Here is a 186,303-nt window from a genome sequence, read left to right as displayed (position 1 = left end):
CTCCGCCGCGCTTGCGATCGCTCTGGGCTTGATGGTCGCGACCCGCTGCGCCCGGCTCCGCCGCGCTTGCGATCGCTCTGGGCTTGATGGTCGCGACCCGCTGCGCCCGGCTCCGCCGCGCTTGCGATCGCTCCGATTTCTGCCTTGGTACAGCGTTCTGGCACAATAGGCGGCTGTCCGCCGCGCGATCACGATCGCCCGGTGGTCATACACGCGAGGCAAAACCGGACCCGGGCATTCTGCCCCGGTCGCTGAATTGCAGCGTGACACTTATAGGAGAAGTCGCTTAACCATGGCTGTGAAGATCAAACTCACTCGGCTTGGCAAGATCCGCAATCCCCAGTACCGCATCGCAGTCGCCGACGCGCGCAGTCGCCGCGACGGCCGCTCCATCGAGGTCATCGGCCGGTACCACCCGAAGGAAGAGCCGAGCCTGATCGAGGTCAACTCCGAGCGTGCGCAGTACTGGCTTTCGGTCGGTGCCCAGCCCACCGAGCCCGTCCTCAAGCTGCTGAAGATCACCGGTGACTGGCAGAAGTTCAAGGGTCTGCCCGGAGTCGAGGGCACGTTGAAGGTCAAGCCCGCCAAGCCCAGCAAGCTGGAGCTTTTCAATGCCGCGTTGGCTGCCGCCGACGGTGGACCCACCACTGAGGCCAACAAGCCGAAGAAGAAAGCCGCGCCGAAGAAGGTCGCCGCCAAGGGTGACGAGGCTGCCGCTGCCGAAGCGCCGGCCGAGGCCGGGCAGCCCGAGTCCGACTCGTCCACGGAGAGCTGACCCCGCCATGAGTACCGTCGTGGTCGACGCCGTCGAGCACCTTGTCCGCGGCATCGTCGACAACCCTGACGATGTCCGCGTTGACCTCGTAACAAGCCGTCGTGGTCGCACTGTGGAGGTCCACGTCCATCCCGACGACCTCGGCAAGGTGATCGGTCGCGGTGGACGTACCGCAACCGCGCTGCGCACCTTGGTTGCCGGTATCGGTGGCCGCGGGATTCGCGTCGACGTGGTGGACACCGACCAGTAGCAGCACTCATATGGAGCTGATCGTCGGCCGGGTGGTGAAAGCCCACGGCATCACCGGCGAGGTCGTCGTCGACGTCCGCACCGACGATCCGGATAAACGGTTCGCCCCGGGCAGCACGCTGCGTGCCAGGAAGCCACGTGACGGCGGTCCGGAGCGCAGCTTCGTTGTCGAGGGTGCGCGCCAACACGGAGCGCGCCTGCTGGTGCGATTGGCCGGGGTGAGCGACCGGGATGGCGCCGATGCGTTGCGAGGCAGTCTTTTCATCATTCACTCCGACGAGTTGCCGCCGATCGACGAGCCGGACACCTATTACGACCACCAGCTGGAAGGCCTTCGGGTCCGGACAACGGCGGGCCAGGAGATCGGTGTTGTCGCGGAGGTACTGCATACCTCCGGCAGCGAATTGCTTTCCGTCAAGCGCGATTCCGGTGAGCTGCTCGTACCATTCGTCGGCGCGATCGTCACCTCGGTATCGCTGGGCGAAGGCACCATCGAGATCGAGCCGCCCGACGGCCTCCTGGAGCTGGAGTAAGCACGGGGCGTATCGACATGCGGATTGACATCGTCACGATATTTCCCGCCTACCTGGATCCGCTACGGCAATCGTTGCCGGGCAAAGCGATTGCGTCGGGGCTGGTCGACTTGCAGGTCCACGATCTGCGCCGGTGGACCTACGACGTACACCACTCGGTGGACGACTCGCCGTACGGCGGAGGCCCCGGCATGGTCATGAAAGCTCCGGTGTGGGGCGAAGCCCTGGACGAAATCTGCTCGGACCAAACGCTATTGGTGGTTCCCAGTCCGGCAGGGGTGCTGTTCACTCAGGAAACCGCCCAGCAGTGGAGCGCTGAGCAGCACCTGGTTTTTGCCTGCGGTCGTTACGAGGGTATTGATCAGCGGGTTGTCGAGGATGCAGCTAGCCGGATGCGGGTCGCCGAGGTTTCGATTGGCGACTATGTGTTGGCGGGAGGCGAATCGGCGACGCTGGTGATGGTCGAAGCGGTTGTGCGGCTGATGGGCGGGGTGCTGGGTAATCCCGCGTCACACCAGGATGATTCGCATTCGCCGGCCCTGGAACGGCTGCTGGAGGGCCCGAGCTATACCCGGCCACCGAGCTGGCGCGGGCTCGACGTCCCACAGATTCTGCTGTCCGGCGACCACGCTCGAATTGCCGCATGGCGCAAGGAAGTTTCGCTACAACGCACGCGCGACCGTCGCCCCGAGCTCCTGGATTGACGGACTTCAGATCCGGCCGTCGGGGAACATCGTCTTCACCGCTTGGGTGATGGTGTCTCGCGCAGTGGCGTCGTCGGACTGCTGTAGCGACTCGATCACCATGATGTAGCGCCGGTCGGTGCCGATTACGCCGGTCGACAGGTGCATCCAGTCGGCCCCGATGCAGCACATCCAGCCCTGCTTCACCGCGACGGGCTCGGCGAACAAGCCGTCGGGAATGCCGAATCGCTGTGGATAGCCGTCGATTCCGGTCGGAGTGGACTTGGCCAGGTCGTTGACGATGAGGCGGGCGCGCTCCGCGGGCAAGCCACCGGAGCCGTCCAACAGTCCTTCGTAGTAGCGAATCAAGTCCGGTGCCGAACTGATGGTGTTCCACCACCGCCCGTCGCTGGGCGGCGCCGTCGACGTCAGCCCATACCGGCTTGCCACCTGGGTGATGATGGAGTCGCCACCGTCCTGTCCCCAGAATCGCTCGGCTGCGCCGTCGTCAGACGACTGCAACATCACGTCGAGTGCGCTTTGATCCTCGGGCGACAGGTTGGCCCGGCCCTGGGATTCCTGCAGCAGCAGATTGTCGGCGATGAAGAGTTTGGCCACCGATGCGGTGGCGATGATCTGGGTATTGCCGTTGGATACCAGCTGATGGGTGGAGCGATCGAGGATGGCCACCGATAGCGTCGCGCCGCGGGCGATGGCCTGATCAGTCGCCTCTTGCATGCGCGACTGGATTCCGGTCAAGCCGCTGACTCCGATGTTCGGCAGCGCCATCGGCACCCCGGTGGGGGTGACGGCCTTCAGCAGGAGTTCAACCAGTTGCTCCTGAGGCTGCGTCTGTTGCTCGGACGCGACCTGCGCGGGCGATGCGAATGTCTTTGCGTGGACCGTTGCCTCGCAGCCGGCTACCACCACCAGTGCCACACCAGCCACCGCGGTGAGCATGGTGAGTGGCCGGGTTCGCATGACACTCCTTCGGCGTTTGCTGGCGTTCTCAGGGCGTCCCGGGGCGCGGGAGGCGTTTAGGCGGGCGGCCGCGTCGCCATCTGCCTCGGGCGTCCGGCTAGCGGTTCCTTGGTTTGTCTATGGTTTGGATCCACGCGGTTTAACCCCAGTCATATGTACCATTTGCAGCCCGTTTAGGTCGGACACGAACCACTACGATTTCCTGTGATTTTCACTGCATGGGCCCCATCTGGCACAATTGGCCAGTTGTCTCCGGCGGTTGTTGGCGGGCCCAGTGCCCCCGCCTGCCGCGAGGTACCACCTAAGAAGCCCGAAACCATCGGCTCGGTGGCCGTCGCACGCATGCGTGCGGCGGTTGACTTGGCCGCGAACCCGAGGAAGTGTCTCTCAAATGAACAGGCTGGACTTCGTCGACAAGGCGTCGCTGCGCGACGACATCCCCGCCTTCAACCCTGGCGACACCATTAACGTGCACGTCAAGGTCATCGAGGGTGCCAAGGAACGTATTCAGGTATTCAAGGGCGTGGTGATTCGCCGTCAGCACGGTGGAGTCCGCGAGACGTTCACAGTGCGTAAGGAGAGCTACGGCGTCGGCGTCGAGCGGACCTTCCCGGTTCATTCGCCGAACATCGACCACATCGAGGTCGTGACCCGTGGTGACGTCCGTCGCGCCAAGCTGTACTACTTGCGCGAACTGCGTGGCAAGAAGGCCAAGATCAAGGAGAAGCGCTGACCGCGAACGCCATGGCGGCCGTTTCTTGTCGCCACTCGGGCCGGCTAGTTGGGGCCCGGCGTGCACAGTCATACATCCTGTGCTGGCTACGCTGATCACGTGACTGACGCTGTGCACCCTTCTTCGGAGGACTCTTCCTCCGAGAGCCGACTCGACACTGGCCAGTCGGCGCCTGGAACGTCGGAGCCACCGTCTCGCGACTCCGACGCGCCCGCTGCAGCAGTTTCGGCAGAGCCCGAGGCAGAGGCCAAGGAAGAGCTTGACGAGGACGAGTCGGACGAGGACGAGTCGAAGCCGAAGCGGTCGGCTCTGCGGGAACTTGCGACGCTGGCTGCGATAGCGATCGTCCTCTACTACGTCATGTTGACGTTCGTCGCGCGCCCGTACCTGATCCCGTCGGAGTCGATGGAGCCCACCCTGCACGGGTGCTCGACGTGCGTGGGTGACCGCATCATGGTCGACAAGCTGACCTATCGGTTCAGCTCGCCGAAACCCGGCGATGTCATCGTTTTCAAGGGACCGCCGTCCTGGAACATCGGCTACAAGTCGATCCGCTCGGACAACACCGCGCTGCGCTGGGTGCAAAATGCGCTGTCGTTCATCGGTTTCGTCCCCCCGGACGAGAATGACTTGGTCAAGCGTGTCATCGCAGTCGGCGGCCAGACCGTCGCCTGTCGGGCCGACACCGGCTTGACGGTCAACGGCAAGCCGCTCAAAGAGCCCTATCTGAACTCGACCACCATGATGGCCGACCCGTCGGTGTATCCCTGCCTGGGCAGCGAGTTCGGTCCGGTCACCATTCCGCAGGGTCGGCTGTGGGTGATGGGAGACAATCGCACGCACTCGGCGGACTCGCGCGCTCACTGCCCGATGCTGTGCACGGGCGATCCGACTGCGGGCACCGTGCCGGTCGACAATGTCATCGGCAAAGCCAGATTTATCGTGTGGCCGCCGTCGCGGTGGGGCGGTGTGGGTTCGGTGAACCCCCAAACAGGTCAGTAGCCGTGGCTGCCGGAGTAACGAGGACCTGGCCACCGCGTGCGGTGATCCGCAAATCGTCGGGATTGCGCACCCTGGAGTCGGCGCTGCACCGCAGCGGCCTCGGTCCCGTCGCCGGGGTGGACGAGGTGGGACGCGGAGCCTGCGCCGGGCCGCTGGTGGTGGCAGCCTGCGTGCTCGGCCCGAATCGTCTGGAAAGTCTTGCTGCTCTTGATGATTCGAAAAAACTCACGGAGAAGGCACGGGAGAAGCTGTTCCCGTTGATTCGCCGTTACGCGTTGGCCTATCACGTGGTTTTCATCCCATCGACCGAAGTCGATCGACGCGGCGTGCACGTCGCGAACATCGAAGGCATGCGCCGTGCGGTCGCCGGTTTGCCGCTCCGCCCGGGTTATGTGCTCAGCGACGGCTTTCGGGTCCCTGGGCTCGCGGTGCCGTCGTTGCCGGTGATCGGTGGTGACGCCGCGGCAGCCTGCATTGCGGCGGCCAGCGTGCTGGCAAAGGTCAGCCGCGACCGGTTGATGGTCGCCATGGACGCCGAGCACCCCGGCTACGGTTTCGCCGATCACAAGGGCTACAGCACTGCCGCGCACAGCCGGGCGCTCAACCAGCTCGGTCCGTGCCCGCAGCACCGTTATTCGTTCATCAATGTGCGTCGGGTCGCGACCGGCGGCACGGCTACCACGGTCGCCGAATGCAAACCGGACCCTCCGAGCGGCAGCGGCGATTATCAGTGAGTAAAAATGGGGCAACTGCTCTGGAAAAGGATCTTGGATACAGATGAGTGCGGAAGATCTCGAAAAGTATGAAACCGAGATGGAGCTCTCGCTGTACCGCGAATACAAAGACATCGTCGGTCAGTTCAGCTACGTCGTCGAAACCGAGCGCCGTTTCTACCTGGCCAACAGCGTGGAGATGGTGCCGCGCAACGCCGACGGTGAGGTGTATTTCGAGCTCCGCCTGGCCGACGCGTGGGTGTGGGACATGTACCGCCCAGCCCGGTTCGTGAAGCAGGTACGGGTGGTGACGTTCAAGGACGTCAACATCGAAGAAGTGGAGAAACCCGAACTACGACTGCCCGAGTAGCCGTTGAGCTTCTGACGCCGGAAATTCGCCTCGAGCCTCAATAACCCTGCGCGCCACGTCTGCCAGCTTGATATTGAGGCCCTGGGAGTGGCGGCGTAGCAGGTCGAACGCGTCGTCTTCATTCATGTCGTGCAGCATCATCAGCATTCCGACGGCCTTGCCGATTTCCCGGTTGCTCAACAGTCCGCGCCGCAGGCTCGACGCGTCTTCACCGTGTGCGACCGCGTTCAGTGCCACGCTCGCGAACGATGCAAGCACCGCCGCTGCTCCGGCCGAGTCGGAGTCGAACTTGTTCGGCGTCTCGCTAAACAGGTTGAGCGCGGCACCTTTGGACTTCCCGATCAGCAGCCGGAACCCCATAGCGCCCCGCACTGGCGTCTCGGCGAGCAGGCGGGCCGCGAACTTCGGCCATTGGTTCGGCTTGGTCAGATCCGTTTCGACCTGTGGTGTTTCCTCTTCGATCGCATCGATACACGGCCCGTCGTCGGCGCGGCGCTCCAGATCATCGACGTGGTGCGCGAGTTGGCTGCTGGCGCCGACCGTGACATAGCCGTCGCCGCGCTTCACTAGCAGGCTGGCGTGGTCGCATCCCGGAACGATCAGGGTCGCGGCCACGCAGATCGCGGCGTACATCTCGGTCGCGTCCGAGCCTTGGTAGATGATTTCGGCAAGGGCGGCAAACACCGTCGCGGGGTCAGCCGTGAGCGCGCCAGGTGCCGAGTTGTCGGAACTGACGTGGGGTTCGTTGGCCACGTCGCTTTCTCCCTTCGCTGCTGCGTTGTATTGGGCGTAGATTAGCCTGCCCCGGCGCAGCCGTCACACGCCAACGGCCCGTTCAAGATCCTTCAACGAGGTTTCCAGGTGGCTCAGCATGCGCTGAAGGTGTGGCACGCTGCCTCGCGCGCCTACCAGTCCGAAGTCGAGGTTCTCGCCGTTGTTGGTGACAGTGATGTTCATCGCTTGTCCGTCCAACGTAATCGACAGCGGGTAATTTCCGACCATTTGAGCGCCTCGCCAGTACAACGACTCCTTTGATCCCGGCACGTTCGAGATCACGATGTTGAACGGAGGCGGGGCGGTGCGGATGAATCCCGGAATCAGTCCGAGGAACAGTCCGCCGGTGAGGAAGGCAGATAAGGCGAGTTGCTGAACCTGCGGAAGCTGGGTGAACAGCTCCTTTTGGTCGCGCATCGACGAACTGATGCCTTCGAGGCGTTTGCCCGCATCGTCGACGTCGGTGTGCAGGTTGCACAGAACTGTGCCTACCGCGTTGCCGCCGCCACCGGTGTCGTTCTCCTTACGCAGGCTTACCGGAACCATCGCGATCAGCGGAGCATCGGGCAGCCCCTCCTGTTCGATCAGATAGGACCGGAGTGCACCCGCGGACATCGCCAACACGACGTCGTTGAACGTGGCGTCCGCAGCGGTCTTCACCGCTTTGATTCTTTCCAACGACCACGACTGTGCGGCAATGCGCCGGGCGCCGCCGATTCTGACGTTGAACATGGTCTTAGGGGCGCGGAACGGAAACGTGAGTTGCTGCTCGAGCAAGGCCGCGCGCGCCAGGGACAACGTCGACGGAGCCAAGCCCGCGACGGAACCGAGCGCCCGGGTCAACGTGTCCAGTGACGACGATTCCTTGTCGCTGGCCGGCTTCTTGCGCGGTTTGAGCTCCCAGGGCACCCGAACCTCGTCGTCCTCAGGATCGTCGGTGAATGCCCGTTGCATCAATCTCAACGCGGAGACACCATCCATCAGCGAGTGATGGAACTTGGTGTAGACGGCATAGCGGCCGTCGTTGAGACCTTCCACCAGGTGCGCTTCCCAGAGCGGCCGGTGACGGTCGAGCAGGCTGCCGTGCAGGCGCGAGCACAGCTCCAACAGTTCGCGCACCCGACCCGGTCGCGGCAAGGCCGATCGGCGGAAGTGGTAATCGAGCTCGATGTCCCGCTCATCCGCCCACGCGAGGTTGGTGAGCGGACCGACAAACGCCGGGTGTTTGCGAAAAGTGGGCTGGACATCGGTACAGCTCAGCATCGATTCGTACGCCTCGGTCACGAAATTCTCGTCAGCGCCGTCGGGGGGCTGGAAGAGCTGCAGGCTACCGACGTGCATTGGGTGCTCACGCGACTCGCCAACCAAGAACATTGAGTCGGCCGGTGCAATCAGCTTCATAATCCCTCTTAACGCCCCTCGACCTACGCCCGTTACCGCTGGGTAAACCGGGCATGACCCGCTATGAATAGCCAGCCAACGCATACCGCACACATTTGCGTGACTTATGGCGCTCGGAGTTTGATTGGCAGTGCTGTTGGGAAGGCAACATCGGGTGGGACTTACTGTTGCTGTCACCGGCTTGACCGGCGAAATCGGAATCTCCGCCGTTACTGCGCTGGAACGCGAACCCATGGTCCGGAGGATCGTGGGCATGGCGCGCGGGCCGTTCGACCCATCTACCTACGGGTGGGCCAAAACTACCTACCGACAGGGCGACATCCTGGATCGCACTGCAGTCGACAAGCTGGTCGCGGACGCGGACGTGGTCATCCATCTGGCATCGGTCGGGGACTCTCGGGAAGAGAGTGAACTCGTCAACCTGCGGGGCGCACGCAACGTCTTCGAAGCGACCGTGGCAGCCCGACGGGCTCTGCGCTTGGTTCACCTGTCTTCGGTGGCGGCCTACGGCTACCACGCCGACAACCCCGTGCCGTTGACCGAAGACGTGCCGGTGCGAGGTTCAGACCAGCATTACTACTCAGCGCAGAAATCTGCGTGCGAAGCAGCCCTGGCCGAGATCGCCGCCGGCTCGCCGCTGCGGGTTTTCGTGCTACGACCTTGCGTCGTGACGGGGCCGGAGGCGCCGGCGCTGGCCGACGCAATGCCATGGAATCGGTTGCCTGCGCCGGTGCGCGCGCTCGCCAGGGTGGTTCCGCTACTCAAACCGGTGGTGCCGGATCCGGGCTTTCCGCTGCAGTTGGTGCACCACGACGACGTCGCGTCGGCGATTGGGCTGGCAGCCATCGCTCCGGTGCCGCCGGGGGTCTACAACATCGCCGGCAAAGGTCTGGTGACAATCAGTGAAGTGGCCGAGGCGCTGGGCGGCCGCCCGGTACGGTTACCCGCCGCCGCGGCTTCGGCCGCGTCGTCGGCGGTCGCTCATCTGCCGTCCTTGCCGTCCATCCTGGAATGGCTGCACGTCGCAAAGGCCTCGGTGGAGATGGACACCGGTCGGGCGCAGCGAGAACTCGGCTGGCGACCCACACACACGTCGGCCGAGGCACTGGCCTCGCTGGCCTCGGCAAGGTGAGAGTCCGTCCTACCAGGCGTCGCAGCGGCGTAAGGGTCAGCGAGGTACGTTGACGCCGTGTGGTTTCAGCGCTCAGTAGGACGGGCAGCTTCTCGAGACATCGCCGCCGACTATGACGAATCCGCGGTGTCGGTCACCCCACGCAAGCACGAGGCGGCGGGCGTGCGCGCCGTCATGGTGTCGATGCAGCGCGACCTTGAGCAGATGGGCGCGGTGCGCACCGCCGCGGCGCTGGCCAGGCTGAACCAGCGGGCAGGCTTCGACTGCCCAGGTTGCGCGTGGCCGGAGGAGCACGGCGGGCGCAAGCTGGCTGAGTTCTGCGAGAACGGCGCCAAGGCGGTGGGGGAGGAGGCCACCAAACGCGTCGTCACAGCGGAGTTCTTCGCGCGGCATTCGCTAGCCGAACTGGCCGCCAAGCCGGAGTACTGGCTGTCGCAGCAGGGTCGACTGGCCAGCCCGATGGTGCTGCGCCCCGGCGATGACCACTACCGCGCGATCGGCTGGGAGGGCGCCTACCAGTTGATTGCGGAGCATCTCAACGCGTTGGACAACCCGGATCAGGCCCTCTTCTACACATCGGGACGAACCAGCAACGAAGCCGCATTCTGCTACCAACTGTTGGTGCGCAGCTTCGGCACCAACAACCTGCCCGACTGCTCCAACATGTGCCACGAGTCTTCGGGTTCGGCGCTGACCGAATCCATCGGCATCGGCAAGGGGTCGGTCACCGTCGACGATATGGTGCACGCCGACCTGATCGTCATCGCCGGACAAAACCCGGGCACCAACCATCCGCGCATGCTGTCCATCCTGGAGAAAGCAAAGGCCAACGGCGCCAAGATCATTGCAGTGAACCCGCTACCTGAAGCGGGGTTGATCCGGTTCAAGGACCCGCAGAAGGTGCACGGGGTCGTCGGGCACGGAGTCCCGATCGCCGACGAGTTCGTCCAGGTCCGCATCGGCGGCGACATGGCGCTGTTCGCCGGTCTGGGCCGATTGTTGCTCGAGGCGGAGGATCGCGCCCCCGGAACCGTTATCGACCAGGAGTTCGTCGACCGGCACTGCGCGGGATTCGACGAGTACCGGCGCCGCACCCTCGAGATCGACCCGTCCGACGTGTTCACCGCGACCGGAATCGGCCAAGAGCAGATCGAGCGCGTCGCAACGATGTTGATGGCTTCGCAGCGCACCGTCGTCTGCTGGGCAATGGGCCTGACGCAGCACACACACGCGGTCGCCACCATCGGCGAAATCACCAACCTGCTGCTGATGCGCGGCATGATCGGCAAACCCGGCGCTGGGGTGTGCCCGGTGCGTGGGCACTCCAACGTCCAGGGTGACCGCACGATGGGCATCTGGGAGAAGATGCCCGAGCAGTTCCTGGCCGCCCTGGATCGTCAGTTCGGCATTGCCAGCCCCCGCAAACACGGGTACGACACGGTGGATGCAATCCGCGCCATGCGCGACGGCGAGGCCAAGGTGTTCATCGGCATGGGAGGAAACTTCGCTTCGGCCAGTCCCGACACCGCGGTGACCGAGGCGGCGTTGAGCAGTTGCGCTCTGACCGTGCAGATTTCGACCAAACTGAATCGCAGTCACGTCGTGCACGGGTCTACCGCGCTCATCCTGCCCACCCTCGGGCGCACCGACCGCGATATACGTGATGGTCGCAAACAAGTTGTGTCCGTTGAGGATTCGATGTCGATGGTGCATCTGTCGCGCGGTAGTCTGCATCCGCCCAGCGACGAGCTGCGCAGCGAGGTGGAGATCATCTGCCGGCTGGCCCGCACTCTGCTCGGCCCCGGGCACCCGGTGCCGTGGGAGCGGTTCGCCGATGACTACGACGCCATCCGGGATGCCATTGCCGCCGTCGTTCCGGGCTGTACCGACTACAACCGCAAGGTACGTCAACCCGATGGATTCCAGCTGCCGCACCCGCCCCGCGACGCACGTGAATTCCACACCAGCACCGGCAAAGCCAACTTCGCCGCAAACCCGCTGCAGTGGGTTTCGGTGCCGCCTGGGCGGCTCATCCTGCAGACGTTGCGTAGCCACGACCAGTTCAACACCACGATCTACGGGCTCGATGACCGCTACCGCGGGGTCAAGGGGGGTCGCAGGGTGGTGTTCATCAACCCCGCCGACATCGAGACGTTGGGCCTGACGGCAGGTTCGCGCGTCGACCTGGTCTCGGAGTGGACCGACGGCGAGGGCAGACTACAAGAGCGGCGCGCCAAGGACTTCCTGGTAGTGCAATACGAGACACCGGTCGGCAACGCGGCCGCCTACTACCCGGAGACGAATCCCTTGGTGCCCCTTGACCACACCGCGGACAAGTCCAACACCCCGGTGTCCAAAGCGATCGTCATTCGGGTGGAGTCGGGCGCCTAGTGGGGCACGTAACAGAGCGTCGGCGGGTAAAACATCTCGCGGCGGGTCGAGCGGTCAACCGCCAGGAGACCCTTGCGGTCGAAGAGCCGCTGGAAATCCGCGTCGGCGGAACTCCGGTGACCGTCACCATGCGCACGCCGGGATCCGATATTGAACTGGCGCAGGGATTTCTGCTCACCGAAGGAGTGATCGGGCAGCGCGACGACGTGGTGACGATTCGCTACTGCGACGGCCGCGACGAAGAGGGTGTCAACACCTACAACGTGCTCGATGTGACGCTGGCACCGGGCGTTGCGCCGCCTGACCTGGATGTGACCCGCAACTTCTACACCACCTCGTCGTGCGGGGTCTGCGGCAAGGCATCCCTGGAAGCGGTGCGACTGATCAGCCGGCACGCCCCCGGGGACGATCCCACTACCGTCTCGGCCAATACCCTCAAAGCAATGCCGGACCAATTGCGTTCTGCGCAAAAAGTTTTCGCAAGTACCGGGGGGTTGCACGGCGCGGCGCTGTTCCGGGCGGACGGCACCATGCTCGCCGTGCGCGAGGACATCGGCCGGCACAATGCGGTGGACAAGGTCGTTGGCTGGGCACTGGAACATGACCGGATGCCGCTGGCAGGCTCGGTGCTGCTGGTCAGTGGACGCGCGTCGTTCGAGTTGACGCAGAAGGCCCTGATGGCCGGGATCCCAATGCTGGCAGCCGTTTCCGCACCTTCATCGCTGGCGGTTTCGTTGGCCGAGGAATCCGGGATCACGCTGGTGGCGTTTCTGCGTGAGGATTCAATGAACGTCTACAGCAGGACCGATCGGGTCATTTGACGAAGGCTTGGCCGGGCTCTGCACGCTCACTCCTGTTGTTCCGGGGCCGGCCACCAGCAACACCACGGCGACGACCAAAGCGACAGTATTCTTCGGCTGCCCGGGGTTCGTCATCAAAGGACTGTGCGCTACCGGTGCTGATCTGACCACGTTCATTTGTCAGGCCGTAGATTGGGATATCGAGCACTTGGGTAGTCGATCTTGACCTGCACACAGCTGAGGAGACGGCCATGCTGCACGAAATGGTTTTAGCCGCACAAAGCAATCCCGAGGCAGCGGGTTTCATTCTGCGCGGGATCAAGGGGATTTTCGTCGCGATCGGCAGTGTGCTCGCGGCCATTATCTGCGCCGTCGTAGCCTCAGCGAAGGGACGCAGCGCCATCATCTGGGGCATCTGCGGATTGTTCTTCAGCATTCTGACGCTGATCGTCGTCGCGGTAATTCCCAGTAAGAAGACGTAGGCCTTAAGCGGCAACAAAGCGCTCGAGCTGTGGATGAATGCTCGAGTGGGGATAACCTGTCGACCCGGCGGCGTTCGCGCATCCGTCACCGCACATCTTGTCGGGGCTCAACACCAGTTTGAGTCTCATGACGACGCAAAAGACCATGACACGAGCGCAGCTCGGGGCGTTCGGCGAGCAACTGGCCGTGGATCACCTGAACGGCCTGGGATTGCGGATCCTGCAACGCAACTGGCGGTGCCGCTACGGCGAACTCGATGTGATCGCGTGCGACGAGGCCACCAATTCGGTGATCTTCGTCGAGGTCAAGACACGCACCGGCGACGGTTTCGGCGGGGTAGCAGAAGCTGTGACGGAGTGGAAGGTGCGTCGCTTGCGCCGGCTCGCCGGGCTCTGGCTCAGCGGTCAGCACCGAGGCTGGACAGCCGTCCGCATCGACGTGATCGGCATCCGGATCGGCCGGAGCCGCGTTCCTGAACTCAGCCACCTCAAAGGCGTGGGCTGATGGCGCTGGGACGTGCATTCTCGGTGGGGGTGCGCGGGTTAGACGGAGCGATCGTCGAAATCGAAGCCGACATCAGTTCGGGCCTGCCGGGTGTGCATTTGGTGGGTCTGCCAGATGCCGCGTTGCAGGAGTCGCGCGACCGGGTAAGGGCGGCTGTGACCAATTGCGGAAATGAATGGCCGCAGGCCAGGCTCACGCTGGCCTTATCGCCGGCGACGTTGCCGAAGATGGGTTCGGTCTATGACATCGCACTGGCGGCGGCAGTGATGTCGGCGCAACGGAAGACGGCGTGGAACCGGCTGGAGAAAGCGGTACTGCTGGGGGAGTTGTCGCTCGATGGCCGCGTTCGGCCGGTGCGGGGGGTGCTGCCGGCCGTTCTTGCCGCCAAGCGCGACGGTTGGCCTCTGGTCGTGGTTCCCGCGGAGAACATGGCTGAAGCCAGCCTGGTCGAGGGCATCGAGGTCCTGGGCGCGCGCACCCTGGTGCAGCTGCAGGGCTGGCTGGACGGGTCCGCGGATCTGGATCGACCGATTCCCGCGGCACCCACCCCGGATGAGCCGCCAGTGGACCTTGCCGATGTGATAGGTCAGTCCCAGGCGCGCTTCGCGGTAGAGGTAGCCGCGGCCGGAGCGCATCACCTGATGATGACCGGGCCGCCGGGCATCGGCAAAACTATGCTGGCGCAACGTCTTCCGGGATTGCTGCCGCCGCTGACGCACAGCGAGTCCCTCGAGGTCACCGCCATTCATTCGGTGGTGGGGTTGCTCTCCGGCGACACACCGCTGATCACCCGGCCGCCATTCGTGGCACCGCATCACAGCTCCAGCGTCGCCGCCCTCGTCGGTGGCGGCTCCGGGATGGCCAAACCGGGCGCGGTAAGTCGGGCACACCGCGGGGTGCTGTTCCTCGACGAGTGTGCCGAGATCGGCGTGAGGGCGCTCGAGGCACTGCGAACTCCGTTGGAAGATGGCGAGATTCGCCTGGCCCGGCGTGACGGCGTGGCGTTGTATCCGGCCCGCTTCCAGTTGGTCCTGGCGGCAAATCTGTGCCCGTGTGCGCCTGCGGACCCGCAGGACTGCATTTGTGCGGCCGCGGTCAAACGGCGTTACCTGGGCAAGTTGTCAGGTCCGCTGCTGGATCGGGTCGACCTGCGCGTCCAGATGCACCAGGTGCGCGAGGGGGCATTCGCCACCGCGGACTGTGAACCGACATCGCGCGTACGCAACCGGGTGGCGCAGGCACGCGACGCCGCCGCGCAGCGGTGGCGCCCGCATGGGTTCAGCACCAACGTCGAAGTGAGCGGCACCCTGCTGCGCCGGAAGTTCCGTCCGAGTAGCGCGGCTATGGCACCGCTGCGCAGCGCGCTGGATCGTGGTCTGCTCAGCATCCGCGGACTGGATCGGAGTCTGCGAGTCGCGTGGACCCTGACCGACCTGTCGGGTCGGACCTCGCCCGGAGTCGAGGAAGTCGCCGCGGCGCTCAGCTTTCGGCAGGCCGGAGCCCGGCGATGAACACCTCCGTATTGCGGGCATGGGCCTACCTGTCCAGGGTGGCCGAATCGCCCTGCGCGCAAATCGCCGTACTAGTGGACTGCCTGGGACCGGAAGAGGCTGCCGAGCGGATTCGGCGGGGGCTCGTCGACGCCGAGTTGGCTCGGCTGACCGAGGCAAGGCGCGAGATCGACCGCGCTGGGGAGGATCTGGAGCTGCTGGCCCGCCGCGGTGGGAGATTGATCACGCGCGACGACAGCGAGTGGCCGGTGCTGTCGTTCGCGGCGTTCGAGGGCGCGGGTGCCCGATCTCGCGGCGGTCAGCCCCTGGTGTTGTGGGCGCAGGGACCAGCCCAGCTCGATGAGGTCGCACAGCGCGCCGCCGCCGTGGTCGGGACGCGGGCGGCAACGACCTACGGCGAACACATGGCCGCTGAACTGGCCGCCGGGCTCGTTGAACGCGATGTGGCAGTCGTTTCCGGTGGCGCATATGGCATCGACGGCGCCGCGCACCGGGCGACGCTGGCGTCCGAGGGGGTCACTGTGGCGGTACTGGCCGGTGGGATCGACGTCCCGTATCCATCTGGGCACTCGGCATTGCTGCATCGCATCGGCCAGCACGGCCTGTTGCTCAGCGAGTACCCGCCGGGGGTGCGTCCCGCCCGACACCGATTTCTCACCCGAAATCGCCTGGTAGCCGCGGTTGCGGGTGCCGCGGTGGTGGTCGAAGCGGGGCTGCGCAGCGGTGCGGCCAGCACTGCCGCGTGGGCGCGGGCACTGGGTCGGGTAGTGGCCGCGGTACCGGGTCCGGTGACGTCGTCAGCGTCGGCGGGGTGTCACGTGCTGCTGCGCAACGGCGCGCAGTTGGTCACCCGCGCCGACGACATCGTCGAGTTCGTCGGAAGCGTCGGCGAGTTGGCCGCCGAGGAAGCACGACCCGCCACCTCGTTGGACGGTCTGAGCCCGGCGCAGCGCCGGGTTCACGACGCGCTACCGGGCCGCGGCGCCGCGTCGGTCGATGAGATCGCCGTCGCATCCGGCTTGGTCCCGGAGCAGGTACTCGGGCCGTTGGCATTGCTCGAGCTGGCCGGATTGGTCGAGTGTCTCGACGGACGCTGGCGGATCGTTCGGGCCGGACCCCGTCAGGCGGCGGCCAAGCGTGCGGCGGCTCGGCTCGTATAGTCGGACGTGGGTCGGGTCTGGACAATCGGCTTGAGACAGGAGAGCACGTGGCGGGTCGGCCTTTGCAGGCGTTCGAAGTGGTGAGTACTCAACAGCTCACGCCGCACATGAAGAGGATCGTGCTGGGCAGCAGCAACTTCGACGACACTTTCGTGCCGAGCAACTTCACCGACTCCTACGTCAAGTTGGTGTTCGTGAGCGACGGCGTTGATGTTGCTGCGCTGCCGCAGCCGCTGACTCAGGACAGTTTCGCGGAGCTGCCGCCGGAGAAGCGGCCGTCGGTGCGCACGATCACAGTGCGACGCGTGGACGAGCAGGCTCGGCAGATCACCGTGGACATCGCGGTGCACGGCGAGCACGGCGTAGCCGGTCAGTGGGCCGCGACGGCGCAACCGGGTCAGCCCATCTACCTGATGGGGCCCGGTGGCGCCTACACCCCGGATCCGGCCGCGGACTGGCACCTGCTGGCAGGTGACGAATCCGCGCTTCCCGCTATCGCCGCCGCGCTGGAGGCACTGCCCGACACGGCGGTCGGCAAGGCTTTCATCGAGGTCGCCGGCCCAGACGACGAGATACCGCTGAACGCGCCCGACGCCTTCGAGGTGAACTGGGTGTACCGCGGCGGCCGCGCGGATCTGGTGTCGGCGGACCGCGCCGGCGACCATGCCCCGCTCGTCGAGGCGGTCACCACGTCACCGTGGTTGCCAGGCCAGGTGCAGGTCTTCATCCACGGCGAAGCGCAGGCGGTCATGCACAATCTGCGGCCGTATATCCGTAAAGAGCGCGGTGTCGACGGCCAATGGGCGGCGTCGATTTCAGGTTACTGGCGACGCGGTCGCACCGAGGAGTCGTTCCGGAAGTGGAAGAAGGAACTGGCCGCCGCTGAGTCCGGTAATCCGTAGGTCGCGCGCGTGAGGCCGGCTGGTATCTCTTAGGAATGGCATTCGGCGACTATCAACTCGAGATCTATTTCCAGGGGCTTGCCGGGGTAATGCCCACGCTGCCCATGACCTTCGCGGAGTTGGCGGAAAGAGCCGCGTCGGCGTTGCCACCGTCGGTCTGGTCGTACGTCGTCGGCGGTGCCGGCGACGAGCGCACGCAGAACGCCAACCGCGAGGCCTTCGACCGTTGGGGCCTGATGCCGCGCATGTTCGTCGGCGCCAACGAACGCGACCTGTCGGTTGAGGTGTTCGGCCTGACGCTGCCGTCGCCGCTGTTCATGGCGCCAATCGGGGTGATTGGAATGTGCGCCCAGGATGGTCACGGCGACCTCGCGACCGCGCGCGCCGCGGCCCGGACCGGCGTCCCGATGGTGGCTTCGACGTTGACGGTCGACCCCCTCGAAGACGTAGCCGCCGCCTGTGGCGACACCCCCGGGTTCTTCCAGCTCTACACACCCACCGACCGGGAGTTGGCTGCCAGCCTGGTCAGTCGCGCCGAAGCCGCAGGATTCAAAGGCATCGTCGTCACGCTGGACACCTGGGTGACCGGATGGCGCCCGCGCGACCTCAGCACGGCCAATTTCCCCCAACTGCGCGGCCACTGTCTGGCCAACTACTTCTCTGACCCGGTTTTCCGGGCCAGCCTGCAGCGGTCACCGGAGGAGGACCGGCAAGGTGCCACGCTGCGCTGGGCGCAGATCTTCGGGAACCCGTTGAAGTGGGCCGACCTCGAGTGGTTGCGCTCACTGACCGATCTGCCACTGATCATCAAGGGAATCTGCCACCCCGATGACGTCCGCCGGGCCAAGGACGGTGGCGTGGACGGCATCTACTGCTCCACCCACGGCGGACGACAGGCCAACGGCGGGCTGCCGGCACTGGACTGCCTGCCTGGCGTAGTAGAGGCGGCCGACGGATTGCCGGTGCTGTTCGACTCGGGAATCCGCAACGGGGCTGACGTTGTCAAAGCGCTGGCCATGGGTGCGACCGCGGTCGGCGTCGGCCGTGCGTACGCCTACGGATTGGCGCTCGGCGGCGTCGACGGCGTTGTACACGTGTTGCGAATGCTGCTGGCCGAAACCGATCTGATCATGGCCGTCGACGGTTACCCGACGCTGAAAGATCTCACCCCGGACTCGTTGCGGCGCGTCATCTGAGAAAGCGGGCCGCATCTGCCAGCGTGGGGGAGTGCCGGGTAAGCACGAGGCGATCCTCGAGGAGTTCGACGACTACCTTGCGCTGCAGTGCGGCCGTTCGGCGCACACGCGGCGCGCCTACCTGGGCGACCTGCGATCGCTGTTCGACTTTCTGGCCGAGCGCGGGTCAGGGCTGGAGACACTGAGCCTGCCGGTGCTGCGGTCGTGGCTGGCCAGCGCAGCCGGCGCCGGCGCCGCCCGCACGACGCTGGCCCGCCGAACCTCGTCGGTCAAGGCGTTCACCGCCTGGGCGGCCCGGCGGGGAGTGCTGTCCAACGATCCCGCCACGCGGCTCCAGGTTCCCAAGGCCCACCGGACGCTGCCCGCGGTGTTGCGTCAGGACCAAGCGCTGGCCGCGATGACGGCGGCGAAATCCGGGGCCGAACAGGGCGATCCGCTCGCACTGCGGGACCGGTTGATCGTGGAATTGCTGTATGCCACCGGAATCCGAGTCAGCGAGTTGTGCGGACTGGACATCGACGACGTCGATATGTCGCACCGTGTGGTGCGGGTGCTCGGAAAGGGCAACAAGCAGCGCACCGCGCCGTTCGGCAACCCGGCCCAGGAGGCGTTGCGAGCCTGGATCTCCGAGGGACGGCCGGCCCTGGTGACCTCCGATTCGGGTCCGGCCCTGCTGTTGGGGGCGCGCGGACGTCGCCTCGACGTGCGACAGGCGCGCACGGTGGTGCATCAGACTGTGGCCGCGGTCGACGGCGCACCCGACATGGGGCCGCACGGCCTGCGGCACAGTGCCGCCACCCATCTCCTGGAAGGTGGCGCGGACCTGCGTGTGGTCCAAGAACTGCTCGGCCATTCCAGCCTGGCCACCACCCAGCTGTACACGCACGTCGCGGTGTCCCGATTGCGTGCGGTACACGACCAGGCCCACCCGCGCGCGTGAGATAGACGGCGCGAGAGTTCAACCGGCGGCGGCGTTCACCCCCGCAACGGCTTGAGCCGAATCGGGGTCGACGCCAGCAGGCCCAGCGGATCGACGTAGTCGGCGCGCGACGCTGCGCCCCACATCGCGCCCCAGTGCAGACACGCCTTGACTGGGCAGCCGGCATGGCCGGCCACCAACTGGCCGATCACGGTCCCAGCCGTCACCCGTTGACCCGCGCGCACGCTCGCCTGCACCGGCTCGTAGCTGGTGTGCAGACCACCAGGGTGGGCCAGCGACACCAGTGGTCGGCCCGCGAGCAACCCGGCGAACACAACGATGGCGTCTCCCGCGGCGAATACCTGCTGACCCGGACGCCCGACCAGATCCACACCCCGGTGCCCGGCCAACCAATTGGGCGATGGCGCATCGAAGGTCCGGGCGACCGCGGGATCGGGACGTAGCGGCGAGCTCAGCCGTCCGGCGTCGGCATCAGCCGGGGCCGGCGCGTTGAGCAGTATCCAGCACACAATCAGCAACAGCACCCATCTCATCTCGACAGTGCAGCGCCGCGACGAGATACGGGCCAGTCACGCTGCTGGCATTGTGGACACGGGGTAGTTCGGTGGATCACCAAGGCGCGTGGGAAAAACCACCTGTCGATTCGGTGTAAACTGCTCGACGCGGCTCGCAATTGCGGGCTGACTTCGCGCGCCTGCAACGCGGCCCAGTTTTTCAGGGATTCGCAACAGCATGTCGAGGCGGTCCCGAGTCGGGCTCTCCAATGAGGAGCGTCCGAACGGGTTCGACATCGCAGCCGGCGCCAGGGCCTGGTATCAACCGATGCCAGGCGACAACCGAACGGTGTTGACCCGCTTCGCCCGGCTTCGCCGCGCTTGCGATCACCACCAACGAGATATGAAAGCTGGGCTAATCATGGCTGTTGTGACCATGAAGCAGCTGCTGGACAGCGGCACCCACTTCGGGCACCAGACCCGTCGTTGGAATCCCAAGATGAAGCGGTTCATCTTCACCGACCGCAATGGCATCTACATCATCGACCTGCAGCAGACGCTGACCTTCATCGATAAGGCGTACGAGTTCGTCAAAGAGACTGTCGCCCACGGTGGCAGCGTGATGTTCGTCGGTACCAAGAAGCAGGCGCAGGAGTCCGTCGCCGCCGAGGCGACCCGTGTCGGCATGCCGTACGTGAACCAGCGCTGGCTGGGTGGCATGCTTACCAACTTCTCCACTGTGCACAAGCGCCTGCAGCGCCTCAAGGAGCTCGAGGCGATGGAGCAGACCGGTGGCTTCGAGGGCCGCACCAAGAAAGAAATCTTGATGCTGACCCGCGAGAAGAACAAGCTGGAACGCAGCCTGGGCGGTATCCGGGACATGGCCAAGGTGCCGTCGGCGATCTGGGTCGTTGACACCAATAAGGAGCACATCGCCGTCGGCGAGGCTCGCAAGCTGGGCATCCCGGTCATCGCGATCCTGGACACCAACTGCGACCCGGACGAGGTCGACTACCCGATTCCGGGCAACGACGACGCGATCCGTTCCGCCGCACTGCTGACCAAGGTGATCGCTTCGGCGGTGGCCGAGGGTCTGCAGGCTCGCGCCGGTGGAAGCCGGACGGACGGAAAGCCGGAGGCTGAGGCTGCCGAGCCGCTTCCCGAATGGGAGCAGGAACTGCTGGCCGGCGCCGCCGCCACCGCCACCCCTGAAGCCCCGGCTGGCGCAACCGAAACAACCACAGAAGCAACCTAGAAAGGCTGAGCATTGGCGAACTACACCGCTGCCGACGTCAAGCGACTTCGGGAGCTGACCGGCGCTGGCATGCTCGACTGCAAGAACGCCCTGGTAGAGACCGGTGGCGACTTCGACAAGGCGGTCGAGGCGCTGCGCATCAAGGGTGCGAAGGACGTCGGCAAGCGTGCCGAGCGGGCGACGGCCGAGGGTCTGGTCGCCGCTAAGGACGGCGCGTTGATCGAGCTGAACAGTGAGACCGATTTCGTCGCCAAGAACGCCGAGTTCCAAGAGCTGGCGGACAAGATCGTAGCCGCGGCCGTGTCCTCGAAGGCCACGGACGTGGACGCGCTCAAGGCGGCCAGCGCAGGCAACGAAACTGTCGAAGAGGCCATCGCGGCGCTGTCGGCCAAGATCGGCGAGAAGCTCGAACTTCGCCGGGTCGCCAACTTCGAGGGCACGGTCGAGACCTACCTGCACAAGCGGGCGGCCGACCTGCCGCCGGCGGTGGGCGTGCTGGTGGAGTACACCGGCGACGGCGGCGCCGAGGCTGCGCATGCCGTGGCGCTGCAGATCGCCGCGCTGAAGGCTCGCTACCTGAGCCGTGGCGACGTGCCCGAGGACATCGTCGCCAGTGAGCGCCGCATCGCCGAGGAGACCGCAAAGGCCGAAGGCAAGCCGGAGCAGGCTCTGCCCAAGATCGTCGAGGGTCGGGTGAACGGCTTCTTCAAGGACACTGTGCTGCTCGAGCAGCCCTCGGTGTCCGACAACAAGAAAACGGTCAAGGCGTTGCTCGACGAAGCCGGCGTCACGGTGACCCGCTTCGTGCGCTTCGAGGTGGGCCAGACTTAATCACCGAGTGCACGCGGGTTAGCGTCAACCAATGGCCCGCGTGCACGCTTTCGGTGACGATGCCCTCGGCGACCTCGACACGGTCGCCCTTGCCGCCGCGATCCGGTCGGGCCAACTAAGCCGCGCCGAGGTCGTCGAGGCCGCCATCGCGCGAGCGGAGGCGGTCAATCCTCAGCTGAATGCCGTGGCCCATCGCGCGTTCGACGTGGCGCGGTCAGCAGCGTCTCGAGGCGGCGAGAGCGGCTTCTTCGGCGGCGTGCCGACGTTCCTGAAGGACAACATCGACGTCGCCGGTCAGCCGACGATGAGCGGCACCGATGCGTGGCAACCCTTTCCCGCGAAAGCCGACAGTGAGATCACTCGCGTCGTGCTGGGCACCGGGCTGGTTTCGCTGGGCAAGACTCAATTGTCGGAGTTCGGCTTCAGTGCCGCTGCCGAACATCCGCGGCTGGGCCCGGTCCGAAACCCGTGGAGCACCGACCACACGGCGGGCGCCTCCTCGTCGGGTTCGGGTGCTTTCGTCGCCGCCGGCGTGGTGCCGATAGCGCACGCCAACGACGGTGGTGGGTCGATCCGCATCCCCGCCAGCTGCAATGGGCTGGTTGGGCTCAAGCCGTCCCGCGGCCGGTTGCCGGTGGAGGCGATGCTGCGGCGACTACCAGTGGGCATCGTGGCCAACGGAGTGCTGACCCGCTCGGTGCGCGATACCGCCGCCTTCTACCGGGAGGCAGAGCGCAGCTTCCGCGCGGCCAAGTTACCGCCGATCGGAGACGTCACCGGTCCCGGCAAGCGCCGACTGAAGATCGCTGTGACAACCAGGTCGATGCACCGCGAATGCGGTCCCGAACTGCGTGAGATGACGCTGAAGACGGCGTCGCTACTCGAGGAATTGGGACATCGGGTCGAACCGACCGATCACATTCCCGCACCTCCCAGCTTCCAGGACGACTTCGTCTTGTATTGGGGTTTTCTGGCGCTGGCCCAGGTGAGTAGCGGTCGGCGCACCTTGAGTGAAACGTTCGACCGTTCCCGGCTGGACGCGTTGACGATGGGTCTCTACGCCCACACCAAGCGCAACATCCACCGCTTACCACTCGCGATCGCGCGGCTACGTCGGGCGCGGCGGCTCAGCGCCCAGTTCTTCAGCTCCTACGACGCATTTCTCATGCCAACGCTGGCCGACCCGACACCGGAGGTGGGCTATCTCGCCCCGACCGACTATCGGCAGGTCATCGATCGCCTGTCCGACTGGGTGGCGTTCACGCCGCTGCAGAACGTAGCCGGGGATCCCGCGATTTCGCTGCCGTTGGCCCGGACCGCGGATGGCCTGCCGGCGGGAATGATGCTGTCAGCTGACCTCGGGCAGGAAGCTCGGTTGCTGGAGTTGGCCTACGAGCTCGAAGAAGCCCGCCCGTGGGCACGGATCCAGGACGCTTAGTAACTCAGTCGGAGCCGAGCTTCTCGAGCATCAGCTTGAAGTCGCGCTGCTGAGCATCGGTCAGTTTCGCGAGGATGCGTTCGTCGGCCGCGCGGACGACGGCCTCAGCGCGCTTCAGCAGGGCCCGGCCGTGGCTGGTCAGCGATGCGGGCAGTGCCCGGCCTGAGGACACCGAAGCGGGACGGGCGATGATGCCCGCATCTTCGAGCTTGCGAAGCACCGTGTTCATCGCCTGTGGTGTGACGCTGGCATGCCGAGCCAGCTCAGCGCTCGACGACCCCGGCGACGAGGAAAGAATCCGCATGCAGACGAACTCCGGCAGCGTCAGCTTGAGCGGGTTCAGCGCTGCGGAGGCCTCCGGCCGGAGCACCGCGGCGACCCGATAGAGCAGGTAGCCCAGCGGGGCGTCATCTTCCTGACCCTTATCGAGTTGACCCATATCAAGGATATTGACATAGATGCCGCCGAAAGGGCACCGGCTCGGCCGGGACGTGAATTGGCCCGGTTATGCGGAGCGGGCGCGGTTCGCCTTCACCAGTAACCCGAATCCGTTGGCGAGCAAGCTCACCATCAACTCCGGACCGACGGTGTTGTGCGCCTGCCACGCCTTGACGGCCTGCATCTGGTGGCTGAGGGGTTCGCGATGCACGCCCAGTGACCTCAACAGGGCCGGCAAGGTAGCCGGACCACGTAACCCACTACTTTGACTCGTCCCCACGGTTGTCGCCCTCTCGCTGGGTCGCAGGCTTGATCGCTGCGATCTGGCCGATCTCACATCGCATGTACCCGCGGCGACGGCAACGAAACGCTGCTCAGCAGGGGTGCCCGCGGTTATTGGCAACGCCGATAAGTATTTTCGTCAAACGGCAAGGGGCGGATAAAATCGGGCCGATCTTTAAATCCGGCAGTTGCTTTGACAATCTGAGTGTCACTCTGCGTTGTCCAAAGTTTGCAGAACGCGCATCACCATTGGGCGTCAACATTATTCGAAAAAGCTGAGGAAATTGGCGAGTACTGTGGTGTTCAGAAGCTCCGGTGATAACTGGTAATCACGTGAATTGAGTGGCGCGAATTGCACTGTGGCGCAGATCAAGTTCTTGACGTAAGTGCAGGTAGCGAGGCTGCACAGGGCAATTCGCAGAGTCGTGCGTGTTTGAGGTTGTACACGAGGGGTATTGAGCCCTGGTGCGGTTTGATGCCCAACGGTGGGTGATGACTGCTAGAACGACACCAACGGAGAGGATTCAGCGTGAAGTTCACCACCACCACTGCAAAAATGGCTCTTGGAGCCGCTGGTATAGCAGCGGTAAGTCTTTTCGGCGCTGCGGCAGCATCGGCCGCGCCCACCATTACTGAGGGACTCGGTACTCCCGAGACGCTGGTCGATGGCCCGCTGCAGACGGCGTACACCGTCAGCAACCTGCAGCCCGCCGACGTGACGATTCCCGGCTACACGCCTAAGGGCAAGTTGTGGCAGGCCGATGTCCACGTGCAGGCCAACAGCGGCGTTGTGACCCCAGTCGTGTCCAACTTCAACGCGCGCGGCGGTGACCAGAACTACCGCGTCATCAGCACCAAGGCCACGCCTGAGGGCGTCAGCCCCGCGCCGCTGACTCAGGGCGCCTCGACAACCGGCAAGGTCTACTTCGACGTGACCGGAGCGGCCCCGACCGGCGTCGTCTACAACGACGGTCTCCAGGACGTCCTGGTGTGGGAGGGCAGCCCTGCTGGGTCGCCGGCTCCTGAGGCGGCCCCGGGCCAGTTGCCGGCGCCGAACAGCGTGCCGGGCCAGCAGCCCAACACCGTCCCCGGCCAGACGAACCCGGCGCCCGGTCAGCCGAACCCGGCCCCCGGTCAGCCGAACTCGGCGCCTGCCGGGCTGGAAACGCAGGAAGCCACCTAAACCGAGTCACTTAAAATCGTGCCTCCCCGCGCCACGGCCATGGCGCGGGGAGGCATCTTTTTGGGCGCCCCAAGATCGGAGTTGGGTATGTGTCACCTGGGTACTCGGTTCCAATGACCATCCACACTGATCATCGGGATCGCGACGTCATCGACCAAGCGCAAGAGCATGCGGAGCAAGCGCGCACCAAGATGGACGAAAAGCGCGAGCAGCAGGACGGTGGCGTTAGCGGGTGGGTGGCAAAGCGTGCCGGCGAGTGGGATCTCGACGGGCAGGACGAAACTAGCCTGCAGCGCCAAAAGTTCTTCTGGAACGCGCTCACCGACTACTGGTTCCGCATGGAGATAGACGGTTGGGAAAATGTGGGCAAGTCCCCGGTGCTCCTGGTCGGTATCCATTCCGGAGCGCCGTTCGTCTGGGACGCGTGGACGGTCGGTATGCAGTGGTGGCGGCGATTCGGCCCGGAGCGTCCGCTACACGGCACGGCGCATGACGCGCTGATGGCAATTCCGATGATTGGCAAGTATTTTCGCTCGATGGGTGTGCTGCCGGCGGCACCCGACGCGATCGCAACGGCATTGGCCGAGGGGCGGGACGTGGCGTTGTGGCCAGGTGGCGAGGTGGACTCGCTGCGGCCCTGGGTGGAGCGGGATCGCGCAAACCTTGCCGGGCGCAAGGGATTTGTGAAAATGGCGATACGCGCCGGGGTGCCGATTGTGCCGATCGCGACGGTCGGCGGTGCCGACGCGATGCCGGTGCTCATCCGCGGGGATCGCCTGTCGCGCGCGTTGCGATTGGACAAAGTGTTGCGGCTCAAGGTATTTCCACTGGCGATCTCACTGCCCTGGGGCATCGCACCGGCGGCCCTCCCACAGTTACCGCTGCCGGCGAAGATCCGGACGCGATTCATGCCGCCGGTCGAAATCGACCATGACCCGGCGCGCGTCGAGGACGACGACTACATCGAGGCCAAGTACCGAGAAGTTCAGGACAGCATTCAGCGTGGGATGGATGCGTTGGCCCGCAAACGTGCGCTCCCTGTGTTCGGATAAGACGTCACGTCACTGGGCGATCGAGTCTGCTGGCGCTGCTGGCGAAATCGACTTTTCCCACACCGGACTCAGCACCGGCTCACCGACGATCCACCGTGGTTGCGGTGGCGAGGCCGCCATGTAACCGACACCTCGGACTGTGTCGACCATCGACTCGTGTTCGCTGCCGAGTTTTGCGCGCAGACGGCGCACATGCACGTCGACGGTGCGGACCCGACCGTTGCTCTCATAACCCCACACCTCGTGCATGAGTCGTGTCCGGCTGTAGGCCCGACCGGCATGTTGCACAAGGAAATTCAGCAGTTTGAACTCGGTGAGCGTCAGGCCCAGGTCCTTGCCGTCCAGGTGTACGGTGTAGCTGGCCGGGTGCAGGATGAGGTCACCAAACTGCAGCGTGCCCCCGGTCGCATTGCGTCGACGGGTGACTGCCCACCGTAACCGCGCCTGCATCTCCGCCGCTCCCGCCGCGGCCAGCAGAATGTCGTCGAAGTTCCAGTCGATGTCGACTTCCACGAAATCGGCCGGTGCGACGACGGCGACAACGGCTAGAGCCGGTGTGCTTGCCGTCAGCCGACGGCATGCCTTGCGTGCGGCGACCAAGTCGGTGCGGGCGTCGATGACCGCCACATCGGCACCGTTGATCGCTTCGTCGCTTCCGTCGCTCAGCGGTGCGCTGCGCACCGTGAGAGCGAAGGAATCCAGCGTCGGCAAAGCCGACTCAAATTCGGTGTCGTTGGTAAGCAGAAGAACGTCCACTTGCCCTTTCCAAACTCCCGGGGGGCGTGCGCACCTCCAAGCCCACCACCTCCGGGTGTACCCCGCCCGCGGTGCGATTATGCCAAAGTCGGAAATGGCGGTACGGAAAGCGCCGAATACACGTGCCGACGCGAAGGCCGGCCGGGCCAGAGAATTCGATGGGCCCGGTCCGTGTGGAACAGACCGGGCCCATCCTGGTGACAAGCTTTTACTGGTGGGACGCCTGGCGCTCCTCAGCGACCGCCGCGGCGCCACGAGCCGCTTCGGCCTGCGCTTCTTTCTTGGCCGCGTCCCGCTGCGCCTCCGCCTTGTCCTGCTGCGCTTCGCCCTCGTTGATCAGATCGCCGTCGCCAGTGACCGTGCCGACAGCTTCCTTGGCCTTGCCCTTCACGTCCTCGATAACGCCCTTGACTGCCTCGGCAGGTCCCGAGTTGTTGTCGTCCGCCATGGAAAATGCCTCCTGATTGAGCGCACTGATCGACCGCACTGGTCGGTCATGGAATGGGCTTTGCCGGTCGAAGAATCGACCGGCCTGATAAATGACGGTGGGGCCCTATTTTTCAAGACCGCGATCCACCGCCGCGGTGCAACGAATTCCCACGGTGCCGCACCGTCAAACATGAGTTGCTCGACGCTGTGGCGCGCCCGAGGGCGCGGGTACCTACCCAGCAGGCCAAACCGTGCACCCCGCCCACGCCAGAACACGGTAATGAGGCAGGATAGAGGCGCCGTTCCGGGGTTGCTGGGGGGATGGCAATCTCATATGAGGAGACTGATGACGGAGCCTACGGAGACCCAAGCCGCTGGCTCGGCGACCCCGAGGACCAGCGCGAACGGCGCGGCGACCGCTGCGGATCCGAATTCACCGTCCAAGTACTCCCGAGTCCTGCTGAAATTGGGCGGGGAGATGTTCGGTGGCGGTCAGGTTGGACTCGATCCCGATGTCGTTGCGCTGGTAGCTCGGCAAATCGCCGAGGTGGTCCGCGACGGAGTTCAGGTCGCGGTCGTCATCGGCGGTGGCAACTTCTTCCGCGGCGCTCAACTGCAGCAGCGCGGCATGGAACGCACCCGTTCGGACTACATGGGCATGCTCGGCACCGTCATGAACAGCCTTGCGCTACAGGACTTCCTCGAGAAGGAAGGCATCGCGACCCGCGTCCAGACCGCGATCACGATGGGTCAGGTGGCCGAGCCCTACCTTCCTCTGCGGGCCGTTCGGCACCTGGAGAAGGGGCGGGTGGTGATCTTCGGCGCCGGTATGGGTCTGCCGTACTTCTCGACGGACACCACCGCAGCGCAGCGGGCGCTGGAAATTGGCGCAGATGTGGTGCTGATGGCGAAGGCGGTCGACGGTGTCTTCACCGAGGACCCGCGCGACAACCCCGAGGCTGAACTGCTCGCCGCGATCAGTCACCGCGAAGTCATCGATCGGGGCTTGCGGGTAGCCGATGCCACCGCGTTCAGTCTGTGTATGGACAATGGCATGCCGATCCTGGTGTTCAACCTACTGACCGACGGCAATATCGCCCGAGCGGTCGCTGGTGAGAAGATCGGGACGCTGGTCACCACGTAAGGGGAACAACCGCACATGATCGACGAGGCTCTGTTCGACGCCGAAGAGAAAATGGAAAAGGCTGTATCGGTGGCCCGGGACGATCTCTCGAGCATCCGCACCGGCCGCGCCAACCCGGGCATGTTCTCCCGGATCGTCATCGACTACTACGGCGCGACAACGCCAATCACCCAGCTGTCCAGCATCAATGTGCCCGAGGCGCGGATGGTGGTCATCAAGCCGTACGAGGCGAATCAGTTGAACGCCATCGAGAATGCGATCCGGAACTCGGACCTGGGGGTGAATCCCTCCAACGACGGCACCATCATCCGGGTGGCTATTCCGCAGTTGACCGAGGAGCGCCGGCGCGACCTGGTCAAGCAAGCCAAGGCCAAGGGCGAGGACGCTCGGGTGTCGATACGCAGCATCCGTCGGAAGGCGATGGAGGAACTGCACCGCATCCGCAAGGATGGCGACGCGGGCGAGGACGAGGTCGGCCGGGCTGAGAAAGACCTGGAGAAGTCAACTCACCAGTACGTCGCCCAGATCGACGACCTGGTCAAGCACAAAGAGGGTGAGCTGCTGGAGGTCTGACGACCATTCCGCAGCTCACTTCACTCAAGTCCGTGGCTACCACTGATGCCGGCACTGGCAACCCGCATAACGAGCCGGTTGGCGTGTCCCAACAGCCGGCGAAGAAGAAGACCTCCCGTGCTGGGCGTGACCTGCCCGCCGCGATCGCGGTGGGCGTCAGCATCGGCGCCGTGCTCATCACGAGCCTGCTGTGGGCTCCGCATCTCTGGGTGCTGTATTGCGCCGGAGCCATTCTCGTGGCCAGCCACGAGGTGGTGCGGCGCCTGCGCGAAGCCGGCTATCTGATCCCGGTCATCCCGTTGCTCATCGGAGGCCAGGCCACCATCTGGCTGACCTGGCCGTACCGCGCGGTCGGCGCGGTGGCGGGCTTTGGCGCGATGGTCGTCGTCTGCATGATCTGGCGGCTGTTCATGCAGGAAAAGCAGACCCCCGACGGCGAGGGCGGCCCGCACGGCGCCGTGGGTGCCCCGCCGTCGAGCAACTATCTACGCGACGTGTCCGCGACCGTCTTCTTGTGCACCTGGGTTCCGCTGTTCGCGTCGTTCGCCGCAATGTTGGTTTACGACCCGATGCACGGCCCAGGCTGGGTGTTCTGCATGATGATCGCGGTCGTCAGTTCCGATACCGGCGGATACGCAATCGGCGCCCTGTTCGGCAAGCATCCGATGGTTCCCCGGATCAGCCCGAAGAAGTCCTGGGAGGGCTTCGCCGGCTCGCTGGTCTGCGGAATCACCGCCACCATCCTCACCGCGACCTACCTGGCCGGCAAAGAGTGGTGGGTGGGTGCACTGCTGGGTCTGTTATTCGTGCTTACCATCACGCTCGGTGACCTGATCGAGTCTCAGGTGAAGCGGGATCTGGGCATCAAGGACATGGGTCGGCTGCTGCCCGGCCACGGCGGTCTGATGGATCGGTTGGACGGCGTCCTGCCCTCCGCGGTGGCCGCGTGGACCATTTTGACGCTGTTGCCCTGATACTGGACTAGTCATGGTCCAAGAGTTGGTATTCGAAGAGCCGCGCCCGCGGGGCTCGATTAGGCGACCCCCACCGCACCTGGCCGACCTGGATGCCGCCGGCCGTGTGTCGGCGGTCGAGGAATTGGGCCTGCCGAAATTCCGGGCCAAGCAGCTCGCAAATCAGTACTACGGACGTTTGATCGCCGACCCGCGGCAGATGACCGACCTCCCGGCAGCCGTGCGTGAACAGGTTGCGGAAGCCATGTTCCCGCACCTGATCACCGCCGCTCGCGAGGTCACCTGCGATGCCGGCCAGACGCGGAAGACGCTGTGGCGGGCCATTGACGGTGCCACGGTCGAGTCGGTGCTGATGCGCTACCCGCAGCGCAACACTGTATGCATCTCCTCCCAGGCCGGCTGCGGCATGGCATGCCCGTTCTGCGCTACCGGCCAGGGCGGGCTGACCCGGAACCTGTCGACCGCGGAAATCCTCGAGCAGGTCCGTGCCGCAGCCGTCGCGCTGCGCGACGAGTGGGGTGACCGGCTGTCGAACGTGGTGTTCATGGGGATGGGGGAGCCGCTGGCCAACTACGCCAGGACGGTGGCCGCGGTCCGCCGTATCACCGAACCGCCGCCGTCTGGATTCGGTATTTCCGCCCGCTCGGTGACGGTGTCGACGGTGGGCCTGGCTCCGGCGATCCGCAAACTCGCCGATGAGCGGCTAGGAGTGACGTTGGCGCTGTCGTTGCACACGCCCGACGACGAGTTGCGCGACACGCTAGTGCCGGTCAATAACCGGTGGAAGGTCAGCGAGGTGCTGGATGCCGCCCGCTACTACGCCGATGTGACCGGGCGGCGAGTTTCCATCGAGTATGCGCTGATCCGCGACGTCAACGACCAAGCCTGGCGGGCTGATTTGCTGGGTAAACGACTGCACCAGGCGTTGGGTCCGTTGGCGCACGTGAATCTGATCCCGCTCAATCCGACCCCGGGCAGCGACTGGGATGCCAGCCCCAAGCCGGTGGAGCGTGAGTTCGTCAAACGCGTTCGTGGGCAAGGGGTTTCGTGCACGGTTCGGGATACGCGTGGCCGCGAGATAAGTGCCGCCTGTGGCCAGCTGGCCGCCGAAGGCTAAGCGCTTAATGAACCACTACTGCGGGTAATACGTGATCACGGCAAAACACCAGCAAATGAGGCCCGCCATGATTTTTCGCTTGTTGTTCTCGATCAAGATGTTTGCCGCCACCGCTTGTGCGGTTGTCCTGATGTTGGGTCTGGCTGCCGCTCCGCGCGCGGTCGCCGCTGACGACCGCCTGGATTTCAACGGCACCACCCTAAGCGGTGCCCCGTTCAATGGCGCAAGCCTGCAGGGCAAGCCCGCCGTGCTGTGGTTCTGGGCGCCGTTCTGCCCCTTCTGCAACGCCGAGGCCCCGGGCCTCAGTCAGGTGGCGGCAGCTAATCCCGGAGTCAGTTTCGTTGGTATCGCCGCGCATTCGGACGTCGGGGCGATGCAGAACTTCGTTTCCAAGTACGGGCTCAACTTCCCCAACCTCAATGACGCGGACGGCACGATCTGGGCGCGCTACAACGTGCCCTGGCAGCCGGCCTGGGTGTTCTATCGCGCCGACGGGTCCTCGACTTTCGTCAACAACACCACCTCGGCGATGTCGCAGCAGGAACTATCCGGCCGCGTCGCCGCGCTGAAGTCCTGACCAGGGGTGAACCAGACCCTGATCGGGTTGGCTTTCGCCTCCGGACTGGTGGCCGCGGTCAATCCGTGCGGATTTGCCATGCTCCCGGCGTACCTGCTGCTCGTGGTGCGTGGACAGCAAGCCGAATCGGACCGCGTCGGTCCGATCGGCGCTGTCGGGCGCGCGCTCGCCGCGACGCTGGGAATGGCACTGGGCTTCGTCACGGTATTCGGTCTATTCGGCTTGCTGACCATTTCGGCGGCTTCCGCTCTGCAGCGGTACCTGCCTTATGTGACGGTCCTGATCGGGGCATTGCTGATCTGCCTCGGCGTCTGGCTGCTGTTGGGCCGAAAACTGGCCGTGGTGAACTCCTTCGGTCCGCAGTGGGCTCCGACCGTCCAACTGGGGTCGATGTACGGCTACGGCGTCAGCTACGCGATCGCGTCGCTGTCGTGCACCATCGGGCCATTCCTTGCGGTCACCGGGGCGGGCCTGCGCGAGTCGGTGCTAGGCGGGGTGGCGATCTATGCCGCCTATATCGGCGGTCTGACCCTGGTCGTCGGAGTGCTCGCGATCGCAGCCGCGACCGCTAGCTCCTCGCTGGTCCAACGAATCCGCAAGGTCTTGCCCCTCGTTAACCGGATCGGCGGTGCGTTGCTGGTGCTGGTCGGGCTCTACGTCGGCTACTACGGGCTCTACGAGGTACGACTGCTGAGCGCCACCGCTAATCCGACGGACGCGGTGATCACCGCAGCCGGTTACGTGCAGGGGTTGCTGGCTGGATGGGTCCACCAACACGGGGTATGGCCGTGGGTGATCGCGCTGGTTCTTGTGCTGGCTGTGGCGCTCATCGGTGGCTGGCGCAGGCGCACCCGGAACGCTGACGTCGCAAAGGCACCATTATGACTTGTATTAGACACCATAGTGGTGTCATCATGACACTATGGATTTACAGCCTTACGTCGACGCCGTCCGTCACGAACTGAGCCTGGCCGCCTCGGCGGGCGGGGAGCCCGCCCGGGAGTTGGCCGAACGACTGACCGCTCCGCTGGAGTCGGCGCTGCGCCTGGCGCTCTTGGAAGCCGTGGCGGCCGCTGCTGAGGAAATCACCGGCGAGTTGGCACCGGGATCGGTCGAGGTCCGACTGCGCGGTCGCGACCCGGAGTTCACCGTCACCGTGGCACCGGAAGAGCGAGACTTCGACACAGCCGACAACCACGCATCCGTCGCCTACCACGACGACGAGGTCTCTGGGAATGGCGGCACCTGGCGGGTCACGCTCCGGTTGCCGGAAGGACTGCGGGCCGGTGTCGAAGCCGCGGCGCAACGTGACGGGGCCTCGCTGAACAGCTGGCTGGTTCGCGCCGCCGCAACGGCCGCTCAGGTGAAAGTCCATAACGAGGCGTCGGGCCTCTCCACCCGTCACGCCCACCGCGAGGCCAAGCGCATTACGGGCTGGGTTCGCTGAGTCCACATCCGCAACGACCACAGAGGAATCGAGCATGACAACTTTCGCTACTCCCGAACCGATCAGCGTCCGAATCGAAGCCGGCGGGGGGTCGGTGCGGCTACTCGCGACCGACCGCACCGACACCGTCGTGCAGGTGCGTCCCCATGACGAAACACAGAGCGCCGACGTCCGGGCCGCCGAGCACGTTCGCGTCGACTTTCGCGACGGCAAGCTGACGGTGTTCGCCACCAAGCGCGGCGTACCCCGGATCCGCAGTGGGGCGGTGGATCTCGAGATCGCGCTGCCGTCGCAGTCGCGGATCTACGCGAACCTGGCCTCAGCTGACCTGCGTGCCGAGGGCGAGTACGCCGACATCAGGCTGGGCGCCGCCAGCGGTGAAATCGATATCGACGTGGTGACGGAAAAGATCAAGGCCGCCAATGCATCTGGCTCGATCACCGTGCGCGCCATCTTGGGATACGGCTCGGTCTCGACAGCGTCCGGTTCGCTGCGCGTGGAGACCCTGGACGGCGACCTGAAGTTCAAGGCCGCCAGTGGTTCGCTCTCCATCGATACGCTGCGGGGCAACGCGAAGTCGCGTACCGCATCAGGATCGGTGATCGTCGAAGCGGGCGTCCGGGGTTCCGTATTCGCACACACCAGCAGTGGTGAAGTCGCGGTAGGAATTCCCGAAGGCACCGCCGTCCGGCTCGACATAGCCACGGGATCCGGCTTCATCACCAGCCGGTTGCAGTCCGCGGACGGCCCCGAACCTGAAGACGAAACGCTTGTCCTACAGGTGCGCAGCGGCTCCGGTGACGTTCACATTCACCGTGATCCAGCCGGTCAGCTGGTACAGCGGGCGGCTTTGACTGCTACTTGAGGACCGCTACCTGAGCCAGCCGCGCCGACGACCCCATACGTCGCGCACCAGGATGAAGAGCGCGACCAACGCGAAGCCGATGCAGAAAATGTCCTCGACGTGGCCGACGTGGTTGCCGCGCAGCAACGCCAGCAGGAAGAGGAAGATGAACAGGCCGGTGGCGTGCCAGGTGCGGAGGTTGATCCTGCTCCATCCCCACTTTGCGGACGGCACCTCAGCTTCGTCGACGCCGTCGCTGTAGAACGGCTCCACCTCAGTACTGGCCACGGCGATACCTCCGGTTGGGCTGGACTCGGACACACTGCCTGAACATTCTGGCATAGCCGGTTTGCCCGCGGGGAGGTCCGCGCCCCGTCTGGCCGCATGAGGCCGGGTGCCGCGAGTCGCATCTTGACGACTCGCGGCACCCGGCTACCCCCCGCGCGCGCTTCAGGAACGGTTCAGGATGGTCGCGACCCGCCGCGCCCGGCTACGCCGCGCTTGCGATCGCGACTCAGGCAGGCGGCATCAGCACGGTGTCGATCATGTACACCTGCGCGTTCGCCGTGGACACACCGCCACACCCGACGCCCGCGTTGTTGACCCGGAGGTCGTTGCTCTGACCGCTCACCGTCACGTTTGCGCCCTGCAGAGTTTTGTGGGTGCCGGCGACGCTGTTCGGGCTCGCCTGGCCGTTGACCACGTGATAGGTCAGGATGCTGTTCAGCAACCCAGAGTCGGTCTTGAGCTGCTCAATTGTGGCCGCCGGCAGCTTGGCGAACGCGGCATCGGTCGGCGCGAACACCGTGTATTGGCCGCTGTTGAGGGTGTCCACCAGGTTCACCTGTGGGTTGAGTTGGCCCGACAGTGCCGAGGTCAGCGTGGTCAGCTGCGGGTTGTTCGAGGCAGCCACCGCGACCGGGACTCCCGACATACCGGCAACCGAAGCCGGACCGGTGGGATTGGCTGCCGCATAGCCCGCACAACCCGGACCGACCGGGTCTGCCGATGCCACCGGGGCGACGACCAGCCCGCAGGCGACCATTGCGGCCGCGAAACCTGTTGCTGCCATTGCATTTTGCTTCTTCATGCTTTTCTTACTCCCTAAAGATGAGTGCCGAGTCGGCTGATGCCGACCCGAGGTCCCCGACATATGTTGATTCGGAACAGTTCGGGTCCTGGATGGGTATTACCCATATGTGAAAGAGAAAATCTGAAGTCCTTTGCTGGGCCGCACCTCGACGGTTCCGGCCGTCTGCCGATCACCCATGACGATCTGACGATTGGTGGGCGGTCCGCTGATCTGCTGCGTGGTCGTCTTGCCGTCGCGCGTCACCGAGAGGGTGCCGGTGCCGCCGATCACGGCGTAGATGTCCTTGGCGTGGTAGTTGAGTCTGATTGCCGAGTCATCGCCGTTGGCCGTGGCGCCCTGATAGTCCAGCGACCAGGGGCCGCTCAACGCGAATTTGTCGGACGCCAAGGTCGGCGGGTAGTTGAACGTCGTTGACCCTTCGTCGTACTGGCCACCGCCGCCATAGTTGATAACTTTGCCGACGGCGAAGTAGGTCTCCGGGGTCAGAGTCGTCGTCGGCGTGAGATCGGGTGCGTCGACGGGCGGGGGAAGTTTGCTACCTGGCTTGGCGTCGGTCAGCAACTGCCTGATCAGTGTTTCGGTGGCGTCGTAGTCGCCTTCGCCGAACTTGAGGTGGCGAACGGTTCCGTTGGCGTCGATCAGGTATTCGGCGGGCCAGTAGCGATTACGGTAGTTCGTCCAGGTGGAGTAGTTGTTGTCCATCGCGATCGGATACTTGATGCCCAGATCGGCCGCGCCTTTGGCGACATTGTCGGGCACTTTTTCAAATGCGTACTCCGGAGTGTGGACGCCGATGACTTCCAGACCACTGTCCTTATATGCCTGATACCAGCCGACGACATGCGGGATGGCCCGTTGGCAATTGATGCAGGAGTAGGCCCAGAAGTCGATCAGTACTACCTTGCCGCGTAACGAGTTCAGGGTGATCGGCTGGTTTCCGGAGGTGTTCAACCATCCGGTGATGCCCTTGAGATCCGGTGCCGTTCCGCAATTTTCGAGCTGGTTGGCGCCCTGGGTGCAGTTGGACAGCTGCGCGTTCTGGTCGGTGACGATGCCGCCCAGGCTTTGCTGGGCCTGACGCGAGTTACCGACTCTGTCCTGCAGCGATGCGGTGTAGTCGGGTATCGCCCGCTGCAGGACGGCGGGCAGGTTGAACACCAACGCGACCGCGAGCAGGATCGTCACGATTCCCGCACCGATTCGGATTACGCGCTGGCGTCGCCGAAACGCGTTCACCCGCTGGGCAACCCGTTGACCCGCCAGCGCGAAGAACAGTAGTGGCAACGCAGCGCCGACCGCGAAAGCAGCGGTGAGGACGACGGTTCTGACACCGATTTGCGCGGTCGCCCCGGCCACCACTATCGCGGCCAGCACCGGGCCCGCGCAGGGCACATAAAGCACCCCCAGCGCCAATCCAAGCCCGAAACCGTTTCCGCGAGTGGCGAATTGCTTCTGTGGAATGCGGGAGAACGGCCGTTCCAGCAGCTGTTCAATTTGCGGAAAAATGAGACCGAGACCGATCGCCACCAACGCGACCAGAGCGATCCAGCGGATGGCGTCCTGGGGCAGATGCAGCGCCGACAGCAGTGCCGAGCCGAGCAGGGTGACGACGCTGAAGCTGAGCACCAGACCGCCGATCACCCGGTAGGGGCGGGTTGCGTCTGAGCGGGTGCGCTTGGTCTTGACCGCTACCGAGCCATCGGATTGCGTTGGCGCATCGGCAGAATCGGCGGCGCTGCGTGCACCGGAAGAACTCTGTGCCCCAGAGAAGAAGATCACCGGCAGCACCGGCAGGATGCACGGCGATATGCCGGTGATGAGGCCGCCGAGGAAGCCGACTAAGGCGAGTGTCAACATGTCAACTATTCGTCACGATACCGGCCCTGGATTGGTTCACCATGCAACAGGTTTCGTGAGGTCACCCTGAATGAGACCAGAAATGAGACAAGGCAGCCCGCTGGCCGCGGACTGCCTTGTCGATACTGCGCGGTGCGTTACTAGCTCGGAGGCATCAGCACGGTGTCGATCATGTACACCGTGGCGTTGGCGGTGTGTACCCCTCCGCACACCAGCCCGGAGGCGTTGACCTTGAGGTCGTTACCCCCGCCTGTCACCGTCACGTCCGCACCTTGCAGGGTCTTGTGGGTGCCGTCGATCTTGGCCGGGCTCGCCTGGCCGGTGACCACGTGATAGGTCAGGATGCTGTTCAGCAGCTTCGAATCGGTCTTGAGCTGGTCCAGGGTGGCCGCCGGAAGCTTGGCGAAAGCGTCATTGGTCGGCGCAAACACCGTGTACTGGCCGCTGTTGAGGGTGTCGACGAGGTTGACCTGCGGGTTGAGCTTGCCGGATAACGCCGAGGTCAGCGTGGTCAGCATCGGGTTGTTCGACGCCGCCGTCGCGACCGGGTCCTGAGCCATGCCGGCTACTGAACCGGGGCCGGTCGGGTTCTGGTTCGCGTACTGCGAGCAGCCGGGGCCGATCAGATCTGCCGCGGGGTCCGCCTTGCCGGACGACGGCGCGCTGCTGGGTGCTGTGGCGCTCATCGCGGGTGCGGGCGCGGAACTGCTGCTGGATCCTTGCGACGCGGGCTTGTCACTCGAACATCCCGAGAAGCCCACAATCGCGATCGCTGCGAGTGCCGCCGCTGCGACCGTCCTGGCTTTCGTTTCCATTTCGATTCAATTCCTTTGCTGCAGAATGCTTTTGAGACGACAGCCGTCGCCCCCCGGTTTGGCCTTACGCAAGTCATTCGGAGTGGCGACGGTCACGGATGGGTTGGAGATTGAAGAAGTTGAACCAGGCATGCCCCGATGTGTCCTAGACAAGCGGCACAATGGGTAGGTGACGATCTCCAGTGACGGGCAGGCCGAGCGTCGGCTGCGAGTGCTGGTGCTGGGCAGCACCGGCTCGATCGGCACCCAGGCGCTGGAGGTCATCGGCGCCAATCCGGACCGGTTCGAGGTGGTCGGGCTCGCGGCCGGAGGCAAAAATCTGGACACGTTGTTACGGCAGCGCGCCGAGACCGGTGTGACCAACGTCGCCGTCGCCGACGCGGCCGCCGCCGAGCAGGCCGGGGATATTCCGTTTCGCGGCCCGGACGCCGTCACCCGCCTGGTCGAGGAGACCGAGTGCGACGTCGTACTCAACGCGTTGGTCGGAGCGTTGGGTCTGCGGCCCACGCTGGCTGCCCTGGAGTCGGGTGCCCGCCTGGCGCTGGCCAACAAGGAATCCCTGGTCGCCGGGGGGCCATTGGTGTTGCGGGCGGCGCGGCCCGGTCAAATCGTCCCCGTCGACTCCGAGCACTCCGCGCTCGCGCAGTGCCTGCGTGGCGGCACCGCCGACGAGGTCGCCAAGTTGGTGCTGACCGCCTCCGGCGGACCCTTCCGGGGCTGGCCGGCGGCCGACCTCGAGGACGTCACCCCCGAGCAGGCCGGCGCTCATCCCACCTGGTCGATGGGCCCGATGAACACGCTGAACTCGGCATCACTGGTCAATAAGGGTCTCGAGCTCATCGAAACCCACCTGTTGTTCGGCATCCCGTACGACCGCATCGACGTCGTCGTCCACCCGCAGTCGATTATCCACTCGATGGTCACCTTCATCGACGGCTCTACCATCGCCCAGGCCAGCCCGCCGGACATGAAGCTGCCGATTTCGTTGGCGCTCGGCTGGCCTGCCCGGGTGGGCGGTGCCGCGGCCGCCTGTGACTTCTCCACCGCGTCGACCTGGGAGTTCGAGCCGCTGGACAGCGGAGTTTTCCCGGCTGTCGAGCTGGCCCGGCAGGCGGGTGAGACCGGCGGCTGCATGACCGCCGTCTACAACGCCGCGAATGAGGAGTCGGCCGAAGCGTTCCTCAACGGGCGGATCCGATTCCCCGCCATCGTTGCCACTATTGCCGGCGTGTTGCGTGATGCGGACCAATGGGGCGCGGCACCAGCTACCGTGGAAGACGTACTCGAGGCGCAGCGTTGGGCCCGCGAGCGTGCGCAACGTGCGATCACGGCTGCGAGCTCGGGTGGGGTGCCGGTCAGAGTCGCTGGCTTGGCGTGAGAAAGGTCGTACGAGGCTGATGATGTTCGTTACCGGCATTGTGCTGTTCGCACTTGCCATTCTCATCTCGGTCGCCCTGCACGAGTGCGGTCACATGTGGGCCGCCCGCGCCACCGGCATGAAGGTGCGCCGCTACTTCGTCGGCTTCGGTCCCACGCTGTGGTCGACTCAACGCGGCGAGACCCAGTACGGCGTCAAGGCCATACCGGCGGGCGGTTTCTGCGACATCGCCGGGATGACTCCGGTCGAGGAGCTTGCTCCCGACGAAGAGGAACGCGCGATGTACAAGCAGGCAACGTGGAAGCGCGTCGCCGTGTTGTTCGCCGGGCCGGGCATGAACTTCGTCATCTGCCTGGTGCTGATCTACGCCATCGCGCTGATCTGGGGCCTGCCCAACCTGCACCCGTCCAACAAGGCCATCGTCGGCGAGACCGACTGTGTCGCCCAGGAAACCACCCAGGGCAAGCTCGACAAGTGCAACGGTCAGGGTCCGGCGGCACTGGCCGGAATCCGCGTCGGAGACACGGTCGTCAAGGTGGGTGACACCACGGTGTCCACCTTCGAGGAGATGGCCACGGCGGTGCGCAAGTTGCGCGGCACCGTCCCGGTCGTCGTCGAGCGTGACGGCAAGACGATCACCACCACGGTCAACGTCGAAACCACCCGCCGCTGGGTTCCTGACGCGCAGGGCGGTCAAGTCGAGCCCGCGACGGTCGGAGCCATCGGGGTAGGCGCACCCCGAAATGCGCCCACCAAGTACAACGTGCTGTCGGCGGCACCCGCCACGGTTGCCTTTGCCGGCCAACTGACGGTCGAGGTCGGCAAGTCACTGGCCGCCATCCCGACCAAGGTCGGTGCGCTGGTCGACGCAATCGGGGGCGGAAAGCGCGACCCACAGACCCCGATGAGCGTCGTCGGGGCAAGCATCATCGGTGGCGACACGGTCGACCACGGGCTCTGGGTGGCGTTCTGGTTCTTCCTGGCCCAGCTCAACCTCATCCTGGGTGCCATCAATTTGCTGCCGCTGTTGCCTTTTGACGGCGGGCACATCGCTGTCGCGGTGTTCGAGAAGATTCGCAACATGATCCGGACGGCCCGCGGCAGAGTGGCGGCCGCGCCGGTGAACTACCTCAAGCTCATGCCGGCGACGTACGTGGTCCTCATTTTCGTCGTCGGATACATGCTGTTGACGGTCACCGCTGACCTGGTCAATCCCATTCGGCTCTTCCAATAAAGAGAGAAGGCACAACTGTGACCGTTGGCCTCGGCCTGCCGAAGCCGCCGGCGCCCACGCTGGCTCCCCGACGTAAGACGCGTCAGCTGATGGTGCGCGATGTCGGGGTCGGCAGTGATCATCCCATTGCGGTGCAATCGATGTGCACCACCAAAACCCACGACGTCAACTCCACCCTGCAGCAGATCGCCGAGCTGACCGCCGCGGGTTGCGACATCGTCAGAGTCGCGTGTCCGCGTCAGGAGGACGCCGACGCGCTCGCCGAAATCGCGCGGCACAGCCAGATCCCCGTGATCGCCGACATCCACTTCCAGCCGAAGTACATCTTCGCCGCCATCGATGCGGGGTGCGCGGCGGTCCGGGTCAACCCGGGCAACATCAAGGAATTCGACGGCCGGGTCGGTGAGGTGGCCAAGGCGGCCGGTGCCGCCGGCATCCCCATCCGAATCGGCGTCAACGCAGGCTCCCTGGACAAGCGGATGATGGAGAAGTACGGCAAGGCCACGCCGGAGGCGCTGGTCGAGTCCGCGCTGTGGGAGGCCTCGCTGTTCGAGGAGCACGGCTTCGGCGACATCAAGATCAGCGTCAAACACAACGACCCGGTGGTCATGGTCGCCGCCTACGAGCAGTTGGCCGCCCAGTGCGACTACCCGCTGCATCTGGGCGTCACCGAGGCCGGTCCGGCATTCCAGGGCACCATCAAGTCCGCGGTCGCCTTCGGTGCCCTGTTGTCAAAGGGCATCGGGGACACCATCCGGGTGTCGCTATCAGCCCCGCCAGTCGAAGAAATCAAGGTCGGCAACCAGATTCTCGAGTCGCTCAACCTACGGCCGCGCGGGCTCGAGATCGTGTCCTGCCCGTCGTGCGGTCGCGCCCAGGTCGACGTCTACACCCTGGCCAACGCGGTGTCCGCCGGCTTGGACGGCCTCGACGTGCCGTTGCGGGTAGCGGTGATGGGGTGCGTCGTGAACGGGCCGGGCGAGGCGCGCGAAGCCGATCTCGGAGTTGCCTCGGGCAACGGCAAAGGACAGATCTTCGTTCGGGGCGAAGTCATCAAGACGGTGCCCGAATCTCAGATCGTCGAGACGTTGATCGAGGAAGCCATGAGAATCGCTGAAGAATCCGAAAAAGATCCGGGGACGGCGGCCAGCGGTTCGCCTATTGTGACCGTAAGCTGATAGGGGTCAGTGCCAGAGAATTGCCCTCATTTCGCACCACAGAGAGTTCTGAGATGTCGGCTCCGCCCATCCTTCGCCTCGTTGGCGAGCGACGGGTCTCCGTGGTGCGTGACGCCGCCGCCGTGTGGCGGGTGCTCGGCGATAACCCGGTCGAAGCGTGCATGGTCGCCGCGCGCGTCGCGGACTACGGCGTTGAGCCCAACTCCATCGGCGGGGAACTGTGGACACACCGCGGCGTCGATGAGTCACTGTGCTTTGCCGGTGCCAATCTGATTCCGTTGCGGGGCAACCTGATCGACCTGAACGCCTTCGCCGACGAGGCCAAGAGCACTGCACGGCGGTGTTCATCACTGGTCGGCAGGGCGGACCTGGTGCTGCCCATGTGGCAACGACTCGAGCCGGCCTGGGGTCCGGCCCGGGATGTGCGCGACGAGCAGCCGCTGATGGCACTGAACAGTCACCCCAGTTGCACGTTCGACACCGATGTCCGGCAGGTGCGGCCCGAGGAACTCGACGCCTACCTGGTCGCTGCCGTGGACATGTTCATCGGGGAAGTCGGCGTCGACCCCCGAATGGGCGACGGTGGACGTGGTTACCGACGACGGGTAGCGAGCCTCATCGCGGCGGGCCGGGCCTGGGCGCGCTTCGAGCACGGCCAGGTCGTGTTCAAGGCCGAAGTGGGCTCGCAATCGCCGGCGGTCGGACAGATCCAGGGGGTCTGGGTTCACCCCGAACGGCGCGGCGAAGGTCTGGGCACCGCCGGCACCGCCACTCTTGCCGCGGTGATAGTCGGCAGCGGGCGCATTGCCAGCTTGTACGTCAACAGTTTCAACGCTGTGGCCCGAGCCGCATACACGAAGATCGGGTTCAAAGAGGTCGGGACCTTCGCCACGGTCCTGCTCGACTAGCGTCTCGCGCCGGTCGGGAGGCGGGCCCGCGGACCGTTCGCGGCGATAACGGTTGAGTATCGGTGTGTCGGCGGTGCAATGACCGCGACAGCTCTAACATCAGTCCCGATGGTCACAAAAACAACACTGGCAACATCTGTCACATGCCTGCTGATGGCGCTGATGGTGCTACCCGGCTGCACGCCCAAGCCCGAAGGGCCCGGTGTTGCCGCGGAGAAGTTTCTCGCTGCGCTCTCCGTTGGGGACACCGCGACGGCGGCGCAACTCAGTGACAACCCCAACGAGGCGCGCGAAGCGCTCAACGCCGCGTGGGCGGGCCTGCAGGCCACCCACTTGGATGCGCAGGTGTTGAGTTCGAAGTACGCCGAGGACATGGGCACCGTCTTGTACCGCTTCACCTGGCACCTGCCCAAGGACCGGACCTGGAGCTACGACGGCCAGCTCAAGATGGCGCGCGAAGAAGGGCACTGGCAGGTCCGCTGGTCCACCACCGGATTGCACCCGAAGCTGGGGGAGCACCAGACCTTTGCGCTGCGGGCTGACCAACCCCGGCGCGCCTCGGTCAACGAACTGGGTGGCTCCGACGTAATGGCGCCGGGCTACATCTACCACTACACACTGGACGCCAGCCAGGCCGGACCCGGCCTGATGGGCACCGCTCAGGCGGTCGTGGAAGCGCTGCATCCCTTCAATGACCAGCTCAACGACCCGCAGTTGCTCGCCGAAATGGCCAGTTCGACCACCCAGCCGGTCGACCTGGCAACGCTGCTGCCCGACGACAGCAACCGTGTTTTCCCGGCAATCGGCACGTTGCCCGGTATCACGATCACGCCGCATGCCGACTTGTTGCCCAGCGATCCACATTTCGCTCCAGCGGTGATGGGGCAGGTGAAAAAGGCCGTCATCGACCAACTCGATGGTCAGGCCGGATGGCGGATCGTCAGCACCAACCAGAACGGCGTCGACGTCGCGGTGCTGCATGAGGTCGAGGGCTTGCCCGCGCCGTCGGTAACCGTCACGCTCGACCGAGCCGTGCAGAACGCCGCCCAACACGCGGTGGACACCCGCGGCGGCAAGGCAATGCTGGTGGCGATCAAGCCGTCGACGGGTGAGATCCTCGCGATCGCACAGAATGCGGGAGCGGACGCCGAGGGCATGCTGGCCACCACCGGTCTCTACCCGCCCGGGTCAACCTTCAAGATGGTGACCGCCGGCGCCGCCGTCGACCGTGACATGGCCACTCCCAACACAATGCTGGGCTGCCCCGGCCACATCGACATCGGACACCGCAGCATCCCCAACTACGGCGGTTTCGACCTCGGGGTGGTGCCGCTGTCGCGGGCCTTCGCCAGTTCCTGCAACACCACGTTCGCCGAGCTGAGCGCGAAGTTGCCGCCGCGCGGTCTGACCCAGGCCGCCACCAGGTACGGCATCGGGTTGGACTATCAGGTCGAAGGCATCACCACCGTGACCGGTTCGGTTCCGCCGACGGTTGATCTGACCGAGCGGACCGAGGACGGGTTCGGGCAGGGCAGGGTGCTGGCCAGCCCGTTCGGCATGGCTTTGGTGGCGGCCACGGTCGCCGCCGGTAAGACGCCGGTTCCTCAGCTGATCGCCGGCCGGCCGACGACGGTTGCCGGCGACAACACCCCGATCAGCCCGAAGATGGTCGATGCGCTGCGGCCCATGATGCGGTTGGTGGTGACCAACGGGACCGCCAAGGAGATCGCGGGTTGCGGGGACGTCTACGGCAAGACCGGTGAGGCCGAGTTCGCGGGTGGATCGCATGCCTGGTTCGCCGGGTACCGCGGTGACCTGGCCTTCGCGGCCCTAATCGTCGGAGGCGGCAGTTCGGAGTACGCGGTGCGGATGACCAAGGTGATGTTCGACTCACTGCCCCCGGGGTATCTGGACTGACGGGTCGCCTCTACCGCGCACAACGGTAAGTTTGCGGGGTAGGCGAAACCTCGCCTTTGACTCTGGCGATCAGGAAAGAGCCATGACCGAGACAGGCGGTGACATGGCGTCGATGCGGGTGTCTGACGCCGACCGCAACGGCACCATGCGGCGACTGCACAATGCGGTCGGGCTCGGCCTCATCGACATCAACGAATTCGAGCAGCGGTCCTCGCGGGTGTCCTTCGCGCGTACCCGCAACGAGCTGGATGAGCTGGTCGCTGACCTGCCGGGTCCGGGTGCCATCGTCACTTCCGCCGCGGACCGGGTGGAACTGCGGGGCTGGGCGGGCTCATTGAAGCGACAGGGCGAGTGGATGGTGCCCACCCGTCTGGCCCTGGTGCGACGGTTCGGTTCGATTGAGCTCGACCTCACCAAGGCCCGCTTCGCGGGTCCCGTAGTCGTCATCGAGCTCGACTTGAAGTTCGGCGGGCTGGACCTGCGGTTGCCGGACGGCGCCAGCGCCTCGATCGATGACGTCGAGGTGTACGTCGGCAGCGCCAGCGACCGGCGTAAAGACGCGCCGGTAGAAGGGACACCGCACGTCGTCCTGACCGGTCAGGTGGTGTTCGGGTCGGTGATCATTCGCGGCTCACGCCGGGCCTTGTTACGCCGTCCCAAATTCTGATCGCGATGATCGCGGAGATCGCTTGCGGCCGGGCAGCCCAAAGAACCGGTGAAGCGCGCGTAGAAAGCGGCTGAGTTGTCGGCGTCGCACCTGGGCTGACCGGCAAGCGGCAGCACCGCAGCGCTTGCATCGTTAAGCTGTCTGCCATGTCTGTTCGTACCGCGCTTTCTCCCGGCGTGCTGTCCCCGACGCTGCCGGTGCCCAAGTGGATCGCGCGCCCGGAATACGTCGGCAAGGCCACCGCCAAAGAGGGCACCGAGCCGTGGGTGCAGGAACCCGAAGTGATCGAGAAGATGCGGGTCGCCAGCCAGATCGCGGCGCGCGCACTTCAAGAAGCGGGCAAGGCGGTCGCACCGGGCGTCACCACGGACCAACTCGACCGGATCGCGCACGACTACATGGTCGACAACGGCGCCTATCCGTCGACGCTGGGCTACAAGCACTTCCCCAAGTCGTGCTGCACGTCGCTCAACGAGGTCATCTGCCACGGCATCCCCGACTCGACCGTGGTCGAAGACGGCGACATCGTCAACATCGACGTCACCGCCTACTTCAACGGGGTGCACGGTGACACCAACGCGACCTTCTTGGCCGGCAACGTCTCTGAGGAGCACCGCCTGCTCGTCGAGCGGACTCACGAGGCGACCATGCGTGCCATCAAGGCCGTCAAGCCCGGCCGGCAGCTGTCCGTGGTCGGCCGGGTCATCGAATCGTATGCAAATCGATTCGGCTACAACGTGGTTCGCGATTTCACCGGCCACGGCATTGCTACCACTTTCCACAATGGGCTGGTGGTGCTGCATTACGACCAGCCTGCCGTTGAGACCGTCATCCAGCCGGGCATGACGTTCACCATTGAGCCGATGATCAACCTCGGCACACTGGATTACGAGATCTGGGACGACGGCTGGACCGTGGTCACCCGTGACCGCAAGTGGACGGCGCAGTTCGAGCACACCCTGCTGGTCACCGACACCGGCGCAGAAATCCTCACTTTGCCCTGACCTCGCGTGTTTTTGCGTGGGTTCACGACATGAAGAATGCCCGGAACGTGACCATTTTGCCCCGTCCGCAGGCAACCAAAATGCTGTAATTTGCGGTAGTGCCCTTGACGATGACGACGTTGGACGGAATTTCCGTCTCAGTGGCAGTGACCGGCCCCGACAATGGCACGGTCGTCGTCATCCTGGCCGCCGAACAGCGCGCCCCTGCGGCGTATGACGCCTTGTGCGAACGACTGCACAATGCCTCGCTCAAGACCGTCGTCATCGCCGCTGATCCGCGGCTGACCGCGAAGTCGGTGATCGGCATCCTCGACTCCCTGTCGATCTCGTGGGCCGTGTTGTTCGGTGATCGCGCCGGCGCCGACCTGGCCTGGGAACTCGCGGCCACCAAGCTGGGGCGATTCGCCGGGCTGATCGCCATCGACCGCGCACATCCGCGGGTGGCCGACGCCGACGGTGGTGTCCGCGACGAGAAGTGTCCGCCGGTGGAGATCGCCACCACCGTATTGGTGAGCTCGGCGGCGATCGCGAATGTGGCCCGCGAGGCCCAGCGCTACGTTTTCGGCGACTACCGGGTGGTGGACCTATTGGCGCGGCGCAATGCCAACGAGTCGACAGCACAGTTGGCCACCGAGATCATCCTGCGCACTAGCGGCTGGTAGCGGTACGCCGTTTGGGCCGAAGTGATTGACTGACGGTCATGACTGGGCAGGCAACCGGACCGATGTTGGGTAGTGCCGACCTCGAGCGACTCGTCGCGGCCGGTGACATCGACACCGTCATCGTCGGGTTCACCGATATGCAGGGGCGGCTGGTCGGAAAACGGGTAGCCGGCCGGTTTTTCGTCGATGAGGTGGCGGCGCGCGGTGCAGAATGCTGCAGCTACCTGCTGGCCGTCGATGTCGACGTGAACACCGTGCCGGGTTACGTGATGTCGAGCTGGGAGACCGGTTACGGCGACATGGTGATGACGCCGGACCTGTCCACGCTGCGGCTGATCCCGTGGCTGCCCGGCACCGCGCTGGTGATCGCCGACCTGGGCTGGGCTGACGGGAAACCGGTCGCTGAGTCGCCACGTGCCGTCCTGCGCCGTCAGCTGGACCGGCTGGCGGAACGTGGACTGGTCGCTGACGTCGCCACCGAGCTGGAATTCATCGTCTTCGACCAGTCGTATCGCGAGGCGTGGGCCAACGGCTATCGGGGCCTGACCGCGGCCAGCGACTACAACATCGACTACGCGATCATGGCGTCGTCGCGAATGGAACCGCTGTTGCGCGACATCCGGCTGGGCATGCAGGGTGCGGGTCTGCGGGTCGAGGCCATCAAGGGCGAATGCAACAACGGCCAGCAGGAGCTCGGCTTCCGCTACGACGAGGCTCTGGTCACCTGCGACAACCACGCCATCTATAAGAACGGCGCCAAAGAGATCGCCGACCGGCACGCCAAAAGCCTGACCTTCATGGCGAAATACGATGAGCGCGAGGGCAATAGCTGCCACATCCACCTGTCCATGCGCGAGCAGGACGGCGCGTCGGTGTTCGCCGACAGCGCTGCACCGCACGGCATGTCGGCGACGTTCCGTAGTTTTGTGGCCGGCTTGCTGGCCACTCTGCGCGAATTCACGTTGTTCTATGCGCCGAATATCAACTCCTACAAGCGATTTGCTGACGGAAGCTTCGCGCCCACCGCATTGGCGTGGGGCCTGGACAACCGAACATGCGCGTTGCGGGTCGTTGGGCACGGACCCAGCATCCGCGTCGAATGCCGGGTGCCCGGCGGCGATGTCAACCAGTATTTGGCTGTGGCGGCACTGATTGCGGGCGGACTGTACGGTATCGATCAGGATCTTGAACTTGACGAGCCGTACGCTGGAAACGCCTACGAAGCCAGTGATGTCGAGCGGTTACCTACGACACTGGGTGAGGCCGCCGATGCGCTCGCCGCGTCGGAGCGGGCCCGGCAGGCATTCGGCGACGACGTGGTCGCGCACTATCTCAACAACGCGCGCGTGGAACTGGCGGCGTTCAACGCGGCGGTCACCGACTGGGAGAGGACACGTGGTTTTGAACGACTCTGAATTCGATGCCGGCGACCCGCTGCGCCCGGCTGCGCCGCCCTTGCGATCGCCGGAGTTCGATGCCGGCGACCCGCTGCGCCCGGCTGCGCCGCCCTTGCGATCGCCGGGTGGCCCGCCCCCCGTCGTGGGCATGACGATGTACCTCGAGCAGGTACGCACAGGCATCTGGGACATCCCGGCGGCGTACCTGCCTGCCGGCTACTTCGAGGGCGTGCTCCTCGCCGGGGGCACTCCGGTGCTGGTGCCCCCGCAGCCAGTGGACGCTGACACGGTCAACCGGCTGTTGGACAGCCTCGATGCGTTGGTCTTGACCGGCGGTTACGACCTGGACCCCGCCGCATACGGACAGCAACCGCATGCAACTACCGACGAACCGCGCACCAACCGCGACGCGTGGGAACTCGCCCTGCTGCGGGCGGCTTTGGACCGCGGCCTGCCGGTGCTGGGCATCTGTCGGGGCGCCCAGTTGCTCAACGTCGCGTACGGGGGCACGCTGCACCAGCACCTGCCCGAGGTCATCGGCCACTCCGGCCATCGCGCCGGCAACGGCGTCTTCAGCAGGCTGTCGGTGCGCACGGTGGCGGGGACGCGGGTAGCGGAACTGATGGGCGACACCGTCGATGTGGCGTGTTACCACCATCAGGCTATCGACAAAGTGGGGGAGGGACTCTTGGTCGGCGCGTGGGATACCGACGGCGTGGTGGAGGCGGTCGAAGTACCGGGAGACCGGTTTGCGCTTGCGGTGCAATGGCATCCGGAGAAGTCGCTGGATGATCTGCGGCTGTTCACCGCCTTGATCGACGCCGCGCGATCGTTCGCGGACCGATGACTGCCTTCGAGCTGATCAACCCGGCCACCGAGGAAGTGTTGCGGTCGGTCGAACACGCCGATGTCGCAGCCGTCGATGACGCGGTGGGACGAGCACAGGCGGCCCAGCGGCGTTGGGCGCGGCTGGCACCCGCCGAACGGGCAGCCGGGCTGCGCGCGTTCGCTGCTGTCGTGGATGCGCACGTCGATGAGCTGGCTGCGCTCGAAGTGGCCAATTCGGGCCACCCGATCGCCTCGGCCGAGTGGGAGGCCGGCAACGTCCGCGACGTGCTGCAGTTCTACGCGGCAAGTCCGGAACGGTTGTCAGGCAAGCAGATTCCGGTCACGGGTGGCATAGACGTCACCTTCAACGAGCCGATGGGCGTCGTCGGGGTGATCACCCCGTGGAACTTCCCGATGGTGATCGCAATGTGGGGCATCGCGCCGGCCCTGGCCGCCGGCAACGCGGTGCTGGTCAAGCCCGCTGAGTGGACTCCGTTGACTACCATGCGACTCGCTGAACTCGCCGTCGAGGCAGGCCTGGATGCTGACCTGTTGCAGGTGTTACCGGGTAAGGGCGCCGTGGTGGGCGAGCGTTTCGTCACCCACCCGGGAGTCCGCAAGGTGGTGTTCACCGGGTCCACCGAGGTCGGTAAGCGGGTGATGGCCGGTGCGGCCGCTCAGGTCAAACGGGTAACGCTGGAGCTTGGCGGCAAGAGCGCCAACATCGTCTTCGCGGACTGCGATCTGGAGCGTGCGGCGGCGTCCGCACCCGGCGGCGTGTTCGACAACGCCGGGCAGGACTGCTGTGCGCGCAGTCGAATTCTAGTGCAGCGCGGCGTTTATGACCGATTCATGGAACTGCTCGAACCGGCCGTCCAGCACGTGGCCGTCGGGGACCCCTGGGCGCGCGACACCGAGATGGGCCCGTTGGTATCCCGCGCCCACTTCGACAAGGTCGCCTCCTATGTACCGGACGACGCCCCCGTCGCTTTTCGCGGCACCGCGCCGACCGGGCCTGGATTCTGGTTCCCGCCGACGGTTCTCACCCCGGCGCGGACGGATCGCAGCGTCACCGAAGAGATCTTCGGCCCGGTGGTCACGGTGTTGCCGTTCGACGACGAGGCCGACGCCATCGCGCTGGCCAACGCCACCGAATACGGTCTCTCCGGTTCGATCTGGACTGACGACCTGTCCCGCGCGTTGCGTGTTTCGCGAGCCGTGGAAGCCGGCAACCTGTCGGTGAACTCGCATTCGTCGGTGCGCTTCAACACCCCGTTCGGCGGATTCAAACAATCGGGTCTGGGGCGCGAGCTAGGACCGGACGCGCCGCTACATTTCACTGAGACCAAGAACGTCTTCATCGCAATCAAGGAGGAGGCCTAAGTGGCTGCGGTCGATCTGACTCGACGGCTGGCGGACCGGGTGGCGGTCATCACCGGCGGCGGTAGCGGCATCGGTTTGGCCGCCGCCCGCCGGATGCACGCCGAAGGCGCGGCGATCGTCATCGGCGACATCGACGGCGAGGCCGGCGGTGCTGCCGCTGAAGAACTCTCCGGTTTGTATGTGCCGGTGGATGTTTCCGACGAGGAGTCGGTGAACAAGCTGTTCGACTCCGCCGCGCATGCCTGCGGCTCCGTCGACATCGCCTTCAACAACGCCGGCATTTCGCCGCCGGAAGACGACCTGATCGAGAACACCGAACTGCCTGCGTGGCAACACGTTCAGGACGTCAACCTGAAATCGGTCTACCTGTGCTGCCGAGCGGCGTTGCGGCACATGGTGCCTGCCCAAAAAGGCTCGATCATCAATACGGCATCTTTCGTCGCGGTGATGGGCTCGGCAACCTCGCAGATCTCCTACACCGCGTCAAAGGGCGGGGTGCTGGCCATGTCGCGGGAACTCGGAGTTCAGTTCGCCCGCCAAGGCATCCGGGTCAACGCGCTGTGCCCCGGGCCGGTCAATACGCCTCTGCTGCAAGAGCTTTTCGCCAAGGACCCGGAGCGTGCCGCCCGTCGGCTGGTGCACATACCGCTGGGCCGATTTGCTCAACCGGACGAAATCGCTGCCGCAGTAGCCTTTTTGGCCAGCGATGACGCCTCGTTCATCACCGGCTCGACGTTCCTGGTCGACGGCGGTATCAGCTCGGCCTACGTGACGCCGCTGTAGCGTCTATCGGTCTCTGATACTTGCTGACACTTGTGGTGTGTTGCGTGCGTCGGGGATCGGTTGTGCAGAGGTGCCATGCCCACCGATCATGACGAGCGGCCCCGCCGCGGGGCGGCGTGAGCGCCGCATCGACCCTGTCCCCGCCTTGCTGCGGCTGGCCGGTGCCACGGCCGGATCGTACGCGCCCACCGTGATGCATCAAGTCAAGATGCCTGCCAACCTGATCCATGCATCGCGTTAGGAGTGCCCGCGAAACCGGGTCAGCTGGCGGCTTTGTTCTCAATGCGATCGGGGTGGCTTCGGGCAGCATCGCGGTGGCCAGCTTCCAGATCCAGGGGGCGCCGTCGCCGAGCACGACGACTTGGCGGATGTCATCGGCGCCGCGGCGGCGGGCCTCGGTGGCCGCCAGGGTGGAACTGGTCGGCGCGGGCGAAGCTGGCCAGGTAGCTGATGGAGTCCTCATTGCGATCAGCGGAATTCGATTAGCGGTATCGCCATTTCGGCGGCGGTCGCCGCGCCGTGGAAGCCGACGAGACGAGCCGTTTCCGGCGGCTCGTGGCTGGTCGCCAGTACTGCGGACAACCCCGTGCAGACCACCACCACATCGCCGATTCTGGGTAGGTGGCGCGGGTTGACGGGCCCGAACATCCCGCATGCGACAGCGTCTTCCCGGGTGTGGACTATTGCGTGATCGGCGAGAAGCTCGGTCCAGGTGGCCAGCACATCTGCGGTGGCTCCCGGCTCGGTGTGCAGGTAGCGGACCCGCGGTTCACCGGCGACCACCCGAACGCCCGCGGTCAGTCGAGGATCGGCGTCCATATCGATGCGCATGTCGGGCGCAACGTTGAGGCCGCCATGGTCGGCGGTCACCAGAAGTGCGGCGTTCTTCGGCAGCGCGTCGACCAGCCGGGTCAACATCGTGTCGATACGGGTCGCCGCTTCGTGCCATTCGGTGGAGCCCACGCCGAATACGTGGGCCGCGGTGTCCAGTTCGGCGTTGTAGCCGTAGAGCAGCCCAGGGCCGGCCTGCAGTTCTTCGGTCATCCGTTGCGGGTAGTCGTCGCCGGAGCGGGTGGGCAGAAATTGCGCGCCGTGATAGGCCGCCTCGGTCAGGCCGCTGCCGATGAACCACTCCGGTAGCAGAGCGCGCGCGCCGATGCCGGCCTGCGTGATTCGCTGAAACCAGGTTGGAAGCGGTTGCCACTGGTCGGGCGGGGGGTCGTCACGCCAACGGATGTGGTTGAGCACTCGGTCGGTGCCCGGGACGTTGAGCGTGAAGCCGAGGATGCCGTGCTCGCCCGGCTGGGCGCCGGTGCCCAGCGACACCAGGCTCGCTGGTGTGGTGGACGGGAACGTGCAGTTCAGTTGCTGCAACCGCCCGGTACTGCCGCTGAGCACAGCGGCGAGCAGCGGAGCGTCTGAGGCCAGCTCCGGTAACAGGTGCCAGCCCATCCCGTCGACGAGGACGACCGCGACGCGATCGACCGGACCGATCGAGTCCGTCAGCCCCAGGGTGTCGACGGCACCGGGCACCCCGAGCAGCGCCGCGGTGCTCGGGAGCACATCACATATGGAGCCGGGCACCGAACCATGCACCGGGTCAGTCTGACACGAATTTACGCATGGTAAGCCGCTCGCTGGTGACCTGCAGCTGGCGGTAGGTGCTGTCGGCCAGCGAACGCACCTGGTGTGGCTCCAGCCTCCCGCACAGTCGGCCCCAGTGCAGGGCGACTTCCTCGCCGACCTCCACGTCCGGCACGGCGCAGTACTCGTCGGCCCAAGCATCCAACCATCGGGTCGACGGTTCGGACAATGACAGCTGCCGGCAGTCCCAGTCCAGCCGGCGGCACAGCACTTCGATGGCAGTCCCGGCGCGGGAAATGACTGTGCCCCAGGTGATTCGGCAGTTATCAAGAACGTGTAAGGGATGCTGGTCCATGCCGCGACCCAGAAACCGGGTCCAGGGATATACGCCAAACACGTGGAAACAGTGATTGCCTGCTGCCTCGCCGGCAAGGTCAGAGGTGAGATGTGACCAATAACGACCGGCCTGCGGACCGATGATGGCCAGCAGTTCACCGAAGAATTCCCCGGGTGCCAAGTCGTCGCCGATGCCCCCACCCAGCCAGTACGACTCGACGAGTCGGTAATCCAGCGGGTCAGCGATATGGGTCAGCCGCGACAACACCCGCAAATACGGCCAGGCTCCAGTGAACTTCCGCGCCGCAGCCCGGATGTCTTCCACCGAGCCGTCCCGCAACGTGGCACCCAGTGGCGGTCCGCAGTAGCCCAACGCGTTGGGGGCGTATGCGTACCGGCCGAACATCTCGGCGCCGCGGGCGTCGGTCACGCGTCACGCCCGCGCGGACTGCCCGACGAGTTTGGCGGCGTCGCGGTGCATTCGACCGAAGTTGTAGTAGGCCGCGCACGCCCCCTCGGGCGACACCATGCAAGTGCCGATCGGAGTCTCCGGCGTGCAGGCGGTGCCGAAAACCTTGCATTCCCAGGGCTTGAGCACCCCTTTGAGCACTTCACCGCACTGGCACGCCTTCGGATCGGCCACCCGTACGCCGGGCATGGCGTACCGAAGTTCGGCGTCGAATTCGGCGAAGTCGTCGTGCAGGCGCAGCGCGCTCTGCGAGATGAAGCCGAGTCCGCGCCACTCGAAGTGTGGTCGCAGCGCGAACACCTTACTCATCAAGGTCAGTGCGGCCGCGTTGCCGTGCTCGGGCACCACGCGCTTGTACTGGTTCTCCACCTCGCACCGGCCCTCACGGATCTGACGCAGCAACATGGTGACCGATGCCAGGATGTCCAGCGGCTCGAATCCGGCCACCACCAAAGGCTTTCGGTATACCTCCGTAACGAACCGATACGGCCGGTTACCCACCACAGTGGAGACGTGCCCGGGGCCGATGAAGCCGGACAGCCGCAGATCCGGTGACTCCAATATCGCTTTGATCGGCGGCACGATCGTCACGTGGTTGCAGAACACACTGAAGTTGCCGAGGTTCAGATCGCGGGCGCGCACCAGTGTCACGGCGGTAGAAGGTGCGGTTGTCTCGAATCCGATCGCGAAGAACACCACCTGTTTGTCGGGGTTGTCCAACGCGACTTTCAGCGCGTCCAACGGCGAATAGACGAACCGCACGTCCGCGCCGCGGGCCTTGGCATCCAACAGACTGCCGTGGGAGCCGGGGACCCGCATCATGTCGCCGAAGCATGTGAAAATCACGTCGGGCTGTCCGGCCAGCCACATGGCGTCGTCGATGCGTCCCATGGGAATGACGCATACCGGACAACCTGGGCCGTGCACCAATTCGACATTGTCCGGCAGCAGATGTTCGATGCCGTGCCGGTAGATGGTGTGGGTGTGCCCGCCGCACACTTCCATGAATTTGAAGTGCTCGGATTCGATGGCCAGATGCTTTATGGCTCCCAGCAGTTTTCGCGCCGCCGCCGGGTCACGAAATTCGTCGACGAACTTCATCGCGCCTCCTTATACGATCGCGGACGAGTCGAAGGCTTCCAGTTCGGTGGTATAGGCGTCGCCGAGTTTCTTGATGGAAGCCAGGGTGAGCAACGCCTCGGTTTCGTCGATCTTGGCCATCGCAAAGCCGACATGGACCAGCACCCAGTCATCTCGCCCCGGCATATCGTCCTCCAACAGCCGCACACTGATGGTGCGCTGCACACCGCTGACATCGACTTTCGCCAAGTAGTTTGCGGGATCGGTGATCTCGACGATCCGCCCCGGAATGCCAAGGCACATCGGCAGTCTCCTCTCGTTCGATCAGCAGATCCGTGGCAACGGATCGCCGACGAGCATGTCGACGATCCGGGTGCCGCCGAATCCGGTACGTAGCACGACGCTTTCGGCCGGCTCGGTCACGATCTCGCCGACTTCGGCCGCATCGGTTCCCAGCGGGTGGCTGCGCAACGCAGCCAGCCCGGCCTCTGCCTCGTCAGGCGCGACGACAGCGACGAACTTGCCCTCGTTGGCGACGTAGAGCGGGTCGATGCCGAGCAATTCGCACGCGCCGTTGACCATCGGACGCACCGGAAGCCGTTGTTCGTCGAGCAGCACTCCGAGCCCGCAGGCCTGGGCCAGCTCGTTGCAGACCGTGCCGACCCCACCACGTGTCGCGTCACGCAGCCAGCGGGTGGAGGGTGCGGCCGCCATCAGCAACTCGACCAGCGGACTGACCGACGCGGTGTCCGAGTGGATGTCGGCCTCGATGGCCAGGTCACCGCGCGCGAGCATGACGGCCATGCCGTGATCGCCCATCGTCCCGGACAACAGCACTCGGTCCCCGGCGCGCACCGACTGGGCAGACAGCCGTCGGGCAGCGGGTACCACCCCGATGCCGGTAGTGGTGATGAACAGCCCATCCGCGGCACCCCTGGACACCACCTTGGTGTCGCCGGTGACGATCTGCACGCCCGCGTTGCCGGCCGCGGTTGCCATATCCGCAACGATCGCCTTCAATTCGGCGACTGGGAAACCCTCCTCGAGCACGAACGCGGCCGAGATCCAGGACGGCACCGCGCCCGCCATCGCCAGATCGTTGCACGTTCCGTGCACGGCCAGCTCTCCGATGGAGCCACCCGGAAAACGCCGGGGTTGCACCACAAATGAATCGGTGGACATGGCGATCCGCTCGCCGCTGGGCAGGCTCAGTACCGCGCCGTCGCCCAGTGACTCCAGTGCCGGGTTTCGGAACGCGTCCAGGAAAACGGCGTCGATCAATGCCGCCGACGCTTTGCCGCCCGCTCCGTGTGCCAGAGTCACGTGGTCGTCGCGTAACCGGGGGCGGCGCCTGCGGAACGACTCAATCCGTTCGATCACTTCACCTTCGGCGAATCGCGGTCCCGAGGACAGATATTCGCCGGCTGACTTTGTCATGCCGCCCCCCGACTTTGCTGAAGCTTTTCCTGTACCGCCAGCCACATTCGGTAGCCGAGCAGTGCCTGAGCTTCCTGAATGCGGTGCACGCTTTGGGAACGAACGATGAAGCACGCGTCCACATTCGGATTGTTTGCAAACGCGCCGCCGTCGTAGCCGGCGAAGCCGATCGTGTACAACCCGCGTCGGCGTGCCTCAGCCAGCGCGGCCAACAGGTTCGGTGAATTGCCGCTGGTCGACATCGCGATCGCGACGTCATTGGTCTTCGCCCGGGCGATCAGTTGGCGGGCGAACACCAGGTCGAATCCGACATCGTTGCCGAGTGCGGTGACAATCGCCTGGTCGGCCGTCAGCGACCAGGCCGGCAACGACGTTCCTGCCGTGCCGATCGGTGGTCGCGCGAACAGCCCGGCCAGGGTGGCGGAATCGGTGCAACTGCCGCCGTTTCCGAAGGTGAACATTCGTCCGCCCGCACGGAATCGGCGGGCCAGTTCGATCGTGGCCTCGTCGAGCAGTCCGGCGTTGGCTGCCAGGCTGGCGCGCCGCAGCGCGAGGCTCTCGGCAGCTTTAGCCTGCGCGGAAGCGGCCAGGTCGGCCAGCAACGATTCGGGGTCCTCTTCCTGCGCGTCGATGAACGGGTAGAGGAAGTCGGTGGGCTCCGAGCTGTTCACGTCTCCTCCTCCAGGCAGCTGATCGCCATGCCCGCGTGCACCAGCACCAAATCGCCGGGGGCGACCGGGTCGACGAGCGTCGTCACCACGCTTTCGATACCCCGCGCGGTACGCACGGTTGCCGTTTCGTCGACGGCGACCGTCACCACCTCGCCGAGCCGGCCTTCGTCACTGCAGGTGACGCAAACACCCTCCGTACATTGCGGTTTGAGTAGTCCGGGGTGCTCGAAGCACACATGGGTCAACTCCCAGAGCAGGTGATAGAACAGCACGAAGCCGCCCGTGGCGGGGATCTGCGGGTCGGGATCATCCAGCCACAGCACGTGATCGGCGGCACCGGCATCGGGTCGCGTGCCGCTGCCGATCCAGATTGTGGTGGCTCCCCAAGCGGGACTACGGCGCAGCACCGACCGCACGTCCTGCTGGTCGGCTCCTGATATCGCCACCACGATGTCGCCTGGCTGCACCGACACTCGCACCAGATCCACCAGGTCCGGTCCGGTCAACGCCACCGCTGGTAGCGCTCGTTTGCCCACGATCACCGGATGGACGAACTCGACCGCGATGTGCAGCGCGTGCGGTTCCCATGCAGGCGCGATGGACCACATGGTCGCGCCTGCCGCGAACCGCTTGGCCAACGTGAAGGCAGCAGCAGCCAGATCAGCTGCCAGATCTTCGGCAAGCCCGGGAGCTACGGCGGCGGTGTGCGTCACGTCTGCGCCTCCTCCCGGGCGATCAGCACGGCGATGGCGGCCTGACCCAGTGCCAGGCCGCCGTCGTTGGGCGGCACCAGGTGGTGAGTCAGTACTTCAAAACCGTTGCTCTGCAGCAGGTTACGACATTGACCGAGCAACAGAACATTTTGGAAGACCCCGCCGGTGAGGCCGACCAGGCGTACCTGGTCGGCCACCTGGGCGACGACGTCGGTAACGGCCACCGCGACCGCCCGGTGGAATCCCGCGGCCAGCGCGGCGGGTTGCGTTCCACGCCGCAGGGCCGAAACCATGGCTGCCAGCATGCAGGCCGGGTCGATCACCCCGTCAGGTCGTACCGTCAGGCGCAGTGGTTCCACGAATGGTGCGGTATCGGCCAGTGCCTCCAGCTCGATGGCCGCCTGTCCCTCGTAGTCGATTCGGTGCCGGACCCCGAGTAGGGAAGCGACGGCGTCGAACAACCGGCCCATGCTCGAACACGGCACACATGCGGTGCCAGTGTCCAGAAGCGAACGGGTGAGCCGCAATTCGTCAGCTGTAGCCGCATTGACCGGTGCTAGATCAGGGGCCCAAGCGATACCGGCCGAGCGTAGGTACGACAGGGCCATTCGCCACGGATTGCGCACCGCGAAGTCGCCGCCGGGCAGCGGAACCGGCAACAGGTGGCCCGCCCGCACGAACCGCTGGCTGTCTTTGCCGAGGGTGAGAATCTCGCCGCCCCAGACGGTTTGGTCGCAGCCGTAGCCGGTGCCGTCGAAGGCGACACCGACGATCGGCTCCCCGAGGCGTCCGTGCTCGGCCAGCAGGGACACCACGTGCGCGTGGTGGTGTTGGGCCAGATCGAGCGGGCGATCTTGAGCCTGTCGTTCGGCCCAGTTGCGGGTGTGATAGCCGGGATGCAGATCTGCCGCCAATCGTGCCGGTTCACCGCGGATCTCGCTGAATTGATGCACCGCACTTTCGAACGCCCGCAGGGTTTCCCAGCTGGCCATGTCGCCGATGTGCCCGGACAGGTACGCACGAGAGCCATCGGTGAGGCAGAAAGTGTTCTTCAGTTCACCGCCGACAGCGAGCACAGTGGGACCGTCGAGACCGAGCTCGATGGGCAACGGCGCGAAGCCGCGGGAGCGGCGGATCGGCAATTCGCGCGCCCCATCTTGGTCGCTGACCACGCGCACAACCGAATCGTCGCACGGCACGTGGATCGGGCGGTCGTGGTCGAGGACCGCATCGCAGAGCGACGGAAGTCTCGTCGCGGCATCGTCTTCGGTGAAACAGATCGGCTCATCGGAGCGATTGGCGCTGGTCAGGACCAGCGCATCGGGGACCGGCGCGACGGCGCCGGGCACCGGCGCCAGCAGCAGGTGATGGATGGGGGAGTAGGGCAGCATCAATCCGATCATGGGGCTGCCGGGTGCGACGGAATCGGCGAGCGGCCACATCGTGGCAGGGGACCGCCGGCGCAACAGCACGATCGGCCGGGCCGGGCTCGACAACACCGCGGCTTCGGTCTCGTCGACGTAGGCGAATCGTCGCGCGACCCGGAGGTCACGCACCAACATGGCGAAAGGTTTGGCGCCCCTCGACTTTCGCTCCCGCAGCCTGCGGACTACCGCATCGTCGCCGACTAGGCACGCCAAGTGGTATCCGCCGATGCCCTTGACAGCGACGATCGCACCGGACAGTAGCGCGCGTTGGGCGGCCGCCAGCACCGCGTCGGATCCCCTCGTTTCGATGTGACCATCGGCGGACCGAAACGACAGCGATGGACCGCAATCCGGGCATGCGATCGGTTGGGCGTGGAACCGGCGGTCGGCCGCGTCGTGATATTCGGCAGTGCACCGCCGGCACATGGCGAACGCCGACATGGTGGTATTCGGTCGGTCGTACGGCAGGCCCCTGATGATGGTCAATCGGGGACCACAGTTGGTGCAAGTGACGAACGGGTGGCGGTAACGCCGGTTGCTCGGGTCGAACATCTCCGCCACGCATTCGTCGCAGACCGCGACGTCGGGCGGAATCGGGGTCACCGCGCCACCGGCAGCCTTACTGGCCACGATCCGAAACTCGGGCAAGCAATGACGCAACACAGCCATGTCGGCAACCGAAACGGAACGGATGCGCGCCAGTGGCGGTGCTTCGGCATGCAGCCGATTCGCCAGCTCTTGCACGTCGGCGCGGTCGCCTTGTACCTCCAGAAAGACTGCGCCGGAGTCATTTCCGACGAAGCCGGTGAGGCCCAATTCGGTGGCGATGCGGTGCACGAACGGACGGAATCCAACCCCCTGAACGACACCCGTCACAGTGATGCGCTGCCGAACCTCGTCCAGCCGCGCCAGGGGGACAGCGGTCATGTCAACCGCCCCCCGGGTCGTGTGTTCCGGTCGTTGTTTCGAAGGCGGGATCGGTACGGCCGCGGCCCATCAGCTCCAGGCCGGCCATGGCCTGTTCAGCACCGGCGCGGTCAGTCTTCTCCACCGCGAAGCCCATGTGGATGATCACCCAGTCGCCTGGCGCGAACGTCTCCTCCGGCAGCATGCCGATGTTGACTCTGCGCGGCTGGCCGGTGACGTCGACCAGGGCGAGCTGGCCTTCGTAACCATCCAGCATCCTGATCACCTGACCGGGTATTCCCAGACACATACGTCAACACCCGTCTCGCGGATCGGAATCAGATTCCGAATTGGACAGTGCTGCAACGATTTCCTGCACCGCCCGGGCCGCCCGGGGTACGGCCATCGCGACGGGCTCGGTCAGGCCCAGGCCTTCTTCGACGCAGCCTGCCTCGCAGCCGATGATCACCGTGTAGGGCGGAGTGCCGCCAAGTGCCCGCAGACTGGCGAACACCGCTTCGGGATCCATGCTGTGCGAGTCCAAACCGGTTGTGCCCGAGTCTGCTTCGTGATCAGCCTGGAACACGTGCAGTGTGCCGGGGCTGCCGCGGTTGGGTATCGCGTCGACGAGGAGCAGCGAGTCCCAGTCGTCGAGCAGATCGAAGGCCAGGTGCATGCCGCTGATGCCGTAGTCGACTACCCGCGCGCCGGACTCCTGCCCGATCTGGGTATGGCGGATCACCTCGGAGCCGAAGCCGTCGTCGCCGAGGAAGATGTTGCCGATTCCGGCCACCAAAATGCGCCCTGCCATAAGTCTGACCTGCCTACATGCGCCTGAGCTTCAGGTAGCGCTTCGCATCGGGAAGCGACGCGACACCCAAGCCCACCGCTACCAAGAGCACCAGTCCGATGAGGGCGACGAACACCCAACCTAAGACATCCATGGCGAATTCCTTTCGTGACTAATCGGAGCGTTCTGTTCCACGAGTGGCTCGAGCTCGTCGGGGGAGAAGTACAGGTAGCGGCCATACCAGTCGTGCAGGTCGGCGGCCGGGTCGTCCTCCACTACCACCCCGACGTGCTTGTTGCCTTCGACGTCCTCGTGCACCGAGGTGACCCGCGCTATCTTCCCGGCGACGAAGATGTCCTGAGCGTCGGCATTGCGTCGCGGGTGCAGCACGACGCGACTATCGCGGGCAACGCGGATCCCGTTCACCACGACCGCATCGATATCGGGCCGGACTGCGTTGTCGGCCAGCGGATCCCACCAGTCGATGCCGTCGGGAATTTTGGGGATCAGGCCGGATGCCGCATGCGGATCGCGCAGCACGCCATGCAGCCGGCCCAGGTCCTCCGGTGACATGGCCTCACATGCGTCGATGATCTGTGCCGCCCGGGGATCGGTGGCCCGTGCTTGGGCTTTCTCTTCCTCCGTCATCGTCATCACCCGCAAGGTCAGGATCTCGTCGATCTCCGTGCAGTCGAACAGGGCGGTGTTGCTCTGTTCGGCCACCTCAGGGTGGTCGTAGAGGATGATCGGGGAGATCAGCAGCAAGTCGCGCGCGCCGGCTGGTCCGGCCAGCACCGGGAAGCATCGATGCTGCCGGCACCGGGCTGCCGCGGCGACGGCCGCGTCGGCGGGGTCGAGGAGTGAAACGAATTCACCGCCGACGACCTCGGCGATGACATGGCTACCGATCATGGACCGGGCGATCGCATCGTCCTTCTCGGCAGCGTTGCCACCGACGTTGGTAAGGCGCAAAGACACCTTCTGCAGGTCGCCATCCGGTTCGACGGACACTGTCAGTTCGCCGCTCAGTTGCCGGCGTTCGCGTACCAGGCGACCTCCGTCGAGATTCTCGACGTCGATACCCGCCCGCGCGTGTACCGGAAGTGTCCACGGCCCGTCGGCGAGTGCCAGCGGTCCGAAGGAGATTTCGCACTCCACGGCTTCGTCCCAGGTTAGCCAGGATCCGGACGCGTTGGTCAGCGTATCCACCGGATCGAAGCTGCCATCGCTGCTATCCCGTTCCGTTCGCCGGCGTTGCAACTGCAAGAACCGGACCACCAGCGTGATCGCGTGGCCCGAGTCGACCAGGAACTGCGCTGCGAGCGTGTCGTCTTCGCCGACCCCGGCCGCTGCCGCCCCGGGCGGTCCCAGAACTCCGAATTGCCAGCGGGATTGATTCTTGCTGGAGGTTGCGCGGTATGGGTACAAGAGGTACCCCTCGTAGAGCACCGCGTCGGCGACGGCGCGGGCCCGGTCCCAGCTCGACGTCACAACGACGCCTCTCGTCGCGCGGCTTCGGTGAGCAGTTCGGTCACCGCGTGATCCAGATCGAGCATCCCGTGCGCCGACTTGTAGCCGGCCAGCGCGGATACTGTCTCGTGCCGCAGGCGCACCCAGCCGGTGTTCGGGTAGTGCAGCGCGATCAGGTCCTGCCACACCCCGACCGGCATGTCGTAGCGGTCCTCGCAGTCCCAGGACACCTGCTGGACGGAGAACCCGCGTTCGGATTTGACGAAAATTGTTCCGCTGAATAGGAATTGGAGCGGCATGGCGCCCCCTTTGAGGGCGTGTAGATACTTGGCCGCGGTGACCTCGAAGTCGTAGGTGCAGTCCAGCGGCAGCGCGACCGTGGCATTGCCCGCGAAGCCTGGCACCATCGCGCTGCAGTGCTGCCACAGGAAGGTGCGTTGGGTGGTTGCCCAACGGTCGCGGGTACCGAACATGTCGGTGAGTCCGGCGGCCTCCTCGTCGGAATAGCTGCGCCGCAGCGGTTCAATCCGCACCTGGCACCGCAGGGCGATCGCGTGCACCGGGTCGTCGGCGCTGGCTGCGACGCCGATGCGAGCGGTCAGCGTCGGCGTCACCGCATAGGGCTCCGGCGTCACGTCCAACACGGCAAAGGTCACGTCCATCGGCCGGTCGCTCATCGCGGTGCCTTTCGCGCGCGGCCCGCGATCTGCGCGAACAAGTCGTCGATGTAGGCCCGTGCCTCTTGGCCGCCGTCGAAGCCGCGCCACAGCATGCGCAGCCGTCCGACGAACTCATAACAGGCATCAATGGGAACGAGATAGGTTTCGGGCCTGGATGTTTCGTCATCTTCCGGGATCCTGACCAGCAGGGCCTCGACATCTTCGGTCAGCAGGTCGACCCGGGGGTCGGCTGCTCGTATGGCGCTCCACATATCGAGGTCCAACTCGGACTCGCATGCCCCGGCGGGGCCGGGATAGAAGGCGACCGTGCGGCCCAACGCGGAATTGGTGAAGAAGAACGCCACCCCGACAGGGATCTGCAGCGACTCCCAGGCTCGTCGGTCCAACGCGAAGTTGTCGAAAGCCAGATATCGGTCGGGTACGGCCTTGTAGCGCAGCTCCGCATGGACGTCGGTGAACAGCAGATAACAGCCACGGCAGACGCACATCAATTGCCGCCCGCCCACATTGACCACGTGCTGGTGCTCGTCGGAGATCGACTCGTTGCACATCTCGCACCGCTCGCCGGCCGGCTCGGGTTGCCGTCGGCTGCTGGTGATGCGCGCTAAGACGTCGTATGGGCTGGTCATGCGAGCACTGCCCGGTCCGTTAAGGCCACCGACAACACGCCGTTGCGCGGCAGCAGCGGTAGGGGCTCGAGGTGAGCTCCATCGGGTCCGCCGGAGCCCGCGTGCACGACATCGAATTGTGTTCTACATCGGGGACATTGGAGCAGATCGCCGTGCAGCCTGGCACCTGCCAGCGAGTCGTCGCAGAGCGGGCAGTGGTCGCGGTAGACCAGGGTTTGATCCCCGACCCGGCACGCAAGAACTGTCGCGTCGGCGACCAGGAACCCGGCGACCTCGCCGGGGGCCAACTCTGCCAACTCGGGCATCGCGTGCCACGACGTGGTGCCGTGCCCATTGGAGTGCACATGCGCCAGTAGCGATTCCGCGGGAATGACATTGGCGGGCTCGGCAGTAATCGCCTCGATAGAGCTGACCTCTGGGGCGGCCGCGCGCACGGCGTCCTCGACGGCAAGTTCCAATGTCACCGACGAGGACGGACAGCTCTTACAGCTTCCCCGGAAGGCCAGTCGCACTACCCCGTCGGCGGTGACCTCGATCAAATCCACGTCACCGCCGTGCGATCCCAAGTAGGGCCGCACCCGGTCCAGTGCATCGGCGACCCGACGGTGCAGGTCGTGCGGATGCAGCCCGTGTACCAGGAGCAGGCTGGCCACCAGGTCGTCAGTGGCCAGCCGCTCGGCTAGACCCGCGTCGGCAGCGGCGCCCAACTGGATGATCCGTTCCAGCCCGGCCCCGTAGAGTCCGACCACCTCCCGGACCAGTTGTTGGGCGCGTTCGTGCGCGGCGGGGCCTCCAGCCGCGCAGGAATCCAGGAGTGTCTGGATTCGATCGCCCGCCGTACGCCATTGCGTCTCGTTGTCAGGGTTCTCCGGGCGACCGGGTGTTTTCATTCCGGAGTCACTCCCCGACGGGCGACTGGGTGGGCGAGTGCAATCTCTCGAGCGTCTTTCCCTTGCCCAAGTACATGTGCACGCCGCAAGGCAGACACGGGTCAAAGCTGCGCACAGTGCGCATGATGTCGATGCCCTTGAAGTTCTCCCGGTCGTTCTCCTCGAAGATCGGTTGGCCCTGGACCGCATCCTCGTAGGGTCCCGGTGTGCCGAAGCTGTCACGCGGGTTGGCATTCCACGGTGTGGGCGGATACGGATGGTAGTTGGCGATCTTGCCGTCGCGGATGACCAGGTGGTGGCTGAGGACGCCGCGCACGGCCTCGGTGAAGCCACAACCGATACCCTCGTCGGGCACCTCGAACTTCTCCCAGGTCTTGGTGCGTCCGGCGCGGATCTCTTCGAGCGCCTTCTCGGCGAAGTGCAGCGCGCATGCCGCCGCGTAGGCCTGGAAGTAGGTACGCGCCCGGTTCCGCTCGATGGTGTTGCTGCCGTGCTTGGGGATCTTCCACTCGAACTCGACCGGGCCTTTCAGCACGGTCTTGGGCAGGTTGATCTTGACGCTGCTGCCGGTGGCCTGGACGTAGCCGATGTCGACCAAGCCGGCCAATGCGGTCGACCAGAGCCGGGCCAACGGGCCGCCGCCGGTGTCCAAAGCGAGGTGGTCCTTGCCATCGAACCAGCGCGGCGACATCACCCAGCTGTACTTGCCGCCGTCGAGTTCCCGCTTCTGCGGATGCGGGTTAGTGTGTTGATTCCAGGGGTGCCGTCGGTCCACCGGGTTGCCCAGCGGATCGGTCTTGACGAACATCTCCTGGTCGGTCCAGTCGTCGTAATACGAACTGCCCAAAAGGATTCGGATACCGAGGTTGATGTCGACGAGCGAGTGGGTGACCAGTTTGCCGTCCACGACCACGCCGGGCGTGACGAACATCGCGTCGCCCCAACGCTCCATGTCCTTGTACTCGAAGTTGCAGACGTCAGGATCCTGGAACGAGCCCCAGCAACCGAGCAGTGTGCGGCGCAGGCCGACCTTCTCGTAGCCGGGCAGGGCGTCGTAGAAGAAGTCGAACAGGTCGTCGTGCATCGGTACGACCTTCTTCATGAACTCGACGTAGCGCATCAGCCGAGTCATGTAGTCGGTCATCAACTGGATGGTCGCCACCGTTCCGACTCCGCCGGGGTACAGCGTGGACGGGTGTACGTGACGACCCTCCATGAGGCAGAACATCTCTCGCGTCCATCGGCTGACCTGCAGAGCCTCTCGGTAGAACTCGCCGGTGAACGGGTTGAGCGATCGCATGATGTCGGCGATGGTTTTGTAGCCGTGCGCACCGGCGTGCGGCGCCTCGGTCTTCTCCGCCTTCGCGAGCACGCCCGGGTTGGTCTCGGCCACCATCTTCTCGCAGAAGTCCACACCGACCAGGTTTTCTTGGAAGATGTTGTGGTCGAACATGTATTCCGCGGCCTCGCCGAGGTTGACTATCCATTCACCGATGTGTGGCGGCTTGACCCCGTAGGCCATGTTCTGTGCGTAACAGGAGCAGGTGGCGTGGTTGTCGCCGCAGATCCCGCAGATGCGACTGGTGATGAAGTGGGCGTCGCGGGGATCCTTGCCCTTCATGAAGATCGAGTAACCGCGGAAGATCGACGAGGTGCTGTGGCACTCGACGACTTCTCGGTTCTCGAAATCGATTTTGGTGTAAATGCCCAAGCTACCAACGATTCTGGTGATCGGGTCCCAGGCCATTTCAACGAGCTGGCCGGGTTCCCGCTTGGCAGTTGACGGTTCGGGAATGATGGTTGTCATAGCAGATACTGCTCTCCGCCCGGAGGCTATTTTTTCGCGAAAATGAACGCGTGACCTGGCAGGGTGATCTACCAGGTGCTCACCAGGTGCGGCGGGCTCCTGTGGTGAGGTCGGTTCCCGTATGCCGCCAGCGCGGCTCCTTGTCAAGGGTTCGCCCCGTGATACCCCGCAGGCTGCGGATCACGGTCCCGTACAAGCCCGATGCGGTACTGGAGAGCTTGCCACCAGGGGGCTCGTCCATGAACGGCATGAACTTGTCCGGGAAACCCGGCATTGTGCATCCGATGCAGATGCCTCCGACATTCGGGCAACCGCCGATGCCGTTGATCCATCCACGTTTGGGTACATTGCATTTGACGACCGGACCCCAACAGCCCAGTTTGACAATGCATTTCGGTGACCCGTACTCGGTGGCGAAGTCGCCCTGTTCGTAATACCCGGCCCGGTCGCATCCCTCGTGCACGGTGTTGCCGAACAGCCACTTGGGGCGCAGTGCCTCGTCGAGAGGAATCATCGGCGCCTGGCCGGTCGCCATGTAGAGCAGGTAGGTCAGCGTCTCGGAGAGGTTGTCCGGATGGATCGGGCAACCCGGAACGCAGACGATGGGAATGCCGGCCTTGCTCTTCCACTCCCAGCCGAGGTAGTCGGGCACACCCATCGCGCCGGTCGGATTGCCGGCCATCGCGTGGATGCCACCGTAGGTGGCGCACGTGCCGACTGCGACGATCGCAGTGGCCTTGGGGGCCAACCTGTCCAGCCATTCGCTGGTGGTCATGGGCTGGCCCGTCGCCGGATCATTGCCGAACCCGCACCAATAACCTTCGTCCTTGATCTGCTCGTTCGGGATCGAGCCTTCGACGACGAGTACGAAGGGTTCCAGTTCGCCGCGATCGGCTTTGAAGAACCACTCGAGGAAGTCGTCGGCGCCGCCGGTAGGGCCGCATTCGAAGTCGATCAACGGCCAGTGCACCGCGATCTGCGGCAGGCCGGGAAGGGCGCCAAGTGCGATTTCTTCGATGCTGGGCTGGGTGGCGGCAGTCAACGCCACCGAGTCGCCATCGCAACTGAGTCCAGCGTTGATCCACAGAACGTGAATCAACGTTTGTTCTGCTTTGACTGCTGCTTCTGTCGGCATAATGCAGCTTTCCGAGGCCGGGCTGGGGCCCCTACGCCGCCGGAGTCGACCATCGGTTCACTTGCGCGGCGCTTATTTTGGGTCTACGCCTGCGTGTCGGGGTTGTCAACGGTTCCGGCGTATTAGGAAATATCCGCGGTAATTGTTCGGCGCCGTCAATAAGAGCTGGCCGATTATGGCGCAACGTTTTTCGGTCAATGGATCAATTCCGATGTGCAGTCGGGCGCAGCGCTTTCATGCAAATCGTTTGCAACTGAGGCGAATTGCATTCCGCCGCGCGGTCAGACTTCGGGGCCATTGGCGAAGCGACGGAGCCAGCCGAACCAGGCGGCCATGCCAGTTCCGGTGCGAGCGCTGACCGGCAGGATCGTGGCGGTCGGATTGACCTCGCGCACGTGTGCGATATATGCGTCGACGTCGGCGTCCAGATAGGGCACCAGGTCGATCTTGTTCAGCAGGACGACATCCACTGCGCGGAACATCACCGGATACTTCAGCGGCTTGTCCTCACCTTCGGTGACCGAATAGACCATTGCCTTGGCGTGCTCGCCGACGTCGAACTCGGCCGGGCAGACCAGATTGCCGACGTTTTCGATGATCACCAAGTCGAGGCGGGCCAGGTCCAGGCCGGGCAGGGCGCGGTTGACCATCGGTGCGTCGAGGTGGCATTCCCCGCCGAACCCGTTGCTGGTGTTGAGCAGCGACACCTGGGCGCCGCGACCGCTGAGTTTGGCGGCGTCCAGGTCGGTGGCGATGTCGCCCTCGATCACTCCGATCGCGAGTTCGGTGGCGAGCTCTTCCAGCGTCGCCTGCAGCACCGTGGTCTTGCCTGAACCCGGCGAGCTCATCAGGTTCAGCGCTCGGATGCCGTTGCTCTCGAACGCAGTACGGTTGAAATTCGCGCGCACGTCGTTCTCGGCGAAGATGTCCTCGAGCACCTCGATGCGCTGAGCGCCGGTCTCGTAGTGACTGTGGTCGCCGTGATCGTGCTCGTGATCATGTGCATGGACGGTGCCGTCGTCGTGCCGGTGAAACCTACCCATTGTGATTGCCTTTCACGAGACGTCGAGTGACGTCACCAGAAATTCGTTGCCGCGCAACACTTCTACGTCGGCGCTGTCGCACGCCGTGCATAAAAGCGACCAAGCCGACGTGATCTCCGACTGCGCTCCGCACGATCTACAGCGCACCTCGGCAGTGATGCATTCGAGCTCCAACTCCGCGTCGGGCATCTCCTCTGAATCTCGCACCAGCGTCCAGCAGAATGACAACGATTCCGGGACCACCTGCCGCAGCGCCCCGACCCGAACCCGGACGATGTCGACGTGGCGGTCGCCCGCGTGAGACTTGACCACCCCGGCGATCGCTTGGCACAGCGAGAGCTCATGCACTGACGGTCACCGCCAGCGCAAGGCCCGTGCGGAGGGCCGAGCGGGAGGGCCGAGGCGGGGGCGAGCCCATGAGCACCGTTCTACACCGTCGACCTGCAACGAGCCAGCGTCAACTCGGTTCGGACGCCGCGGCCCATCGCTCTTCGATGCGGCCATAACGCCACACCAGGATTGCAATTGCCCACGCGGCCACGAACATGCCGACGATGACGAATCCGACCGTGTTGAGGTCCAGGCCGTTCAGCCAGTTCCAGAACGGCCCGTGCCAGCCGAACTGCCCGGCGAACAGACCCAACAACTCCACCGTGCCGATCAGCAACGCCACGGCCACCGACAACCCTGTGATGACGATGTTGTAGTAGATTTTGCGCACCGGGTTGGCGAACGCCCAGCTGTAGGCGAAGTTCATGAAGGATCCGTCGACGGTGTCCAACAGGCACATCCCGGCGGTGAACAACACTGGTAGGCACAGGATGGCGTACCAGGGCAGACCAGCAGCCGCGCTTGTACCGGCGAGCACCAGCAGTGCGATCTCAGTGGCGGTGTCGAATCCCAGCCCGAACAACAGCCCGATCGGGTACATGTGCCAGGACTTGGTGATCGACTTGGTGAAGCGCCCCAGCGCCCGGTTAATCAATCCCCGGTTGTCCAACTGCTTCTCGAGTTCGGCTTCGCTGTAGGTCCCACGGCGCAACCGCAGGAATACCCGCAGGATTCCGATCAGAACAACGACGTTGAGGACGGCGATCAGATACAAGAAGACAGCCGAGACGCTGGCTCCGATCAGTCCGGTGTAGTGGTGCAGCTGCGATGAGTCGTCCTCAATCGGTCCCGCGATGGCGCGCAACCCGGTCGCCAACAGCAGCGCCAGCCCGAACACCACAGTGGAGTGGCCCAAGGCGAAGAAGAACCCGACCGCAAGGGGACGCTGGCCGTCGCTCATCAGCTTTCGAGTGGTGTTGTCGATGGCGGCGATGTGGTCGGCGTCGAACGCGTGCCGCAAGCCCAACGTGTAAGCCGTGAGCCCGATACCGATGCCGAATGCTTTGCCGCCGAGATTCAGGTGTGCGGGCTCCACCACGAACACCAGGGTCAGCCAGCCGATCAGGTGCAGCGCGACGATCGCCGCGAGCATCGAAATCAGCCGCGACCACTCCGTTGGTGACAGGGCGTTGCGGAGCCTCGCCATCATCAGAGCCAGTCCTCTCTCCATCGGGAGATGTCCCGACTGTAATTTCGGCGCCGACGTGGATGCAAACGACTTGCAGGCAGGACGCGCCCGGTCTAGCGGTCATTGGCAATCCCGGGCGTATCACGGGAGACTGGACATGTGACGACCGAGGCGCCGGGACTGGACCCGGCTGTCACCGAAAGGATCGGTGAATTCCTGCGCGCCCGCGGGCTGCGCCGGATGGCTTCGCGAATTCAGGTGTTGGCGGTGCTCGAACCGGTGGACGGGCATTTGTCGGTCGCCGAAATACAACACCGGTTGCCGGCCTGTCTCCCGCCCGGCGCTCAGCCGCCCGACCTGGCCACCATCTACCGCACCGTGACCACCCTGGTGGACCAGGGCGTCCTGCACGCGTTGACGCTGGATGGCGGTGTCACGACGTACGGCATGGCGACCGCGCCGCATCACCATGCGGTGTGTACCCATTGTGCGAGGATCATCGAAGTGCCTGCGCGACAGCTGAGTTCGGCGCTGGAGCATGCGATGGCGGGCAGTTCGTTCACGCTGTCCGAGCGTGCCGGCCTGACGCTGCACGGCCTGTGCCCGGCATGCCAGGACAGTGTGCACGACCTTCTCGAGGGGGAGGGTGATCCGACGGATCCGCGTCCCCCGAAACGGGGTTCGCGGGCCCGTCGCCGTTGACTCTCGGGTCGACCAGCGGAAGGGCTCAGCCCAAGCCCAGCAGCGCGTTCTCGATCACTTCAGGCAGCGCCGGATGAATCCAGTACTGGCCACGAGCCATCTCCGGGGCCGTCAACCCGAAAGACATCGCCTGGATCAGCGGCTGGATCAACGACGATGCCTCATGGCCCATAATGTGCGCACCCAGTAAGCAGCCGGAATCGCGCTGAGCGATCAGCTTGACGATCCCAGTGGTGTCCTCCATCGCCCAGCCGTAGGCGACGTCTCCGTAGTCCTGTATCTTCACCGAGATATCGAATCCCTGTGCAATGGCCTGATTTTCGGTCAGGCCGACACTGGCCAACTGGGGATCGGAGAACACCGCCGATGGGACGTAACGGTGGTCGGTGGCGACCATCGACACAGTGTCGTCCCAATCGCAGAGCAGGTTGTGTTGCACAACGCGCGCCTCATGATTGGCGACGTGCTTGAGCTGATAGGGCGACGAGACGTCACCGAGTGCGAAAATCCCACGGGCAGAGGTCCGTTGGTATTCATCGACCACCACCTGGCCGCTGTCCACCTCAACACCGGCATGGTCAGCATCAAGCTGGTCGCCGTTGGGCACCCGACCGGTCGCGACCAGCAGCACGTCGGCATGGAGTGTGGTCCCGTCGTCAAGCCTGAGTACGACGCCGGAGTCACAATTTTCGGCGTTCACCACGTTGCGGTGAGTGAGTACGTCCCATTTGGTAGCGACGATCCTGGTGAACCGTTCGCGAATGGTCTCGTCAGCATCCCTCAGCAACGTACCGCTACGGATGATGACGGTGACCCGGACGCCGAGAGAAGAGAAGATATGCGCGAATTCCGCTGCGACATAGCCGCTTCCGACGATCGCCATATGCTTCGGTAACTCGGGGAGTCGCATGATGGTGTCGCTGGTGTGATAAGTGACATCCGACTCAGCGATGGCGGGCGGCACCGATGGTCGCGAACCCGCCGCGATCACCACCTGCGCGGCGGTGAACTCGGTGCCGGAGTCGGTACGTAGCAGGTAGCGTCCGTCGTCCTGAGTCGGGCCGAATCGGATGTGCTCGTCGTAGACATCGACATTGGGCAACGAGCGCCGGTAGTTCTCGCCGCTGACCCCGATCGGGTCGATGCGTCCGAAGACCCGCGAGACGATGTCGTGCCAGCGGACCCCGTCGATGTGCGCATCGACCCCGTATCGGGACGACTTCCGGATCGTTTGAGCCACCTCGGCGGCGTAAACGAACATCTTGGTCGGGATACATCCAACATTGAGGCAGGTACCGCCGAAGGTGCCCTGTTCGCAGATCGCTACCCGTTTGGTGTCGTAGCTTTCGTTGATAATGCTGTTGCCTGAACCGGTTCCGATGATCGCGATGTCGTAAGTTTCCATATGCGTGGGCCGTTCACCCTTCTCCCGACGCGCTCTCGGGCCGTGCCGAGGCGCCGTTGTCGTCACTGTTGCTGAAGTACTCGTTCAGCCACCGGTCCAGGTGGCCATAGGCGGTCTTGCGCGGTTGCTCGAGCGACAAGAACACATCGTGTTTGGCGTCAGGCACCGGAATGATGGTGCTGCGGTTTCCGATACACCCGGCCCAACGGGCGATCTGGCTGACATCGAGCACCGCATCACCACGTTGCAGTGCTGCGGGTCCGGCGGTCTCGGCCACGGTGTGGTCCGAACGCAGGATCAGGTTGGGCACGCCGACATCGAGTCCACGATGCAGGCGGGCCTGGCCGCGGCGCACCGCGTGCAGCCAGCCGAAGGTAATCGGGAAGCCGCCCAAGGGTTTCCACTGCAGGTTGTAGTCGAACTCGCCGTGATAGTCGCGGTGCAGACTGGACCCGTAACCCCCGGTACCGCTGGCCCGGGCGATACCCTTGCTGCGCATCCGTGACAGGGCCGCGATGGTGGCTGACGTGACGCCAAGCCGCAGAATCGCCGGGCCGTGCAAGTCCAGGAACGGGCTGTTGAGCACCAGTCCGCCGATACAGGCCAGGACAGTTTCCTGCCTGCGCAACCGGTCCAGCCACAGCGACAAGAAGAGACCGCCCGCCGAATGCCCGTACATCAGCACCTTGCCGGCAGGGGACTGGGCACAGATCAGCTTCAGGGCCTCGTTGAGTTCGGCGTCGTACTTGCCCAAGTCGGTGATGAAATGCGGCGTCTGATCCACCTGCCGGGAGCGGCCGCACTTGCGTAGGTCCAACGCATAGAACGTGAATCCCCGGTCGGCGAAGTGGTCGGCCAGGGCGGTGTTGAAGAAATAGTCGGTGTAGCCGTGCACAGCCAACACGGCGTGGTCGGCAGCTGTTTCGGGACCCCGCCGGATCAACGTCGCGACAATTTCGCCCTCACCATCGGGATCGAGGCCTAGCGGGATCGTGTACTGCCAGTACCCGGGCAGGACGTCGGGCACCCAGCCAGTCACAGGGGCCCAGCTTAGTCGTGATCGCAAGCGCGGCGGAGCCGGGCGCAGCGGGTCGCGACCATTAGGCGGTCGTGATCGCAAGCGCGGCGGAGCCGGGCGCAGCGGGTCGCGACCATGGGACTAAGCGTGGCGGCGCGCACCGGCCGGGATGGCCCCTGCCTGCGCCGGGATAGCCTGGGATCTGCGCAGCCCAACAACACGAAGGACCAACGAGCCGGTGCCAGACCCAGCCACAGTCGACGTCGTGCTGGTAGGCGCCGGAATCATGAGCGCCACCCTGGGCGCTTTACTGCGCCGACTGGAGCCGGGCTGGTCGATCACGGTGATCGAACGGCTGGACGGCGTCGGCGCAGAAAGCAGCGGTCCGTGGAACAACGCCGGCACCGGCCACGCCGGGCTGTGCGAAATGAACTACACCCCGGCCGGACCCGACGGCTCGATCGACATCAGCAAAGCGGTGCTGGTCAATGAGCAGTTTCAGATCACCCGCCAATTCTGGGCGTACGCGGTGGAAAACGGGATTCTGTCTGACGTACGAAGCTTCCTCAACCCCGTCCCGCATGTGAGTTTTGTGCGCGGTGTCGACGGAGTCGACTACCTGCGGCGGCGACGCGACGCACTGGCGCACAACCCGCTGTTCGCCGCGACAGAGTTGATCGAGGATCACGACGAGTTCGCCCGCCGGCTGCCGTTGATGGCCGCTCAACGCGATTTCTCCGAACCGGTTGCACTCAACTGGGCTTCCGACGGCACCGACGTCGACTTCGGTGCACTGTCGCGGCAACTCATCGGCTACTGCGTGCGCACCGGCGCCAACGTGTTGTTCGGTCACGAAGTACGCAATCTGTCCCGGCGATCCGACGGCAGTTGGACCGTGGCCGTCGCCAACCGACGGACCGGCGACAAACGCAAAATCAATGCCAAGTTCGTGTTCGTCGGCGCCGGCGGTGACGCGTTGCCGTTGCTGCAAAAAGCCGGCATCGAAGAAATCCGCGGCTTTGCCGGGTTCCCGATCGGCGGTCGCTTTCTGCGCGCCGCCAATCCCGCACTCACGGCCGCTCATCGGGCGAAGGTCTACGGCGTTCCCTCGCCCGGCGCCCCGCCGCTGGGAGCGCTGCACCTCGATCTTCGGGTGGTCAATGGCAAGCAGTTCCTGGTGTTCGGGCCCTATGCCGGCTGGTCCCCGAAGTTCTTGAAACACGGGCACTTCAGCGATCTGCCGGCCTCGATCCGGTTGAACAATGTGATGTCCCTGCTCGGCGTCGGCGTCACCGAGATGAAGCTGGTCAACTATCTGCTCAGCCAGTTGCGCCTCACCGAACCCGACCGGGTCGCAGTGCTGCGCGAATTCGCGCCCAGCGCAGTCGATTCGGACTGGAAGCTGACGGTGGCAGGCCAGCGGGTGCAGGTGATCCGGCGGGACAGACGCAAGGGGGGATTGCTCGAGTTCGGCACCACCATCGTGGGAGCGGCCGACGGCAGCATCACCGGACTGCTCGGCGGGTCACCGGGCGCATCGACCGCCGTCCCGGCCATGTTGCAAGTGCTGGAGCGTTGTTTCCCCAAGCGGTATGGGTCTTGGCTGCCTAGTCTCAAAGAGATCGTGCCCTCGCTGGGAGCGCGGCTTTCCGATGAATCCGCGTTGTACGACGAATTGCATTCATGGACCAATAGCGTCCTACAACTGGAGGTGGCAGCCAATGACTGAGGCCCTTCGTCGAGTCTGGGCCAAAGATCTTGATGCGCAGATACTTTACGAGCTGCTCAGGTTGCGCGTGGAAGTGTTCGTCGTCGAACAGGCTTGCCCCTATCCGGAACTGGACGGCCGCGACCTGCTCGCGGAAACACGGCACTTCTGGCTGGAAACACCTGACGGAGAGGTGATCTGCACGCTGCGACTGATGGAGGAGCACGCCGGCGGTGAGAAGGCCTTCCGGCTCGGCCGGTTGTGCACCAAGCGCCTCGCCCGCGGCCAAGGCCTCACCACCCGCTTGCTGCGTGCCGCGCTGGCAGAGGTGGGTGATTATCCGTGCCGAATCGACGCCCAGACGTATCTCGTGGACATGTGGTCCAAGCACGGATTCGCCCGTGCCGGTGATGATTTCATGGATGGCGGCATCCCGCACGTCCCGATGCTGCGACCAGGTTCCGGGACCCAGCGGTGAAGCCTTATCCGTTCAGCGCCATCGTCGGACACGACCAACTGCGGCTCGCGTTGCTGTTGTGCGCGGTGCGTCCCGAGATCGGCGGCGCACTCATCCGCGGCGAAAAGGGCACCGCGAAATCGACAGCTGTGCGGGGCCTGGCCACGTTACTGTCGGCTGCGACCGGTTCAGAGGTTGCGGGCCTGGTCGAAATGCCGCTCGGTGCAACCGAGGATCGGGTGGTGGGCTCCTTGGATCTGCAGCGGGTACTGCGCGACGGCGAACACGCGTTTTCGCCAGGCCTGTTGGCCCGCGCCCATGGCGGTGTGCTCTACGTCGACGAGGTGAACCTGCTGCATGACCACCTGGTCGACATCCTGCTCGACGCCGCCGCGATGGGCCGGGTGCACGTCGAACGCGACGGCATCTCGCATTCCCACGAGGCCAGGTTCGTTCTGGTCGGAACCATGAATCCCGAAGAGGGCGAACTACGTCCGCAACTGTTGGATCGGTTCGGTCTCACCGTGGATGTGCACGCATCGCGTGATGTGGATGTGCGGGTGGAGGTGATCCGTGAGCGGCTCGCGTACGAAGCCGACCCGGACGCGTTTGCCGCACGGTTTGCCGACGCCGACGCCGAGCTTGCCGGCCGGATCGCCGCGGCCCGGGCCATCGTCGACGATGTGGTGTTGCCGGCGGGCGAGTTGCGGCGAATCGCCGCGCTGTGCGCAGCCTTTGACGTCGACGGCATGCGGGCCGACCTGGTGGTTGCCCGGACGGCCGTCGCCCACGCGGCCTGGCGCGGCGCTCTCACCGTGGGGGAAGAGGACATTCGCGTCGCCGCCGAGTTGGCGCTCCCGCATCGGCGACGTCGGGACCCCTTCGACGATCATGGCATCGACCAGGAACAGCTGGACAAGGCATTGGCGAAAGCGGGCGCCGAAGCCCAGAGCGATCCCGAGCCGGACCCCGAGCCACCCGGTGGCGGTCAGTCGGACAGTGCCGATTCGGCTCCGCCACAGCAGAATTCCAATCCGAAGCCAGGGACGTCCAAACCGAAGCCCAGCGCGCCGCCGTCAAAAGTATTCCGCACCAAGACTTTAACCGTTCCCGGCGTCGGCGCGGGTGCCCCCGGGCGAAGGTCGCGGGCCCGCAACGCTTCTGGCAGTGTGATTGCCGCGGCCGACCCGTCCGCTCCCGACGCGCACGGTCTGCACCTGTTCGCGACGCTGTTGTCCGCGGCCGAACACGCTTCGGCGGCCGGACCGCTACGGGTGCGGCCCGACGACCTGCGCCGGGCCCTCCGCGAGGGCCGCGAGGGAAACCTGGTGATCTTCGTGGTCGACGCGTCCGGGTCGATGGCCGCCCGGGACCGGATGGCTGCTGTCGGTGGCGCCACCCTGTCGCTGCTACGTGACGCCTACCAGCGCCGGGACAAAGTCGCGGTCATCACCTTCCGGCAGCAGGCGGCGAAACTACTGCTGCCTCCGACGTCATCGGCCCACATTGCCGCCCGACGCCTGACCCGGTTCGACACCGGGGGCAGGACGCCACTCGCCGAGGGTCTGCTGGCCGCGCGTGAGCTCATCCTCCGGGAAAAGGTTCGTGACCGGGCCCGGCGTCCACTGGTGGTGGTGCTGACCGACGGCCGTGCCACTGCGGGGCCGGATCCGTTGGGCCGCAGCAGGATTGCGGCGGCACGACTGGTGGCCGAAGGTGCAGCTGCGGTCGTAGTCGATTGCGAGACGTCATATGTGCGGCTGGGACTGGCCGGACAGTTGGCCCGCCAGCTGGGAGCGTCGGTCATCCGTCTGGAGCAGTTGCACGCCGACCATCTCACTCGAGCTGTTCGCAGCGCGGCATGAGCCGCGAACAGAAGGGGTCAGGTAGCTGATGCCACAAGGCAATCCGGTCGGCGTCCCGGACGACGGTCTGACCACCCGGGCCCGTCGAAACACTCCGGTACTGGCCGTGCATACCGGCGACGGTAAGGGAAAGTCGACGGCCGCGTTCGGCATGGCGTTGCGGGCCTGGAACGTCGGCCTCGATATCGCGGTCTTCCAATTCGTCAAGAGCGCGAAATGGAAGGTAGGCGAGGAGTCGGCGTTCGCGGCGCTGGGCACCCTGCACGATCAGCAGTCGGTGGGTGGCACCGTCGAATGGCACAAGATGGGTGCGGGCTGGTCCTGGTCGCGCAAAGCCGGCAGCGAGGTCGACCATGCCACGACAGCCGCGGACGGCTGGGCCGAGATCAGGCGGCGCCTGGCCGAGCAGCGCCACGACTTCTACGTACTCGACGAGTTCACCTACCCCTTGAAGTGGGGCTGGATCGATGTCGACGAGGTGGTGGACACACTGCTGGATCGCCCCGGCCATCAGCACGTGGTGATCACCGGCCGGCAGGCGCCGCCGCGCCTGATCGAGGCAGCCGACCTGGTCACCGAGATGACTAAGGTGAAGCACCCGATGGATGCCGGGCGCAAAGGTCAGAAGGGCATCGAGTGGTGAACTCGACCCCCGCCGTCGTGATCGCCGCGCCCGCGTCGGGCAGCGGAAAAACGACGGTCGCGACGGGTTTGATCGGGGCGCTACGACAGGCGGGCCATCAGGTGGCGCCCTTCAAGGTAGGCCCGGACTTCATCGACCCCGGCTACCACGCGCTGGCCGCCGGGCGGCCCGGCCGCAACCTCGATCCGGTGTTGGTGGGCGACCGGCTGATCGGCCCGCTTTTTCAGCACGGCACCCGCGGCACCGACATTGCCGTGATCGAGGGAGTGATGGGCCTGTTCGACGGTCGTATCGGTGCGGCCGCCACCGGCTCGGCGGCCGGGTCCACCGCGCACGTCGCGGGCCTGCTGGGAGCTCCGGTGGTGCTGGTGGTGGATGCGCGCGGTCAGAGTCAGAGCATTGGCGCACTGTTGCACGGCTTCTCGACCTTCGACCCCGAAACCCGCGTCTCTGGTGTCATCCTCAACCGGGTCGGGTCGGCCAGGCATGAACAGGTACTGCGGCAGGCGTGCGAGCAGGCCGGTGTCGCCGTTTTGGGATCCATTCCACGAACGGCTGAATTAGAGCTGCCGACAAGGTATCTGGGACTGGTGACCGCAACGGAGTACGGTCGCCACGCCCAGCAGGCGATCGAGGCGATGACAGCACTGGTGGCCCGACACGTCGACCTGGCCGGGGTGTTGGCGGTCGCCGGCAGCCGGGTCGCCGACGCGCCGTGGGATCCTGCCGAAGCGATAGGGAACCAGCCGCCGGCGGGCCGCCAACCCACTGTCGCCCTGGCGGCCGGGAAGGCATTCACCTTCGGCTACGCCGAGCACGGCGAACTGTTGCGGGCTGCGGGCGCCCAGGTCGTCGAGTTCGACCCGCTCGCCGAGACCCTTCCCGAAGCGACGGACGCCGTCGTGTTGCCGGGCGGGTTCCCCGAGCAGTTCACTGCGGAGCTGTCAGCCAATGACGCTGTGCGCCGCCAGATCGTCGAACTCGCGGCCGCGGGTGCGCCCGTGCACGCCGAATGTGCGGGGCTTATCTATTTGGCCGCCGAACTGGACGGATTCCCGATGTGCGGTGTGTTGGCCGGGTCTGCGCGTTTCACCCAGCACCTCAAGTTGGGTTATCGCGACGCGGTGGCGGTTGTGGATTCGCCGTTGTACCGGGTGGGGGAGCGCGTGGTGGGGCATGAGTTCCACCGGACCGCAGTCACATTCACCAACAGCTATCAGCCGGCCTGGGTGTACCGGGGGGATCAGGTAGATAGGGTGCGGGACGGCGCCGTGTACGCCGGCGTGCACGCGTCGTATCTGCACACCCACCCCGCGGCGAAGCCTGATGTGGTAGCCCGCTTCGTCGCATGCGCCGCCGCGGGACAGGGCAGACCGCCCGCGGCCGAACATTAGACTTGCCCGGTGACTGAGAGCCCCTATCTGGTGGGACTGCGACTGACCGGGCGAAAGGTCGTCGTGGTCGGCGGGGGAAGCGTCGCGCAGCGGCGGTTGCCGCTACTCATCGCCAGCGGCGCGGACGTGCACGTCATCTCCCGTAGCGCCACCCGCTCCGTCGAGGCGATGGAGGGAATCACGCTGTCGATCCGCAAGTACCGCGAGGGCGACCTGGACGGCGCCTGGTACGCCCTGGCGGCCACCAACGATTCCGAGGTGAACGCCGCCGTCGTCGCCGAAGCCGAACGCCTCCGCATCTTCTGTGTGCGCGCCGACATCGCCGTCGAGGGGACAGCGGTCACCCCGGCGTCGTTCGGCTACGCAGGTCTGTCGGTCGGCGTGCTGGCCGGTGGCGAGCACCGCCGGTCGGCGGCGATCCGCTCGGCGATCCGCGAGGCTTTGCAGACGGGCGTCATCACCACTGACGGCGACATCAGCGCCGACGTGATTCGCGGCGGGGTGGCGCTGGTGGGCGGCGGCCCGGGCGACCCCGAACTGATCACCGTCCGCGGCCGACGGTTGCTCACCCAGGCCGATGTCGTGGTCGCCGACCGCCTCGCACCGCCGGAACTGCTCGCCGAGCTGCCGCCACACGTGGAAATCATCGACGCGGCCAAGATCCCGTACGGCCGGGCCATGGCGCAGGACGCGATCAACGCCGTCATGATCGAACGGGCCCGGGCAGGAAAGTTCGTCGTGCGCCTCAAAGGGGGCGATCCGTTTGTGTTCGCCCGCGGATATGAGGAAGTCCTGGCGTGCGCCGAGGCGGGAATTCCGGTGTCGGTGGTGCCGGGTGTGACAAGTGCCATAGCGGTGCCCGCTCTGGCCGGCGTTCCGGTCACTCACCGGGCCACGAATCACGAGTTTGTGGTGGTCAGCGGGCATTTGGCGCCCGATCATCCCGAATCGTTAGTGAATTGGGATGCTTTAGCAGCATTGTCCGGCACCATTGTTTTGCTGATGGCGGTCGAACGCATTGAATTGTTCGTCGCCGCGCTGTTAAAGGGCGGCCGACCTGCGGAAACACCGGTTTTGGTCGTCCAGCATGGAACGACGGCCGCGCAACAGACGTTGCGGGCGACCCTTATTGACACGCCAGAGAAGGTCCGTGCGGAAGGCGTGCGACCGCCCGCGATCGTCGTAATCGGGCCAGTGGCGGGCCTCACTGCCGCTGAGGCTTTAAACAATTCTTAAGATTACTGTAAGGTAACCTTCCATGACGGCTCTCAACGAATCAGAGCGTGCAGTCCACACTTGGACTGAGGGACGCTCAGAACGTTCGGCTCAGGAGCGTCCCACGCGATCAGTGGAGACCGCTTTCCAGCGTATGAGCAGGTATTACCCGACATGGATGCCTTCGTATCGCTTCATCGCGGCGGTTATCGCGATCGGCGGAATGCAGTTGCTGGCCACGATGGACAGCACCGTCGCGATTGTCGCGCTTCCTAAGATTCAGGACGAGCTCAGCCTGTCTGACGCCGGCCGGAGCTGGGTGATCACCGCGTATGTGCTGACCTTCGGTGGACTGATGCTCCTCGGTGGACGCCTCGGCGACACCATCGGGCGCAAGCGCACCTTCATCGTCGGCGTCGCCCTGTTCACCATTTCCTCGGTGCTGTGTGCGGTGGCGTGGGACGAGGTGACGCTGGTCATCGCCCGGCTATCGCAGGGCATCGGGTCGGCTATCGCGTCGCCGACGGGTTTGGCGCTGGTAGCGACTACTTTCCCGAAGGGCCCGGCGCGTAACGCCGCGACCGCTGTGTTCGCCGCGATGACCGCTGTCGGTTCCGTGATGGGTCTGGTCGTCGGCGGATTCCTGACCGAGTACTCCTGGCGCCTGGCGTTCATGGTCAACGTGCCGATCGGGCTGGTGATGATCTACCTGGCCCGCACCGCGCTGCGGGAAACCAACCGTGAGCGGATGAAGCTCGACGCTGCGGGGGCCATGCTGGCCACGCTGGCGTGCACCGCTGCCGTGTTCGCCTTCTCGATCGGCCCCGAAAAGGGCTGGATCTCGGTCACCACCATCGGCTCCGGCGTCGTGGCGATCGCGGCCGGAATCGCTTTCGCCATAGTGGAGCGAACCGCCGAGAACCCGGTCATTCCGTTCAGCTTGTTCCGTGACCGCAACCGGCTGGTCACCTTCGGCGCGATCTTCCTGGCCGGTGGTGTCATGTTCAGCCTGACCGTGTCGATCGGCCTGTACGTGCAGGACATCTTGGGCTACAGCGCACTCGGTGCCGGCATCGGCTTCATCCCGTTCGTCATCGCGATGGGAATCGGGCTGGCCATCTCCTCGCAGCTGGTGTCACGATTCTCCCCGCGGGTGTTGACAATCGGTGGCGGCTGGCTGCTGCTGGCAGCCATGATCTACGGGTCGATGTGCATGCACCGCGGTGCTTCGTACTTCCCGAACCTGGTGGTGCCCATCGTTGTCGGCGGTGTCGGCATCGGCATGGTGGTGGTGCCGCTGACGTTGGCGGCCATCGCGGGCGTCGGCTTCGACCAGATCGGCCCGGTATCGGCCATGACCCTGATGCTGCAAAGCCTCGGTGGACCGCTGGTGCTGGCCGTCATCCAGGCAGTCATCACCTCTCGCACCCTGTACAACGGCGGTATCACCGGTCCGGTGAAGTTCATGAACGAGCTGCAGTTGCACGCGCTCGATAAGGGCTACACCTACGGCCTGCTGTGGATTGCCGGAACGGCGGTCATCGTCGGCTGCGCGGCGCTGTTCATCGGCTACACGCCAGAGCAGGTTGCGCACGCGCAGGAAGTCAAGGAAGCGATCGACGCCGGCGACATCTGAGTCGCCTTGACCTAGCCGAACCCGCGCTGGTGGGCGACGTCGGTCAGCAGTCCGCGTAGTTTGCGGCGCGTGCTGTGCAATCGCGACATCACCGTGCCAAGCGGAATGTCGAGAATCTCGGCGATCTCTCGGTACCGAAAGCCGTGGACGTCGGCGTAGGACACGGTCATCCGAAGACTCTCCGGCAACGCTTCCAACGCCTGGATCACTGCGTAGTCCGACATCTCTGCCAGCACCTCGACATCGGCTGAGCGGCACGCCCACACAGCATCCTGCTGCCGGTCAGTCATGTCGGCAGTGAGTTGCTCGGCAGGGCGGCGTTGCGATCTCCGATGGTTGTTGATCCAGGTGTTGTGCATGATGCGGTACAGCCACGCGCTCAGCTGCGAATCTTGGTGCAGCGAATGAAACTGCTGGTAGGCCTTGAGCATCGTCTCCTGAACCAGGTCCTCGGCGTCGGCGCGACAGCGGGTCAGCCTTCGGGCGGCGTTGTAGAGGTCGTCCAGCAGTGGGATCGCGTCACGTTCGAATCGCGCCACCAAATCCAGGTCTTCCCGACATTGCGTCGCCACTCCTTCATGGTCCGGTTATCGAGCACCTTCGCCAGTTCTGTTTTAGTACCCGACCGACGGCTGTCAGGTCCGGTGGCGGAAGACGGCCACCCGGGCAGGCCGAACGGTCCGACCGACCGTCGTCACCCGCAGCCCCGGCGTCAGCACCGCGGCGACGAGCCGGTCCTGGGACGCGAGATCAGTCGACCGGACCTCGGCCGCCTCCATCGTCGCCGGGTCGAAATCGGTCCCTGGCGCCGGGACAACGGGCTCACCGCCACGACCGACCATCAGCCGCTCCAACGACGTCGCGATGGCTTCGAACGCAGCGCGCTCCCGCGGGGTCTCGGCCGTCAGAGCGCAGGCATTCGCGTCGCTGTGCACCGCGAACAGGTCGATCAGCAACGGAACGTCCGCCCCGACTCGTTCCTTCGCCTCGCGGGCACGAGCGTCCTCTGCGAGACGGTCAATGCCCGTGGCCTGCCGCTTCAGGGCTCGAGTGAGATCCTCGAGGCGTTCGATGATCGCGGAATGTTCGTCATCGGTCGCCACGGGGATTGATGATAGTGATTCTCGTGGTCGTCGGGCGTGCTCGCTACGCTCTCAGGCGTGACGATTCACGGGATCGACCTCGGCACAACCAACTCCGCGATCGCCCGAACAGGTCGCGACGGGGCTCCCGAGGTGCTCAGCGGATTCAGCGGTGATCTCACAACGCCGTCGGTCGTGCTGTTCGCCGCCCGGGACGAGTATCTGGTCGGCGAGGGAGCGCGGCGACAGGCCCGGCTGGACCCCGAACGCGTATGCACACTGGTCAAGCGCCGAATGGGCGATGCGGAGTGGAAGTTCGTCGCCCACGGCAACGCCTGGTCTGCTCCGGCCGTCTCGGCCCTCATCCTGCGCAGCCTCATCGCGGATGCCGAATTCGCCACCGGCGACACCGTGCGCAAGGCGGTCATCACGGTGCCCGCGTACTTCGGTGACGAGGAACGCCGCGCGACGGTACTCGCCGGAACACACGCCGGGCTCGACGTCGCCGGCGTCCTCTCCGAGCCCATCGCCGCCGCGCTGTCCTACGGCTTCGGGCGCCTGGACGGTCAGGCCAGCCTCACCAAGGACGGCCATCGCGAAACTGTCCTGGTCTACGACCTGGGCGGGGGCACTTTCGACGCGACGGTCATCGAACTCGCCGACCGCAGGATCACCGTGCTGGCGGTCGAAGGTGATCATCACCTGGGCGGCGCCGACTGGGATGAGCGGCTCGCCCTGCATCTGTCCCGGCGATTCTGCGATGCCAATCCTTCGGCCGAGGACCCGCTGGACGACTCCTCCGGCGCACAAGAACTGGTACTTGCCGCCGAGCGTGCCAAATGTGAACTCTCGGAACGCGATACAACCCAGGTCATCGTCGCCCACGACGGCGCCCGCGCGGTTGTCGACATCGGCCGCAGAGAGCTCGAGGACATGACCTCGACGCTGCTGCGCCGGACCCTCGACCTGACCCGCGACTGCATCGCCGCCGCCCGTCGAAGGGGCGCCGATGCCCTCGACCGCATCCTGCTGGTCGGCGGTTCCTCCCGCATGCATGCCGTCGCGCAAGCGCTGCAGACCGAGTTCGGCTTGCGTCCGGAGCTCACCGACCCGGAACTCTCGGTCGTGCGAGGAGCCGCGATCTACGGCGAGAAGCTCGAGATGGAGCGCATGGTCGCTGACGATCTCGCCACCCGTGGTCGCCTGGCCCCGGGTGCGCTGCCAGAGGAGGCCCGGCCCAGCGACCTTGACGACGCGTGCCGCCGGGTGGCCGACGCCTACGACCTGCCGCTGGCGCAGGTTCGGCGTGCCGTACTGATTCGGGTGGACACCGTGGTGTCCCGTGGCTTCGGGGTGCTCGTCGTCAGCGATCAGACGATGTCGTTGGAAGCAACGTGGCTGGTCCAACGCAACGACCCGTTGCCGATTCGCGTGCACCGCAGCTTCGGCACGATCCGCGACGACCAGGATTCGATCCGGCTCGTCGTGGTCGAGCAGCAAGGCCAGGTCGCGTCGTCGCGACCGGATGACGCGAAGGTGCTGATCGCGGGCATGATCGAGGGCATTCCGCCGGGTTTCAGCGAAGGCAGCGAGGTCCGTATCAGCTTCGAGATGGGCTTTGACGGGGTCCTGCAGGTGACGGCCCGTCACGTCGAGGCAAACATGCCGCTGGTGCTGACCGCCGAAACCGGCGCGACGATTTCGGCTGCCGAAGTAGAGCGGGAACGGCAGCAGGTCCAGCGGTCACGACGGCGCGACGTCGGACGGTGACGCGTGGCAGTCAACCTGGAGCCGTTCGAGCCGAACGCCTACCGCAAGCGGGTACTTGCCGCGGTCGAGGCGCGCGGCGGCCCGCAGGCCTCCGATCCCTTCGAGCTGTACGGCATCCCGCTCGACAGCGTCGAACATCTGACTGATTCAGACATCGCGGAGCGGGTGGCTGAGGTCTGGGCCTTCTGGCAACGGCAGCGCGACCACCCGAAGTATCGCGTGCTTGTCGCCGCGTTGGTGGCCGCCCATGATGCCAACAGCGCGGTGCTGCTCGACCCGAGATCCCGTGCGGACCTGGTTGAACACGTACGAGAGCAGCGCGCCGGCCACGACGCCGCCCGCTTCGAACTCTTCGACGCCGCCTTGGCCGCCCTCGTTGCCAAACACGGCGGGATACCGCGGGAAAAGCTCGCGAAGCTGGGCGAAGTCGGTCGGGACTGCGGGCTGACCGAATCGGAGGTCGCCGCACGCCTGCGCAGGCACCACGTGATCGATCTGCCTGCGACTCCGGAGGTGCCCACCGGAGACCTCGTCCCGGAGAGCCGACGCCGCCAGATCCGCGCGCTGCTCGACGAACTCGGCCGGATCTGGGAGTCCCCGCCGCCCCCAACGTTATTCGCTTTGCTCAGGTGCGTGCCGGACGCCGACGACTCCGAGATCGCGGGCCGGGCCGCCGCCTGGCGCAGTCGGGCGCGTGAACTCCCGTCCGACCGGCTGCGCACGGTTATCGACGAGCTTCTCGTGCACGTCGGAGACCTGCTGGAAGCCGACTCCGCGATTCGCGAGGCGTACCTCGACGGCGTGGCCATCGACTCGGTGGACAAGCTTCGCCCCCGAGTCCGCGCAGCCGTCCTGGTCGAGGACCGACTGACCGCCGACGACCACGCGCACCTGGTGGCCGAGGCCGGCGAACTGGGCCTGGACGCCGCGCGAGCGTCACGAGTGTTGACCGCGCTCGCGGCCGAATTCGGTGTGCCGGTCGAAACGGCCGCGCGTGCGGCCCCCCGCAGCAGCGAACCCGCACCGGTGGCGCGGCCAAGCAAACAACCAGGGGTGTGGTCGGAGCCCCTGCGCGCAGCGCGCAAGGCGCTTCGGTCCGGTCGGCCGATCGAGGCGCGATCGCTGGCTGAGGAGGCCCGGCAGCGAGCATTGCCGGATCGGCAGCCGTCGATCAACGCGGTCGCGGACGAGATTGACAGCGTCCTGGCCGACGCGCGTCTGCGCTGGCGGGCGGCGACCGCGGCGCTGAAGGCGCGACGGTACGCCGAGGTGGCCGAGCACCTCGAGCACCTGACGCGGGTCGCTTCCGATCTGCCGGACCCAGAAGGCGCTGTCGATGCCGAGCGGGCGCTTGCCGATGCGCGTGCCGCCGTCGCCGAAGCCGATCGGCTCGTCGCAGCAGCAACGGCAGGCCCGGCAGCCGCCCTCGAGGCGGGGTTGACTGCTGCGCTCGACGCCTGCCCCGAGCACCCGGGCGCACTGGCGGCACTGGCCGCACTGCCCCTGGCCGGTCCCGCGCGCATCGCGGCCGAGCGCGCGGCCGGTGGCGACGTCACCGTCCGCTGGGAAGCGGCGCCCGGCACTGCCGTCACGTACAAAATCACCCGACTCGAATCCGACGGCACCTGGCGCACGGTCGGGCGGACGGTCGCCACATCGATGACCGACGGCGGTGCAGCTCCGGGGCCGGGCACCCCGGTCTATGCCGTCGTCGCCCTGCGGGACCGACGTTCATCGCCGACGGTCCGGTCCGACGCCCGGGCGCCGGTGCGATCCCCGGTGGAATCCAACGCCCCGGCGACCGTCAAGCCAGATGCGGCAGCGCCGGTGCGGGTGACTCCCGCCCCCCGGGATGTACGCGCGCAACGGGGCCGCGATGGGAGTGTGCTTGTCTCGTGGGCGTCGCCGGACACTTCAGCCGAACTGGAGTACAAAGTCACGCGACGCGCCCCGGACGGAGCCTGGCGAGTCGTCGGCCGCACCCGGGCAACGTCCATGGAGGACGGCGGGGCGCCTGCCGGTGAACTACCCGAGTACGGCGTGGCGGCGCGAGTAGACGGTGTCGCGTCGGAAGTGACCGTCTCGAACCAGCCGTGACGGTGCGCTGACTGATCTCGATCGTGGTGTCAGACGTCACAGCAGAGATCGTTAGCTAGCCGAATAATCGGACATCGCCGCGGTGTCGAACAGGGTGTGGTCAATTCGTTTGTGTTTGTGGCGCCGGAGAGCGTCGAGGATGTAACCGCCACTCTGTCGCGTATTCAGTCGTCCCTCACTGACGCCTACGGGGCCGTCGCGGGTCCGACGACTGGCATCGTGGCCGCGGCGCAAGACGAGATATCGACCGCGATCGCTGACCTTTTCGGGGGTTTCGGCCAGGATTTCCAGACCGTCAGCTCGCAGGCGACGACGTTCCATGCGAATTTTGTCCGCTCGATGGAGAACGGGTTAGGCGCCTACGTGGGCGCTGAGGCGGCCAACGCCATGCCCTTGCACACGTTCGAGCAAACGTCCTGGGTGTGGTCAACGCCCCGACCGAAGCGCTGTTGGGGCGGCCGCTAATCGGCAACGGCGCCAACGCGGCAGCGGGCACCGGTCAGGCCGGCGGGGCCGGCGGGCTGCTATTCGGTAGCGGCGGCAACGGCGGTTCGGGTGCGGTCGGGCAGACCGGTGGGGCGGGTGGCGCCGCCGTCGCAGCGGGCAACGGCGGTGCTGGTGGTATCGGTGGCGCCTCTGGCTTGCTCGGGGGCATTGCGGGAACCGGCGGCGCCGGTGGCGCCGCTACCTAGTGGGATCGGCGGTGCCGGCGGTACCGGCGGACTCTCACACGGCCTGTTCACCGGGTTCGGGGGTGCCGGTGGGGACGGCGGGGCCGCCACTACCGGAACCGGCGGTACCGGCGGTGCCGGCGGCAACGGCGTGGCCGGCAGCCTCCTCGGGCTTGACTTTGCACGAGGGGGCGCCGGTGGAGGGGGCGGCGGTACCACCACCGGTATCGCTGGGACGGGTGGCGCTGGCGGCGGAGCCGCCGCCGCGGGCCTGATCGGATTCGACGACGTCCTGGGGGGTGCGGGTGGTGCCGGCGGCGCCGCCATGACGGGAATGGGCGGACCTGGAGGTGCCGGCGGCCTTGCTGCGGCACCCGCCCTGGTCGGACTAGGTGTGGCACAGGGTGGCGAAGGCGGGGTTGGCGGTGCGGCAACCGCCGGCGGCGGGCAGGGCGGTGATGCCGGCGGCGGGATCGGCCCCGCCAGCGGCGGAAACGGTGGCAACGCAGGAACGTTCGTGGACGGGTCCTTTACGGCGTCCTTTGTTGGCAACGGCGGCGACGGCGGAAGCGGCAGCAACGGCGGGACGGGCGGCACCGGCGGCAGCGCGGGCATGCTCGGCGGCACCCCTGGGAAGAACGGAGCCGAGTAGGCACGGCTACCTATCGTCAGTACTGCCCGGTTGCCGTTGCGGCGGAAATCATTTGCGAGCAATGGAATCCGCTGATCGTGCGGAATTTGATGTTCGGCGCCGACACGTTCTTCGCGATCGCCAAGGGCGTGCCGTCGATGTCGCGCTCGATGCGATGAAGCGGCTCGACGAGTTGCAACGCGCGGGAGTCATCGAGACCCGCCCCAAGCCCGGTGGGCGCGGAAACAACTACTTTCTGACCGAAGCCGGCGCCGATCTGGCCGGGGTGATCACCGCGCTGGCGACTTGGGGCAATCGCTGGGTACACGAGACAGCAGAACTTTGATCCCGCATATGCGCTGTGGGCGTGGTGTCAGACGCAGGTGGACGAGTCCGCACTGCCCGACGGCCGGGTCGTGGTCGCTTTCGTGTTTCCCGAAGAGCGTCCGGCGAATCGGCGGTTCTGGATGTTGATTCAAGACCGCAATGCAGACCTGTGTCACTCGGATCCGGGCGGGCGGCCGGATCTGATTGTCGAGGCATCGTCGCAAGCCTTCGTCGACTGGCACCGCGGTGTCCGGACCTGGCGCAATCTGCTGCACGCCGGCGATGTCACGGTCACCGGCCCGCCCCAGTTGCGCCGAGCATTTCCCACCTGGAATCTGCACGAGTTCGTTCCGGGCGCGACTTTCGGACGGTTGGCCGGCTGACGCGATTGGCTATACCGAACCGTCTGGCAAGTAGGCTTGCCGCCTGTGATCACCCGGATGTCCGAGCTGTTCCTGCGCACTTTGCGCGATGACCCCGCCGACGCGGAAGTCCCCAGCCACAAACTGCTGATCCGGGCCGGGTACGTCCGGCCGATCGCGCCAGGGCTGTACAGCTGGCTCCCGCTCGGCCTCAAGGTGCTGCGCAACATCGAACGCATTGTCCGTGAGGAGATGGACGCGATCGGTGGGCAGGAAATCCTGTTTCCGGCACTGTTGCCGCGCGGACCCTACGAGAAGACCAACCGGTGGACCGAGTACGGCGACGGCCTGTTCCGGCTGAAGGACCGTCGGGGCAACGACTATCTGTTGGGCCCGACCCACGAAGAACTGTTCACACTCACCGTCAAGGGCGAATACAACTCTTATAAAGACTTTCCGCTGACGCTGTACCAAATCCAGACCAAATACCGCGACGAGGCCCGTCCGCGCGCCGGCATCCTGCGCGGCCGCGAGTTCGTCATGAAGGACTCCTACTCATTCGACATCGACGCCGACGGGCTGAAGACCGCCTACCACGCACACCGCGAGGCCTATCAGCGCATATTCCACCGGCTGGCGGTCCGATACGTCATCGTGTCGGCGGTATCGGGCGCGATGGGCGGCAGCGCCTCCGAAGAGTTTTTGGCTGAGAGCCCGATCGGCGAGGACACCTTTGTTCGCTGCATCGAGTCGGGTTATGCGGCCAACGTCGAAGCTGTGATCACCGCGCGGCCGGAATCACAGCCCATCGATGGTCTGCCCGAGGCGCAAGTCCATGACACCGGTGACACCCCGACCATCGCCAAGCTGGTGGCCTGGGCGAACCAGGCCGACCTGGGTCGCACGGTGACCGCCGCCGACACGCTCAAGAACGTGCTGATCAAGGTCCGCCAGCCGGGCGCGGACTGGGAGCTGCTGGCCATCGGCGTACCCGGTGACCGAGAGGTCGACGACAAACGGCTGGGCGCGGCGTTGGAACCGGCCGAGTACGCCCTGCTCGATGACGCGGACTTCGCCAAGTACCCGTTCCTTGTCAAAGGTTATATCGGGCCAAAAGCGTTGCAGGACAACGAAGTTCGTTATCTCATCGATCCGCGGATCGGCGACGGCACCAGCTGGATCACCGGTGCGGATGAGAAGGGCCGCCACGTGGTCGGGCTGGTCGCCGGCCGCGACTTCACCGCCGACGGCACCATCGAGGCCGCCGAGGTGCGCGAAGGCGATCCCTCGCCCGACGGAGCCGGCCCGCTGGTCATGGCCCGCGGCATCGAGATCGGTCACATCTTCCAACTGGGCCGCAAGTACACCGATGCATTCACAGCGGATGTTCTCGGCGAGAACGGCAAGCCGGTACGACTGACCATGGGTTCCTACGGCGTCGGGGTGTCGCGATTGGTGGCTGTGGTCGCCGAACAACACCATGACGAACTCGGCCTGCGCTGGCCGTCGTCGATAGCGCCGTTCGGTGTGCACGTGGTGATCGCCAACAAGGATCCCGAGGCTCGCCTAGGGGCCGTCAAGCTGGCTTCCGACCTGGACAAAGTCGGGGTACAGGTGCTGCTCGACGACCGCACGGCGTCGCCGGGAGTCAAGTTCAAGGATGCCGAGCTGCTCGGTGTGCCATGGATCGTCGTGGTGGGCCGCGGCTGGGCCGACGGCCAGGTCGAGCTCCGCAATCGATTCACCGGCGAGAAGAGCGAGCTGGCGGTCAGTGATTCGCTCAGCACGCAGATCGTCACGGCAATCGCAGGCCCGGCTTAGCGGCGATCGCAAGCGCGGCGTAGCCGGGCGCGGCGGGTCGCCGCCATGGGGCTAGCGGTGATCGCGAGCGCGGCGTAGCCGGGCGCGGCGGGTCGCCGCCATGGGGCTAGCGGCGATCGCAAGCGCGGCGTAGCCGGGCGCGGCGGGTCGCCGCCATGGGGCTGCCTTGGCGGCTGCTATTCGTTTCCGCCCGGGAACGTCGTGGTGATCGGCCAACCGCCCAGCACCCTGTTCCAGCGGGACGCCATCACCGCGCTCTGAGTCAGGGCCGTCGAGGCGAACGCGCGGTCCTCGGCGGTCTCGGCATACTCGACGACCGCTCGCCATGCCGTCGCACCGTCGTTCTCCATCCGCGCCGCCAGTCGCGCCGCGTCGGCCGGACTGCCCACCGGCGCGGGCAACTGATAGCCCGCGGCCGCGACCGGCGCGTTCACCTTCCGGGCGGCCAGCATCGCGATGACATCGTCGCGCCGCTGCCGGTGCTGATTGAGGGCCTCCACCACCAGATCGTTGACGCTGGGCGGCGACAGCGCCGACACGATGCCGTAGCCGTAAATCGTCGCGTGTTCGACGACCAGTGCCTCGCTGAGCGCGGTGTCCGCATCTTTCCCGGTTTGCGCCCCACCGGGGCCGCGTTTGAGGGGACTGGCGCCGAAGCTGGGTTCCGACGACGTCATATCGACGGCCCTCCGGGGACCAGCGCGACCTGGTAGGACGCCGTGCACGACGCGGCGATCGATGCGAGCAGGCCCGCTCGGTATCCCGCGGAAGTCGCGACGAGACGGCTCGCATCCTCGGCTGACTTGCGCAGTGAATCGATCACGTCGGACACCGGTGGCGGTGGTGGCGGCGGCGCCTGCGGGTCCGTCGGGCTGGGACTGGCGCTGGAGCTGCTCGTCTCGCTCGTCGACGAGGACAGTTTGCCGGCGGCCCGGGCGACCTCGGTTGCCAGGGCGCGAGCGTGCGCGGCACGTTGGGTGGCGACAACGGTTAGCGCGGCAGCAACCTGGGGCGGGCTGCCAACAGCGCCGGCGGCTGCCGCCGCAAGCGCGCTATCGTGTCTGGCCTGGTCCAACGGGCCTAACAATTCTTCGACAGCCGGAGTCTTGGGCGTCGACTCGCCGCAGGCGGTCACGACCACCCCAAGTGCTGCTAGAGCGGCACCGCCGGCGAGAACGCCCCGCCGGCTGATGACGGGTACTGCTCTGGGCACGCCCCACATCCTGCCATCACAACGCGTCGCAACCGTGGTCGGCACGATTGGCCATGGGAGCCGTATGACCCAGCGACGGTGATCGGGGCGTCATTGGCTAATCCTGGCGTATCGTGGATAGCTGGCTCTCTGGAATGTCTCCGAACGTCAGCTGCCGCAAGGGCAGGGAGACACCCGGACGCCCGCGAGACAAATTGGCGTCGACCCCGACCAGGGGCCCGCCAATGACCGACAACTCAAGATGAGGAGCTCGCCGTGACCACCGGGCTACCTTCGCAGACGCAGGTGATCGAGCTGCTCAGTAGCGAGTTCGCGCGCGCCGGCTACGAAATCGAAGACGTGGTCATCAATAGCCGCACCCGCCCGCCGCGCATCACGGTGATTGTCGACGGCGACAAATCTCTGGATCTGGACACCATCGCGACGCTCTCGAGGTCGGCGTCCGATTTGCTGGACGGTCTGGACGGCGGAAATGACCTCGAGGACCAGTACGTGCTTGAGGTCAGTTCACCTGGTGTGGACCGTCCGCTGACCACCCCGAAACACTTCCGCCGTGCGCGTGGCCGCAAGGTGGATCTGGTGTTGGCAGACGGAACACAGCTGGCCGGCCGGGTCGGAGCCACCCGCGACGACGCGATAAGTGTGGTCGTTCGAAAGGGCCGCGGCCTGAACTTACGTGATATTCCCCTGCGTGAAATCACCAAAGCCATTGTGCAGGTTGAATTTTCGCCCCCACCTCGAGCTGAGATGGAATTGGCAGGTGTCAGTGGGGAAGGCCGGGTAGAGGAGACGGAGGCCGAAGCATGAACATCGACATGGCCGCACTGCATGCGATCGAAGTAGACCGGGGCATCTCGGTCAGCGAGCTGCTCGAAACGATCAAATCCGCGCTGCTCACCGCGTATCGACACACGCAGGGGCACCAGACCGACGCGCGTATCGAAATCGACCGCAAGACCGGTGTCGTCAAGGTGATGGCACGCGAATCCGATGAGGACGGCAACCTCATCAGCGAATGGGATGACACGCCGGAGGGATTCGGGCGCATCGCCGCCACGACTGCACGGCAGGTGATGCTGCAGCGCTTCCGTGATGCCGAAAACGAGCGCACCTTCGGTGAGTTCGCTACCCGCGAGGGCGAGATCGTCGCCGGCGTCATCCAGCGCGACAGCCGCGCCAATGCCCGCGGCCTGGTCGTCGTCCGGATGGGCACCGAAGCCAAGGCCTCTGAGGGCGTCATCCCGGCTGCCGAACAGGTTCCGGGGGAGAGCTATGAGCACGGCAACCGGCTGCGCTGCTACGTCGTCGGTGTGAGTCGCGGGTCCCGCGAGCCGCTGATCACTCTGTCCCGCACCCACCCCAACCTGGTTCGCAAGTTGTTCTCACTGGAAGTTCCCGAGATCGCCGACGGTTCCGTCGAGATCGTGGCGGTCGCCCGGGAAGCCGGGCACCGGTCCAAGATCGCGGTGGCGTCCCGGGTCCCCGGTCTCAATGCCAAGGGCGCCTGCATCGGCCCGATGGGGCAGCGGGTCCGCAACGTAATGAGCGAGCTGTCCGGGGAAAAGATCGACATCATCGACTTCGACGACGATCCCGCCCGGTTTGTGGCCAACGCCTTGTCGCCCGCCAAAGTCGTCTCGGTGTCGGTGATCGACCAAACTGCGCGCGCCGCTCGTGTGGTGGTACCGGACTTCCAGTTGTCGCTGGCCATCGGCAAGGAAGGCCAGAATGCGAGGCTGGCGGCCCGACTCACCGGATGGCGTATCGACATCCGCGGCGACGCGCCGGGCCAGTCCGCTGACCACCCCGAAGAGGACGCCAGCCACGGGATGGCGCACTAGCACCAGCCCTACGGCCGTCTCCCAACCGGGTGGTTCGGAGCAGTGGTCTGTTGACGCTAGACTTAGCCGTGATCCAGCGCGAGCCTTCGGCTTCGACGCACCGAGGCCCGGACAACCCCAGCGGACCGGTGCGGACGTGTGTCGGTTGCCGGAAGCGAGAGTTGGCCGTCGAACTGCTTCGAGTGGTGGCCAGGTCGAACGGGAACGGTAGTTACGCCGTAATCGTTGACACGGCCGGAAGCCTGTCGGGGCGAGGTGCTTGGCTGCATCCCGCAACGCAGTGCCTACAACAAGCGATCCGAAGGCGAGCTTTCACCAGAGCGCTGCGGATCACCGGTTCGCCGGAAACAACCGCGGTGGCCGAGCACGTCAGTTCGCTGACGGGCTTGACCCACCAGGCAACAGAACAGGTAGCGAAGAACATGAGCACACCGTGAAGTCCCGATGACCATGCGTCATAGCTAAACCCGAGGCGCGGCCCACGACTGTCGCCTCTTAGACAGGAGATGTAGTGGCAGGTAAGGCCCGCGTACACGAGTTAGCCAAAGAACTCGGTGTCACCAGTAAGGAAGTCCTCGCCCGACTGAACGAACAGGGCGAATTCGTCAAATCAGCGTCGTCAACGGTGGAAGCACCGGTAGCCCGTCGGCTGCGCGAATCATTCGGCGGCGGCAAGCCGGCCCCCGAGAAGAGCGCACCCCGAGGCCCGGTGCCAAGCACCCCCCGGGCCCCGCAGAACGCTCCGGCCAAGGCTCCCGACGCAGCCCTCGACAGGGCTCTCGACAAGGCGGTCGGTAACGGCGCACCGGTCAGCGCACCGGTCAAGCCCGTCGCCCCCGCTCGGCCGACTCCCGCGGCACCCGCAGCTCCGGTCGCTCCCGCCGCCCCGCCCGCTGCTCCGGCCGCGCGCACCCCGGCACCCCCGCCCGCGGCTGTGACCAAGCCGGCGCCTCCGGCCCCGCCGGCACCTCCGGCCCCTCGAGCGGCGGCACCTGCTCCAGCTGCGCCGGCCACCCCGCCGGCGCCTCAGGCCGGCGCTACACCCGGACCGCGTCCGGGACCGATGCCGAAGCCTGGTGCCCGCGCTCCACGAGTCGGCAACAACCCGTTTTCGTCGGCACAACCCGTTGACCGGCCCGCACCCCGTCCGCAGGCTCCGCGTCCCGGAGCACCTCGGCCGGGCGCACCACGGCCGGGCGGAGCCTCGCCCGGCAACATGCCCCCGCGTCCCGGTGGCGCCTCCGGCGCCGGACCTCGTCCGCCTCGTACCGGTGCACCCCGGCCCGGCGGCGCCCGGCCCGGCGGTCCCGGCGGCAGCGGTGGTCCCGGCGGCGGTGGTGGTAACTACCGCGGCGGTGGCGGCGGTGTCGGTGCCGCACCCGGCGGCGGTGGCGGAGGATTCCGCGGCCGTCCCGGTGGCGGTGGCGGTGGTCCCGGCGGTGGCGGTGGTCCCGGCGGCGGCGGTGGCGGCGGTCGTCCCGGCCAGCGCGGCGGTGCGGCCGGTGCGTTCGGTCGTCCCGGCGGTGCGCCGCGACGCGGTCGCAAGTCCAAGCGGGCGAAACGCGCCGAATACGAGAACATGCAGGCGCCGGTCGTCGGTGGTGTGCGGTTGCCACACGGCAACGGCGAGACCATCCGGTTGGCCCGCGGCGCATCGCTGAGCGACTTCGCCGACAAGATCAACGCGAACCCGGCGGCGCTGGTACAGGCGCTGTTCAACCTCGGCGAGATGGTCACCGCGACGCAGTCGGTCGGTGACGAGACGCTGGAGCTGCTCGGCGGCGAGATGAACTACAACGTTCAGGTCGTCAGCCCCGAGGACGAAGACCGCGAGCTGCTGGAGTCGTTCGACCTGACCTACGGCGAAGACGAGGGCGGCGAGGACGACCTGCAGACCCGTCCGCCGGTCGTCACGGTCATGGGTCACGTCGACCACGGCAAGACGCGGTTGCTGGACACCATCCGTAATGCCAGCGTCCGCGAGGGCGAGGCCGGCGGCATCACCCAGCACATCGGTGCCTACCAGGTCGGCGTTGACTTCGAAGGCAGCGAACGACTCATCACCTTCATCGACACCCCCGGTCACGAGGCGTTCACCGCTATGCGTGCCCGTGGTGCCAAGGCCACCGACATCGCCATCCTGGTGGTCGCTGCCGACGACGGCGTCATGCCGCAGACGGTGGAGGCCATCAACCACGCGCAGGCCGCTGACGTGCCGATCGTGGTGGCGGTGAACAAGATCGACAAGGAGGGCGCGGATCCGACGCGGATCCGATCGCAGCTCACTGAATATGGTCTGGTGGCCGAAGACTTCGGTGGCGAGACGATGTTCGTCGACATCTCCGCCAAGCAGGGCACCAACATCGCGGCACTGGAAGAAGCGGTGCTGCTGACCGCGGACGCCGCCCTGGACCTGCGGGCCAACCCAGATATGGAAGCCCAGGGTGTGGCCATCGAGGCGCACCTCGACCGCGGTCGCGGTCCGGTGGCGACCGTGCTGATTCAGCGCGGCACGTTGCGGGTCGGCGACTCGATCGTTGCCGGTGACGCGTACGGTCGCGTCCGCCGCATGGTCGACGAGCACGGCGAAGACGTCCACGAGGCGTTGCCGTCGCGTCCGGTGCAGGTCATCGGCTTCACGTCGGTGCCCGGCGCAGGTGACAACCTGCTGGTTGTCGACGAGGACCGCATCGCCCGCCAGATCGCCGATCGGCGTAGTGCGCGCAAGCGCAACGCGCTGGCGGCCCGCAGTCGCAAGCGGATCAGCCTGGAAGATCTCGATGCCGCGCTGAAGGAAACTTCGCAGCTGAACTTGATCCTCAAGGGTGACAACTCCGGCACCGTGGAGGCGCTGGAAGAAGCGCTGCTCGGTATCGAGATCGATGACGAGGTCGAACTGCGCGTGATCGACCGCGGTGTCGGTGGTGTCACCGAGACCAACGTCAACCTGGCATCGGCATCGGACGCGATCATCATCGGGTTCAACGTCCGTGCCGAGGGCAAGGCCACCGAATTGGCCAACCGCGAAGGCGTGGACATCCGGTACTACTCGGTGATCTACCAGGCCATCGATGAGATCCAGAGTGCGCTCCGGGGCATGCTCAAGCCCATCTACGAGGAGAAGCAGCTGGGGCGTGCCGAGATCCGGGCGATCTTCCGGTCCTCCAAGGTCGGCATCATCGCGGGTTGCATGATCAGCTCCGGTGTGGTGCGTCGCAACGCCAAGGCCCGCCTGTTGCGGGACAACATCGTGGTCACCGAGAACCTCTCGATCGCTTCGCTGCGCAGGGAGAAGGATGACGCGACGGAAGTCCGCGAAGGCTTCGAGTGCGGTATGACGCTGGGCTACTCCGACATCCGGGAAGGCGACATCATCGAGTCCTTCGAGCTCGTTCAGAAGGAACGCACATGATGAGCCGCGTCGATGGCTGATCCCGCGCGGGCTCGACGCCTGGCCAAGCGAATCAACCAAATCGTCGCCTCGGCGATCGAGTACGAGATCAAGGATCCTGGGTTGGCCGGGGTGACCATCGTTGACACGAAGGTCACCAACGACCTGCACGACGCAACGGTCTACTACACCGTCATGGGACCGACGTTGGACGACGAGCCGGACCTGGCCGGCGCCGCTGCGGCGCTGGACCGCGCCCGAGGCGTGTTGCGCACCAAGGTGGGAGCGGGCACCGGAGTCCGCTTCACTCCCACCTTGACTTTCGAACGTGACACGACGACGGACACGGTGAATCGGATGGAGGAGTTACTCGCCCGCGCCCGGGCAGCAGATGCTGATCTGGCTCGGGTCCGGGTGGGTGCGAAGCCGGCCGGGGAGGCCGACCCGTACCGTGATACTGGGTCGGCGGCCGAACCGTCGACCTTCGGGGGACTTGGCGTTCCTGGTTTTGAAGAGGTCGAGGGCACTGGTGACGATAATCAGCCGCAAGATCGATCCGAAGACTGAGCTGACGGGTATGCCGCGCCTTTCCGGGGCGCGCGTCGATGCTGTCGGCGCCGCCCAGCTGTTGTCGGATGCGGACACGGTTGCGGTGATCTGCCACGTTCACCCCGATGCGGACACAATCGGTGCTGGACTGGCATTGGCCGCGGTGCTCGCGAAATGCGACAAGGGCGTCCAGGTCAGCTTCGCCACGCCGGCCGAACTTCCGGAGTCGTTGCGCTCGTTGCCCGGCTGCGACCTGCTGGTCAGCCCCGAGGAGTTGCGCCGCGATGTCGATCTGGTGGTGACCGTCGATGTTCCGAGTGTTCATCGACTGGGTGGGCTTCGCGATCTGGCCGGCCCCGACAAGCAGCTGCTGGTGATCGACCACCATGCCTCCAACGGCATGTTCGGCACTGCGAACTTCGTCGACTCGACTGCGGACTCGACCACGATGATGGTCGCCGAGATCTTGGATGCGTGGAACAAGCCGATCGACCGGGGCGTGGCGCATTGCATCTACGCAGGTCTGACCACCGACACCGGGTCGTTCCGCTGGGCCAGCGCGCGTGCGCTTCGGTTGGCCGCCCGGCTGGTCGAAATCGGCGTCGACAACGCCGCGGTCAGTCGGGCGCTGATGGACAGCCATCCGTTCGCGTGGCTGCCCATGTTGTCGCGGGTGTTGGGATCTGCGCAGTTGGTGCCCGAGGCGGTCGATGGCCGGGGATTCGTCTACGCCGTCGTCCACCACCAGGACTGGCTGGGTGCACGCCCCGAGGAAGTAGAAAGCGTCGTCGATATTGTGCGCACCACTCAGCAGGCCGAGGTCGCTGCGGTGTTCAAAGAGGTCGACCCGGAGCAATGGTCGGTGTCGATGCGTGGCAAGTCCGACATTGACCTGGCCGTCGTCGCGTGCCGGTTCGGCGGCGGAGGCCACCGGTTGGCGGCCGGTTATTCGACTACCGGTCCGATCGATGATGTCGTTGCCGCCCTGTGCTCGGCGCTGGGCTGACAGCGTTTGACTGAAACCAGCCCACCTCCCGTGGGCGGTCGGCGTATCGCAGCGTTGGCCCTACCAGCGCTTGGCGTGCTGGCCGCCGAGCCTTTATATCTGCTGTTCGACCTCGCGGTGGTGGGTCGACTCGGGGCGCTGTCTTTGGCCGGCCTGGCCATCGGCAGCCTGGTGCTCGGCTTGATCGGCTCCCAACTGGTCTTTCTTTCCTACGCCACGACGTCGAGGTCGGCCCGGCACTTCGGGGCCGGCAATCGTGGGGCGGCCGTCGCCGAAGGTGTTCAGGCGACGTGGTTGGCGTTGGGTCTGGGCGCGTTGATCGTGGTACTGGTGGAGGCGACCGCCGCGCCGCTGTTGTCGGTCGTCACCGGCGCCAAGTCGGGCGGCGACGATATTGCCGCCACGGCGTTGCCGTGGTTGCGGATCGCGATCCTGGGCGCGCCCGCGATTTTGATCTCGCTGGCCGGAAACGGCTGGATGCGCGGTGTCCAGAATCAGGTGCGGCCACTTCGGTTCGTCCTCCTCGGGTTCGGGCTCTCGGCAATGCTGTGTCCGCTGCTGGTGTACGGCTGGCTGGGGTTTCCCCGCTGGGGACTGTCTGGTTCGGCGGTGGCCAATCTGGTCGGTCAGTGGCTGGCGGCCTCGCTGTTTCTGAGTGTGTTGCTGGTTGAGCGGGTGTCACTGCGGCCGGATCGCGCGGTGCTGCGCGCCCAGTTGGCGATGGGCCGCGACCTCTTTGTGCGGAGTCTGGCCTTCCAGGTGTGTTTCGTTTCCGCGGGCGCGGTGGCAGCCAGGTTCGGCGTCGCCGCGCTCGCTGCACATCAAGTGGTGTTGCAGCTCTGGACCTTCTTGGCCCTGGTACTCGATTCGCTGGCCGTCGCAGCGCAGACATTGGTCGGCGCGGCACTGGGGGCCGGTGAGGCCGCCCATGCCGAGTCGGTGGCCCGGCGGGTGACCGCGTTTTCCGCCCTTGCCGCCACGATTCTGGCCGGGTTCTTCGCAGCGGGTGCCTCGGTGCTGCCCGATCTTTTCACTGACGATCAATCGGTGCTTGCGGCGATCGGGGTGCCGTGGTGGTTCATGGTGGCCCAGTTACCGGTCGCCGGAATAGTTTTCGCCCTCGACGGCGTGCTGTTAGGCGCTGGTGATGCCGCATTCATGCGGACCGCCACCGTTGTGAGCGCGTTGCTGGGCTTCCTGCCGTTGATCTGGCTGTCGCTGGCCTACGGGTGGGGGCTGACCGGCATCTGGTCCGGATTGAGCACCTTCATCGTGTTGCGGTTGATCTTCGGGGGATGGCGGGTGCTCTCTGGACGGTGGGTCGTCACCGGAACGGCATAGCCGCGCACTGGTCTTGCCTCTGCGGCGAAAGTGGATGCTGCAACGCAAACCCCGCGTGTTGCGTCGCAGAATTCACTCCCGGCAGCCCTGTAGATCCAAGGCTAGACTGCGCCGGTGACGGTCACGCGACCCCGGCGACACCGATCGTGGGCGGACTACGCACTGTTCGTCGTCCTCGTCGGTCCCAATGTGGCACTGTTGCTGCTGTTCATTTATCGGCCACTGGCCGACAACATCAGGCTGTCGTTCTTCGACTGGAACATCTCCGATCCCGAGGCACACTTCGTTGGATTCTCCAACTACGCAGAGTGGTTCACCCGTTCCGACACCGGCCAGATCGTGCTCAATACGGCCGTTTTCACCGTGTCAGCGGTGGTTGGCTCGATGGTGCTCGGATTGGCGCTCGCGTTGCTGCTCGACCAGCCGTTGCGCGGACGAAACCTGGTGCGTTCTACGGTTTTTGCCCCCTTCGTGATCTCTGGTGCGGCCATCGGACTGGCAGCGCAATTCGTGTTCGATCCGCACTTCGGCCTGATCCAGGACCTGTTGCGCCGTGTCGGATTGGGTGTGCCGGACTTCTACCAGGACGCGCACTGGGCGATGTTCATGGTGACGGTCACCTACGTCTGGAAAAATCTCGGGTACACCTTCGTCATCTATCTGGCCGCATTGCAGGGTGTGCGCCGAGACCTGTTGGAAGCGGCGGAAATCGACGGTGCCAGCCGATGGACCAAATTCCGTCGGGTGCTGTTGCCGCAACTGCGGCCCACCACGTTCTTCTTGTCGATCACCGTGCTCATCAACTCACTACAGGTCTTCGACGTCATCAACGTGATGACGCGGGGTGGCCCGGAAGGAACCGGCACCACCACCATGGTGTTCCAGGTGTATCTGGAGACGTTCAGGAATTTTCGCGCCGGCTACGGCGCCACCGTCGCCACGATCATGTTCCTGGTGCTGTTGGCCGTCACCTATTACCAGGTACGCGTGATGGATCGGGAACAACGCCAATGACTTCCGATCGATTGCGGCCCGCGCGCCTGCTCGGTTACGTCGCGATGCTGTTGGTGCTGGTGCTGATCGCCGGACCGTTGACCTTCGTGTTCTTCACCTCGTTCAAGTATCAACCCGATGTCTACTCGCAACCGACCACCTGGTGGCCGCCGCATTGGCACCCGCAGAATTATCGGACCGCCACGCAACAGATTCCGTTCTGGACGTTCCTGCGGAACTCCGTGATCATCACTTCCGCACTGGCAGCGGTGAAGTTCGTGCTGGGCGTGCTCAGCGCGTTCGGCTTGGTGTTCACTCGGTTTCCGGGCAGCAACGTGGTGTTTCTGGTGATCATCGCCGCACTGATGGTGCCCAATCAGATCACCGTTATCTCCAACTACACGTTGATATCTCAGTTGGGGCTGCGTAATACCTTTCCGGGCATCATCCTGCCGTTGGCCGGTGTCGCGTTCGGAACGTTCCTGATGCGCAACCACTTTCTGTCGCTGCCCACCGAGGTCATCGAAGCAGCGCGGATGGATGGTGCGCGTTGGTGGCAATTGCTACTGCGGGTGGTGCTGCCCATGTCGGGTCCCACCATGGTGGCGTTCGGCATCATCACGGTCGTCAACGAATGGAACGAATACCTCTGGCCATTCCTGATGTCCGATGACGAGTCGGTGGCCCCACTTCCGGTAGGGCTGACCTTCCTGCAGCAATCCGAGGGTGTGACGAACTGGGGCCCGGTGATGGCGGTGACGCTGTTGGCGATGTTGCCCATCCTGGTCATCTTCATCGCGCTGCAGCGGCAGATGATCAAGGGCCTCACCTCCGGAGCGGTCAAAGGTTAGCCGTGAATCCCATGAACCGCAGACATTTCCTGTCGCTGGCGGCTGCGGCCGGCACCGCAACGGCGACCGGGTGCGCGGGCATGGGCGGTGGTGTGTCGATCAAGTCGGGGAATGGGCCAATTGCGTTCTGGTCCAACCATCCCGGCCTGTCGCTGGCGGTGGAGCGGGAGCTGATCGGCCGTTTCCATCAGCAGTTTCCCGGCCTGCAGGTCAAGTTGATCGACGCAGGCAAGGACTACGACGAAGTGGCGCAGAAGTTCAACGCGGCACTGATCGGCACCGACGTGCCCGACGTCGTTGTGCTAGACGACATTTGGTGGTTCCACTTCGCCCTCAGTGGGGTTCTCGCGCCGCTGGACGACTTGTTCGCTCAGCTGGGCGTGGACACCTCGGACTACGTGGACTCACTGTTGGCGGACTACGAGTTCAACGGCCACCACTACGCGCTGCCCTATGCACGCTCGACTCCACTCTTCTACTACAACAAGGCGAGGTGGGAACGGGCCGGTCTGCCGGACCGTGGCCCCGCCTCGTGGCAGGAGTTCGACGAATGGGGACCGCGGTTGCAGCGCATCGTGGGCGACGGAAACTTCGCGCACGGATGGGCCAATTCCGCAGCAATCTCATGGACTTTCGAAGGCCCCAACTGGTCATTCGGTGGCGCTTACTCCGACAAGTGGACGCTGAAGTTCACCGACCCGGCGACGATCGCAGCAGGAGAATTTCTACGCGACTCCATCCATGGCAAGCGTTACGCGGTGGTCGCCAACAACGTCGCCAACGAGTTCGCCACCGGCATCCTGGCTTCGACGGTGGCATCGACGGGTGCACTGGTGGGAATCACTGCCGCGTCGAGATTCGATTTCGGAGCGGCACCGTTGCCCACCGGTCCCAACGGAGCACCTGCATGCCCGACCGGCGGCGCGGGACTCGCGATTCCGGCGAAGTTGTCACAGGAGCGAAAGCTGAATGCGGTCAAGTTCATTCAATTCATGACGAATCCGGACAACACCGCTTACTTCGGTCGGCGCACCGGGTATCTGGCGGTACGGAAGTCCGCGCTCAACGACCCGGCCGAGCAACGATTCATGGCTGACAATCCGCGCGCCCGGGTGGCGCTGGACCAGCTCGCACACACCCGTCCGCAGGACTACGCCCGCGTGTTTCTTCCCGGAGGTGACCGCATCATCGCTGCCGCACTGGAGTCCATAGGACTGAAGGGATCCGACGTCAAAGCAACATTCGGCCGTGTCGAAGAGCAACTGCAAGTCATCTACGACCGGCAGATCCTGCGGAAGCTGCCGGGTGTCGCCCATGGCTAGAGTGCAGTACCGCGCGGTCACCCACCGTTATGCCGGTGCCGAAAGGCCAGCGGTCGACAGCCTCGATCTCGAGGTCGCAGACGGCGAATTCCTGGTGCTCGTAGGACCTTCCGGTTGCGGCAAGTCCACCACCCTCCGGATGCTGGCGGGTCTGGAATCGGCGGAGAGCGGCAGCATCACCATCGGCGACACGGATGTGACTGACCTGCCGCCTCGGGCGCGCGACGTCGCGATGGTCTTCCAGAACTACGCGCTGTACCCGAACATGACGGTGGCCGCGAACATGGGGTTCGCACTGCGCAATGCGGGCGTCTCGCGGGCCGACACCCGGCAACGCGTCCTGGAAGTCGCCGAGATGCTGGAACTGACTGAGCTGCTTGACCGTAAACCGTCGAAGCTGTCCGGGGGTCAACGCCAGCGCGTGGCGATGGGGCGTGCGATCGTGCGCCGACCGCAGGTGTTCTGCATGGACGAGCCCCTGTCCAATCTGGATGCCAAGTTGCGGGTCAGCACCCGATCGCAGATCTCGGGGTTGCAGCGTCAGCTGGGCACCACCACCGTCTACGTCACACACGATCAAGTGGAAGCGATGACGATGGGGGACCGGGTAGCGGTGCTCAAAGACGGTGTGCTGCAACAGGTTGACACACCGCGAGCGCTGTATGACAACCCGGTCAACACTTTCGTTGCCACCTTCATCGGAACTCCATCGATGAACATCATCGATGCGGTCGTGGCCGACGGCGTGTTGAAGTCTCCGGACCTGGCGATACCAGTTCCGCGTGGGACGGCGGAACGGGTGCTGGTCGGGGTGCGCCCGGAGTCCTGGGACTTGGTACCGGGCGACACCCCAGGCTCGTTGCAGGTTCGTGTCGAGCTCGTCGAGGAGCTCGGATTCGAATCTTTCGTCTACGCAACGCCGTTGCTGCAAACTAGTTGGTCGTCCGACGCCCAACGCATCGTCTTTCGGACCGATCGGCACGCCTCGGTGCGAATCGGTGACTCCCTGGCGATCGTGCCGCACCCGCTCGAAGTCTGCTTCTTCGACAGCCGGACCGGGCTACGGACACTAAGCTAGCGGACCTGCGAGCGTCCGCGTTGCAGCACCGCCTCCCGGTTGGCGGCGATGTCGTCGCCACTGGTCCGGAACTGCCGTGCCGCAGTCGCTTCCAGCCAGAGCCCGCCGCCGGTCTGTGCGTCATCGATGCGGTGATAGGACGCCAGCAGGGCACGGACCGCATTCTGGTTGTTGCCGACGATGGACGCCGCGACCCGGCGTGCGGCGGGCAGCAACTGCTCGTGCGGCACCACCTCGGTGACCAGACCGGCGCGCAGCGCGTCGGCTGCCGAGAGGTAGTCGCCGGTCATGCTCATCCGCCGAGCCAGACCCACGCCCACCTTCTGCGGTAGGCGCACGCTGAGCCCCCAGGTCGGCAGTAGACCGACGCGGGCGTGTGTGTCGGCGAAGCTGGCCTGTTCGGAGGCGATCAGGATGTCGCAGTACAACGTCAACTCGAGGCCGCCGGTTACCGCGGCGCCGTTGATGGCACCGATCACCGGTTTCGTCAGGGCCGGCCACCGCGGGGAGATGTCGGGAAGTGCGGTCTGCCCGCCCAATTCCTTGAGATCCAGTCCGGCACAGAAAACCGGATCGGCGCCGGTAACGATGACGACGTCGACGTCGGCGTCGGACTCTGCGTCAGCCAGCGCGCCGAAAAATTGGTCCCGCAGCGCCGAGGACAGCGCGTTGCGGGATTTCGGCCGGTTGAGGGTCAGGGTGCGTACCCGCTCGTCGGTGTCGATCAGCAGGATGTCGTCGGTCATGGCCTTCACCGTAGCTAGTCGCCTTCGCGGGCTCTAGGCTGCGCCTATCGTGGACACCATGTGCCGGAACATCACTGAACTGCGCGGGCTGGAGCCGCCGGCCACTGCCCAGGAGATCGCGGCCGCCGCGCGCCAGTATGTGCGCAAAGTCAGCGGCATCACGCATCCGTCGGCGGCCAACGTCGACGCGTTCGAAGCCGCGGTCGCCGAGGTCACCGCGACGACGACGCGACTGCTGGAAGCGTTGCCTGCGCGCCGCCAGCCGCCCAAGACGGTGCCGCCGCTGCGGCGGCCCGAGGTCGTGGCCCGGCTGGCGAGATCGACGTGATGCCCGCCCTCAAAGAGTGGAGCGCAGCCGTGCACGCGCTACTCGATGGGCGTCAGACCATACTCCTGCGCAAGGGCGGCATCGGCGAGAAGCGCTTCGAGGTCGCGGCGCAGGAGTTCCTGCTGTTCCCGACGGTCGCGCACAGCCACAGCGAGCGCGTCCGGCCCGAGCACCAGGACCTGCTGGCAACTGCACTCGCCGACAGCACCGAGGACCACGTCACGGTGCGCGCCGCCGCCAAAGTTGTTGCTGCACTGCCGGTTAACCGCCCTGAGGGGTTGTCGCAGATCGAGGATCTGCACATCTGGACCGCCGACTCGGTGCGAACCGACCGTCTCGACTTCCGGCCCAAACACAAGCTCGCTGTGCTCGTGGTCTCCGCGATTCCGTTGGCAGATCCGGTGCGGCTGGCCCGCACCCCGGACTATGCGGGTTGCGCGAGCTGGGTGCAGCTACCCGTCGAGGCGCAACTGGCGACTCCGGTGCGTGCTGACAACGCGTTAGTCGAGATCGCCGACCGAGTCCGCGCCGCCGTCGGCTGAGTCCGCTTCCACCGGAAGCAGCAACCGCGACTCGCCGAAGTGCACCGAATGGGTGGCCGGCTTGAGCTGATACCCGGTCAGCACCGGATCTGGGGTGCCCAAATTGCGGGCATACCGCGGGAACCAGCTGCCGGTGATCAGTACCCGGATCCGGGACCCGACTTTGAACCGGTGCGCGACGGCGTCGAGTTCCACGGTTACGTCGCGCGCCCCGTCCCCGAGGCGGCGATAGCCGTCGCTCACGTTTCGTGATCGGCCCTTGATGTCGACCTCGCTGACCCGGACGAACAGGTCGACATTGGGGTTGTCCGAGCTGTGCGCCAACTCGATCACGGGGTTGCCGTGCACGAACAGATCCTGGATCAGGGTGGCGCTGGTGAAGCTCAGTACGTCGTCCCGCTGCGCCAGGCTGGTGTCGTCGCGGTAACCGCCCTTGGGCGACAGCAGCGGTCCGCCGATGGTGGGTGTCGGGTGCGCTGGGTTGTAGCGAAACGACGCCGGCCGAGTCTTGGTTTCCGGCGGGTTCCCGCCCAGATGTCCGTAGGGCTGCAGGTAGAACGGGCGCTGTGTAGTCGTCGGCGGCCAATCCTGCAGATCTCGCCAACCCTCACCCGTGACGAAGGCGTGCACCGGCGTTGGGCGGCGCAGCGCAGCTCCGTTGCCGAGATATGCGCCGAGCCAGTCCAGGGATTCCTGGGAGCAAATGGCCAAGCCCTTGGTGAGCATCTGGGTATGTGTCCACGGTCCCACCGTCAGGGCGACGTTCACTCCGCGGTCGCGTAGGTGGCGATACTGATGCAGGGTCTGGCGCAGAAAAATGTCTTGCCAGCCACTGAGCAGCAGCACCGGCACATTGACGCGGTCCAATGCATCGGGGAAGCGCACTTTGTCCCAGAACGGGTCGGCGGCGTCGGTGTGCTCCACCCACGATTCGAACCAGGGCGCACCCTCGCCGAGCAGCGTTCGGGCCGCGCGCCCCATCGGCACCTCGGTGACCGCGCGTTCGACCCGGCGCGGCGACCGCAGCTGGCGGATACCCGCCCGGATGAGCCCCGGCTCCTCCTGCCGGGCCACCATGTCGCTCCAGCCGAGAAAATCGTTCACCGCGAATGTGCCGGTGCCCCATGTTGAATCTCGGAAATCGTGCGGTCCCACCATGATGACTGCGGCAGCCAGTTCGGGCGGTGGGTCCTGCAGCAGCGCCCACTGGGTGAAGCCCAGATAGGACAGGCCGATGGTGGCGAAGCTGCCGGTGAACCACGGCTCTTGACGGAGCCACTCGACCGTGTCGGCGCCGTCGGCGGCTTCGTTGACCATCGGCTCGAACTGGCCGGCTGACCCGAAGGTTCCTCGCACGCTCTGCAGCACCACGTGGTAGCCGCGCGCGGCGTACAGCCTGGCGAAGGCCAGGTTGAACGGGAATTTGCGACCGTATGGGCCACGGGCGAGCAGAGTCCCGGCGGGGGTCGAGGTCTCGGGTGCGTAGTGGTCGCCTACCAGGTCGACGCCGTCGCGCATCGGAATTCGGACGCGATTCACGGTGTAGGTGGTGGTAGCGCGCGGCAGTCCCAGCGCGACGCCCAGTGCACCTTGGGCGGCTTTGATGCCGACTCCCGTGGTCAGCGTGCGTAGCTTCGCCTGTTCACGCCCGGTCGATGTAGTGGTCACATTCCCAGGTTAGGGAAACGCGTCAGAACTTGTAGAAAGGAGCGAGTTCGTTGGCGCGCTGCAGGTTGGTGGACGGGCAGTCGACGTCGGGCTCGGAGTAGACCGTCGAGTAGAACAGCGACTGCTGGATGACGCCGTAGCTCGTCTTGAACGTCACCATGCAGGAGATGTACCAGTAGCTGTTGTGATAGGTCGGCTTCAGCGTCCAGTACTGCGCGGCGCGGTGGCCCTGGATCGTTGTCTCGACGGCGTCCGGCGGGAGCGTCTGTGCGTAGGTCCGCCAGATGATGGGCTCGACGGCGAGTTGGTAATTCCCGGCGTCGAACTGGCAGCGCAGCCCTTCCTGGGGTTCCGGCGGGGTGAACGCCAGCCCCTTGCCCGCAATGACGTCGTACGGGATGTCGCGACACGGATCGAACGGACTCGGGTCCGTAGTGGCCACGATGGGGCTTTTCATCGTGGTTTCCATCGGCTGCGCGGTCGATCGCAGTTCGACGGGCCCGCGGGCGGTGGGTACCGGCGGCGCGTACTGCCACCCCAACGTGATTGCTGTTATCAGCGAACCAACTGCTGCAGCCAAACGCACCTTGGCGAACACGACACCCCCTGCTCTCTGCTCTGTGGCGGGCGGTCCTACTGCGGGGAGTGTACAAGTAGCGCCGACGCAGTCACAGCAAAACCAGAACTTGTTCCAGTCGCCACCGTCGGGCCCGTGGCGATCGCAAACGCGGCGAAGCCGGGTGCAGCGGGTCGCCACCGTCGGGCCCGCCACGATGAACCCATTCGCATCGGGTCGCTAGGGTGGTTAATCGTGGCAGGGCATGAGCCGACCGGCGCAGGACAACCGACGCTGTGGGCTGTCTCGGACCTGCATACCGGGCACCTCGGCAACAAGCCTGTCACCGAGTCGCTGCACCCGTCGTCGCCGGACGACTGGCTGATCGTCTGCGGCGACGTCGCAGAACGCACCGACGAGATCCGCTGGGCCCTGGATCTGTTGCGGCGGCGGTTCGCGAAGGTGATCTGGGTGCCGGGCAACCACGAGCTGTGGACCACTAATAAGGACCCGATGCAGATCTTCGGGCGGTCCCGCTACGACTACCTGGTCAACATGTGCGACGAGTTGGGCGTCGTCACCCCCGAACACCCCTATCCGGTGTGGACCGAACGGGGTGGTCCCGCGACCATCGTGCCGATGTTCCTGCTGTACGACTACACATTCTTGCCAGCCGGGGCCAACAGCAAAGCCGAAGGCATGGCCATCGCCAAAGAACGCAACGTGGTGTGCACCGATGAGTTTCTGCTCTCACCGGAGCCGTACCCCACCCGCGACGCCTGGTGCCGCGATCGGGTCGCCAAGACACGCACGCGACTGGAACAGCTGGACTGGATGCAGCCGACGGTGCTGGTGAACCACTTCCCATTGGTGCGCGAACCCTGCGACGCGCTCTTCTACCCCGAGTTCTCGCTCTGGTGCGGCACCACCAAGACCGCGGACTGGCACACCCGTTACAACGCGATCTGCTCGGTTTACGGTCACCTGCACATTCCACGGACCACCTGGTACGACGACGTGCGATTCGAAGAGGTGTCGGTCGGTTATCCGCGGGAATGGCGGCGCCGTAAGCCCTACAGCTGGCTGCGTCAGGTTTTGCCGGATCCGCAGTACGCGCCCGGATACCTCAATGATTTCGGCGGCCACTTCGTGATCACTCCGGAAATGAAGGCGCAGGCTGCCCAGTTCAGGGAAAAGCTGCGGCAGCGGCAGGAGCGGTGACGGCGGGCACGCTGGTGTCGGCGCTGTTGCCTGGCACCCTGGTTGATGACATGGCGTACGCCGAGCTGTACTCGGACCCGCCCGGGCTCACTCCGCTGGCCGAAGAAGAGCCGCTGATCGCAAAATCGGTGGCCAAGCGGCGCAACGAGTTCATCACCGTGCGGCACTGTGCCCGCATCGCGTTGGGCGAGCTGGGCGTGCCGCCGGTGCCGATCCTCAAGGGCGACAAGGGAGAACCGTGCTGGCCCGACGGCGTCGTCGGCAGTCTCACCCACTGCACCGGCTACCGCGGAGCGGTGGTCGGACGCGGCGAGGCGGTGCGCTCGGTGGGGATCGACGCCGAACCACATGACGTGCTGCCCCAAGGTGTGCTGGACGCGATCAGCCTGCCTGCGGAGCGCGCCGAGATGCCCCGGGCGATGCCTGCCGGATTGCATTGGGATCGAATTCTGTTCTGCGCCAAAGAGGCAACGTACAAGGCATGGTTTCCGCTGACCAAGCGCTGGCTGGGTTTCGAGGACGCGCACATCACTTTCGAGGCCGACCCGTCGGGCGTGACGGGGCGATTCGTGTCCCGCATCCTGATCGACCCGGCAGCCCTGTCGGGGCCGCCCCTGGTGTCGCTCGCCGGTCGCTGGTCGGTCGAGCGGGATCTGGTGCTCACCGCGATCGTGCTATGAGCCCATCGGGTCCCGCACCCGCGCCGGGAGTCGTGGTCGTCGACAAACCGGCCGGCATGACCAGTCACGACGTAGTGGGGCGGTGCCGACGTATCTTCGGGACCCGCAAGGTGGGCCACGCCGGGACGCTGGACCCGATGGCCACCGGTGTGCTGGTCATTGGGATAGAGCGAGCCACCAAGATCCTGGGGCTGCTGACGGCGACCTCCAAGTCGTATGCGGCCACCATCCGACTGGGTCAGTCGACTTCCACTGAGGACGCCGAAGGCGAACTGCTGCAGTCTGTTTCGGCTGAACACGTCACAGATGAAGCCATCGCCGCCGCGCTGCAGCCGCTGCGCGGAGACATCAAGCAGGTGCCGTCGACGGTCAGTGCGATCAAGATCGGCGGCCGGCGCGCATATCAATTGGCCCGCGAAGGCCACGCCGTCGAACTCGAGGCACGGCCGGTACGCATCGACCGCTTCGAGGTGCTTGCGACGCGACGCTCCGCCGGGCTGATCGACCTGGACGTCAATGTCGACTGCTCTTCAGGCACCTACATCCGCGCGCTGGCCCGCGATCTCGGCGATGCGCTGGCAGTGGGTGGCCATCTGACATCATTGCGGCGGACCCGGGTCGGTCGCTTCGACCTCAGCCAGGCGGTATCGCTCGACGATTTGGCGGACGGTCCGCGGCTGAGCCTGACCCTCGACGAAACCTGCCTGCTGATGTTTCCGCGCCGCGATCTGACGCCTGAAGAGGCCGATTCCGCGCGCAACGGTCGGGCTCTGCAGCCGGCCGGCATCGACGGCACCTACGCGGCCAGCGACCCGGACGGCCGGGTGATCGCCCTGTTGCGTGACGAGGGGTCGCGGACCAGGTCGGTGGTGGTGGTCCGTCCGGCTTCTTTGTAGGGGTAAAAAGATTCGGCCCACCCTGTAACGCCCCCCGGTCCATGGCCGCACGTCGCCAGGTTGCACACTGGAAGAAAGGTTGCGTGTGCGAAGGGGCCCACTATGTCTAGCAAGATGCCTAAAAGGACAGCCAACAAAGTTTTTGTCGTCGGTGTCGGCATGACGAAATTCGAGAAGCCGGGGCGCCGCGAAGGCTGGGACTACCCGCAGATGGCCAAGGAATCGGGCACCAAAGCGTTACAGGATGCCGGCGTCGACTACTCCGAGGTCGAGCAGGGTTATGTCGGCTACTGCTCGGGCGACTCCACGTCCGGGAACCGCGCTCTTTACGAACTCGGCTTGACCGGCATTCCGATCGTCAACGTCAACAACAACTGTTCGACGGGATCCACCGCGCTGTACCTGGGCGCTCAGGCGATCCGTGGCGGGTTGGCCGACTGCGTGCTGTCGCTGGGTTTCGAGAAGATGCAACCGGGCGCGCTCGCCGGCGGCGCCACCGACCGCGAGTCGCCACTGGGCCGGCACGTCAAGGCACTGGCCGAGATCGACGAGTTCGCATTTCCGGTGGCGCCGTGGATGTTCGGGGCGGCGGGCCGCGAGCACATGAAGAAATACGGCACCACGGCTGAGCATTTCGCCAAGATCGGTTTCAAGAACCACAAGCACTCGGTGAACAACCCGTACGCGCAGTTCCAGGAGGAGTACACCCTGGACGACATCCTGGCCGCCAAGATGATTTCCGACCCGCTGACCAAGCTCCAATGCTCGCCCACTTCCGACGGTTCGGCCGCGGTGGTGCTGGCCAGCGAGGAATATGTCACCCAACACGATCTGGCCGGGCAGGCGGTGGAAATCGTCGGGCAGGCGATGACCACGGACTTCGCGTCCACGTTCGACGGCAGTGCCCGCAACGTGATCGGCCATGACATGAATGTGCAAGCCGCGCAGCAGGTTTACCAGCAGTCCGGGCTGGGCCCGGAAGACTTCCAGGTGATCGAACTGCACGACTGCTTCTCCGCCAACGAACTGTTGCTCTACGAAGCGCTCGGCCTGTGCGGCGAGGGCGAGGCGCCGAAACTGGTCGACGACAACCAGACCACCTACGGCGGACGCTGGGTGGTGAACCCTTCAGGCGGTCTGATCTCCAAGGGCCACCCGCTGGGCGCGACCGGCCTGGCGCAGTGCTCCGAGCTGACCTGGCAATTGCGCGGCACCGCCGACAAGCGCCAGGTCGACAACGTGACTGCGGCCCTGCAACACAACATCGGCTTGGGCGGCGCCGCCGTCGTCACCGCATACCAGCGCGCCGAGCGCTGAACCGCACAAAGCCCGGGGGAGCGACATGATCGAGTGGTCCGAAACCGATTTGATGGTGCGCGATACCGTTCGCAAGTTCATCGACAAAGAGATCCGTCCGCACCTTGACGAGTTGGAAACCGGTGAGCTGCAGCCGTATCCGATCGCTCGCAAGCTCTTCGGCCAGTTCGGACTCGATGTGATGGCCGCCGAAGCGGTGAAGAACATGCTCGACCGTGAGCGCGCCAAGCAGAGTGGTGCGCATCAGGAGAACGGCGAAAAGCAAAGCGGATCAGACGGTTTCGGTGCCCAGCAATCGATGGTCGCGGTGCTGGTGTCCGAGCTCGCCAGCGTCAGCATCGGACTGCTCAGCACTGCGTCGGTGAGCCTCGGTCTGGGAGCGTCCACCATCATGAGTCGCGGGACGTTGGCACAGAAAGAGCGCTGGCTGCCGGACCTGATGACGCTGAAAAAGATTGCGGCGTGGGCTATTACCGAGCCGGACTCCGGTTCCGACGCGTTCGGCGGCATGAAGACCTACGTCAAACGCGACGGAGCGGACTACATCCTCAACGGGCAGAAGACGTTCATCACCAATGGACCCTATGCCGACGTGCTGATCGTCTACGCCAAGCTGGATGACGGGGATGCCTCCGTCGACAAACGGAACAGGCCGGTGCTGGTCTTCGTGCTGGATGCCGGCATGGAGGGCCTGACCCAGGGCAAGCCGTTCAAGAAGATGGGCATGATGTCGTCGCCCACCGGCGAGTTGTTCTTCGACAACGTGCGGCTCAGCCCGGACCGACTGCTCGGGGAGAGCGAAACACACACCGACGGCGATGGGCGCGACAGTGCCCGTGCCAATTTCGCCGCCGAGCGGATCGGCATCGCGATGATGGCGCTGGGCATCATCAACGAATGTCACCGGCTGTGCGTGGATTACGCCAAGAGTCGCACCCTGTGGGGCAAGAACATCGGGCAGTTCCAGTTGATCCAGCTGAAGCTGGCCAAGATGGAGATTGCCCGAATGAATGTGCAGAACATGGTCTTTCAGGTCATCGAGCGGCAGCGAGCCGGGAAGCCGCTGACTCTGGCAGAAGCATCGGCGATCAAGTTGTACTCGTCGGAGGCGGCGACGGATGTCGCGATGGAGGCTGTCCAGTTGTTCGGCGGCAACGGCTACATGGCCGAGTACCGCGTGGAACAGCTTGCGCGCGATGCCAAGTCGCTGATGATCTACGCCGGCAGCAACGAGGTCCAGGTGACCCACATCGCCAAGGGCCTGCTCAGCTAGCGGCGATCGCAGGTCAGGCGACCACCCAGATCGCACGCGCGGCCGGGCTGCCAAGCTCCACCGTGCTCGCGGCGCCGTCGGCCGATTCGATCGCCACCGAGATCATGCCGGCGAACTCACGACGTGTGAGCACCCGCAGTTGCGAGTCCAGGTTGATGCCGACGCTGTCGAAGTAACGCAGCATCTCGGGATCGGCATCGGAGATGCGGGCCACTGTTCCGGTGTCGCCGTCGGCGCAGGCCCACAACTGCCGCGCGGGTGGTGTCGGGACCTGCCCATCGGTGGCCGGAATCGGGTCGCCGTGCGGATCGCGCTGCGGAAACCCGAGCTTGGCGTCGATGCGGGCCATCAGGCGATCCGACACCGCGTGCTCGAGCACCTCGGCCTCGTCGTGCACCTCGTCCCAGCTGTACCCGAGCTCGTTGACCAGGAAGGTCTCGATCAGCCGGTGCCGACGAACCATGGCCAGTGCCGCACGCCGGCCGGATTCGGTCAGCGATACCGCGCCGTACTTCTCATGATCGACCAGACCTTGCTCGGCGAGTTTGCGGATCGACTCCGAAGCCGTGCTGGCGGACACGCCGATCTTCTCAGCGAGCAGCTTGGTGCTGACCTTCTCCCGCGACCACTCTTGGGTCGTCCAAATGACTTTCAAATAGTCCTGGCCAACAGCGGTGAGCCCGCCCGGCTCGTTGTCAGCCCTCACGGTTAGCCAGTTTAGGCAACGCACGCCTAATTTGGCGTCCCGGCGGGCCGGAAGGGTGCGCTACCCCCCGATCCGGGCAATCGCGCCGGCGATGACGTCGTAGGCTTGCGGTCGTGCAGCGGTGGCGCGGCCAGGACGAGATCCCCACGGACTGGGGCAGATGCGTTCTGACGATCGGGGTTTTTGACGGGGTGCATCGAGGGCACGCCGAGTTGATTGCGCATGCGGTGAAGGCCGGGCGCGCCCGCGGTGTGCCATCGGTGCTGATGACCTTCGACCCCCACCCCATGGAAGTAGTGCACCCGGGCAGTCACCCGGCACAGCTGACGACGCTCACCCGTCGTGCCGAGCTCGTCGAAGACTTGGGCATCGACGTTTTCCTGGTGATGCCGTTCACCGCCGATTTCATGAAGCTCACCCCTGACCGGTACGTCCACGAGTTGCTGGTCGAGAACCTGCACGTCGTGGAGGTGGTGGTGGGCGAGAACTTCACCTTCGGCAAGAAGGCGGCGGGCAATGTCGCGGCCCTGCGCCGGGCCGGGGACCGGTTCGGGTTCGCGGTGGAATCCATGTCACTGCTGTCCGAGCACCACAGCAACGAGACCGTCACGTTCTCCTCCACCTACATCCGGTCCTGTGTAGACGCCGGAGACGTGATGGCGGCTACCGAGGCGCTGGGACGACCGCATCGGGTCGAGGGCGTCGTCGTCCGCGGTTACGGCCGCGGAGTCGAGCTGGGGTATCCGACCGCCAACGTGGCGCCACCGATGTACTCGGCGATTCCGGCCGACGGCGTGTACGCCGCCTGGTTCACCGTCCTCGGGCACGGCCCGGCCACCGGCACGGTCATTCCGGGGGAGCGCTATCAGGCGGCGGTATCGGTCGGGACCAACCCCACCTTCTCCGGGCGAACCCGCACGGTCGAGGCGTTCGTCCTCGACACCACCGCCGACCTGTACGGCCAGCACGTGGCGCTGGACTTCGTCGCGCGGATCCGCGGTCAGCATAAGTTCGACTCGATCGATGAGTTGGTCGTCGAGATCGGTAACGACACAGAACGCACCCGCAGCCTGCTGAAATAGTCCGCGAGCGGAACCGCACGTTGACATCCGGGGTACGGATTTCGCAGCCTGGTCACGCTCGCGGCGCAGCAAATTGGGGTCCGGCACCCCGGCGCTGCTAGACTCCCCGACGGCGTGCGCTGCGGTTCGCGGCGGCCGCGCCTTCAATTTTGATCGCGGACCTATTGATGGAGATGTTTTCGTGGCGCTTACCGCCGAGCAGAAAAAAGAAATTCTGAATTCCTACGGTCTGCACGAGACCGACACCGGATCGCCGGAGGCGCAGATCGCGCTGCTGACCAAGCGCATCGCGGACCTGACTGAGCACCTGAAGGTGCACAAGCATGACCACCACTCTCGTCGTGGTCTGTTGCTGCTGGTCGGCCGTCGTAAGCGGCTGGTCAAGTACCTGACCCAGGTCGATGTGGCCCGCTACCGTTCGTTGATCGAAAGGCTGGGTCTGCGTCGCTGACCCGCGGCGCGTTGCGCGCCTCGATAACGGCGGCCTTTGTAGTCTGCGCGGCCGGGGGATTGTCGGGATGTTCGGCGGGGAACAAGGCGGCTGACCTCAGCGATTTCAAGGTGGGCGACTGTCTCAAGCTGGGCGGCACCGCCGATCGACCGGAAGCGGCCAAGGCTCTCTGCGGTAGTCCGGCGGCCAACTTCAAGGTGGTCGCTACCGTGGTCGACCGCGCGCAGTGCCCGACGGACGTCGACTCCTCGTATTCGACGCACAACTCGATCGACGGCTCCGACAACACTGTTTGCCTCGACGTCGACTGGGTGATCGGCGGTTGCATGAGTGTTGACCCGCACCACACCGTCGATCCGTTCCGTGTCGATTGCAACGACACGTCGATACCGAATCGCCAGCGGGCCACCCAGATCCTCACGGACCTGGACCCCCCGGTCAGCGTCGACCAGTGCAGCAGCGGCCTGGGCTACACCTACTCCCAGCGCAGATTCGCAGTCTGCGTCGAGACCGTCAGCCACGGGCCCCACACCTGAAGTTGGGCACGGGGGTCTGCACCCGTGCCTTCATTACCACCGTGTTAGCTCGGTGTAGAGTTAGGTCGTTCTGGGCCGGTTCGGCCCGAACGAACTGGTGCGGCTCACGCACATCTGCGTGTGTTGTTCCAGCGAGTCGCTTGCGTGTTACAGGGAGCAGTCCCATCTGCATCGGGCGGTCTTCGGTAGTGGCGGCCGGGCTCCCCGGATCTGGGGCAGGTCGGCCGCTTCGATCGATGGCCGTAGCCGTATTCAGATTCTGTTCACTGGTTTGCTCCCAGGTATTCCTGGCGAGCTCAGCCCGTTCGGGGTGCGCATGGACCCGCAAAACAGCTGAATAACCAGAGAGGCCGCACTGACGTATGTCTGCGACTGAAATTGACGAAGGCGTGTTCGAGTCAACCGCCACCATCGACAACGGGAGCTTCGGCACCCGCACCATTCGTTTTGAGACCGGGCGCTTGGCCCAGCAAGCCGCCGGCGCGGTAGTTGCCTACCTCGACGACGAAAACATGCTGCTGTCGGCAACCACCGCCAGCAAGAACCCCAAGGATCATTTCGACTTCTTCCCGCTGACGATTGACGTCGAGGAGCGGATGTATGCCGCGGGCCGGATCCCCGGTTCGTTCTTCCGTCGTGAGGGCCGGCCCTCCACCGACGCGATCCTGACCTGCCGGCTGATCGACCGGCCGCTGCGCCCGTCGTTCGTCGACGGCCTGCGCAACGAAATCCAGGTCGTCGTGACGATCCTGAGCCTGGACCCCAACGACCTGTACGACGTGGTGGCAATCAACGCGGCGTCGGCCTCCACTCAGCTGTCCGGCCTGCCGTTCTCCGGGCCTGTCGGTGGTGTGCGGGTCGCACTCATCGACGGCACCTGGGTCGCTTTCCCCACTGTTGAGCAGCTCGAGACGGCCGTGTTCGACATGGTCGTGGCCGGCCGCATCGTCGGCGATGACGTCGCGATCATGATGGTCGAGGCCGAGGCCACCGACAAGGTCCTCGAGTTGGTCGAGGGCGGCGCCAAGGCACCGACGGAGACCGTGGTGGCCGAGGGCCTGGAGGCGGCCAAGCCGTTCATCGCCGCGCTGTGCAAAGCGCAACAGGAGCTTGCCGACGCGGCCGCCAAGCCGACCGGCGAATTCCCGGTCTTCCCCGCCTACGGCGAGGACGTGTACTACTCGGTCGCCTCGGTGGCCACCGACGAGCTCGCCAAGGCCCTGACTATCAGCGGCAAGGCGGAGCGCGACCAGCGGACCGACGAGCTCAAGGGCGAGGTGCTGGCGCGGCTCGCCGACACCTACGAGGGCCGGGAGAAAGAAGTGGGCGCCGCGTACCGCTCGCTCACCAAGAAGCTGGTTCGCCAGCGCATCCTCACCGACCACTTCCGCATCGACGGCCGCGGAATCACCGACATCCGCGCCCTGTCGGCCGAGGTCGCCCTGGTTCCGCGGGCCCACGGCAGCGCACTGTTCGAGCGTGGCGAGACCCAGATCCTGGGTGTGACCACGCTGGACATGGTCAAGATGGCCCAGCAGATCGACTCGCTCGGCCCGGAAACGTCCAAGCGGTACATGCACCACTACAACTTCCCGCCGTTCTCCACCGGCGAGACCGGTCGCGTGGGTTCGCCCAAGCGGCGTGAAATCGGGCACGGCGCGCTGGCCGAGCGGGCGCTGATTCCGGTGCTGCCGACCGTCGAAGAGTTCCCCTACGCGATCCGTCAGGTGTCGGAAGCGCTGAGCTCCAACGGCTCGACCTCGATGGGTTCGGTGTGTGCTTCCACGCTGTCGCTGCTCAACGCCGGTGTGCCGCTGAAGGCGCCGGTGGCCGGGATCGCGATGGGCCTCGTCTCCGACGATGTCGATGGTGAAACCCGTTACGTCACCCTGACTGACATCCTGGGCGCCGAAGACGCGTTCGGCGACATGGACTTCAAGTGCGCAGGCACCAAGGACATCGTCACCGCGCTGCAGTTGGACACCAAGCTGGATGGGATTCCCTCCAAGGTGCTCGCGGGCGCGCTCGCCCAGGCCAAGGACGCGCGTCTGACCATCCTCGAGGTCATGGCCGAGGCCATCGACGCCCCGGACGAGATGAGCCCGTACGCGCCGGTGGTGACCACGATCAAGGTCCCAGTGGACAAAATCGGTGAGCTCATCGGCCCCAAGGGCAAGATGATCAACTCGATCACAGAGGAGACCGGGGCGCAGATCTCTATCGAGGACGACGGCACTGTGTTCGTCGGTGCCACCAATGGCCCCTCGGCGCAGGCCGCGATCGACCGGATCAACGCCATTGCCAACCCGCAGTTGCCGACGGTCGGTGAGCGGTTCCTCGGAACGGTGGTCAAGACCACCGATTTCGGTGCGTTCGTGTCGCTGCTGCCCGGGCGTGACGGCCTGGTCCACATCTCCAAGCTCGGCCGCGGCAAGCGCATCGCCAAGGTCGAGGACGTGGTATCCGTCGGCGACAAGCTCCGCGTGGAGATCGCCGACATCGACAAGCGGGGCAAGATCTCGCTGGTTCTCGTCGAGGAAGACAGCTCGGGCGCCGCTCCCGCCGATTCCGGAGCAGCGCCAGCCGATGCCACCGTCTCCTAGGAGGCCAGCAGCTGATTCAGCGGGCGCCCTGCATCAAGGCAAGCAGGGCGCCTCGCTGAAGGCTGGTGCAAAAGCCGCCGCAAAGGTCGAGCCGAGGGCCGAACGTGTCGGGGGAGTGCGTCGCAGCACGCTGCCTGGCGGGCTGCGGGTGGTCACCGAGTACTTACCCGCAGTGCGCTCCGCGTCGGTCGGGGTCTGGGTCGGGGTTGGGTCTCGCGACGAAGGCACCACGGTGGCCGGAGCTGCACACTTTCTCGAACACCTGCTGTTCAAGTCGACGCCGACCCGCTCGGCGGTGGACATTGCGCGGTCGATGGACGCCGTCGGCGGCGAACTCAACGCCTTCACCGCAAAAGAGCACACCTGCTACTACGCGCACGTGCTGGACACCGACCTTGCTCTGGCTGTTGACCTGGTCGCCGACGTGGTGCTCAACGGGCGGTGCGCCGCCGACGACGTCGAATTAGAACGTCACGTCGTCCTCGAGGAGATCTCGATGCGCGACGACGACCCCGAAGACGCGCTCGCGGATATGTTCATGACGGCACTATTCGGTGACCACCCGGTGGGCCGACCGATCATCGGCAGCGCGGAATCGGTGTCGGCGATGACCCGGGCGCAACTGCATTCGTTCCACGTGCGTCGCTACACACCGGAGCGAATGGTGGTCGCGGTCGCTGGCAACGTCGACCACAAAGAGGTCGTCGCGCTGGTGCGTGAACACTTCGGGGCGCGGTTGGTCCAAGGGCGCAAGCCCGTCGAACCGCGCAAACGTTCGGGCCGCGTCAACACCGTTCCCAGCCTCGTTCTGGGCAACCGGGACTCTGAGCAGACCCACGTCACACTCGGCGTCCGCACGCCCGGCCGCGGCTGGGAATCGCGCTGGGCGCTGTCCGTGCTCCATACCGCGCTGGGTGGCGGGCTGAGTTCCCGGCTTTTCCAAGAGATCCGGGAGTCCCGCGGCCTCGCTTACTCGGTGTATTCCGCGCTCGACATCTTCGCTGACACCGGCACGCTGTCGGTGTACGCCGCCTGCCAACCCGAACGCTTTGACGACGTCATGCGGGTCACCGCCGAAGTGCTGGAATCGGTGGCGCGTGACGGCATCACCGCGGATGAATGCCGAATCGCCAAGGGATCACTGCGCGGCGGACTGGTGCTTGGGTTGGAAGACTCCGGTTCGCGGATGAGCCGTATCGGTCGCAGCGAACTGAACTACGGCGCCCACCGCACCATCGAGCACACGCTGCGGCAGATCGAGCGGGTCACCCTCGACCAGGTCAACGCGGTGGCTCGTAGCCTGCTGAACAACCGCTACGGTGCTGCCGTCCTCGGCCCGTACCCGTCGAAACGCTCTGCTAAATATAAACTGCCACAACAACTTCGAGCGATGGTAAGTTAGCCCGATGGTATTGGGCTTCTGGGATATCGCAGCGCCGATCGTGGGTGCGCCGATGTCTGGTGGCCCGGGTACGCCAGCGCTGGCCGCGGCGGTTTCCAACGCGGGCGGGCTCGGGTTCGTCGCCGGCGGACATGTGAGCGCAGACCAGCTTGCCGCTGACATCGCCGCCGCACGTGCCGCTACCACCGGACCGATCGGCGTCAACTTGTTGGTACCCCAACCCAGCGTCGCGGACTGGGTGCAGCTGGAGTACTACGCCGAAGAGCTTGAAGATGTTGCCGAGCATTACCGCGTCGAGGTGGGCCACCCCACCCACGGCGATGACGACGACTGGGATCGCAAGCTCGAGGTCGTGGCAGACGTTCGGCCCGAGATGGTGTCGTTCTCTTTTGGTGCGCCGCCACCGGATGTCGTGTACCGGCTGAGTGCGCTCGGACTTCTGGTTTCCATCACCGTGACGTCTGCCTACGAGGCCGGGGTCGCCGTCGCGGCCGGCGCGGACAACCTGGTGGTCCAGGGCCCGGCGGCCGGCGGACATCGCGGCACCTTTGCACCCGACATGGAACCTGGTAGCGAATCGCTTTTCCAGTTGCTCGACCGGATCGGCAGCGCCCACGATGTGCCGCTCATCGCCGCGGGTGGCTTGGGCACGGTCGAACAGGTCGCGGCGGTGCTACGCAGGGGAGCGGTGGCCGCGCAGGTCGGCACCGCACTGCTGCTCGCCGATGAAGCGGGCACCGACCCGGCTTATCGGGTCGCGTTGAAGAACCCGGCCTTTGATTCGACAGTGGTCACCCGGGCGTTCTCCGGTCGTTATGCGCGTGGCCTGGCCAACAACTTCACCCGACTGCTCGATCACGTGGCGCCGTTGGGCTATCCCGAGATCAACCAGATGACCGAGCCGATCCGGGTCGCGGCGATTCAGGAAGAGGACCCGCACGGCACGAACCTGTGGGTGGGCGAGGCATACCGGGAAGCCCGCTCGGGACCGGCGGCCGATATCGTCGCGGGCCTGGCCCCCTACATCCGGTAACTCGCCGGCCCGCTCAACGTCAGGCCAACACGCTGGCCGGTTCGGTGAACGGCAGGTCGAGGTCTTCGGCCACATGATCTGCGAGGAGCGCGCCCGCATGCGTCGAAAGTCCTTTGGCCAGTGCCGGATCCGATCGACATGCCGCTTGCCAGCCGTGGTCGGCGAGCTTGAGCACGTAGGGCATCGTCGCGTTGGTCAGCGCGTAGGTCGACGTCTTCGGCACCGCACTGGGCATATTGGCCACGCAATAGAACAGGGTGTCGTGCACTTCGAATACCGGATCGTCGTGAGTCGTCGGGCGCGAATCCTCGAAGCAGCCCCCTTGGTCGATGGAGATATCCACCAGCACAGCTCCCGGTTTCATCTGTGCGACAAGTGAATTCGAGATCACATTGGGGGCCTTGGCGCCCGGGACCAATACCGCTCCAATTACGAGGTCGGCGCGTTTGACCGCTCCCTCGAGCTCGTAGGCCGACGAGTAGCGGGTGCCGATGCGCCCGGCGAACTCCGCGTCGAGCAGTCGGAGCTTGCCGAGATTGACGTCGAGAACCATGACCGATGCCCCCATGCCGCTGGCGATTCGCGCCGCGTTGTAGCCGGCGGTACCCCCGCCGATCACGACGACGTCGGCGGGCTGGACGCCGGGCACCCCGCCCATCAAGGCTCCGCGGCCGCCCTGGGTCCGCATCAGGTGGTAGGCGCCGACCTGCGCCGAGAGTCGGCCGGCAACTTCGCTCATCGGGGCGAGCAGCGGCAGCGCACCATCGGCCGTTTGCACGGTCTCATACGCGATGGCCGTGGTGCCTGAGCTCAGCAGCGCGTTGGTGCACGAGCGTGAGGCGGAAAGGTGCAGGTAGGTGAAAAGAACCTGCCCGGAGCGCAACTGGTCGTACTCCGAAGGCATCGGTTCCTTGACTTTGAGCACCAGCTCGGCGTCGGCCCACACCCGTTCGGCGGTATCGACGAGCTGGGCGCCCACTGCTTTGAAATCCGCATCCGTGATTGCCGAGCCCTCCCCGGCGCCGGCCTGGATCAGTACTTCGTGGCCGCGATGGGTGAGGGCGGCCGCCCCTGCCGGGGTGATGGCTACCCGGAATTCGTTGTTCTTCGTCTCGGTCGGAATACCAACTCGCATGATCGCCTCCTGCCGAACATCGGTTGAGGTTGACTCTTCAATTGTGAAGAAGATTCGGAGTGTCTGCAAATATGGAGATGCATATTCTATAAAGTAGATATATGACCGATAGATCAACGGAATCGTCGCGTATCATGGCTGACGCCCCGAAGGATATTCGGCGCGTCGAGCTTGACGAGGTGGACCGCAGAATCCTGACCCTGCTGCACGCCGACGCCCGCATCGCCAACAACGCGCTCGCCGAGGCGGTCGGAATAGCACCCTCGACGTGCCACGGACGGGTTCGCCGGCTGGTGGATGTCGGCGTGATCCGCGGTTTCTACACCGACATCGACCCGGTCGCGGTGGGTCTGCCTTTGCAGGCAATGATCTCGGTCAACCTGCAGTCCAACGCGCGTGGGAAGATCCGCAACTTCATTCAGCAGATCCGGTGCAGGCGCCAGGTGATGGACGTCTATTTCTTGGCCGGCGCTGACGATTTCCTTTTACATGTCGCCGCTCGCGACACCGAAGACCTGCGGTCCTTCGTGGTGGAAAACCTCAACGCCGACGCCGATGTCGCGGGGACCCAGACATCGTTAATCTTCGAGCACTTGCGCGGCGCTGCGCCGATTTAGGCCAGTTCAGGGCGTCAAAGGCTGGCTATGATCAGCCCATGAGTGAACCCTCAGCAAGTGCAACGGTGCGTATCGACGCCAGTCCCGAAGAGGTATACAGCCTCATCACCGACCTGCCGACCCTGGCCACATTGGCCGAAGAGGCCAAAGCCATGGAGTTGCGGAAGGGCGGGGGGATCGGCAAAGGAGCGGTGTTCGTCGGCCACAACGAGAACAGTGGCAAGCGCTGGACAACGAAATGCACCGTCACCGACGCCGAACCCGGCCGTGCGTTCGCCTTCGAGGTGAAACACACGGTTCTGCCGATCGCTCGTTGGCAGTACGACATCGAGGCTGCGGCCGACGGTGGCTGCCAGGTCACCGAAAGCACCTGGGACCGTCGGCCCGGTTGGTTCCGGAAGATCGCTGGTAAAGCCACCGGAGTTGCCGACCGTGCATCGGAGAACGCCAAGAACATCGAGCTCACGCTGCAGCGGTTGAAGCGCCGCGCCGAAGCAACCCCCGAATAAAGGTAGTACCGCAGGTATCGCATACCTGGGGTACTGCAGTACACTTTTCGCAACATGACGTCCAACGGGGCGCTATTTGGGGCGCTCTCCGTAGACGCCGAGGCAAGGGGGCCTTGATGAGCACAGTCGACGACCGGGCAGTGGGTCCGCACTACCGACAGGCCGACGCCGCAGACCACGAACGTCTCGTACTCGAAGCGCGCGATGTCGATTTCGACTGGGCTGACCTGCCGTTTCACTACGTGCCCAACGAACCTCTGGCGACCCACGTGCTCAACGTGCTGCACCTGCTGTTGCCCGCGGGCGAGGAGTTCTTCGTCGAGGTTTTCAAGAAGACGCTGCCGCTGATCAAAGATGATCAGCTGCGTCTGGACATCCAGGGATTCATCGGCCAGGAGGCGATGCACTCGCAGGCCCACTCCGGCGTACTCGGCCATTTCGACGCCGAAGGTATCGACCTGACGCCGTTCACCGGCCAGGTCAGGTGGCTGTTCGAGAGGCTGCTCGGCGAACGGCCGAACCGCAGTGTGCGCCGGCAGCGCAGCTGGCTGTTAGAGCAGGTGGCGTTCATCTCGGCGATCGAGCACTACACCGCCGTACTCGGTGAGTGGGTCTTGGACACGCCGGCCCTCGACGCCATCGGCACCGACCCGGTGATGCTGGACATGCTTCGCTGGCATGGGGCCGAGGAGGTCGAGCACAAGGCCGTGGCGTTCGACACCATGGTGCATCTGCAGGCCGGGTACTTTCGCCGGGCGCGCACCCAATTATTCGTGGGTCCAGTGCTTTTGTTGTTATGGATTCGTGGCGTTCGGTTCATGTACTCGGTGGACCCGCACGTGCCGGCGGGAGCCAAGCCCCGCGTTCGGGACTACCTGCGCGCGGCGCGCCGCGGTCTGGTTCCCGGGCCGCTTCGACTGATTCGGGTCGTCGGGTCCTACTACCGGCCAGGCTTCCACCCGTCCGAACTAGGCGGGCTGGAACGAGCCGTCGAATACCTGGCGGTGTCACCTGCTGCCCGTGCTTCTCACTGAGCCATGGGAACCATCACAGCATCCGACGGCGTCACCCTTGCGATTCATCGGTACACCGATATCGACCTGACGCGCCCGACCATCCTGGCCGTGCACGGCTATCCGGACAACCGTCGAATCTGGGACGGCGTGGCCGAGATTCTCGGCACGCGTTACAACGTCATTGCCTACGACGTGCGCGGTGCCGGTGAATCATCCTGTCCAGCAGACAGATCCGGATACCGGATGGATCAGCTGGTGTCAGACATGGGTTCGGTGATCGACAGCCTCGGTGTCGATCAGGTACATCTGCTGGCGCACGACTGGGGCTCAATACAGGCTTGGGCCGCGGTCACCGACGAGTCCGTGACGGCCAAGGTGGCGTCGTTCACTTCGATCTCCGGGCCGCACTTGGGTCAAGCCGGCAGGTTCTTTCGCTCGGCGCGCACGCCGCGGGCCGCCACCCAGGTCGCGAGGCAGGCGTTGTCGTCCGGGTACATCTGGTTCTTCCTGTGCCCGGGAGTTCCGGACCTTGCCTTCCGTTCCAGGATCGGAATGAAAGCCGTTCACGCCGTTGAACGTATCGGCCGGTCGAGCACTCGAAGTCGTCGCGACCCATCGCCGCGGTCCGTCGGCGACTACGTGAACGGACTCAATCTCTACCGGGCGAACCTGCCTGCGCCACTGGTGTCACCGGGCCGGCAGCGTCCGCACACCAGCGTGCCGATCCAGGTGTTGGTGCCGAGCAAGGACATGTTCGTCACAGCGGCTTTGCAGCGATCCCTGAGTGCAATGTCGCTGGGTGGCAGGGTTGTCCCGATCGAGGGTGGGCACTGGGTGGTGAAGTCGCGGCCTGAAGTCATCGCGCGCCTGACCGCTGAGTGGGTCGACAAGATCGCCGGCGGTGCGGCTTCCACGGACGAGTCGGTGGTGCGCGGTGGCCCGCGTGAGGTGCGGGGCAAGTTGGCGTTGGTCACCGGTGCGGGTGCCGGTATCGGCCGGGCGACCGCGGTCGAACTCGCCCGCAGCGGCGCACGCGCGGTGGTGGTCGTGGACCGCGACCTGGCCGCGGCCAACGAGAGTGCGGACGCGGTCCGCGCGGCCTGTGCCGAAGCGGTGGCCTACCAAGCCGACGTCACCGACGAGGCCGCGATGAATGACCTTGCCGCACAGGTCCATAACGAGCACGGTGTCGTCGACATCCTGGTGAACAACGCGGGGATCGGGATGGCCGGCCGGTTCTTGGAGACCACCGCAGAAAACTGGGACGCCATCATGGCGGTCAATGTCCGCGGCGTCATCACCGGCAGTCGGGCATTCGGCGCGCAGATGGTCGAGCGCGGCGAGGGCGGAACGATCATCAATATCTCGTCGGCCGCGGCGTATCTGCCGTCGAAGTCGATGGTGGCCTACACCACGAGCAAAGCGGCGGTGCTGGGGTTCAGCGAAGCCCTGCGCGCCGACCTCGCCGACGAGGGCATCGCCGTCACCGCTGTGTGCCCCGGCTTCGTCAACACCAACATCGCCAAGAACACGGTGTACGCGGGCTTGTCGGCCGAGGAGCAGGAGCGCGCCCGGGACAAAGCGGACGCCGCATACCGGCGGCGCAACTACACCCCCGAAGCGACCGCGAAGGCGATCGTCAAATCGATCAGGACCGGACCACCCGTTCTGCCCATCGCCGTCGAGTCCAAACTCGGCTACGCGATGCGCCGCATCAGCCCGTCGGCGGTTCGACTGCTCGCGCGCGTAGATATCAGGCAGAAGTAGGAATATGACTGTGCGGGAGAGTATCTGGACGAGCAGACCGGCTGACCTCTACGGCCGTCGTGATCACGATCGGTTCTACACGGTGCTGTGGGGGGTGCGCACCCTGGTGGGGGGCCTCGCCGCAGCGTCGCGGTGGAATCCGTCTCGGGTGACGCCGGTGGGGCGAACGCACAGCGCGAAAGTCATTGGGCGCGAACTCGTCGCACCGGATGTCGTCGCATTGACGCTGGCCGACCCGGACGGGGGATTGCTGCCGTCCTGGACGCCGGGAGGGCACATCGACATCCAGTTGCCGTCGGGTCGGCGACGGCAGTATTCGCTGTGCGGTCCGCCGGGGCGGCGCACCGACTACCGCATCGCGGTCAGGCGCATCGCGGACGGCGGCGGCGGTTCGATCGAGATGCACGATGCCTTCGATGTGGGTGACACCCTGCTGTTCGAAGGTCCCCGCAACGCGTTCTATCTGGGATCGTCGGAACAGGACGTGCTGTTCGTGATCGGTGGCATCGGCGTGACGCCCATTCTGCCGATGATCCGCGTTGCGGCGCAGCGTGGAATCAATTGGCGGGCAGTCTATGCCGGACGCAGTCGCGAGTTCATGCCGTTGCTGGACGAGGTGACGGCGGTGGCGCCGGACCGGGTGACGGTATGGGCCGACGACGAGCGCAGCGGTCTTGCGTCCGTCGACGACCTACTGGCGGGCGCCGGGTCGACGACCGCGGTGTACGTCTGTGGGCCGGCCGCCATGCTCGAGGCGGTGCGCGTAGCCCGTGACGAACACGCCAACGCCCCATTGCATTACGAGCGGTTCAGTCCGGCGCCGATTGTCAACGGGACTCCTTTTGAGCTTGCGCTTGCCCGCTCTGGGCAGGTGCTGAACATCCCGGCGAACCGCTCGGCGCTCGAGGTGATGCTCGACCGAGACCCGACCACCGCGTATTCCTGCCAGCAGGGATTCTGCGGTACGTGCAAAGTCAAAGTGCTTGCTGGGCAAGTGGATCGGCGCGGCCGCACCGCAGAAGGCAGCGACGAAATGCTGGTCTGTGTGTCACGATCCGATGGGGACCGGATCGTCATCGACGCCTAGGCCGATTAGTCGCGACCCGCTGCGCCCGGCTACGCCGCGCTTGCGGTCGCGACGGGCTGACCAGTCGCGACTAAAAAATCTTCTTCTCGGTGAGCACGTCGGCGAAGTTCGCCAGATCGGTGGCGAACAGCGCGGGTTGTTCGAAGGCGGCGAAGTGACCACCGCGGTCTTGAACGGCGTAGTGCACCAGGTTGTAGCGGGCCGCCGCCCATGCGCGCGGCGTTTGCAGTATCTCGCCGGGGTAGACGGCGTAACCGGTGGGAACATCGATACGGCCGGTCCAGTCGTTGAGTGCACCGGTGCCTGCCCGAGCCGATTCGCAGTAGAGACGCGCCGCCGAGGTGGCCGTGCCGGTGAGCCAGTAGAACATCAGGTTGTCGATCAGCCGATCGGGTCTGATCGGCATACCTTCCCGGATGTCACACCAGGCGTGAAACTTTTCCAGTATCCAACCGGCCAGGCCGAGCGGCGAGTCATCCAAACCGAAACCAAGCGAGTGTGGCCGTGTCGACTGCACTTCCATGTAGGCGGTGCCATCTTTAATGCGTTCAATGCTGGTCGTGATGGCGACGAGTTCGGATTCGGAGATGTCGGCCAATAGCTCCGGATCGTTCTGGTCGGGCGGCGAGAACAACATGTTCGTGTGGATCGCCGCTACCTGCTGCGAGTAGTGCTCGCCGAGGTAGCGAGTGACCAGGGCGCCCCAGTCACCGCCCTGTGCGACATAGCGTTCGTATCCCAGTTGGGCCATCACGTCTGCGACGGACGCGGCGACCACCGCGACGTCGACACCCCGCCGGCGGGTGGGGCCGGAGAAGCCGTAGCCGGGCATCGACACCACAACCACGTGAAATCGCTTACGCAGCAAGGGCAGCACGTCGAGGAACTCGACGATCGAGCCCGGCCAGCCATGCGTCATGACCAGCGGAATTGCATCTTCTCGATCGGATCTGGCGTGCAGGAAGTGGACCCGCTCGCCTGCCGCCTCGGTGAGGAACGATCCGATCGCGTTGACCTCGGCCTCGGTGGCACGCCAGTCGTAGTGATTGGTCCAGTGCTCGATCACGGTCTTGAGGAATGTCTGCTCGGTCCCGTAATCCCAGTCCGCACCCTCGATTTCGGCCGGCCAGCGTGCTTCTTTGAGGCGCCGGTGCAAATCTTGCAGCTGGGTCTCGGACACGTCGAGCGGATACGGCCGGATCGGTGTGTCAGCGGGTATGTCAGGCATTGCGACGGGCGTGCTGTGAGGTGCCTCGGGTGTCGACCGGAACAGGCGGTAGCCCACGTGGGGCACGGTCACGCCGGGCAGCGGTTTCCAGACATAGGTGCGGTCATCGAGCTGGAAACCCTGTTTTTCGTAGAAGGTGCGCGCCTTCTGGTTCTTGTTGGCACACCACAGGATCATGTCGTTGTCCGGATAGGTTTCCAGTGCCTTGTCCAGCAGGAGTCGGCCGATCCCGCTCCGCTGGTTGTCGTCTGCAACGTAGAGCGCGTCGATCTGAACGTGATTGGGGTTCGACAGATCCGGTCCGAGCAGCATCATCCCGAGCAATTTGCCCCGGGATTCGGCCATCCACATGCCCCAGCCGCCGCGCTTGAGGGTCGTCGGGTATTGGAGGTCGACCCAGGTCTTCGGCGTCCCGATCATGTCCAGGACATGTGTCGCCACGATGCCGCTCCATGACTGCCGCCAGGTCGGATAGTGCATTGCCGCGACCCGGGCGAAATCCTTCGGTTTGGCCTCACGGATCCGGATTTCACTGGATCTCACGTGAGCACCTCCGCTGGTCGCATATGTACACCGACCATCTAAGCGTAGAGATGCGGCAGTAGAGCCGCGCACATGTCGATAGCGCTAGCGTTGCGCTATGCGCAGCTGGGACCAGGACGCAACTGGAGAGCTCCGAGCGGCGACCTATCGGGGTGATGGGGTGGCCGTAGTCCAGGTGCTTCGCGGACGCCTGACCGAAGACGTCCTGCAAGTCGCCGGCGACAGTCTGCTCGCTGCCGTCGCGCAGGGCACGCCGGAGGCAACGGAGCTGGCCGCCCAATGTGAAGCGGCACTGCGCGAGCGTGACTGGACGGGAGACGTGGAGTTGGCAGACCAACTCTCGGCCATCCTCAATGACGGTCCGACGCCCACGCTCCGCCTGATCTCCGTTGAACTGGACCAGCTGTCAGACATGCTTGAAGGCGACCCAGCCCAAGGAGGTGGCCAAATCGACCTCGAGACCGGCATCTGCTGGCCGGAGTTCGTAGATTTCGAGGAAGTTGGGATAAGCGAGGACGAGCTCGAAGAGCGAGACCGTTGGCTGTACGTGGATTGTCGAGGCTCGCGCGACGGGTACCGCGACATGGAACGTTTCATCGCCACTGTCGATGACGCCGAGATCGCCGACCGCCTAGGCATCGCGATACAGGGCGGGGGTGCCTTCCGACGGTTCCGCGACGCTCTGTCGCGCCGGCCTGAGGAGGTGACGCGCTATGTCCAATTCTCCGCGGAACGCAAGCTAGGTCGCGCCCGGGCGTGGCTGGCCGCCGAGGGCTACCGGTCGGTCAAACCGGCGAGAGGCTGAGCGCAAAGTCAGCCCAGTAGGCTTCACCGCATGCGGGTAGGCGTGCTTGGGGCAAAAGGCAAAGTTGGGGCGACGATGGTGCGGGCGGTCGAGGCCGCCGAGGATCTGACCTTGTCGGCGCAGGTGGATGAGGGCGACGCACTGAGCCTGCTGACTGACGGCGAGACCGAGGTCGTCATCGACTTCACCCATCCGGATGTGGTGATGGGCAATCTGGAGTTCTTGATCGACAACGGAATTCACGCCGTCGTGGGAACCACCGGATTCACCGACGAGCGCATCGAGCAGGTGCAGGCGTGGCTGGCCGCCAAACCGGACACGTCGGTCCTGATCGCACCGAACTTCGCGATCGGCGCAGTGCTGTCGATGCATTTCGCCAAACAGGCCGCGCCGTTCTTCGATTCCATCGAGGTCATCGAACTGCATCATCCCCACAAGGCTGATGCGCCATCGGGCACCGCCACCCGAACCGCGAAGCTGATCGCCGAAGCCCGAAAAGATCTGCCGCCCAACCCCGATGCCACCAGCACCAGCTTGCCGGGGGCGCGTGGCGCCGACGTCGACGGCATCCCGGTGCACGCGGTGCGCCTGGCCGGGTTGGTGGCTCACCAAGAGGTGCTGTTCGGCACCGAGGGGGAGACCCTGACCATCCGCCACGACAGCCTCGATCGCACGTCGTTCGTGCCCGGCGTGCTGTTGGCGGTGCGCCGCATCCAGGAAAATCCCGGCCTGACGATAGGCATTGAGCCGCTGCTCAACCTGCAATGACGGATTCCGCGCGCAACGTGCGCCTCCAAGTGCTCATCGCGATCATGTGCGCGGTGATGCTGGTGTACTTCGTGCTCCTCGGCCGGGCCGCGGTGATCATGATCGGTTCGGGTCGACCCGCCGCGGTCGGTCTGGGACTTGCGGTATTGGTGATGCCCCTGATCGGACTGTGGGCGATGGTCGCGACCCTGCGGGCAGGATTCGCGCACCAGAAACTGGCCCGGTTGATCGCCGACGACGGCATGGAACTCGATATCAGCGCACTGCCGAAGCGGGCATCGGGCCGCGTAGAACGCGGGGCCGCCGATTCGTTGTTCGCCACCGTACGAACCGAATTGGAAGACGACCCGGAGAACTGGCGCCGCTGGTATCGCTTGGCCCGTGCCTACGACTATGCGGGGGACCGGCGCCGCGCGCGTGAAGCGATGAAGACCGCGGTCCAATTAGAGGCCCAAGGATGACGAAGAAGCTGCTCATCGTCCACCACACTCCGTCACCGCACTGCCAGGAGATGTTCGAGGCGGTACTGGCAGGTGCCACCGACCCGGAGATCGAAGGGGTCGACGTCGTGCGCCGGCCTGCCCTGACCGTCTCGCCGGTCGACATGCTGGAAGCCGACGGTTATCTGCTGGGAACACCGGCCAACCTGGGTTACATGAGCGGGGCGCTCAAGCACGCATTCGACTGCGCCTATTACCAACTCCTGGACACCACTCGGGGCAGACCGTTCGGGGTCTGGCTGCACGGCAACGAGGGCACCGAGGGAGCCGAGCGTGGCATCTCGGCGATTACGACAGGCTTGGGCTGGGTGCCGGCGGCGCAGACCGTCGTGGTGTCAGGCAAGCCGGGCAAGGATGACTTGCAGTCGTGCTGGGAGCTAGGCGCGACGGTGGCCGCGCAGTTGATGGACTAACCGGGCGCAGCGGGTCGCGGCTATCCGATCACGTATAGGTCGGCTGAAACGCGTCTGCGGGCTGGCCGAGCGCCAGTGCCGAGCTGGTGCCGATCGGTCCATGCCGGTCGAACAGCGTCGCACTGCCAGCGGCCACTCCTGCTGTGCCGTAATGGCTCTGGGCGGCCAGCCCGATGAATTCGCCATCCGGTAGGCGACTCACGTTGATGGTGTAGTCGGCGTTGATGTAACGCAATCCGCCTGTGCCCCAATGGGTTAGCGAGCTCGTCACGTCACCGACGAAGGCAAGCCGGGTGAGCGGGGTCAACGGATAGCCGTGCACCATCGGCCGAAACAACCGTGTCCAGGCGAATTTCTGCGAGTGCGACTGCTCCCACTCACCGGCAGCGATACCGGGACTGCCCGCCAGCGTCGCGCCGTATCCCCAGATGAGGAAAGGCATATCAACCGGGAAGCCCTCGGAACTGGTCGGCAGCGGCGGCATCTCCGCCGGGGCCGACCACACCTCGCCGTCAGGATGCTCACCGCGCCGCATGAACAACGCACTGGCCCGTGCGACGGTCTTTCCGTTCTGCAGCAACGCACCGTCGACGAGCTTGATGCGCCGGCCTTCTCGCTGTACCGAGGTCTGAATCTGCACCGGCGCCAGCCGAACCGGACGCAACAGATCGACCGTGAGACGAGCAGGTTGCAAATCTGGCTCGATGCCGGACTGCTCGATTCCCCAACCCAATAGTCCGCCGACGATCTGGCCGCCCATGGTCTCGCCCCACGGTCCGCGCGTCATCACTCCTGGCAGATAAGAGTCACCATCGACAGTGAAGAACGCCTCGGGCATGATGGCGACATCCTGGATGGTCACCGCTATCACGATAGGACACCCGAGAGCGAGGTGCGGGCATGCCTCCCACTGGCCCCGTGATCGAAATTTCACGCCGCCACAACCCATTCCCGCGAACCGGTGTTTCCGCCGACCGCAACGGCGTCCCACGCTACGATGAACTCCCGGCATCTCTGCTGGAAATGCTCGGCGAGCAGGTCGCTCTCCACCCGGACAGCGAGGCGGTGGTCGAGCTCGGCGCCGCTAGGTTGACCTACCGGCAGCTGTGGGACCTTGCTTCCCGAGTGGCCGGCGGGCTGCGCGCCGCCGGTCTGAAACCGGGCGATCGCGTCGCGGTGCGCTACCCGGCCGGGATCAATTGGGTGCTGGCGTTCTGGGGCACGGTAATGGCCGGAGGTGTTGCGGTCGCGGTGAATACCCGCTCCACCCAGTCGGAAGTGGAGTTCGTACTCACCGACGCCGGAGCGCATATCGACCTCGCTCCCGACGCGGCGCTGCCTGACGGAAAGCCCTACGTGGTCGAGCAGCTTGACCGCACAGACATCGCCGCGCTGTTCTACACGTCGGGAACTACCGGTCACCCCAAGGGCGTGCCGACCACGCATGAGGCATTCGTGACCAACACCGAAAACGGCGTGCGTTGTCTTCGTCAACCGCAGGATATCGGTGAGGAGCTGCGCACCCTCATCTCGGTTCCGTTGTTCCACGTGACCGGTTGCAACTCACAGCTTTTGGCGGCTACCCGCCTCGGGGGAGCGGCGGTGATCATGCCCGCGCTGAACCTCGACCAGCTGATCGCCACCCTGCATGCCGAGCGCATCTCAGTGATGGTCACCGTGCCTGCCATCTACTCGTTATTGTTGCGGCATAAGGATTTTGCTGCCGCAGATGTTTCCGATGTTCGTTGGGTCGGTTACGGCGGCGCGCCCATCGCGCCGTCGTTGGTGCGGTCGGTCAAGGACGCATTCCCGCAAGCGGCGGTTTTCAACGGGTACGGCATGACCGAGAGCGCCTCGCTGATGACCGCGCTGCCCGACGAGGACGCCGTCGAGCACGCCGACTCGGTCGGATATGCGGTGCCTTCAGTCGATCTTGGCGTGATCCCTCTTGACTACGGATCAGGTCAGCTGGTCGGAGAGTTGGTGACGCGCGGCGCCAACATCACTGCCGGCTACTGGAACCGCCCAGAGGCGACGTCGGCGACGATCGTCGACGGCTGGCTGCATACCGGTGATGTGGTTCGCGTCGATGATGCCGGACGGGTGCACATTGTCGACCGCCTCAAGGACATCATCAACAGAGGGGGCGAGAACGTCTCCAGCGTCGAGGTGGAAGCAGCGTTGCTGGCGGCCCCCGGCGTCGCCGACGCATGTGTGCTCGCGGTGCCCGATGAGGTGATGGGGGAGAAGGTCGGCGCGGTGCTGTTCGGAGAGAAGGTCGACGTCGCGACGGTCCTCGAGCATTGCGACGGACAACTCGCCGACTTCAAGATTCCGCAGTACGTCACTGTGATGACAGAACCGCTGCCGCGCAACGCCGGTGGGAAGTTGCTCAAGGGCAAGCTCCGCGACCAGGTCCGGTGGGGTCCGCCACTGCGTTGAGCTCGCCGACGTCATTGCGATTCCCCAGCGCATGAACCGAGAATGCCATTGTCAAATTGGTGGTGTTAAAACTGCGGGCAAGACGTAAGAAGGATGTAAAGGCTTGTCGGAAGTTATGAATTTGGCCTGTTTCTTATATGAATTGCATAGATGGTCGGGCCCCGGACGTAAATTCTTGACAGCCAAGCCAGGCGCGGTGGGGGGCAAATCCATCTTGACCAGCGGCGATGTGGGACAGACATATTCATTGGATATGTGAAAGATGTGGATCGTAATTGGACAATCTCAATGATCACCCGTTCCGCGCCGACTGCATGTGACTGCGCACACCAAAGAAGCGCCACGGTGACGGGCGACGCTACGGGATAATGGGTGCGGCAGGTGGGGACTGGCCGCAATGCCCTCGACTGGGAACGGAACCAAGTGGACTTTGGAGCTCTACCGCCGGAGATCAACTCCGCGAATATGTACGTCGGCGCGGGCGCGGCACCTTTGCAGGTGGCCGCGGCTGCGTGGAACGGCATAGCCGCCGAGTTGAGAACGGCGGCATCCTCCATCGAATCCGTCATCGCGGGGCTCAGCAGCGAATATTGGGTGAGTTCGGCGTCGCTGTCGATGGTTGCCGCGGTCCAGCCCCTGTTGGCCTGGTTGAACTACACCGCTGCATCCTCGGAGCTGACAGCCGCCCAGGCCATGGCCTCTGCGGGCGCTTTCGAGACGGCTCATGCGCTGATAGTGCCGCCGGCCGAGGTTGCCGCCAACAGGACCCAGCTGGCGAGGCTGATAGCGACCAACTCTTTCGGACAGAATCTGTCGGCTATCGCGGCCAACGAGGCACGCTACGGCGAGATGTGGGCCCAGGACGCTTCAGCGATGTACGGCTACGCGGCATCGTCCGCGTCGGCGGCCAGACTGGAGCCGCTGACCAGCCCCTCGGAGGTCACCAATCCTGCCGGAGCCGGCGACCAAACCGCCGCGGTCGGTCAGGCCGCCGCTTCAGCGGAGCAGGTCGCCCTGAGCAGCGTGGTCAGCAACGGAGCCGATGTCGTCGGGGGTCTTGCCGAGCCGACGCCCGCGCCACCCATCACGCAGCCGTTGGAATTCCTGCATTGGCTCGACAGCAACGAACACCCGTTCTGGGCGAGTTTCGATCACAACCGGGCCACCTACTACGACTACAGCATCGGCCAGATCGGCAGTGGCGGCGGCGATGAAGAGCGTGACGACGAAGAAGAGATCGACCTAGGGCTCGCTCCACCGGTTCCACTCGGTTTTGCGCAGTCGGTCACACCAACGTCCGTCGGCGAGACGCGACTCGTGGTCGCGTTGGGCAACGCCTCGGCGGTGGGGGGCCTGTCGGTGCCGACAAGCTGGGCTAACTCGACGCCGGCAGGGAAAGCGCCCGCGGCTCTGGACGGCACCTACTGGGCGGCCCCCGAAGAGGACGAACTCATCGAAGGGATGCCGACGCCGGGAATGTACGCACACGCCGAGGACGGCGGCGTGAGCGTGGGGCCGCGGTACGGAGTGAAGCCGATTGTGATGCCCAAGGGCGGACTGTTCTGAACTAGGTCGTACTGTGAGATCTATGCGGCCACCACCGCGCGATATCGAGACGACTCTGCTGATCGCCAACCGCGGCGAGATCGCTCTCCGAATCATCCGCACGGCAGCCGAACTGGGTATCAGCACCGTCGCGATCTATGCCGACGACGACGCCGATAGTCCGCACGTGCACGCGGCCGATGAAGCAATCGCCTTGCCGGGCAAAGGTGTAGCGGCTTACCTGGACCACGACGCGGTACTGGCCGCGGCAAAAGCGTCGGGCGCGACCATGATTCACCCGGGTTACGGGTTTCTCAGCGAGAACCCCGATTTTGCCCGGGCCTGTACGGAATCGGGCTACACGTTCGTCGGCCCGAGCGCTGACGTACTGGAGTTGGTCGGCAACAAGTCTTCGGCCCGCGGCGCTGCGATCGCCGCCGGTGTGCCGGCCTTGGCTGCCACCGACGGGGCGAGCACTCTCGAAGATGTCCGAGCATTCTTTGCCGCCCACCAGGGTGCGATCATGATTAAAGCTCTCGCCGGCGGTGGCGGCCGCGGGATGCGCAAAGTCGTCAGCGCCGACCGGATCGACAGCGCCTACCGTCAATGCGTTGCAGAAGCGCAATTGGGCTTTGGTGACCCGACGGTATTCGCCGAGGCACTGCTGGACGACGCTCGGCACATCGAGGTCCAGATCGTCGCCGCACCGGTTGGGCACCAGACACGGGCGCTCGCGCTCGGTGACCGGGACTGCAGCATCCAGCGGCGCTTTCAGAAGCTGGTGGAAATCGCTCCTGCACAACATATTTCCGACAACCTTCGCCGAGGCCTGCACCAGGCCGCTGCCCGCCTGTGCGCCAGGGTGGGACTGCGCGGCCTGGCCACCGTCGAATTCCTGGTTACCGGAGAGGAATTCGTCTTCCTCGAGGTAAACCCGCGGATCCAGGTAGAGCACACCGTCACCGAAGAAGTGACGGGGGTCGACCTCGTCGCTGTGCAGTTGGCCATCGCCGGTCGCGCGTCGTACTACCACCTGGGTCTTCCGGCCGGAATCGCCTCTGACGGAATCGAAATCATCGGCGAGCCCGCTGCGCGCGTGGGTATCGCCATGCAGACCCGCGTCAATCTGGAGACATTTGCACCAGACGGCACCGTCCTGCCCGCGGCAGGCACCCTGACGGTCTTTTCGCCGCCGACGGGTCCGGGCGTGCGCGTCGACACCTACGGCCGACCGGGCCTGGTGCCCAGTCCGAGGTACGACTCGTTGCTCGCCAAGGTCGTCACCCATGTGCGCGGCACCTCGTTCGCGGCGGCGGCTCGCAAGGCGCGCACCGCCTTGGCCGAGTTCAGCATCGAAGGTGTCGGCACCAATATCGAGCTACTGCAAGAATTATTGTCCGACAATGATTTTCAGTCAGGACGTGTATCGACGAGTTTCCTGGACGACAAGCTGCCCGCACTGGTGGCGGCGGCCACCTCGCATCAACACCAACACCCGACCCGGATTGCGGTCGAGTTGTACCCCGGGGAGGAGGTGCTGCGCGCTCAGTTGGCCGGCACCGTAGTCGAGGTGGCGCCTGAAGGCACCGACATCGGTGCCGGTGGGCAGGTGCTGTTGCTGGAGGCGATGAAGATGCAACATGTGCTCGTGGCGCCCGATGCGCTGCGAACGGTGCGCAACTTGGTAGCCCCCGGCCAGGTGGTCGGCACCGGCGACCCGTTGGTGGTCTTTACCCGCATCGGACCCGACGTCAGTGATGAATCCAGTTCTGCCGCAATTGATCTTGATCGCGCCCGGCCCGACCTGGACGAGGTGCGGCGTCGACATCTGGTCACCCTCGACGAGGGTCGGGAAGCGGTTGTTGCCAAGCGGCACAAGCGCGGTAGGCGTACTGCCCGCGAGAACATCGCCGACCTGGTTGACCCCGGCAGTTTCGTCGAGTACGGCGCTCTGGCGATCGCCGCACAACGCAGCAGGCGTTCAGAGGAGGACCTGATCGCCAACACCCCTGCCGACGGCCTGGTCGCTGGTTTGGCGACCATCGGTGCCGATCGATTCGGGCACGACGCGGCAGAGGCCGTCGTGGTGTCCTACGACTACACCGTGCTTGCCGGGACGCAAGGCATGCGCAACCACGCCAAGACCGATCGCGTTTTCGACTTGGCGGTGCGAAAGCGGTTGCCGGTGGTGCTGTTTGCCGAAGGCGGCGGTGGCCGACCCGGTGACACCGACGTCGGGGGCCATGCCGGGCTCGACGTGCCGACGTTCCGGGTCCTGGCGGGACTGTCCGGGCGGGTGCCGCTGGTGTCGATCGTCTCCGGTCGCTGTTTCGCTGGGAATGCGGCCCTGGCCGGGGTGTGCGACGTGATCATCGCGACGCCGGACGCCAACATCGGCATGGGTGGTCCGGCGATGATCGAAGGTGGGGGGCTGGGGGTCTACCCGCCAGAGGCGATCGGGCCAATCGATGTGCAGCGACGCAACGGCGTGGTCAGCCTGGTGGCTCGCGATGAGGCTCAAGCGGTGTCGCTGGCGAAAAAGTACCTGGCATATTTTCAAGGGAGTGTCAGCGACTGGGAGGCGCCGGATCCCCGATTATCTCGACATGTGGTGCCGCAGAACCGGTTACGGGCCTATGATGTGCACCGGGCGGTCGAGTCGATCGTGGATGTCGGCTCTGCGCTGGAGCTGCGCCCCGAATACGGAGTAGGCGTTGTCACCGCACTTGTGCGGGTGGAGGGCGTGGCCTACGGCTTGATTGCCAACAGCAGTCACCATCTCGGTGGGGCGATCGACGCTGAAGCGGCCGATAAGGTCGGCGATTTCTTGGGTCTGTGCGAGTCATTCCGCTTGCCGATCATCTCGCTGTGCGACACACCAGGATTCATGGTCGGGCCAGAAGCGGAGAAGGATGCGGCGGTGCGTCGGTTCGGTCGCATGTTCATCCTTGGGGCAAAGCTCACGGTGCCCTTTGGCATGATCATCTTGCGCAAGGGATATGGGCTGGGCGCCATGGCAATGGCCGGCGGCTCGTTCCACGCTCCGCAGTTCACCGTTGCGTGGCCCACCGGTGAGATCGGCGGCATGGGATTGGAAGGCGCTGTGCGCCTTGGGTTCAGCAAAGAGTTGGCGGCGGTCGAAGACGAAAGGGACAAGCAGGCGCTGTTTGAGAAACTTGTCGCGGCCGCCTACGACCACGGAAAAGCGCTACGCGCGGGCACCACATTCGAACTAGACGACGTCATAGATCCGGCAGAGTCCCGGGTCTGGATAACCAGGCTCCCGGGACGCTGTCGGCGAGGCGTTTAGCCGTGGCCCGAACCGCATCCGACGCCAGGCAGACATCCAGTGCCACCCGGGGTGCCACCGGGACCCCAGAACTGACCACCGTTGCCGCAGCCCACACCGGGGATGCAGCCTTGGCCGCCCGGGCCGCCGCCGGGTCCGTTTTCCATTCCACCCGAGCCGCAGTTGCCGTTGGCGTCGCAGCCCCCGCCGCCCGGGTCCTGCGGGATGAAGTGAGTAATTCCAGTGCTCGGGCCGGGACCCGAAGTGACAACGTCAGCTAAGGCCACCGGTGCCGCAGCAATCGCGGCAGCGGCTGCCCCGGCCACTGCAAGTGATTTGAAGAGGTTTAGTTTCGCTAACATGCCAATCGCATACCACCTCTACACGCGTACAAAACCTCACGCTGAGGTTTTTTTGCGACCGATTTTTTCCGCCGACAACAGCCGGCCACCACAACAGGAGGCGTAGCAAATGACTGCACTGGATCTGACGGGTCGAACCGCGATAGTTACTGGCGCATCAAGGGGAATCGGGTTGGCGATCGGTCAACGTCTGGCCGAAGCGGGCGCCAATGTGGTGCTGACGGCCCGCAAGCAAGAGGCGGCCGACGCGGCGGCTGAGACGGTAGGAGAGCGGGCTCTGGGTTTCGGCGCGCACGCGGTCGATGAGGACGCCGCGCAACGTTGCGTGGACCTCACCCTGGAGCGGTTTGGCCGCGTGGACATCTTGATCAACAACGCGGGCACAAACCCGGCCTACGGTCCGCTGATCAACCAGGACCACGCCCGGTTCAGCAAGATTTTCGACGTCAACCTTTGGGCGCCGTTGTTGTGGACGTCGCTCGTGGTGAAGTCCGGGATGGCTGACCACGGCGGCTCCATCGTCAACACCGCCTCCATCGGAGGCTTGCACCAGTCTCCGGCCATGGGCCTCTACAACGCCACCAAGGCCGCGCTCATCCACGTGACCAAGCAACTGGCGCTGGAACTTTCGCCGCGCATCCGCGTCAATGCGATCGCTCCCGGCGTCGTGCGTACCCGGCTTGCCGAGGCGCTTTGGAAGGAGCACGAGGACCCGCTGGCGAGGTCGATTGCGCTTGGCCGGATCGGCGAACCGGTCGATGTTGCTGGCGCCGTTGCATTTCTGGTCTCTGACGCCGCGAGCTGGATCACCGGCGAGACCTTGGTGATCGACGGCGGCCTATTACTGGGGGCGGCACAGGGATTTCAGGCCGGGGGTGGTTTATGACTACTGACGTCGACCTGGACGCCCGGGTTCAGGCTCTGCTGGACGAACACGATCCGGCGGGCACTGCACCGAGCGATTTCCTTGGGGCGCAATATGATGCGGGCCTGGCGTGGGTGCACTTACCGGTTGGTTTCGGTGGACTCGACCTGCCCCGCAGCGCTCAGGAGCGTGTTGACGCGAAGTTGGCGGCGGCGCGGGCGCCGCAGGGTGGCACCGTCAAGAACTACATCGGCATGGGCATGGCCGCACCGACGATCGCCGCGTACGGCACCGACGAGCAGAAGCGAAAGTTCCTGCGTCCGTTGTTCACCGGCGAGCAGATCTACTGCCAGTTATTCAGCGAACCCGGTGCCGGGTCAGACCTGGCGGCGGCGGCCACCCGTGCGGTGCGCGATGGCGACGAGTGGATTGTCAACGGGCAGAAAGTATGGACGTCGCAGGCCCAGCACGCACAGATGGCGATCCTCGTTGCACGGACCGACCCGGCCGTGCCCAAACATTCCGGGCTGACGTACTTCCTGTGCGACATGACGCAACCGGGTGTTGAGGTCCGGCCGTTGCGTCAGATCACTGGCGAGGCCGAGTTCAATGAAGTATTCCTCACCGATGTGCGGGTGCCCGACGCCAACCGGCTGGGTCCCGAAGGCGGGGGATGGCGAGTCGCGACCACCACGCTCAACAACGAGCGGGTCGCGATCGGCTCTCGGGCCGGCACTCCGCGCGAGAGCCTCCATATCGGCAAGGTCGCAGCGGCTTGGCGCGCCGCCCCTTCGCTGCGCAGTCCGGCGATGCATGACGAGTTGCTGCGACTGTGGGTCGATGCGGAGGTGCTGCGCCTGGCCGGTGAGAGGCTGCGTCAGCAGGCCGCGTCAGGTCAGCCTGGACCAGAAGGCGCCGGCATGAAGATCGCCTTTGCCCGTGTGGCGCAGGCAATCTCAGGGTTCGAGATCGAACTGCACGGCGAAGAGGGGCTGTGTTACGACGATTGGACCATGCGCCGACCGGAAACCGTCGACCTGGTCGGTCGCGGGCCGGGCTACCGGTATCTGCGTGCCAAGGGCAACTCGATCGAGGGAGGCACCTCGGAGATCCTGCGCAACACCGTCTCTGAACGAGTGCTGGGTCTGCCGGGTGAACACCGCGTCGATAAGACCGTCGCCTGGAAGGATCTGCCCCGGTGAGCGCCGCCGACCTGCTGTACTCCGACACCGAGGACGCGTTGCGGGACAGCGTTCGGCAGTTGTTCGCCGATCGGTGCCCGCTGGAATCTGTCACCAGGTCCTATGACTCACCGCCGCAGGACTTTTCCGCGGTGTGGCGCACGCTGGCCGCGGAACTGGGGTTGGCGGGTCTGCTCGTTCCCGAGTCGCTCGGCGGGGCGGGGGCGACTGCCCGGGAGGCTGCCGTCGTGATGGAGGAGATCGGCCGAGCGGTCGCGCCGGTGCCATTTTTGTCCAGCGCGGTGCTCGCCACGGTTGCACTGCTTGGCGCCGGCGACTCCGAAACTGTGTCGGAGTTGGCTGCCGGTGCACTCACCGCGACGCTGGTGCTGCCACTGACTACTACATCGTGGGATGCCGTCGCAGGGATGAGCGCCGGGTCGGACGGGTTGAGCGGCGTGGTCACGAGTGTCGCGGGCGTCTTCGAAGCAGACGTACTGGTGGTGCCGGTCGCCGGATCGGATGGGCTTGAGCTGCATACTGTTTCGCGCGACGCCAGCGGTGTCGAGGTGGTGCCGCAGCTGGCGATGGATATGACCAGACCTCTTGCCGGCGTCCGCTTCTCGGGTGCCGCTTCGTCACGGGTCGGCCCCGGAGCCGAGGCAGTGGCCACGGCGCTGCAGACCGGCGCGGCCTTGCTGGCCTCCGAGCAATTGGGTTTGGCGCAGTGGTGTTTCGAGACCACGCTGGCATACACCAAGGAGCGCAAGCAGTTCGGCCGCGCGATCGGCTCGTATCAGGCAATTAAGCATCGGCTGGCCGACCTGTGGTTCGAGGTCAGTTCGGCGACGGCGGCCGCACGCTATGCGGCCGATACCAACGCCCGCGGTGACGGGGACGCTGCCGTAGCGGCATCCATCGCGCAGGCCTACTGCAGTGGCGTAGCGGTGCACGCCGCGGAGGAGTGCGTGCAGCTGCACGGCGGCATCGGGATGACCTGGGAGTATCCCGCGCACTTGTTCCTCAAGCGCGCCAAGAGCGATCAACTGGCGTTGGGGACCGGCTACCGGCACCGATCGCGACTGGGCGAGTTGGTCGACCTGCCGGTCGCCTGAGCTGGCAGGCGAGGCTCGAAGAGCCTAGGCGAGCTCAGCCCCGAAGGTCTCCACCATCGCGGCCCAATGGCGCTCGGCGGCGGCCTCGTCGTAGGTCGGGTTATCGGGTACCGCGAACCCGTGGCCGGCCTGGTACCACTCGATCTGGTGCCGCACACCCGCGGCCGTCAGCGCCTTGCCGAGTTGCTCGGCGTGGTCGGCGGTGAACGACTGGTCATTCTCCGCCCCGCCCACGTACACCAAACCGGTCATCTTGTCGGCGAGCAGGTGCGGGCTGTGTTCGTTGTCCGCCACCAGTCCGCCGCCGTGGAATGACGCCGCCGCAGCCACCCGGTCCGGGAGACGGCCGGCCAGCAGCACCGATATACGTCCGCCCATGCAATACCCGCAGACCCCGAAGCGGTCGCCGGTGACCTCCGATCGGCCGGCCAGGTAGTCGAACAAAGCGGTGGCATCCCTGGTGATCCGGTCCGGTGTCAGCGTGCCGACCATGAAAATGATGCGGGCGCGTTCGTCGGCGTCGCTGAATGCAGTCGCCATCTCGAACGGAGCCCAGTCGCCCTCGCGGTAGTACACATCCGGTAGCAGTACGGCGTATCCGAGTCCGGCCAGCTTGTCCGCCATCTGGTGGAAAGTGTCGCGCACGCCGCCGGCGTCGGGAAACATCACCACGCCGGGCCAGGGGCCCGTTCCATCCGGGGTGTACAGCGCGACGTCGCAGGTGCCGTCGGGGGTGGTGACGCTATCCGTGGATTTCGGCATGGCACCCGTTCTACTCCTGCCGTCTGGACGCTCGCACACCGGCGGCGACCCGCCGCGCCCGGCTTCGCCGCGCTTGCGATCGCCGCTCACTCACCGGCGGCGACCCGCCGCGCCCGGCTTCGCCGCGCTTGCGATCGCCGCTAAGCTGACCGCGTGCCGATTGTGACGCCATACGAAGATCTGCTGCGTCTGGTGCTCGAGACGGGCACCACCAAATCCGACCGCACCGGCACCGGAACCCGCAGCTTGTTCGGCCGGCAGATCCGATACGACCTGTCGGCCGGTTTTCCGCTACTCACCACCAAGCGAGTGCATTTCAAGTCGGTGGCCTACGAGTTGTTGTGGTTTTTGCGCGGTGATTCCAACGTCGGCTGGTTGCAGGAACATGGGGTGACAATTTGGGACGAATGGGCAAGTGAGACAGGTGATCTCGGTCCCATTTATGGTGTGCAGTGGCGCTCCTGGCCAACACCGAGCGGAGACCACATCGACCAGATCAGCGCAGCGCTGGATTTGCTGCGTACCGATCCGGACTCGCGGCGCAACATCGTTTCGGCCTGGAACGTCGGGGAGATCCCGCAGATGGCCTTACCTCCATGCCATGCGTTCTTCCAGTTCTACGTCGCCGATGGCCGGTTGAGCTGCCAGCTCTACCAGCGCAGCGCCGACCTTTTCCTCGGGGTGCCGTTCAACATCGCCAGCTACGCGCTGCTCACCCACATGATGGCCGCCCAGGCGGGCCTCGCGGTCGGCGAGTTCGTCTGGACTGGCGGTGACTGCCATATCTACGACAACCACGTCGAACAGGTCGAGTTGCAGCTCACACGTGAGCCGCGACCGTATCCGAAATTGGTTCTTGCTCAGCGTGATTCGATCTTCGACTACGAATACGAGGACCTCGCCGTCGAAAACTACGACCCGCACCCTGGCATCAAGGCCCCAGTAGCCGTATGACGCATGCGGCGCAGGTGGGCCTGGTCTGGGCTCAGTCGACGTCTGGTGTCATCGGGCGAGGCGGCGACATTCCGTGGCACTTGCCCGAAGACCTGGCCCGGTTTAAGCAAGTCACACTCGGGCACCCGGTGGTGATGGGTCGCCGGACCTGGGAATCGTTGCCGGTGCGCGTGCGCCCGCTACCGGGACGGCGAAACATCGTGCTGTCCCGCCGGACGGGCTTCGCGGCTGACGGGGCCGAAGTGGTCGAAACGCTGGAGCAGGCGCTCGCGCAGGCTACTGCCGGGTCGGGCAACGGCGCGGCGCCGTGGATAATCGGCGGGGGGCAGATCTACGCGCTCGCGCTGCCGCTGGCCACCCGATGTGAAGTCACAGAGGTAGATATCGATCTGCCGCGCGACGATGAAGACGCGCTGGCTCCCGTACTCGACGAGACCTGGGTGGGTGTGACGGGGGAGTGGCTGGTCAGCCGCCAAGGACTGCGGTACCGATTCCACAGCTACTCCCGACCGTGAGTGAGCGTCACGTACAACCGCATGACCTGAAAAAGGGGATTTGACCGATGTCCGAACCCGCAAAGATCTTCAATCGCAAATTCTGGGGCTACCAACCGACCGCGGTCGACGCCCACATCGAATCCATGACGACCAAGCAGCACCTGTTGCGCGACGACATCGAGAACCTGCGGTCCCGACTGCGTGAATCCGGCGAGCAGGTATCCGCTCTGCGCAACGAGGTGGAAGTTCTCACCGACACATCGCCCTCGCCCCATGCCATGCAGAAGCGGATGGCGAAGATGCTGCGGCAAACGGTCGACGAGGTCTCCCAGATTCAGGACGAGGCACGTGCCGAGGCCGACGCGCTGATCGCCGAAGCCGTCGCCGAGGCCGAGGCTGAGCGGCGTAAGCACGAAGACGTGGTGACGGACATGATCGCCCGGCAGAGATCGATGGAAGCCGAGTACGAGGAAACCAAAGAGCGACTCGAGGCCGAACTGTCGGACATGCGTGCCGAAACCCAATCGGCGATCGACGACGCCTGGCACAACGCGCAGCGGGAACGTCAGCAACTCCTGGCCGGCGCGCGGGAGGACGCCGATCAGGATCGCGAACACGCCCGGCGCATGGTTGACGAGGCGAGCCACCGCCGGATCAGGATCCTGGAGCAGTTGGTGGGAGTGCACCGCGACTTGGACTCGGTCCCGGCCACTCTCGAGGCGGCTTACGAAGAACGGAAGGTCCCCCTGGAGGTGGACGCCGAGTTGCAGGAGAAGGTCAGTACCGGCTGAGCGTGTCGGACTGGGCGGCTCGATGGTCGCGACCCGCTGCACCCGGCTGCGCCGCCCTTGCGATCGCGATACTAGTAACCTCGCCGCTTAGAGCCGGCGAAAGGGGGCCGCTATTCTCGGCGCCGTGTCGATCCGGAATGGAAGGCTCACCGCCGCGCAGGCGCGGCGGACAGCCATTGCGGCACAGGGTTTTAACGAGCCGCGGCCGCAAAGCGGCATTACCCGGGCGCATCTGCGGCGGTTGATCGCGCGCATCCAGGTGTTGCAGCTGGATTCGGTGTCCGTCGCGGTGCGGGCGCACTATGCGCCGGTCTTCAGCCGATTGGGGCCCTACGACCGCGAGGTGCTCGACGCTGCGGCGTGGGGCCCGATGAAAAAGCGACTGTTCGTGGAGTACTGGGCGCACGAGGCTGCCTTGATGGCCGTCGACGACTGGCCGCTGCTGCGGTGGCGAATGCGGCAGTACCAGCACGGCCGATGGGGCACCCATATCGTGAAGGCCAACCCGCAACTGGTCGACGACGTAGTGGCCGCGGTCACCCAACTAGGCCCCAGCACCGCGGGGCAGATCGAGGCGCATCTCGAGGCGGAGCCACGTGGCGCAAAAGGGCCCTGGTGGGGCCGCAGCGACACCAAATGGGTCGCTGAGGCGCTCTTCGCCGCCGGCTTACTCACCACCTCGACCCGGGTGGGCTTTGCCCGCCACTACGACCTCGCGGAACGGGTCCTGCCGGCCGAGGTCCTGGCTCGCGACATCGACGACGGCGAAGCGATCCGTGAGCTCACCCTGCGCGCCGCCACCGCGCTGGGACTGGGCACCGAGGCCGACATCCGCGACTACTTCCGCCTGTCCGCCCAGCAGGTGAAGCCGGCCGTCGCAGACTTGGTGGCCGCCGGCGAAATCGAGCGGGTCGACGTCGAGGGCTGGTCGGCTCCGGCATACCTGCGCGCCGGCCGAACCGTGCCCCGCCTGGACCGAGGCACCGCCCTGCTGTGCCCGTTCGACCCGCTCATCTTTTTCCGGCCCCGGGTCGAGCGGATATTCAATTTCCATTACCGCATCGAAATTTATACTCCGGCCGAAAAGCGCCAGTACGGCTATTACGTGTGGCCACTGCTGCTCGACGGTGAGCTGGTGGCGCGCGTCGACCTCAAGGCCGACCGCGCCGCGGATACGTTGCAAGTGGTGGGCGCGTTCGCGGAGCCAGATACATCACTACCGCGGGTGGCCGCGGCGATGGCCGACGAGCTGGCGTCCATGGCGGCGTGGCTGGGTTTGGGCGGCGTGACGGTGGCGAACCGCGGTGATCTCGCTGGGGACTTGCGGCGAGCGGCTAAGCGAGTCGGCTGATGGAGTCAACCGGAAAAGCGCCGATGAGGGAGCTGAAAGGCACTCTGTGGAAGGCCGCCGAGAAGCTGCGCGGCTCGCTGTCTGCCAGCCAATACAAGGACGTCATCCTCGGGCTGATCTTCCTCAAGTACGTCTCCGATGCGCAAGACGAGCACCACGCGTTCGTCGTACCGCCTGATGGGCACTGGAAACTGCTGTCGGACAGCGTGAAATCGAATGACATCGGTCACGTTGCGGACAGGGCGATGCAAGCCGTCATGGCGGCCAATCCGACATTGGCGGGAACATTGCCGCAGCCGTATCACAATGTCGACCAGCGCCGCCTGGGCGAACTCATCGGGCTGCTCAACAATGTCCGACTCACCGGCCAGAGCAGCGCGCGGGACCTGATGGGCGAGGTTTACGAGTACTTTTTGGGGAATTTCGCACGCGCGGAAGGCCGCCGAGGCGGCGAGTTCTTCACCCCGCCAAGCGTTGTCCGGGTGCTCGTCGAGGTGCTCGAACCGGCTAGCGGACGGGTGTACGACCCGTGCTGCGGATCCGGCGGAATGTTCGTGCAGACAGAGCAATTCATTGCCGCCCGTGATGGTGATCCGGCTGATGTGTCGATCTTCGGTCAGGAGAGTGTCGAGGAGACGTGGCGAATGGCCAGGATGAACCTGGCCGTACACGGAATCGACGGCGCTGGGTTGGCGCGCGGCGACACGTTCAACAGTGATCAGCATGCCGGTGTGCTGATGGATTACGTGCTGGCCAATCCGCCGTTCAACATCAAAGATTGGGCTCGCGACGAACGTGACCCGCGTTGGTGTTTCGGCGTTCCGCCGGCCGGAAACGCCAACTTCGCTTGGATTCAGCACATCCTGTCCAAGCTCGCGCCGCGAGGTAAAGCCGGAGTGGTGATGACGAATGGGTCGATGTCGTCAAATATGGTCGGGGAAGGGGGCATTCGTGCCGGCATCATCGATGCCGACCTGGTCTCCTGTATGGTCGCCCTACCTGCCCAACTCTTTCGTAGTACCGGAATTCCGGTCTGTCTCTGGTTCTTCGAGAAGGACAAGTCGCAACGGTCGGGACAAGTGTTGTTCATCGATGCACGCGGACTCGGATACCTGGCGGACCGCGCCGAACGTGCATTGACAGACGATGAGGTGACCAGGATCGGCGCGACCTATCGCTGCTGGATCTCGGAAAGCTCTACCTACCAAGATATTCCGGGTTTTTGCAGGTCCACGACAGTTGACGACATCAGAGCTGCGGGATACGTGCTCACGCCCGGTAGGTATGTGGGTACTGCCGCCGCAGACGCCGACGGCGAGCCCGTCGATGAGAAGGTCGCGCGGTTGACCACGGATCTGCTTGCCGCACTGGATGAATCGGACCGGCTCGATGAGGTGGTGCGTGAACAGTTGCGGCGGGTGCGATGCACGTGAGGTTGGGCGATCACCTCGACTTTCGCAGCGGGCATGGCGGGCCGGAGCGAAAGGCGCACGGGCGGTTTCCCGTCTACGGCGCCAACGGTGCCATCGGGTATGCCGCTGACCGCAACGCGAATGGCCCGGTGATCGTCGTCGGCCGTGTCGGCACTTATTGCGGCAGCGTGCGTTACAGCGCATCCGATGTCTGGGTCACCGACAATGCGTTCGCCTGCCGGGCAAAGAAACCCGAGGAAACGCGGTACTGGTATTACGCGCTGCGTGCCTGCCGCCTCAACGAGCACCGTGCCGGATCAGGGCAACCGTTGCTCAACCGGCGCACGCTGTGTGACCTCTCGGTTCCTGTTGTCGCGGCGGGCGAGCGTCAGCGGATCGGGGCGTTGCTCGGGGCCCTCGACGACAAGATCACGACCAATCAGTCCGTGATCGCGGCTGCCGAAGCGCTGATGGTCGGCACAGTCGCCTCGGTATCCGGGCGAGTGTCGTTGTCGCTGTTGGCGCGTCGGTCGACGGCCTTCGTCGAACCGCACGGTTTCGCCGAAGCGGTTGCTCATTTCAGCCTCCCGGCATTCGACGACGGCGCGAATCCCCAGGTGGTTCCCGGAGCGACGATCAAGAGCGGCAAATTCCTGCTGTCACAGCCGTGCGTGTTGTTCGCCAAACTGAATCCCCGCATCCCGCGTATCTGGAATGTGTTGAGCCTGCCGTCGCACATGGCGTTGGCGAGCAGCGAGTTCGTCGTCCTGACGCCGACGTGCGTCGAAACCGCAGTTCTTTGGGCAGCTCTACGACAACCCGACGTGTCGGAGACTCTGCAACAGCAGGTCATCGGGACTTCGGGGAGTCATCAGCGGATCCAGTCCCGCGACCTGCTCGATGTCGGGGTGCCCGACGTCCGGCAACTGGCACCGGGCGCGGCGCAGACCATCAAGGACCTGGGTGCCCTCTGCGAGGCGCGCCGCGCCGAATCCGTGCGGTTGTCGGCCTATCGGGATGCGCTGCAGCCGCTGCTGTTGTCGGGTGAGGTGCGGGTGGAGCCGGCGCCATCCGGCTAAGGTGAGCGCCGTGGCCGAGACTGCGCCGCTGCGCGTGCAACTGATCGCCAAGACCGACTTCCTGGCGCCGCCGGAGGTGCCCTGGACAACGGACGCCGACGGCGGTTCGGCGCTGGTCGAATTCGCCGGCCGGGCCTGTTATCAGAGCTGGTCCAAGCCCAATCCGAGGACCTCGACGAATGCCGGCTACATCAAGCACATCATCGATGTCGGGCACTTCTCGGTGCTCGAGCACGCAAGTGTGTCGTTCTACATCACCGGCATATCGCGATCCTGCACCCACGAGCTGATCAGGCATCGGCACTTCTCCTACTCGCAGTTGTCCCAGCGCTACGTGCCGGAGAGCGATTCTCAGGTGGTGATGCCGCCCGGTCTGGAAGACGACCCAGAGTTGCAGGACATCCTGACCGCGGCCGCAGATGCCAGCCGCACCACCTATATCGAGCTGCTGACCAAGCTCGAGGCGAAGTTTGCCGACCAGCCCAATGCAATTTTGCGGCGCAAACAGGCCCGGCAGGCGGCACGCGCGGTGCTGCCGAACGCCACCGAAACACGCATCGTCGTGACCGGCAACTATCGGGCCTGGCGTCACTTCATCGCGATGCGGGCCAGCGAACATGCCGATGTGGAAATCCGCCGGCTGGCCATCGCATGTCTGCGCCAGCTGGTCGATGTCGCGCCGGCAGTGTTTGCCGACTTCGAGGTCACGAGCCTGTCCGACGGCACCGAGGTCGCGACCAGTCCCTTAGCCACCGAGGCTTGACGCGACCGCCCGTGGCGAGCGTCCGCGGGCGTACAGCTAACGCGGCGTGTCGCCGGGCAAACACGCGCTCTCGCGGCGGTGCGAAAGCGCTTGCTACTGCCAGGTAATCTTGGACACCGTGAGCACCGTCGGATTCGATGCCCCAGCACGACTGGGAACACTGCTGACCGCGATGGTGACGCCCTTCGACGCCGACGGCGCTCTGGACACCAAGGCCGCGGCACGCGTGGCCACTCATTTGGTGGATCAAGGGTGTGATGGCCTCGTGATTTCGGGCACCACCGGCGAGTCGCCGACCACCAGCGATGACGAGAAGCTCGAACTGCTTCGCGTCGTGTTGGAGGCGGTAGGCGACCGGGCGCGAATCATCACCGGCGCCGGTACCTACGACACTGCGCACAGCATCAAGCTGGCCAAGGCGTCCGCGGCCGAGGGCGCGCACGGGCTTCTGGTCGTCACTCCGTACTACTCGCGGCCCCCGCAAAGTGGGCTGATTGCCCATTTCACCGCCGTCGCGGACGCGACCGACCTGCCGGTACTGCTGTATGACATCCCGCCCCGGTCGGTGGTGCCGATCGAGTCCGACACGCTGCGCACGCTCGCCTCGCATCCCAACATCGTGGGCGTCAAGGACGCCAAGGCCGACCTGCACAGCGCCGGCCAGATCATCGCCGAAACGGGGTTGGCCTATTACTCGGGCGACGACGCGCTCAACCTGCCCTGGCTTGCGGTGGGCGCCATCGGCTTTATCAGCGTGATTTCCCACGTCGCGGCGGGGCAGCTGCGAGAGTTGTTGTCCGCCTTCCAATCCGGCGATATCGCCACGGCGCGAAAGATCAACGTCGCGGTGAGCCCGCTGTGCAACGCAATGGGTCGCCTTGGCGGTGTGACGATGTCCAAGGCTGGCCTGAAACTGCAAGGCATCGACACCGGAGATCCGCGCCTACCGCAGGTCTCCGCGACCCCAGCCCAACTCGACGATTTGGCCGCTGATATGCGCGCGGCCTCCGTTCTTCGGTGACCCGACTTTGAACGAGGAGCTCGCCCCACCAGGTCCCCTGACAGCGGGCGGGTTGCGGGTCACCGCGCTCGGCGGAATCAGCGAAATCGGCCGCAACATGACGGTTTTCGAGCACCTGGGCCGGCTGCTGATCATTGACTGCGGGGTGATGTTTCCCACCCACGACGAGCCCGGCGTTGATCTGATCCTGCCTGACCTGCGGCACATCGAGGACCGCCTCGACGACATCGAGGCCCTGGTACTGACGCACGCCCACGAGGATCACATTGGGGCGATCCCGTTCCTGCTCAAGCTGCGGCCCGACATCCCCGTCGTCGGCTCCAAGTTCACCTTGGCGCTGGTGTCCGCCAAGTGCCGCGAGCACCGCATCAAACCGGTGTTCGTCGAGGTCAAGGAGGGGCAGAGCAGTCGGCACGGGGTATTTGAATGCGAGTACTTCGCGGTCAATCACTCCATTCCGGATGCGCTTGCCATCGCCGTCTACACCGGCGCCGGCACCGTCCTGCACACCGGCGACATCAAACTCGACCAAACACCGCTCGACGGCCGACCAACCGATCTGCCCGGCATGTCCCGCCTCGGCGACGCAGGGGTGGATCTGTTCCTGTGCGACTCGACCAACGCGGAGCATCCCGGAGTCGGTCCGTCCGAGAGTGAGATCGGCCCGACTTTTCACCGGCTGATTCGCGGCGCCGACGGACGGGTCATCGTGGCGTGCTTCGCCTCCAACGTCGACCGCGTCCAGCAGATCATCGACGCCGCAGTGGCTTTGGGCAGGAAGGTGTCATTCGTCGGACGGTCGATGGTGCGCAACATGGCCATCGCGCGCGACCTCGGCTTCCTGCGGGTGGACGATTCCGACCTTGTCGACATCGGTTCGGCCGAGATGCTGCCCCCCGAACAGGTGGTGCTGGTTACCACCGGCACCCAGGGCGAGCCGATGGCGGCGTTGTCACGCATGTCGCGCGGCGAGCATCGCAGCATCACATTGACCGCAGGGGACCTCATCATCTTGTCCTCGTCGCTGATCCCCGGCAACGAGGAAGCGGTCTACGGTGTCATCGACTCGCTGGCCAAGATCGGCACCCGGGTTGTCACCAATGCCCAAGCGCGAGTACATGTTTCGGGCCATGCGTACGCCGGTGAGCTGCTGTTCCTGTACAACGGGGTGCGACCCCGGCACGTCATGCCGGTACACGGGACCTGGCGGCACCTGCGTGCCAACGCCAAACTGGCGGCCAGCACCGGCGTCCCGGAGGAGTCAATCCTGGTGGCCGAGAACGGCGTCAGCATCGACCTGGTTGCGGGCAAGGCGAGCATCGCCGGAGCGGTGCCGGTCGGCAAGATGTTTGTCGACGGCCTGATCACCGGCGACGTCGGTGACATCACCCTTGGGGAGCGGCTCATCCTGTCGGAGGGCTTCGTCGCGGTGACCGTGGTGGTCCACCGGGGCACCGGAAAGCCAGTGGCGCCGCCGCACCTGCATTCGCGTGGCTTTTCCGAGGATCCCAAGGCGCTGGAACCCGTCGTTCGCAAGGTCGAGGCCGAATTGGAGCACTTGGCGGCCAACTATGTGACCGATCCGATCCGCATTGCGCAGGGCGTGCGCCGCACCGTCGGCAAGTGGGTGGGGGACACTTACCGCCGCCAGCCGATGATCGTGCCGACTGTTCTCGAAGTCTAGGTCTTCTCGGCGAAAGCCGACCACTCGATCTGCGACGCCTTGAGCTTGCGACCGGTGGGCTCGACGTAACGCTCGATCAGGTCGTCCGGTCCAACTTGTTCCACCAGTCGCCAGCCGTACTCATCGAGGAATGCCGCAACTTCCTCGGGCTGTATCCCGAAGTGCCAGAGTTGCTTTCGCTTTCGAACCGAGCGGTACAGCGTCCGCGAGCCGTATTGATTCGTGCCATCGATGAAGTCGCGGCGAACGTAAGTGAACGCCATCCGACTGCCCGGCGCCGTCGGCCGCAGCCCCTCGAGCGTGGTGCGGACGGCGTCCTCGGTGAGATATTGGGTGACACCTTCCCAGATGAAGAATGCCCGGTAGTCGGTGCGGTAACCGTGCTCGGCAAGTGCTGTCAGCAGGTCGTCGTGCTCAAAGTCCAACGCCACCAAGCGAACCGACAGTGGTAGTTCACCCAGCACCCGCCGGACCGTCCTGGCCTTGCGCGCGATGTTGACCGGCAGGTCCACTTCGAAGACCAGCTTGCGAATCCGCCGGGTCAATCGGTAGGCGCGGGTGTCCAGTCCCGCGCCGAGGATCACTACAGCGTCGATATCGTCGAGCGACTCGGAGAGCTTGTCGCCGATAAATCGTTTGCGGCAGGCCAGATTGACCCAGAGTCCGCGACCTGTCCGCTCAGACGCGCCGATGAATGCGCGCCGCACCGCCCCCGACCGTGTGGCCGCGACCAGCCAGCGTAGGGGGGCCGGAAGAAACAGTTCGGCGAGGTCGTCGTCGACCAGCCTGCGATCGGCGCGCTCGTTCTGTTCGACGGCCGCGAGGACCATTGGTCCAAAGGCGGTAACCGCAGCGGGATTTCGGGCCATGGTCAGACGCTGCCTATCGTTTGTTCACGCAGCCGGCGTCCACCGGCATAGTAATGCCGGTGATGTAACGGGCCTGGTCGGATACCAGCCACGCTACCGCGTTGGCGATGTCCTCAGCCTGCATAATCTGCACCGGCAGCGCGTTGCCCCCGCCAGATGCAGCACCGGCTGCGGCGAGCTCCGTCAACCATTTCAGCGTGAACTCGTTGTTGATCATCGGCGTGGCTACACCACTCGGGTGGATCGAGTTGACCCGGATACTGTGTGGTGCAAGCAGGTTGGCGTACACCCTCATCAGCCCGACCAGTGCATGCTTGGAAGCGGCGTAGCCGATGGCGCCGGCGTCGGCGCTGGACATGCCGGCCAGCCCCGCGGACGAACTGATCAACACGATCGACCCGCCGGTTTCCTGCTTTTTCAGCGACGGTATCGCGACTTCGATCGTGTGATAGACGCCGGTGAGATTGACATCGATGACGTCGTACCAGCCGTCCTCGCCGGACTGCATGGGCGCGATACCGGCATTGGCGACCACGATGTCGAGTCGGCCGAACTCGTCGAGACCCGCCTGCAGTGCGGCGTCCAGCGCGGCCCGGTCGCGCACGTCGGCCTGTCGCGCCACGATGCGGGCGCCGGCATCCTCGACGAGCTTGGCGGTGGTCGCCAGGTCGTCAGAGCTGCCCAACGGGTAGGGCACGCTGGCGATCTGGCCGCATAGATCCACCGCGATGATGTCGGCACCGTCGGCGGCCATTCGAACCGCATGGGCTCGGCCCTGCCCCCGTGCGGCACCGGTTATGAAGGCCACCCGTCCGTGCAGTGGTCCGTTCGCCGGACCCTCCGGTGCCTGGTTCATCAGGCGCGGATTTGCCCTTTGTCTGCGTCGCCGGCCGGAATTGGCTGAAGGAACTTGATGTCGGGGGCCCCGGCCAGGTGCTCACCGGCGGCGGCGAACAGCTTGCCGATCGCGGGCGCGGTGCCATGAGTGTTGAGTGCATCCTGGTCGGCCCACTGCTCCACAAACACAAAGGTCTCGCCGCTTTGATGCAGCGAGTACAGCTGGCACCCGGGCTCGGTGTGCACCTCTTCGACGGCGGTGGTGAGGATGTCGCGAACGGCATCGACCGATTCGGGCTTGACGGTCAACGTGGCGACGACGACGACGGGCATGTGGGCTCCTGACAATCGTGAGAATCGGGGCGGGGGTGGGTATTAGGCGGGTTTTGGCGAGTGTGACCCGGCGTGAATTCGGTCACTTTTTGCCACCCTACTCACGGTTGTCGATAACGAGGAGACTACGTCCCGGAGAAGCGTCCGTTACCAGTGTGGCGGGTGGTGCAGATGATGTTGTTGCGACTACGCTTGTGAGCATGGCTAGTAAGACCGTCGCCCGCTCCGGAACCCGAACGAGCAGGTCAAAGGCCACTCCGGCCGCTGACGCCCGAGGTGGGCGACCTGCCGCGCGAACGACCGGACGAGGGGCTACGCCTACCCGGGCACCCAAGAAGCGTCCGAGTAAGCCGGCGAAGCGGGTGAGTAGGCCCGCCAAGCGGCGCAATAAGTCAGTGTTGGTGCTGGCCGGAGTTTCCTGCGGCCGCGCGGTGCGAAAGACCTGGATGGTGACGGCCAAGGGAACGGGCAGTGTGGCGCGCTCAATCGGCCAAGCCCGCAACATCGAACCCGGACATCGCCGGGATGGGATCGCGCTGGCACTGCTGGGAGTCGCAGTGATCATCGCTGCCAGCTCATGGTTCAACGCCGCACGCCCAGTCGGTGCCTGGGTGGACGCCGGGCTGCGCACGTTCGTCGGCTCGGCGGTCGTCCTGCTTCCGCTGCTGGCCGCAGGCGCTGCGATCGTGCTGATGCGGACTGAACCCAACCCCGACGTGCGGCCACGCCTGATTCTTGGCGCCAGCCTGATAGCGCTGTCGTTCCTCGGCCTGCGCCACCTGTGGGCCGGGTCGCCGGAAACGCCGGAGTCGCGCCGCCTCGCAGCCGGATTCATCGGCTTCGCCATCGGCGGGCCCCTGTCGGACGGGTTGACCGCGTGGATCGCGGCGCCGCTGCTGTTTATCTGCGGCCTGTTCGGGCTGCTACTGCTGATGGGCATCACCGTTCGCGAGGTGCCGGACGCAATGCGCAGCATGTTCGGCACTCGACTGTTCCACCGCGAGTACTACGACGAAGACGACGAAGACGGGTACGACGCCTACGACGAACGGGATTCCGACTTCCCCGGAAACGACGCCGACACCGTGGACATCGCTCGCGAGGACTTTTCCGCCGGGTATTACGACGAGGCCGCACCGGCTCCCGAGGCCGCGCCGCGGGCCTGGCCCTCGGCTCAGGAAGCCGCGTCGGTCGACAGCCTCGTCGACGATGACGCGCCGACCGTTCCGGAGCCACGCGCGCGGAAGCGCCCGGCGAAAGCCGAGAAGGCGCAGAAGGTAGAGCCCCCGGTCATGGACCGGATCGTGGAAGGCCCCTACGCGCTGCCGTCGATGGAACTGCTGGTTGCCGGCGAGCCGCCTAAGAAGCGCAGTGCCGCCAATACCCAAATGTCGGACGCCATCAGCGACGTGCTCAACCAGTTCAAGGTCGACGCCGCCGTTACCGGTTGCACCCGCGGGCCGACCGTCACCCGCTACGAGGTCGAACTGGGCCCCGGAGTCAAGGTGGAGAAGATCACTGCGCTGCAGAAGAACATCGCCTACGCGGTGGCCACCGAGAGTGTGCGGATGTTGGCACCGATACCGGGAAAGTCCGCCGTCGGCATCGAGGTGCCCAATATCGACCGGGAAATGGTTCGACTGGCCGACGTGCTCACTGCGCCGTCGACCCGTCGCGACCACCACCCGCTGGTGATCGGGTTGGGCAAGGACATCGAGGGTGACTTCATCTCGGCCAACCTGGCCAAGATGCCGCACCTGCTGGTCGCCGGCTCCACCGGCTCGGGCAAGTCCAGCTTCGTCAACTCGATGCTGGTATCGCTGCTGACCCGGGCCACCCCGGAAGAAGTCAGGATGATCCTGATCGACCCGAAGATGGTGGAACTGACTCCTTACGAAGGCATTCCGCACCTGATCACACCGATCGTCACCCAGCCGAAGAAGGCCGCGGCCGCGCTGGCATGGCTGGTGGAAGAGATGGAGCAGCGTTACCAGGACATGCAGGCCTCTCGGGTGCGCCACATTGACGACTTCAACGCGAAGGTGCGATCCGGTGAGATCACGGCGCCGCTGGGCAGCAAGCGGGAGTACCGGCCGTACCCGTACATTCTGGCGATCGTCGACGAGCTGGCCGACCTGATGATGACCGCGCCCAGGGACGTCGAGGACGCCATCGTGCGGATCACACAGAAGGCCCGTGCCGCCGGCATTCACCTGGTTCTCGCCACGCAGCGTCCGTCCGTCGACGTCGTCACGGGCCTGATCAAGACCAACGTGCCGTCGCGGCTGTCGTTCGCGACCTCGTCGCTGACGGACAGCCGCGTGATTCTGGACCAGGCGGGCGCGGAAAAGCTGATCGGCATGGGCGACGGCCTGTTCCTGCCGATGGGAGCCGGCAAGCCGATCCGGCTGCAGGGCGCCTACATCAGTGACGAGGAGATTCAAGCGGTCGTCGCCGCGTGTAAGGATCAGGCCGAACCCGAATACACCGAGGGAGTCACGGCCGCCAAGCCCACCGGCGAGCGCACCGATGTCGATCCGGACATCGGGGACGACATGGACGTCTTGCTGCAGGCCGTGGAACTCGTCGTTTCCAGCCAGTTCGGTTCGACCTCGATGTTGCAACGGAAGCTGCGGGTGGGATTCGCCAAAGCCGGTCGCTTGATGGATCTGATGGAGACCCGCAGCATCGTCGGGCCCAGCGAAGGATCCAAGGCCCGCGAGGTGTTGGTCAAACCCGACGAACTGGCTGGAACGCTAGCGCTGATCCGGGGTGGCGCGTCCGCCGACGGGTCTGACGCGGACGACGAGTAACGGCGACTGCTGGTTCGTTAGAGAACCAGCAGCATCCGGGAGTTGCCCAGGATGTTGGGTTTGACGTAACTCAGGTCCAGGAACTCGGCGACACCGATGTCGTACGAGCGGCACATCTCCTCGAATACCTCGGCTGTGACCGGAGTGCCCTCGATCTCGGTGAAGCCGTGCCGGCCGAAGAATTCGGTCTCGAACGTCAGCACGAAAAGGCGCTCGAGCTGCAGTTCACGGGCCACCTCGAGCAGTCGGTTGACGATCGCGTGGCCGATGCCGTGGCCGGTCACGGTCGGATCGACCGCGACGGTGCGGACTTCGCCGAGATCGGACCACAACACGTGCAAAGCACCGCAACCGATGACTTTGCCTTCGATCTCCGGGTGTTCGGCAACCCAGAATTCCTGCACAGCTTCGTAGAGCGTTACGAGGTTCTTCTCCAGCAGAATCTTCCCCGCATAGGTGTCGACGAGCTGTTTAATCGCAGGGACGTCAGACGTTCGTGCGCGCCTAACCACCAGTCGGTGATCTCGTGGACTTTCGGTCACGGGGAAACACTATCGACGCGGCGGACTACGTGAGCTGGTCAGCCGCTATTCTGTTGCCGTGTCGGGACAGCCGGAAACCGGTGAGGCAGCAAGTCCTGCCAGTATCGCGAACTTGGCCAATGTCCTGACCTTGTTGCGGCTGGTATTGGTCCCGATTTTCTTGATCGCGCTTTTCTATGGCGACGGTCATCACACCACTGCCCGATTTGTGGCGTGGGCGATATTTGCCGTCGCGTGCATCACCGATCGCTTCGATGGTCAGCTGGCGCGCAATTACGGCATGGCGACCGAGTTCGGCGCCTTTGTCGATCCGATCGCCGACAAGACCCTGATCGGCGCGGCGCTGATCGGCCTGTCGATGCTGCATGACTTGCCCTGGTGGATCACCATCCTGATCATGGCCCGCGAGCTGGCGATAACGGTGCTGCGACTGGCAGTGATACGCCGCGGCGTGATTCCCGCCAGTTGGGGCGGCAAGCTCAAAACTCTGGTCCAGGCGGTGGCGATCGGGCTCTTGGTGTTGCCGCTGTCCGGATTGCTGCACACCGCAGCCCAGTGGGTGATGGGCCTCGCGATCGTGCTCACCGTGCTTACCGGCATCGACTACGTCGCCTCAACCGTGCGGGAAATCCGTCGGACCAAGCGCGCGGCCAAATCCTGATTGTCGGGAACCATCGCCGCCACTGCCTGCGTTCACCTAACGTCCCATGCTTTTTCTGGGGGGTGCGCCCGCGTTTACGGGCGTTGTTGATGGTGACGGTCAAAGGAGAGCACGATGGCGTCATTGGTACGCGAAGTCATTGGCGACGTGCTGCGGGGGGCGCGGACAACGCAGGGACGGACGCTGCGCGAGGTGTCCGATTCCGCGCGAGTGAGCCTGGGTTATCTGTCGGAGGTAGAGCGCGGCCGCAAGGAGCCCTCGAGCGAGTTGCTCAACGCGATTTGTGACGCCCTACGGGTCCCGTTGTCGCAGGTGCTGATCGACGCCGGTGAGCGGATGGCCACCGAGGAGCGGGTCACCCGCGGCGCCGCGAGTCGTGCCAACATCGATGTGAGCACGAAGGTCGTCATTCCTCCGGTCGCCTCGCTGGCGGTGGCTTGATTTCTGGACGGGGGACCTTGGGTGGGGATAAGCGCGCTGACCCACTAAATTGAGGGCCAAGGGTAGCGTTGCGGCCCAACCGGCAGACAAGAAGCGAAGGCGGAGCTCACTGATGGCCAATCCGTTCGTCAAGGCGTGGAAGTACATGATGGCGCTGTTCAATTCCAAGATTGACGAGCACGCCGACCCCAAAGTCCAGATTCAGCAGGCCATCGAGGAAGCTCAGCGCACCCATCAGGCGCTGACTCAGCAGGCGGCCCAGGTAATCGGCAACCAGCGCCAGCTGGAGATGCGTCTCAACCGGCAGTTGGCCGACATTGAGAAGCTGCAGGTCAATGTGCGTCAGGCTTTGACCCTGGCCGACCAGGCCGTTGCCAACGGGGATGCCGCCAAGGCGACCGAGTACAACAACGCCGCCGAGGCTTTCGCCGCTCAGTTGGTGACCGGCGAACAGAGCGTCGAAGACCTCAAGACGTTGCACGATCAGGCGCTGCAGGCGGCGTCGCAGGCGAAGAAGGCCGTCGAACGCAATGCGATGGTGCTTCAGCAGAAGATCGCCGAGCGCACCAAGCTGCTCAGCCAACTCGAGCAGGCCAAGATGCAGGAGCAGGTCAGCGCCTCGCTGCGGTCGATGACCGAGCTGGCTGCCCCCGGCAACACTCCCAGCTTGGACGAGGTGCGCGACAAGATCGAGCGGCGCTACGCCAACGCGATCGGCTCGGCCGAGCTCGCGGAGAACTCGGTGCAGGGCCGCATGCTCGAGGTCGAACAAGCCGGTGTGCAGATGGCAGGGCACTCTCGGCTGGAGCAGATCCGGGCGTCCATGCGCGGTGATGCTCTTCCGGCCGGAGGTGCGGCGACGCCCGGAATCAACCCGGCGAACCCCGCGCCCCAACGGGGTAGCGCCATCCCCGAGAAGCCCTTCGGTCAGTAGTTAAGGCGAGCGGATGACGGCGAAGTCGAATCAGCGCGGATTGTGGCGTGGACTGCTGCAGCACGGATTCGACACCGCCGCCGACGTGAGCGACTTCCTGGCACGAAAGATCAGCGCCGCGAGCGACCCTCGCGCGCGTCAACTGCGCCGCCGCCGGCGCGCCCTGCGCTGGGCCTGGATTTTCACCGCCGGGGTGGTTTTCTGGGGTTTGGTGACAGCGGTGCTCGCAGCCTGGGGCTGGTTCGCGTTGCTCCTGCAGATCACCGGCGCCGTCGCGGTGGTGATGGTCATCCCGGCCACCCTGCTGTTCTTTCGGTATTACTGGCTCAAATCCGAGCCGCTGCCGGCCGAACGGCCTGCCAGCGTCCGGCGACTGCCGCCGCCCGGTTCAGCCGCCCGACCAGCGATGTACGCGTTGGGTGCCTCAGAGCGGGGCTTTTTCTCCTTGCTGGGCGTGATCGAGCGGGGTGCCATGTTGCCGACCGACGAGATCGCTGACCTGAGCGAGGCGGCCAAGCGGACGTCAGCGGCAATGGCGACGACCGCCGCCGAAGTGGTGTCGATGGAACGGGCCGCGCACAACACGGTGGCGTCGCGCGAGTTTCTGGTGCCGACCATCAACGCCTACACGGCCCAGCTAGGTGCCGGGGTCCGGCAGTACAACGAAATGGTGACCGCCGCGGCGCATCTGGTCTCGTCGGCAAACGGCGAGGTTGCGGGTGGGGTTGCCCTGCTGTCGCAGCAGCGCTACCGCGATGAACTCGTCGGCGCGACGGATCGATTGCTCGGTTGGGCGCAGGCGTTCGACGAACTCGGTGGGCTGCGCAGGGCCTAGCAGCTACAGCGTCGGCCGCAGGGACGGGATGATCGCCCCGGCCAGCCCGCGAGCGATCGCCTTGAAAAAGTCGAGGGTGTCGAAATAGTCCCGCCACAGCGTGATCTGGCCATCCCGCACCTCGAAGATCCCGCACACCCAGAACTGGAGCCGCACCGGTCCGAGGATCAGCGCGTCGGTGCGCTCGGTGAGCACAGCCGTTCCGTCCGCGGCCACGCGATGGAACTTGACCTCGAAGCCGATCCGGCCTTCCATCTTGCGAAACAGCTTGGCGACCTTACGACCACCGCGGATCTTCGAATATCCGACGTTCTCGTAGAGCAGGTCGTCAGCTAATGCTGCGTCCGCCGTCTCGAAATCCTCGCCTTGCAGCGCGTACAAGAATCCCTCGACAGTGCGGATGTTGTCACTGGTTGTTGTCTGAGTCAGCTCAGTCATGCTCGCCAGCCTAGGCGAGCGCGGTTGTGGCAGGGTAGGCCGATGCGCGTCGCCGTGGTCGCCGGGCCGGATCCCGGGCACTCGTTTCCGGCGATTGCGTTGTGCCAGAAGTTCGTGGCGGCGGGGGACACTCCCACGTTGTTCACCGGCGCGGAATGGCTGGATGTTGCCCGAGGCGTCGGCATCGACGCCCACGAACTCGACGGTTTGGTCGCCACTGACGAGGACACCGACGCCGGGGCCAGGATTCACCGACGGGCGGCGGGGATGGCGGTGCTCAATGCTCCGGCGCTGCGGGATATGGCACCGGATCTGGTGGTGTCCGACGTGATCACGGCATGTGGCGGCCTGGCCGCCGAACTGCTCGGCATTCCGTGGGTCGAGCTGTGCCCGCATCCGCTGTATCTGCCGTCGAGGGGCCTACCGCCGATCGGCAGCGGCCTGGCGCCTGGCACCGGCTTTCGGGGCAGGCTGCGTGACACCGTGATGCGGGCGCTGACCGGGCGATCGGTGCGGGCGGGGTTGCAACAGCGGTCGGGAGTTCGAGTCGAGATCGGCCTGCCGGCACGCGATCCTGGGCCGTTACGACGACTGATCGCCACGCTGCCCGCCCTCGAGGTGCCGCGTCCGGACTGGCCGGACGAAGCCGTCGTGGTGGGGCCGTTGCATTTCGAGCCCACCGACCGGGTGTTGGACATCGCGCCAGGTACAGGGCCGGTGGTGGTGGTCGCCCCGTCCACCGCCATGACCGGCACCGTCGGGATGGCCAAACTCGCGCTGGAATTCCTGACGCCAGGTGATGTCCTGCCGGCGGGTTCGCGGTTGGTGGTGTCCCGGCTGGGTGGTGACGATCTGACGGTGCCGCCGTGGGCGGTGGTGGGATTGGGACGTCAGGACAGCCTGTTGACGCAGGCCGATTTGGTGATCGCCGGCGGCGGTCACGGGATGGTGGCCAAAACATTGCTGGCCGGCGTGCCTCTGGTGGTGGTTCCTGGCGGTGGTGATCAGTGGGAGATCGCCAATCGAGTGGTTCGGCAGGGCAGCGGACGGCTGATCCGGCCGTTGACCGGCGAGGCACTTGTGACCGAAGTGGCTGAGGTGTTGTCGTCGCCCAATTACCGCTCGGCTGCCCAGCGTGCGGCCGCGAGCATCGACGGTGTCGCCGATCCGGTGCGGGTATGCCACGAAGCGCTCGCTTTGACGGGGTAATTCGGTAGGTATCTTGGCTGGCGTGCGGCTGACGGAGTTCAACGAGCGGGTAACCCTGCGGTTCGGTGCGGCGTATGGGGCATCGGTGCTGGTAGACCACGTGCTGAGCGGGTTCAATGGTCGGACCGCCGCGCAGGCGATCGAAGCCGGCATCGACCCGCGTGATGTATGGCGGGCATTGTGCGCGGACTTCGACGTGCCCCGCGATCAATGGTGAGTTGGTTGCGCTGCAGCTTCGGCCCGGCTAGAGCCCGCAGTCGCCGCACTTGCCCCCATTGGGCAGGCGGTAGAACAGGCAGCAGCTGTTTCTCCTGAATCCGAGGTCGGTGTTGATGATCTCGCCGGTTCCGGCCAACCCGCCGATGTCGAGCAGGGCTGTCGTGACTCGCGTGATCTGTGGTCGCAGATCGGGCCGCGCCGAAAGCAGCATTCGCGACGTCCCCACGAGTGCAGACGCGATGTTTCCGTCCAGCAGACCGCGGGCCAGCTTGCCGTGCAGACCAGCGGCGAACTGTTCCATGTGGTCCTGCACGACGACGCGGTACAGCAGGTCGGGGGAGGGTACGGCGGGCTCTCCGACAGCTTCGGGGAGTCGTAACTGTGCACTGTTATCCGCACGCTGCAGGGCGGTCAGGTCCGGGATAACGCCGTGGGCCAGCACGCAGGCGAGTACGGGAGACCACAGCCGGGCGGCATGGCCGAGGTGCACCAGGGAAGCGCCGATGCGCACCTCGGTGCTGCCGTACCGGTTCGTGGTGTCCTCGGCGAGATCGGCGAATCCGTCTGCGTAAGAACGTTTTACGGGATGCCAGCCATCGGGTTCCCCGCCTATGGAGAGGGCGAAAAAACCGCCATAGGAAGCAACTTGGGCAAGCTCCGCGGAGATATTCATATGCTTTCCGTCAGCCGATATTGAGGCTCCCCAATCTGGACATGCTGCCACACGCGGCGTGTCACCTTGAATCGAACAGGTGTTCGGCTACTGTGGTGAGCATTCGGAGATCTCAACTTGTCGGACCCCCCGCTTAGTGTCACGGACAACCGACCAATACCGGTCAACGAACACCGACTAACAGGAGAGGCACCATGGCTCAAGCCCCTGACCGCGAGAAAGCTCTCGAACTGGCAATGGCCCAGATCGAGAAGAGTTATGGCAAAGGCTCGGTGATGCGCCTCGGCGACGAGGTGCGCCAACCGATTTCAGTTATCCCGACCGGGTCCATTGCGCTGGACGTCGCACTGGGCATCGGCGGACTGCCCCGTGGCCGGGTCGTCGAGATCTACGGTCCGGAGTCCTCGGGTAAAACCACCGTCGCACTGCACGCGGTGGCAAACGCGCAGGCCGCCGGCGGCGTCGCGGCGTTCATCGATGCCGAGCACGCGCTGGATCCGGACTATGCCCAAAAGCTTGGTGTCGACACCGATTCGCTGCTTGTCAGCCAACCGGACACAGGGGAACAGGCACTCGAGATCGCCGACATGCTGATCCGTTCGGGTGCTCTCGACATCGTGGTCATCGACTCGGTGGCGGCCCTGGTGCCGCGCGCTGAACTCGAAGGCGAGATGGGGGACAGCCACGTCGGTCTGCAGGCCCGGCTGATGAGTCAGGCGCTGCGGAAAATGACTGGTGCACTGAATAATTCGGGAACAACGGCGATCTTCATCAACCAGCTGCGCGACAAGATCGGTGTGATGTTCGGTTCCCCCGAGACGACGACGGGTGGAAAGGCGCTGAAGTTCTACGCGTCGGTGCGCCTCGACGTGCGTCGGATCGAGACGCTTAAGGACGGCACCAATGCGGTCGGCAACCGCACCCGGGTCAAGGTCGTCAAGAACAAGGTGTCGCCGCCGTTCAAACAGGCCGAGTTCGACATCCTCTACGGCCGTGGCATCAGCAGGGAAGGCTCGCTGATCGACATGGGTGTGGATCAGGGCTTTATCCGCAAGTCCGGTGCCTGGTTCACCTATGAGGGCGAACAACTCGGCCAGGGCAAGGAAAATGCTCGTAAGTTCTTGTTGGAGAACCCTGAAGTGGGCAACGAGATCGAGAAGAAGATCAAGGAAAAGCTCGGCATTGGTGCAGTGGTTACCGATGACAGCGTCCTGCCCGCCCCCGTCGACTTCTGAGCGTCGCGAAGAGCAGGCGCGGGCACTATGCCTGCGCCTGCTCACCGCGCGAGCTCGGACCAGGGCCGAGTTAGCCGGTCAGCTGGCCAAACGGGGATACCCAAAGGACGTCAGCGAACGGGTCTTGGATCGGCTGGGTGATGTCGGACTGGTGGATGACACCGAGTTCGCCGAGCAGTGGGTGCAGTCAAGGCGGGCCAAGTCTGGAAAGAGCAAGCGCACGCTGGCTGCTGAGTTGCACACCAAGGGCGTCGACGACGAGGTGATCACCACGGTGCTGGCTGAGATCGATGCCGGCGCTGAGCGGGAGCGGGCCGAGCAGTTGGTGCGCACCAGGCTTCGACGGGAAGTGCTCAGTGAGGACGACACGCGGCTGACTCGCAGGTTGGTCGCGATGTTGGCTCGTCGCGGGTACAGCCAGACGTTGGCTTGCGAGGTGGTCTTCGCCGAACTCGCTGCCGAACGGGAGCGCCGGCGGGTCTAGGTCGGCTGGCGACGATCCGCTGGGTCGGCTCTTGCCGGCCTGGCGGTCGTCGCTGGTTCTACTTAGTGGCGGCCCGCTGCGCCCGGCTTCGCTGGCCTTGCGATCGCCACTGGTCCTGATGCTGGCGACCCGCTGCGCCCGGCTTCGCCGGCCTTGCGATCGCCACTGGTCCTGATGCTGGCGACCCGCTGCGCCCGGCTTCGCCGGCCTTGCGATCGCCAGGTAAAGAATCCACCGCCCATGGCCGCCATTCCAGCTGGTGCGGGCCAACATGATCGAAGGACAAGGGATGACCACCGCGACAAACGTCAAGCCGTTCACCTACACCGAAGGGCTGGGTGAGCTGATCCGCTCCTACCGGCTGTATCTGGGCATGTCTCAGCGTTCGATGGCCGACTTGCTGTGTAAAGACCGTCGCGACTACCAGCGCATCGAGACTGGCAGGGCTGCATGCCCGCCGGGTCTGCTCAGCACCGTGGAGGCGTTGACCGATCAATTTGACTCACAGGTCGAGGCGCTCATCGACAAGGCGATCAAGTCCGGCGGCATCGAGATCGATGTGCGGTCCGATGTCGTGTCCGAGTGGGAACGCATTGTGGCCGGACGGGCCGCCGTGGTCGCCTGCGGGGAGGAGAACCTGCCGTCAATCACTCTTGCCGTGACGGGGGGTTGACCACCGAAACAGCCGCGGGAGAGTACTGGGCAGGGTCCGAGCATCCGTCCTGCCCGACGGCTGCGTTGACCGACGGCCCGCACGGGTCCCCGTCGCCAGTACCATGGCCAAGTGACTTCGACGGTAACGCCAGACGCTGCAGGCGTGGCAACTGGTGCCGCGTCGGCCTCAGGCGCGGTGCGGACATACCAGGTTCGCACCTACGGCTGTCAGATGAACGTCCACGACTCCGAACGGCTGTCGGGCCTGCTCGAAGCGGCCGGCTACGAACGGGCGATCGACGGCTCCGACGCCGACATCGTCGTTTTCAACACCTGCGCCGTCCGTGAAAACGCCGACAACAAGCTCTACGGCAACCTCAGTCACCTCGCGCCCCGCAAGCGCACCAATCCCGACATGCAGATCGCGGTGGGTGGCTGCCTGGCGCAGAAAGACCGGGACAGCCTGCTGACCAAGGCGCCCTGGGTCGACGTGGTCTTCGGCACCCACAACATCGGGTCGCTGCCTACCCTGCTCGAGCGCGCCCGGCACAACAACGTGGCCCAGGTCGAGATCGCCGAATCGCTACAGGAGTTTCCGTCCTCGCTACCAGCTGCCCGCGAATCCGCTTATGCCGCTTGGGTTTCCATCTCGGTGGGCTGCAACAACAGCTGCACGTTCTGCATCGTCCCGTCGCTGCGCGGCAAAGAGGTCGACCGCAGTCCAGCCGACATCCTGGCCGAAGTTCAATCCTTGGTGGACACCGGAGTCACGGAAGTCACGCTGCTCGGACAGAACGTCAACGCCTACGGCGTCTCCTTTGCCGATCCGGCATTGCCGCGCAATCGAGGCGCATTCGCTGAGTTGTTGCGGGCCTGCGGCGACATCCCGGGCCTGGAGCGGGTCCGCTTCACCTCGCCGCACCCCGCCGAGTTCACCGACGACGTCATTGAAGCCATGGCGCAGACACCGAACGTGTGCCCCGCGCTGCACATGCCGTTGCAGTCGGGTTCGGATCGGATCCTGCGCGCGATGCGGCGCTCCTACCGCGCCGAGCGCTACCTCGGCATCATCGAACGAGTCCGGGCGGCAATGCCGCATGCCGCCATCACCACCGACCTGATCGTGGGCTTCCCGGGCGAAACCGAAGAGGACTTCGCGGCCACCCTCGACGTGGTGGCCCAGGCCCGCTTCGCGGCCGCATTCACCTTCCAGTACTCCCAGCGCCCGGGCACCCCGGCCGCCGAACTTCCCGGGCAACTGTCGAAAGCCGTTGTGCAAGAACGCTACGAGCGCCTGATCGAGTTGCAGGAGCGGATTTCGCTCGAACACAACCGGGCCCTGCTCGGTCAGAATGTCGAGTTGCTGGTCGCCACCGGCGAAGGCCGGAAGGACGCCCGTACTTCCCGGATGACCGGCCGGGCGCGCGACGGCAGGCTGGTCCACTTTGCGGCAGGTGATCTGGAAGTACGTCCGGGCGACATCGTCACCGCCGAAGTGACCGACGCCGCGCCACACCATCTCATTGCCGACGCCGGCATCCTGACCCACCGTCGCACCCGTGCCGGTGAGGCGCACGCTTCTGGCCAGCGGCCACGCGGTGTCGGTCTGGGCATGCCCGGCGTCGGGCAGTCCGCCGCCGCCGCCCAGCCGGCCGGCTGCGGTGGCTCGAGCGGATAGGGGCACGAAAATGGCGAGAAGCAACAAGGGCGGAAACGGGGCGACGGACGCCGCGGATTTCGACGCCTACCGCGCCGAACTCGAGGCGGCGGAACGTCGCGTAGCACGTGAGATCGAGCCTGGGGCAAGGGCTCTGGTGGTCGCGATCCTGGTGTTCGTCCTGCTGGGATCGTTTCTGTTGCCGCATACCGGCGGCGTGCGGGGTTGGGACGTACTGTTCGGCGGCCGCGGTGCTGCAGCAGTTGGGGTCGAGTTGCCCCTGCGGGTGTTCTCCTGGCTCGCGCTGGTATTCGGCGTCGGCTTCTCCATGCTGGCTTTGATGACCCGGCGCTGGGCGGTGGCCTGGATTGCGCTGGCTGGATGCGCACTGGCCAGCGGCACCGGGCTGTTGGCCGTGTGGTCGCGCCAGACCGTCCCGAAGGGTTACCCCGGTCCGGGCATAGGACTGTTCATCGCATGGATTTCGATCATTCTGTTGTCATTCCATTGGGCCCGGGTGGTGTGGCAGCGCACCATCGTGCAACTGGCCGCCGAGGAGCAGCGCCGTCGCATCGTCGCACAGGACCAGTCGAAGACCCTGCTGGACAGCGTGCAGAACAACCCCGACGAGCTCGGCGGCCCCGAACCGCTGACCGCCGACGATCGAGAGAACCCCTAAGACCTACGGGTCAGCGCTGCGGCAGCCGCATCGGCCCACTGCCGCCACTGTTCGGCGCTCGCTCTGGCCTTTTCGGCGTCCTTCGTCTTGCCGGCCGCGGCGGCTTTGGCGGCCTGCTGTTCGAACTGTTCGGCGCGGCTACGGAACTGCTCAGCGCGTGCCTGCGCCTGTGGGTCCGACCAGTCCGTTTCCCCGGCGTCGCGGACCTTCTTCTCGATTGCCCGCAACCGTCGCTCCAGGTCGGCGGACCGCTCTCGCGGAACCTTGCCGATGGCGTCCCACTTGTCGGCGATGGTTCGTAGCGCCGCTCGGGCAGCGTCATGATTGCTGGTATCGACCTTTTCCGCTTCAGCCAGCAACGCCTCCTTGGCCGAGGCATTGGCCCGCTGTTCGGCATCCTTCTCGGCGGTGATGGCATTGCGGGCGCTGAAAAACACGTCCTGCGCCGCTTTGAAACGACGCCACAGGGCGTCGTCGACGTCCTTGCTCGCCCGTCCCGTGGCCTTCCACTCGGTGAGCAGCTTGCGGAATTCCGCGCTGGTCCCGGCCCAGTCCGTCGAGTCCGACAGGGCTTCGGCGCGTTCGCACAGTCGCTCCTTGGACTGGCGGACACCTGACCGCTCACGGTCCAATTCGGAGAAGTGCGACCCACGTCGCCGGTTGAAGGCTTCCCGGGCTGCCGAGTAGCGCTTCCACAACGCGTCGTCGACCTTGCGGTCCAGGCCGCTGATCGTCTTCCACTCATCGAGGATTGTCCGCAACCGGTCGCCGGCGTTCTTCCACTGCGTCGAGTTGTTGGCCAGCTCTTCGGCCTCGGCGGCCAGTGCCTCCTTGCGCGCGGTCTGGGCGGCACGGTGCTCGTCACGCCTGGACCTGTCGGCGGTGACAATGACGTCGGCGCGCGCGCGAATGTCGCTCAGCCGGTTGGCCAGTGCATCGATATCGCCCAGCACACAAGCCGTCGCCAGGGTCTCGGCCAGCGCCGCGGCTGTGGCTTTGATCTTGCGCGAATCCCCGGTCCCGGAGGTCAGCCGCTCTTCGATAAGGGTGATCTCGGTGCTCAGGTCTTCGAAGCGTCTGCCGAAGTACTGAAACGCCGCCGCGGCGTCGCCGGCCTGCCACGAACCGACGACACGCTCGCCGGAGGCAGTGAGGAGCCAGACCGTGCCGTCGTCGTCGACCCGGCCGAACTTGCGAGGATCGTTGCGTTGCGAGCCCGTCAGCCGATGTGTCCATGGGTGGGCGGCGTTGCTCGGCACGGCCCGGGCGCCGGGTCGCGGCCCTGGGCGAGGCCCCGGTACCGGCCCCGGGCGAGGCCCCGGTACGGGCCCCGAGGGTTGCCCCGGAAGTGGCTCAGTTCCCGGTACTGCTGTGTCGTTGCTACCGGACTCGTCACCCGTCATTGCGCTCGTCACCTACCCCTATGCCAGTCGCGCGGTCGACTTTCCCGCGCAGCTGCCGCGCGAAGCGGCACCTGTTCGGTTGGCAGCTCTGGCGCGACTTTTTGCCGGCGCAGGTCTACCAACCCGATTTACCAACAAGTATTGAAGCACCTGGCGGGCTGATCGCCTCAAATTTTTCCCCACCGATGCCTGATTCGACCCTCGTTGGGACGGTCGAGAGGCTATTGGAGCCGTCCTGAACGCCCTCGCACGCGTTCTCTGGATCGCCACTGCAGCGTGCGGGTAACGAATCGATTCCCGTTGAGTTCGGGCTGATAGCAGCACTGCACTGCCGGGTACCGTGATTGAGGACGTTAAGCGCTACAGACAGAACCCGCCCAGGCGGGACCGCTCTTCGTTAGGAATTTTCACAGCTGCCACATAGCTGGCTCTAGGTTGCGCTTAACTCGATTTGTCAGGGTTAGGCGTCGACCAGCAGGTATCGAGAGGGTTAGCAACCGGCTAAATCACTGTTCAGAGTGTATGCAGGGCCATAGAGTATTCGTTGAACTACCAGCGAACAGCGGGTGTACGTAGGCCTGGCCGGAGAACGTTGGTGGTGAAGTTGGGAATTGAGGATCGCCCATGTCGATGGTTGGAGTCGCCGGGATCATCGCGCTGTTCGCGGCGCTGGCATCGGCAACCGGCGATGTGGTCCGTCAGCGCTCGGCGCACGAGATCACCGACGAACAGGTCGGCCACCTCAAGTTGTTCAGCATGTCGTTGCGAGACCCCCGATGGTGGACTGGCGGCCTGTGCGCGATTTTGAACTACAGCCTGCAAGCGGTGGCACTGGTGTTTGCGTCGGTGATGCTGGTGACCGCACTGCAGGTGACGGCGCTGCTGTTCGCGCTACCGATCTACGCCCGCCTCAGCAGCCACAAGACCACCCGATCCGAGTGGGTGTGGGCTGTCGTGCTGGCTGCGTCCCTGGCACTGGTCGTCATCGTCGGCGACCCGGCCGCCGGCCACGACCGCGCGCCGCTGGATACCTGGATAGTCGTCGCCGCGGTGATGGGACCGCTCCTGGTGACATGCGTGGTGGCGGCGAGGATATTGCACGGTCGCGCCGCGGCCGCGGTGCTGTTGGCCCTGACAGCGGGGTCGTCGCTGGCACTGTTTGCCGTGCTGACCAAGGGCGTCGTCGACGTGCTTCACAAAAACGGCTTCATTGCTGCGGTGTGCACGCCGGAGTTCGTGCCGTGGCTGGTGTTGATGTTGTGCGGAATGATTTTCCAGCAGTCGGCTTTCCGTGCCGGCGCGCTGACCGCATCGCTGCCGACGATGACGGTGGCCAAACCAACCGTTGCGACGATCCTGGGGATCACAGTGCTGGGCGAGACGTTGGAGGCTGACGGCCCCGAGTGGATCGTGCTGATTGCTGCGGTCGCAATGGTCGTAGTGGCGACGGTTGCGCTGGCACGCGGCGAGGCCGCAACCATCGAGGAGGCTGAGGCAGAAGAAAGTGCTGCCGAAGCGGAGTCGCCGCAGACCACCGCTCCCGTCACCGCGGCAGACGGCCCGGCCTGGGGATCTACGTCCGGCTGACGCCGGAGTGAAACTGGGCGTCAGCCAGACGCTAGTTTTGGTGGCGTGCTGAGCGCCGTCGCGATCGTTCCCTCCGCACCGGTGCTCGTCCCCGAACTTGCCGGAGCGGCGGTCGTCGAAACGGCCGACCTGCGGGCGGCCGTGTTCGCGGCTGCCGCTGTCCTGCCTGCGCGCTGGATTGCTGTGGGGATCGGCCCCGCAGACGCTGTGGTGAGCCCGGAAAGTACCGGCAGCTTCGCCGGGTTCGGCGTCGACGTGCGCGTGCGCCTGCGCGGCCGCCTGCACGACGATGCTGCGATTGCGGCCGAATCGCCTGATGAGCTGCCGCTGTGTGCGCTGATGGCCGCATGGGTACGCGGACAGGCCCGGCCCGACGCCAGCGTGCAGGTCCGTGTCTATGCCGGCGACCAGGACCCTGCGGTCGCGGTGACCCGGGGCCGGCAACTGCGCACCGAAATCGACCGCCAGCCCGATCCGATCGGCGTGTTGGTCGTGGCCGATGGCGTCAACACCCTGACTCCCGCCGCGCCCGGGGGCTACGACCCCACCGGTGCAGACTCGCAGCTGGCCCTGGATGACGCACTGGCCAGCGGCGACACCGACGAGCTCACCCGACTGCCCGCCCGGGTCCGCGGCCGCGCGGCCTTTGCGGTGCTGGCCGGTCTATCCGAACCCGGTCCGCGAGCGGCCAAGGAGCTGTATCGAGGAGCGCCGTACGGCGTGGGCTATTTCGCCGGTGTCTGGCAGCCGTGAGGCCACTCGCCATCATTGGGCCGACCGGCACCGGTAAGTCGCAACTGGCGCTTGAGGTGGTCCAAGCGCTTGGCGGCACGGCCGAAATCGTGAACGCGGACGCCATGCAGCTGTACCGCGGCATGGACATCGGAACGGCCAAGCTCCCGATCGCGCAGCGGCGCGGCATCGCGCACCATCAGCTCGATGTCCTCGACGTCACCGAAACCGCGACGGTGGCCAACTATCAGCAATCCGCCGTCGCCGACATCGAAGCAATCATGGCCAGGGGTGCGGTGCCGGTAGTGGTCGGTGGATCGATGCTCTACATCCAGTCGCTGCTGGACAATTGGTCATTTCCCGCGACCGATCCCGACGTGCGCGCGCGGTGGGAGCAGCGCCTCGCCGAGATCGGGGTTGGCCAACTGCACACGGAGCTGGCGCAGCGCGATCCGGATGCGGCCGCCGCGATCCTGCCCACCGACGCCCGCCGTACGGTGCGAGCACTGGAGGTCATCGAACTCACCGGTCAGCCGTTCGCCGCTTCCGCGCCGCGCATCGGTGCCGCCCGGTGGGGCACAGCTATCATCGGATTAGATTGTGAGACAACACTTCTCGATGAGAGGCTGGCTCGTCGCACCGAGGTGATGTTCGCCGACGGGCTGGTCGAGGAAGTACGCGGGCTGCTGGAGCGCGGGCTGCGCGACGGGGTTACCGCCGCGCGGGCGCTCGGCTACGCCCAGGTGATCGCGGCACTCGACAACGGCGGGTCCGACGAGCTGCTGCGCGGGGCGCAGGAACAGACTTTCATCGGCACCCGCCGCTATGTGCGACGGCAACGGTCGTGGTTTCGTCGCGACCACCGAGTGCACTGGATCGATGCGACGGTCGCGGGCGCTGTCGCGGACGCAGTGCGTGTCTGGCGCCACGTAACCTGATCTGGTGATTTCCGCGACGACGAAGATGCCTGCTTGGGAATCTCGAGCCGGGATTGAGGAGTGGCGCAGATGATATTCGCGAAGGGACACGGCACCCAGAACGACTTCGTGTTGCTGCACGACCTGGATTGCCGGGCCGCCCTTTCCGCTTCGCGGATAGCCGCGCTGTGTGACCGGCGCCGGGGCCTCGGCGCGGACGGGGCGCTGCGGGTCACCACCGCTGGAGCAGTGGTCGACGCCGGGGTGCTCGATCGCTTGCCGGACGGGGTCAGTGGCGACGATTGGTACATGGACTACCGCAACGCAGACGGGTCGACCGCACAGATGTGCGGCAACGGGGTTCGCGTGTTCGCGCACTACCTGCGCGCCAGCGGCTTGGAGTCGCGCGACGAGTTCGTCGTCGGCTCCCTCGCCGGTCCCCGGATGGTCACCCTGCACCGGGTCGACCAGACCAACGCCGACGTCACCGTCGATATGGGCAAGGCCAACAAGCTGGGCACCGGCACGGCCGTGGTGGGTGGTAGGCGGTTCACCGGGGTCGCCGTCGATGTCGGCAACCCGCATCTGGCGTGCGCGGATCCCGCGCTCAGCGTCGATGACCTGGCGGCATTGGACGTGGGGGCGCCCGTCGAGTTCGATGCCGCGCAATTCCCCGAGGGTGTCAACGTCGAGGTGCTCACGGTCCCGGACGGCGGCGTGGTTCGGATGCGGGTGCACGAACGCGGCGTGGGTGAAACCCGCTCCTGTGGCACCGGAACGGTGGCGGCCGCGGTCGCCGCACTGGAAACCAGCGGCGCCGAGACCGGCACTCTCACCGTGCGTATTCCTGGCGGCGACGTCACGGTCACCGTCACCGACGCGACCAGCTTCCTGCGCGGACCATCGGTATTGGTAGCGAGGGGGGAGCTCGATGAGGGCTGGTGGAACGCGCTGGCGTGATATTCGCGTGCGTCGGAGTCCACAACGTGCCACCATCGGAAATTGCCTATGACATATCCAGATTCGCCCAATAAGGGCCCATCAGATTCCGTACCCAGCCTCGGTGAGCTTGCGCTCGAAGACCGGGCGGCGCTGCGCCGCGTCGCCGGGCTGTCCACCGAGCTCGCCGACGTCTCCGAGGTCGAGTACCGCCAACTGCGCCTGGAACGCGTGGTGTTGGTCGGCGTGTGGACCGGGGGGAGTGCGGTCGACAACCAGGCGAGCCTGGCCGAATTGGCGGCACTCGCCGAGACTGCGGGTTCGCAGGTGCTCGAAGGGCTTATCCAGCGCCGCGACAAGCCCGACCCGTCCACCTACATCGGCTCGGGCAAAGCCCAGGAACTGCGGGAAGTGGTCCTGGCGACCGGAGCCGACACCGTCATCTGCGACGGTGAACTGTCTCCGGCGCAACTGAACGCGCTGGAAAAGGCGGTCAAGGTGAAGGTCATCGACCGCACCGCGCTGATCCTGGACATCTTCGCCCAGCACGCCACCAGCCGCGAAGGTAAGGCGCAGGTGTCGCTGGCTCAGATGGAGTACATGCTGCCGCGGCTGCGCGGCTGGGGTGAGTCGATGTCGCGGCAGGCGGGTGGACGTGCCGGCGGCAGTGGTGGCGGGGTAGGCACCCGCGGTCCCGGTGAGACGAAGATCGAGACCGACCGGCGGCGCATTCGCGAACGCATGTCCAAGCTACGGCGCGAGATCAAGGACATGAAGCAGGTCCGCGACACCCAGCGCAGTCGCAGGCTGCACGCCGACATGCCGTCGATTGCCATCGTCGGCTACACCAACGCCGGGAAGTCCAGCGTGCTCAATGCGCTGACCGGTGCTGGTGTGCTGGTGCAGAACGCGTTGTTCGCCACCCTCGAGCCCACCACCCGGCGTGCCGAGTTCGATGACGGCCGGCCATTCGTGCTGACCGACACCGTCGGCTTCGTGCGTCACCTTCCCACCCAATTGGTGGAGGCGTTCCGCTCCACGCTGGAGGAGGTCGTCGACGCCGACCTGTTGGTGCATGTTGTCGACGGGTCGGACGTGAACCCATTGGCCCAGATCAGTGCCGTTCGGCAGGTGATTTCGGAGGTCTACGACGACTACCGGACCGATCGCGCCGACCAGCCACCCGAACTGGTGGTGGTGAACAAGGTCGACGCCGCGGGCGGACTGATGCTGGCAAAGCTGCGCCACGAACTACCCGGGGCGCTCTTCGTCTCAGCCCATACCGGCGAAGGTATCGACGCGTTACGAAGGCGAATGGCCGAGCTGGCGGCGCCGACCGACACCGCGGTGGATGTGGTGATCCCATACGATCGCGGCGATCTGGTGGCCCGTGTGCACTCCGATGGACGGGTACAGGAAGAGGAGCATCAGGCGGACGGCACTCGGATCAGGGCGCGAGTCCCCGCGGCGCTGGCGGCCGCCCTGCTCACATATTCGGCCGCTTCTCAGTCCTAGGGCCGAGTCATAGAGCCGCTTGCTGCGGACAAACCCACCAGGCCACAGCCGACCAACCGCCCGGTTGGTATATGTTGGTCAGCAGAGACAATCCGCCGGAGGGGTAGGTCCATGGGCAGTGCCGTCAAGTACCAGCGCACACTTTTCGAACCCGAGCACGATTTGTTCCGCGAGTCCTACCGGGCTTTCCTGGATCGCCACGTCGCGCCGTACCACGAGGAGTGGGAGAAGGCCAAGATCGTCGACCGCGGGGTGTGGCTCGAGGCCGGCAAACAAGGCTTCCTGGGCATGGCGGTGCCGGAGGAGTACGGCGGCGGAGGCAATGCCGACTTCCGCTACAACACGATCGTGACCGAGGAGACCACCCGTGGGCGCTACAGCGGGCTCGGGTTCGGCCTGCACAACGACATCATCGCGCCCTACCTGCTGCACCTGGCCACCGAGGAGCAGAAGCAGCGCTGGCTGCCGGGGTTCTGCACCGGCGAACTGATCACCGCGATCGCGATGACCGAGCCTGGCACCGGTAGTGACCTGCAGGGCATTAAGACCAAGGCGGTGAAAGCGGGCGATCACTACGTGCTGAACGGGTCGAAGACGTTCATCACCAACGGCATCAACTCCGACCTGGTGATCGTGGTGGCCCAAACGGACCCTGAGAAGGGGGCGCAAGGGTTCAGTTTGCTGGTCGTCGAGCGCGGCATGGAGGGCTTCGAACGCGGCCGCCACCTGGACAAGATCGGACTGGACGCGCAGGACACCGCCGAATTGTCGTTTACCGACGTGAAGGTGCCCGTCGAAAACCTCCTCGGCCAGGAAGGCATGGGCTTCATCTACTTGATGCAGAACCTGCCGCAGGAACGGATCAACATCGCCGTCATGGCCGCCACGGCGATGGAAGCCGTGCTGGAGGAGACGCTGCAGTACACCAAGGAACGCAAGGCATTCGGCAAGTCGATCGGCAACTTCCAGAACAGCCGGTTCCTGTTGGCCGAGCTTTCCACCGAAGCCACCGTGGTGCGCATCATGGTCGACAACTTCCTCGCCCTGCACTTGGAGGGGAAGCTGACGGTTGAGCAGGCCGCCATGGCCAAGTGGTACTCCACCGAGAAGCAGGTCCACCTGATCGACCGCTGCCTGCAGCTGCACGGCGGATACGGCTACATGCGCGAATACAACGTTGCCCGTGCCTATCTCGACGCCCGCGTCCAGACGATCTACGGCGGCACGACCGAGATCATGAAAGAGATCATCGGCCGCAGTCTCGGCGTCTGACGCCGGGCGATCCGACGCGCAAATTCGCGCGCACGCTGTATCTGGTTGCAACTGAGTCGATCTGGTGTTCATCGGCTGACGGTGCGGCAGATCGCCTCTTGTGCAACGGGTTAGGGGTAGTAGCTCAGGGGTGAGTGCAATCCTGTTGTCGTGCAACATCAACTCTCGGGCCGTGGGACCGGCTGACCGGTCGATTGGTCGGGTCATCGATCAGCCGGCACGAAAGTGATCACGGGTCGCGCCTGACGAAGCGTTGAGCTCGGTCGATGATCATGTTGTCGGCGTTGCGGTCTTGCGCGCGACGGGCGATGCCGCGAAGCTGCTGTAGGGCGTCGGGAATGCGAAAGAGTTGGCAGCGGACGGGGCTTCGGCCTTGAGGTATCTGGCGAAGTGCTCGATTGCCATGCGGGTTGCCGAAATTGGAAACGCTATACGGAAAGCGAACACAACCGCGATTGGAATATCGGTCGGCCCGTAGGTTGGCCGGGCGTCGGCAAGTACGGACCGACTACCCGAAAGACCCAGTCGAATGCCGTCAATTCGACGATCGTGGCGATCGCGGATGTCGGCGAGGACCGGAAAAGCGCATTTCAGCACCGGTTTCCGAGGTCCGGTCGTTGCGATGCGAGGTGGGATATCGTCTCTGGCACCGGAACCCGATCTGCGCGGTTGCCAAAGTCAGCCGCCCCTTTGCGAACGTTGCCGTGCATCATTTCGACATCGGCTCGGTATCCGTTTTCGTAACATTTCCGATTAGACTTCGCATTCGTCTATCGCTGGGGGAAAGTTATGCGAGCCCGGTGACGACGTGGGTCGTAGCTGGGGGCGGCCCACAGCGGTGAATCCGCCGCTCGCCAGGAGAGCATGGGCCATCGGCTGGGAGGCTGGGTGAACGGGCATAAGCGCAGATCGAGCAAGCTGATCGGGCGTACGTTGGTCGGCTTTGCCGCCGCCGCGTTGGGCACCGGGTTGCTCCTCGCGCTGGTGGCGCCGACCGCATCGGCGTCCCCGATCGGTGACGCCGAGGCGGCGATGATGGCTGCGTGGGAGAAGGCAGGCGGCGACACGTCGACGCTTGGAGCCAGGAAGGGCGATGTTTATCCGGTCGCCGACGGCTTCGCCTTGGACTTCGACGGCGGCAAGATGTACTTCACGCCCCCGACGGGTGCGAAGTACATGTTCGGACCGATCCTGGACAAGTACGAGTCTCTCGGCGGCCCTGCGGGCAGTGACCTGGGATTCCCCACAATCAACGAAGTGCCCGGCCTCTCCGGACCCGACAGTCGGGTGAGCACCTTCGCAGCCAGCGACAACCCGGTGATTTTCTGGACGCCGGACCGCGGTGCATTCGTAGTGCGTGGCGCCCTCAACGCCGCGTGGGACAAACTCGGCAGTTCTGGTGGTGTGCTGGGGGCCCCGACCGGGGATGAAACCTACGACGGTGAGGTCGCCTCGCAGAAGTTCAGCGCCGGCGAGTTGTCCTGGAACAGGAAGACCAAGGAGTTCGCCACCAACCCGCCAAACCTCGCTGAACAGCTCAAAGGCCTGCAGGTGGCGATCGACCCGACTGCGGCCATAAATATGGCTTGGCGCGCCGCCGGCGGCGCTAAAGGCACGCTGGGCGCCAAGAAAGGCGATCAGTACCCGATCGGTGGGGACGGCATCGCGCAGGACTTCAACGGCGGCAAGATCTTCTACAGTCCTGCCACGGGCGCGAACGCCGTGGAAGGCCCGATCCTGCAGAAATACGAGGCGGTGGGTGGGCCGGTCAGCAGCGACCTGGGTTTCCCGGTCGGAAACGAGGCCGACGGCGGAATCACACCGGCCAGCCGGATCGCTACATTCTCGGCAGCCGACAAGCCGGTGATCTTCTGGACTCCGGATCATGGTGCATACGTGGTGCGCGGAGCCATGAAGGCGGCCTGGGACAAACTCAAGGGTGCCACCGGCAAACTCGGCGCTCCGGTCGGTGACCAGACTGTTGACGGCGACGTGGTGTCGCAGAAGTTCACCGGCGGCAAGATCTCGTGGAATCGCGCCAAGAACAGCTTCACCACGGATCCGGCCAACCTTGCGCCGTTGCTGTCGGGGTTGCAGGTGTCGGGGCAGAACCAGCCCAGCACCACGGCGTCGCCGCCTCCGGGCAAGAAGTTCACCTTCCACTGGTGGTGGTTGGCAGGTGCCGTCCCGGTGGTGCTGCTCGTTGTGATGTTCGTTTTGGTGGTGCTCGGCCTGCGCAGACGTCGTGGCGGCCAGAATGCCCCGGCATTCGCCCCCGACCAGGCTCACCAGGATCACACTGCGGCCGGCGATTTCGACGCAAGTGCCGGGCAGTGGCGGCACGATGACGTCCACGATGACCTCGATTTCGGCTCCGAGCGGTTCCCGCCCGTTGATCTGCATCCCGAGGACCACGCGGTTGTGGATCCTGCCGCCGGGTCCCGGGTCAGCTGGCCTCGAGGCGGTGGTTCAACGCCGGCATCAACCGAGCACGGAACCGACGACGCGTCGTTCGACGACGAGGGATATCGCGAGGTGTATCCGTCGGAGGACGAAGAGGGTACCGAGTACGACGAGTTCGAGGATCAAGACCCCGACTCCGTGGACACGACCACCATTCCGATCGTGACTCGCGGCCCCTTCGGTCAGCCGCTGGACCCAGAACCGGAGGTAGCGGAAACGGTTTCACCGGAAGAGTTCGAGCCGGAATTCGGGGTGCCACGCACCTACGCACCCGAGGTACGGGTGCCGGCGGTTGACCTTCCAGAGTTTGACCCGCATGAAGACCTCCCCGACATCTTCTACCCGGCAGCCGAGTTCGCGGACGAGGAGCTACCCGAAGCGGCGACGTCGGATGCCTCCCCGGAGGGGGACCCGCGGAAGGGCCGGCATGCCGCCGTGGACCCGGCTGCTTTTGCCGCCGCCGCGACCGAGGAGACGTACGCAGCCGCCGCGCCACGGGCGGAGGCGTCACCAGGTGGCGTTGGGGGCAGCGCAGCGGTCCGCCCGACGATTCATCTGCCGCTCGAGGACGATCCGTACCGGGCTCCGGACGGTTATCCCATCAAGGCCAGCGCCCGTTTCGGCTTGTACTACACACCCAACAGCGCGCTCTACCACGACACGTTGGCCGAAATCTGGTTCGCCAACGAAAATGTCGCCCAGGCTAACGGCTTCGTCAGGGCCGACTGAACCGTCAGCCCTTCCGCTTTCGTGGGTCGGAGTCGCCAGTCGCTAGACCTTGCGAATGACGGTTACCACCTTGCCGAGCACGGTCGCGTCATTGCCGGGAATCGGATCGAAGGCGGGGTTGTGCGGCATCAGCCACACCTGACCGCCTGCTCGCTTGAAGGTTTTGACGGTCGCCTCGCCGTCGATCATTGCCGCCACGATGTCACCGTTGTCCGCAACGTTCTGTTGGCGCACCACCACCCAGTCGCCGTCGCAGATGGCGGCTTCGATCATGGATTCGCCGACCACCTTGAGCAGGAACAGGGTTCCCTCACCGACCAACTCACGCGGTAGCGGGAAGACGTCCTCGACAGCTTCTTCGGCCAGGATCGGCCCGCCCGCGGCAATTCGCCCGAGGACGGGGACGTACGTAGGTTCGGGCAATGCGTCCGATCCGGCGACATCGGTGGTCGGCGGTGTCACCACGTCGTCGGCGCCCCGCACATCGACAGCGCGCGGACGATTCGGGTCGCGGCGAAGGTAGCCTTTGCGCTCCAGGGTGCGTAGCTGATGGGCTACCGACGAGGTTGACGTAAGACCGACTGCGTCGCCGATTTCTCGGATGCTCGGGGGATACCCGCGACTGGTGACCGAAGCTCGGATCACGTCGAGGATGGTGCGCTGCCGCTCGGTCAGCACTGAATCGACTGCATGGGGGCGGATGGCGGAAGCCGCGTCGCCGGAACCGCTTCGGTCACCTGCTGAGGTGTCGTTGCTGTCGCGCATAGTTTCGAATGTATCCCTGTCAAGCACAAGAATCAAACATGTGTTCGATCGGCGTGTCGCGTTGCCGGTCACGGGTCTGCGAACTCGCAAAAATAGGTGAATCACAAGTGTGTAACTTCCGGAATGTTGGGGTAATCAAGAGCCACCCAGCTGGTTGCACCGAATGAAAACCTTGTCAAGTCTTGTCAGAGGCGAGGTCTACCGTTTTGCTCGCACGACACGCGTCGCTCAGATGTTCGATATCGAACACGTGAGCGATTAATGTCGAACACACGAGCGAGAAGTAGTTGACCGGAGGGAACGGCATGACACTCATCTACGCGGGCCCGCAGCGCAACTGGAATGCGCAGCGGACGGTGAACCGGCCGGTGCGGTCCGTCAGGCCGGTCGGACCGGTCAGCGAGTCTCCCTCCTACCGTGCCGGCAGAAGCAGAGCGACCAGGCCCGGTCCGGCGCGTCCGGCCGGAACGCCTCTTCGCTACCGCGGCAGCGGAGTTCCGGTGTCGAGGGCTGAGCACGGCAAACGGCCGGTCACGCTGGCGACGACGGTGGGTTTGGCCCTGCTCGCAGGTGTGATCACGCTGTGGCTGGGTTTGATGGCTAACTTCGGGAGCATGATCAACGGCGAGTCAGCCGACTCCTCAGCTCAGGTACCCGCCGCGCTCGCGGTCGTGCGCGTGGAGCCGGGGGAGTCTTTGCAGCAGTTGGCCGCTCGCGTCGCTCCGGGGGCGTCGGTGCGCGATGTCGTCGAGCGCATCCGCGACCTAAACGCACTGAATTCGAACTCGGTGGCGGCGGGGCAGACGTTGATCGCACCCGTCGGCTGACCTGACCAGGGCGGTGGATGCAAGCGCGAACGGACCTGCGAATAGGCCTTAGCGCCAACGGTCCTCGCTGATGGTTTTGAGCGGCGAGGGTTCGTCACTCCGGTGCGCACTGCCGAGAACGCGCGGGTACTCTCGGGGTGTTCCTCGGTACCCCGGGGTCAGCACGGCGAAGGAGCGGCCATGCACTGCCCGTTCTGTCGGCATCCCGATTCGCGGGTGATCGACTCGCGGGAAACCGATGAAGGCCAAGCCATTCGCCGGCGGCGGTCATGTCCAGAGTGCGGGCGTCGGTTCACCACCGTAGAAACGGCGGTGTTGGCCGTGGTTAAGCGCAGTGGCGTCACCGAGCCGTTCAGCCGGGAAAAGGTGATCAAGGGTGTTCGTCGGGCCTGCCAAGGCCGCCAAGTGGATGACGACGCGCTGAATCTACTGGCCCAGCAAGTTGAAGATGCGGTACGGACGGCAGGGCCGGAAGTTCCGAGTAATGAAGTCGGCCTGGCCATTCTGGGCCCATTGCGTGAACTCGACGAGGTTGCCTACCTGCGATTCGCCTCGGTGTATCGGTCTTTTTCCTCGGCTGATGATTTCGAGCGCGAGATCGAGGCGCTACGCGCCCATCGCGGGGTTTCACCTGCGACCTGACGGGTCGCACTAGGCTTCCACCATGCCGGTAGAACTCCACCCTCATCTCGAGGCGTTGGCACCACTGCTGGGCACCTGGGCGGGCCGAGGTGCCGGCGAGTATCCGACGATCGAGCCTTTCGACTACCTCGAAGAGGTGGTCTTCTCCCATGTGGGCAAACCGTTCTTGATCTACGGGCAAAAGACCAAGGCGGTTGCCGACGGCAAGCCGATGCACGCTGAGGCCGGTTATCTCCGAGTGCCCCGACCAGGCGACGTCGAGCTCGTGCTCGCTCATCCCAACGGGATCGCCGAGATTGAGGTCGGTACGTTTTCGGTCGACGGCGACATTATCGAAATCGATTTGGCGACCGGCCCTCTGGGTTTTGTCGGTCTCAGTCCGTCTGCCAAAGAGGTGACTGCGCTTGCTCGTTCCTTCCGAATCGACGGTGACGAAATTTCGTACTCGATGCGGATGGGTGCGGTCGGGCAACCCGTGCAGCATCACCTGGCCGCGGTGCTGCGTCGGCAACGCTGAGCGCCGCGGTCAATCGGCTTGGAGGACACCGTCATTGACGACCCGTCCGGCGACCCGCAACCAACCCTGCTGACCCCAGGTGGTTTCGATGATCGACCCCTTGCCCTGGGTGATTACGAGATCGCGGCCCAGATAGTCGGTCATCCGGATGGCCGCCGACCCCGTCGCTTCGTCTTCGGCCACACCGAGATTCGATGCGAACATCCGGGCGCGCAATGATCCGGCATCCCGATCCACCCAGGCCCACACGTAGTGCGCGATGTCGTCGGGAAAATCGCCGGGGTCGGCGTCGGCAACAGCTTGCGGTGACTCGAAGTCGTGGATGGCGAATTCGGGAGACCATTCCGTGCGCGCACTGACTGCGGTGACATCGCCGTGGTAGCTCACCTGGACCGGGCCGGCCGACAGGTGCAGCGTGTCGATCGGCGTGCCCCGCTCGCGCAGCCACCACGCCGCGCCGACCGTCGGATGCCCGGCGAACGGCAATTCCGTGCGGGGAGTGTGGATGGCGGCGCGCGCGCTCGTCGCACCGGCGCTGGGGATATCGATGAAAATTGTTTCGCTGTAACCCAATTGGGTTGCCAGTCGCTGCCGGTCGTCAGGCTCGACCAGGCTTGCATCGACCACGCCCAGCGGATTTCCGAAGTTGCCGTCCGGGTCGGTGAAAACACGCAACACGGTCACGTCGATGCTCATGGCCCGACTGTATCGACCGGCGCCGATCAGGTAGCGCTGCGCTCGTCGGCTCCCATGGCTTCCAGAACGGCAACGCGAGTGTCGTTGGGTCCCGAAACGGTCCGCTCGCCGCCGCCAGTGCGCAACAACTCGCGAAGCGCTGTTTGGTCGTACTCGGGGGGGTTGGTGGTGTCGATGAAGCGCTGCACGATCTCCAGGAAGCGCGCCGGGTCGTCGTGGAACGGGAAATGGCCGGATTTCTCGAAGATTTCGACTCGCGAACCGGGCATTGCGGCATGTGCCATATGGGCATGACGGACGGGAACCACGACGTCTTCGCTGCCCCAGATGATCTGCACGGGGATGGCCTGCGTCAAATAACATCGGTCGAGCATGGTGACGATCTGTCCGCGCCAGTCCACTACGGCCCGCAAGGTACGGGTGAATGCCGAGGAGGCCGTCGGCTCCGGGAGATCGTCGAGGATTCGCAACACGTTTGGGATATCGCGTCCCAGCGCCGTCGAACCCAGCACCAGGCCGGCCAGCCGCCCCAGGGCTTGAACTGTGGGCAAGACCAGGGGGAGACGCAACAATCCCAATGCCTCGGATCCCATTGGTAGGGAAGCCAACCGGAACACGATGTTGACGTCCTTCGTGACGCCGCCGGCGCCCACCAAGATTAACCGTTCCACCAGATGTGGAAATTGGTAAGCGAATTGCATCGCCACCCCGCCTCCGAGGGAATGGCCGATGATGGTTGCCCGCTCGATGTCCAGCACGCTCATCAAGTCACGCATGCCGTTGGCGTAGGCGGCAGCGGAGTAGTCGGCGCGCGGCTTGTCGGATTTACCGTGCCCCAACAGGTCTGGGGCGATGACGGTGAATCGCTGGGCAAGCTTCGCGTGAATGCCGGTCCAGGTCGTCGAATTGTCGCCGATGCCGTGAATCAACAGGATTGCCGGACCGGATCCCGCGATCCGGAACGCCCGCTTGTAGCCGTGGATGGTGCGGAACTGCAGCGACGGGGATGTCACTTCCCGCACCGGGCGAAGATTGCGCTTTCGCTCGGTCATGTCGCCAACCTCGTTGTCGGGCCGTTAGTGGCGTTTCGGGCTAACTCGTGTCGTCGTCGTCGAATTTCTTCTCGGCCTGCTGAGCCAAAAACCGTTCAAACTCAGCCCCGAGCTCATCGCCGCTTGGCAAATCCTCGTCGTTCGTCAGCAACGATCTATTTTCCTGAGCGTCGATGAAGGCATCGTACTGTCGCTCGAGGGCGGCCACCACTTGAGCGACTTCCGCACTCGCCTGGACCTGCTCGTCGATCTTGGTCCGGATCTCCGCTGCGGCCTCCGAGAGCGCCGTTAGCGGCAACTCCAGGGATCCGGTCTTGGCGACCTGTTGGAGGAGCGCCTGAGCCGCGGCAGGGTAATCGGTCTGCGTCAGGTAGTGCGGGACGTGCACGGTGAAGCCGACGACCTCATGGCCATGCTGTGCCATGCGGTACTCCAACAGGTTGGAAGCGCTGCCTGGAACCTGGATTTCGGAGATCCACGGTTGGAACTCGGCAATTAGCTCGGTGTTGTTGGAGTGCGCGGTCATCGTGACCGGTCGGGTGTGTGGAACGGCCATCGGGACGGTGCCCAGGCCGATGGTCTGGCGCACTCCGAGGCGCTCGGCGAGCAGACGAACCGCGTTGATGAATCGTTCCCACTTCAGATCCGGTTCCATCCCGGACAGCAGCAGAAACGGGGTGCCGACGCTGTCGCGCAGCGCGTACAGGCTGAGTTCGGGGTCGTCATAGTTGGTGAAGTGGTCGGTTTTGAACGTCATCAGTGGCCGCCGCGAGCGGTAGTCCAGTAGTTCATCAATCGCGAAGGACGCGACCAATTCAGTGTCCAGGGCCGCTTTGAGGTGCGTGGCGGCTAGCCGGATCGCGTGGCCAGCGTCGGAAAAGCCCTGCAGAGCGTGCAACAGGACCGGACCGCGGCCGTCTGACGTCGACAATTGAGGCGAAGGAAATTCGAGCTCATACATGCCGGGTTGGCCCGGCTGGTAGTCCTGGGCTTCGTCACCGTGATGGTCGGACATGGGTGCTGCCTCCTCTCGGGCCTTGCGTGTCGCGGGATCTGTCTAGGGTGCCCCAACCAGTGTCCTCTAAATCGATGGGCATCCATTATCGAATGGCTGACCTGAGCGTTCACCGGGCACCCAGCCTGAACGCACACGGGCATTTTGCGCACTAATCGCGTCAACGCGTTCGGGCTACTTTTTATTCGCTTGCTCAGGGACCCTGCTCCGGCATGATGGGACCCGATGCGCGCGGTAACGCTGATGGTGTCGCTGCCGGTGAGCCTGGCGATGTTGGTAACGGCCTGCGGTCATCCGACCCAGCCGGGCCCGGTGCAGGCAACGCCGTCCAGTGGCCTGGTGCGGCAGTCAAGCATGCCTGGTCCGGTGGCGCCGGACATGCGGGTGGGCGCGATCTTTCGCCCAGATTCCCATGACGGCGGCCGCGTGCATGTCTGCACGGGCTCGGTGTTGCACTCGACGGGTGGGGACCTGGTATTGACCGCGGCGCATTGTTTGCTGGGTGGCGCCAAGGCAACTTTCGTTCCGGGATTCGCCGATACAGCGGGCCCTGCGGACACCTGGACCGTCAACCAGATCTACCTCGACCCGCGTTGGAGCGCCGGCGGTGATCCCCGTGCGGATTATGCGATCGCGCGGGTCAGCGGCACCGCCGGATCGGTGGAGCACCGCGCCGGCGCTGCTTTGTCGTTGGGCACCGCACCCGCGCCGGGCACGCAAGTGACTGTCACGGGTTATCCGGCGGGTGTGGGCGGCCAGCCGATTGGCTGTCAGGGCAGTACCAGTGTCACTGAGCGGGGGTTTCCGCGGCTGCCGTGTGAAGGGCTGGTCGACGGAACCAGTGGTGCGCCGTGGATCCTCGGGTCGACCGTCGTCGGCGTGGTCGGTGGTTTCGAGGGCGGGGGATGCACCGAAAACGTCTCGTACTCGGCGCCGTTCGACGAACACACCGCACAGTTGCTGGCCCGCGCCGAAGCCGGCGGTCCCGGTGATGCCAAGCCGACCAACTACGACGACACTTGCTGACCCGGC

Annotated in this window: 188 protein-coding genes; 130 read left to right on the top strand and 58 right to left on the bottom strand. The window is 65.3% G+C overall.

Annotated elements, in window-relative coordinates:
• Positions 1–292: 292 nt before the first annotated feature.
• From rpsP to trmD, 4 genes are read left to right on the top strand one after another with little or no spacing between them, the layout of a single operon-like run.
• Entirely contained in the window at positions 293–775 is a 483-nt protein-coding gene (rpsP, locus tag ACZY1I_RS19980) for a 30S ribosomal protein S16 (protein ID WP_463756200.1), read from the top strand.
• A gap of 7 nt (positions 776–782) precedes the next feature.
• The gene (locus ACZY1I_RS19975; RefSeq protein ID WP_036354608.1) at positions 783–1,025 is read left to right on the top strand and encodes an RNA-binding protein; all 243 of its coding nucleotides are present in this window, start codon (positions 783–785) and stop codon (positions 1,023–1,025) included.
• Between the two features lie 10 nt (positions 1,026–1,035).
• Entirely contained in the window at positions 1,036–1,557 is a 522-nt protein-coding gene (gene rimM / locus ACZY1I_RS19970) for a ribosome maturation factor RimM (protein WP_463756199.1), read from the top strand.
• Positions 1,558–1,574: 17 nt separating this feature from the next.
• Positions 1,575–2,261 (top strand): tRNA (guanosine(37)-N1)-methyltransferase TrmD, encoded by a 687-nt coding sequence (gene trmD, locus ACZY1I_RS19965; protein ID WP_463756198.1) that lies wholly within the window; start codon positions 1,575–1,577, stop codon positions 2,259–2,261.
• Positions 2,262–2,267: 6 nt separating this feature from the next.
• Here the strand turns inward: trmD and ACZY1I_RS19960 are convergent, their stop codons facing one another.
• Complete coding sequence (locus ACZY1I_RS19960; protein WP_463756197.1) at positions 2,268–3,221, bottom strand: serine hydrolase; 954 nt, start codon at positions 3,219–3,221, stop codon at positions 2,268–2,270.
• Positions 3,222–3,612: 391 nt separating this feature from the next.
• On the opposite strand from ACZY1I_RS19960, the gene rplS reads away from it, so the two are divergent.
• The 4 genes from rplS (at position 3,613) to ACZY1I_RS19940 (ending at position 6,039) form a co-directional block, all read left to right on the top strand.
• Entirely contained in the window at positions 3,613–3,954 is a 342-nt protein-coding gene (rplS, locus tag ACZY1I_RS19955) for a 50S ribosomal protein L19 (RefSeq protein WP_463756196.1), read from the top strand.
• Positions 3,955–4,053: 99 nt separating this feature from the next.
• The gene (gene lepB, locus ACZY1I_RS19950; protein ID WP_463756195.1) at positions 4,054–4,956 is read left to right on the top strand and encodes a signal peptidase I; all 903 of its coding nucleotides are present in this window, start codon (positions 4,054–4,056) and stop codon (positions 4,954–4,956) included.
• A 2-nt stretch (positions 4,957–4,958) separates the two neighbouring features.
• Positions 4,959–5,690 carry a ribonuclease HII gene (locus ACZY1I_RS19945; protein ID WP_463756194.1) on the top strand — a complete coding sequence of 244 codons (732 nt, stop codon included), beginning with the start codon at positions 4,959–4,961 and terminating at the stop codon, positions 5,688–5,690.
• Positions 5,691–5,733: 43 nt separating this feature from the next.
• Positions 5,734–6,039 carry a DUF2469 domain-containing protein gene (locus ACZY1I_RS19940; protein WP_012393608.1) on the top strand — a complete coding sequence of 102 codons (306 nt, stop codon included), beginning with the start codon at positions 5,734–5,736 and terminating at the stop codon, positions 6,037–6,039.
• On the opposite strand, the gene ACZY1I_RS19935 is transcribed toward ACZY1I_RS19940, so the two are convergent.
• Entirely contained in the window at positions 6,022–6,792 is a 771-nt protein-coding gene (locus tag ACZY1I_RS19935) for an ANTAR domain-containing protein (RefSeq protein WP_463756192.1), read from the bottom strand. The two genes, ACZY1I_RS19940 and ACZY1I_RS19935, sit on opposite strands and share 18 nt — an antisense overlap.
• A gap of 63 nt (positions 6,793–6,855) precedes the next feature.
• Entirely contained in the window at positions 6,856–8,214 is a 1,359-nt protein-coding gene (locus ACZY1I_RS19930) for a WS/DGAT/MGAT family O-acyltransferase (RefSeq protein WP_463756191.1), read from the bottom strand.
• A 154-nt stretch (positions 8,215–8,368) separates the two neighbouring features.
• Here ACZY1I_RS19930 and ACZY1I_RS19925 point away from each other — a divergent pair, with 154 nt between their 5' ends.
• From ACZY1I_RS19925 to ACZY1I_RS19880, 10 genes are all read left to right on the top strand, one after another.
• Entirely contained in the window at positions 8,369–9,346 is a 978-nt protein-coding gene (locus ACZY1I_RS19925; RefSeq protein ID WP_463756190.1) for an NAD-dependent epimerase/dehydratase family protein, read from the top strand.
• A gap of 57 nt (positions 9,347–9,403) precedes the next feature.
• Positions 9,404–11,737 carry an FdhF/YdeP family oxidoreductase gene (locus tag ACZY1I_RS19920; RefSeq protein ID WP_463756188.1) on the top strand — a complete coding sequence of 778 codons (2,334 nt, stop codon included), beginning with the start codon at positions 9,404–9,406 and terminating at the stop codon, positions 11,735–11,737.
• The gene (gene fdhD, locus ACZY1I_RS19915) at positions 11,737–12,558 is read left to right on the top strand and encodes a formate dehydrogenase accessory sulfurtransferase FdhD (RefSeq protein WP_463756187.1); all 822 of its coding nucleotides are present in this window, start codon (positions 11,737–11,739) and stop codon (positions 12,556–12,558) included. The genes ACZY1I_RS19920 and fdhD overlap by 1 nt, the downstream gene beginning before the upstream one ends.
• 230 nt (positions 12,559–12,788) lie before the next feature.
• Entirely contained in the window at positions 12,789–13,019 is a 231-nt protein-coding gene (locus ACZY1I_RS19910; protein ID WP_463756186.1) for a deoxyribodipyrimidine photolyase, read from the top strand.
• A 127-nt stretch (positions 13,020–13,146) separates the two neighbouring features.
• Entirely contained in the window at positions 13,147–13,524 is a 378-nt protein-coding gene (locus ACZY1I_RS19905; RefSeq protein WP_463756185.1) for a YraN family protein, read from the top strand.
• The gene (locus ACZY1I_RS19900) at positions 13,524–15,035 is read left to right on the top strand and encodes a YifB family Mg chelatase-like AAA ATPase (protein ID WP_463756183.1); all 1,512 of its coding nucleotides are present in this window, start codon (positions 13,524–13,526) and stop codon (positions 15,033–15,035) included. The genes ACZY1I_RS19905 and ACZY1I_RS19900 overlap by 1 nt, the downstream gene beginning before the upstream one ends.
• Positions 15,032–16,195, top strand: coding sequence for a DNA-processing protein DprA (gene dprA, locus ACZY1I_RS19895; protein ID WP_463756182.1), 1,164 nt, complete (start codon positions 15,032–15,034; stop codon positions 16,193–16,195). Before ACZY1I_RS19900 ends, dprA begins: the two co-directional genes overlap by 4 nt.
• A gap of 47 nt (positions 16,196–16,242) precedes the next feature.
• Positions 16,243–17,097: a siderophore-interacting protein gene (locus ACZY1I_RS19890; RefSeq protein WP_463756181.1), complete on the top strand. Its 855-nt coding sequence runs from the start codon at positions 16,243–16,245 to the stop codon at positions 17,095–17,097.
• A gap of 35 nt (positions 17,098–17,132) precedes the next feature.
• Positions 17,133–18,293, top strand: a complete 1,161-nt coding sequence (locus ACZY1I_RS19885; protein ID WP_463756180.1) for an alpha-hydroxy-acid oxidizing protein — start codon at positions 17,133–17,135, stop codon at positions 18,291–18,293.
• 31 nt (positions 18,294–18,324) lie between these two features.
• Positions 18,325–19,233: a tyrosine recombinase XerC gene (locus ACZY1I_RS19880; protein ID WP_463756179.1), complete on the top strand. Its 909-nt coding sequence runs from the start codon at positions 18,325–18,327 to the stop codon at positions 19,231–19,233.
• Positions 19,234–19,268: 35 nt separating this feature from the next.
• Here the strand turns inward: ACZY1I_RS19880 and ACZY1I_RS19875 are convergent, their stop codons facing one another.
• Positions 19,269–19,766, bottom strand: coding sequence for a M23 family metallopeptidase (locus ACZY1I_RS19875; protein ID WP_463756178.1), 498 nt, complete (start codon positions 19,764–19,766; stop codon positions 19,269–19,271).
• Between the two features lie 382 nt (positions 19,767–20,148).
• Between ACZY1I_RS19875 and rpsB the strand changes: the two genes are divergently transcribed.
• Genes rpsB through ACZY1I_RS19860 form a run of 3 tightly spaced genes read left to right on the top strand, consistent with a single transcriptional unit; the run spans position 20,149 to position 23,251 of the window.
• The gene (gene rpsB / locus ACZY1I_RS19870; protein WP_463756177.1) at positions 20,149–20,982 is read left to right on the top strand and encodes a 30S ribosomal protein S2; all 834 of its coding nucleotides are present in this window, start codon (positions 20,149–20,151) and stop codon (positions 20,980–20,982) included.
• A gap of 12 nt (positions 20,983–20,994) precedes the next feature.
• A complete protein-coding gene (tsf, locus tag ACZY1I_RS19865; RefSeq protein ID WP_463756176.1) occupies positions 20,995–21,813 on the top strand; it encodes a translation elongation factor Ts in 819 nt (272 codons plus the stop codon).
• A 31-nt stretch (positions 21,814–21,844) separates the two neighbouring features.
• Positions 21,845–23,251 carry an amidase gene (locus tag ACZY1I_RS19860; protein WP_463756175.1) on the top strand — a complete coding sequence of 469 codons (1,407 nt, stop codon included), beginning with the start codon at positions 21,845–21,847 and terminating at the stop codon, positions 23,249–23,251.
• 4 nt (positions 23,252–23,255) lie between these two features.
• On the opposite strand, the gene ACZY1I_RS19855 is transcribed toward ACZY1I_RS19860, so the two are convergent.
• Together ACZY1I_RS19855 and ACZY1I_RS19850 are read right to left on the bottom strand one after the other, a co-directional pair.
• The gene (locus ACZY1I_RS19855) at positions 23,256–23,690 is read right to left on the bottom strand and encodes a MarR family winged helix-turn-helix transcriptional regulator (RefSeq protein WP_463756174.1); all 435 of its coding nucleotides are present in this window, start codon (positions 23,688–23,690) and stop codon (positions 23,256–23,258) included.
• A gap of 66 nt (positions 23,691–23,756) precedes the next feature.
• On the bottom strand, positions 23,757–23,900 hold the full coding sequence (locus tag ACZY1I_RS19850; RefSeq protein WP_463756173.1) for a hypothetical protein: 144 nt from the start codon (positions 23,898–23,900) through the stop codon (positions 23,757–23,759).
• A gap of 600 nt (positions 23,901–24,500) precedes the next feature.
• On the opposite strand from ACZY1I_RS19850, the gene ACZY1I_RS19845 reads away from it, so the two are divergent.
• A complete protein-coding gene (locus tag ACZY1I_RS19845; RefSeq protein WP_463756172.1) occupies positions 24,501–25,154 on the top strand; it encodes an MPT63 family protein in 654 nt (217 codons plus the stop codon).
• 113 nt (positions 25,155–25,267) lie between these two features.
• Entirely contained in the window at positions 25,268–26,206 is a 939-nt protein-coding gene (locus tag ACZY1I_RS19840) for a lysophospholipid acyltransferase family protein (RefSeq protein ID WP_463756171.1), read from the top strand.
• Between the two features lie 9 nt (positions 26,207–26,215).
• On the opposite strand, the gene ACZY1I_RS19835 is transcribed toward ACZY1I_RS19840, so the two are convergent.
• Together ACZY1I_RS19835 and mbp1 are read right to left on the bottom strand one after the other, a co-directional pair.
• Entirely contained in the window at positions 26,216–26,962 is a 747-nt protein-coding gene (locus tag ACZY1I_RS19835) for a winged helix-turn-helix domain-containing protein (protein ID WP_463756170.1), read from the bottom strand.
• 208 nt (positions 26,963–27,170) lie between these two features.
• Entirely contained in the window at positions 27,171–27,410 is a 240-nt protein-coding gene (gene mbp1, locus ACZY1I_RS19830; RefSeq protein ID WP_463756169.1) for a microaggregate-binding protein 1, read from the bottom strand.
• 327 nt (positions 27,411–27,737) lie between these two features.
• Here mbp1 and pyrH point away from each other — a divergent pair, with 327 nt between their 5' ends.
• The 8 genes from pyrH to ACZY1I_RS19790 all read left to right on the top strand — a co-directional run bounded on the left by pyrH (position 27,738) and on the right by ACZY1I_RS19790 (position 34,088).
• On the top strand, positions 27,738–28,535 hold the full coding sequence (pyrH, locus tag ACZY1I_RS19825) for a UMP kinase (RefSeq protein ID WP_463756168.1): 798 nt from the start codon (positions 27,738–27,740) through the stop codon (positions 28,533–28,535).
• A gap of 15 nt (positions 28,536–28,550) precedes the next feature.
• Positions 28,551–29,108: a ribosome recycling factor gene (gene frr / locus ACZY1I_RS19820; RefSeq protein WP_463756167.1), complete on the top strand. Its 558-nt coding sequence runs from the start codon at positions 28,551–28,553 to the stop codon at positions 29,106–29,108.
• 32 nt (positions 29,109–29,140) lie between these two features.
• On the top strand, positions 29,141–30,082 hold the full coding sequence (locus tag ACZY1I_RS19815; protein WP_463756166.1) for a phosphatidate cytidylyltransferase: 942 nt from the start codon (positions 29,141–29,143) through the stop codon (positions 30,080–30,082).
• A 13-nt stretch (positions 30,083–30,095) separates the two neighbouring features.
• Positions 30,096–31,199, top strand: a complete 1,104-nt coding sequence (rlmN, locus tag ACZY1I_RS19810; protein ID WP_463756165.1) for a dual-specificity RNA methyltransferase RlmN — start codon at positions 30,096–30,098, stop codon at positions 31,197–31,199.
• A gap of 67 nt (positions 31,200–31,266) precedes the next feature.
• On the top strand, positions 31,267–31,776 hold the full coding sequence (locus ACZY1I_RS19805) for a protein disulfide oxidoreductase (RefSeq protein WP_463756164.1): 510 nt from the start codon (positions 31,267–31,269) through the stop codon (positions 31,774–31,776).
• A gap of 6 nt (positions 31,777–31,782) precedes the next feature.
• Positions 31,783–32,661, top strand: a complete 879-nt coding sequence (locus ACZY1I_RS19800) for a cytochrome c biogenesis CcdA family protein (protein WP_463756163.1) — start codon at positions 31,783–31,785, stop codon at positions 32,659–32,661.
• 37 nt (positions 32,662–32,698) lie between these two features.
• The gene (locus tag ACZY1I_RS19795) at positions 32,699–33,223 is read left to right on the top strand and encodes a histidine kinase (protein ID WP_463756162.1); all 525 of its coding nucleotides are present in this window, start codon (positions 32,699–32,701) and stop codon (positions 33,221–33,223) included.
• A 34-nt stretch (positions 33,224–33,257) separates the two neighbouring features.
• On the top strand, positions 33,258–34,088 hold the full coding sequence (locus tag ACZY1I_RS19790) for a DUF4097 family beta strand repeat-containing protein (RefSeq protein WP_463756161.1): 831 nt from the start codon (positions 33,258–33,260) through the stop codon (positions 34,086–34,088).
• Positions 34,089–34,094: 6 nt separating this feature from the next.
• Here the strand turns inward: ACZY1I_RS19790 and ACZY1I_RS19785 are convergent, their stop codons facing one another.
• The 4 genes from ACZY1I_RS19785 to ACZY1I_RS19770 all read right to left on the bottom strand — a co-directional run bounded on the left by ACZY1I_RS19785 (position 34,095) and on the right by ACZY1I_RS19770 (position 37,832).
• Positions 34,095–34,355, bottom strand: a complete 261-nt coding sequence (locus ACZY1I_RS19785) for a DUF2631 domain-containing protein (protein ID WP_463756160.1) — start codon at positions 34,353–34,355, stop codon at positions 34,095–34,097.
• 226 nt (positions 34,356–34,581) lie between these two features.
• Positions 34,582–35,157, bottom strand: coding sequence for a fasciclin domain-containing protein (locus tag ACZY1I_RS19780; protein WP_463756159.1), 576 nt, complete (start codon positions 35,155–35,157; stop codon positions 34,582–34,584).
• Positions 35,158–35,256: 99 nt separating this feature from the next.
• A complete protein-coding gene (locus tag ACZY1I_RS19775; RefSeq protein ID WP_463756158.1) occupies positions 35,257–37,017 on the bottom strand; it encodes a cytochrome c biogenesis protein DipZ in 1,761 nt (586 codons plus the stop codon).
• A 140-nt stretch (positions 37,018–37,157) separates the two neighbouring features.
• A complete protein-coding gene (locus tag ACZY1I_RS19770) occupies positions 37,158–37,832 on the bottom strand; it encodes a fasciclin domain-containing protein (protein WP_463756157.1) in 675 nt (224 codons plus the stop codon).
• Between the two features lie 169 nt (positions 37,833–38,001).
• Between ACZY1I_RS19770 and dxr the strand changes: the two genes are divergently transcribed.
• From dxr to ACZY1I_RS19710, 12 genes are all read left to right on the top strand, one after another.
• A complete protein-coding gene (gene dxr / locus ACZY1I_RS19765) occupies positions 38,002–39,210 on the top strand; it encodes a 1-deoxy-D-xylulose-5-phosphate reductoisomerase (RefSeq protein ID WP_463756156.1) in 1,209 nt (402 codons plus the stop codon).
• A 19-nt stretch (positions 39,211–39,229) separates the two neighbouring features.
• Positions 39,230–40,444 carry a M50 family metallopeptidase gene (locus ACZY1I_RS19760; protein ID WP_463756155.1) on the top strand — a complete coding sequence of 405 codons (1,215 nt, stop codon included), beginning with the start codon at positions 39,230–39,232 and terminating at the stop codon, positions 40,442–40,444.
• Between the two features lie 17 nt (positions 40,445–40,461).
• Positions 40,462–41,622 (top strand): flavodoxin-dependent (E)-4-hydroxy-3-methylbut-2-enyl-diphosphate synthase, encoded by a 1,161-nt coding sequence (gene ispG, locus ACZY1I_RS19755; RefSeq protein ID WP_463756154.1) that lies wholly within the window; start codon positions 40,462–40,464, stop codon positions 41,620–41,622.
• Positions 41,623–41,675: 53 nt separating this feature from the next.
• The gene (locus ACZY1I_RS19750) at positions 41,676–42,530 is read left to right on the top strand and encodes a GNAT family N-acetyltransferase (protein WP_463756153.1); all 855 of its coding nucleotides are present in this window, start codon (positions 41,676–41,678) and stop codon (positions 42,528–42,530) included.
• A gap of 108 nt (positions 42,531–42,638) precedes the next feature.
• Positions 42,639–44,447, top strand: coding sequence for a penicillin-binding transpeptidase domain-containing protein (locus tag ACZY1I_RS19745; protein WP_463756152.1), 1,809 nt, complete (start codon positions 42,639–42,641; stop codon positions 44,445–44,447).
• Positions 44,448–44,529: 82 nt separating this feature from the next.
• Positions 44,530–45,114: a DUF1707 SHOCT-like domain-containing protein gene (locus ACZY1I_RS19740; RefSeq protein ID WP_463756151.1), complete on the top strand. Its 585-nt coding sequence runs from the start codon at positions 44,530–44,532 to the stop codon at positions 45,112–45,114.
• 146 nt (positions 45,115–45,260) lie between these two features.
• Entirely contained in the window at positions 45,261–46,118 is an 858-nt protein-coding gene (gene map, locus ACZY1I_RS19735) for a type I methionyl aminopeptidase (RefSeq protein ID WP_463756150.1), read from the top strand.
• A 98-nt stretch (positions 46,119–46,216) separates the two neighbouring features.
• Positions 46,217–46,780 (top strand): alpha/beta hydrolase, encoded by a 564-nt coding sequence (locus ACZY1I_RS19730; protein WP_463756149.1) that lies wholly within the window; start codon positions 46,217–46,219, stop codon positions 46,778–46,780.
• A gap of 62 nt (positions 46,781–46,842) precedes the next feature.
• The gene (locus tag ACZY1I_RS19725) at positions 46,843–48,195 is read left to right on the top strand and encodes a glutamine synthetase family protein (protein ID WP_463756309.1); all 1,353 of its coding nucleotides are present in this window, start codon (positions 46,843–46,845) and stop codon (positions 48,193–48,195) included.
• A complete protein-coding gene (locus ACZY1I_RS19720; RefSeq protein ID WP_463756148.1) occupies positions 48,176–49,024 on the top strand; it encodes a gamma-glutamyl-gamma-aminobutyrate hydrolase family protein in 849 nt (282 codons plus the stop codon). Before ACZY1I_RS19725 ends, ACZY1I_RS19720 begins: the two co-directional genes overlap by 20 nt.
• On the top strand, positions 49,021–50,388 hold the full coding sequence (locus ACZY1I_RS19715; RefSeq protein ID WP_463756147.1) for an aldehyde dehydrogenase family protein: 1,368 nt from the start codon (positions 49,021–49,023) through the stop codon (positions 50,386–50,388). The genes ACZY1I_RS19720 and ACZY1I_RS19715 overlap by 4 nt, the downstream gene beginning before the upstream one ends.
• Entirely contained in the window at positions 50,389–51,171 is a 783-nt protein-coding gene (locus ACZY1I_RS19710; protein WP_463756146.1) for a 3-oxoacyl-ACP reductase, read from the top strand.
• A 468-nt stretch (positions 51,172–51,639) separates the two neighbouring features.
• Here the strand turns inward: ACZY1I_RS19710 and ACZY1I_RS19705 are convergent, their stop codons facing one another.
• From ACZY1I_RS19705 to nicT, 20 genes are all read right to left on the bottom strand, one after another.
• Complete coding sequence (locus ACZY1I_RS19705) at positions 51,640–52,755, bottom strand: alkaline phosphatase family protein (RefSeq protein ID WP_463756308.1); 1,116 nt, start codon at positions 52,753–52,755, stop codon at positions 51,640–51,642.
• Between the two features lie 16 nt (positions 52,756–52,771).
• Positions 52,772–53,521 (bottom strand): DUF6390 family protein, encoded by a 750-nt coding sequence (locus tag ACZY1I_RS19700; RefSeq protein ID WP_463756145.1) that lies wholly within the window; start codon positions 53,519–53,521, stop codon positions 52,772–52,774.
• A gap of 3 nt (positions 53,522–53,524) precedes the next feature.
• Positions 53,525–54,661 (bottom strand): hydrogenase formation protein HypD, encoded by a 1,137-nt coding sequence (gene hypD, locus ACZY1I_RS19695; protein WP_463756144.1) that lies wholly within the window; start codon positions 54,659–54,661, stop codon positions 53,525–53,527.
• Between the two features lie 9 nt (positions 54,662–54,670).
• The gene (locus ACZY1I_RS19690; protein ID WP_463756143.1) at positions 54,671–54,943 is read right to left on the bottom strand and encodes a HypC/HybG/HupF family hydrogenase formation chaperone; all 273 of its coding nucleotides are present in this window, start codon (positions 54,941–54,943) and stop codon (positions 54,671–54,673) included.
• Positions 54,944–54,964: 21 nt separating this feature from the next.
• Positions 54,965–56,077: a hydrogenase expression/formation protein HypE gene (hypE, locus tag ACZY1I_RS19685; protein WP_463756142.1), complete on the bottom strand. Its 1,113-nt coding sequence runs from the start codon at positions 56,075–56,077 to the stop codon at positions 54,965–54,967.
• Positions 56,074–56,748 (bottom strand): D-sedoheptulose-7-phosphate isomerase, encoded by a 675-nt coding sequence (locus tag ACZY1I_RS19680; protein WP_463756141.1) that lies wholly within the window; start codon positions 56,746–56,748, stop codon positions 56,074–56,076. Before ACZY1I_RS19680 ends, hypE begins: the two co-directional genes overlap by 4 nt.
• Positions 56,745–57,461, bottom strand: a complete 717-nt coding sequence (locus ACZY1I_RS19675; protein ID WP_463756140.1) for a HypC/HybG/HupF family hydrogenase formation chaperone — start codon at positions 57,459–57,461, stop codon at positions 56,745–56,747. Before ACZY1I_RS19675 ends, ACZY1I_RS19680 begins: the two co-directional genes overlap by 4 nt.
• Positions 57,458–59,815, bottom strand: a complete 2,358-nt coding sequence (gene hypF, locus ACZY1I_RS19670) for a carbamoyltransferase HypF (protein WP_463756139.1) — start codon at positions 59,813–59,815, stop codon at positions 57,458–57,460. The genes ACZY1I_RS19675 and hypF overlap by 4 nt, the downstream gene beginning before the upstream one ends.
• Before the next feature lies 1 nt (position 59,816).
• The gene (locus tag ACZY1I_RS19665) at positions 59,817–60,104 is read right to left on the bottom strand and encodes a HypC/HybG/HupF family hydrogenase formation chaperone (protein WP_463756138.1); all 288 of its coding nucleotides are present in this window, start codon (positions 60,102–60,104) and stop codon (positions 59,817–59,819) included.
• Between the two features lie 3 nt (positions 60,105–60,107).
• The gene (locus ACZY1I_RS19660; protein ID WP_463756137.1) at positions 60,108–60,605 is read right to left on the bottom strand and encodes a hydrogenase maturation protease; all 498 of its coding nucleotides are present in this window, start codon (positions 60,603–60,605) and stop codon (positions 60,108–60,110) included.
• Between the two features lie 13 nt (positions 60,606–60,618).
• Complete coding sequence (locus ACZY1I_RS19655) at positions 60,619–60,738, bottom strand: DUF6893 family small protein (RefSeq protein WP_463756136.1); 120 nt, start codon at positions 60,736–60,738, stop codon at positions 60,619–60,621.
• On the bottom strand, positions 60,726–62,075 hold the full coding sequence (locus ACZY1I_RS19650) for a hypothetical protein (protein WP_463756135.1): 1,350 nt from the start codon (positions 62,073–62,075) through the stop codon (positions 60,726–60,728). Before ACZY1I_RS19650 ends, ACZY1I_RS19655 begins: the two co-directional genes overlap by 13 nt.
• On the bottom strand, positions 62,072–62,731 hold the full coding sequence (locus ACZY1I_RS19645; protein WP_463756134.1) for a DUF6084 family protein: 660 nt from the start codon (positions 62,729–62,731) through the stop codon (positions 62,072–62,074). The genes ACZY1I_RS19650 and ACZY1I_RS19645 overlap by 4 nt, the downstream gene beginning before the upstream one ends.
• The gene (locus tag ACZY1I_RS19640) at positions 62,728–63,363 is read right to left on the bottom strand and encodes a DUF5947 family protein (protein ID WP_463756133.1); all 636 of its coding nucleotides are present in this window, start codon (positions 63,361–63,363) and stop codon (positions 62,728–62,730) included. Before ACZY1I_RS19640 ends, ACZY1I_RS19645 begins: the two co-directional genes overlap by 4 nt.
• Entirely contained in the window at positions 63,360–64,253 is an 894-nt protein-coding gene (locus ACZY1I_RS19635) for a NifU family protein (RefSeq protein ID WP_463756132.1), read from the bottom strand. The genes ACZY1I_RS19640 and ACZY1I_RS19635 overlap by 4 nt, the downstream gene beginning before the upstream one ends.
• A 7-nt stretch (positions 64,254–64,260) precedes the next feature.
• Complete coding sequence (locus tag ACZY1I_RS19630; RefSeq protein ID WP_463756131.1) at positions 64,261–66,060, bottom strand: nickel-dependent hydrogenase large subunit; 1,800 nt, start codon at positions 66,058–66,060, stop codon at positions 64,261–64,263.
• A 79-nt stretch (positions 66,061–66,139) separates the two neighbouring features.
• Positions 66,140–67,195, bottom strand: coding sequence for an NADH-quinone oxidoreductase subunit B family protein (locus ACZY1I_RS19625; RefSeq protein ID WP_463756130.1), 1,056 nt, complete (start codon positions 67,193–67,195; stop codon positions 66,140–66,142).
• 281 nt (positions 67,196–67,476) lie between these two features.
• A complete protein-coding gene (gene hypB, locus ACZY1I_RS19620) occupies positions 67,477–68,238 on the bottom strand; it encodes a hydrogenase nickel incorporation protein HypB (protein WP_463756129.1) in 762 nt (253 codons plus the stop codon).
• Positions 68,239–68,250: 12 nt separating this feature from the next.
• Positions 68,251–68,586 carry a hydrogenase maturation nickel metallochaperone HypA gene (locus tag ACZY1I_RS19615; protein WP_463756128.1) on the bottom strand — a complete coding sequence of 112 codons (336 nt, stop codon included), beginning with the start codon at positions 68,584–68,586 and terminating at the stop codon, positions 68,251–68,253.
• A gap of 109 nt (positions 68,587–68,695) precedes the next feature.
• Complete coding sequence (gene nicT, locus ACZY1I_RS19610) at positions 68,696–69,778, bottom strand: Nickel transporter NicT (RefSeq protein WP_463756127.1); 1,083 nt, start codon at positions 69,776–69,778, stop codon at positions 68,696–68,698.
• 138 nt (positions 69,779–69,916) lie between these two features.
• On the opposite strand from nicT, the gene ACZY1I_RS19605 reads away from it, so the two are divergent.
• Positions 69,917–70,459, top strand: a complete 543-nt coding sequence (locus ACZY1I_RS19605; protein ID WP_463756126.1) for a Fur family transcriptional regulator — start codon at positions 69,917–69,919, stop codon at positions 70,457–70,459.
• Positions 70,460–70,484: 25 nt separating this feature from the next.
• Here ACZY1I_RS19605 and mtr read toward each other — a convergent pair whose 3' ends face one another.
• Positions 70,485–71,864 (bottom strand): mycothione reductase, encoded by a 1,380-nt coding sequence (mtr, locus tag ACZY1I_RS19600; RefSeq protein WP_463756125.1) that lies wholly within the window; start codon positions 71,862–71,864, stop codon positions 70,485–70,487.
• 13 nt (positions 71,865–71,877) lie between these two features.
• Positions 71,878–72,903 (bottom strand): alpha/beta hydrolase, encoded by a 1,026-nt coding sequence (locus tag ACZY1I_RS19595; RefSeq protein ID WP_463756124.1) that lies wholly within the window; start codon positions 72,901–72,903, stop codon positions 71,878–71,880.
• 265 nt (positions 72,904–73,168) lie between these two features.
• Between ACZY1I_RS19595 and mqo the strand changes: the two genes are divergently transcribed.
• The 7 genes from mqo to ACZY1I_RS19560 are packed head-to-tail and all read left to right on the top strand — an operon-like array spanning position 73,169 to position 81,800.
• The gene (mqo, locus tag ACZY1I_RS19590) at positions 73,169–74,611 is read left to right on the top strand and encodes a malate dehydrogenase (quinone) (RefSeq protein ID WP_463756307.1); all 1,443 of its coding nucleotides are present in this window, start codon (positions 73,169–73,171) and stop codon (positions 74,609–74,611) included.
• The gene (locus tag ACZY1I_RS19585) at positions 74,604–75,068 is read left to right on the top strand and encodes a GNAT family N-acetyltransferase (RefSeq protein WP_463756123.1); all 465 of its coding nucleotides are present in this window, start codon (positions 74,604–74,606) and stop codon (positions 75,066–75,068) included. Before mqo ends, ACZY1I_RS19585 begins: the two co-directional genes overlap by 8 nt.
• The gene (locus tag ACZY1I_RS19580) at positions 75,065–76,912 is read left to right on the top strand and encodes a magnesium chelatase subunit D family protein (RefSeq protein ID WP_463756122.1); all 1,848 of its coding nucleotides are present in this window, start codon (positions 75,065–75,067) and stop codon (positions 76,910–76,912) included. The genes ACZY1I_RS19585 and ACZY1I_RS19580 overlap by 4 nt, the downstream gene beginning before the upstream one ends.
• A 28-nt stretch (positions 76,913–76,940) precedes the next feature.
• Entirely contained in the window at positions 76,941–77,555 is a 615-nt protein-coding gene (gene cobO, locus ACZY1I_RS19575) for a cob(I)yrinic acid a,c-diamide adenosyltransferase (protein ID WP_463756121.1), read from the top strand.
• Entirely contained in the window at positions 77,552–78,949 is a 1,398-nt protein-coding gene (locus tag ACZY1I_RS19570) for a cobyrinate a,c-diamide synthase (RefSeq protein ID WP_463756120.1), read from the top strand. Before cobO ends, ACZY1I_RS19570 begins: the two co-directional genes overlap by 4 nt.
• Positions 78,950–78,958: 9 nt before the next feature.
• Positions 78,959–80,185, top strand: coding sequence for a uroporphyrinogen-III C-methyltransferase (gene cobA / locus ACZY1I_RS19565; RefSeq protein ID WP_463756119.1), 1,227 nt, complete (start codon positions 78,959–78,961; stop codon positions 80,183–80,185).
• Between the two features lie 22 nt (positions 80,186–80,207).
• The gene (locus tag ACZY1I_RS19560; RefSeq protein WP_463756118.1) at positions 80,208–81,800 is read left to right on the top strand and encodes an MFS transporter; all 1,593 of its coding nucleotides are present in this window, start codon (positions 80,208–80,210) and stop codon (positions 81,798–81,800) included.
• Positions 81,801–81,811: 11 nt separating this feature from the next.
• On the opposite strand, the gene ACZY1I_RS19555 is transcribed toward ACZY1I_RS19560, so the two are convergent.
• Positions 81,812–82,372 carry a sigma-70 family RNA polymerase sigma factor gene (locus ACZY1I_RS19555; RefSeq protein WP_463756117.1) on the bottom strand — a complete coding sequence of 187 codons (561 nt, stop codon included), beginning with the start codon at positions 82,370–82,372 and terminating at the stop codon, positions 81,812–81,814.
• Between the two features lie 63 nt (positions 82,373–82,435).
• Entirely contained in the window at positions 82,436–82,903 is a 468-nt protein-coding gene (locus ACZY1I_RS19550) for a nucleotide exchange factor GrpE (RefSeq protein ID WP_463756116.1), read from the bottom strand.
• Positions 82,904–82,960: 57 nt separating this feature from the next.
• Here ACZY1I_RS19550 and ACZY1I_RS19545 point away from each other — a divergent pair, with 57 nt between their 5' ends.
• The 8 genes from ACZY1I_RS19545 to ACZY1I_RS19510 all read left to right on the top strand — a co-directional run bounded on the left by ACZY1I_RS19545 (position 82,961) and on the right by ACZY1I_RS19510 (position 90,561).
• Positions 82,961–84,652 (top strand): Hsp70 family protein, encoded by a 1,692-nt coding sequence (locus ACZY1I_RS19545; RefSeq protein WP_463756115.1) that lies wholly within the window; start codon positions 82,961–82,963, stop codon positions 84,650–84,652.
• 3 nt (positions 84,653–84,655) lie between these two features.
• Positions 84,656–86,749, top strand: a complete 2,094-nt coding sequence (locus tag ACZY1I_RS19540; protein WP_463756114.1) for an Ig-like domain repeat protein — start codon at positions 84,656–84,658, stop codon at positions 86,747–86,749.
• A 96-nt stretch (positions 86,750–86,845) separates the two neighbouring features.
• The gene (locus ACZY1I_RS19535; protein WP_463756113.1) at positions 86,846–87,214 is read left to right on the top strand and encodes a PE family protein; all 369 of its coding nucleotides are present in this window, start codon (positions 86,846–86,848) and stop codon (positions 87,212–87,214) included.
• On the top strand, positions 87,172–87,441 hold the full coding sequence (locus tag ACZY1I_RS19530; RefSeq protein WP_463756112.1) for a hypothetical protein: 270 nt from the start codon (positions 87,172–87,174) through the stop codon (positions 87,439–87,441). The genes ACZY1I_RS19535 and ACZY1I_RS19530 overlap by 43 nt, the downstream gene beginning before the upstream one ends.
• The gene (locus ACZY1I_RS19525; protein WP_463756111.1) at positions 87,425–88,072 is read left to right on the top strand and encodes a hypothetical protein; all 648 of its coding nucleotides are present in this window, start codon (positions 87,425–87,427) and stop codon (positions 88,070–88,072) included. The genes ACZY1I_RS19530 and ACZY1I_RS19525 overlap by 17 nt, the downstream gene beginning before the upstream one ends.
• Before the next feature lie 61 nt (positions 88,073–88,133).
• The gene (locus ACZY1I_RS19520; RefSeq protein WP_463756110.1) at positions 88,134–88,397 is read left to right on the top strand and encodes a winged helix-turn-helix transcriptional regulator; all 264 of its coding nucleotides are present in this window, start codon (positions 88,134–88,136) and stop codon (positions 88,395–88,397) included.
• A gap of 37 nt (positions 88,398–88,434) precedes the next feature.
• On the top strand, positions 88,435–88,761 hold the full coding sequence (locus ACZY1I_RS19515) for a hypothetical protein (RefSeq protein ID WP_463756109.1): 327 nt from the start codon (positions 88,435–88,437) through the stop codon (positions 88,759–88,761).
• 45 nt (positions 88,762–88,806) lie between these two features.
• Entirely contained in the window at positions 88,807–90,561 is a 1,755-nt protein-coding gene (locus tag ACZY1I_RS19510) for a proline--tRNA ligase (protein ID WP_463756108.1), read from the top strand.
• Positions 90,562–90,737: 176 nt separating this feature from the next.
• On the opposite strand, the gene ACZY1I_RS19505 is transcribed toward ACZY1I_RS19510, so the two are convergent.
• Together ACZY1I_RS19505 and ACZY1I_RS19500 are read right to left on the bottom strand one after the other, a co-directional pair.
• Complete coding sequence (locus tag ACZY1I_RS19505) at positions 90,738–91,238, bottom strand: ferritin-like domain-containing protein (protein ID WP_463756107.1); 501 nt, start codon at positions 91,236–91,238, stop codon at positions 90,738–90,740.
• The gene (locus ACZY1I_RS19500) at positions 91,235–91,774 is read right to left on the bottom strand and encodes a hypothetical protein (protein ID WP_463756106.1); all 540 of its coding nucleotides are present in this window, start codon (positions 91,772–91,774) and stop codon (positions 91,235–91,237) included. The genes ACZY1I_RS19505 and ACZY1I_RS19500 overlap by 4 nt, the downstream gene beginning before the upstream one ends.
• 255 nt (positions 91,775–92,029) lie before the next feature.
• Between ACZY1I_RS19500 and rimP the strand changes: the two genes are divergently transcribed.
• The 11 genes from rimP (at position 92,030) to ACZY1I_RS19445 (ending at position 104,146) form a co-directional block, all read left to right on the top strand.
• Positions 92,030–92,581 carry a ribosome maturation factor RimP gene (gene rimP / locus ACZY1I_RS19495; RefSeq protein ID WP_463756105.1) on the top strand — a complete coding sequence of 184 codons (552 nt, stop codon included), beginning with the start codon at positions 92,030–92,032 and terminating at the stop codon, positions 92,579–92,581.
• A complete protein-coding gene (gene nusA, locus ACZY1I_RS19490) occupies positions 92,578–93,615 on the top strand; it encodes a transcription termination factor NusA (protein ID WP_463756104.1) in 1,038 nt (345 codons plus the stop codon). Before rimP ends, nusA begins: the two co-directional genes overlap by 4 nt.
• Positions 93,616–93,644: 29 nt before the next feature.
• On the top strand, positions 93,645–94,052 hold the full coding sequence (locus ACZY1I_RS19485) for a YlxR family protein (protein ID WP_463756103.1): 408 nt from the start codon (positions 93,645–93,647) through the stop codon (positions 94,050–94,052).
• 74 nt (positions 94,053–94,126) lie between these two features.
• A complete protein-coding gene (gene infB, locus ACZY1I_RS19480; protein WP_463756102.1) occupies positions 94,127–97,027 on the top strand; it encodes a translation initiation factor IF-2 in 2,901 nt (966 codons plus the stop codon).
• Between the two features lie 12 nt (positions 97,028–97,039).
• Positions 97,040–97,573: a 30S ribosome-binding factor RbfA gene (gene rbfA / locus ACZY1I_RS19475; protein WP_463756101.1), complete on the top strand. Its 534-nt coding sequence runs from the start codon at positions 97,040–97,042 to the stop codon at positions 97,571–97,573.
• Positions 97,574–97,583: 10 nt separating this feature from the next.
• The gene (locus tag ACZY1I_RS19470; protein WP_463756306.1) at positions 97,584–98,561 is read left to right on the top strand and encodes a DHH family phosphoesterase; all 978 of its coding nucleotides are present in this window, start codon (positions 97,584–97,586) and stop codon (positions 98,559–98,561) included.
• A gap of 30 nt (positions 98,562–98,591) precedes the next feature.
• On the top strand, positions 98,592–99,902 hold the full coding sequence (locus tag ACZY1I_RS19465) for an MATE family efflux transporter (protein ID WP_463756305.1): 1,311 nt from the start codon (positions 98,592–98,594) through the stop codon (positions 99,900–99,902).
• A gap of 114 nt (positions 99,903–100,016) precedes the next feature.
• Positions 100,017–100,916: a carbohydrate ABC transporter permease gene (locus ACZY1I_RS19460; protein WP_463756100.1), complete on the top strand. Its 900-nt coding sequence runs from the start codon at positions 100,017–100,019 to the stop codon at positions 100,914–100,916.
• Positions 100,913–101,746 carry a carbohydrate ABC transporter permease gene (locus ACZY1I_RS19455; RefSeq protein ID WP_463756099.1) on the top strand — a complete coding sequence of 278 codons (834 nt, stop codon included), beginning with the start codon at positions 100,913–100,915 and terminating at the stop codon, positions 101,744–101,746. Before ACZY1I_RS19460 ends, ACZY1I_RS19455 begins: the two co-directional genes overlap by 4 nt.
• Positions 101,747–101,748: 2 nt before the next feature.
• Positions 101,749–103,068, top strand: a complete 1,320-nt coding sequence (locus ACZY1I_RS19450) for an ABC transporter substrate-binding protein (RefSeq protein WP_463756097.1) — start codon at positions 101,749–101,751, stop codon at positions 103,066–103,068.
• Positions 103,061–104,146 (top strand): ABC transporter ATP-binding protein, encoded by a 1,086-nt coding sequence (locus ACZY1I_RS19445; RefSeq protein WP_463756095.1) that lies wholly within the window; start codon positions 103,061–103,063, stop codon positions 104,144–104,146. Before ACZY1I_RS19450 ends, ACZY1I_RS19445 begins: the two co-directional genes overlap by 8 nt.
• Here ACZY1I_RS19445 and ACZY1I_RS19440 read toward each other — a convergent pair.
• Complete coding sequence (locus tag ACZY1I_RS19440) at positions 104,143–104,892, bottom strand: enoyl-CoA hydratase (RefSeq protein ID WP_463756093.1); 750 nt, start codon at positions 104,890–104,892, stop codon at positions 104,143–104,145. The genes ACZY1I_RS19445 and ACZY1I_RS19440 overlap by 4 nt on opposite strands.
• 58 nt (positions 104,893–104,950) lie before the next feature.
• Between ACZY1I_RS19440 and ACZY1I_RS19435 the strand changes: the two genes are divergently transcribed.
• Positions 104,951–105,220, top strand: coding sequence for a DUF2277 domain-containing protein (locus tag ACZY1I_RS19435; protein WP_463756092.1), 270 nt, complete (start codon positions 104,951–104,953; stop codon positions 105,218–105,220).
• Positions 105,217–105,762: a DUF1802 family protein gene (locus ACZY1I_RS19430; RefSeq protein ID WP_463756091.1), complete on the top strand. Its 546-nt coding sequence runs from the start codon at positions 105,217–105,219 to the stop codon at positions 105,760–105,762. Before ACZY1I_RS19435 ends, ACZY1I_RS19430 begins: the two co-directional genes overlap by 4 nt.
• On the opposite strand, the gene ACZY1I_RS19425 is transcribed toward ACZY1I_RS19430, so the two are convergent.
• Positions 105,721–107,430 carry a CocE/NonD family hydrolase gene (locus ACZY1I_RS19425; protein WP_463756090.1) on the bottom strand — a complete coding sequence of 570 codons (1,710 nt, stop codon included), beginning with the start codon at positions 107,428–107,430 and terminating at the stop codon, positions 105,721–105,723. The two genes, ACZY1I_RS19430 and ACZY1I_RS19425, sit on opposite strands and share 42 nt — an antisense overlap.
• Before the next feature lie 22 nt (positions 107,431–107,452).
• A complete protein-coding gene (locus ACZY1I_RS19420; RefSeq protein WP_463756089.1) occupies positions 107,453–108,028 on the bottom strand; it encodes a DUF3558 domain-containing protein in 576 nt (191 codons plus the stop codon).
• Between the two features lie 213 nt (positions 108,029–108,241).
• Here ACZY1I_RS19420 and ACZY1I_RS19415 point away from each other — a divergent pair, with 213 nt between their 5' ends.
• The 5 genes from ACZY1I_RS19415 to ACZY1I_RS19395 all read left to right on the top strand — a co-directional run bounded on the left by ACZY1I_RS19415 (position 108,242) and on the right by ACZY1I_RS19395 (position 113,373).
• The gene (locus ACZY1I_RS19415) at positions 108,242–109,207 is read left to right on the top strand and encodes a metallophosphoesterase family protein (protein WP_463756088.1); all 966 of its coding nucleotides are present in this window, start codon (positions 108,242–108,244) and stop codon (positions 109,205–109,207) included.
• Positions 109,204–109,887, top strand: a complete 684-nt coding sequence (gene pptT, locus ACZY1I_RS19410; protein ID WP_463756087.1) for a 4'-phosphopantetheinyl transferase PptT — start codon at positions 109,204–109,206, stop codon at positions 109,885–109,887. Before ACZY1I_RS19415 ends, pptT begins: the two co-directional genes overlap by 4 nt.
• Positions 109,884–110,783, top strand: coding sequence for a tRNA pseudouridine(55) synthase TruB (gene truB, locus ACZY1I_RS19405; RefSeq protein ID WP_463756086.1), 900 nt, complete (start codon positions 109,884–109,886; stop codon positions 110,781–110,783). Before pptT ends, truB begins: the two co-directional genes overlap by 4 nt.
• A gap of 114 nt (positions 110,784–110,897) precedes the next feature.
• Positions 110,898–112,100 (top strand): lipid-transfer protein, encoded by a 1,203-nt coding sequence (locus tag ACZY1I_RS19400; protein WP_463756304.1) that lies wholly within the window; start codon positions 110,898–110,900, stop codon positions 112,098–112,100.
• A gap of 25 nt (positions 112,101–112,125) precedes the next feature.
• Entirely contained in the window at positions 112,126–113,373 is a 1,248-nt protein-coding gene (locus tag ACZY1I_RS19395; protein ID WP_463756085.1) for an acyl-CoA dehydrogenase family protein, read from the top strand.
• 13 nt (positions 113,374–113,386) lie between these two features.
• Here ACZY1I_RS19395 and mntR read toward each other — a convergent pair whose 3' ends face one another.
• Entirely contained in the window at positions 113,387–114,079 is a 693-nt protein-coding gene (mntR, locus tag ACZY1I_RS19390; RefSeq protein WP_463756084.1) for a manganese-binding transcriptional regulator MntR, read from the bottom strand.
• A gap of 113 nt (positions 114,080–114,192) precedes the next feature.
• On the opposite strand from mntR, the gene ACZY1I_RS19385 reads away from it, so the two are divergent.
• The 6 genes from ACZY1I_RS19385 to ACZY1I_RS19360 all read left to right on the top strand — a co-directional run bounded on the left by ACZY1I_RS19385 (position 114,193) and on the right by ACZY1I_RS19360 (position 121,186).
• Positions 114,193–115,161 carry a bifunctional riboflavin kinase/FAD synthetase gene (locus ACZY1I_RS19385; protein ID WP_463756083.1) on the top strand — a complete coding sequence of 323 codons (969 nt, stop codon included), beginning with the start codon at positions 114,193–114,195 and terminating at the stop codon, positions 115,159–115,161.
• 181 nt (positions 115,162–115,342) lie between these two features.
• On the top strand, positions 115,343–115,612 hold the full coding sequence (gene rpsO / locus ACZY1I_RS19380; protein ID WP_463756082.1) for a 30S ribosomal protein S15: 270 nt from the start codon (positions 115,343–115,345) through the stop codon (positions 115,610–115,612).
• Between the two features lie 11 nt (positions 115,613–115,623).
• Positions 115,624–116,148, top strand: coding sequence for an LppU family putative lipoprotein (gene lppU, locus ACZY1I_RS19375; protein ID WP_463756081.1), 525 nt, complete (start codon positions 115,624–115,626; stop codon positions 116,146–116,148).
• Between the two features lie 362 nt (positions 116,149–116,510).
• On the top strand, positions 116,511–118,751 hold the full coding sequence (locus ACZY1I_RS19370; protein ID WP_463756080.1) for a polyribonucleotide nucleotidyltransferase: 2,241 nt from the start codon (positions 116,511–116,513) through the stop codon (positions 118,749–118,751).
• Complete coding sequence (locus ACZY1I_RS19365) at positions 118,735–120,153, top strand: M16 family metallopeptidase (protein ID WP_463756079.1); 1,419 nt, start codon at positions 118,735–118,737, stop codon at positions 120,151–120,153. Before ACZY1I_RS19370 ends, ACZY1I_RS19365 begins: the two co-directional genes overlap by 17 nt.
• Positions 120,154–120,157: 4 nt before the next feature.
• Positions 120,158–121,186 carry a nitronate monooxygenase gene (locus tag ACZY1I_RS19360; RefSeq protein ID WP_463756078.1) on the top strand — a complete coding sequence of 343 codons (1,029 nt, stop codon included), beginning with the start codon at positions 120,158–120,160 and terminating at the stop codon, positions 121,184–121,186.
• A gap of 19 nt (positions 121,187–121,205) precedes the next feature.
• On the opposite strand, the gene ald is transcribed toward ACZY1I_RS19360, so the two are convergent.
• Positions 121,206–122,321 carry an alanine dehydrogenase gene (gene ald, locus ACZY1I_RS19355; RefSeq protein ID WP_463756077.1) on the bottom strand — a complete coding sequence of 372 codons (1,116 nt, stop codon included), beginning with the start codon at positions 122,319–122,321 and terminating at the stop codon, positions 121,206–121,208.
• Positions 122,322–122,422: 101 nt separating this feature from the next.
• Here ald and aldR point away from each other — a divergent pair, with 101 nt between their 5' ends.
• From aldR to ACZY1I_RS19330, 5 genes are all read left to right on the top strand, one after another.
• Complete coding sequence (gene aldR / locus ACZY1I_RS19350) at positions 122,423–122,938, top strand: HTH-type transcriptional regulator AldR (protein ID WP_463756076.1); 516 nt, start codon at positions 122,423–122,425, stop codon at positions 122,936–122,938.
• 38 nt (positions 122,939–122,976) lie between these two features.
• Positions 122,977–123,447, top strand: coding sequence for an SRPBCC family protein (locus ACZY1I_RS19345; protein WP_463756075.1), 471 nt, complete (start codon positions 122,977–122,979; stop codon positions 123,445–123,447).
• Between the two features lie 116 nt (positions 123,448–123,563).
• Positions 123,564–124,481 (top strand): metal-dependent hydrolase, encoded by a 918-nt coding sequence (locus tag ACZY1I_RS19340; protein ID WP_463756074.1) that lies wholly within the window; start codon positions 123,564–123,566, stop codon positions 124,479–124,481.
• A 3-nt stretch (positions 124,482–124,484) separates the two neighbouring features.
• Positions 124,485–126,230, top strand: a complete 1,746-nt coding sequence (locus tag ACZY1I_RS19335) for an SDR family oxidoreductase (RefSeq protein ID WP_463756073.1) — start codon at positions 124,485–124,487, stop codon at positions 126,228–126,230.
• A gap of 4 nt (positions 126,231–126,234) precedes the next feature.
• Positions 126,235–127,317: a PDR/VanB family oxidoreductase gene (locus ACZY1I_RS19330; RefSeq protein WP_463756072.1), complete on the top strand. Its 1,083-nt coding sequence runs from the start codon at positions 126,235–126,237 to the stop codon at positions 127,315–127,317.
• Positions 127,318–127,387: 70 nt separating this feature from the next.
• Here ACZY1I_RS19330 and ACZY1I_RS19325 read toward each other — a convergent pair whose 3' ends face one another.
• Positions 127,388–129,088 carry an alpha/beta fold hydrolase gene (locus ACZY1I_RS19325; protein WP_463756071.1) on the bottom strand — a complete coding sequence of 567 codons (1,701 nt, stop codon included), beginning with the start codon at positions 129,086–129,088 and terminating at the stop codon, positions 127,388–127,390.
• A gap of 97 nt (positions 129,089–129,185) precedes the next feature.
• Here ACZY1I_RS19325 and ACZY1I_RS19320 point away from each other — a divergent pair, with 97 nt between their 5' ends.
• Genes ACZY1I_RS19320 through ACZY1I_RS19305 form a run of 4 tightly spaced genes read left to right on the top strand, consistent with a single transcriptional unit; the run spans position 129,186 to position 131,574 of the window.
• Complete coding sequence (locus tag ACZY1I_RS19320) at positions 129,186–129,893, top strand: UPF0158 family protein (protein ID WP_463756070.1); 708 nt, start codon at positions 129,186–129,188, stop codon at positions 129,891–129,893.
• A 30-nt stretch (positions 129,894–129,923) separates the two neighbouring features.
• Positions 129,924–130,661 (top strand): 4-hydroxy-tetrahydrodipicolinate reductase, encoded by a 738-nt coding sequence (dapB, locus tag ACZY1I_RS19315; RefSeq protein WP_463756069.1) that lies wholly within the window; start codon positions 129,924–129,926, stop codon positions 130,659–130,661.
• On the top strand, positions 130,658–131,122 hold the full coding sequence (locus ACZY1I_RS19310) for a hypothetical protein (RefSeq protein ID WP_463756068.1): 465 nt from the start codon (positions 130,658–130,660) through the stop codon (positions 131,120–131,122). The genes dapB and ACZY1I_RS19310 overlap by 4 nt, the downstream gene beginning before the upstream one ends.
• Entirely contained in the window at positions 131,119–131,574 is a 456-nt protein-coding gene (locus ACZY1I_RS19305; RefSeq protein ID WP_463756067.1) for a flavodoxin family protein, read from the top strand. Before ACZY1I_RS19310 ends, ACZY1I_RS19305 begins: the two co-directional genes overlap by 4 nt.
• 28 nt (positions 131,575–131,602) lie before the next feature.
• Here the strand turns inward: ACZY1I_RS19305 and ACZY1I_RS19300 are convergent, their stop codons facing one another.
• Entirely contained in the window at positions 131,603–132,436 is an 834-nt protein-coding gene (locus tag ACZY1I_RS19300; RefSeq protein WP_463756066.1) for a thioesterase family protein, read from the bottom strand.
• Between the two features lie 56 nt (positions 132,437–132,492).
• Between ACZY1I_RS19300 and ACZY1I_RS19295 the strand changes: the two genes are divergently transcribed.
• The 3 genes from ACZY1I_RS19295 (at position 132,493) to ACZY1I_RS19285 (ending at position 138,871) form a co-directional block, all read left to right on the top strand.
• On the top strand, positions 132,493–134,016 hold the full coding sequence (locus ACZY1I_RS19295; protein WP_463756303.1) for a class I adenylate-forming enzyme family protein: 1,524 nt from the start codon (positions 132,493–132,495) through the stop codon (positions 134,014–134,016).
• A gap of 423 nt (positions 134,017–134,439) precedes the next feature.
• Positions 134,440–135,582, top strand: coding sequence for a PPE family protein, SVP subgroup (locus tag ACZY1I_RS19290; protein ID WP_463756065.1), 1,143 nt, complete (start codon positions 134,440–134,442; stop codon positions 135,580–135,582).
• 22 nt (positions 135,583–135,604) lie between these two features.
• Positions 135,605–138,871, top strand: a complete 3,267-nt coding sequence (locus ACZY1I_RS19285) for an acetyl-CoA carboxylase family protein (RefSeq protein WP_463756064.1) — start codon at positions 135,605–135,607, stop codon at positions 138,869–138,871.
• Here the strand turns inward: ACZY1I_RS19285 and ACZY1I_RS19280 are convergent.
• Complete coding sequence (locus ACZY1I_RS19280; RefSeq protein WP_463756063.1) at positions 138,868–139,212, bottom strand: PE-PGRS family protein; 345 nt, start codon at positions 139,210–139,212, stop codon at positions 138,868–138,870. The two genes, ACZY1I_RS19285 and ACZY1I_RS19280, sit on opposite strands and share 4 nt — an antisense overlap.
• A gap of 109 nt (positions 139,213–139,321) precedes the next feature.
• Here ACZY1I_RS19280 and ACZY1I_RS19275 point away from each other — a divergent pair, with 109 nt between their 5' ends.
• Genes ACZY1I_RS19275 through ACZY1I_RS19265 form a run of 3 tightly spaced genes read left to right on the top strand, consistent with a single transcriptional unit; the run spans position 139,322 to position 142,373 of the window.
• The gene (locus ACZY1I_RS19275; RefSeq protein WP_463756062.1) at positions 139,322–140,098 is read left to right on the top strand and encodes an SDR family oxidoreductase; all 777 of its coding nucleotides are present in this window, start codon (positions 139,322–139,324) and stop codon (positions 140,096–140,098) included.
• Entirely contained in the window at positions 140,095–141,279 is a 1,185-nt protein-coding gene (locus tag ACZY1I_RS19270; RefSeq protein WP_463756061.1) for an acyl-CoA dehydrogenase family protein, read from the top strand. Before ACZY1I_RS19275 ends, ACZY1I_RS19270 begins: the two co-directional genes overlap by 4 nt.
• Positions 141,276–142,373, top strand: a complete 1,098-nt coding sequence (locus tag ACZY1I_RS19265; RefSeq protein ID WP_463756060.1) for an acyl-CoA dehydrogenase family protein — start codon at positions 141,276–141,278, stop codon at positions 142,371–142,373. The genes ACZY1I_RS19270 and ACZY1I_RS19265 overlap by 4 nt, the downstream gene beginning before the upstream one ends.
• Positions 142,374–142,397: 24 nt before the next feature.
• Here ACZY1I_RS19265 and ACZY1I_RS19260 read toward each other — a convergent pair whose 3' ends face one another.
• The gene (locus tag ACZY1I_RS19260) at positions 142,398–143,135 is read right to left on the bottom strand and encodes an alpha/beta fold hydrolase (RefSeq protein ID WP_463756059.1); all 738 of its coding nucleotides are present in this window, start codon (positions 143,133–143,135) and stop codon (positions 142,398–142,400) included.
• 153 nt (positions 143,136–143,288) lie between these two features.
• Between ACZY1I_RS19260 and ACZY1I_RS19255 the strand changes: the two genes are divergently transcribed.
• The 9 genes from ACZY1I_RS19255 (at position 143,289) to ACZY1I_RS19215 (ending at position 152,687) form a co-directional block, all read left to right on the top strand.
• Complete coding sequence (locus ACZY1I_RS19255; protein WP_463756058.1) at positions 143,289–144,089, top strand: thymidylate synthase; 801 nt, start codon at positions 143,289–143,291, stop codon at positions 144,087–144,089.
• Positions 144,086–144,604 (top strand): dihydrofolate reductase, encoded by a 519-nt coding sequence (locus ACZY1I_RS19250; protein ID WP_463756057.1) that lies wholly within the window; start codon positions 144,086–144,088, stop codon positions 144,602–144,604. The genes ACZY1I_RS19255 and ACZY1I_RS19250 overlap by 4 nt, the downstream gene beginning before the upstream one ends.
• Positions 144,605–144,651: 47 nt before the next feature.
• The gene (locus tag ACZY1I_RS19245) at positions 144,652–145,377 is read left to right on the top strand and encodes a DivIVA domain-containing protein (RefSeq protein ID WP_463756056.1); all 726 of its coding nucleotides are present in this window, start codon (positions 144,652–144,654) and stop codon (positions 145,375–145,377) included.
• 130 nt (positions 145,378–145,507) lie between these two features.
• Entirely contained in the window at positions 145,508–146,728 is a 1,221-nt protein-coding gene (locus ACZY1I_RS19240) for a winged helix-turn-helix domain-containing protein (protein ID WP_463756302.1), read from the top strand.
• Positions 146,729–146,751: 23 nt separating this feature from the next.
• The gene (locus tag ACZY1I_RS19235; RefSeq protein WP_463756055.1) at positions 146,752–148,161 is read left to right on the top strand and encodes a type I restriction-modification system subunit M; all 1,410 of its coding nucleotides are present in this window, start codon (positions 146,752–146,754) and stop codon (positions 148,159–148,161) included.
• Complete coding sequence (locus ACZY1I_RS19230) at positions 148,152–149,219, top strand: restriction endonuclease subunit S (protein ID WP_463756054.1); 1,068 nt, start codon at positions 148,152–148,154, stop codon at positions 149,217–149,219. Before ACZY1I_RS19235 ends, ACZY1I_RS19230 begins: the two co-directional genes overlap by 10 nt.
• Before the next feature lie 10 nt (positions 149,220–149,229).
• Entirely contained in the window at positions 149,230–149,982 is a 753-nt protein-coding gene (gene thyX / locus ACZY1I_RS19225; protein ID WP_463756053.1) for an FAD-dependent thymidylate synthase, read from the top strand.
• Between the two features lie 118 nt (positions 149,983–150,100).
• The gene (gene dapA, locus ACZY1I_RS19220; protein WP_463756052.1) at positions 150,101–151,003 is read left to right on the top strand and encodes a 4-hydroxy-tetrahydrodipicolinate synthase; all 903 of its coding nucleotides are present in this window, start codon (positions 150,101–150,103) and stop codon (positions 151,001–151,003) included.
• A gap of 7 nt (positions 151,004–151,010) precedes the next feature.
• Positions 151,011–152,687, top strand: coding sequence for a ribonuclease J (locus tag ACZY1I_RS19215; protein ID WP_463756051.1), 1,677 nt, complete (start codon positions 151,011–151,013; stop codon positions 152,685–152,687).
• On the opposite strand, the gene ACZY1I_RS19210 is transcribed toward ACZY1I_RS19215, so the two are convergent.
• The 3 genes from ACZY1I_RS19210 to ACZY1I_RS19200 are packed head-to-tail and all read right to left on the bottom strand — an operon-like array spanning position 152,684 to position 154,726.
• Positions 152,684–153,556, bottom strand: coding sequence for an SAM-dependent methyltransferase (locus tag ACZY1I_RS19210; protein WP_463756050.1), 873 nt, complete (start codon positions 153,554–153,556; stop codon positions 152,684–152,686). The genes ACZY1I_RS19215 and ACZY1I_RS19210 overlap by 4 nt on opposite strands.
• Before the next feature lie 13 nt (positions 153,557–153,569).
• Positions 153,570–154,412 carry a mycofactocin-coupled SDR family oxidoreductase gene (locus ACZY1I_RS19205; RefSeq protein WP_463756049.1) on the bottom strand — a complete coding sequence of 281 codons (843 nt, stop codon included), beginning with the start codon at positions 154,410–154,412 and terminating at the stop codon, positions 153,570–153,572.
• Positions 154,412–154,726: a putative quinol monooxygenase gene (locus tag ACZY1I_RS19200; RefSeq protein WP_463756048.1), complete on the bottom strand. Its 315-nt coding sequence runs from the start codon at positions 154,724–154,726 to the stop codon at positions 154,412–154,414. The genes ACZY1I_RS19205 and ACZY1I_RS19200 overlap by 1 nt, the downstream gene beginning before the upstream one ends.
• Before the next feature lie 89 nt (positions 154,727–154,815).
• Here ACZY1I_RS19200 and ACZY1I_RS19195 point away from each other — a divergent pair, with 89 nt between their 5' ends.
• Positions 154,816–157,539: a DNA translocase FtsK gene (locus ACZY1I_RS19195; RefSeq protein WP_463756047.1), complete on the top strand. Its 2,724-nt coding sequence runs from the start codon at positions 154,816–154,818 to the stop codon at positions 157,537–157,539.
• A 17-nt stretch (positions 157,540–157,556) separates the two neighbouring features.
• Here ACZY1I_RS19195 and ACZY1I_RS19190 read toward each other — a convergent pair whose 3' ends face one another.
• Complete coding sequence (locus tag ACZY1I_RS19190; protein WP_463756046.1) at positions 157,557–158,081, bottom strand: amino-acid N-acetyltransferase; 525 nt, start codon at positions 158,079–158,081, stop codon at positions 157,557–157,559.
• Between the two features lie 58 nt (positions 158,082–158,139).
• Between ACZY1I_RS19190 and pgsA the strand changes: the two genes are divergently transcribed.
• From pgsA to pspM, 4 genes are all read left to right on the top strand, one after another.
• The gene (pgsA, locus tag ACZY1I_RS19185) at positions 158,140–158,742 is read left to right on the top strand and encodes a CDP-diacylglycerol--glycerol-3-phosphate 3-phosphatidyltransferase (protein ID WP_463756045.1); all 603 of its coding nucleotides are present in this window, start codon (positions 158,140–158,142) and stop codon (positions 158,740–158,742) included.
• Between the two features lie 114 nt (positions 158,743–158,856).
• Positions 158,857–159,183 carry a transcriptional regulator ClgR gene (clgR, locus tag ACZY1I_RS19180; RefSeq protein WP_463756044.1) on the top strand — a complete coding sequence of 109 codons (327 nt, stop codon included), beginning with the start codon at positions 158,857–158,859 and terminating at the stop codon, positions 159,181–159,183.
• 112 nt (positions 159,184–159,295) lie between these two features.
• A complete protein-coding gene (gene pspA / locus ACZY1I_RS19175) occupies positions 159,296–160,117 on the top strand; it encodes a phage shock protein PspA (RefSeq protein ID WP_463756043.1) in 822 nt (273 codons plus the stop codon).
• 13 nt (positions 160,118–160,130) lie between these two features.
• A complete protein-coding gene (pspM, locus tag ACZY1I_RS19170; protein ID WP_463756042.1) occupies positions 160,131–160,952 on the top strand; it encodes a phage shock envelope stress response protein PspM in 822 nt (273 codons plus the stop codon).
• Between the two features lie 3 nt (positions 160,953–160,955).
• On the opposite strand, the gene ACZY1I_RS19165 is transcribed toward pspM, so the two are convergent.
• A complete protein-coding gene (locus ACZY1I_RS19165; protein ID WP_463756041.1) occupies positions 160,956–161,390 on the bottom strand; it encodes a limonene-1,2-epoxide hydrolase family protein in 435 nt (144 codons plus the stop codon).
• Between the two features lie 42 nt (positions 161,391–161,432).
• Here ACZY1I_RS19165 and ACZY1I_RS19160 point away from each other — a divergent pair, with 42 nt between their 5' ends.
• Together ACZY1I_RS19160 and ACZY1I_RS19155 are read left to right on the top strand one after the other, a co-directional pair.
• Positions 161,433–162,599, top strand: coding sequence for a glycosyltransferase (locus tag ACZY1I_RS19160; RefSeq protein ID WP_463756040.1), 1,167 nt, complete (start codon positions 161,433–161,435; stop codon positions 162,597–162,599).
• A gap of 22 nt (positions 162,600–162,621) precedes the next feature.
• Positions 162,622–162,816 carry a DUF3046 domain-containing protein gene (locus tag ACZY1I_RS19155; protein ID WP_463756039.1) on the top strand — a complete coding sequence of 65 codons (195 nt, stop codon included), beginning with the start codon at positions 162,622–162,624 and terminating at the stop codon, positions 162,814–162,816.
• A gap of 27 nt (positions 162,817–162,843) precedes the next feature.
• Here ACZY1I_RS19155 and ACZY1I_RS19150 read toward each other — a convergent pair whose 3' ends face one another.
• The gene (locus ACZY1I_RS19150) at positions 162,844–163,491 is read right to left on the bottom strand and encodes a (2Fe-2S)-binding protein (RefSeq protein ID WP_463756038.1); all 648 of its coding nucleotides are present in this window, start codon (positions 163,489–163,491) and stop codon (positions 162,844–162,846) included.
• A gap of 194 nt (positions 163,492–163,685) precedes the next feature.
• Here ACZY1I_RS19150 and recA point away from each other — a divergent pair, with 194 nt between their 5' ends.
• From recA to ACZY1I_RS19125, 5 genes are all read left to right on the top strand, one after another.
• Positions 163,686–164,726, top strand: coding sequence for a recombinase RecA (gene recA / locus ACZY1I_RS19145; RefSeq protein WP_463756037.1), 1,041 nt, complete (start codon positions 163,686–163,688; stop codon positions 164,724–164,726).
• On the top strand, positions 164,692–165,210 hold the full coding sequence (recX, locus tag ACZY1I_RS19140) for a recombination regulator RecX (RefSeq protein WP_463756035.1): 519 nt from the start codon (positions 164,692–164,694) through the stop codon (positions 165,208–165,210). Before recA ends, recX begins: the two co-directional genes overlap by 35 nt.
• Positions 165,211–165,499: 289 nt before the next feature.
• On the top strand, positions 165,500–165,883 hold the full coding sequence (locus ACZY1I_RS19135) for a helix-turn-helix domain-containing protein (RefSeq protein WP_463756034.1): 384 nt from the start codon (positions 165,500–165,502) through the stop codon (positions 165,881–165,883).
• A 111-nt stretch (positions 165,884–165,994) separates the two neighbouring features.
• Positions 165,995–167,542: a tRNA (N6-isopentenyl adenosine(37)-C2)-methylthiotransferase MiaB gene (gene miaB / locus ACZY1I_RS19130; RefSeq protein ID WP_463756033.1), complete on the top strand. Its 1,548-nt coding sequence runs from the start codon at positions 165,995–165,997 to the stop codon at positions 167,540–167,542.
• A 10-nt stretch (positions 167,543–167,552) separates the two neighbouring features.
• Positions 167,553–168,200: an Rv2732c family membrane protein gene (locus ACZY1I_RS19125; protein WP_463756032.1), complete on the top strand. Its 648-nt coding sequence runs from the start codon at positions 167,553–167,555 to the stop codon at positions 168,198–168,200.
• Here ACZY1I_RS19125 and ACZY1I_RS19120 read toward each other — a convergent pair.
• Positions 168,197–169,603, bottom strand: coding sequence for a DUF349 domain-containing protein (locus ACZY1I_RS19120; RefSeq protein WP_463756031.1), 1,407 nt, complete (start codon positions 169,601–169,603; stop codon positions 168,197–168,199). The genes ACZY1I_RS19125 and ACZY1I_RS19120 overlap by 4 nt on opposite strands.
• A gap of 624 nt (positions 169,604–170,227) precedes the next feature.
• On the opposite strand from ACZY1I_RS19120, the gene ACZY1I_RS19115 reads away from it, so the two are divergent.
• The 7 genes from ACZY1I_RS19115 (at position 170,228) to ACZY1I_RS19085 (ending at position 179,757) form a co-directional block, all read left to right on the top strand.
• Positions 170,228–171,190 (top strand): DMT family transporter, encoded by a 963-nt coding sequence (locus tag ACZY1I_RS19115; protein ID WP_463756030.1) that lies wholly within the window; start codon positions 170,228–170,230, stop codon positions 171,188–171,190.
• Positions 171,191–171,235: 45 nt separating this feature from the next.
• Positions 171,236–171,943, top strand: a complete 708-nt coding sequence (locus ACZY1I_RS19110; RefSeq protein WP_463756029.1) for a class III extradiol ring-cleavage dioxygenase family protein — start codon at positions 171,236–171,238, stop codon at positions 171,941–171,943.
• Positions 171,940–172,860 carry a tRNA (adenosine(37)-N6)-dimethylallyltransferase MiaA gene (gene miaA, locus ACZY1I_RS19105; RefSeq protein WP_463756028.1) on the top strand — a complete coding sequence of 307 codons (921 nt, stop codon included), beginning with the start codon at positions 171,940–171,942 and terminating at the stop codon, positions 172,858–172,860. The genes ACZY1I_RS19110 and miaA overlap by 4 nt, the downstream gene beginning before the upstream one ends.
• A 69-nt stretch (positions 172,861–172,929) precedes the next feature.
• Complete coding sequence (gene dapF, locus ACZY1I_RS19100; RefSeq protein WP_463756027.1) at positions 172,930–173,799, top strand: diaminopimelate epimerase; 870 nt, start codon at positions 172,930–172,932, stop codon at positions 173,797–173,799.
• A gap of 48 nt (positions 173,800–173,847) precedes the next feature.
• Positions 173,848–175,293: a GTPase HflX gene (gene hflX, locus ACZY1I_RS19095; RefSeq protein WP_463756026.1), complete on the top strand. Its 1,446-nt coding sequence runs from the start codon at positions 173,848–173,850 to the stop codon at positions 175,291–175,293.
• 111 nt (positions 175,294–175,404) lie between these two features.
• Entirely contained in the window at positions 175,405–176,565 is a 1,161-nt protein-coding gene (locus tag ACZY1I_RS19090; RefSeq protein ID WP_463756025.1) for an acyl-CoA dehydrogenase family protein, read from the top strand.
• A gap of 888 nt (positions 176,566–177,453) precedes the next feature.
• Entirely contained in the window at positions 177,454–179,757 is a 2,304-nt protein-coding gene (locus tag ACZY1I_RS19085; RefSeq protein WP_463756024.1) for an LGFP repeat-containing protein, read from the top strand.
• 42 nt (positions 179,758–179,799) lie between these two features.
• Here the strand turns inward: ACZY1I_RS19085 and lexA are convergent, their stop codons facing one another.
• Entirely contained in the window at positions 179,800–180,522 is a 723-nt protein-coding gene (lexA, locus tag ACZY1I_RS19080) for a transcriptional repressor LexA (RefSeq protein WP_463756023.1), read from the bottom strand.
• 305 nt (positions 180,523–180,827) lie between these two features.
• Here lexA and ACZY1I_RS19075 point away from each other — a divergent pair, with 305 nt between their 5' ends.
• From ACZY1I_RS19075 to ACZY1I_RS19065, 3 genes are all read left to right on the top strand, one after another.
• A complete protein-coding gene (locus ACZY1I_RS19075; RefSeq protein WP_463756022.1) occupies positions 180,828–181,349 on the top strand; it encodes a LysM peptidoglycan-binding domain-containing protein in 522 nt (173 codons plus the stop codon).
• 180 nt (positions 181,350–181,529) lie between these two features.
• Positions 181,530–181,991, top strand: a complete 462-nt coding sequence (gene nrdR / locus ACZY1I_RS19070) for a transcriptional regulator NrdR (protein WP_463756021.1) — start codon at positions 181,530–181,532, stop codon at positions 181,989–181,991.
• 22 nt (positions 181,992–182,013) lie between these two features.
• A complete protein-coding gene (locus tag ACZY1I_RS19065) occupies positions 182,014–182,508 on the top strand; it encodes a peroxynitrite isomerase (protein ID WP_463756020.1) in 495 nt (164 codons plus the stop codon).
• Between the two features lie 9 nt (positions 182,509–182,517).
• Here ACZY1I_RS19065 and ACZY1I_RS19060 read toward each other — a convergent pair whose 3' ends face one another.
• From ACZY1I_RS19060 to ACZY1I_RS19050, 3 genes are read right to left on the bottom strand one after another with little or no spacing between them, the layout of a single operon-like run.
• Positions 182,518–183,204, bottom strand: coding sequence for a PhzF family phenazine biosynthesis protein (locus tag ACZY1I_RS19060; RefSeq protein ID WP_463756019.1), 687 nt, complete (start codon positions 183,202–183,204; stop codon positions 182,518–182,520).
• Positions 183,205–183,230: 26 nt separating this feature from the next.
• Complete coding sequence (locus ACZY1I_RS19055) at positions 183,231–184,256, bottom strand: alpha/beta fold hydrolase (protein WP_463756018.1); 1,026 nt, start codon at positions 184,254–184,256, stop codon at positions 183,231–183,233.
• Positions 184,257–184,296: 40 nt separating this feature from the next.
• Positions 184,297–185,271: a proteasome assembly chaperone family protein gene (locus ACZY1I_RS19050; RefSeq protein WP_463756017.1), complete on the bottom strand. Its 975-nt coding sequence runs from the start codon at positions 185,269–185,271 to the stop codon at positions 184,297–184,299.
• A 225-nt stretch (positions 185,272–185,496) separates the two neighbouring features.
• Here ACZY1I_RS19050 and ACZY1I_RS19045 point away from each other — a divergent pair, with 225 nt between their 5' ends.
• On the top strand, positions 185,497–186,297 hold the full coding sequence (locus ACZY1I_RS19045) for a trypsin-like serine peptidase (RefSeq protein ID WP_463756016.1): 801 nt from the start codon (positions 185,497–185,499) through the stop codon (positions 186,295–186,297).
• Positions 186,298–186,303: the final 6 nt, after the last annotated feature.

Source organism: Mycobacterium sp. IDUB_37, assembly GCF_055419245.1.
Note: the sequence above shows the minus strand (reverse complement) of the source record. Positions and strands in the feature narration are given on the sequence as shown.

What these genes read in the sequence shown, in the direction of transcription:
- ACZY1I_RS19640 (WP_463756133.1), bottom strand. Translation starts at nt 63,363, where the DNA reads ATGACCAGCCCATACGACGTCTTAGCGCGCATCACCAGCAGCCGACGG.
- ACZY1I_RS19760 (WP_463756155.1), top strand. Translation starts at nt 39,230, where the DNA reads ATGATGTTCGTTACCGGCATTGTGCTGTTCGCACTTGCCATTCTCATC.
- ACZY1I_RS19320 (WP_463756070.1), top strand. Translation starts at nt 129,186, where the DNA reads ATGCGCAGCTGGGACCAGGACGCAACTGGAGAGCTCCGAGCGGCGACC.
- ACZY1I_RS19165 (WP_463756041.1), bottom strand. Translation starts at nt 161,390, where the DNA reads ATGACTGAGCTGACTCAGACAACAACCAGTGACAACATCCGCACTGTC.
- truB (WP_463756086.1), top strand. Translation starts at nt 109,884, where the DNA reads ATGAGCCCATCGGGTCCCGCACCCGCGCCGGGAGTCGTGGTCGTCGAC.
- nusA (WP_463756104.1), top strand. Translation starts at nt 92,578, where the DNA reads ATGAACATCGACATGGCCGCACTGCATGCGATCGAAGTAGACCGGGGC.
- rlmN (WP_463756165.1), top strand. Translation starts at nt 30,096, where the DNA reads ATGGTCCAAGAGTTGGTATTCGAAGAGCCGCGCCCGCGGGGCTCGATT.
- ACZY1I_RS19285 (WP_463756064.1), top strand. Translation starts at nt 135,605, where the DNA reads ATGCGGCCACCACCGCGCGATATCGAGACGACTCTGCTGATCGCCAAC.
- ACZY1I_RS19905 (WP_463756185.1), top strand. Translation starts at nt 13,147, where the DNA reads ATGACGACGCAAAAGACCATGACACGAGCGCAGCTCGGGGCGTTCGGC.
- ACZY1I_RS19275 (WP_463756062.1), top strand. Translation starts at nt 139,322, where the DNA reads ATGACTGCACTGGATCTGACGGGTCGAACCGCGATAGTTACTGGCGCA.
- ACZY1I_RS19875 (WP_463756178.1), bottom strand. Translation starts at nt 19,766, where the DNA reads ATGAGATGGGTGCTGTTGCTGATTGTGTGCTGGATACTGCTCAACGCG.
- ACZY1I_RS19655 (WP_463756136.1), bottom strand. Translation starts at nt 60,738, where the DNA reads ATGGATGTCTTAGGTTGGGTGTTCGTCGCCCTCATCGGACTGGTGCTC.
- ACZY1I_RS19715 (WP_463756147.1), top strand. Translation starts at nt 49,021, where the DNA reads ATGACTGCCTTCGAGCTGATCAACCCGGCCACCGAGGAAGTGTTGCGG.
- ACZY1I_RS19135 (WP_463756034.1), top strand. Translation starts at nt 165,500, where the DNA reads ATGACCACCGCGACAAACGTCAAGCCGTTCACCTACACCGAAGGGCTG.
- ACZY1I_RS19250 (WP_463756057.1), top strand. Translation starts at nt 144,086, where the DNA reads ATGACGCATGCGGCGCAGGTGGGCCTGGTCTGGGCTCAGTCGACGTCT.
- ACZY1I_RS19440 (WP_463756093.1), bottom strand. Translation starts at nt 104,892, where the DNA reads ATGACCGACGACATCCTGCTGATCGACACCGACGAGCGGGTACGCACC.
- ACZY1I_RS19245 (WP_463756056.1), top strand. Translation starts at nt 144,652, where the DNA reads ATGTCCGAACCCGCAAAGATCTTCAATCGCAAATTCTGGGGCTACCAA.
- hypF (WP_463756139.1), bottom strand. Translation starts at nt 59,815, where the DNA reads ATGACCGCTGTCCCCCTGGCGCGGCTGGACGAGGTTCGGCAGCGCATC.
- ACZY1I_RS19805 (WP_463756164.1), top strand. Translation starts at nt 31,267, where the DNA reads ATGATTTTTCGCTTGTTGTTCTCGATCAAGATGTTTGCCGCCACCGCT.
- ACZY1I_RS19775 (WP_463756158.1), bottom strand. Translation starts at nt 37,017, where the DNA reads ATGTTGACACTCGCCTTAGTCGGCTTCCTCGGCGGCCTCATCACCGGC.
- pspM (WP_463756042.1), top strand. Translation starts at nt 160,131, where the DNA reads ATGACGGCGAAGTCGAATCAGCGCGGATTGTGGCGTGGACTGCTGCAG.
- ACZY1I_RS19960 (WP_463756197.1), bottom strand. Translation starts at nt 3,221, where the DNA reads ATGCGAACCCGGCCACTCACCATGCTCACCGCGGTGGCTGGTGTGGCA.
- mbp1 (WP_463756169.1), bottom strand. Translation starts at nt 27,410, where the DNA reads ATGGCGGACGACAACAACTCGGGACCTGCCGAGGCAGTCAAGGGCGTT.
- ACZY1I_RS19790 (WP_463756161.1), top strand. Translation starts at nt 33,258, where the DNA reads ATGACAACTTTCGCTACTCCCGAACCGATCAGCGTCCGAATCGAAGCC.
- mqo (WP_463756307.1), top strand. Translation starts at nt 73,169, where the DNA reads ATGAGCGCCACCCTGGGCGCTTTACTGCGCCGACTGGAGCCGGGCTGG.
- ACZY1I_RS19635 (WP_463756132.1), bottom strand. Translation starts at nt 64,253, where the DNA reads ATGAAAACACCCGGTCGCCCGGAGAACCCTGACAACGAGACGCAATGG.
- ACZY1I_RS19470 (WP_463756306.1), top strand. Translation starts at nt 97,584, where the DNA reads ATGCCGCGCCTTTCCGGGGCGCGCGTCGATGCTGTCGGCGCCGCCCAG.
- ACZY1I_RS19335 (WP_463756073.1), top strand. Translation starts at nt 124,485, where the DNA reads ATGGGAACCATCACAGCATCCGACGGCGTCACCCTTGCGATTCATCGG.
- hypD (WP_463756144.1), bottom strand. Translation starts at nt 54,661, where the DNA reads ATGAAGTTCGTCGACGAATTTCGTGACCCGGCGGCGGCGCGAAAACTG.
- dprA (WP_463756182.1), top strand. Translation starts at nt 15,032, where the DNA reads ATGAACACCTCCGTATTGCGGGCATGGGCCTACCTGTCCAGGGTGGCC.
- ACZY1I_RS19435 (WP_463756092.1), top strand. Translation starts at nt 104,951, where the DNA reads ATGTGCCGGAACATCACTGAACTGCGCGGGCTGGAGCCGCCGGCCACT.
- ACZY1I_RS19505 (WP_463756107.1), bottom strand. Translation starts at nt 91,238, where the DNA reads ATGACGTCGTCGGAACCCAGCTTCGGCGCCAGTCCCCTCAAACGCGGC.
- ACZY1I_RS19940 (WP_012393608.1), top strand. Translation starts at nt 5,734, where the DNA reads ATGAGTGCGGAAGATCTCGAAAAGTATGAAACCGAGATGGAGCTCTCG.
- lexA (WP_463756023.1), bottom strand. Translation starts at nt 180,522, where the DNA reads ATGCGCGACAGCAACGACACCTCAGCAGGTGACCGAAGCGGTTCCGGC.
- ACZY1I_RS19910 (WP_463756186.1), top strand. Translation starts at nt 12,789, where the DNA reads ATGCTGCACGAAATGGTTTTAGCCGCACAAAGCAATCCCGAGGCAGCG.
- ACZY1I_RS19120 (WP_463756031.1), bottom strand. Translation starts at nt 169,603, where the DNA reads ATGACGGGTGACGAGTCCGGTAGCAACGACACAGCAGTACCGGGAACT.
- hypB (WP_463756129.1), bottom strand. Translation starts at nt 68,238, where the DNA reads ATGGGTAGGTTTCACCGGCACGACGACGGCACCGTCCATGCACATGAT.
- ACZY1I_RS19065 (WP_463756020.1), top strand. Translation starts at nt 182,014, where the DNA reads ATGCCGGTAGAACTCCACCCTCATCTCGAGGCGTTGGCACCACTGCTG.
- ACZY1I_RS19395 (WP_463756085.1), top strand. Translation starts at nt 112,126, where the DNA reads ATGATCGAGTGGTCCGAAACCGATTTGATGGTGCGCGATACCGTTCGC.
- ACZY1I_RS19060 (WP_463756019.1), bottom strand. Translation starts at nt 183,204, where the DNA reads ATGAGCATCGACGTGACCGTGTTGCGTGTTTTCACCGACCCGGACGGC.
- ACZY1I_RS19750 (WP_463756153.1), top strand. Translation starts at nt 41,676, where the DNA reads ATGTCGGCTCCGCCCATCCTTCGCCTCGTTGGCGAGCGACGGGTCTCC.
- ACZY1I_RS19690 (WP_463756143.1), bottom strand. Translation starts at nt 54,943, where the DNA reads ATGTGCCTTGGCATTCCGGGGCGGATCGTCGAGATCACCGATCCCGCA.
- ACZY1I_RS19305 (WP_463756067.1), top strand. Translation starts at nt 131,119, where the DNA reads ATGACGAAGAAGCTGCTCATCGTCCACCACACTCCGTCACCGCACTGC.
- dapF (WP_463756027.1), top strand. Translation starts at nt 172,930, where the DNA reads ATGATATTCGCGAAGGGACACGGCACCCAGAACGACTTCGTGTTGCTG.
- ACZY1I_RS19260 (WP_463756059.1), bottom strand. Translation starts at nt 143,135, where the DNA reads ATGCCGAAATCCACGGATAGCGTCACCACCCCCGACGGCACCTGCGAC.
- ACZY1I_RS19340 (WP_463756074.1), top strand. Translation starts at nt 123,564, where the DNA reads ATGAGCACAGTCGACGACCGGGCAGTGGGTCCGCACTACCGACAGGCC.
- trmD (WP_463756198.1), top strand. Translation starts at nt 1,575, where the DNA reads ATGCGGATTGACATCGTCACGATATTTCCCGCCTACCTGGATCCGCTA.
- ACZY1I_RS19855 (WP_463756174.1), bottom strand. Translation starts at nt 23,690, where the DNA reads ATGGGTCAACTCGATAAGGGTCAGGAAGATGACGCCCCGCTGGGCTAC.
- ACZY1I_RS19665 (WP_463756138.1), bottom strand. Translation starts at nt 60,104, where the DNA reads ATGTGTCTGGGAATACCCGGTCAGGTGATCAGGATGCTGGATGGTTAC.
- ACZY1I_RS19310 (WP_463756068.1), top strand. Translation starts at nt 130,658, where the DNA reads ATGACGGATTCCGCGCGCAACGTGCGCCTCCAAGTGCTCATCGCGATC.
- ACZY1I_RS19975 (WP_036354608.1), top strand. Translation starts at nt 783, where the DNA reads ATGAGTACCGTCGTGGTCGACGCCGTCGAGCACCTTGTCCGCGGCATC.
- ACZY1I_RS19370 (WP_463756080.1), top strand. Translation starts at nt 116,511, where the DNA reads ATGTCTGCGACTGAAATTGACGAAGGCGTGTTCGAGTCAACCGCCACC.
- nrdR (WP_463756021.1), top strand. Translation starts at nt 181,530, where the DNA reads ATGCACTGCCCGTTCTGTCGGCATCCCGATTCGCGGGTGATCGACTCG.
- ACZY1I_RS19400 (WP_463756304.1), top strand. Translation starts at nt 110,898, where the DNA reads ATGCCTAAAAGGACAGCCAACAAAGTTTTTGTCGTCGGTGTCGGCATG.
- ACZY1I_RS19520 (WP_463756110.1), top strand. Translation starts at nt 88,134, where the DNA reads ATGGAATCCGCTGATCGTGCGGAATTTGATGTTCGGCGCCGACACGTT.
- ACZY1I_RS19160 (WP_463756040.1), top strand. Translation starts at nt 161,433, where the DNA reads ATGCGCGTCGCCGTGGTCGCCGGGCCGGATCCCGGGCACTCGTTTCCG.
- ACZY1I_RS19745 (WP_463756152.1), top strand. Translation starts at nt 42,639, where the DNA reads ATGGTCACAAAAACAACACTGGCAACATCTGTCACATGCCTGCTGATG.
- cobO (WP_463756121.1), top strand. Translation starts at nt 76,941, where the DNA reads ATGCCACAAGGCAATCCGGTCGGCGTCCCGGACGACGGTCTGACCACC.
- ACZY1I_RS19330 (WP_463756072.1), top strand. Translation starts at nt 126,235, where the DNA reads ATGACTGTGCGGGAGAGTATCTGGACGAGCAGACCGGCTGACCTCTAC.
- ACZY1I_RS19445 (WP_463756095.1), top strand. Translation starts at nt 103,061, where the DNA reads ATGGCTAGAGTGCAGTACCGCGCGGTCACCCACCGTTATGCCGGTGCC.
- ACZY1I_RS19050 (WP_463756017.1), bottom strand. Translation starts at nt 185,271, where the DNA reads ATGTCCGACCATCACGGTGACGAAGCCCAGGACTACCAGCCGGGCCAA.
- ACZY1I_RS19125 (WP_463756032.1), top strand. Translation starts at nt 167,553, where the DNA reads ATGGCGAGAAGCAACAAGGGCGGAAACGGGGCGACGGACGCCGCGGAT.
- ACZY1I_RS19900 (WP_463756183.1), top strand. Translation starts at nt 13,524, where the DNA reads ATGGCGCTGGGACGTGCATTCTCGGTGGGGGTGCGCGGGTTAGACGGA.
- ACZY1I_RS19360 (WP_463756078.1), top strand. Translation starts at nt 120,158, where the DNA reads ATGGTATTGGGCTTCTGGGATATCGCAGCGCCGATCGTGGGTGCGCCG.
- ACZY1I_RS19365 (WP_463756079.1), top strand. Translation starts at nt 118,735, where the DNA reads ATGCCACCGTCTCCTAGGAGGCCAGCAGCTGATTCAGCGGGCGCCCTG.
- pyrH (WP_463756168.1), top strand. Translation starts at nt 27,738, where the DNA reads ATGACGGAGCCTACGGAGACCCAAGCCGCTGGCTCGGCGACCCCGAGG.
- ACZY1I_RS19235 (WP_463756055.1), top strand. Translation starts at nt 146,752, where the DNA reads ATGAGGGAGCTGAAAGGCACTCTGTGGAAGGCCGCCGAGAAGCTGCGC.
- ACZY1I_RS19630 (WP_463756131.1), bottom strand. Translation starts at nt 66,060, where the DNA reads ATGACAACCATCATTCCCGAACCGTCAACTGCCAAGCGGGAACCCGGC.
- aldR (WP_463756076.1), top strand. Translation starts at nt 122,423, where the DNA reads ATGACCGATAGATCAACGGAATCGTCGCGTATCATGGCTGACGCCCCG.
- ald (WP_463756077.1), bottom strand. Translation starts at nt 122,321, where the DNA reads ATGCGAGTTGGTATTCCGACCGAGACGAAGAACAACGAATTCCGGGTA.
- ACZY1I_RS19930 (WP_463756191.1), bottom strand. Translation starts at nt 8,214, where the DNA reads ATGAAGCTGATTGCACCGGCCGACTCAATGTTCTTGGTTGGCGAGTCG.
- rpsB (WP_463756177.1), top strand. Translation starts at nt 20,149, where the DNA reads ATGGCTGTTGTGACCATGAAGCAGCTGCTGGACAGCGGCACCCACTTC.
- ACZY1I_RS19885 (WP_463756180.1), top strand. Translation starts at nt 17,133, where the DNA reads ATGGCATTCGGCGACTATCAACTCGAGATCTATTTCCAGGGGCTTGCC.
- ACZY1I_RS19740 (WP_463756151.1), top strand. Translation starts at nt 44,530, where the DNA reads ATGACCGAGACAGGCGGTGACATGGCGTCGATGCGGGTGTCTGACGCC.
- map (WP_463756150.1), top strand. Translation starts at nt 45,261, where the DNA reads ATGTCTGTTCGTACCGCGCTTTCTCCCGGCGTGCTGTCCCCGACGCTG.
- ACZY1I_RS19270 (WP_463756061.1), top strand. Translation starts at nt 140,095, where the DNA reads ATGACTACTGACGTCGACCTGGACGCCCGGGTTCAGGCTCTGCTGGAC.
- ACZY1I_RS19150 (WP_463756038.1), bottom strand. Translation starts at nt 163,491, where the DNA reads ATGAATATCTCCGCGGAGCTTGCCCAAGTTGCTTCCTATGGCGGTTTT.
- ACZY1I_RS19625 (WP_463756130.1), bottom strand. Translation starts at nt 67,195, where the DNA reads ATGCCGACAGAAGCAGCAGTCAAAGCAGAACAAACGTTGATTCACGTT.
- pspA (WP_463756043.1), top strand. Translation starts at nt 159,296, where the DNA reads ATGGCCAATCCGTTCGTCAAGGCGTGGAAGTACATGATGGCGCTGTTC.
- ACZY1I_RS19645 (WP_463756134.1), bottom strand. Translation starts at nt 62,731, where the DNA reads ATGAGCGACCGGCCGATGGACGTGACCTTTGCCGTGTTGGACGTGACG.
- nicT (WP_463756127.1), bottom strand. Translation starts at nt 69,778, where the DNA reads ATGATGGCGAGGCTCCGCAACGCCCTGTCACCAACGGAGTGGTCGCGG.
- rimM (WP_463756199.1), top strand. Translation starts at nt 1,036, where the DNA reads ATGGAGCTGATCGTCGGCCGGGTGGTGAAAGCCCACGGCATCACCGGC.
- ACZY1I_RS19795 (WP_463756162.1), top strand. Translation starts at nt 32,699, where the DNA reads ATGGATTTACAGCCTTACGTCGACGCCGTCCGTCACGAACTGAGCCTG.
- ACZY1I_RS19090 (WP_463756025.1), top strand. Translation starts at nt 175,405, where the DNA reads ATGGGCAGTGCCGTCAAGTACCAGCGCACACTTTTCGAACCCGAGCAC.
- ACZY1I_RS19115 (WP_463756030.1), top strand. Translation starts at nt 170,228, where the DNA reads ATGTCGATGGTTGGAGTCGCCGGGATCATCGCGCTGTTCGCGGCGCTG.
- recX (WP_463756035.1), top strand. Translation starts at nt 164,692, where the DNA reads ATGACAGCGTCCTGCCCGCCCCCGTCGACTTCTGAGCGTCGCGAAGAG.
- ACZY1I_RS19345 (WP_463756075.1), top strand. Translation starts at nt 122,977, where the DNA reads ATGAGTGAACCCTCAGCAAGTGCAACGGTGCGTATCGACGCCAGTCCC.
- ACZY1I_RS19860 (WP_463756175.1), top strand. Translation starts at nt 21,845, where the DNA reads ATGGCCCGCGTGCACGCTTTCGGTGACGATGCCCTCGGCGACCTCGAC.
- ACZY1I_RS19200 (WP_463756048.1), bottom strand. Translation starts at nt 154,726, where the DNA reads ATGCCCGTCGTCGTCGTCGCCACGTTGACCGTCAAGCCCGAATCGGTC.
- frr (WP_463756167.1), top strand. Translation starts at nt 28,551, where the DNA reads ATGATCGACGAGGCTCTGTTCGACGCCGAAGAGAAAATGGAAAAGGCT.
- rpsP (WP_463756200.1), top strand. Translation starts at nt 293, where the DNA reads ATGGCTGTGAAGATCAAACTCACTCGGCTTGGCAAGATCCGCAATCCC.
- ACZY1I_RS19055 (WP_463756018.1), bottom strand. Translation starts at nt 184,256, where the DNA reads ATGACCGAGCGAAAGCGCAATCTTCGCCCGGTGCGGGAAGTGACATCC.
- ACZY1I_RS19455 (WP_463756099.1), top strand. Translation starts at nt 100,913, where the DNA reads ATGACTTCCGATCGATTGCGGCCCGCGCGCCTGCTCGGTTACGTCGCG.
- ACZY1I_RS19780 (WP_463756159.1), bottom strand. Translation starts at nt 35,157, where the DNA reads ATGAAGAAGCAAAATGCAATGGCAGCAACAGGTTTCGCGGCCGCAATG.
- ACZY1I_RS19770 (WP_463756157.1), bottom strand. Translation starts at nt 37,832, where the DNA reads ATGGAAACGAAAGCCAGGACGGTCGCAGCGGCGGCACTCGCAGCGATC.
- ACZY1I_RS19585 (WP_463756123.1), top strand. Translation starts at nt 74,604, where the DNA reads ATGACTGAGGCCCTTCGTCGAGTCTGGGCCAAAGATCTTGATGCGCAG.
- ACZY1I_RS19725 (WP_463756309.1), top strand. Translation starts at nt 46,843, where the DNA reads ATGTTGGGTAGTGCCGACCTCGAGCGACTCGTCGCGGCCGGTGACATC.
- recA (WP_463756037.1), top strand. Translation starts at nt 163,686, where the DNA reads ATGGCTCAAGCCCCTGACCGCGAGAAAGCTCTCGAACTGGCAATGGCC.
- rbfA (WP_463756101.1), top strand. Translation starts at nt 97,040, where the DNA reads ATGGCTGATCCCGCGCGGGCTCGACGCCTGGCCAAGCGAATCAACCAA.
- rplS (WP_463756196.1), top strand. Translation starts at nt 3,613, where the DNA reads ATGAACAGGCTGGACTTCGTCGACAAGGCGTCGCTGCGCGACGACATC.
- clgR (WP_463756044.1), top strand. Translation starts at nt 158,857, where the DNA reads ATGGCGTCATTGGTACGCGAAGTCATTGGCGACGTGCTGCGGGGGGCG.
- mtr (WP_463756125.1), bottom strand. Translation starts at nt 71,864, where the DNA reads ATGGAAACTTACGACATCGCGATCATCGGAACCGGTTCAGGCAACAGC.
- ACZY1I_RS19280 (WP_463756063.1), bottom strand. Translation starts at nt 139,212, where the DNA reads ATGTTAGCGAAACTAAACCTCTTCAAATCACTTGCAGTGGCCGGGGCA.
- ACZY1I_RS19840 (WP_463756171.1), top strand. Translation starts at nt 25,268, where the DNA reads ATGACCATCCACACTGATCATCGGGATCGCGACGTCATCGACCAAGCG.
- ACZY1I_RS19230 (WP_463756054.1), top strand. Translation starts at nt 148,152, where the DNA reads ATGCACGTGAGGTTGGGCGATCACCTCGACTTTCGCAGCGGGCATGGC.
- ACZY1I_RS19660 (WP_463756137.1), bottom strand. Translation starts at nt 60,605, where the DNA reads ATGGCAGGGCGCATTTTGGTGGCCGGAATCGGCAACATCTTCCTCGGC.
- hflX (WP_463756026.1), top strand. Translation starts at nt 173,848, where the DNA reads ATGACATATCCAGATTCGCCCAATAAGGGCCCATCAGATTCCGTACCC.
- ACZY1I_RS19560 (WP_463756118.1), top strand. Translation starts at nt 80,208, where the DNA reads ATGACGGCTCTCAACGAATCAGAGCGTGCAGTCCACACTTGGACTGAG.
- ACZY1I_RS19210 (WP_463756050.1), bottom strand. Translation starts at nt 153,556, where the DNA reads ATGGCCCGAAATCCCGCTGCGGTTACCGCCTTTGGACCAATGGTCCTC.
- hypE (WP_463756142.1), bottom strand. Translation starts at nt 56,077, where the DNA reads ATGACAAAGTCAGCCGGCGAATATCTGTCCTCGGGACCGCGATTCGCC.
- ACZY1I_RS19045 (WP_463756016.1), top strand. Translation starts at nt 185,497, where the DNA reads ATGCGCGCGGTAACGCTGATGGTGTCGCTGCCGGTGAGCCTGGCGATG.
- ACZY1I_RS19075 (WP_463756022.1), top strand. Translation starts at nt 180,828, where the DNA reads ATGACACTCATCTACGCGGGCCCGCAGCGCAACTGGAATGCGCAGCGG.
- ACZY1I_RS19205 (WP_463756049.1), bottom strand. Translation starts at nt 154,412, where the DNA reads ATGAACCAGGCACCGGAGGGTCCGGCGAACGGACCACTGCACGGACGG.
- dapB (WP_463756069.1), top strand. Translation starts at nt 129,924, where the DNA reads ATGCGGGTAGGCGTGCTTGGGGCAAAAGGCAAAGTTGGGGCGACGATG.